General features: G+C 35.9%; 220 protein-coding genes, 4 tRNA genes and 1 pseudogene (2 of these 225 only partly in view). 88 read left to right on the top strand and 137 right to left on the bottom strand.

What is annotated here, in order from left to right:
- The 10 genes from CGC57_RS01370 to CGC57_RS01330 all read left to right on the top strand — a co-directional run.
- On the top strand, positions 1-2,302 hold the 3' end of the coding sequence (locus CGC57_RS01370) for a zincin-like metallopeptidase domain-containing protein (protein ID WP_198537260.1). It extends 2,765 nt beyond the left edge of the window; only the last 2,302 of its 5,067 coding nucleotides appear in the window; its start codon lies off the left edge, out of view; it ends in the stop codon at positions 2,300-2,302.
- Positions 2,303-2,305: 3 nt separating this feature from the next.
- Complete coding sequence (locus CGC57_RS01365; protein WP_095897658.1) at positions 2,306-2,785, top strand: PBECR3 domain-containing polyvalent protein; 480 nt, start codon at positions 2,306-2,308, stop codon at positions 2,783-2,785.
- Positions 2,786-2,936: 151 nt separating this feature from the next.
- Positions 2,937-3,140, top strand: coding sequence for a glutamyl-tRNA amidotransferase (locus CGC57_RS01360; RefSeq protein WP_095897657.1), 204 nt, complete (start codon positions 2,937-2,939; stop codon positions 3,138-3,140).
- A gap of 108 nt (positions 3,141-3,248) precedes the next feature.
- Positions 3,249-3,371, top strand: a complete 123-nt coding sequence (locus CGC57_RS13105; protein ID WP_262482412.1) for a hypothetical protein — start codon at positions 3,249-3,251, stop codon at positions 3,369-3,371.
- A gap of 86 nt (positions 3,372-3,457) precedes the next feature.
- A complete protein-coding gene (locus CGC57_RS01355) occupies positions 3,458-3,718 on the top strand; it encodes a hypothetical protein (protein WP_095897656.1) in 261 nt (86 codons plus the stop codon).
- 1 nt (position 3,719) lies between these two features.
- Entirely contained in the window at positions 3,720-4,172 is a 453-nt protein-coding gene (locus CGC57_RS01350; protein ID WP_095897655.1) for a PIN domain-containing protein, read from the top strand.
- Positions 4,169-4,414 (top strand): hypothetical protein, encoded by a 246-nt coding sequence (locus CGC57_RS01345; protein ID WP_095897654.1) that lies wholly within the window; start codon positions 4,169-4,171, stop codon positions 4,412-4,414. The genes CGC57_RS01350 and CGC57_RS01345 overlap by 4 nt, the downstream gene beginning before the upstream one ends.
- A gap of 262 nt (positions 4,415-4,676) precedes the next feature.
- On the top strand, positions 4,677-4,937 hold the full coding sequence (locus tag CGC57_RS01340; RefSeq protein WP_095897653.1) for a hypothetical protein: 261 nt from the start codon (positions 4,677-4,679) through the stop codon (positions 4,935-4,937).
- 4 nt (positions 4,938-4,941) lie between these two features.
- The gene (locus CGC57_RS01335; protein WP_095897652.1) at positions 4,942-5,259 is read left to right on the top strand and encodes a hypothetical protein; all 318 of its coding nucleotides are present in this window, start codon (positions 4,942-4,944) and stop codon (positions 5,257-5,259) included.
- A gap of 3 nt (positions 5,260-5,262) precedes the next feature.
- The gene (locus tag CGC57_RS01330; protein WP_095897651.1) at positions 5,263-5,529 is read left to right on the top strand and encodes a hypothetical protein; all 267 of its coding nucleotides are present in this window, start codon (positions 5,263-5,265) and stop codon (positions 5,527-5,529) included.
- Positions 5,530-5,933: 404 nt separating this feature from the next.
- Here CGC57_RS01330 and CGC57_RS01320 read toward each other — a convergent pair whose 3' ends face one another.
- From CGC57_RS01320 to pyrE, 12 genes are all read right to left on the bottom strand, one after another.
- Complete coding sequence (locus CGC57_RS01320) at positions 5,934-7,100, bottom strand: tyrosine-type recombinase/integrase (protein WP_095897649.1); 1,167 nt, start codon at positions 7,098-7,100, stop codon at positions 5,934-5,936.
- Positions 7,101-7,224: 124 nt separating this feature from the next.
- Positions 7,225-7,298, bottom strand: a tRNA-Met gene (locus CGC57_RS01315).
- Positions 7,299-7,427: 129 nt separating this feature from the next.
- Positions 7,428-8,306, bottom strand: a complete 879-nt coding sequence (locus CGC57_RS01310) for a CPBP family intramembrane glutamic endopeptidase (protein WP_095897648.1) — start codon at positions 8,304-8,306, stop codon at positions 7,428-7,430.
- 9 nt (positions 8,307-8,315) lie between these two features.
- Entirely contained in the window at positions 8,316-10,385 is a 2,070-nt protein-coding gene (locus tag CGC57_RS01305) for an alpha-L-fucosidase (protein WP_095897647.1), read from the bottom strand.
- A 22-nt stretch (positions 10,386-10,407) separates the two neighbouring features.
- Positions 10,408-11,496: a CapA family protein gene (locus CGC57_RS01300; RefSeq protein WP_095897646.1), complete on the bottom strand. Its 1,089-nt coding sequence runs from the start codon at positions 11,494-11,496 to the stop codon at positions 10,408-10,410.
- Positions 11,493-12,632 (bottom strand): AAA family ATPase, encoded by a 1,140-nt coding sequence (locus CGC57_RS01295; RefSeq protein ID WP_095897645.1) that lies wholly within the window; start codon positions 12,630-12,632, stop codon positions 11,493-11,495. Before CGC57_RS01295 ends, CGC57_RS01300 begins: the two co-directional genes overlap by 4 nt.
- A gap of 157 nt (positions 12,633-12,789) precedes the next feature.
- Positions 12,790-13,575, bottom strand: coding sequence for a Bax inhibitor-1/YccA family protein (locus CGC57_RS01290; RefSeq protein WP_095897644.1), 786 nt, complete (start codon positions 13,573-13,575; stop codon positions 12,790-12,792).
- A 105-nt stretch (positions 13,576-13,680) separates the two neighbouring features.
- Positions 13,681-14,748 carry a class II fructose-bisphosphate aldolase gene (fbaA, locus tag CGC57_RS01285; RefSeq protein ID WP_002678943.1) on the bottom strand — a complete coding sequence of 356 codons (1,068 nt, stop codon included), beginning with the start codon at positions 14,746-14,748 and terminating at the stop codon, positions 13,681-13,683.
- Positions 14,749-14,824: 76 nt separating this feature from the next.
- Complete coding sequence (aroC, locus tag CGC57_RS01280) at positions 14,825-15,883, bottom strand: chorismate synthase (RefSeq protein ID WP_095897643.1); 1,059 nt, start codon at positions 15,881-15,883, stop codon at positions 14,825-14,827.
- Positions 15,883-16,275, bottom strand: coding sequence for an orotate phosphoribosyltransferase (locus tag CGC57_RS01275; RefSeq protein ID WP_095897642.1), 393 nt, complete (start codon positions 16,273-16,275; stop codon positions 15,883-15,885). The genes aroC and CGC57_RS01275 overlap by 1 nt, the downstream gene beginning before the upstream one ends.
- A 29-nt stretch (positions 16,276-16,304) precedes the next feature.
- Positions 16,305-17,081 (bottom strand): DUF695 domain-containing protein, encoded by a 777-nt coding sequence (locus CGC57_RS01270; protein WP_095897641.1) that lies wholly within the window; start codon positions 17,079-17,081, stop codon positions 16,305-16,307.
- A gap of 25 nt (positions 17,082-17,106) precedes the next feature.
- Positions 17,107-17,748 (bottom strand): orotate phosphoribosyltransferase, encoded by a 642-nt coding sequence (pyrE, locus tag CGC57_RS01265; protein WP_095897640.1) that lies wholly within the window; start codon positions 17,746-17,748, stop codon positions 17,107-17,109.
- 6 nt (positions 17,749-17,754) lie between these two features.
- Here pyrE and CGC57_RS01260 point away from each other — a divergent pair, with 6 nt between their 5' ends.
- Genes CGC57_RS01260 through CGC57_RS01245 form a run of 4 tightly spaced genes read left to right on the top strand, consistent with a single transcriptional unit; the run spans position 17,755 to position 19,770 of the window.
- A complete protein-coding gene (locus CGC57_RS01260) occupies positions 17,755-18,363 on the top strand; it encodes an NUDIX hydrolase (protein ID WP_095897639.1) in 609 nt (202 codons plus the stop codon).
- Positions 18,344-18,772, top strand: a complete 429-nt coding sequence (locus CGC57_RS01255) for a hypothetical protein (protein ID WP_095897638.1) — start codon at positions 18,344-18,346, stop codon at positions 18,770-18,772. Before CGC57_RS01260 ends, CGC57_RS01255 begins: the two co-directional genes overlap by 20 nt.
- Positions 18,769-19,143 carry a fluoride efflux transporter CrcB gene (gene crcB, locus CGC57_RS01250; protein WP_095897637.1) on the top strand — a complete coding sequence of 125 codons (375 nt, stop codon included), beginning with the start codon at positions 18,769-18,771 and terminating at the stop codon, positions 19,141-19,143. The genes CGC57_RS01255 and crcB overlap by 4 nt, the downstream gene beginning before the upstream one ends.
- Positions 19,144-19,155: 12 nt before the next feature.
- Positions 19,156-19,770 (top strand): DUF4230 domain-containing protein, encoded by a 615-nt coding sequence (locus tag CGC57_RS01245; protein ID WP_002679023.1) that lies wholly within the window; start codon positions 19,156-19,158, stop codon positions 19,768-19,770.
- On the opposite strand, the gene CGC57_RS01240 is transcribed toward CGC57_RS01245, so the two are convergent.
- On the bottom strand, positions 19,751-20,446 hold the full coding sequence (locus tag CGC57_RS01240; protein WP_095897636.1) for a class I SAM-dependent methyltransferase: 696 nt from the start codon (positions 20,444-20,446) through the stop codon (positions 19,751-19,753). The two genes, CGC57_RS01245 and CGC57_RS01240, sit on opposite strands and share 20 nt — an antisense overlap.
- Positions 20,447-20,590: 144 nt before the next feature.
- Between CGC57_RS01240 and CGC57_RS01235 the strand changes: the two genes are divergently transcribed.
- Positions 20,591-21,337: an electron transfer flavoprotein subunit beta/FixA family protein gene (locus CGC57_RS01235; protein WP_095897635.1), complete on the top strand. Its 747-nt coding sequence runs from the start codon at positions 20,591-20,593 to the stop codon at positions 21,335-21,337.
- A 6-nt stretch (positions 21,338-21,343) separates the two neighbouring features.
- On the top strand, positions 21,344-22,294 hold the full coding sequence (locus tag CGC57_RS01230) for an electron transfer flavoprotein subunit alpha/FixB family protein (RefSeq protein WP_095897634.1): 951 nt from the start codon (positions 21,344-21,346) through the stop codon (positions 22,292-22,294).
- Positions 22,295-22,374: 80 nt separating this feature from the next.
- Here the strand turns inward: CGC57_RS01230 and mnmE are convergent, their stop codons facing one another.
- Positions 22,375-23,790 (bottom strand): tRNA uridine-5-carboxymethylaminomethyl(34) synthesis GTPase MnmE, encoded by a 1,416-nt coding sequence (mnmE, locus tag CGC57_RS01225; RefSeq protein ID WP_095897633.1) that lies wholly within the window; start codon positions 23,788-23,790, stop codon positions 22,375-22,377.
- Between the two features lie 241 nt (positions 23,791-24,031).
- On the opposite strand from mnmE, the gene rplS reads away from it, so the two are divergent.
- The 3 genes from rplS to CGC57_RS01210 all read left to right on the top strand — a co-directional run bounded on the left by rplS (position 24,032) and on the right by CGC57_RS01210 (position 26,269).
- Complete coding sequence (gene rplS / locus CGC57_RS01220; RefSeq protein ID WP_002678925.1) at positions 24,032-24,379, top strand: 50S ribosomal protein L19; 348 nt, start codon at positions 24,032-24,034, stop codon at positions 24,377-24,379.
- A gap of 104 nt (positions 24,380-24,483) precedes the next feature.
- A complete protein-coding gene (locus CGC57_RS01215) occupies positions 24,484-25,812 on the top strand; it encodes an exonuclease domain-containing protein (RefSeq protein ID WP_095897632.1) in 1,329 nt (442 codons plus the stop codon).
- Entirely contained in the window at positions 25,805-26,269 is a 465-nt protein-coding gene (locus CGC57_RS01210; RefSeq protein ID WP_002679179.1) for a hypothetical protein, read from the top strand. Before CGC57_RS01215 ends, CGC57_RS01210 begins: the two co-directional genes overlap by 8 nt.
- On the opposite strand, the gene hemW is transcribed toward CGC57_RS01210, so the two are convergent.
- The 6 genes from hemW to CGC57_RS01180 form a co-directional block, all read right to left on the bottom strand.
- The gene (gene hemW, locus CGC57_RS01205) at positions 26,243-27,394 is read right to left on the bottom strand and encodes a radical SAM family heme chaperone HemW (protein ID WP_095897631.1); all 1,152 of its coding nucleotides are present in this window, start codon (positions 27,392-27,394) and stop codon (positions 26,243-26,245) included. The two genes, CGC57_RS01210 and hemW, sit on opposite strands and share 27 nt — an antisense overlap.
- A 14-nt stretch (positions 27,395-27,408) precedes the next feature.
- Positions 27,409-27,954: a crossover junction endodeoxyribonuclease RuvC gene (gene ruvC / locus CGC57_RS01200; protein ID WP_002678957.1), complete on the bottom strand. Its 546-nt coding sequence runs from the start codon at positions 27,952-27,954 to the stop codon at positions 27,409-27,411.
- Between the two features lie 13 nt (positions 27,955-27,967).
- Positions 27,968-28,501: a hypothetical protein gene (locus CGC57_RS01195; protein ID WP_002679099.1), complete on the bottom strand. Its 534-nt coding sequence runs from the start codon at positions 28,499-28,501 to the stop codon at positions 27,968-27,970.
- A 157-nt stretch (positions 28,502-28,658) separates the two neighbouring features.
- A complete protein-coding gene (locus CGC57_RS01190; protein ID WP_095897630.1) occupies positions 28,659-29,558 on the bottom strand; it encodes a Ppx/GppA phosphatase family protein in 900 nt (299 codons plus the stop codon).
- Positions 29,559-29,565: 7 nt separating this feature from the next.
- Positions 29,566-30,624 (bottom strand): 4-hydroxythreonine-4-phosphate dehydrogenase PdxA, encoded by a 1,059-nt coding sequence (gene pdxA / locus CGC57_RS01185; protein ID WP_095897629.1) that lies wholly within the window; start codon positions 30,622-30,624, stop codon positions 29,566-29,568.
- A gap of 26 nt (positions 30,625-30,650) precedes the next feature.
- On the bottom strand, positions 30,651-31,562 hold the full coding sequence (locus tag CGC57_RS01180; protein WP_095897628.1) for a leucine-rich repeat domain-containing protein: 912 nt from the start codon (positions 31,560-31,562) through the stop codon (positions 30,651-30,653).
- A gap of 66 nt (positions 31,563-31,628) precedes the next feature.
- On the opposite strand from CGC57_RS01180, the gene CGC57_RS01175 reads away from it, so the two are divergent.
- The 3 genes from CGC57_RS01175 (at position 31,629) to CGC57_RS01165 (ending at position 34,605) form a co-directional block, all read left to right on the top strand.
- Positions 31,629-32,528, top strand: a complete 900-nt coding sequence (locus tag CGC57_RS01175) for a GYDIA family GHMP kinase (protein ID WP_095897627.1) — start codon at positions 31,629-31,631, stop codon at positions 32,526-32,528.
- An 85-nt stretch (positions 32,529-32,613) separates the two neighbouring features.
- Complete coding sequence (locus CGC57_RS01170) at positions 32,614-33,942, top strand: TrkH family potassium uptake protein (protein ID WP_095897626.1); 1,329 nt, start codon at positions 32,614-32,616, stop codon at positions 33,940-33,942.
- A gap of 3 nt (positions 33,943-33,945) precedes the next feature.
- A complete protein-coding gene (locus CGC57_RS01165) occupies positions 33,946-34,605 on the top strand; it encodes a potassium channel family protein (protein WP_002678988.1) in 660 nt (219 codons plus the stop codon).
- 79 nt (positions 34,606-34,684) lie between these two features.
- Here CGC57_RS01165 and CGC57_RS01160 read toward each other — a convergent pair whose 3' ends face one another.
- The 5 genes from CGC57_RS01160 to sucD form a co-directional block, all read right to left on the bottom strand.
- Positions 34,685-35,890, bottom strand: coding sequence for an acetate/propionate family kinase (locus CGC57_RS01160; protein ID WP_002679127.1), 1,206 nt, complete (start codon positions 35,888-35,890; stop codon positions 34,685-34,687).
- A 59-nt stretch (positions 35,891-35,949) separates the two neighbouring features.
- Positions 35,950-38,025, bottom strand: coding sequence for a phosphate acetyltransferase (gene pta, locus CGC57_RS01155; protein WP_095897625.1), 2,076 nt, complete (start codon positions 38,023-38,025; stop codon positions 35,950-35,952).
- 111 nt (positions 38,026-38,136) lie between these two features.
- Positions 38,137-38,862 (bottom strand): PA3715 family protein, encoded by a 726-nt coding sequence (locus CGC57_RS01150; RefSeq protein WP_095899437.1) that lies wholly within the window; start codon positions 38,860-38,862, stop codon positions 38,137-38,139.
- Between the two features lie 58 nt (positions 38,863-38,920).
- The gene (locus CGC57_RS01145; RefSeq protein WP_095897624.1) at positions 38,921-40,072 is read right to left on the bottom strand and encodes a serine hydrolase domain-containing protein; all 1,152 of its coding nucleotides are present in this window, start codon (positions 40,070-40,072) and stop codon (positions 38,921-38,923) included.
- A 136-nt stretch (positions 40,073-40,208) separates the two neighbouring features.
- On the bottom strand, positions 40,209-41,084 hold the full coding sequence (gene sucD, locus CGC57_RS01140) for a succinate--CoA ligase subunit alpha (protein ID WP_095897623.1): 876 nt from the start codon (positions 41,082-41,084) through the stop codon (positions 40,209-40,211).
- A gap of 226 nt (positions 41,085-41,310) precedes the next feature.
- On the opposite strand from sucD, the gene panD reads away from it, so the two are divergent.
- A complete protein-coding gene (gene panD / locus CGC57_RS01135; RefSeq protein WP_095897622.1) occupies positions 41,311-41,661 on the top strand; it encodes an aspartate 1-decarboxylase in 351 nt (116 codons plus the stop codon).
- Positions 41,658-42,614 (top strand): lysylphosphatidylglycerol synthase transmembrane domain-containing protein, encoded by a 957-nt coding sequence (locus tag CGC57_RS01130; RefSeq protein ID WP_095897621.1) that lies wholly within the window; start codon positions 41,658-41,660, stop codon positions 42,612-42,614. Before panD ends, CGC57_RS01130 begins: the two co-directional genes overlap by 4 nt.
- On the opposite strand, the gene CGC57_RS01125 is transcribed toward CGC57_RS01130, so the two are convergent.
- From CGC57_RS01125 to CGC57_RS01000, 26 genes are all read right to left on the bottom strand, one after another.
- The gene (locus CGC57_RS01125) at positions 42,544-42,981 is read right to left on the bottom strand and encodes a hypothetical protein (protein WP_095897620.1); all 438 of its coding nucleotides are present in this window, start codon (positions 42,979-42,981) and stop codon (positions 42,544-42,546) included. The genes CGC57_RS01130 and CGC57_RS01125 overlap by 71 nt on opposite strands.
- A 3-nt stretch (positions 42,982-42,984) precedes the next feature.
- Positions 42,985-43,545 (bottom strand): hypothetical protein, encoded by a 561-nt coding sequence (locus CGC57_RS01120; protein WP_095897619.1) that lies wholly within the window; start codon positions 43,543-43,545, stop codon positions 42,985-42,987.
- 32 nt (positions 43,546-43,577) lie between these two features.
- The gene (locus tag CGC57_RS01115; RefSeq protein ID WP_002679041.1) at positions 43,578-45,119 is read right to left on the bottom strand and encodes a YifB family Mg chelatase-like AAA ATPase; all 1,542 of its coding nucleotides are present in this window, start codon (positions 45,117-45,119) and stop codon (positions 43,578-43,580) included.
- Between the two features lie 72 nt (positions 45,120-45,191).
- On the bottom strand, positions 45,192-46,484 hold the full coding sequence (locus CGC57_RS01110) for a glycosyltransferase family protein (protein ID WP_095897618.1): 1,293 nt from the start codon (positions 46,482-46,484) through the stop codon (positions 45,192-45,194).
- A 66-nt stretch (positions 46,485-46,550) separates the two neighbouring features.
- Positions 46,551-47,744: a tRNA 2-thiouridine(34) synthase MnmA gene (gene mnmA / locus CGC57_RS01105; protein ID WP_095897617.1), complete on the bottom strand. Its 1,194-nt coding sequence runs from the start codon at positions 47,742-47,744 to the stop codon at positions 46,551-46,553.
- A 4-nt stretch (positions 47,745-47,748) separates the two neighbouring features.
- Positions 47,749-48,975: a PDDEXK-like family protein gene (locus CGC57_RS01100; RefSeq protein ID WP_095897616.1), complete on the bottom strand. Its 1,227-nt coding sequence runs from the start codon at positions 48,973-48,975 to the stop codon at positions 47,749-47,751.
- Positions 48,975-50,663 (bottom strand): gliding motility-associated ABC transporter substrate-binding protein GldG, encoded by a 1,689-nt coding sequence (gene gldG, locus CGC57_RS01095; RefSeq protein WP_095897615.1) that lies wholly within the window; start codon positions 50,661-50,663, stop codon positions 48,975-48,977. The genes CGC57_RS01100 and gldG overlap by 1 nt, the downstream gene beginning before the upstream one ends.
- Positions 50,660-51,379, bottom strand: coding sequence for an ABC transporter permease (locus CGC57_RS01090; protein WP_095897614.1), 720 nt, complete (start codon positions 51,377-51,379; stop codon positions 50,660-50,662). Before CGC57_RS01090 ends, gldG begins: the two co-directional genes overlap by 4 nt.
- Before the next feature lie 126 nt (positions 51,380-51,505).
- Entirely contained in the window at positions 51,506-52,471 is a 966-nt protein-coding gene (locus CGC57_RS01085; RefSeq protein WP_095897613.1) for a hypothetical protein, read from the bottom strand.
- Positions 52,472-52,493: 22 nt separating this feature from the next.
- Entirely contained in the window at positions 52,494-53,516 is a 1,023-nt protein-coding gene (locus CGC57_RS01080) for a hypothetical protein (protein WP_095897612.1), read from the bottom strand.
- Positions 53,513-54,439, bottom strand: a complete 927-nt coding sequence (locus CGC57_RS01075; protein ID WP_095897611.1) for a hypothetical protein — start codon at positions 54,437-54,439, stop codon at positions 53,513-53,515. Before CGC57_RS01075 ends, CGC57_RS01080 begins: the two co-directional genes overlap by 4 nt.
- A gap of 12 nt (positions 54,440-54,451) precedes the next feature.
- Entirely contained in the window at positions 54,452-56,299 is a 1,848-nt protein-coding gene (locus CGC57_RS01070) for a hypothetical protein (protein WP_095897610.1), read from the bottom strand.
- A gap of 13 nt (positions 56,300-56,312) precedes the next feature.
- Positions 56,313-57,023: a hypothetical protein gene (locus CGC57_RS01065; RefSeq protein WP_095897609.1), complete on the bottom strand. Its 711-nt coding sequence runs from the start codon at positions 57,021-57,023 to the stop codon at positions 56,313-56,315.
- A 29-nt stretch (positions 57,024-57,052) separates the two neighbouring features.
- Positions 57,053-58,252 carry an SPFH domain-containing protein gene (locus CGC57_RS01060; protein ID WP_002679011.1) on the bottom strand — a complete coding sequence of 400 codons (1,200 nt, stop codon included), beginning with the start codon at positions 58,250-58,252 and terminating at the stop codon, positions 57,053-57,055.
- Positions 58,253-58,662: 410 nt separating this feature from the next.
- Complete coding sequence (locus CGC57_RS01055) at positions 58,663-59,514, bottom strand: hypothetical protein (protein ID WP_002679208.1); 852 nt, start codon at positions 59,512-59,514, stop codon at positions 58,663-58,665.
- A gap of 4 nt (positions 59,515-59,518) precedes the next feature.
- Positions 59,519-60,535 carry an aldose epimerase family protein gene (locus CGC57_RS01050; RefSeq protein WP_095897608.1) on the bottom strand — a complete coding sequence of 339 codons (1,017 nt, stop codon included), beginning with the start codon at positions 60,533-60,535 and terminating at the stop codon, positions 59,519-59,521.
- A gap of 117 nt (positions 60,536-60,652) precedes the next feature.
- Entirely contained in the window at positions 60,653-62,122 is a 1,470-nt protein-coding gene (guaB, locus tag CGC57_RS01045; RefSeq protein ID WP_002679095.1) for an IMP dehydrogenase, read from the bottom strand.
- 170 nt (positions 62,123-62,292) lie between these two features.
- Complete coding sequence (locus tag CGC57_RS01040) at positions 62,293-63,168, bottom strand: putative outer membrane beta-barrel protein (RefSeq protein ID WP_002678993.1); 876 nt, start codon at positions 63,166-63,168, stop codon at positions 62,293-62,295.
- Positions 63,169-63,175: 7 nt separating this feature from the next.
- Positions 63,176-63,517 carry an arsenate reductase (glutaredoxin) gene (arsC, locus tag CGC57_RS01035; protein ID WP_002678984.1) on the bottom strand — a complete coding sequence of 114 codons (342 nt, stop codon included), beginning with the start codon at positions 63,515-63,517 and terminating at the stop codon, positions 63,176-63,178.
- Between the two features lie 30 nt (positions 63,518-63,547).
- Positions 63,548-64,312 (bottom strand): DeoR/GlpR family DNA-binding transcription regulator, encoded by a 765-nt coding sequence (locus tag CGC57_RS01030; protein ID WP_002679202.1) that lies wholly within the window; start codon positions 64,310-64,312, stop codon positions 63,548-63,550.
- Positions 64,313-64,483: 171 nt separating this feature from the next.
- The gene (locus CGC57_RS01025) at positions 64,484-65,032 is read right to left on the bottom strand and encodes a DUF8439 domain-containing protein (protein ID WP_232034011.1); all 549 of its coding nucleotides are present in this window, start codon (positions 65,030-65,032) and stop codon (positions 64,484-64,486) included.
- Positions 65,033-65,085: 53 nt separating this feature from the next.
- On the bottom strand, positions 65,086-66,177 hold the full coding sequence (dnaX, locus tag CGC57_RS01020) for a DNA polymerase III subunit gamma/tau (RefSeq protein WP_095897607.1): 1,092 nt from the start codon (positions 66,175-66,177) through the stop codon (positions 65,086-65,088).
- Positions 66,178-66,179: 2 nt separating this feature from the next.
- Complete coding sequence (locus tag CGC57_RS01015) at positions 66,180-66,698, bottom strand: hypothetical protein (RefSeq protein ID WP_095897606.1); 519 nt, start codon at positions 66,696-66,698, stop codon at positions 66,180-66,182.
- Between the two features lie 55 nt (positions 66,699-66,753).
- Positions 66,754-67,089, bottom strand: coding sequence for a 2Fe-2S iron-sulfur cluster-binding family protein (locus CGC57_RS01010; RefSeq protein WP_095897605.1), 336 nt, complete (start codon positions 67,087-67,089; stop codon positions 66,754-66,756).
- The gene (locus CGC57_RS01005; RefSeq protein ID WP_095897604.1) at positions 67,090-68,199 is read right to left on the bottom strand and encodes a sugar-binding protein; all 1,110 of its coding nucleotides are present in this window, start codon (positions 68,197-68,199) and stop codon (positions 67,090-67,092) included.
- A 130-nt stretch (positions 68,200-68,329) separates the two neighbouring features.
- Positions 68,330-69,388: an NAD(P)/FAD-dependent oxidoreductase gene (locus CGC57_RS01000; protein ID WP_095897603.1), complete on the bottom strand. Its 1,059-nt coding sequence runs from the start codon at positions 69,386-69,388 to the stop codon at positions 68,330-68,332.
- 200 nt (positions 69,389-69,588) lie between these two features.
- Between CGC57_RS01000 and CGC57_RS00995 the strand changes: the two genes are divergently transcribed.
- Positions 69,589-71,814 (top strand): patatin-like phospholipase family protein, encoded by a 2,226-nt coding sequence (locus CGC57_RS00995; RefSeq protein ID WP_095897602.1) that lies wholly within the window; start codon positions 69,589-69,591, stop codon positions 71,812-71,814.
- Between the two features lie 82 nt (positions 71,815-71,896).
- The gene (locus CGC57_RS00990; protein WP_095897601.1) at positions 71,897-73,351 is read left to right on the top strand and encodes an aminoacyl-histidine dipeptidase; all 1,455 of its coding nucleotides are present in this window, start codon (positions 71,897-71,899) and stop codon (positions 73,349-73,351) included.
- Positions 73,352-73,480: 129 nt separating this feature from the next.
- Here the strand turns inward: CGC57_RS00990 and CGC57_RS13100 are convergent, their stop codons facing one another.
- The 4 genes from CGC57_RS13100 to pepE all read right to left on the bottom strand — a co-directional run bounded on the left by CGC57_RS13100 (position 73,481) and on the right by pepE (position 76,922).
- On the bottom strand, positions 73,481-73,606 hold the full coding sequence (locus CGC57_RS13100) for a hypothetical protein (protein ID WP_262482411.1): 126 nt from the start codon (positions 73,604-73,606) through the stop codon (positions 73,481-73,483).
- A 64-nt stretch (positions 73,607-73,670) separates the two neighbouring features.
- Positions 73,671-73,904: a hypothetical protein gene (locus CGC57_RS12905; protein ID WP_095897600.1), complete on the bottom strand. Its 234-nt coding sequence runs from the start codon at positions 73,902-73,904 to the stop codon at positions 73,671-73,673.
- A 199-nt stretch (positions 73,905-74,103) separates the two neighbouring features.
- The gene (locus CGC57_RS00980) at positions 74,104-76,227 is read right to left on the bottom strand and encodes a Tex family protein (protein ID WP_095897599.1); all 2,124 of its coding nucleotides are present in this window, start codon (positions 76,225-76,227) and stop codon (positions 74,104-74,106) included.
- Positions 76,224-76,922, bottom strand: a complete 699-nt coding sequence (gene pepE / locus CGC57_RS00975; RefSeq protein ID WP_095897598.1) for a dipeptidase PepE — start codon at positions 76,920-76,922, stop codon at positions 76,224-76,226. The genes CGC57_RS00980 and pepE overlap by 4 nt, the downstream gene beginning before the upstream one ends.
- 125 nt (positions 76,923-77,047) lie before the next feature.
- Between pepE and CGC57_RS00970 the strand changes: the two genes are divergently transcribed.
- A complete protein-coding gene (locus CGC57_RS00970) occupies positions 77,048-79,399 on the top strand; it encodes an ATP-dependent helicase (protein ID WP_095897597.1) in 2,352 nt (783 codons plus the stop codon).
- 12 nt (positions 79,400-79,411) lie between these two features.
- On the opposite strand, the gene speB is transcribed toward CGC57_RS00970, so the two are convergent.
- The 8 genes from speB to pncA all read right to left on the bottom strand — a co-directional run bounded on the left by speB (position 79,412) and on the right by pncA (position 86,146).
- A complete protein-coding gene (gene speB / locus CGC57_RS00965; RefSeq protein WP_002678964.1) occupies positions 79,412-80,284 on the bottom strand; it encodes an agmatinase in 873 nt (290 codons plus the stop codon).
- Positions 80,285-80,384: 100 nt separating this feature from the next.
- Complete coding sequence (locus CGC57_RS00960; RefSeq protein ID WP_040361118.1) at positions 80,385-80,753, bottom strand: DUF4293 domain-containing protein; 369 nt, start codon at positions 80,751-80,753, stop codon at positions 80,385-80,387.
- Positions 80,754-80,808: 55 nt separating this feature from the next.
- Complete coding sequence (locus CGC57_RS00955; protein ID WP_002679038.1) at positions 80,809-81,714, bottom strand: YitT family protein; 906 nt, start codon at positions 81,712-81,714, stop codon at positions 80,809-80,811.
- Positions 81,715-81,799: 85 nt separating this feature from the next.
- Positions 81,800-82,990 (bottom strand): pyridoxal phosphate-dependent aminotransferase, encoded by a 1,191-nt coding sequence (locus CGC57_RS00950; RefSeq protein ID WP_002679182.1) that lies wholly within the window; start codon positions 82,988-82,990, stop codon positions 81,800-81,802.
- A gap of 14 nt (positions 82,991-83,004) precedes the next feature.
- On the bottom strand, positions 83,005-83,829 hold the full coding sequence (locus tag CGC57_RS00945; RefSeq protein ID WP_095897596.1) for an endonuclease/exonuclease/phosphatase family protein: 825 nt from the start codon (positions 83,827-83,829) through the stop codon (positions 83,005-83,007).
- Between the two features lie 176 nt (positions 83,830-84,005).
- On the bottom strand, positions 84,006-85,358 hold the full coding sequence (locus CGC57_RS00940) for a M14 family zinc carboxypeptidase (protein WP_095897595.1): 1,353 nt from the start codon (positions 85,356-85,358) through the stop codon (positions 84,006-84,008).
- Between the two features lie 17 nt (positions 85,359-85,375).
- Positions 85,376-85,606: a hypothetical protein gene (locus CGC57_RS00935; RefSeq protein ID WP_095897594.1), complete on the bottom strand. Its 231-nt coding sequence runs from the start codon at positions 85,604-85,606 to the stop codon at positions 85,376-85,378.
- Between the two features lie 3 nt (positions 85,607-85,609).
- Positions 85,610-86,146 carry a bifunctional nicotinamidase/pyrazinamidase gene (gene pncA / locus CGC57_RS00930; RefSeq protein ID WP_095897593.1) on the bottom strand — a complete coding sequence of 179 codons (537 nt, stop codon included), beginning with the start codon at positions 86,144-86,146 and terminating at the stop codon, positions 85,610-85,612.
- 77 nt (positions 86,147-86,223) lie between these two features.
- Here pncA and CGC57_RS00925 point away from each other — a divergent pair, with 77 nt between their 5' ends.
- From CGC57_RS00925 to recN, 6 genes are all read left to right on the top strand, one after another.
- On the top strand, positions 86,224-86,865 hold the full coding sequence (locus tag CGC57_RS00925) for an O-methyltransferase (RefSeq protein WP_095897592.1): 642 nt from the start codon (positions 86,224-86,226) through the stop codon (positions 86,863-86,865).
- 69 nt (positions 86,866-86,934) lie between these two features.
- Entirely contained in the window at positions 86,935-88,485 is a 1,551-nt protein-coding gene (locus tag CGC57_RS00920) for a helicase HerA-like domain-containing protein (RefSeq protein ID WP_095897591.1), read from the top strand.
- On the top strand, positions 88,485-89,030 hold the full coding sequence (locus CGC57_RS00915) for a hypothetical protein (RefSeq protein ID WP_095897590.1): 546 nt from the start codon (positions 88,485-88,487) through the stop codon (positions 89,028-89,030). Before CGC57_RS00920 ends, CGC57_RS00915 begins: the two co-directional genes overlap by 1 nt.
- A 20-nt stretch (positions 89,031-89,050) precedes the next feature.
- On the top strand, positions 89,051-90,175 hold the full coding sequence (gene ribB / locus CGC57_RS00910; protein WP_095897589.1) for a 3,4-dihydroxy-2-butanone-4-phosphate synthase: 1,125 nt from the start codon (positions 89,051-89,053) through the stop codon (positions 90,173-90,175).
- Positions 90,176-90,185: 10 nt separating this feature from the next.
- Positions 90,186-91,067, top strand: a complete 882-nt coding sequence (gene porD, locus CGC57_RS00905) for a type IX secretion system protein PorD (RefSeq protein ID WP_002679074.1) — start codon at positions 90,186-90,188, stop codon at positions 91,065-91,067.
- Between the two features lie 5 nt (positions 91,068-91,072).
- Positions 91,073-92,731, top strand: coding sequence for a DNA repair protein RecN (recN, locus tag CGC57_RS00900; RefSeq protein ID WP_002679048.1), 1,659 nt, complete (start codon positions 91,073-91,075; stop codon positions 92,729-92,731).
- 17 nt (positions 92,732-92,748) lie between these two features.
- On the opposite strand, the gene idi is transcribed toward recN, so the two are convergent.
- From idi to lgt, 3 genes are read right to left on the bottom strand one after another with little or no spacing between them, the layout of a single operon-like run.
- A complete protein-coding gene (gene idi, locus CGC57_RS00895; RefSeq protein WP_002679064.1) occupies positions 92,749-93,264 on the bottom strand; it encodes an isopentenyl-diphosphate Delta-isomerase in 516 nt (171 codons plus the stop codon).
- Between the two features lie 9 nt (positions 93,265-93,273).
- Entirely contained in the window at positions 93,274-93,786 is a 513-nt protein-coding gene (locus CGC57_RS00890) for a DUF192 domain-containing protein (RefSeq protein WP_002679015.1), read from the bottom strand.
- An 18-nt stretch (positions 93,787-93,804) separates the two neighbouring features.
- Positions 93,805-94,755: a prolipoprotein diacylglyceryl transferase gene (gene lgt / locus CGC57_RS00885; RefSeq protein ID WP_095897588.1), complete on the bottom strand. Its 951-nt coding sequence runs from the start codon at positions 94,753-94,755 to the stop codon at positions 93,805-93,807.
- A 110-nt stretch (positions 94,756-94,865) separates the two neighbouring features.
- On the opposite strand from lgt, the gene CGC57_RS00880 reads away from it, so the two are divergent.
- Positions 94,866-95,399, top strand: a complete 534-nt coding sequence (locus CGC57_RS00880; protein WP_009751137.1) for an RsmD family RNA methyltransferase — start codon at positions 94,866-94,868, stop codon at positions 95,397-95,399.
- Between the two features lie 3 nt (positions 95,400-95,402).
- Here the strand turns inward: CGC57_RS00880 and CGC57_RS00875 are convergent, their stop codons facing one another.
- Positions 95,403-96,089, bottom strand: a complete 687-nt coding sequence (locus tag CGC57_RS00875) for a DNA alkylation repair protein (RefSeq protein WP_095897587.1) — start codon at positions 96,087-96,089, stop codon at positions 95,403-95,405.
- Between the two features lie 124 nt (positions 96,090-96,213).
- Between CGC57_RS00875 and CGC57_RS00870 the strand changes: the two genes are divergently transcribed.
- The 9 genes from CGC57_RS00870 to CGC57_RS00830 all read left to right on the top strand — a co-directional run bounded on the left by CGC57_RS00870 (position 96,214) and on the right by CGC57_RS00830 (position 104,851).
- On the top strand, positions 96,214-96,708 hold the full coding sequence (locus CGC57_RS00870; RefSeq protein ID WP_040361110.1) for a phosphoribosyltransferase family protein: 495 nt from the start codon (positions 96,214-96,216) through the stop codon (positions 96,706-96,708).
- A 14-nt stretch (positions 96,709-96,722) separates the two neighbouring features.
- Complete coding sequence (locus CGC57_RS00865) at positions 96,723-98,579, top strand: SLC13 family permease (RefSeq protein WP_002679035.1); 1,857 nt, start codon at positions 96,723-96,725, stop codon at positions 98,577-98,579.
- Positions 98,580-98,620: 41 nt separating this feature from the next.
- Positions 98,621-98,887: a DUF6722 family protein gene (locus CGC57_RS00860; RefSeq protein ID WP_002678945.1), complete on the top strand. Its 267-nt coding sequence runs from the start codon at positions 98,621-98,623 to the stop codon at positions 98,885-98,887.
- A gap of 20 nt (positions 98,888-98,907) precedes the next feature.
- On the top strand, positions 98,908-100,062 hold the full coding sequence (locus tag CGC57_RS00855) for a cysteine desulfurase family protein (protein ID WP_095897586.1): 1,155 nt from the start codon (positions 98,908-98,910) through the stop codon (positions 100,060-100,062).
- A 126-nt stretch (positions 100,063-100,188) separates the two neighbouring features.
- The gene (locus CGC57_RS00850) at positions 100,189-102,009 is read left to right on the top strand and encodes a DUF349 domain-containing protein (protein ID WP_095897585.1); all 1,821 of its coding nucleotides are present in this window, start codon (positions 100,189-100,191) and stop codon (positions 102,007-102,009) included.
- An 8-nt stretch (positions 102,010-102,017) separates the two neighbouring features.
- Positions 102,018-102,599 carry a non-canonical purine NTP diphosphatase gene (locus tag CGC57_RS00845; RefSeq protein ID WP_095897584.1) on the top strand — a complete coding sequence of 194 codons (582 nt, stop codon included), beginning with the start codon at positions 102,018-102,020 and terminating at the stop codon, positions 102,597-102,599.
- A gap of 7 nt (positions 102,600-102,606) precedes the next feature.
- On the top strand, positions 102,607-103,287 hold the full coding sequence (locus tag CGC57_RS00840) for an ABC transporter ATP-binding protein (protein ID WP_002679010.1): 681 nt from the start codon (positions 102,607-102,609) through the stop codon (positions 103,285-103,287).
- Position 103,288: 1 nt separating this feature from the next.
- Complete coding sequence (locus CGC57_RS00835; protein ID WP_040361106.1) at positions 103,289-104,143, top strand: glycosyltransferase family 2 protein; 855 nt, start codon at positions 103,289-103,291, stop codon at positions 104,141-104,143.
- Positions 104,144-104,851, top strand: a complete 708-nt coding sequence (locus CGC57_RS00830; protein WP_002678936.1) for an SAM-dependent methyltransferase — start codon at positions 104,144-104,146, stop codon at positions 104,849-104,851.
- Here CGC57_RS00830 and rsmG read toward each other — a convergent pair.
- A complete protein-coding gene (gene rsmG, locus CGC57_RS00825) occupies positions 104,848-105,465 on the bottom strand; it encodes a 16S rRNA (guanine(527)-N(7))-methyltransferase RsmG (RefSeq protein ID WP_002679078.1) in 618 nt (205 codons plus the stop codon). The two genes, CGC57_RS00830 and rsmG, sit on opposite strands and share 4 nt — an antisense overlap.
- Positions 105,466-105,511: 46 nt before the next feature.
- Here rsmG and CGC57_RS13095 point away from each other — a divergent pair, with 46 nt between their 5' ends.
- Positions 105,512-105,883 carry a DUF4421 family protein gene (locus CGC57_RS13095; RefSeq protein WP_262482410.1) on the top strand — a complete coding sequence of 124 codons (372 nt, stop codon included), beginning with the start codon at positions 105,512-105,514 and terminating at the stop codon, positions 105,881-105,883.
- A complete protein-coding gene (locus CGC57_RS00820) occupies positions 105,843-106,478 on the top strand; it encodes a DUF4421 family protein (RefSeq protein ID WP_262482409.1) in 636 nt (211 codons plus the stop codon). Before CGC57_RS13095 ends, CGC57_RS00820 begins: the two co-directional genes overlap by 41 nt.
- Here CGC57_RS00820 and CGC57_RS00815 read toward each other — a convergent pair.
- The 30 genes and pseudogenes from CGC57_RS00815 to CGC57_RS00670 form a co-directional block, all read right to left on the bottom strand.
- Positions 106,426-107,583, bottom strand: a complete 1,158-nt coding sequence (locus tag CGC57_RS00815; protein ID WP_040361104.1) for a class I SAM-dependent methyltransferase — start codon at positions 107,581-107,583, stop codon at positions 106,426-106,428. The genes CGC57_RS00820 and CGC57_RS00815 overlap by 53 nt on opposite strands.
- A gap of 31 nt (positions 107,584-107,614) precedes the next feature.
- Positions 107,615-108,703 carry a magnesium/cobalt transporter CorA gene (corA, locus tag CGC57_RS00810; protein ID WP_002679159.1) on the bottom strand — a complete coding sequence of 363 codons (1,089 nt, stop codon included), beginning with the start codon at positions 108,701-108,703 and terminating at the stop codon, positions 107,615-107,617.
- A 295-nt stretch (positions 108,704-108,998) separates the two neighbouring features.
- A complete protein-coding gene (locus CGC57_RS00805) occupies positions 108,999-109,439 on the bottom strand; it encodes a hypothetical protein (RefSeq protein WP_002679194.1) in 441 nt (146 codons plus the stop codon).
- A gap of 49 nt (positions 109,440-109,488) precedes the next feature.
- Positions 109,489-110,070, bottom strand: coding sequence for a hypothetical protein (locus CGC57_RS00800; protein ID WP_095897583.1), 582 nt, complete (start codon positions 110,068-110,070; stop codon positions 109,489-109,491).
- A 14-nt stretch (positions 110,071-110,084) separates the two neighbouring features.
- The gene (locus CGC57_RS00795) at positions 110,085-110,372 is read right to left on the bottom strand and encodes a YciI family protein (protein ID WP_002678996.1); all 288 of its coding nucleotides are present in this window, start codon (positions 110,370-110,372) and stop codon (positions 110,085-110,087) included.
- 40 nt (positions 110,373-110,412) lie between these two features.
- A complete protein-coding gene (locus CGC57_RS00790; RefSeq protein WP_002678962.1) occupies positions 110,413-111,093 on the bottom strand; it encodes an SDR family NAD(P)-dependent oxidoreductase in 681 nt (226 codons plus the stop codon).
- 212 nt (positions 111,094-111,305) lie between these two features.
- Positions 111,306-111,509, bottom strand: a complete 204-nt coding sequence (locus tag CGC57_RS00785; RefSeq protein ID WP_157753328.1) for a hypothetical protein — start codon at positions 111,507-111,509, stop codon at positions 111,306-111,308.
- A gap of 71 nt (positions 111,510-111,580) precedes the next feature.
- Positions 111,581-111,934, bottom strand: a complete 354-nt coding sequence (locus tag CGC57_RS00780; protein ID WP_002679102.1) for a VOC family protein — start codon at positions 111,932-111,934, stop codon at positions 111,581-111,583.
- A gap of 54 nt (positions 111,935-111,988) precedes the next feature.
- Positions 111,989-113,464, bottom strand: a complete 1,476-nt coding sequence (locus CGC57_RS00775) for an SLC13 family permease (RefSeq protein ID WP_002678938.1) — start codon at positions 113,462-113,464, stop codon at positions 111,989-111,991.
- A 94-nt stretch (positions 113,465-113,558) separates the two neighbouring features.
- The gene (locus CGC57_RS00770) at positions 113,559-114,764 is read right to left on the bottom strand and encodes a hypothetical protein (protein WP_095897582.1); all 1,206 of its coding nucleotides are present in this window, start codon (positions 114,762-114,764) and stop codon (positions 113,559-113,561) included.
- Between the two features lie 13 nt (positions 114,765-114,777).
- Positions 114,778-115,305 (bottom strand): SH3 domain-containing protein, encoded by a 528-nt coding sequence (locus tag CGC57_RS00765; RefSeq protein WP_095897581.1) that lies wholly within the window; start codon positions 115,303-115,305, stop codon positions 114,778-114,780.
- Positions 115,302-115,745 carry a hypothetical protein gene (locus tag CGC57_RS00760; RefSeq protein WP_002679125.1) on the bottom strand — a complete coding sequence of 148 codons (444 nt, stop codon included), beginning with the start codon at positions 115,743-115,745 and terminating at the stop codon, positions 115,302-115,304. Before CGC57_RS00760 ends, CGC57_RS00765 begins: the two co-directional genes overlap by 4 nt.
- A gap of 2 nt (positions 115,746-115,747) precedes the next feature.
- Positions 115,748-117,190 (bottom strand): lipopolysaccharide biosynthesis protein, encoded by a 1,443-nt coding sequence (locus CGC57_RS00755; RefSeq protein ID WP_002679076.1) that lies wholly within the window; start codon positions 117,188-117,190, stop codon positions 115,748-115,750.
- Between the two features lie 5 nt (positions 117,191-117,195).
- Positions 117,196-118,539, bottom strand: coding sequence for a tetratricopeptide repeat protein (locus CGC57_RS00750; RefSeq protein ID WP_095897580.1), 1,344 nt, complete (start codon positions 118,537-118,539; stop codon positions 117,196-117,198).
- Between the two features lie 17 nt (positions 118,540-118,556).
- The gene (locus CGC57_RS00745; protein WP_095897579.1) at positions 118,557-119,201 is read right to left on the bottom strand and encodes a DUF6707 family protein; all 645 of its coding nucleotides are present in this window, start codon (positions 119,199-119,201) and stop codon (positions 118,557-118,559) included.
- A gap of 6 nt (positions 119,202-119,207) precedes the next feature.
- A complete protein-coding gene (locus CGC57_RS00740) occupies positions 119,208-120,134 on the bottom strand; it encodes a hypothetical protein (RefSeq protein ID WP_232034009.1) in 927 nt (308 codons plus the stop codon).
- A gap of 27 nt (positions 120,135-120,161) precedes the next feature.
- Positions 120,162-120,850, bottom strand: a pseudogene (locus CGC57_RS00735) (SMI1/KNR4 family protein).
- Between the two features lie 21 nt (positions 120,851-120,871).
- Positions 120,872-121,303: a hypothetical protein gene (locus CGC57_RS00730; protein WP_095897577.1), complete on the bottom strand. Its 432-nt coding sequence runs from the start codon at positions 121,301-121,303 to the stop codon at positions 120,872-120,874.
- An 11-nt stretch (positions 121,304-121,314) separates the two neighbouring features.
- Positions 121,315-122,004, bottom strand: coding sequence for an SMI1/KNR4 family protein (locus CGC57_RS00725; RefSeq protein ID WP_095897576.1), 690 nt, complete (start codon positions 122,002-122,004; stop codon positions 121,315-121,317).
- Between the two features lie 10 nt (positions 122,005-122,014).
- Positions 122,015-122,647 (bottom strand): hypothetical protein, encoded by a 633-nt coding sequence (locus CGC57_RS00720; RefSeq protein WP_095897575.1) that lies wholly within the window; start codon positions 122,645-122,647, stop codon positions 122,015-122,017.
- A gap of 32 nt (positions 122,648-122,679) precedes the next feature.
- Entirely contained in the window at positions 122,680-123,387 is a 708-nt protein-coding gene (locus CGC57_RS00715) for an SMI1/KNR4 family protein (protein WP_095897574.1), read from the bottom strand.
- A gap of 107 nt (positions 123,388-123,494) precedes the next feature.
- Positions 123,495-123,950 carry a DUF1569 domain-containing protein gene (locus CGC57_RS00710; protein ID WP_095897573.1) on the bottom strand — a complete coding sequence of 152 codons (456 nt, stop codon included), beginning with the start codon at positions 123,948-123,950 and terminating at the stop codon, positions 123,495-123,497.
- A gap of 14 nt (positions 123,951-123,964) precedes the next feature.
- Positions 123,965-124,411, bottom strand: coding sequence for a GyrI-like domain-containing protein (locus CGC57_RS00705; protein WP_095897572.1), 447 nt, complete (start codon positions 124,409-124,411; stop codon positions 123,965-123,967).
- Positions 124,412-124,500: 89 nt separating this feature from the next.
- Positions 124,501-125,169, bottom strand: a complete 669-nt coding sequence (locus tag CGC57_RS00700; RefSeq protein WP_002679086.1) for an SH3 domain-containing protein — start codon at positions 125,167-125,169, stop codon at positions 124,501-124,503.
- A 24-nt stretch (positions 125,170-125,193) separates the two neighbouring features.
- On the bottom strand, positions 125,194-125,391 hold the full coding sequence (locus CGC57_RS12950; RefSeq protein ID WP_232034008.1) for a hypothetical protein: 198 nt from the start codon (positions 125,389-125,391) through the stop codon (positions 125,194-125,196).
- A 240-nt stretch (positions 125,392-125,631) separates the two neighbouring features.
- Positions 125,632-127,251 carry an ABC-F family ATP-binding cassette domain-containing protein gene (locus tag CGC57_RS00690; RefSeq protein WP_095897570.1) on the bottom strand — a complete coding sequence of 540 codons (1,620 nt, stop codon included), beginning with the start codon at positions 127,249-127,251 and terminating at the stop codon, positions 125,632-125,634.
- A gap of 55 nt (positions 127,252-127,306) precedes the next feature.
- Complete coding sequence (locus CGC57_RS00685; protein WP_002679046.1) at positions 127,307-127,795, bottom strand: DUF1877 family protein; 489 nt, start codon at positions 127,793-127,795, stop codon at positions 127,307-127,309.
- Positions 127,796-127,854: 59 nt separating this feature from the next.
- Entirely contained in the window at positions 127,855-128,550 is a 696-nt protein-coding gene (locus CGC57_RS00680) for a class I SAM-dependent methyltransferase (RefSeq protein ID WP_095897569.1), read from the bottom strand.
- Between the two features lie 93 nt (positions 128,551-128,643).
- Positions 128,644-129,126, bottom strand: coding sequence for an Lrp/AsnC family transcriptional regulator (locus CGC57_RS00675; RefSeq protein WP_002678948.1), 483 nt, complete (start codon positions 129,124-129,126; stop codon positions 128,644-128,646).
- A gap of 102 nt (positions 129,127-129,228) precedes the next feature.
- Complete coding sequence (locus CGC57_RS00670; RefSeq protein ID WP_095897568.1) at positions 129,229-130,275, bottom strand: M14 family metallopeptidase; 1,047 nt, start codon at positions 130,273-130,275, stop codon at positions 129,229-129,231.
- A 388-nt stretch (positions 130,276-130,663) separates the two neighbouring features.
- Here CGC57_RS00670 and CGC57_RS00665 point away from each other — a divergent pair, with 388 nt between their 5' ends.
- Positions 130,664-131,146, top strand: a complete 483-nt coding sequence (locus CGC57_RS00665) for a helix-turn-helix domain-containing protein (protein WP_095897567.1) — start codon at positions 130,664-130,666, stop codon at positions 131,144-131,146.
- A gap of 88 nt (positions 131,147-131,234) precedes the next feature.
- On the opposite strand, the gene CGC57_RS00660 is transcribed toward CGC57_RS00665, so the two are convergent.
- The 3 genes from CGC57_RS00660 to CGC57_RS00650 form a co-directional block, all read right to left on the bottom strand.
- Positions 131,235-131,307 (bottom strand) — tRNA-Met (locus CGC57_RS00660).
- Between the two features lie 69 nt (positions 131,308-131,376).
- Positions 131,377-132,486 carry an alanine racemase gene (gene alr / locus CGC57_RS00655; protein ID WP_095897566.1) on the bottom strand — a complete coding sequence of 370 codons (1,110 nt, stop codon included), beginning with the start codon at positions 132,484-132,486 and terminating at the stop codon, positions 131,377-131,379.
- On the bottom strand, positions 132,483-133,250 hold the full coding sequence (locus CGC57_RS00650; RefSeq protein ID WP_095897565.1) for an enoyl-CoA hydratase/isomerase family protein: 768 nt from the start codon (positions 133,248-133,250) through the stop codon (positions 132,483-132,485). Before CGC57_RS00650 ends, alr begins: the two co-directional genes overlap by 4 nt.
- A 284-nt stretch (positions 133,251-133,534) precedes the next feature.
- Here CGC57_RS00650 and CGC57_RS00645 point away from each other — a divergent pair, with 284 nt between their 5' ends.
- Positions 133,535-134,770 carry a site-specific integrase gene (locus CGC57_RS00645; RefSeq protein ID WP_095897564.1) on the top strand — a complete coding sequence of 412 codons (1,236 nt, stop codon included), beginning with the start codon at positions 133,535-133,537 and terminating at the stop codon, positions 134,768-134,770.
- Positions 134,771-135,642: 872 nt separating this feature from the next.
- Here CGC57_RS00645 and CGC57_RS00635 read toward each other — a convergent pair.
- The 3 genes from CGC57_RS00635 to CGC57_RS00625 form a co-directional block, all read right to left on the bottom strand.
- Positions 135,643-136,827 carry an efflux RND transporter periplasmic adaptor subunit gene (locus tag CGC57_RS00635; RefSeq protein ID WP_095897563.1) on the bottom strand — a complete coding sequence of 395 codons (1,185 nt, stop codon included), beginning with the start codon at positions 136,825-136,827 and terminating at the stop codon, positions 135,643-135,645.
- 5 nt (positions 136,828-136,832) lie between these two features.
- A complete protein-coding gene (locus CGC57_RS00630) occupies positions 136,833-141,164 on the bottom strand; it encodes a CusA/CzcA family heavy metal efflux RND transporter (protein ID WP_095897562.1) in 4,332 nt (1,443 codons plus the stop codon).
- 95 nt (positions 141,165-141,259) lie between these two features.
- The gene (locus CGC57_RS00625; protein ID WP_232747259.1) at positions 141,260-141,613 is read right to left on the bottom strand and encodes a DUF6660 family protein; all 354 of its coding nucleotides are present in this window, start codon (positions 141,611-141,613) and stop codon (positions 141,260-141,262) included.
- 389 nt (positions 141,614-142,002) lie between these two features.
- On the opposite strand from CGC57_RS00625, the gene CGC57_RS00615 reads away from it, so the two are divergent.
- A tRNA-Ala gene (locus CGC57_RS00615) sits at positions 142,003-142,076 on the top strand.
- A 56-nt stretch (positions 142,077-142,132) separates the two neighbouring features.
- Here CGC57_RS00615 and folE read toward each other — a convergent pair.
- Both folE and lon read right to left on the bottom strand, forming a co-directional pair.
- On the bottom strand, positions 142,133-142,804 hold the full coding sequence (gene folE / locus CGC57_RS00610) for a GTP cyclohydrolase I FolE (protein ID WP_095897560.1): 672 nt from the start codon (positions 142,802-142,804) through the stop codon (positions 142,133-142,135).
- Between the two features lie 38 nt (positions 142,805-142,842).
- Positions 142,843-145,299: an endopeptidase La gene (lon, locus tag CGC57_RS00605; protein ID WP_095899434.1), complete on the bottom strand. Its 2,457-nt coding sequence runs from the start codon at positions 145,297-145,299 to the stop codon at positions 142,843-142,845.
- 332 nt (positions 145,300-145,631) lie between these two features.
- Between lon and CGC57_RS00600 the strand changes: the two genes are divergently transcribed.
- Positions 145,632-148,808, top strand: a complete 3,177-nt coding sequence (locus CGC57_RS00600) for an efflux RND transporter permease subunit (protein ID WP_095897559.1) — start codon at positions 145,632-145,634, stop codon at positions 148,806-148,808.
- Between the two features lie 84 nt (positions 148,809-148,892).
- On the opposite strand, the gene CGC57_RS00595 is transcribed toward CGC57_RS00600, so the two are convergent.
- Entirely contained in the window at positions 148,893-149,303 is a 411-nt protein-coding gene (locus CGC57_RS00595) for a BrxA/BrxB family bacilliredoxin (protein ID WP_095897558.1), read from the bottom strand.
- A gap of 115 nt (positions 149,304-149,418) precedes the next feature.
- Here CGC57_RS00595 and CGC57_RS00590 point away from each other — a divergent pair, with 115 nt between their 5' ends.
- From CGC57_RS00590 to CGC57_RS00575, 4 genes are all read left to right on the top strand, one after another.
- The gene (locus CGC57_RS00590; protein WP_095897557.1) at positions 149,419-150,687 is read left to right on the top strand and encodes an acetyl-CoA hydrolase/transferase family protein; all 1,269 of its coding nucleotides are present in this window, start codon (positions 149,419-149,421) and stop codon (positions 150,685-150,687) included.
- 28 nt (positions 150,688-150,715) lie between these two features.
- The gene (locus CGC57_RS00585; protein WP_232034007.1) at positions 150,716-151,261 is read left to right on the top strand and encodes a DUF4199 domain-containing protein; all 546 of its coding nucleotides are present in this window, start codon (positions 150,716-150,718) and stop codon (positions 151,259-151,261) included.
- A gap of 149 nt (positions 151,262-151,410) precedes the next feature.
- Positions 151,411-152,550 (top strand): heparan-alpha-glucosaminide N-acetyltransferase domain-containing protein, encoded by a 1,140-nt coding sequence (locus CGC57_RS00580; RefSeq protein ID WP_095897555.1) that lies wholly within the window; start codon positions 151,411-151,413, stop codon positions 152,548-152,550.
- Positions 152,547-154,451 carry a S9 family peptidase gene (locus CGC57_RS00575; RefSeq protein WP_095897554.1) on the top strand — a complete coding sequence of 635 codons (1,905 nt, stop codon included), beginning with the start codon at positions 152,547-152,549 and terminating at the stop codon, positions 154,449-154,451. The genes CGC57_RS00580 and CGC57_RS00575 overlap by 4 nt, the downstream gene beginning before the upstream one ends.
- Positions 154,452-154,554: 103 nt before the next feature.
- Here CGC57_RS00575 and prfA read toward each other — a convergent pair whose 3' ends face one another.
- The gene (prfA, locus tag CGC57_RS00570; protein WP_095897553.1) at positions 154,555-155,628 is read right to left on the bottom strand and encodes a peptide chain release factor 1; all 1,074 of its coding nucleotides are present in this window, start codon (positions 155,626-155,628) and stop codon (positions 154,555-154,557) included.
- Between the two features lie 172 nt (positions 155,629-155,800).
- On the opposite strand from prfA, the gene fumC reads away from it, so the two are divergent.
- Together fumC and CGC57_RS00560 are read left to right on the top strand one after the other, a co-directional pair.
- The gene (gene fumC, locus CGC57_RS00565) at positions 155,801-157,198 is read left to right on the top strand and encodes a class II fumarate hydratase (RefSeq protein ID WP_095897552.1); all 1,398 of its coding nucleotides are present in this window, start codon (positions 155,801-155,803) and stop codon (positions 157,196-157,198) included.
- A 96-nt stretch (positions 157,199-157,294) separates the two neighbouring features.
- On the top strand, positions 157,295-160,222 hold the full coding sequence (locus CGC57_RS00560) for a M16 family metallopeptidase (protein ID WP_095897551.1): 2,928 nt from the start codon (positions 157,295-157,297) through the stop codon (positions 160,220-160,222).
- 62 nt (positions 160,223-160,284) lie between these two features.
- Here the strand turns inward: CGC57_RS00560 and murC are convergent, their stop codons facing one another.
- From murC to gyrA, 8 genes are all read right to left on the bottom strand, one after another.
- Positions 160,285-161,631, bottom strand: a complete 1,347-nt coding sequence (gene murC, locus CGC57_RS00555) for a UDP-N-acetylmuramate--L-alanine ligase (RefSeq protein ID WP_095897550.1) — start codon at positions 161,629-161,631, stop codon at positions 160,285-160,287.
- Positions 161,628-162,473: a hypothetical protein gene (locus tag CGC57_RS00550; protein WP_095897549.1), complete on the bottom strand. Its 846-nt coding sequence runs from the start codon at positions 162,471-162,473 to the stop codon at positions 161,628-161,630. The genes murC and CGC57_RS00550 overlap by 4 nt, the downstream gene beginning before the upstream one ends.
- Complete coding sequence (murG, locus tag CGC57_RS00545; RefSeq protein ID WP_095897548.1) at positions 162,470-163,549, bottom strand: undecaprenyldiphospho-muramoylpentapeptide beta-N-acetylglucosaminyltransferase; 1,080 nt, start codon at positions 163,547-163,549, stop codon at positions 162,470-162,472. Before murG ends, CGC57_RS00550 begins: the two co-directional genes overlap by 4 nt.
- A 9-nt stretch (positions 163,550-163,558) precedes the next feature.
- Positions 163,559-164,770 (bottom strand): metallophosphoesterase, encoded by a 1,212-nt coding sequence (locus CGC57_RS00540; RefSeq protein ID WP_095899433.1) that lies wholly within the window; start codon positions 164,768-164,770, stop codon positions 163,559-163,561.
- Positions 164,771-164,814: 44 nt separating this feature from the next.
- Complete coding sequence (locus CGC57_RS00535; protein ID WP_095897547.1) at positions 164,815-165,531, bottom strand: copper homeostasis protein CutC; 717 nt, start codon at positions 165,529-165,531, stop codon at positions 164,815-164,817.
- A 130-nt stretch (positions 165,532-165,661) separates the two neighbouring features.
- Complete coding sequence (locus CGC57_RS00530; protein WP_095897546.1) at positions 165,662-166,882, bottom strand: alpha/beta hydrolase fold domain-containing protein; 1,221 nt, start codon at positions 166,880-166,882, stop codon at positions 165,662-165,664.
- A gap of 15 nt (positions 166,883-166,897) precedes the next feature.
- A complete protein-coding gene (locus tag CGC57_RS00525; protein ID WP_095897545.1) occupies positions 166,898-169,237 on the bottom strand; it encodes a hypothetical protein in 2,340 nt (779 codons plus the stop codon).
- A gap of 106 nt (positions 169,238-169,343) precedes the next feature.
- The gene (gene gyrA, locus CGC57_RS00520; protein WP_095897544.1) at positions 169,344-171,857 is read right to left on the bottom strand and encodes a DNA gyrase subunit A; all 2,514 of its coding nucleotides are present in this window, start codon (positions 171,855-171,857) and stop codon (positions 169,344-169,346) included.
- Between the two features lie 395 nt (positions 171,858-172,252).
- Between gyrA and CGC57_RS00515 the strand changes: the two genes are divergently transcribed.
- The 9 genes from CGC57_RS00515 to CGC57_RS00480 all read left to right on the top strand — a co-directional run bounded on the left by CGC57_RS00515 (position 172,253) and on the right by CGC57_RS00480 (position 177,716).
- Positions 172,253-173,737, top strand: a complete 1,485-nt coding sequence (locus CGC57_RS00515; protein WP_002678183.1) for a cellulose synthase family protein — start codon at positions 172,253-172,255, stop codon at positions 173,735-173,737.
- Between the two features lie 169 nt (positions 173,738-173,906).
- Complete coding sequence (locus CGC57_RS00510) at positions 173,907-174,761, top strand: hypothetical protein (protein ID WP_232747257.1); 855 nt, start codon at positions 173,907-173,909, stop codon at positions 174,759-174,761.
- Between the two features lie 24 nt (positions 174,762-174,785).
- Entirely contained in the window at positions 174,786-174,986 is a 201-nt protein-coding gene (locus CGC57_RS00505; RefSeq protein WP_095897542.1) for a hypothetical protein, read from the top strand.
- Between the two features lie 6 nt (positions 174,987-174,992).
- Positions 174,993-175,526, top strand: a complete 534-nt coding sequence (locus CGC57_RS00500) for a hypothetical protein (RefSeq protein WP_095897541.1) — start codon at positions 174,993-174,995, stop codon at positions 175,524-175,526.
- Between the two features lie 104 nt (positions 175,527-175,630).
- Positions 175,631-176,578, top strand: a complete 948-nt coding sequence (locus CGC57_RS00495; RefSeq protein ID WP_095897540.1) for an NAD(P)H-dependent flavin oxidoreductase — start codon at positions 175,631-175,633, stop codon at positions 176,576-176,578.
- A gap of 4 nt (positions 176,579-176,582) precedes the next feature.
- Positions 176,583-176,987, top strand: a complete 405-nt coding sequence (locus CGC57_RS00490; RefSeq protein ID WP_095897539.1) for an STM3941 family protein — start codon at positions 176,583-176,585, stop codon at positions 176,985-176,987.
- Positions 176,984-177,112, top strand: a complete 129-nt coding sequence (locus tag CGC57_RS13090; protein WP_262482408.1) for a hypothetical protein — start codon at positions 176,984-176,986, stop codon at positions 177,110-177,112. The genes CGC57_RS00490 and CGC57_RS13090 overlap by 4 nt, the downstream gene beginning before the upstream one ends.
- Before the next feature lie 7 nt (positions 177,113-177,119).
- On the top strand, positions 177,120-177,560 hold the full coding sequence (locus tag CGC57_RS00485) for a hypothetical protein (RefSeq protein ID WP_095897538.1): 441 nt from the start codon (positions 177,120-177,122) through the stop codon (positions 177,558-177,560).
- An 83-nt stretch (positions 177,561-177,643) separates the two neighbouring features.
- A tRNA-Gly gene (locus CGC57_RS00480) sits at positions 177,644-177,716 on the top strand.
- A gap of 69 nt (positions 177,717-177,785) precedes the next feature.
- Here the strand turns inward: CGC57_RS00480 and CGC57_RS00475 are convergent.
- The 14 genes from CGC57_RS00475 to CGC57_RS00410 form a co-directional block, all read right to left on the bottom strand.
- Complete coding sequence (locus CGC57_RS00475) at positions 177,786-178,328, bottom strand: RNA methyltransferase (RefSeq protein ID WP_095897537.1); 543 nt, start codon at positions 178,326-178,328, stop codon at positions 177,786-177,788.
- 61 nt (positions 178,329-178,389) lie between these two features.
- Positions 178,390-180,528: a RelA/SpoT family protein gene (locus CGC57_RS00470; RefSeq protein ID WP_095897536.1), complete on the bottom strand. Its 2,139-nt coding sequence runs from the start codon at positions 180,526-180,528 to the stop codon at positions 178,390-178,392.
- 72 nt (positions 180,529-180,600) lie between these two features.
- Entirely contained in the window at positions 180,601-181,377 is a 777-nt protein-coding gene (locus tag CGC57_RS00465; RefSeq protein ID WP_012796821.1) for a 3'-5' exonuclease, read from the bottom strand.
- Between the two features lie 47 nt (positions 181,378-181,424).
- Entirely contained in the window at positions 181,425-181,712 is a 288-nt protein-coding gene (locus CGC57_RS00460) for an ATP-dependent Clp protease adaptor ClpS (RefSeq protein ID WP_009413122.1), read from the bottom strand.
- Between the two features lie 87 nt (positions 181,713-181,799).
- Positions 181,800-183,686, bottom strand: coding sequence for a BamA/TamA family outer membrane protein (locus tag CGC57_RS00455; protein WP_095897535.1), 1,887 nt, complete (start codon positions 183,684-183,686; stop codon positions 181,800-181,802).
- Positions 183,683-184,117, bottom strand: a complete 435-nt coding sequence (locus CGC57_RS00450; protein ID WP_002678202.1) for a nucleoside deaminase — start codon at positions 184,115-184,117, stop codon at positions 183,683-183,685. The genes CGC57_RS00455 and CGC57_RS00450 overlap by 4 nt, the downstream gene beginning before the upstream one ends.
- Positions 184,118-184,189: 72 nt before the next feature.
- Positions 184,190-184,585 carry a DUF937 domain-containing protein gene (locus CGC57_RS00445; protein WP_095897534.1) on the bottom strand — a complete coding sequence of 132 codons (396 nt, stop codon included), beginning with the start codon at positions 184,583-184,585 and terminating at the stop codon, positions 184,190-184,192.
- Positions 184,586-184,593: 8 nt separating this feature from the next.
- A complete protein-coding gene (locus tag CGC57_RS00440; RefSeq protein ID WP_095897533.1) occupies positions 184,594-185,553 on the bottom strand; it encodes a D-2-hydroxyacid dehydrogenase in 960 nt (319 codons plus the stop codon).
- A 42-nt stretch (positions 185,554-185,595) separates the two neighbouring features.
- Positions 185,596-186,291, bottom strand: coding sequence for a cell division ATP-binding protein FtsE (locus CGC57_RS00435; protein ID WP_009413127.1), 696 nt, complete (start codon positions 186,289-186,291; stop codon positions 185,596-185,598).
- A gap of 91 nt (positions 186,292-186,382) precedes the next feature.
- Complete coding sequence (locus CGC57_RS00430; protein WP_095897532.1) at positions 186,383-187,699, bottom strand: 4Fe-4S dicluster domain-containing protein; 1,317 nt, start codon at positions 187,697-187,699, stop codon at positions 186,383-186,385.
- 8 nt (positions 187,700-187,707) lie between these two features.
- Complete coding sequence (locus CGC57_RS00425) at positions 187,708-188,658, bottom strand: MlaD family protein (protein WP_095897531.1); 951 nt, start codon at positions 188,656-188,658, stop codon at positions 187,708-187,710.
- A gap of 22 nt (positions 188,659-188,680) precedes the next feature.
- Positions 188,681-189,796 (bottom strand): N-acetylmuramoyl-L-alanine amidase family protein, encoded by a 1,116-nt coding sequence (locus tag CGC57_RS00420; RefSeq protein WP_095897530.1) that lies wholly within the window; start codon positions 189,794-189,796, stop codon positions 188,681-188,683.
- A gap of 74 nt (positions 189,797-189,870) precedes the next feature.
- Positions 189,871-191,862 (bottom strand): NAD-dependent DNA ligase LigA, encoded by a 1,992-nt coding sequence (gene ligA / locus CGC57_RS00415; protein ID WP_095897529.1) that lies wholly within the window; start codon positions 191,860-191,862, stop codon positions 189,871-189,873.
- Between the two features lie 37 nt (positions 191,863-191,899).
- Entirely contained in the window at positions 191,900-194,626 is a 2,727-nt protein-coding gene (locus tag CGC57_RS00410; protein WP_095897528.1) for a putative LPS assembly protein LptD, read from the bottom strand.
- Positions 194,627-195,042: 416 nt separating this feature from the next.
- Here CGC57_RS00410 and CGC57_RS00405 point away from each other — a divergent pair, with 416 nt between their 5' ends.
- From CGC57_RS00405 to typA, 4 genes are all read left to right on the top strand, one after another.
- Positions 195,043-197,091, top strand: coding sequence for an HD family phosphohydrolase (locus CGC57_RS00405; protein ID WP_172595607.1), 2,049 nt, complete (start codon positions 195,043-195,045; stop codon positions 197,089-197,091).
- 85 nt (positions 197,092-197,176) lie between these two features.
- Positions 197,177-197,854, top strand: coding sequence for an SIMPL domain-containing protein (locus tag CGC57_RS00400; protein ID WP_095897526.1), 678 nt, complete (start codon positions 197,177-197,179; stop codon positions 197,852-197,854).
- A gap of 7 nt (positions 197,855-197,861) precedes the next feature.
- Positions 197,862-197,987, top strand: coding sequence for a FeoB-associated Cys-rich membrane protein (locus CGC57_RS00395; protein ID WP_002678112.1), 126 nt, complete (start codon positions 197,862-197,864; stop codon positions 197,985-197,987).
- Between the two features lie 91 nt (positions 197,988-198,078).
- Positions 198,079-199,884, top strand: a complete 1,806-nt coding sequence (typA, locus tag CGC57_RS00390; RefSeq protein ID WP_095897525.1) for a translational GTPase TypA — start codon at positions 198,079-198,081, stop codon at positions 199,882-199,884.
- Positions 199,885-199,947: 63 nt separating this feature from the next.
- Here the strand turns inward: typA and CGC57_RS00385 are convergent, their stop codons facing one another.
- The 7 genes from CGC57_RS00385 to CGC57_RS00355 form a co-directional block, all read right to left on the bottom strand.
- The gene (locus tag CGC57_RS00385; protein ID WP_095897524.1) at positions 199,948-200,586 is read right to left on the bottom strand and encodes an SCO family protein; all 639 of its coding nucleotides are present in this window, start codon (positions 200,584-200,586) and stop codon (positions 199,948-199,950) included.
- Positions 200,587-200,654: 68 nt separating this feature from the next.
- On the bottom strand, positions 200,655-200,963 hold the full coding sequence (locus CGC57_RS00380) for a hypothetical protein (protein ID WP_232747255.1): 309 nt from the start codon (positions 200,961-200,963) through the stop codon (positions 200,655-200,657).
- A gap of 480 nt (positions 200,964-201,443) precedes the next feature.
- Positions 201,444-202,142, bottom strand: a complete 699-nt coding sequence (locus tag CGC57_RS00375; RefSeq protein ID WP_370684734.1) for a formylglycine-generating enzyme family protein — start codon at positions 202,140-202,142, stop codon at positions 201,444-201,446.
- Positions 202,143-202,227: 85 nt separating this feature from the next.
- On the bottom strand, positions 202,228-203,643 hold the full coding sequence (nirK, locus tag CGC57_RS00370; protein WP_232034005.1) for a copper-containing nitrite reductase: 1,416 nt from the start codon (positions 203,641-203,643) through the stop codon (positions 202,228-202,230).
- A 191-nt stretch (positions 203,644-203,834) separates the two neighbouring features.
- Positions 203,835-204,056, bottom strand: coding sequence for a hypothetical protein (locus CGC57_RS00365; RefSeq protein ID WP_095897522.1), 222 nt, complete (start codon positions 204,054-204,056; stop codon positions 203,835-203,837).
- A gap of 2 nt (positions 204,057-204,058) precedes the next feature.
- Complete coding sequence (locus tag CGC57_RS00360; protein ID WP_095897521.1) at positions 204,059-205,387, bottom strand: MFS transporter; 1,329 nt, start codon at positions 205,385-205,387, stop codon at positions 204,059-204,061.
- Between the two features lie 3 nt (positions 205,388-205,390).
- The gene (locus CGC57_RS00355) at positions 205,391-206,338 is read right to left on the bottom strand and encodes a polyprenyl-phosphate transporter (protein WP_095897520.1); all 948 of its coding nucleotides are present in this window, start codon (positions 206,336-206,338) and stop codon (positions 205,391-205,393) included.
- Between the two features lie 459 nt (positions 206,339-206,797).
- Here CGC57_RS00355 and cdd point away from each other — a divergent pair, with 459 nt between their 5' ends.
- From cdd to CGC57_RS00255, 20 genes are all read left to right on the top strand, one after another.
- Positions 206,798-207,280, top strand: coding sequence for a cytidine deaminase (gene cdd / locus CGC57_RS00350; protein ID WP_002678225.1), 483 nt, complete (start codon positions 206,798-206,800; stop codon positions 207,278-207,280).
- 27 nt (positions 207,281-207,307) lie between these two features.
- Positions 207,308-208,270: a KpsF/GutQ family sugar-phosphate isomerase gene (locus CGC57_RS00345; protein WP_002678106.1), complete on the top strand. Its 963-nt coding sequence runs from the start codon at positions 207,308-207,310 to the stop codon at positions 208,268-208,270.
- 27 nt (positions 208,271-208,297) lie between these two features.
- Entirely contained in the window at positions 208,298-209,473 is a 1,176-nt protein-coding gene (locus CGC57_RS00340) for an alpha-hydroxy acid oxidase (protein WP_002678184.1), read from the top strand.
- Between the two features lie 31 nt (positions 209,474-209,504).
- A complete protein-coding gene (rlmD, locus tag CGC57_RS00335; protein WP_095897519.1) occupies positions 209,505-210,917 on the top strand; it encodes a 23S rRNA (uracil(1939)-C(5))-methyltransferase RlmD in 1,413 nt (470 codons plus the stop codon).
- A 71-nt stretch (positions 210,918-210,988) separates the two neighbouring features.
- Positions 210,989-211,996 carry a DHH family phosphoesterase gene (locus CGC57_RS00330; protein ID WP_095899431.1) on the top strand — a complete coding sequence of 336 codons (1,008 nt, stop codon included), beginning with the start codon at positions 210,989-210,991 and terminating at the stop codon, positions 211,994-211,996.
- A 9-nt stretch (positions 211,997-212,005) separates the two neighbouring features.
- Positions 212,006-212,578, top strand: coding sequence for a gliding motility-associated peptidyl-prolyl isomerase GldI (gldI, locus tag CGC57_RS00325; protein ID WP_002678223.1), 573 nt, complete (start codon positions 212,006-212,008; stop codon positions 212,576-212,578).
- A 28-nt stretch (positions 212,579-212,606) separates the two neighbouring features.
- Positions 212,607-213,737 carry a peptidylprolyl isomerase gene (locus CGC57_RS00320; protein WP_095897518.1) on the top strand — a complete coding sequence of 377 codons (1,131 nt, stop codon included), beginning with the start codon at positions 212,607-212,609 and terminating at the stop codon, positions 213,735-213,737.
- 31 nt (positions 213,738-213,768) lie between these two features.
- Positions 213,769-214,278, top strand: a complete 510-nt coding sequence (locus CGC57_RS00315; RefSeq protein WP_095897517.1) for an IS1096 element passenger TnpR family protein — start codon at positions 213,769-213,771, stop codon at positions 214,276-214,278.
- A gap of 14 nt (positions 214,279-214,292) precedes the next feature.
- Positions 214,293-215,354, top strand: a complete 1,062-nt coding sequence (locus CGC57_RS00310; RefSeq protein WP_095897516.1) for a nucleoid-associated protein — start codon at positions 214,293-214,295, stop codon at positions 215,352-215,354.
- An 84-nt stretch (positions 215,355-215,438) separates the two neighbouring features.
- Complete coding sequence (locus CGC57_RS00305; protein WP_095897515.1) at positions 215,439-216,353, top strand: LLM class oxidoreductase; 915 nt, start codon at positions 215,439-215,441, stop codon at positions 216,351-216,353.
- Positions 216,354-216,357: 4 nt separating this feature from the next.
- Positions 216,358-217,425, top strand: coding sequence for a YARHG domain-containing protein (locus CGC57_RS00300; RefSeq protein WP_095897514.1), 1,068 nt, complete (start codon positions 216,358-216,360; stop codon positions 217,423-217,425).
- A 14-nt stretch (positions 217,426-217,439) separates the two neighbouring features.
- A complete protein-coding gene (locus CGC57_RS00295; RefSeq protein WP_095897513.1) occupies positions 217,440-218,390 on the top strand; it encodes a hydrogen peroxide-inducible genes activator in 951 nt (316 codons plus the stop codon).
- A 98-nt stretch (positions 218,391-218,488) separates the two neighbouring features.
- A complete protein-coding gene (locus tag CGC57_RS00290; protein WP_095899430.1) occupies positions 218,489-220,582 on the top strand; it encodes a carboxy terminal-processing peptidase in 2,094 nt (697 codons plus the stop codon).
- A 123-nt stretch (positions 220,583-220,705) separates the two neighbouring features.
- On the top strand, positions 220,706-222,448 hold the full coding sequence (locus CGC57_RS00285; protein ID WP_095897512.1) for a mechanosensitive ion channel family protein: 1,743 nt from the start codon (positions 220,706-220,708) through the stop codon (positions 222,446-222,448).
- Entirely contained in the window at positions 222,448-223,491 is a 1,044-nt protein-coding gene (locus tag CGC57_RS00280; RefSeq protein ID WP_095897511.1) for a heparan-alpha-glucosaminide N-acetyltransferase domain-containing protein, read from the top strand. The genes CGC57_RS00285 and CGC57_RS00280 overlap by 1 nt, the downstream gene beginning before the upstream one ends.
- Before the next feature lie 49 nt (positions 223,492-223,540).
- Positions 223,541-224,302 (top strand): endonuclease I family protein, encoded by a 762-nt coding sequence (locus CGC57_RS00275; RefSeq protein WP_095897510.1) that lies wholly within the window; start codon positions 223,541-223,543, stop codon positions 224,300-224,302.
- Between the two features lie 10 nt (positions 224,303-224,312).
- A complete protein-coding gene (locus CGC57_RS00270; RefSeq protein ID WP_095897509.1) occupies positions 224,313-226,211 on the top strand; it encodes a RecQ family ATP-dependent DNA helicase in 1,899 nt (632 codons plus the stop codon).
- Positions 226,212-226,310: 99 nt separating this feature from the next.
- Positions 226,311-228,848 carry an ATP-dependent Clp protease ATP-binding subunit gene (locus CGC57_RS00265; protein ID WP_095899429.1) on the top strand — a complete coding sequence of 846 codons (2,538 nt, stop codon included), beginning with the start codon at positions 226,311-226,313 and terminating at the stop codon, positions 228,846-228,848.
- Between the two features lie 21 nt (positions 228,849-228,869).
- A complete protein-coding gene (locus CGC57_RS00260) occupies positions 228,870-229,745 on the top strand; it encodes a C40 family peptidase (protein ID WP_095897508.1) in 876 nt (291 codons plus the stop codon).
- A protein-coding gene (locus CGC57_RS00255; protein ID WP_095897507.1) for a ComEC/Rec2 family competence protein crosses the window boundary here: on the top strand, positions 229,742-230,686 show its 5' portion. 966 nt of this gene lie beyond the right edge of the window; the window shows 945 of its 1,911 coding nt (coding positions 1-945); it begins with the start codon at positions 229,742-229,744; its stop codon lies beyond the right edge, outside the window. The genes CGC57_RS00260 and CGC57_RS00255 overlap by 4 nt, the downstream gene beginning before the upstream one ends.

Raw genomic sequence — 230,686 nt, 5'->3', positions numbered from 1 at the left:
CAAGGGCGTAAAAACCATACCCCTAACCGACCTATACACCGATGAAAAACGCTTTCAAAACCGCAAAAAACTCAATGAGGAAATTGTCGAAAACATCGTCAATAACTTCAAACCTACCGACCTCGACCCCTTAGTCGTATGGTATGATGAAAAGCAAGGAAAAACCTTTGTACTGGCAGGACACCACCGTTACGAAGCCCTAAAACGTTTAGGACATAAAACCGTACCCGTAAAATACGCCAATGATGATTATCCCACCGAAGCCGATGCTATTCGTTACGCCAAAGAAATAAGCAATGCCAACCGCACCTTAGAAGAGCCTTACGAACGCGCTGCAATCTATCGCAAATACCGCGATGAGGGATATAGTGAAAAAGAAATCAACGAAAAAGCCAATATCGAGGGAAAAAACCGCTCATATATACTCAACCTATCGTGCCTAAACCCCAAAGGCAGTACGATGAGCACCCTCGTACAATTCAGCCAAACACAAAGCAAAGCCGACAAAAACGAAATTGAACGTATTGCCGACTGGATAGGGCAAGCACGCCGTAACGCCCCAGAACTCACCAATGCACACGAGCAAGAAATGTTTGATTTTCTAATGAATAAAGAAGCCAGCAAGCGCACCAGTACCAAAGCTAAATTCTTAGAGTATGTACGCGCCTGCTGGAATCCTTTTGCCCCAAGCGAACCCCTAAACCTCGCCCGTATGAAATACCAATCAGAGGGCGAAAAACAGTACGACGAAGAAGTCGAAAACCTAAAAACACAAATCAGCACCTATCAAGGATATATTGATAACCTAAAAGATAGGTTTATAAACCCCTCCAATAAGGACTTTGTAAACCCCACTGCTCCAGATTATATGGCAGTGAAAAAAATTGCCGACGACAAAATCGCCGAATACAACACCAAAATACAATACTATCAGTCCCAACTAATGAAAGTCTATCAAAACAAACAGACCTATATAAAACCAACGGGACAAACCGCACTTTTCGGCAAATACCCCGAAACCGATACAGACCGATTCAAAAAAATGAAAGTAAGTGAGTTGCGTACTTTCACAATGAAGTATTATAATCTATATCTAAAAGGAGACAGCGCTACTATCGAAAAATACGTGAAAGAAGTAGTATTTATCAATACTGCAGGTCGTAAAATAGCCTATGGAGAAGCTATGTACAGTGCCAAAGCTGCTGTAATAGCACATCTAAAAACACTCATCAAAAATTCTACTTATAACAACTGGGGAGATAGAAAAGCCTCAGACGGTAAAGATGTCTTAGGTTACCTAAATTTCAAAAGTAAAATAACCATAGACGGCAAAAAACGCCACGTACGTATTTCATTAGTAGTATATAAAGATAGAAGAACAGAACTTAAAAATGTAGAAGTAGGTAAAAATAAAAAAGTGCCTCATTTCGCACAAGACCCAGTAGGCACCTTGCAAGACGGGCGAAATGAAACACTTTCTACTGAAAGTGTAGCAAAAACCGTGCCCAATTCCGCACTGTCAACCCCCGAAGTATTCGTCGAACACTCACCAGACCCGTCCGAACAGTTCGCCCCATCTATAACACCCCGTAATAACAGCCTTGCCAATAAAATGGCAACGCTCCAAAACCGCACCTTTGAAACCTTTATCATCGCAGAGCCACAAATGCAAGCATTTCTCGGCGATGTAGAACGCAAAAACACTGGTAGCACCGCAATTACAATCACGGGAGGAGCAGGAAGCGGAAAAACACGCTTTGCCTTTCAATTCATCAACGCCCTGGCACAAAACTACAAAGTAGGACACGCCAGCCTCGAAGAGCAACCCGATAGCAAACTATATTTCGACAAAGTACAACAGTACCTCGACCAAACCGCACAAGCCAATGTCGAAGCCCCCGAAATAGAAAATATGCAAGACTTGCAAGCCCTCATAGAACGCAACGATGTAATTGTAATTGATAGTTTCACCAAAATACGCGAATGGGACAGAAATTTCCTACTCGATAGAGATTTGCGCAAGAAGTACAACGGCAAGCTATTCCTAATCATATTCCAGCAAACCGTAGCAGGCAATATGCGTGGAGGCACAACCTCCGAGTTCGACGGCGATATAATTCTGTACACACAAGTATTCCCCGACTATCGCGAGAATTACATATACCCGTCCAAAAACCGCTACAACAGCACCCCCAGCGAACAATTACGCTACAGCGTATATCACCAGCAACTATTACCCAGCGAGTCCACCCCGCCCGACTCCTCCCCAGTAACAAGTAACACCTATGAAGTAATTTATTAAGCAATGAATAACCCACAAGAACAAAATACACCCAAAAAGAAAAGCAAAATACAGAAGTTAGTAGATTTTGCCTTATCCGACAAGCTAAATCAGCACAAGGAAATAATAATAGGAAAAGTAACTAAAAAGCAAGCCGAAACATTTAAACAGCAATTAGGCATAGACCTCGAAAATGTAGAACGTTGTATTGATACCAGTGCGATTAGGCATATTATCAAACATCACGGCTCTGAAAAAACAGAAAAATCACGTGGGCAAATAGCTATTAATTTAGATGATTTCGACCTTATTACTACAGTATTGGAAAATGCCGATGAAGTAAGTTATCAAGGAAAAAACCGTCTAAACCAAGATGTATTTCTATATAAAAAGAGAATAGAAAACGTACATATAGTAATGGAAGCTGTGCGGTTAAGCAAGAAGAGAGGTAATAAAATATCTATTAGCACTATGTACAAAATAAAAGGAAGTCGCTCTAAATAACAAGCGACTTCCTTATAACAGATGTCTAAGATGACCATAATGTCCCCTCTTGACCAAACGCCCGAAACGTTCTGTTAAACAAAAACATTTTGCTTTTGCACTGCAAAGATACAACAATTTTTCAATCAACGCAAGTAATTTATAAAAAAATATGAGCACCACAGTAGTAACCAAAGTAGTATCCTACCAAGTAGGCGTAGATATATTAGGATTCCCAGTATATCACGAACACCTATTTACCGAAGAACACATCACCAACAACAACACCAAAAAGCAAGGCAAAAATATGACCAAGCACCACCGCACACACACCGTCGTACCCCGCATATTCGCCTACATCGTAAAACAATTCTAACCACACCGCACACGAACACGAAGCAAAGTCGGCGAGCTGGCACAGCCGAGTATGTGTACGAAGCGAACACGTAAAACAATTTTAGTAACCAATAAATAATTATTTAATATGGCAACAACCCGTAAAGTAGGCTTAAAAGCCAATGGAAAATTAAAAAAAGGATTCCGTTACAACGAAAACGGACGAATCGTAAAAGCCAAGGCAACCACCGCCAAACGCAAAAAACGCTAATACCCCTTTTCTCCAGCCCCGTAAGGCTGGTTTTTATTTGCATATTCACAAATAATCACTACCTTTGCATAAAAATACAGAATATTATGCCATACACAATAACAATAGACAGCAATAGCAACATAGCCAAAAACTTAGTGCAATACCTAAAAACCTTTGATTTTGTAACCATTACAAACACAAAACAACTCAGCAAGAAAAAAACAACTCTTGCTCAGCCAGTTTTTGAGGAAGAAACGCCAGAACAATACGAGGCTATTATGGCACTATCAAAGATCGCCAACAGAAACATAGCCCGTAGATTAGCCAAAGCTAAAAACTTAAACTTACCTTTTAAAAACAAATAGTATGATCGTAATCGCTGATAGCAATATCTTTTTTGGATCACTAATAGCACCCAATGGAGAGTTAGCCTCTATCCTAAAAGATAAAAATATGCAGTTTATGGCTCCTGATTACATTATAGAAGAGGTAAAAGATCATTTGGATACCATAAAGAAAAAAAGAAAAAAGGATAAAACAAACCGACAAATTTTAGCTGATTTGGCTTTACTGTTGAAAAATATCACTGTTGTACCTTTAGAAGATCTATCAGATAAGAATATCCAAAAGGCATTTTCTATTGTAAAAGACATAGATGAAGACGATTATCCTTTTATTGCTATGCACCTGCAATATAAGCATAAAATATGGTCTCGTGATGAAGATCTTATAGAGGGATTAACCCAAAAAGGCTACGGTCACTTTTTCATCTCTACCGATGAAGTAAGAAAACACCTCTACAAAAAGAAAAAACAATGAAAAACGAAGCCGATTATGAAGCCCTAATGGCTCTCAGAGAAAAAATAAACAATAAAACCGCCTCTTTCGAGGAGGAAAAGCAATACGTGCGTATGCTTGCCGATGAGGGAAAAATGACCGAAGAGCAATACCAGATGTTCGCCCAAAAAGACAAATTACAAAACGATGTACTCGATGCTGCCCTAATCATTGGAGGAGGGCTTTTATTGGTATGGCTCGCTTCTAAATACTTTGAAAAATAGAAAATAACCCCCTCTGAATATCAAACCCTTACAAAAAACTTTCGCCCCACAGCGAAAGTTTTTTTGCTTTTTGCTTGCAAGTTTCAAAAATTGCCGTACCTTTGCCCCGTTGAAACTTACAGCTGGAATTGTTTCCAGCAAATACATATATTAAATAATATATCCGTGAAGGTGTCGTATAGCCGTAATGCTATACACTTATTGCTAACAGCTGTAAGTTTCAACAACACCCACTCACGGATTTTTTATTTTTATATCACAAATGAAAACAGAAAACACAAACCCAGCAACCCAGTACTGCTTCCCCGCCGAAGCCCTACAAGAGTACTTCACCGACAAAGTTTCATTACAAGACTTTGCCCGTACAATGCGCTCCCTAATGTTCGCCACTTCGTTAAAATTTATGTGGCAATGCCAAGACGGCAGCGACTACGTTCCCCCCGAAATTTGCAGAGGCATCGACACCCTCAACAACTTTGTAGAAGTCCTAACCCCCTATTTGTCTAACCCTAACAACAAGTAATCCAATGGAGTTTAAACATAAATATTGTTTAGGAGAAAGAGTATATTGTGATGATGGATTTATAGGATTTGCAGGCTTTGTAAAAGAAATCTATATCAATGATACCGATATACTTTATAAAATATCTGACAAAGATGGTATTACAAGTCATTGCTATAAAGAAGAGTGTATTTTTTCATCTGAAAAACCATCTTTTCTTTCATTATTATGTCTTAAATTATGTCTTAAACTCATTAAACTATTAAAACTAAAAGTTCTAAAAGAAAAATACCAAATAGATTTAACTCCAGATGAAATATTAGAAACCTTAAAAAAAATCTAAGCTATGGAAATCAAAACAAAATTCAACCTCGGAGATACCGTGTATTACATCGAAAACAATAAAATACACCAAGGAAAAGTAGTAAGAATAGATACTACAAGCGTACTAAATCACTACACCTATAACGACGGTAGTGTAAAAACCTCTCAAAGCTACATTGAAACTTACAAGGTATTGTCAAACACCTACAATAGAAAACAATCGTTTGAGCGTCATTTGCTCTTTGCAACCCGACAAGAATTATTAGAAGACCTTATGTTACCTTTTTAGCCCTATGAAAACAAAAATCATACATCATTTAGAAACTGGTCGCACCGAAAAACGTTACTACCTATTTGGTTGGCTCATACTAAAATACACTACACACAAGTAGGCTTTTTTTATTTTTTTTACCGCTCTTGCCCATAGTAAGAGCGGTTTTTTTTGTCACACACAAAACTATCCGCCCTACATAATCAATTTAAAGAAGGGGGAAACTTATATATATAATCACGTTCACCCCGCGCCCAAAATTTATAAATTTATGTGCAAAAACATATATTTGTGTGCAAAATAAAAATTTGTGTGCAGTTTTGTGTGTATTATATAATTCTGAAAAACAGCGTTTTACATAGTGAAAATACACCTTGCACACAAAACACACAAAAAAAACACTAATCAATAGGAGTAAAGCATTAAAAAGCAAACGTAGCACTCTTCACCATTTCATCGGCAAATTTATTACGGGCGGTGTAGCTTTCCGTAATCTTCAAATCGTAATGCCGTGCTTGGTCGCGTACCTTAATAGCAGGAATACCACTGTTCAGCAAGTCAGTAATACCAGTATCTTTGAGAGAGTAAAACTGATATTTGCTATCAAACTTGTGCAGTTTGCGAAACTTAGCCCACTCGTCCGAAATCTTTTTAGGGGTTATTGGAGTAGGACCAGCTTTAAACTTATCGGCACTAAAAAGGTAGTCGCTGTTATTGGCTGTAGTGAGGTGCTGGGCAAGGTCAGGCAAAAATACATCGGGGATCGTTACACTTTCGGTTTTTCGGTTTTTAGAATTTGTGCCGTCAATTACTATATAGCCACCGTGCAAATATACATCACTTACTTTCAGCTTTGTCAGTTCAGTGCGCCGTATAAAGCAGTAGTAAGTAAGCATACAAAGCACATAGTAATGAAAATTTGTCTCGCGTAGTGTCTTCACTTTTGCTTTAATATCCACCGCCAGCACTTCGCGTTTCTTTTGCACCTTAGCTTTAGGTTTGATACTTTCAGCAGGATTTACATTGATAAAGTTTTTGGTTTTGCACCAGTTCAAGAAGATATTCAGCAGGCGCAAGTGGTTATTATAAGTATTAGCACTATTCTTTTTGTCGTAGTACAAGTAATCCAAGTAATTTTGTAATGTATTTGTGTCCAACTCTATTACAAATTTGAGAGGTATTTTTTTATCTGTGATGTATTTTTGGAAGAGTTCCAAGCAAGATGTATAAGCCCTTAGCGTGTCGGGGCGTTTAATACCGTCTTGCACCTCTCGTTCTTGCATTTTCAGAAACAATTCAATACAAAACTGCAAAGATTTGTACTTAACATTATTATCCTCATAGAAAGGAGACCAGCCACTATCCAATTTTTGATTGATAGAAGCGATCATCTTTTTGGCGTATTTTTCACGTTCACGAGTAGGGGAGAGGGGAGGAACGCGTTTACGAAAACGTTTAAACTCATTTTGAGTAGGAATTTTAGCGTAGAATACAATACGCCATTCGTTATTATGCCCTTTTTGAAGTGTAGCGGGCTTATAATCAACGTATATAATACGTGAAGAAGTGTTTTTTTCGTTTGTAGACATTTTTTTATTTAGGGCTACCTCTCACACGGTAAAAACGTGCTAAGAAAAAGCCCCAAACAAGACCCATACATTTTAAAAAACTTGGCGTAATTAGTTGACTATCAAACTAATTACGCCTATTTCGTAGCGAAGACGGGATTTGAACCCGTGACCTTTGGGTTATGAATCCAACGCTCTAACCACCTGAGCTACCTCGCCATTTTTCGTTTATCATTTCTTTGCGGGTGCAAATGTACTACTTTTTTTTATATCGACAAATTTTTATTCAACTTTTTTAATTGTAATATGTATAGATTTATAAAAGTATCTGATTATCAAATATAGTATTTAATTTAATAATCGTTCTTTCCATTCTTTCCAACTGTATTTCTTAGCATAGATATACAATAAAAGGGGGAAACACAATATTAAAGGCATCCAAATACTGAAACCTAAGGTTGGTTCTGAAATATCGCGTAGTATGGAAGGTACTTGAAATACTGTCCAATCGGAGGTGACTAAAAGGGCAGTAAAAAGGTTATTAGCGGCGTGAAATCCTAAGGCTAATTCTAAACCGTCATCCATTAGGGTTGTGATACCTAAAAACAGACCTGTACCGATGTAATAAATAAGTAAATTGTAGCCTAATTTTTCTACCTCGGGATTGGCTATATGCATTAAACCAAAAGTAATAGAGGTAAAAAGCAATGGAAACCACGCACTTCGCGTTGCAAGTCCTAAGCCTTGCATTAAATAGCCTCTAAAGAATATTTCTTCAAAACTTGTTTGTAAAGGGATGAACAATACTACTATTACAAGTAATTTCAAGAAAGGTATCCATTGGAAGTTCCAAATATAATCATTGGGACTGATGAATAAATAGTCTATACAAGTCATTGCTATGGTTATGCTTCCCCATAGCCCAAAAGCAAACCAAAATCGTTTCCAACTGATGCTTGGTCGGGCGGTGATGAGGGCTACTAACGGCTGACGATGAACGTATTTTACCCATAACAATAATAATCCTAAGAAAATAGCAAAGATTACTAAATTTTCAAATAAGAATTGTAATTCTCCTTTTTGAGAAATTTCTTGCTGGATAAGTGCTGTAGTATCTAAAAATTGTGCTACAAAAAAGTTCAACCCTGTAAAGGCAAAGAACAGGGTTGGAACTATAATATAAAGCCATTTTGGGCTTTGTGATAATCTTCCGTTTGTAAGATACATAACTTTACTTTATTGTGTAATGATTCCTATTTCGGCATACGATACTCTATTGGTATCATCGACTGTTTTTACAGCTGTGAGTTTGATGTAACGAGCTTTTTCTTCAGCAAATGTAATACGTTGTTCAATAGGATTGTTTTTTATATTACCAAACTCTCCTTCGCTTACTTTCTTCCAATGAATATTATCAGTACTTACTTCAAAAATATAATGGCTGATAGTTCCTTCTGCCCAACGGTCTTGTGAAGGTAAATAGATAAATCCTTTTAGGTTTAAAAGTTCTCCTAAATCAATAGTAACAGCTGTAGGTGTTTTGCTTTTTTCTTGGATAAACCAAGAAATGGGGTCTTCATCTACTATTTTTTGAATATCATTGATAGTAGAGAGTACTTTCCATTTTGTTTTAGGAATATCTAACGAATAAGAAGCTACTTCACTATACAATTTTTTACTTTGGTCGTAGGCTACAAACTTGAGAGTTGTAGGATGAGTAACAGAAAAAGGAGTAGTGTAACGCAACGATTTATCGGTAGGATTACTGCCGTCTAAAGTGTAGAAAATTTCGGTAGATTCATCGGCAGGGGTAAGCGTTACTTGTCCGTTTTTATCACGGCTAAACTTAGGTGTTACTAATAAGGCAGGAGCATTATACAACCCTATGTTGCTAATGAGAGGAGAGGCTTTGGCGTCTAATATTGTAAAGCGTACTTTAGTAGCTGTTACAGGGGGAAAACGCAATAAGCGCTTGTAGCCAATAGTAGTTTGTTCATCTATAGTTTCCCATTTTCCATCTTTTTGGTATTCTAATTTGAATTTTTTTATGCGTTGTCCTAAAGGGATGTATTCTTGAGCCATAAAGCGATTGAAGGTTGTAGGCTTGGTAAAGTTTATATCAATGGAAGCTTCGGTTAGGCCTTCATCGGTTGCCCAATAGGTATTTTTATCGTTGTCAATAGTTTTTTCAGCGCTGAAAAACTTGTGATTTTCGCGAATATTAGAAGCCGTTATAGAGGCATCAGTTACGAGGTTATGTGCAAAATCTGCTTCTATAACTTTTTTGAGTTCCATTAATCTCTTGATGTCGTTTTCGTGTACTAAACCGTGTCTATCTATAGGTAGATTCAGCAATAAATTGTAACCACGACCTACTGAAGCGTAGTATATATCAACCATTTTTTCTAAGGGGCGCACTTGGTGGTCTTCACGTGCGTGGTAATACCAACCTGGACGGATAGATACATCGGCTTCAGCGGGAATCCAATTGATGCCATTTTCATCGCCTTCGCCTAAGTGATGTAGATGCTCTTTTCCTTGTAAGGAAGGGTTAGAGGTAAAAGGATTCCAATTAGTAGGTGTACCATAGCCTAATTCATTGCCTATCCATCGGATATTAGGGCCTTCATCGCCAAAAATAGTGGCATTGGGCTGTAATTCGCGTACTATAGCGAATGTTTTATCCCATTGGTAATATGTATGAGCATCGATAGTACGGGTTTCGTTAGCACCACCATAATAGCCAGAACCGCCATTAGCTCCATCGAACCATACTTCAAATATTTCACCATAATTGGTGAGTAATTCTCGGAGTTGGTTATGGAAATAGGTTACATATTCAGGTCTGCCATACTCGGCGTGGTTTCTATCCCAAGGAGAGAGGTATACACCGAACTTGAGTCCTGCTTTTTTGCAAGCATCGGAAAGTTCTCTAATTACATCGCCTTTGCCGTTTTTCCAAGGGGAGTTTTTTACAGAATGCTCTGTGTATTTTGATGGCCATAAGCAGAAGCCATCGTGGTGTTTAGCGGTAATAATAACCCCTTTCATACCAGCATCTTTAATTACTTTCACCCATTGATTTACATCTAACTCGGTGGGGTTAAACAAGGCAGGATCTTCACCACCTGTACCCCATTCCATATCGGTGAAAGTGTTCATATTGAAATGGATAAAAGCGTAGTACTCCATTTCGTGCCAAGGTAATTGATATGTAGGAGGAAGAGCTCCCACAGGTTTTGGAGCTTCAGGATTTTTACAAGCTATCAAGCAAAGTACTGATGCTAAAAATAAAAATTTTCTCATAATTGTGAATGATTGATGATGATTATTCTTTTTCGTTGATAAAAATATTCTTTTTAAAAAGTTTACGTGAGTTGTCTATAAAGATATTCATACTATCTTTGGTAGTCTCGGAGAGCTCTTTGTAGGAAGCTGTTTCATATTCTTTGCAAGGCAATATTTCAAAAAGGTATTTTTTATTAGTTTTAAGGGTACGATTTACCCAAACTAAATAATATCCCTTATCGGCGATGTAAGTACCTTGTGCATCTTTAAAAAGTGTTAGCTCTACCATAGCGCCTCCATCGGAAGGGGATTTACGTTGGTTAGATATAAAATTACCGAGAGAGTAGACAACAAACAGCTCTTTATGAAGCCCTGTTTGAGGGTAATAATACATAGGTTGTAGCACGTGAGGGTGTCCACCTATAATGATATCTACACCATTATCAAAAAGAAATTGAGCTACATCTTCCTGTTTTTTGTTTTGTTTTTGTTGGTATTCTATTCCCCAATGTATTACTACTATCAACTTGTCGAGATGTGTTTTTTTAGCTTTCTCGATATCTTCTTTCATTAGATTAAAGTCTATACGGTTTACTATAGTAGGTTCAGGGACGGGTAAGCCATTAGTTCCATAGGTATAATTGAGAATACCAACTGAAATTCCATTTTTAGAAAGCACTAAAAGATTTTTTTTATCAAACTCTGCTTTGTTGCGGAAAGTGCCTGTATGAGCTATTTTAAGAGAGTCGAGCACATCTAAAGTGCGGATGATTCCTTTTTTACCTCTATCACAGGTGTGATTGTTAGCAGTTACTAACACATCTATCCCGCTATCTCTACAAGCGGCAGCCAAGGCATCGGGAGAGGAGAATTGAGGGTATCCTTTGTAAGGTTTTCCTGCTAAAGTAACTTCCAGATTGGCAATTGCAAAATCTACTTGAGCGAATTTGTGTTTAATTTTGTCAAACACAGGCATATAGTCATATTGCTTAGTATCAGCGTTGTAAGCTCCTTCTACTTGAGGGATATGCCCCATTACATCCCCCATAAAGAGCAACGACATTCGGCTACTAGTTTCTTGAGCAAAGCTTATTGAAAAGAAGAGAAAAGTGAGTAATATGCGTATCATTTAAAACCTATTTTAGTCTGTTTGTTTTGTTCTTTAAGTTCCTTTATATCTATATTGGTGAGTTCAGCCAAAGAATAAGGTTTATCTACAATGAATTCTCTATCAGTAGATTGTAAATACTTATTGCATTTTTCGACTGTTAGTTCTTTAAACTTATATTCGGCTATTAATCTTCCTTTGCGCAATAGGGCAGAGTCTATTTTAGAAATATCGGAATTGAAAGTACATATTAGCTGGCATTCTAATACATCAGAGAGCATACCATCAGCTATGTTTAGTATAGAAGATACCACATCGGTATTACTGTTGAAAGCTGTGCGTTCGGCTATGTAGTTCTCGCAATCCTCAAGTACTAGTACTGAGTTTTTATTGCCTATTAGCAGACTGATAAAAGCGGGATCGGTGAGAGAACCTATCATTGTAGTAGGCACAAAGATAAATTTTTTGTTAGGGATTTGGCTAGTAAGCCATTTAATGTAGTTTGTTTTTCCAGAACCAGCAATACCGTGGAATAACACTACACCTTTGTTGTCATTAGTTAAGGCATTCTTTACTCGGCTATGTATCTCAAAAAAATCATCATTGTACATTGTTTCAAAGTCAATGCGATAAGGCTTGATACTATGAGTTTTTATTTCCAAACCTATCTGTGTTTTTAGCAGTATGGAAACCTTTGATTCCTTAGATATAAACTTTTCTATATATTCAGAAAATAATGAATTTAGATGTTCTTTGGCATTAGGATTGTCGTTTTGGTAGTATACTGAATTTACTTTGTATAATCCATCTTCAAAAATCTGATTATCATACTCATTAGATAGATTTTTATCTATAATGAGGAAAATCTCCAAATCGGGCTGAAAATAACACTCTTCAGATTCGTATAGTTCATTTTGTTTAGAAGCATATTCTATAGTGTAGTAATCAGTACATTTTACAAAATGTTTGAGTTTGTCGCGTTGGATTACTAAATCCTCATTACCAATATAAATACGAGCCATCAAGTCGTCTAACAAACAGCGATAAGGATTGCTGAAAGTGAGTAGCTTGTATTTGTCATAGACTTCTACGTGGTCATCGGAGTCTATTTGTAGAATATTTATGGGATGGTAATATTTAGATTCTTTTATTTTCATAGGAAAAAATAATAAAGCGCAAAGGTAGTATATAATTTATAAATTAGCAAACTTTATTAGGGGTAACAAATAACAAAAACAAAACTTTGCTAAAGGTTTCCCTAAAGCAAAGTTTTGTATTATTCTAATTAGTTAATTGATAAATTGACTTATTAGATTAGTCTCTTTTAGAAAGTAATATTCTCAATATGTACCAGAATAGTAACATTACTGATGAGAACAATTGTAAGGCTGCCCCTACATATTGGTCGGTGCTATATACGTTTTTGATGTTGTAGGTTTCGTATAGAATTCCTCCAGCGGCCAAAGCAACCATTGCTAAAGAAAACCAAAGACCTAAATCAAAACCAAAGATAGCGCCTGCAACAATCAAGCCTAATGCAATGAAGCCTCCTATTACTAATACACTACGCAAGAATGAGAAATCTAGACGAGTGAGAAACACTACAGCAGTAAGTCCCGCAAATAATGACAAGGTTATGATACCAGCTTGTGAAATGATAGCTAAGCCATCACTGAAAGCCATTGCTATATAAATCATTGGTAGAAAAATGATAGCTTCTAAAAGTACATAAATACCTAAGCCTCTATATTGAGTACTTCTGTCCTGTGCTTGTGTCCATTTGCTAGCAAGCATAGAGCCCAACCAGAACCCACCTAAGATAAGTAACCATACAAAAGGACTACTTACCATAGAGATAATTAAATTTTCAGGCACTATATTTATCAAAATAGCTTCTACTACTATAAAAGCCAAAAGTGCTATTGCTACGTGAGAGTAGGTTTTACGATAGAAAGTAGCTTGTTCTACATTAGTTGCATACGATACTAATTCAGGAGCATTGTTGTTCTGATAGTTAGGGTTGTAGTTGTTGTTGAAATTCAAGTTATAGCCATTGTTGCTATTACTATTGTTGTTTAGATTGTAATTGTTGTTGCTCATAAAACTCTAAATAAAAAATATTTGTTTCTTAGTAAATCAAAAACTTTGCCAAAAGACCTACCCTAATACTGAGTAGCCTTTTGGCAAAGTTTATCAGGGGGAATACTATAAAGTATTTACGTTGTTAAGATCTTCAAAAGCTTTTTTCAAGCGGGTAACGAAAGTCTTTTCACCTTCACGAAGCCATACACGAGGATCGTAGTATTTTTTGTTAGGAGCTTCAGGACCTTCAGGGTTACCTATTTGACCTTGCAAGTAAGCAGCTTTGGCTTTCATATAGTCGCGAACACCTTCGGTGAAAGCGTATTGCAAGTCGGTATCGATGTTCATTTTGATAACACCGTAAGAAATAGCCTCGCGGATTTCTTCGAGAGTAGATCCAGAACCGCCGTGGAATACGAGGTCAAGAGCATTATGACCTAAGTTGTATTTTTTAGAAACGTAGTCTTGAGAATCTCTTAAGATTTTAGGAGTTAATTTTACGTTACCAGGTTTGTACACTCCGTGAACGTTACCAAAAGCGGCAGCGATAGTGAATTGAGAACTTACTTTAGAAAGTTCTTCATAAGCGAAAGCTACATCTTCAGGTTGTGTAAAGAGTTTGTTGCTATCAACGTGAGAGTTATCCACTCCATCTTCTTCACCACCAGTCATACCGAGTTCGATTTCCAAAGTCATATCCATTTTGCTCATACGTTCGAGGTAACGTTTGCAAGTTTCGATATTTTCTTTGATAGGCTCTTCAGAGAGGTCAATCATATGAGAGCTAAAAAGAGGTTTTCCTGTTTCTTTGAAGTGTTTTTCAGAAGCTTCGAGCATACCATCTAACCAAGGAAGTAATTTTTTAGCACAGTGGTCAGTATGCAAGATGATAGAAGCGCCGTAAGCTTCGGCGAGTTGGTGAACGTGTTTTGCTCCAGCTACAGCTCCAAGAACTGAAGCACGTTGGTTGTCGTTAGAAAGACCTTTACCAGCCATAAACTGAGCGCCGCCATTAGAGAATTGGATAATCATTGGGGCGTTTACTGCTACAGCGGTTTCTAAAGCAGCATTGATAGAGTTAGAACTGATAACGTTGGCTGCAGGAAGAGCAAAGCCTTTTTCTTTGGCGTATTTGAATACTTCTTGTACTTCTTTTCCAAGAATTACGCCTTTTTTAATGTTATGTGCCATTTCTTTATTAAGATATAATTAGTTTTCAAATTGAGACCGCAAAGATATAAAAAATCTATTGAACTATCAAAATAATTTAGTGTTTTTTATTTAACAAACAAAAATCTAATAGTACCATTGCTGTCATTGCCTCGACAATAGGTACGGCACGGGGTACTACACAGGGGTCGTGCCTGCCTTTACCTTGCATTGTTACTATGTTGCCTTTGCTATCGAGAGCAGGTTGTTCTTGCATAAGGGTAGCTACGGGCTTAAAAGCTACTCTAAAATAAATATCCATACCGTTGCTGATGCCCCCTTGTATACCGCCTGAATAGTTGGTTTGTGTAGAGCCATCGGGGTTGAAAAGGTCGTTGTGCTGACTACCACGCATTGTAGTACCTGCAAAGCCACTACCATATTCAAAGCCTTTTACAGCATTGATAGAGAGCATCGCCTTGCCGAGTTGTGCGTGGAGCTTGTCGAACACAGGTTCGCCCCAACCTATAGGCACACCTTTTACTACACAGCTTACTACTCCGCCCACTGTGTCGCCTTCTTTACGAATAGCTTTGATATAGGCTTCCATTTGTTCTGCTAAGATAGGATCGGGACAGCGCACGGCATTGGTTTCGGCTATGGCTAAATCGAGGTCGGTATAGGGTTTAGTAAGGGAAAGCTCGCCTACACTTGATACATAAGCGTTGATTTGTATTCCTTTGAGTACTTGTTTGGCAATAGTTCCTGCTACCACACGGCTTACGGTCTCGCGTGCTGATGAGCGTCCGCCTCCACGAACATCACGAATACCGTATTTCTGTTGATATACATAATCGGCGTGGCTGGGACGGTATACCTCGGCTATATGGGCATAATCGGCTGAATGCTGATTTTCGTTTTCAATGATAAAGCCAATAGGGGTGCCTGTAGTCTTGCCGTTTAAAATACCCGAAAGGAAGCGTACTTTGTCGCCCTCTTTGCGCTGGGTAACAATAGCCGACTGCCCTGGACGGCGCCGATCAAGCTCGTGCTGTATGGCTTCAAAATCTAAAAGAATATTGGGGGGACAGCCATCAATGATGCCTCCTAATGCCTCGCCGTGTGACTCGCCAAAGGAGGTGAGCCTAAAAAGAGTGCCAAAGCTATTGCCTGCCATTATAAGTCTTTCATTTTTGTTACTAATACCTCTATAAACTTGCTGATGGGCGTTTTGACCATCATTGCCATTATGGGGTTAAAATCTCCTTTGAAGAGTAGTTGCACTTCACTTTCTTTATCTGATATTTCAGCAATATTGGTAGTGAGCTGGAAGGGGATTTTACCATTTGCTTCCCCTAATACCAGCTGGCTATGGGGGGTACTACTTTTCTTTTCTAAATAAATCTCAGGCATTCCTTTTAAGGCAAACACAAAAGAAGTGTCGCTGAGTTTTTCAAATTTGCTGATGTTTTCGGGCATCAAGCGTTCAAAGGTTTCTACTTTTTCTAAGAGAGCAAAGAGGTCTTTAGCACTCTTTGGGACGATTGTTTTTTGGGTTTCTAAATTCAAAACAATGATTAATTATTAATGGTTCATTATTATTTTACTAAAACGGTTTCCCAGCCGTCGTACTGGCCATTGGTATCGAGAGCTACATCTATCAAGTCCCAAGTATCGGGGTCGATAGCCTCTACGGTATTTACTTTGGTAATTATCAATTGGTAGCCTAAATCTTCGTTAGGGTCATCGCCTTCTTCAGGTTCTATTTTGCCACTTTCTTGTATTTCATAGCCTAAGGCTTTCACCTTATCAATAGCTTCAGCCATATCCTTTTCAGTGTTGAAATACAACCAATGGTCTATAGGGCGCTCTTGGTCAGTATGGTCGCCAGACTGTTCGCAATGGTGTCGTACAGCACTATTTTTGATGCTTTGATGTTCGTAGATATTTGGGTAGAGGAATTCTGTATAGGTTTTCCATTCGGGGTCGTTGGCAACTTCTACTTCAGGAGTATAATTGCTTGTATTAAAAGCCTCTTCTAACAAGGGAGCTAAGGCTGCCGCATTTTGAGAGTAGAAATACCAAGTAACCGCCCCATCAAAAGTTAAAACCCCAGCTAATAGGTTGGTTTCCTTGAGTAGAGGCATTAGGCGTGTATCTTCTATATCATAGAGAAGCTCGCGTTCTTGGTCGGATGAAAAGCCGTGTTCATCAGGATTTTTTAGCACGATGTTTACTCTCACACAATGAGTGAATTGAGGGAGCGGTAAATCAGTTTCGCCTAAACCTAAATTAAGGCGAAATACGGCGGGTTTATCTTCTACTCTACCAATGTAGACTGCCCAGTTTTCAGGGATTTCTGTTTTTTGAGTCATATTAATTTACTGATTTGTCAATTTGTTAATTCTTCCAAGTGTCAGGGCTTTTGCGCCATTCTTTAAGAGTATCGAGTTCGTACTCGCTGATGTAGCCTATAGCTAAGGCTTTGATAAGCAAAAGGTCGTAGTCGCTGAGGGTATGAAGGGAGAGTTTTTCAGAAGCAAAATTGGCATTTGCCACCTGAAAGTTATACGAGAAGATAGCCACCATGCCTAAAACTTCAGCGCCGAAGTCACGAAGGGCTTTTACAGCATTAAGGCTACTCATACCCGTGCTGATGAGGTCTTCTATAACAATTACTTGTTGTCCTGCAGAGAGTAATCCCTCTATTTGGTTTTGACGACCGTGTTTTTTAGGTTCAGGACGCACATAGACAAAGGGCAATCCGAGTGCATTGGCTACTAACATTCCCATTCCGATAGCTCCTGTAGCAACCCCTGCTACCACCTCGGCAGAGGGATAATGGTTTTTGATATAGGTAGCCATAGTGTTAGCAATGTAGTTGCGAACCTCTGGAAATGAGAGGATTATGCGATTGTCGCAATAAATAGGCGACTTCCAACCGCTTGCCCACGTAAAATAATTTTCAGAATTCAATTTTATTGCGTTAATTTGCAGTAAAAATTCGGCAGTACGTTGTGCCGTAATGTTATCTAAAATCATAAGCTTATGTATGAAATATTTTTAGACGATAAGTCGATTATTTTGACAAATGTACGAGAAAATATTGAGAACGTCAAATATTTTCCATTAAAAGATGTAACCTTTGATGAAATCATCGAGGAATTAGGTCGTAAAGAGGTAAGTAGAATATATCTCTATCACCCTAATGAAGAGAAACTTATAAAGAAATTTAAGAAGCTTGTACCCACTATAAAAGCGGGAGGAGGCGTGGTGTATAATGAGGAAGGAAAAGTACTACTTATCAAGCGACACGGCAAGTGGGATTTGCCTAAAGGGAAGAAAGAAAAGGGTGAAAATATAGCCACTTGTGCCTTGCGTGAAGTGGAGGAAGAAACGGGGGTAAAAAAACTCTTAATACAGCGTTTTAGGACAATTACTTACCACCTGTTTAAGCGCGATGGACACTATTTTTTGAAAGAAACCTATTGGTATGATATGACCACTACTTACAAGAAGAAGTTACTCCCCCAAACAGAGGAAGGTATAGAGAAAGTATGTTGGAAAGATGAGGCAGAGGCAAAGGAATTGGTGAAGAACTCGTATAAGAATATTCAGTTGGTATTAGGAGTTAGAGATGGAAAAGAATTTTTATGATTTAGAGCTTATCAAAATATTAGAAGAGCATATAGAAGATAGAGATTTTCAAATAATAAGCTCTGATATTTATGTAGATAAGGTGAATGCTAACTTACCTTTTGTGGGGAGTAGGGTAGATTTTGAGCTATTGGATGAGTATCAAAGAATGTTTTTTGATGAGAATGAAGCCGTTGTAGCTTTTGTAAAGAGTATTGCAATGGAGGCGGGGATAGCACCAGATGAAAAAGTGGTGTATTTAGGAGATAATGTATCGAACCTAACCTATATATTCTCATTTAAATATTTAGAAAAAGTCATAGTAGATATATTGGATAATATACCTGAACATCATTACTTTTTATCTGAAAGGATGAAGTGGATTCTATATATATCGTATGAAGATTGTGCGGAGTTTGCGTTGATATGATAAAAGATATACTAATAGTTGGACTTGGTAGCTTTGTAGGAGGCACATTGCGTTATATGCTTTCAATAGCCTTTAACAAGATAGCACGTACTTGTACATTCCCAATAGGCATTTTGGTAGTAAATGTATTAGGATGCTTTCTTATAGGTGTATTGTATAGCTATCTTAAGAATAGAGTAGGGGAGAGCCTTTTACCCTTATTGATGATGACAGGTGTCTTGGGAGGTTTTACAACATTCTCTACTTTTTCATTGGAGGTACTGCAGTTATATCAACAAAATGAACTACTAAAAGCCATTCTTTATGTAATAGTTAGTGTAGGAATAGGTATTTTGGCGTGCTTTTTGGGGTGTATTGTAGGTAATAAATAAAGTATAAAAATAATGAAGAAATTTTTATTAGGAGTAGTCGTAGCGGTCGCCGTATTGCTACTTATAAAATATTTTAGCGATAAAAAAGAAAGTCAAGAACGATTAGAAGCTGATACAGCCCTAATACAAACACAAATCGCAAATGTGAGCAAACTGGTAGTTACTGAAGGTCATTTTGCTGAAGTACTCTCGTATACCGATACTCAAAAGTACTTTATGGATTTGCTATCGTTTGATAAGAAAATCCTCACAGTAGTAAATGCTGATGTAACAGTAGCTTATGATTTGCACAAAATCGACTATGAAGTAAACGAAGAACAAAAGAAAGTTATCATTAAATCGTTACCAGAAGCTGAGGTAAAGATTTACCCTACAATGAAGTATTACGATGTAAGTCAGAGTCAGGTAAACCCATTTACCCCTGCTGATGTAGAAAAAATACAGAAAAAAGTGAAAGCAGAATTACAACGCAAGGTAGATGCTTCTACTTTGAAGAGTAATGCTCAAAACAGACTGCTTACTGAGCTTTCTAACCTTATTTTTGCCACTCGTGCCGTAGGTTGGACATTAGAATACCAAAATACACCTATTGAGAACAAAGATGATTTTAAACTTTTGAAACCATAGAGATAAGAGAATTTATGCACTTATCACCTATTATTACCCAATATTTTCGTTGGATATTTTTGCCTTTTGCTGAAATAAGAGTTTCTTCAAAAGGCAATTTTGTTATATGTTCAAAACCAGCTGCTTTAAGTATTTCAGCTACTTCTTCAGCGGTATAAAACTGAAAACCTTCACGCGCAAAAGGCGCCTTCTCTCCTGTACTTTTATCTATAAAACCAATAGCTACTTTACCTTGTGAGCTAAGTAAAGCGTGAATCTTTTTGTAATAATATAATGGGTTTTCTAAAAAATAAAGAGTATTTACTGAAAAACATACATCAAAAGAATAATCGAAATTAGGGAGTTTATCAGCAGCTACTTCTAAAAAATGTACTTTTTTTTGACTAACTAAAACGTTGTTGTACTCAGTTGCTTCAGTTATCATTGCGGAAGAAGTTTCTACTCCTATATATTGTAGGGAACTTTCCTTGTTAAATAAATATGGGAGATGTTTGCCATTGCCAAAACCTATCTCTAAAACTTTTTGATGAGGTTGCAGTGCCAAACAATCAATAGTACAGTTTATCATACTACTATTGGAAGCAAAAATAAAATCACCTACTTCTTTGGCGTAGTCTCCTTCAGGATGACGAAATAGTTGTCCTAATAGGCGCATATCAGTAATGGGAGGAGTCATTATTTCTTATAGTATTTCAATTAATTAGAACGGCAAAATTACGATTTTTTGTATAATAATTTGTGTAGTTAGTAAAAACATAGTACTTTTACGCCTTTAAAATTAAAACATTAAGTTCAATTTAATCCTATTATCTATAAGATTATGAAGATATTAGTATGTATCAGTAGTGTTCCCGACACTACTTCTAAAATAAACTTTACAGAAGATAACAAACAGTTTAACCCTTCAGGGGTACAGTTTATTATCAATCCTAATGATGAGTTTTGCCTCACTAAAGCTATTATGCTTAAAGAACAATTAGGGGCAAGTGTTACTCTTGTGAATGTGGGAACACAAGAAACAGAACCAGTACTAAGAAAAGCTTCAGCTATAGGAGCTGACGATATCATTCGTATAGATGCCGCCCCTACTGATGCTTTTTTTGTAGCTACTCAGCTTGCAAGAGTTGCCAAAGAAGGTAATTATGACCTTATCATCACTGGTAAGGAATCTATTGACTACAATGGAGGAATGGTAGGAGGTTATTTATCTTCGCTTTTAAATCTTCCTTTTATAAACAAATGTATAGGTTTAGAAATTGAAGGCAACAAAGTAACTGCCCAACGAGAAATAGATAGCGGCAGAGAAAAACTAACTGCTACACTTCCTTTGGTAATTGCAGGGCAAAAAGGTCTTACTCAAGAGAAAGATCTCCGCATCCCCAATATGCGTAACTTAATGGCAGCACGCACTAAAGCAATCACGGTATTACCTGCTGAGGCTACCGATGTGAGGGTAACAACTGTAGGATTTGAGAAACTTCCTGCAAAACAACCTGTGAAAATAGTATCTGCCGATGATTTAGATACCCTTATTGATTTATTACATAACGAAGCAAAAGTAATTTAATTAAAAATGTCAGTACTCATATATATAGATTCCGAAAACAGAAAAGTGAAAAAAAGCGCTTTTGAAGTAGCTACTTATGCTCGTGCAATTGCCGATAAACAACAAACAAAAGTAGTAGCTGTAACTATAAATGTACCTCAACCTGAAGTATTAGCTGCTTATGGGGTAAATAAAGTGCTTAGCATTACCAATGACCAACTACAACATATTTCTGCCAATACACTCAATCATCTATTGCAACAAGCAGTAGCAAAAGAAAGTAGTACGATAGTGGTATTTAGCGCTTCTTCACAAGCCAAAGAAGTAGCTCCTTTATTAGCTAATAGCTTGCAAGCGGGGTATGTATCTAATGTCATTTCTTTACCTACAGAAGATTTTATTGTAAAAAGTAATGTGTTCTCAAACAAAGCGATTAGTCTTAGTCAAATCAATACCCCTATAAAAATATTAGGATTAGCTCCTAATGCTTTTAAAACAGAAGAAAAAAATGTTGAACTTACAGTAGAACCTTTTGCTCCTACACTTCCTGATAGTGATTGGGGGATACAAGTAATCACTACAGAGAAAACCTCTGGTAAAGTGTCGTTAGACGATGCTACTATAGTGGTTTCAGGAGGAAGAGGGTTGAAAGCTGCCGAGAATTGGCAGATAGTGGAAGGACTTGCTGAAGTATTAGGTGCAGCAACCGCTTGTTCTAAACCTGTTGCTGATATGGGATGGCGACCTCATTCTGAACACGTAGGACAAACGGGTAAACCTGTAGCGCCTAATCTCTATATAGCTATAGGTATTTCAGGAGCTATACAGCACTTGGCAGGCGTAAATGCCTCTAAAGTGAAATTAGTTATCAATTCTGATCCTGAAGCACCTTTTTTCAAAGCTGCCGATTATGGTGTTGTAGGTGATGCTTTTGAGGTAGTTCCTAAACTCATTGAAAAACTTAAAGCAAGACAATAACAAATAGCACAAACATTATAAACTTTGCCAAAGGTTTCTGTCAGTACAGTTCGCACCTTTGGCAAAGTTTTTATTTTCACTTATTTCCCGATACAGAAGCGGGAAAATATGTTTCCTAAAACCTCCTCATTACTTACTTCTCCAGTGATACTGCCCAAATGATAGAGTGTTTCGCGTATATCAATAGCTAATAAATCACCCGATAAATGCATTTGCATTCCTTCTTCTACTTTTTCAATAGCTTGTAAGGCATTGGAAAGAGCTTCGTAATGGCGGATATTCGTTACTACAGTTGCTTTGCCAATATGACTAAGCGTTTGGGCATAATCAGCGAGAAAGTTTTTTAACTCGGTGATGTTTTGCCCTTCTTTAGCTGATATTCTTAATAAAGTATCGGTATAGCCTTTGAGAGATTGTAGAATCTCATCGTCAAAAGCAGTTGTTTCTTCTGGTGATAAGTCTGTTTTGTTGTGTAGTAAAATATACTTAGCTCCCTCTCGGTAGTTTTCCTTTACAAAAGTAGTAATTTCACTCACTGTATTATCTTTGTCATCAAATAGAAATAATATCACTGAGGCTTTTTCTATTTTTTCTTTGGCTTTCTGTACCCCTATTGCTTCTATTTGATCTTGTGTGTCACGAATACCTGCAGTATCAATAAAACGAAAAGCAATACCTCCTATGTGCAAGGTCTCTTCAATCGTATCACGAGTTGTGCCTGCAATATCCGATACAATAGCACGCTCTTCATTTAGTAAAGCATTGAGCAAGGTTGATTTGCCTACATTGGGTTTTCCTACAATTGCCACTGGAATACCATTTTTCAAAACATTTCCTACTGAAAACGATTGGATAAGTGATGATAAAGTAGTTTTAATAGTTTTTAAAAGGCTTTTAAACTGACTTCTATCAGCAAACTCAACATCTTCTTCCGAAAAATCTAACTCAAGTTCTATTAGTGAGGCAAAATTGAGTAATTCTTGTCGTAATGCTTCTATTTCAGAAGTAAAGCCTCCACGCATTTGTTGCAAGGCTACTTGATGAGAGGCTTTACTATCAGAGGCAATCAGGTCAGCTACCGCTTCAGCTTGATTAAGTGCTAATTTACCGTTTAAGAAGGCACGTTTAGTGAATTCCCCTGCTTCAGCTAAACGAACTCCATTAGCTAAACACAATTTAATAACTTCTTCTACAATGTAATTACTTCCGTGACAAGAAAACTCTACTACAGGCTCTCCTGTATATGATTTTGTACCTTTGAAAATAGTAGCCAGACACTCATCAATTACTTGATTTTTAGCTTCTAAAGTTCCCAAATGTACTGTGTGAGAGGGAGCGTCAATTAAAGACTTTTTGCTGTAACTCTTGAATATTTGGTCTGCAATTTCTATAGCATTTGCGCCTGATAATCGGATAACAGCAATGGCACCCATTCCTGAAGCAGTTGCTAAAGCAACAATAGTATCGCTATTATATATTGTATTTTTCTTATTCATAATAAGTGATATTTGTTTTTGATGTATAACAATCGGTTATAACTTCTTCAAGCAAATTTTATACCCTAAAAACAATAAAAAAGTTTATTAAAAAATATAACTATCATATTCGTTAGGCGACAAAAGTACGAAAAAACTTGCTAATTCAAAAAAAAATAGTACCTTTGCCCCCGATTTGGAGTAACCTCTGGCGAGAGTCGTGAATGTTGCCCAATGATAACATAATTATTTTATATTTTTTATGGAACCATTATTAAAGTACGTACAAGACAACTTTATTGAGAAAAAAGAATTCCCAGAATTTTCAGCAGGTGATACTATCACTGTGTACTATGAAATTAAAGAGGGTGACAAAAAACGTACTCAGTTTTTTAAAGGTGTTGTAATACAACGCAAAGGTCACGGCGTAACTGCTACATTTACCATTCGCAAAATGTCTGGTACAGTAGGGGTAGAACGTATCTTCCCTATCAATATGCCTGCCCTTCAAAAAATTGAAGTAAACAAAAAAGGTAAAGTTAGACGTGCTCGCATCTATTACTTTAGAGGACTTACTGGTAAAAAAGCCCGTATTAAAGAAGTTCGCTAAAAGAAAATTGATGAACAACATAAAAGCAAAGAGTAAAGTATACCTTTCTCTTTGCTTTTTTCATTTACTAATGAATAAATATCTAATCCCTAACACTTAAACATTTGTACGCAATACTCGATATAGAAACTACGGGAGGTAAATACGATGAAGAAGGTATTACCGAAATTGCTATTTATCAATTTGATGGACATACTATTACCGATCAGTTTATCTCTCTTATCAATCCTGAACGCCCTATACAAGACTATGTTACTAAACTTACAGGCATCAACAACAAGATGTTGCGCAATGCACCAAAGTTTTATGAGGTAGCCAAACGAATAGTGGAAATTACTGAAGGGTGTATCATTGTTGGGCATAATGCTGCCTTTGATTATCGCATTTTGCAAACTGAATTTCGCCGTTTAGGGTATGAGTACATCAAAACCACACTCTGTACAGTAGAACTTTCTCAGCAACTTATTCCCGATAAAGAATCGTATAGCTTAGGGAAATTAGTACGTTCTTTAGGTATCCCAATGAGTGAACGCCATCGCGCTTCGGGCGATGCTATGGCTACTCTCAACCTTTTCAAATATCTACTTGAGAAAGATACTAAAAAGACTATCATTACCGCTTCAGTGAAAAACGATGTACGTTTAGAAATGGCTTCACGACACCTAAAAATACTTGATGCTCTCCCTGAAACCTTAGGCGTATTCTATATTCATAACGAAGAAGGTAAAATTATCTATGTAGGAAAACATAAAAACATCAAAGGGCGGGTGAACCAATTGCTCACCTCTCCCTCTAAACGCGATAAATATTTACAACGCCATACTTATAAGGTAACCTATGAAGAAATGGGGAATGAACTCATCGCAACCCTTAAAGAATTAGAACTTATACAACTTAACAATCCTAAATGTAACAACCGGAGTATTGATAAATCAAAGAATATCAACTATATACTTACTTCTCATTACAACAAAAGAGGATATCTCTGTTTTTCTATAGAATTGTTGCAATCGCAAAACAATTTTATCACTACTTTTGAAACACTAAAAGAAGGATTATTCTTTTTGAAGCGTATAGAAAAAGAATTTCAACTCAACGAAGTAGATTTCAACAACGAATCTCCTGACATATACAATGAGCGAGCTAAGGGAATTTTTACTAAATACGGGCTACAAAATGAAGATGTAGCAATTGTAGATAAAGGCAGAGTAGTAGGTGAAAAAAGTATGATTTTAGTAATAGATGGCAATATCAAAGGATATGGATTTTTAAATCTGAACTACCAACTCACACAACGTTCTATTTTAGAAAACCTTATCACTCCTTTAGCCAATTCTTTACTCAACCGACACCTTTTACACTCTTATCTCCGCAAGAATTCCAAGGTGAAGGTACTCAAACTAAGCGAACAAAAACCTTATCATAATGAATAAACATTTTTTTATTACACTCTTAGGAACTGCTGTTTTGGCAAGTTGTAACTCAACGAACAATGAAAGTGCCACAGCATTAAAGGAATCGGCAGAAAAGATTTCAAAACTCACTGATTCTATCAAAAAGATTGATGAACAACGCCTTGAAGCATTGAACTTCAGTCTTGAAACTAATGAATTAGCACAGCAATATTTCGAAGATTTAAAAATTGACAATCCTTCACAAATTGTTATAAATGCGCTAATGGAAATGAATGTAAAGGATCATAACCCTTATATCAAATCAGAGTCTAACGGCAAATTCTTATTTAATAAAATAAGAATACTCAATGAAAAATGGGTGATTTGTGAATTTACTGATGGTGAATTGTGGGGCGACCTGCTTTTGGAATACCACATTGATGGCAACCAAAATGTTACCTTTAAAGCCTTAGATGAGGTCATTCACCCTAAATAAATCGGAAGCTATACCATCTGAAAGAAACTTACCCTTGTGCGTTACTTTCAGGTGGTTTTCTTCTATTGTTAAAAGCTCATCGGCAAGGTACTTCTGTGCTTGCTGTAATAAATATTGACGGTAATCATCCCCAAATACTATTCTCACTTCTTCTAAATCAATTCCTACAATCGTGCGTATACGTGTGATGATGAGTTCGTTATATCGGTTGTTGAGGGTAAGTTCTTCTTTTTCCTGAGGTAATATTCCCTGCTGTATCTGTTGTATATACTTAATGTTGTGAGCAATATTCCAACTGCGTTCTTTTCCATTAAAACTATGAGCTGAAGGACCTATTCCCATATAAGGTTTGCCAAACCAATACGCTGTGTTATTCTTACTAAAATACCCCTCTTTACCAAAATTTGAAAACTCATATTGTATAAACCCTTCTTTTTCAAGAGTGTCTATCAGTATTTGAAAGTGTGTATAGGCTTGCTCATCGTTTATAGGTGGTATTTTTCCCGTAGCTATAAACTTGTGCAAAGCTGTTTTTTCTTCAACTGTAAGAGCATAGGCTGAGATATGTGGAATATCAAAAGACAGCGCCTTATTGATATTTTCCTGCCAACGTTCCTTACTCATTTGAGGAATGCCATAAATTAAATCAATAGTGATGTTATCAAAATATTGTGGAGTTATCTGCAATAAAGTTTCTACTTGAGCTACACTATGTACTCTGTTCATCAATTGTAAGTCCTCTTCAAAAAACGATTGTACACCCAAACTTAACCTATTGATACCTAAAGAGCGCAATTGTTCTAACATTTGTTGGGGAGAGGAGTCTCTAAAAAAGTCATCAGGATTAGCTTCCAAGGTAATTTCGGCTGAGGGACTTACCTTGTAATATGTGAAGATTGTATGAAAAAGTTGTTGTAATTCGTCATACGAAAGGATACTGGGTGTCCCTCCTCCTAAGTAGACTGTTTGTAATTCACTATTTATAGCTTCATCCTTGCGCAAAATGAGTTCCTTACAAAGGGCATTCACCATTTCTCCTTTTCTTTTTAGAGTAGTTGAAAAATGGAAATCACAATAATGACAAGCACGCCTACAAAAAGGAATATGAATGTATAAGCTATACAAAGTGAAGTGTTTTTTTAACCTATACGGTCTTGGTTTTGTTTTACAAAAGCATCCCAACCACTATAGCTTTGCTGTTTTTGTGCCTTACCACCATTAAAAAAGTGACAAACAGCTACAGCTAATCCATCGGTTGCATCGAAGTGTTTGGGAAGTTCTTTTATGTTTAGAAGTTGTTGAAGCATTTTGGCTACTTGTTCCTTAGAAGCACTACCATTGCCCGTAATAGCCATTTTTACCTTTTTAGGTTCGTATTCAGTAATAGGAATTTGGCGCGATAAGCCTGCGGCCATTGCTACCCCTTGTGCTCGTCCTAATTTCAACATTGATTGTACATTTTTACCAAAGAAAGGTGCTTCAATAGCTAATTCATCGGGTTTGTAAGTGTCAATTAGTTCTAAAGTACGATTGAAAATCACACTTAGTTTTAAGTAGTGATTGCTGTATTTACTGAGTTGAAGTTCATTCAGTTGTAAGAGTTTCATAGTATCTCTTTCCACCTGAATAAGTCCAAAGCCCATAATAGTAGTACCAGGGTCGATACCTAAAATAATACGTTCCAAAAGCTACTACAGATTATTTAACGTTAATTTTAATAGGGAGTTCAAATTGAGTGCTCACATTTTGTCCGTTTTTAGTAGCAGGGGCAATGGCATCATTATCAGATAACATTGATAGATTAGCGCGCAAAGAATCTTCAAAACTTTCGTTTTCGGTACTGAGTAATTTTTTAGTTTTCTCATCAGCTTTAATATCTATGAGCACTATTTTTCCGATATTATCTACTTTTATGTTGAGAATAACACTATCTTTAATAGGTTCAGACACTTCGTAAGGGTCTTTTCGCAAGCGTTCTTCAAAGAGAGCTGCAAAAGTTTTCTCAAAGCATTCTTTTTGAGTAGGTTTAGTAGTAGCGGTATCGCATACCCCTTTAAAAATAGGGTAAGTATCTACGTCTTCTTTTATTACTTCATCAAATTTAATCTTAGCAAGAGAGTCTAATTTTTTTTGTAACTCAGCTTCTTTCTGTTCAGGAGTGAGTTGAGAACCATTCTTTTTGCAAGAAGCAAAGGCTAAGAATAAAGCTAAAAAACAAAAGTAAAATTTCATAATTGAATGTGTATTAAATGTTTTTAGGGCTCAAAAGTATTACAAAAAAATGATTTATAAAAATAAATCGTTTATTTTTTGAGGTTTTAAAGTGTAATTTACAGAGTAGTTAAATTTACAAACTACTGATAATAAGATAAATATAATTATTTTGAGCTTATTTTATAACGTTGTTTTCTTTGTTGTAAATAGTCCTTACGATACCATCGGCGAGACCAATACGAGGTACGTGAACAATCTCAGCTCCCGACCATTTCATTGCATTAGTGAATACAGTGAGAGCATAGAGGATTACGTCGGCGCGATCGGGATTGAATCCTAAGAGCCTAATGCGTTCTTCATAAGAAAAACCAGAAACATAGTTGTGATAATCGGTGAGATACTGATAGCTAAGAGGTTCACCTTCTTTACTATTAGAGTTCTTATGGATTTTATTGATATTTCCGCCAGAGCCTATGGCTTCTATATGTTCACAATCTTTAGTGTATTTTTTTATCCATTTTTCAACATCTTCCCACGTTTTGTTGCTCACCTTGTTATCTAATAAACGCACTGTACCAATAGGGAATGAACGCGATTTTTTTACTTTTCCTTTAGAAAAAACAGTGAACTCAGTACTACCTCCTCCCACATCTATATACAGATAATCTTTATCTTTTTGTATCAAACTTGAAATATCGGTAGAAGCAATGATGCTCGCCTCTTCAGCGCCATCTATAATTTCAATGCGTACGCCAGTGCGTTTATAAACCTCATCGGCTACTTCTTGTCCATTAGTAGATTCACGCATTGCCGAAGTAGCACAAGCGCGATAATTTTCTACTTGATTTATTTTCATCAGCAAGCTAAAGGCTTGCATAGCATCAGCTAATCTATCAGTATTTTCAGGAGAGATAAGTCCATCTAAAAACACATCAGCTCCCAAACGGATAGGCACACGCACTAAGCTCGCTTTGGTGAATTTTGGAGCTTCATTAGGTTCTTCTAAAACGTTAGAGATGAGCAATCTCACCCCATTAGACCCTATGTCTATAGCTCCTAACTTTTTGATATTCATATTGTAATTATTTATCTTTATCAGCTTCTAAAGTACGTACTTTCAGAGGGTTTTTAGTTAGCTCGGCATATTCTTCCCGATTTCTGAATACATCTAAGGCAGTGTAAATAGCGTGGCGGAATGACTCAGGTTCGGCAATACCCTTACCTGCTATCTCGTAAGCAGTACCGTGATCGGGGGAAGTGCGTACTTTGCTAAGTCCAGCTGTGTAGTTCACACCACTGCCAAAAGCAATGGTTTTGAAAGCTATAAGCCCTTGGTCGTGATAAGGAGCAAGTATAGCATCGTAGTTGCGATAAGTTTGAGAACCAAAGAAACTATCGGCAGCAAAAGGACCAAAAACTAATATATTTTCATCGAAATACAGTTTTTTTAAGGCAGGACGTAGCACTTCATCATCTTCATTGCCAATAACCCCTTTGTCTCCACAATGAGGATTGATACCTAATACAGCTATTTTAGGGCGTTGCAAGCGGAAATCTTTGATGAGAGATTCATTCATCAAACGAGCTTTCTCCATAATGAGTGATTCGGTAATGAGAGAGGATACGTTTTTTAGAGGCACGTGATCTGTAAGTAATCCTACCTTTAAGTCTTCACTTACCATAAACATTAGGCTGGTACCATTGAGTTCTTTAGCTAAGTAATCAGTGTGACCAGGGAAGTGAAAATTATCTGATTGGATGTTGTTTTTATTGATAGGAGCAGTTACTAATACATCAATTTCGTTATTTTTAAGAGCTTCTACAGCAGCTTGTAACGATAGGAAAGCATATTTTCCACCTTCTTCAGTTTCCTGACCAAAGGTAACTGTAGGAGTTTCTTTCCAGCAGTTGAGTACATTTAGTTTACCTTCAATGGCGGCATCTACACTATCGATACCTTGAAAATTAGCCATTGTATTGAAATGTTTCTTTTGGAAAGAAACTAATTTATTAGAAGCAAAAATAATAGGGGTACACAATTCCAATATTTGGTGGTCTTCAAAGGTTTTGAGGATAATCTCAAGCCCTATTCCATTCATATCACCAATGGAAATACCTACTTTTATCAGTTTATCTTTCATAAAAATTGAGATGTTTTTTTAGGGTATTATTCTTCTTTTTCATTGTAGAATACGGTTATTTTAGGTAGGCGTTTTTCTACTTCTTCATATTGTTGGGTAGTAAAATTACGGTTGTTTATATACAAAACCCCTTTCCATTGTACTTTTTCTACAGATTTTATAAATTGTTTAAAATCAAGTGGGTTGTTATTGATATTTACATAAGTTAAATGAGAATTTTCAGCTAATGCTTGAGGTAATTTTGTAAGATTGTTTGCATTGAAATATACGTTTTCCAAGTGTTGTAAACGTCCTATAGAAGCAGGAACTTCAGTAAGTGCAGCATTGCGCAAAGATAGTTCTTCGAGCAAAGGCAATTTGTCGAAATTATCAGGAAGAGTTTTGATTTTATTTTTAGTGTCGAACTGACTAATGATGAGTGATTTTAATTTAGACAAGGCAAATACTTGTTCAGGGAAAACAATTAGTTCAGCTCCCTCAAACTTTAAATTTTCTAATTGTTGTAAGTTGATGAAAGAATTAGGAATTTCAGTAATAGGATTGTAGATATCTATAGTTTGTAGAGCAGAAAAATGACCAATATTTTCGGGGAGTTTAGTGAGATTATTGAGGCGTAATACTAATGTTTTTAGTGATTTATTTTCAGCACTCAATTCAGGAAAAGTAGGGATGCTCACTTCTTTTATTTCTAAATATTCTAATTGTTTTGCCTCGGTGAGTAGTTTTTTTAGCAAATTTTCATCTAATTGTACTTGGTCGTTACTATAAATCTTTACTTCTTTGAAATTAGCAAAGTTAGCTTTTGTCAATTCATCAACTGAGTTGATATTAAGTTCGTTACCATCGAAAGTGGCAATGTTTACTCGTATAGATTGCGCTTGAATAAACATAGGAATTGCGATGATAAAGGAGCATAAAAGTTGTTTTATTTTTTTCATTGTTCTACTTTTTATCTGTAAATAATTATTACTTTTGTACTTTCAGAGTGCAAAGATATAAAAAATATGAGAGTAACACAAACTTATTCTTTTCATAGCAATGGTAAATTGCTTATCACAGGTGAATACGCAGTGCTTGATGGGGCACTTGCTTTTGCTCTTCCTACCCGAAAAGGACAAACATTAGAAGTGACTGAAAATAATGAGCAAGGACGCTGGCAAGCCTTTGATAGCAATGGTAATTTGTGGTTTGATAGTGCTGTGCTTACAACAGATGATGACCAGAAAGTGGCTCAAACTCTACAAAAAATACTCACTACAGCTGCAGAACTCAATCCTGATTTTAAAGACAAATGGATACATTCACAAGTGCAGACGCATTTAGAATTTCCTCGTTTGTGGGGATTAGGAACATCTTCTACACTTATCAATAATATAGCCCAATGGGCAGCGGTAAATCCGTACGAACTTCTTTTTAAGAGTTTTGGTGGTAGTGGTTATGATATTGCTTGTGCTAAGAGCCAAACACCTTTATTATATCGTCTTCAAGAGGACAAACCGCATAGTTACCCCTTGCGTTTTCTTTTTCCTCATACCCCTCAAATTTACTTTGTTTATCTCAACCAAAAACAAAATAGCCGAGAAGGTATTGCACGCTATCGCTCAGTAAGTAAAAGCAAACGCAAACTTGCTGAAAGCATTACACGCCTTACAGAACGCCTTTTATTAGTATATACCATAACCGATTTTTGTGCTATACTCAATGAACACGAAATGCTCATTAGTGAGTATCTGGGGATTCCTACAGTGAAAGAACGTCTTTTCCCTGATTATAAAGGTACAGTAAAGAGTTTAGGAGCTTGGGGGGGTGATTTTGTATTAGCTATTTCTGAAACTGAAGATACACCGAATTATTTTTTATCTAAGGGGTTTGATATTTGTATTCCTTATGATGAGATGGTATGAGAAAGATAGTTTTTTTTAGATAAGATAATTTTTTGTACTTTTGTCCGCTGAAAATACAGAAACGCTACGTTAATAATTGTAACAGATGTTAAAAAGAATATCCCCTTATACGCTAATAATGCTTTCCTTCTTTGCTTTGATAGTATTAGGAGCCTTATTGCTGATGATGCCTTTTGCACATATACCCGAAAAAGACTTATCCTTTTTAGAGGCTTTTTTTACAGCTACTTCAGCAGTAACTGTTACAGGACTATCGGTAATAAATATAGGGGCTACATTTACTATCTGGGGGAAACTTATTTTGTTAATTCTCATTCAGTTTGGAGGATTGGGAGTACTTACTATTTCTTCTGTTTTGGTATTACTTATTGCCAAACGTATTGGTTTTTATACTAAACGCTTGGTTGCCGAAGGACTTAATCACAACAAGACCTACGATATTTATGCTATTACTAAGCGTGTAGTGCTTATTACTTTACTTTTTGAGGCAGTAGGAGCAGTGTTTTTATTTTGTTTATTTATTCAAGACTATTCCTTTGGACAGGCATTGTTTATGGCAGTATTTCACTCGGTTTCGGCATTTTGTAATGCTGGTATTTCATTGTTTCCTAATAGTTTTGAGGGCTATACTTATAATATTTTTGTAAATGGAGTGATTGCTTTTCTTATTATTTTTGGAGGTTTAGGTTTTACTACTATTATTCAATCGTATGAATATTTGCGCAAAAAACGTCGGAGGTTGGATATCAACTCACAGTTTTCGATTATTACTACAATTATTTTGCTTGTAGCGGGGACTTTTTTGTTTTTTACTTTGGAATATAACAATTATTACACTTTATATGGTAAGAGTACTTTCAATCGTTTACTTATTAGTTTTTTTCATTCGGTGAGTTTGCGTACAGCAGGTTTTGATACTATTCCGTTAGAACATTTGAGTAGTGCTACTATTCTTTTTTGCGTAACTTTTATGTTTATAGGAGCCTCGCCTAATTCCACAGGCTCTGGGGTGAAAACTACTACTATTGGTATCTTGTTTTTAGGTATAAAAACAGCGTTGTTTAACAAGAATTATATTGAATTTTCTAAAAGGCGTATTTCTTGGAAACTTTTTAACAAAGCTTCAGCTCTTGTTTTTATAGCAATGATGTATGTACTAACAACAATTATTATACTTACAGCTTTAGAACCTAACATAGAATTTACTAAAATAGCTTTTGAGCTTATTTCGGCATTTAGTACTTGTGGACTTTCAACTGGAATAACTCCAGAGTTGTGTACTTTTTCTAAATTAATATTGATTTTTACGATGTTTCTTGGTAGGGTAGGACCTCTCACTATTATGCTTGCCCTTTCAAGACCACGAGCAGAAGGAAATTACAAATATCCCAAAGAAAATATTTTAATAGGATAGATTATGAAGAATTTTTTAGTCATTGGATTAGGAGAGTTTGGCAAATCAGTAGCTAAAACGCTCTATAAAAACAAAGCTACAGTATTGGCAATAGATTCGCGTGAAGGCGTAATCAAGCAGGCTCTCAATGAGGGAATTATAGAGGAAGCAATCATTCTAGATGCTACAGATGAAATAGCTCTTAAAAAAGTAGTGCGCGATGATTTTGATACTGCTTTTGTGAGCGTAGGAGATAATATTCAGGCAAGTATACTTATTACCTTGCAGTTGAGAGAAATGGGGGTAAAAAATGTGATTTGTAAAGCTGTGAATCACACCCAAGAAAAGGTATTGTATAAAATTGGTGCTACACAAGTAGTATTTCCTGAAGAATTGATGGGAGAAAAAGTAGCTTATTCCGTTTTGCGACCTACTATTATAGAATATTTTAAATTTGCTGAAGATTATTTTATCTATGAAGTAAAAGTACCTAAAAGTTATGTAGGAAAATCGTTGATGGAACTTAATTTAAGGCACAAATATGAGATAAATATTTTGGCAGTAAAACACTCTAATGGCAAAATGAATGTTACTCCTGACCCCAATGTTAAACTCAATAAGGATGACCTTTTAATTATACTCTCTAACGAAAACGTAATTGATAGAGTTACCAAAGCTCCTTAAAAAAGGAACTATTTATAAAAAAGCCAAAGATACAAATTATCAAGTTTGTATCTTTGGCAAAGTATAGTCTAATGATTTGCTATTTTACTAAATCTACTATCTCATTTACTATTTGCAATTCTTCATTAGTAGGGATGATAAGTATCTTCACGCGGCTATCAGCGGCTTGAATCTCTACAGGTTTAGTAGGATGGTTGAGCTCTTCGTTTTTCTTCTCATCAAGTTTTATTCCAAAGAATTCCATATTCTTACAAGCAAATGAACGGGTAAGGGCATCATTTTCCCCTAAACCAGCAGTAAACACAATACTATCTAAGCCATTTAGAGCTGCTGAATAAGCACCTATAAACTTCTGAATGCGGTAGCCATACATCTCATAGCAAAGGGCTGCATTGGCATCACCTGAACGATATAGAGCTGCTACATCACGAGCATCAGAGTGTCCTGTAAGTCCAAGCATACCACTCTTCTTGTTAAAGAGTGTTTTCACTTCCTCATAGCTCATACCCAATTCTTGCCCCAAGAAGAAAGCAACTGAAGCATCAATCTGTCCGGTGCGTGTTCCCATAATGAGTCCATCTAGAGGGGTAAGTCCCATAGAAGTATCTACACATTTACCTTCCTCATTTACAGCAGCCATACTCGCCCCATTACCCAAGTGAATGGTAATATTTTTGATATGTGGGTTGTTGAGGTGTTTACGAGCTTGAGCATCTACATATTTATGACTGGTGCCGTGGAATCCATAAGCGCGCAATCCGTATTTTTCATAGTATTCATTAGGAATGGCATAGCGGAAGGCTTTGGCGGGCATTGTTTGATGGAAAGCAGTATCAAATACGGCTACGTGAGTAGCTTTGTCAAAAAGTTTTTGTGCTACACGTATCCCTTCTAAATGTCCTGGGTTGTGCAAAGGTGATAGCGGAATGAGGCGTTTGATTTCGGCTACTACTTCATCGGTAATTACAGTAGGTTGAACGAATTTCTCACCTCCGTGTACTACACGATGCCCTACCCCTTTGATATCACTGGGGTTGTGGATAACACCTACTTTGGGGTCTGTAAGAAGTTCTGCTACTAAATTCATACCCACTTCGTGAGTAGGGATAGGTTGCTCTTTCTTCACTTCTACTTCCTCGCCGTTCTTCACAGCTACATATTTCACATAGCTACCGTCGATATTGATGCGGTCTACAATTCCTTTTGCTTTTGATTCTCCTGTTTTAGAGTCAATAAGCTGATATTTGAGAGATGAACTCCCTGAATTAATGATTAATATTTCCATTTTAGTCTTTTGTTATTAGTTGTAAGTTTTCCCCTCCTTTGGAGAGGAGGTAGGTGAGGCTAAAATTCTGATTGTATTGCTGTGATAAGTACAGTGTTGTAGATATCAGGAATAAGAGCGCCACGACTGAGGTCGTTTACAGGTTTTTTCAATCCTTGTAACATAGGTCCTATAGCCAGACCACCTGTTTCGCGTTGTACTGCTTTATAGGTGTTATTACCGGTGTTAAGATCAGGGAAGATAAGTACATTAGCTTGTCCTGCCACAGGTGAATTTGGCATCTTTTGTTTACCTACTTTAGGGTCTACCGCAGCGTCATATTGTATAGGTCCTTCTACGAGTAGTTCAGGACGACGTTCTTTTACAAGTGCGGTTGCTTCTCGCACTTTATCAACATCGGCACCACTACCTGAGTTACCAGAAGAGTAGGAGAGGAGAGCTACTTTAGGTTCAATACCAAAGGCAATAGCAGAGTCGGCAGAGCTGATAGCTATGTCAGCCAACTGTTCAGCAGTAGGGTTTGGCACTACAGCACAGTCTCCATATACCAATACGCGGTCGTGCAACAACATAAAGAATACTGATGACACTGTGTTTACTCCTGGTTTAGTTTTTACGAATTGTAAAGATGGACGGATAGTGTGAGCGGTTGTATTTACAGCTCCTGATACCATACCATCGGCATCACCGAGGAATACCATCATTGTACCGAAATAAGAAGCATCAAGCATTAAATCTTTAGCTTGCGAAAGCTCTAATCCTTTGCTCTTGCGCAATTCGTATAGTTTTTCAGCATACGCCTCGTATTTTTCACTCTCAGCAGGATTGATGATATTGATACGATCCTCATTCCATTTCAAGCCTAAAATGTTCTTAGCGCGTGTTTTAATAGCTTCGGGTTCTCCCAAGATAGTGAGGTAAACGAGTTCGTCTTCAGCCAATTGTGAGGCTGCAGTAAGAATACGATCGTCAGTACCCTCTGGTAATACAATATGTTTTTGTCCTGCACGAGCTTTTTGTACCATATTGTATTGGAACATACGAGGGGTAATAGTTTCTGATTTGAAAGAAGCAATACTATTGTTGAGTTTTTCGGCATCTACATTTTCATCAAATAGCTGAAGTAGCATTTTTACCTTTTCAGTATTTTCAGGGTAGATATGTGCTTGAGTATTACCAATGATATTAGCAGTTTCAAAAGTATCGGTTTTAGCTACCATTATAGGGATATTCTTTTGGATACCATCGAAAATCTTACTCATAGAAGCATTGAGTGTTAAATCACCATAGAGTACTACTCCTTTAATATTAGAGAAGTTAGAATAGTTAGCTACTAAAGATCCAGCTATGAGGTCGATACGGTCGATGGGGAGTACTGCTAAAGTATCTTCGTTTAGCTTGGCTAAATAGTTAGATAACTGCATAGCTCCTACGATAGTTCGTTTGGTAATAACGTCGATATTATCACCTTTGTAAAGGAATTCGGCATTGAGAGCGTTAGCAATCTCGCGAATGGTAGGGCGAGAGAGTTCTTCTTTGCGCGGAATAATGGTAAAAGTAGTATCGTTGAAGCGCTGTTCTAAATGGTTGATAGTAGCAGCAGTAGCATTAGTAGCTTTGTTTACAAACACGCTGAGTACGCGAACATCTTTTTCTATAAAATTGTTTAGGGTAGCTTGTACTTGGTTAGCGAGTTCATCTTCTGAAGTAAAATTGTCTTTAAGTACTACCAATGCAGGAATGTTGAGGCTTTGAGCTACTGAAGCGTTGAAGTTTGCATCGAAATAGCTATCGTCTACGGCACTTGAACTATCGACTAATACAAAGTCAAACTTACTTTCTAAGGCTTTGTATTTTTTGATGATAGTATCATACACTTCGCCTATATTACCTTCGTTTTTAAGAGCGATAACCTCTTGACGTGTGTAGGCATAGGCTTCATCATAACTCATATCGAGTTTAAAATGTTCTAAAACAGTTTCGATGAAAGTATCTTTTTTAGATTTACTTTCTACAATAGGTCTAAAGTAACCTACCTTGGCAGTGTTGCGCATAATCATTTGCAAGACTCCCAAACTCACTACTGACTTACCACTATGGGTATTTGCAGCAATGACATAAACAGATTTATTCATTTTTTATTTACTTTTTAGTGTTAAATGTTATAAGTTGCAAAGGTAATAATATAATTTAAGAAAACAAGCGAAAAAAAGATATTTTTATTTTAATACCTAAATAACAAAAGTTTATTCTTCTTTATATTCCTTACCATTGTATCTCAAAAATACGGTTTCTGTTCCTTTGTTTACTATCCTTTCCCCTTCACAATCGGCTTCCCCTTCTCTTACTACAAAAGTCTTCCTATTTTTAATGTCAAAATAACCATTTGTTTTCTTCTTTTCCATTATAAACATAGATTCTTTATCAAATGAACTTCCTGTACAAGTGTCCCAGTCTGCTGTAAATTCTGCTAATTTATAATTGTTAAGTACCTTCCTAAGTATTTTATTCTCTGGAAGAAACAAACTAAAATGCTCTTCCTGACGAGGAAATACTCTGATGTCATAATTACTTCCCCATACTCTAATTCCAAAAGCCCTCACTCCTTCTGACAGAATAAACAAAGCTGTATCAATCGTAATACTTTTTATCTCTATAGGGGTGGAAGTACACCATTCATCATTCCCTTTATATAAATGAATTATTTTTTGTTGCCCTATACTATAAATAACAATATAAGCATCATAACACCATGTATCCGAATCCTCTGGTCGCCCTTTTTCTATAGGAAATACCATAACCTTTTTATCTGTGTCATAAGGCAATACCTTTTCGGTATACAAGTCTTTATCTATCTTGTCTTTAGGTATTTCTAAAGTCTTGATAACTTGATTGTAAACTTGTACGTTCTCTTGAGCTTTTACCACATAAGAGCAAAGCAAAAAAATAAATGTGAAAAATAGTTGTTTCATTGTGAAATATTTTTTAGGAAAAAGGTAAGAAAAATCACAGAATAAAAAAGTAAAATGCTTATTCATAAATAGAAGGGATATGTTCAGCTCCTTCTAAAATAAAATCGGTGAGACGCTGCAAATAGATACTAATTTGTGGGTCGGTTACATTGAAGAGCATTACTATTACAACTTCTTCATTAGGATATACTGATAACCAGCCAAATCCTCCTACCCCCATACCTGTATGACCAAAATAATCACGTCCGTTCCAATCGCGTTGGACTTGCCAGCCAATACCATAACTTATTTCAGTATCGTCTATGGTACATTGTTTTTTAAGCATTTCGTTTTCGATAGGTTGAGAAAGAAAGTTATGGCGTTCTATAGCTGTACCCATTTTTGCTATATCATTGGATGTAGAAAGAAAACCACCGCCCGCAAGCTTGAAATAGTTATTCACATCGGTAGCTTTATCCAATCCTTTTTTACTACGTGTGTAAGGAATAGCTTCATCTTGAATAATTTTACCTCTATCGGGGAAAGTACGCCACATATTTAGAGGTTTAAAAACTTCTTCTTTGGCTACATCTTCAAACTTTTTGTTGAGACATTTTTCAATAGCTAATGAAATAAGGTTGATGCCATAACTGCTATACAAGAACTTTGTGCCAGGGGCAGATTGTAAGATATCATCCTTAAACAAATCAACTCCTTGTGCTATAGTATAAGGCTTGTTGAGTGTATATTCATTAGCTTTGTAGGAGCGAATTCCTGCTAAGTGTCCTGCTAATTGTTTTATAGTAAAATCAAAAGGCTTTTTAGGGAAATCAGGAATATATTCGTAGAGAGACATATTCCAATCGAATTTTTTCTGTTCTTGCAAACGCGCTAAAATTACCCCAGTAATAGCTTTAGACATACTTGCCACCCTAAAAATTGTAGTTTTAGGGTCGATAGGCATTTTTTTAGAAATATCGGCATAGCCATATCCACCTTGCCATATTGTTTTTCCTTGTTTGGTAACTGTAATAGAAGCTCCAGGAATTAATTCTTCTTGTATGAGGTATTGCAATATTTTTTCAGCTTCTTTTTGAGCTTCTTCAAAAGAAGTTACCTCAGAAGGGTTTTTTCGGAATACATCAGTATCAAGTAGTTTTTTTTGACCAAAAAGGTTGTTGAAGAAAGATATAATTGTAGAAATCAAAACAATAGATATTAGTTTTTTCATTGTAATGTAATGTTTTACTTTTCGGGGCGCAAAAGTACAAATATTGAATGAGTTAATCAAAAATAGCACAAAAAAACTGTCTAAAAAGTGTATATAGGAAACCTTTTTAGACAGTTATTAAACAGTTTGAGTATTTCTATTTTTTGAGTATTTCAGCTACTTTTTCACCTATTTTAGCAGGTGAATCGACTACGTGGATACCGCATTCTCTCAAGATACGTTTTTTAGCTTCGGCAGTATCATCGGCACCACCTACAATAGCTCCAGCGTGCCCCATAGTACGCCCTTTAGGTGCTGTTTCACCTGCTATAAAGCTCACTACAGGTTTTTGGTTGCCATTAGCTTTGATCCAACGAGCTGCTTCTGGTTCTAACTGGCCTCCTATCTCACCTATCATTACAATACAATGAGTTTCAGGGTCGTTCATCAGTAGTTCTACAGCTTCTTTAGTAGTAGTCCCGATGATAGGGTCACCACCTATACCGATAGCAGTAGTAATACCTAAACCTTGACGTACAATTTGATCGGCTGCCTCATAGGTAAGAGTTCCCGATTTAGAAACAATACCTACATTTCCCTTTTTGAAGATAAAGCCAGGCATAATACCTACTTTTGCTTCCTCAGGAGTAATGACTCCAGGACAGTTAGGACCTACCAAACGGCACTCACGATTTTTGATGTAGGCAGCTACTTTTACCATATCGGCAACTGGAATGCCTTCAGTAATAGTGATAATCACTTTGATACCAGCATCAGCAGCTTCCATAATAGCGTCAGCAGCAAAGGCAGGAGGTACGAAAATGATGGAAACATCAGCAGCTGTAGCTTTTACGGCATCAGCAACTGTATTGAATACAGGCTTGCCTAAGTGCGTTTGTCCGCCTTTATTAGGGGTTATACCACCTACAATGTTAGTGCCATAAGCAATCATTTGTTCGGCGTGAAAAGTCCCTTCACTACCAGTAAAGCCTTGTACAATAATTTTAGAATTTTTGTTGACTAATACACTCATTGTATTTGTTTTTTTAGTTTTAACAGAAGCAAAGGTAAATGTTTTTTTTGATATATACAATTGTTATGCAATAAAATAAAAAGAATAATATAAAGAAGTTTTGTATGTTGCTCATAATCAGTTTTTTTGGAATTTTAAAATTAATAAATTAACAAAATGATAATTTGACAAATTGGCTAATTGACAAATTATTCCTACTTTTGCCGCGTTTTTTAATACAATAAAAATGCAAATAGAAGTATTGAAATCTAAAATTCACCGTGTGAAAGTTACAGGGGCAGATTTAGATTACATAGGTAGCATTACCATAGATGAAGCTTTGGTAGAGGCTGCAGGAATGATAGAAGGTGAAAAAGTATCAATAGTAAATGTGAATAATGGGGAACGTTTTGATACTTATATCATCAAAGGGAAACGAAATTCAGGAGCTATTGTACTAAATGGACCTGCGGCTCGTAGGGTACAAAGAGGAGATATAGTAATTATTATCTCGTATGCTTTAATGGACTTTGAAGAAGCAAAAAACTTTAAGCCCTCTATAATCTTCCCTAACGAACAAACAAATCTTTTGGAATGAAAAAATGGTTAAAGATTACCCTTCCACTACTTGTGGGAGGGTTTTTATGTTGGTATGCTTATCAGCAATTTACTGAAGAACAATTTACAGAGATAAAAAAAACATTTCTTGTTGCTGATTATTTTTATATAATTTTAGCTGTGTTTTTAGGATTCTTAGCAGATGTATCGCGAGCAGTTCGTTGGGAATTGATGTTTAGACCAATGGGGTATAAAACTTCTTTATTACATCGAATAATGGCAGTGTTTATGGGGTATTTAGTAAATGTAACCATACCGCGCTCAGGTGAAGTATCACGAGCTTTATTAGTAAGCAATTATGATGGAGTGCCTTTTGAAAAATCATTTGGAACGATTATCTCTGAACGTGTGATTGATTTACTCTTGTTATTTTTGTTTACCGCTACAGCTTTTGTATTGCAATTTGAGGTGATAAGCAACTTTATACTTTCTAAAATTCCGTTTGAAAAACTCTTATGGATCTTGCTAATAGGAGGACTATCATTTGTGATTTTCTTATATCTTATATATACTTCAGAACGCAAGTTTTTTATAAAAGTGAAGACGTTTTTAAACGGTATAAAAGAAGGCGTATTTTCAGTGTTGAAAATACGCCATCGTTGGATTTTTTTGGTACATACATTATTTATATGGGCAATGTACTTTTTAATGTTTTATATTCCTTTTTTCGCCTTGCCGGAAACTACTAATATAAGTTTACCAAACGTACTTACAGCTTTTGTCATAGGTAGTTTTGCTATGACTTTTACCAATGCAGGATTTGGAGCTTACCCATTTTTTATAGCAGAAGTATTATTTCTCTTTGGAGTTCCAACTCCTATAGGTACTGCTTTTGGATGGCTTGTTTGGACTTCACAATTTGCTATAACACTTCTTCTTGGGGGGGGATCGTTTGCTTTGCTTCCTTGGCTAAAAGAAAATAACCACAAGTAATGAGCCACGCTATCCAAAAGAGATAAAATCCAAAATGAAAACTGAATTTCATCATCTTATGAGAAGTAGTGGTGAAATCTACATAGGAGAGATAGAACCCTACAGCCCCTATAACAGCAAGTAAAACTGCTAAAGCACGAGCAAATCCTGAACTTACTCTTGAGCGGAAAGTTTGCAGAAATAACAGTAAGATAAATTGTACTATAAATAGCAAAATAGCTGTTTTCCACCACGTTTTAAACACTGCATACTGGCTGTAGAAAGTACTTACCCCTATCTTACCTATAAACGACATTTTAGAGATAAGGATAGCTGAAATGAGGCTCATTATAGCTTGTATGAGAGTAAGGATACTAAAATTTTTCATAGTTTATTTTTTTATGATTTTCCACCCTGATTTCTCGTTGTATTTTAGTTTAAACTTTTGAGTAATAAAGTTGCTATTGGGATAGGGGTCTTTTCCAAAACTATAGAAAGGAGTTTTTTCCTTATCTAAAACTACTACACAAGTAGCCATTTTTTCAGTACTTTTTTCGAGAGTTATTTTTTTATTATTTAGTTTATAGATAATGGTCTTTACTTGAGCACTATTTTTGTTTTGTTTTACTAAATAAGGGAGAGCCTCTTCAGTTAGGGTAGGGGAAATCACATATACACTATCCTTAGAAAACCACTTTTTACGTGTTTTTTCATTGTTGATAGCTATCAATCCCTCATCAGATAATCGCTGAATGCTCTCAATGAGTTCTTTATCCTTATTGGTTACTAATTTTTGTTTATTAGTATTGAATTTGCCGGTTTCATAGAGAGGATTTTCCTCTAAATATTCGGTGATGAGTGTAGTAGCTTCATCAGTATTGATTTTGTTGCTTGTGTTACAAGCTACCAAAGTAATAAAAATGGTAGCTATCGCTATAAGATTTTTTTTCATTGTTATAGTGTATTAATGTTAATTATCCATTGTTAACTGTTACCAAACCATCCTTCACGATCTAAACTTCGATACTGAATGGCTTCACCTATGTGGTGAGGTTGTACATTTTCAGTACCTTCTAAGTCGGCAATAGTACGAGCTACCTTCAAAATACGATCATAAGCGCGTGCGGAGAGGTTGAGTTTCATCATTGCATTTTTTAAAAGTTTTAAAGATTCCTCACTTACTTTACAGAATTTTTGTATTTGTTTAGTATTCATTTGGGCGTTGTAATGAATGTGTTCATATTCTTTAAAACGCTCTGTTTGAATGTTGCGCGCGGCAATTACTCGCTTGCGTATTTCGGTGCTACTTTCCCCTTTGCGATCATCAGAAAGTTTTTCAAAAGGAACAGGGTTGACTTCTATATGAATATCTATTCTATCTAATAGGGGACCTGAAATCTTACTCATATAACGTTGCATTTCAGCAGGAGTAGAGTTTACAGGTGCCTCAGGATCATTGAAATAGCCACTAGGGCTGGGGTTCATACTCGCTACTAACATAAATGAAGAAGGGTATGTGATAGAGAATTTAGCACGCGAAATAGTAACCTCTCTATCCTCTAAAGGTTGACGCATCACTTCTAATACAGCACGTTTAAATTCAGGCAATTCATCAAGGAAAAGTACACCATTATGCGCTAAGGATATTTCACCAGGTTGAGGGTATGTACCACCCCCTACAAGGGCTACATCCGAAATTGTGTGATGTGGACTACGGAAAGGACGATGACTCATCAAACCTGTATCTTTGATACGACCTACAACACTATGTATTTTAGTAGTTTCGAGAGCTTCGTGAAGTGTCATAGGAGGGAGGATACTAGGTAATCTTTTGGCTAACATTGTTTTACCAGAACCAGGAGGACCTATGAGAATGATGTTATGACCTCCTGCCGCAGCTATTTCCATACAGCGTTTTACAGTTTCTTGTCCTTTTACATCAGCAAAATCAAATTCAGGAAATTCTAAATTTTTATAAAATTCTTTACGAGTATCCACTATTGTACGAACAAGCTCTCTTTCACCATTGAAAAAATCAATTACTTCTTTGATATTTTCAACACCATAAACCTCTAAATTATCTACAATAGCAGCTTCTTTGGCGTTTTGTGCAGGCAAAATAAAACCTTTAAAACCTTCTTTACGTGCTTGAATAGCAATAGGGAGTGCTCCTTTGATAGGTTGTAGTCCTCCATCTAAAGAGAGTTCTCCCATAATAATATATTTTTCTATCTCGTCACTTTGTATTTGTTCGTTGGCAGCCAATATGCCTATTGCAAGACTAAGATCATAGGCTGAACCTTCTTTACGCATATCGGCAGGAGCCATATTGATAGTAATTTTCTTTCCTGGGATTTTATATCCTGTGTTCTGTAAGGCAGCAGCAATGCGGAAATTACTTTCTTTAATAGCAATATCGGGTAGTCCAACAAGATGATAGCCAATTCCTTTAACAATATTTACTTCTATAGTAATGGTAGTAGCTTCTACTCCAAACACTGCACTTCCATATACTTTTACTAACATATTCTTCGGTTGATTTATTTTTTTGACAAAAGTAGTATATTTTTTTGAAAAGACAAGTTTTTAGCAGAGAATTTAACTTGAAAGATTATTTTCAATGCACTTAGCCAACCGCTGAGTAAGGGCTTTTCGGCTGTACTGTTCTATTTTTGTAGGGCTGGTTTTAAGTGTTCTCTGCTGAAATTGATGATAGAACTCTAGTATTTTGGCTTTCATTTGAGAGGCATTGGTATATCCTACAAAAGTACCTGTTTGTGTTTCAGTGAGAATAGGAGTAACATCCCAGTTATGAGGTCCTATGGCGAGAATAGGTCGTCCTGAAATCATATATTCAAATAATTTACCTGCAATAATACCTTGTGTTTCTTCAGAATCTATCTCGATGAGCAACAATACTTGCGATTGCTTTTGCAGACTAATAGCTTCTTGATGGCTAATATAACCTTTATTAATATAATAAGGTGTAAGTCCGTTATGGCGAATATCTTCTTCGATTTCTTCACTTACTTTGCCTGCAAAACAAAGTGTGAAATCTTCGGTAAAATGAGGTTCTTCGCGTATTAATTCGGCTAATATTTTCCAAAGTATTTTGGGGTTTCTATCTGATAATAAAGAACCTATGTGCGAAATAAGGAATTTATTGGATAGGGGAGGGGTGATTGTTTTTTCCTCATCGTAACCATTGGTAATTACCTCAATAGGAGTATTGGTAAGTTGCTGAAAGTCTTTTTGCGTCTTGAAACTGGTTGTAATCACCAAATCTGATTGTTGTAACACTTCTTTTTCCCAATAATGCTGACGTTTATCAGCCCATTTAGTAAGACGTAAATCTTTGTAATAACCAATAGTTGTCCAGGGGTCGCGGAAATCGCTAATCCATTTGAGATGAGGAATTAGTTTCTTTAACTCATAACCTATAAGATGTACGCTGTGAGGAGGCGAAGTGGTGATAATAGTTTCTATCTGGTTTTCTTTTATAAACTTATTCAAATACTTTACAGAAGGTTTTACCCAGAATTTGCGAGCATCAGGAATGAAACAATTACCACGTATCCAAAGTAATACTTTATCTAAAATAGAAACTTTTTTACGCGGAATGATACCTGAACTAATTTTTTGGGTTTTCTTTTTAGAGAATAACGAAGCCCAAGCATAAGGTTCCCATATAGGATGTTTGATAATTTGTATATCGGTAGGCAAATCGTTTCCTATTTCATTGTCGATGATAGGATAAGTTGGATTTTCAGGAATATATACAATAGGTTCTATATTAAAATCTCGCAAATATTTTACGAATTTTAACCAACGTTGTACACCAGGTCCGCCAGCTGGCGTCCAATAGTAAGTAATTATAAGTACCTTTCTCATATCCTTTTCTTATCCTCTATTTTACATAATGTATATTATAGTTTATTTGGTAAAGGTGTTTTTTTGCTATGAAATCACACCACTACCCACCAATTCATCTCCGCTGTACCAAGTCGCAAATTGTCCCTCAGTAATAGCACTTTGAGGTTCCGAAAAATGAATATATAAACCATTTTTCACTTTGTATAAAACTGCTTTCTGTAATGGCTGACGATAGCGTATACGTACCATAAACTCTTTCGATTCATATACTTTTAATGCCAAATCTTCACGAATCCAATGTTCATCAGGGGTTGCGATAAACAAAGCACTGCGGAATAATCCACGATGTGTATGTCCTTGTCCTGTATAGATGATATTCTTCTCAATATCAGTTTCTATGATGAACAAAGGTTCTTTGGTTCCACCCACATTTAAGCCTTTGCGCTGTCCTTTGGTAAAATAATGAGCTCCTTGATGAGTACCTACTTTTTTACCGTCTTCGGGTTGATATACAAAACGTTGTGATAAATATTTTAATTCATCTTCATAAGTTTCAAAAAGGCGTAGCATATCAAATTCTGCATATCCTTTCCAATCATTGGGGATTTCAATAATATCGCCTTGTTTGGGTTGTAGTTTTTGCTGTAGAAATTCGGGTAAACGCACTTTTCCTACAAAGCAAAGTCCCTGAGAATCTTTTTTATCAGCGGTTATCAAATCTTGAGCTTTAGCAATGGCTCTTACTTCTGATTTCTGTAATTCCCCGATAGGGAAAAGTGCTTTACTAAGTTGCTCTTGTGAAAGCTGACATAGGAAATATGATTGATCTTTATTTTCATCTTTCCCCGATAGCAATCGGTAGATTTTTTTACCGTTTATCTCTATTTCTTCTTTGCGACAATAGTGTCCTGTTGCTACGTAATCGGCACCTAAACTAAGGGCAAGTTTCATAAAAACATCAAACTTGATTTCACGATTACATAACACATCGGGATTGGGTGTTCTACCATGTTCGTATTCATTGAACATATAATCGACAATACGGGCTTTGTAGGGCTCACTCATATCCACTGTTTGGAATGGAATGCCGAGTTTTTCGGCTACTAAAAGCGCATCATTACTATCTTCTAACCAAGGACATTCGTCGGAAATAGTAACTGAATCATCGTGCCAATTTTTCATAAAAAGGCCTATTACCTCATAGCCTTGTTCTTTTAACAAATAGGCAGCTACGCTACTATCTACTCCCCCACTAAGTCCTACTACTACTCTTTTCATTTAATTATTTTTTATTTTGAGTTTCTAATTTATCTAATACTTCTTTGAGAAAAAAAGAAAAATCTGTATAAGCTTCTTGAAAAGTAGTATCTTTCCAGCCATACCACCAATCATTAGATTGAAATTCTCTATCTTTTAGAAAATCGCTGAAAAAGTACTTTATCTCTTCATTTAAAGTTTGAGAAGAAAAATGTCTCCCTAATCCAAAGTAAATCTCATTATTTAAACGGTAATATTCAATTGCAGCAGCAAAAGATTTCCCTTTATATTCAAGTACAACATAAATATTAGGATATTTATCATCTGTATTCACTACAAAATTACAGTTTTTAAATTCTTCTTGTGAATGTAAACGGTTTTTCCATTCAAAAAGACATTTCTCTCTTGTTATTTCAACTAATGCTTTCAAATGTTTTTGAAGCTCATCAATTTCACTAATTTTTGTGGTAATAATATCTATATTTTTAACATTATTGTCATCAGTTAGTTGTAACTTTTTAACTAAGAAATCTTGTAACTTGTTGTCCATCTCTTTAAATATTTCTCTGCTATTAAAAACGTGCTTCAAATAATCTATATATTGTATTACTGCACTTTTTACAATAGTTTCTCTTTCAGATATTGCTTGTAAATATTCTTCAAGCCAAACAATAATATCTTCTTTATAGGCTATTTTTACATAACGTCCTGCAAAATCACTTTCTTTATAATTTCCCCACGTTCGTATTGTAGGTTCATTTCCAGCATAACGTGTTAGGTATAGAATATAAATCTGGTTTAATTTATACCCTAATTGTTTGCATATATCAATGTAACGACCAATTTGCTCTTTCTGTTCAACAGCATTATGAATCTTGTTTTCTATGATGAAAGCATATTTTCCTTCTTCTTGGACAAGTCCATCAATACGCCATTTTTCTACTGTAAGAATAGGTTTATCAATTAAAGATATATCAAAATTTAATTTTTTCTTTGTAAGAAAATTCAAAAAGTGATGCAATGCAGGTTTATATTTTAACAATGAAATCAGCAAACGACTGTGTGCATTTTCGTTTACATTAAAACTATCCAAAAGATTAGTTCTAAAAGGTATTTTCGATAACTCTTCTTTGTAAATCTTTGAGAAATCAGTCAGTAAAGAACAATTTTCTGTTATTCTTGACAGTTTCTTATCAAAAATAAATTCTTGAAAATCCTGATTTAGTGCTAAAATATCAATGTAGTTTTGCATTATACTTTTCTTATGTTCTTCTTCCTATAAAAATATAACACTGATAGCATTACCAATATCAAAGGCAATAATGGATACACAAATACTTTTATTTGCCAACTATTGACACTTTCAGCTACTTTTTGTTTGTCTAAGAAAGCTAATTGAACTTTCTTATTGCGTAAACTCAAAAACTCAGTATCGTCTAAAAGATAGTTTAAAGCATTCTGCAAGAAGGATTTATTGTCATAATATTTGCTTGTCCATTTATCAAAACCGAGTTCTAAGGGGATATTATTTTTGCTATCTATATCGTTTTTGATAATATCGCCATCGGCGACTACCAACATTTTGGTAGGCTTGCTTCTATCGGATTTTTCTTTGAGGTTTATGGGGCGAATGCGATCTTTATAAACTGAGTTAAACTCTCCTTCCAAAAGCACTACTAAGGGAATATTTCCGTGTTTATAGGCTTCTTTATTCTGGTTATTGGGGTCGAAGCGCAAGTTGATTTCGCGTGGGGTGCCATCTGCTTTTGAAAAAGGTGAACTAGCGAGAAGCACTGTTTTCTTCACTCCATTTTTCAGCGTATCGATGCTATTGGCAAACTGAAACCTCACTGCATCTAAATGATTGTTGATAAGGTGATTATTACCTGAAATCACCAACGGATTATATACCCAAGGAATAGGCATATAACGGGTTTGAGAGCCATCGCCTGTGGCTACTATGATTTCAGAAAAGTACAAATCGTTTACCAAGGTGTAATTGATACGGAAACCATATTGGAAAAACATATCGGTAAGATTTAGATTGATGGGCATTGCCATTGTCATTCCGCCTGTTTTGTACATATCTTCTAAGGAAACCGCCACATTATCTATCAGCCATAGAGCACGACCGCCATTCATTATATATTGGTCTACGACCTGCTTTTGGGCATCGGTAAAAGGCTCAGTAGGCTTAGGCACGAGTAGTAAATCGAATTTTTCGAGGTCGTGTAGAGTCTTCTCGGGGTTGGTAGCCACTGAATCGAGGGTGAAAGGTGCTATAAAGTAGTATTCACGCGCTGTTTTGAGGAAGTCGGCCATATAGATATCTTCTAGGGCACCATTACTTCTAAGTATTGCGATTTTCTTCTTTTTATCTAAGGTAAACTTATAGAGTGCATCAGTAAAATTGTATTCTAACTTCTGCACAGAGTTCTGTACCTGCTCTTGGTCAGTAGAGCCAAGTTTGTTTACAAAGAGACGCACACGCTCACTCTTCTTGCCATCGCTAATGACTGCCCAAGGGAAAATATACTCAATAGAAGATTTTCCTGCTTCATTTTGGGTGATTTGCAAGGGCTGATAGCCATTATTTATCAGTTCTTGAATCACACTTTCGGGGTGCTCCTCCCCTTCTAATGGGTTTATAAAATTGACGATAATGTTGTTATTGGCAGCTGCATACTCGTCTAATAACTGAATTGTTTCAGTCTGTAATTTCTTAAATTCGGTAGGGATATTGCCTTTGAGCAATACATCAATCACGATAGGATTCTGTATTTTAGCAAGTGTTTTCTTGCTCACCTCAGAGAGCGTATAACGTTTGTCTTGGGTGAGGTCTATCCGCGTGTGCCATTGTTTGGCGATATAATTGACTACAAGGAGACATACTAAGGCTATAACTACCTTGCTAATAGAGTTTTGAAAGAGTTTTTTCATCGTTTGTAGGCTTTGAGTGATAAGGTAGTGAGATATATGAAAAATGAGATAACAGAGAGAAAATACACGATATTTCGGGTGTCGAGCACTCCCCTACTAATAGCGTCGAAATGCGTTTGGAAGCCTACCCCACCAAAATCTTCGGGGGCTATAAAAGCAATAAGCTGGTCGATGCCAAAGAAGAAAAAGAAGCACAGAAAGGCTGCTAACACAAAGGAAATGATTTGGTTACTACTTATAGACGACGCCCATAAGCCTACTGAGGCAAAGGAGGCTACCAGCAAAAACAAGGCAATATAAGACCCCACAGTGCCAGCTATATCTAAGTTGCCTACGGGGTTGCCAAACACCCATACCATATAGACATACAGGGCTGATGGCAAAAGGATTACAAAGAGCAAGAAGAGGATGCCCAAGTACTTGCCGAGCACCATTTGCAGGGTGCTGACCGGTTTGGTGAACAAGAGGGCTAACATACCGCTTTTTTTCTCTTCGGAGATGCTTCTCATCGTAATGGCGGGTACTAAAAAGATGAAAACCCAAGATGAAAGCCTAAAAAAAGGCAACATATCGGCGAAACCAGCATTGAAAATGTTATAATCTGTTTTAAAGACCCATAGGAACAAGCCGTTGAGCACGATAAAGAGCCCAATGATAGTAAGACCAATGGGCGAAGTGAAGAAATAACGGATTTCTTTTTTGAATAGTGCGTACATTTTTATAGTTAAGAGGTAAGAGATAAAAGGTAAATAGTTGTGAAAGCAACTTACCTTTATTCTTAGTGATTTTTCAGAGGGCAAAAATACAAAAATAAAATAACACTACAACAAAAAAGAGTAAGACTACTTATTTAACTGTGAAATATCAAATTTGCCATCAATATCTTGGACACTTATTTTGCCATTGAGAATATCAAAAAAGAAGTCGCGGATTTTATTAAGAGTAAGAGTTGCTGCATTACCATTTTTATCTACTCCTAAATCATAAGTTTTGAGAAGCTGAGCTCCTAAACTCGCTGTAGTAAGTAAGAAATGATTTTCAAACTTATCGGTATCTATCAAATCTACAGCTAATACTTTGCCCACAACAGTATAACTGCGAAGAGTTTTCTGTATTTCGTTATTTACAAGAGTGCTTTTTACCTCATCAGTTTCAATATCCATTGTTATTTTTCCTGAATTAGGTGTTTGAGGTAATCCTTTGTAGAGAGCTCCTAAATCAGCTAAACTGAGGTTGTATAGTTGCGCATTGACAGTAGCAAGCATTTTTTCTATAGAAAAAGCGCTTGGAAGTAATAGATACACAGAGCCTTCTATACGTATAGAAGGAGTGTTGAATGTGCCAACCACACTGTTTTTCAAGTCTATTTGTTGAGTAGCAAATACTCCTCCACACACGACACAATTATCTAATACAATTTCATCGGCATAGATGCTACCTGCTATAAAAGCATTATAGAGAGTTACACTTTTAGCATTGATATCGGAATGAAATGTAAGTTTTAATTTATCAGCTCTTGAAACGATAGAGTTAGCAGAACCTATACTTTTTTGGAAAGCTACATTTCCTTGAGCTTCACTATTCACATAGAGTTCCAATTGAGTAAAGACGGCACCTTGGATTTCTAAGTCTCCATTTTGTATTTCGAGTTTATGGGCGTATACAGGACCTTCTATCACGGTATCTCCTTGTATTGTAATGGTACGAGTTAATTCAGCTACTTTTTCAGGTAATATACTTCCTTTTACTAAATTATCTTTTAGTTGTATATTGCTTTCGTTAAAACAAATTTCTTTTAATTCTTTCATTGTAATAAGTTGATTTTCAAGGTTATATACATTCTATTTCATTGAGTTGTAGCATTTTTAAGATATGACCTTTCACTCGTGAGTTATGGTTATCACTATTGGAATAACGATTATCTATTTCAATATTAAAATACCTTTTGAGTTTCACGATGTTTTCTTCAGGTAATTTATGCCAATTCTGTTTCAAAAAGTTATCCATAAGCTCATTTGTTGGCATCTGAGAGATAAACTCTTGTTGATACAACTTTTTATCTATCTGTTTTTGTTCATTTTCCATTTCTATAAAACAAATAGGAGCGTATGCTGTAGCATTTTTACTTTCTTTTAGCATATTTCGATTGATAAGTTCTTCTAATTGTTTTTGTTTTAACAAAAAAGTATTAGCTTTTTCAATAGTATCAAGAGCTCTTTTTTTGATTATTGAAGCACTGATTTTTGCTTCTAATTCAGCTCCCTCTTTGCCAAAAACAGCTACAGTACTCACTAAATCGTTTTCATAAGCACGATTGTTCTGCTGATTACTTTGTTTACTGAAAGCAAAGGCAGGTTTATTCAGTTCATATATGCGATTAGAAAGTTCATTATTCAGGTCTTCAAAAGTTTTTAAATAGCGTTTAGCAATGCTATTGTAATCTCGTTCCATTTGTTTTTGCTTTTCAACACAGCGTTGAGCAAGTCCGCGCAAATGTATGAGAGTTGCATCAACTTGTGATTTTAGTTCTGCAATTTGCTGAGTAATTTCTGAACGGATTGTACTGAAAAAACCTTTAACAATAGCGCCACTTACTTTTTTAGCATTAGCATTTATTGATGCTATTTGAGCAGCTTCGGTAGCTACAACAGCTCCTGTAAGTCCACCTATTGATTGGTTACAATTATAGATGCTTTCTTCAAAAGGTTCAGTATCTACTTCTACATTTACCTCTATTTCCTCAGTTACAGTACCACTATAACTCACACTACCTCCACTTTGTGAAGGACCATACGATACACTTCCTGAATAGGGAATTCTAACTGTTTTTCTAATGGTTTTAGTATAACTCATAGCTGTTCGTTTTTAATGGTTTGGAAATGAGTCGCTATAAAAAGCTTGTTAGCCATATCTTTCACTCTTTGAGAGGTATTGCTAGTTGCAAGCATCTTACTAAATTCACTTTTTACTTCTTGGTGAGGCTCGCAGGAATCATTCCATACTAGTTGTTCTAAGTATTGATTTAGTGTGTTTTTCATTGCTGATTGTACAGAGGTATTGAGTTGTTCTTTGCTTACAATCACTTCGAGTTTTTTATTATTGAAACTGTCGAAATTGGACTCACATACTAAGGCAGGTATGAGTAATGTTGTATTTTGCACTTTTTCATTTTTTAGTAATACACGTTCTGATAATTTTTTTTGCTCAGAAGTATTAGCTAAAAAGTTAGTCATTGACTCAATCACTTTTTCTGCACGATATTTTATATTAGATATTACAATCTGCTGGCTTGTAATGAGCGATTCTAACTGAGAAATAGGTACTGTAGCAGCTAAGTATTTAGTTCTATTTGATACTTTTCCTACTTCCTGAACTGCAAAATTAAATACAGGACGGTCAAGTTCTAAAATACGTTGTTTAAGATTTTGGTTTATTCCGTTGAAGAGCTTCAAATATCTGTCAGAAAGCATATTGTAATCGCGTTCCATACGATTTTTAATTGCTAAAAGTTGTTTGCGTTGCGCATTGAGTTGCATCAGTTGAGAATCGACTTCGCTTTGTAGTTTGGCTATTTTTTGAGATATTTGGGAACGCATAAGGGTGTAAAACCCTTTGTTTACATTTCTACAGACTATATCAGCTGCTTGTTGTTCAGCTAAAACTATAGCAGCTTTCATTGCTACCACGGCTGTGGTAGTGTCATTTATCTGATGGGAGACAGATTGTATTTTATCTGCCATTGGTTGGGTGTCTACTACACAATCAATTCGAGCCATAATTCTATAGTTTTATTTGTTATTACTGAAATTATTCAAATTGTTGAGTGCATTTTTGGCTATAACAGGTAAGTTCAATGAAATGTGTTCAAAAGTAACTTCCTCTACATTAGGCACAGGAGGCAATTCAGATGTTTTAGCAAAGAGTGGATTAACAAGAGCAAGAGGTTTTCGGCGATTGTCTAAGTCATGCACTTCATTAGTGGCTACAGCTATTTCATTTGAGTGCCCATCACGCAATTTAGCATCATAATACTCTATATGTCCAAACTTCATAGCTTTGAGTTCTATATCCTCTTTTAGGCGTTCCATATATTCCTCAAAGTTATCTTGTATTGTTTTAAATTCTTGAGATTGCATCTCAAAAGCAGCAAGAGTTTCAGCTGAATTGTCGGTTACATCTACTACAGCACTGTTTAAGTTATCTTCTGTTTGTATCATACTATCTTCAGTGCGTTGGTAAGAGATCAAAGTGTTGTATTCGGCTACGTATTTTCGCAAATTTTCTTGCATTAAGTTGATGATATCAGCACTTTCCAATCGATTTGAGCGATAAAAGGCTTCGGTATCTTTATGCCACTCATTTAGATAATGTGTCTTTTGGTCGTGAATATGATTGTAGATTTTGAGGCGTTCCAATCGGTTTTCTTGCATTAAGTTTTGTACCATAGGAGCTACAATTTCTTCATAGATTTGATGTACTCCAAAAGGAAGATTGGTAGTGCTACCATCTTCTGCAGTCCACATTCCTGAAGTTAGGTTGTAATACACACGAGAACTTTGTTTTAGATGGAAAGGGATGTACTCTTGTACAGACTCGCTATAATCAAACTTTTCATTGCGAATACGTTCTATTTCTTCGTGTTCTAAAACAGGTGAATAATGATTATAAGGAGATTTCAAGAGTTGATATAACACTTTGTTAGAAACAGTAATCATTTTATTAGCTGAAGCTACCTTCAATGCTGAAATAGCTTGTACAGAAGTAGCCATAGTGAGCATTAAACTCTTTAATACATTTTCGAATTGCTCAGTTTTATTAGATAAAGAATCTCTTAGTTGATTGATTTCCTGAAATTTGTTGATACTATCGGCATATCGTTCTTTGTTGAAAACAGGAATTATAACAGCACCCTGTGGAACATTATCGGTAGCATATTCATTCAGGTAAGCTAAATACTCGCTCTTATCGGCTACTAAAGGCAAAGATACTGAAGTAGTGTTCAAATCATCCATACAATAGGAAATGGTACGCAATGAACGTTCTAAACTTCCAAAATAGTCGTGTTGATTGATTTTTTGGAATGAAGTAGAGTATTGGTCGGTTTCGATAGTTTCAGTATCGTAAGAAGTTTCTACTATAGGAGCTTGTTCTGATAGTTTTTCAAGTTTTTCAATGGTTTCTACCAGCAAATCGTTTTGGCGAGGGATTTGAAGTACAACTTCAGATTCGTCTATTTGTCCTGTATAATCTACTATAAAACTTTTATCAGTATATTTTATTTGTTCAGCAATAGGTACATAAGCTAAACCAAGTTTGGTTACTTTGTAATCTCTAAAGATTTCGCTATGTTGTTTCTTGAACTCAGCAATACGTATTTCTTTGTCAGTAATTTCTTTTTCAAGGGTATTTTTTTTAATATAATACACAAAGAAAAATATTAAGGTGAGAAACCACACCCAAAGTCCATCAATTTGTTTTTGCAACATTGCTTTTTCTTCTTCCAAAATTGCAATTTGTTTTTCGATGCGTTCCTCTTCGGCTACTATTTTTTCAGCTGCTGCGCTATAATAATCTAATAGTACTTTAGCTTGATCGTGATAGATACTATCGGATTCTGAAAAGATTTTTCCTAACATATTTTTATTTTTTTTAAATTGAATAGACTGATTTTCTGTTTTGATACAATAATTCCATTTTTTTTAGATGATTTTCAATGGTTGTTGTATTGTACTTATAATCACTGATAACGATTAATATATCATTAGCTTCTTGGCAAAAAAGTTTTTCTATTTCACGAGCTTCTATTGTATTTGCAGGTGAAATGTATCGCAAGTTTTCATTTAAAGAATTAATTCGGTGTACAAGATTTTCGGGTAAATCGGGGAGTGTGCTGATTTGTATTTTTAAATTGTTCATCACTTGTTTCATTTCAGAAATACCCGATCCAATACTGTTTTCAGAGATAGGTACCTCCCCTACTCTATCGGCTGCTGATAATACAGCAATCATACCTAAAATTAATAAGAAAATAAGAGTTGTTTGTATAACAAATTGCAGGACAAAGAACCAACTGAAGAATATATTAGCACATAGCATCACTCCTATAGCAGCAAAGGCATAAATCCAAGTGAAAAACCATCTTACACCCAATGAACCTACTTCAATAGGTTGCTGTTTCCCTAAATGTATCCAAGGGAAGAGTACATCAATAAAAAACAAGGCATAGACTAATGAGGCTACTATAATATTTAGAATAAGTATATTTGTAGCTAAATTTGTACCCAATAACAGAAAGGCTGTTATCAATAATATTTCACCTAAAACTAAGGCTATTAATGATAATTTTCGACGTATATTCATTTTGTTACCTATTATTTGTTTGCTGAATATTATCGTTTATTCCCACATTTTGGACAAAACTTTGCTGAAGGAGGGAATACAGTTCCACAACGATTACAAACATCGGCTATAGTTTGCTCAGGAGTAATATTGTTTGTTTGTTGTAATTGGGTGCCACAGCTCACACAACGTTTGGCATTGGTATCATTGTCGGCACCACAATTGGGACAAGGATTGTAAGGATTGCCACAGTGAGGGCAAAAACTACTATTACTTGGGTATTTTTTAGCACAATTAGAACAGAAAACCATTTTTATAGGAGCTTGTTCTCCTTGTTGTCCTACTTGTTGATTACCTCCAAAAGTAGGTTGGTTATATTGAGGTTGCATCATTCCTCCTGCCATTCCAGAATTATTCATACCTCCCATCATACTCATTGCCATTAATCCTCCTAATAAACCTCCATTGCCATTTCCGAATCCTTCAATCGCATTGTTAGCAGTATTGAACATTTGTTCTTGTTGCCAAGTGTGTCCTGTAATTGACATTGAGGCTTGGGTAGCAATTGCCTCAGCTACCTTTCTACCTTCTTCAGTAGATTTATCAATATCGATATTAGTGATATTGAATTGAAGGAGTTCTAAACCTAAGTTCGTCCAAAAAGGATTGAGTACATTTTTGAGATAACCTGATAATTCATCTAAAAAAGCTGAAATGTATTTATACCCTACCCGATGTTTGATAACATATTGGGCTATTTGTGATTTTGTTTTAGTAGAGAATTCTCCAAAAAATTGATTTGTAAGATCATCTTGTGTAAATTCAGATTTTGTACCTACAGCTTTAATAAGGAATGTTTCGGAGTCATTTACTTTCAAACCATATCTACCAACGGCTACAAGGGGTAATTGGGTGTTATAATCAGGGTCGTGTATGGGCATTCCACTCACATTCCAATCAATACTAAACGATTGTACTTTGTTTACAAACCATACTTCTGCAGTAAAGGGATTTTTTCCTCCGAAAGGAATTCCGAATAAATTACGCAAAATAGGTATATTTTCAGTGTTGAGAGTATGCTTGCCTGGTCCAAATTTTCCTATGATTTGTCCTTTAGAAAACAATACAGCCTCTTGAGATTCTTGTACAATTAGTTGGGTATAAGTAGCTAAATTAGTTTCGGGGAATTTCCAAGCATAAACTACTCTACTACCTTGAGGAGACCAACTCACGACATCAATTATAGCCATAATCTTTTATCTTTTTTTGTTATACACTACTACATTATATTACTTTGCAAAGGTAATAAAAAATACAAATATTTAATATTTCTTTAATAAAAAATATAATTGTCTATTTTTTGCATTAACGAATTGATGAATTATATAAGTGAGAACTACAAAGCGGAACGCAGCTGATGACAAAAATAAAGTTTAAGTTCTCTATACCCACAAAGGTAAAGTCTAAAGTGAAGTTTTTGATGAAAGGGAGATAAACTCTCTTTTTGGGGATAACACCATTCCCTTTTAAAACTATTTTGGGTATAGAGCGAGAATATCCTATGAGGTGTGTTTGCTATCAAATGAAATCCGATTTGTAGTTTTCTAAATAAGTACAAAGCAAATCTGTTATAAGTTAACTATTTTGTTTGTACTTAACCTTATTTTTTTAGTAGTGTTCCAATAGTTTCTTTATAAACATTTGGTACTACTATTCTGTAATTAGCAATAGTTTCTTTGAGTTTAGTAAGTTCGGCTGTTTTTTCTACAACCAAAGCATTTACTTTTGCTTGACGTTCTTGTAGCAAGCATTGTAACTCTTGTTCATATTGCAATTTACAATTGTTTTGGTAAGTACGGAATTGTGCTTTATAGAAGTTTACTTCACTTTCGTACTCACGATGTTCAGCCAGAAGCTGTTCTTGTAACTGTTGTAGTTCAGAGAGTTCATATAAAGGAGTGTTTTTAATCTTGAAGACCTGCTCTCCTACTTCTTTAAAGGTAATGAGTTCTTTTTTGTTGAGTTGGTTGCGCACTTCATCAAAATTATGAATGTATTTTCCTATATGAGCAGCTTTAGCTTCTGCCTCTTTATAACAAACCATATCTTCTAATGAAAGAGTTTTGAGATAATCCTCAATAGTAACATCTCTAAGTTGGTTTAGAGGTTCATAATCAATAGGTTTTACTTCTTGTTCAGCTTTAACAAGTACTTCGTTTAGTTTTTTATTTACTATTTCTAAACGGTTTTCTTTTTCTTTGATAGCCGTACGCAAATAAGCTGAAATGGCATATAATGAACCGATTTCATTGAGTTTGCCACCTATATCATCTACCTTTGTGAAAGTATCTAAAGGTTCTCCATCGATGCTAGAAGTATGAGTTTCTATAGAACTAACAAGGTCTTGAATAGGTTTAAGTCGTTCTTTGATACGTTCACATACATAATTAGCCTCTGATGATGTAAGTCCAGAGACATTAAAAAACGGATTTTTGGTTGCTAAATATTTCATCTTCTCACTTGTTATTTTTATCGATTACTTGGAATTTAAACTCAGTGAAGAACTCATATACCTCATTGGGTAGTAGGACTACATTGTTGAACTGAGGATGTTTAGTAGCATCGGCGTAACCTTGTGCTTCAAAGCAGATGCCTTTGTTTCGCCCTAAAGTTTTGCGGTGTGCAGGATGTAATTCAGGTAAGTAATAACCTGCATAGATGTGTAATACAGGATGATTGGTACGTACTTCCATTTTTAGTGTTTCCTCTCCATTAATGAGAGTTGCCATTACCTCATCAGCAGATATTTCACGTACAAACGAATTATCAGTATGAGGATATACTTTCTGTCCGTTGCGGTAATCTAAAGGTGTACCTACAACAGAAGGACGTTCACCAGTAGGTGTGAAAAAACCTTCCTCTAAAGGGACGTATTTTTCAGCTTTTATTTGTAGAGTATTGTTGAGTACATTATTATCATTCTCATTAAGGTTGAAATAAGTGTGTTGGGTTAAGTTGAGTATAGTAGGGGCAGTAGTAATTCCGTGGTAATCTATTCGCAAACGATTATCAGTAGTAAGCATATAAGTAACTAATACAGTTACCTCACCAGGGTAACCTTCTTCACCCTCTTTACTAACATATTGTAAAGTTACAGAAGGATTTTCACCTTTTACTTGATCAATTACTTCCCAAAATACACTATCAAAACCTATAAAGCCTCCATGTATTTGGTTTTCACCTAAATTGCAATGTAGTTGTATTTCTTTTCCTTCGATAATTACCTTTCCATACTTAATACGTCCTGCATTACGACCGATGATTGCTCCTAAATAAGGGTATTCAGCTCGATAAGTATCGCTTATGTATTCTTCAAAGGTATCAAATCCTAATACACATTCTACTATTTTTCCATTTACTGGTACTTTTATGGAGTTAATGATTCCACCAAAGTTCATTATACTTACCTCCATTCCGTTAGCATTGCGCAAGGTAATGGTTTGTAATTGTTCTTTACGATATACTTTTTTCATTATCAAACTTATTTTGGTGACAAATGTATGAAATAATTAAGAATTAACAAAGTATTTTTAATATAGAAAAAGCTGGATTTTAAATGAATCCAGCTTTTATAATGTTAGTAATCATTATTATCTTGAATAATTAGGAGCTTCTTTGGTGATGGTAATATTATGAGGATGGCTTTCGGTAATTCCGCTTGTAGTGATACGTACAAAGCGACTCACAGCTTGCAATGTTTCGATATCCTTGGCACCACAGTATCCCATACCTGCACGCAAACCTCCAATGAACTGATGCATACTTTCTTGTAGTTCGCCTTTATATGCCACACGTCCTACAATACCTTCTGGAACGAGTTTTTTGATATCGTCTTCAACATCCTGAAAATAGCGGTCTTTACTACCTTGGTTCATTGCTTCTACCGACCCCATACCACGATAAGATTTATATTTTCTACCTTCAAAAATGATAGTTTCCCCTGGTGATTCCTTAGTGCCAGCAAGTAGAGAGCCAAGCATCACACTATTGGCACCTGCGGCGATAGCTTTTACAATATCACCAGTGTAACGAATACCTCCGTCGGCAATTACAGGGATTCCTTTGCCTTTAAGTGCAGAAGCAACATTCATTACTGCTGATAATTGAGGATACCCCACGCCTGCTACGACTCTAGTAGTGCATATAGAGCCTGGTCCTATACCCACTTTTACTGCATCGGCACCATTTTCAGCTAAATAAAGAGCAGCTTCGGCAGTAGCAATGTTTCCTACCACTACTTCTAAGTCAGCAAATTTGCTTTTTACAGCTTTAAGAGCATTTACTACGCCTTTTGTATGTCCGTGAGCTGTATCGATAACTACAGCATCAACTCCTGCTTGTACAAGGGCTTCGGCGCGATCTACCACATCAGCAGTAACACCTAAGGCTGCAGCTACACGTAAGCGCCCTAAGCTATCTTTGTTAGAAATAGATTTTTCTTGCAAGTTAGCAATGTCACGGAAAGTTATAAGCCCTACTAATTTATAATTTTTATCTACTACTGGTAGTTTTTCTACCTTACTGCGTTGCAAAATCCCCTCAGCTTCCTTCATAGAAGTACCTTCATTGGCAATTACGAGGTTTTTGGAGGTCATTACTTCAGTTATAGGGCGATTGTTATCGTGTTCAAAGCGTAGATCACGGTTAGTTACAATGCCTTTTAATATTCCATTGTCATCAACGATAGGAATACCTCCAATACTATTTTCTTTCATACAGCGTTTTGCATCACTCACTTTGCTGTTTAATGGAAGTGTAACGGGGTCGATAATCATACCGCTTTCGGCACGTTTGACTTTGCGTATTTGTTTAGCTTGCTCCTCAATAGTCATATTTTTGTGGAGCACTCCTATACCTCCTTCACGTGCCATAGCTATAGCCATAGCAGCTTCAGTTACAGTATCCATTGCTGCAGAGATAATGGGTACATTTAGAGTGATATTACGAGTAAAATGTGAGGTAATTGATACTTCTCGAGGTAATACCTCAGAGTAATTGGGGATAAGAAGGACATCATCATAGGTAAGCCCCTCATTAATAATTTTATCTTGGAAATTCATTTTAAAAAAGAGAATTTAGTTGCGTGCAAATGTACTTCTTTTTTTATATATGAAGCAAATTTTTTACTGAGTATTTTTCTTTTATTGATTACTTTTAGTAAGAAAACACCTATCAGTTTTGATAAACTTTCAACTGATAAGTGTTTTTTTATTATAGTGAAGAAAATTTTCTAAAAAGTATAGGTTACTCCAAAATGAACTCCTATAGATGAGTAAGGAGCATCAGGAGCTCCCTTTCCTTCCCAACTATAAGAGTCTTCAAGAAGCGGAGCTACTTGGGTAGCTAATTGTTTATAACGTTCTATTTGTGGAGAAGAAGATGGTATATTCTGCAAAGCAGTCATATAAGTTTTAAATTCCTGAAGACTGATAGCCGCTGTATTACCTTGTATAGTGCGTGTAGCTGAAAAATCTTTTAGTTTAGATTCCTTGCGTGGTACATTGATGTTGAGGTACTCACCTTCTATAAAAAAAGCTACTTTATCAGCCACTTTAAAACGATAACCGATTCCTCCTATAAAACCAAAAGGTATTTTTCCATGGAAATTATTGTTGAAATCAGCTTTCATATCTACCATAGTTGTAGCAGGAGCCATTGGGTTGAACATTCTTAAAGGTAATTTAGCATTAAGTTCTGTTTGTATTTCGGTTTTACCACCTATTTTGGTTACACCTCCGGCACGTACATACAAATTATCAGTAATATTGAATACTAATGAAAGGGAAGCTCCATAAGCACGACCGTGTCCTTTCATATTTAATACTTGATTTTTATTAGTAGGCATATCCTCACCGTGGAGATATCCCAAAGCTAATTCAGCTCCCCAACGTTTGTGGAAGAAATAACCTCCGCGCAATTGTGCTTGATAACCTTCGCCATAGCTTCCTTTTAAATCAGTAATGGCAGTAGGATTGGAAGCATCTCTACCTAATGTCTTTTCGTGAGCTTTAAATCCATACCCACCACTCACAGAAATGTATGCTTGTGAGTACATAGCTGTTGCTCCCCAAACGAAAGCAATGGCACATAATAGTGTTTTTCTCATTTGTTAATTATATAATATCATTTATTTTTTCAGTAGGGCGACCTATTACAGCTTTATCACCTACCACAACGATAGGGCGTTCGATAAGCTGAGGATATTGTACCATTGCTTCTATGATTTGTTCATCAGTAAGTGTTTTTCCTTTAAAATGTTCTTTCCAGACATTTTCTTTAGTACGAACTAATTCAATAGGAGATAGTTGTAATTTAGTGAGTAACTCTTTAATTTGTTCTTTAGAAATACCTTCTTTAAGGTAATCTACAACTTGATATGCTTTATTAGATTCTTTTAAAAGCTCCAAACCACAACGCGATTTGGAGCATTTAGGATTGTGATATATTTGTATCATAAACAATTTATTAATTTGTGAATTTGTTAGTTAACAAATTACTACTTCTACTCCTCTTTTTTCGAGTTCTTCTACAAATTCAGGGTCTACGTTACTATCGGTGATGAGCATATCTATTTTTTCGACGTAACAAATGAATCCAAAACCGCGTTTATGTATTTTTGAGGAGTCAGCAAGGACGATAGTTTTATCTACACGTTCCATCATTTTTTTGTTGAGATGAGCTTCTCCTACATTGGTAGAACTCAAGCCATAATCAAGATCTATACCTTCTATTCCTAAGAATAAAGTAGTACAAGAGAAGTTGCTAAGAGTTTCTTCGGCGAGTACGCCTATAGTAGAGGTAGAATTTTTGCGTACCTCACCTCCTAGGTGGATAGTGTTTACGTTAGGGTTTTTGCATACTTCTAAGGCAACCCTTAATGAAGGGGTTAGCACAGTAAGATTACGGAAGCCATAAAGTTTTTGAGCTAATAAATTAACTGTAGTTCCTGATGAAAGTATGATAAACTCATTTTCTTTGATAAAGTCTAACGCTTTAGTAATAATCCGCGTTTTTTCTTCTACATTTTGAGTTTCTTTCTCAGTTACTGTTTGGTCAAACACATAGCGCATTTGCTTACTAGCACCCCCGTGAGTACGGTGTAGGTAGCCTTCTTGTTCTAAGAGCGTTAAGTCTTTACGTATAGTAACTACTGAAACTTTAAGTTTTTCACTCAGTTCATTTACGCTGATGTACTTTTTGGTTTCTAAGCTCTCCAAAATCTTAGACTGTCGTTCATTAAGTACTTTCATATTTTATAATTTTATTAATATTCGTATTGAAAATAGTTAGTTCAAAAAAGTCCTATATTAACAATTTGACGGCAAAGTTAAACATTATACTGAAAAAAACAAAAGTTTTAGAAATAAAAAAATGCTATTGCAGTTAAATACAATAGCAATAATATTTTACAATACAGATAATTAAGGTTTTAACATTAAGCTAAAAGCATTTTTAAAATCTTGTAACAGAGGATTTTCTTCTAATAATCGCTCATATTTATCCTCAGGAGTAACCGCTATTTTCTTAGCAATCTCTTCATTTACATTTATCTGAATATTTATATCATAATTACGTAATGATCTATGTAGATAATCCAATAAATGGTATTCCATATTCAGTATTCCAATTTTTGCAGTATTACTAGACACTTCCAAATCAATGGTAGTTCCATCTAGTTTTAAATTGGCTATCTTTAGAATAGAGGCTTGTATACGTTCTCCTTTTGTAAGTAGTTCTTCTATATAATTATCCCAATAGTTTTGAAAAGCCTCTTGAGTAAATGGTTCTTTAGGTAAAGAATTAGGATCTATTATAATCTCTTTATTATTCTTTTGGTGTTCTGTTTTTACGTGTACACTTTTTATGGAAAAACCAGAAACTACATTACTACGTTGTTCTTTACTAATAGAAGGAATATTAGGAATGGGAGAAGCAGTAGTTGTTATAATAGGTTGTGATGGTTGGACCACTTTTGTAACTTCATTAGAGTTTTGTTCTTGCCTATTAAAAACGTGAGCTGGAATTACGAAGCGTCCATCATTTTTTTTTTATCTCCTTGGTAGGTTATAGAGGCGAGTTGTATTAAAGCTATTTCTACCAATAGTCTTTGGTTTTTACTAGTACGGTATTTCAGGTCACAATCGTTAGCTATTGTAATAGCTTCCATTAAAAAAGGGACGGTAGCACGTGCACTTTGCTCTGTATATTTTTTCTGAGTCTCCTCCCCTACTTCCATTAAATTAATAGTAGTAGGGTTTTTGCATACCATTAGATCACGAAAATGACTTGCTAAACCAGCTATAAAGTGATTGCCATCAAACCCTTGCGCTATCGTATCATTGAATGTAATTAACAACTCAGGAAGTTTATTGTCTAAAATAAGGTCGGTTACTTTAAAATAAACTTCATAATCAAGTACATTTAGTATTTCGGAAGTAGCTTGTCTGGTAATTTTCTCTCCTGAAAAACTTACTACACGGTCAAAAATAGAAAGAGCATCACGCATAGCACCATCAGCTTTTTGTGCGATGATTTGTAAGGCTTCATCTTCAGCAGCTATTCCTTGTTGTTGTGCTATATATTTTAGATATTCTCGAATATCATTGATGGTAATTCTTTTGAAATCAAATATTTGGCAACGTGATAAAATAGTAGGAATAATTTTATGTTTTTCAGTAGTAGCTAAGATGAAAATAGCGTGTTTAGGAGGCTCTTCTAAAGTTTTTAGAAAAGCGTTGAAAGCAGAAGGAGATAACATGTGTACCTCATCAATAATATATACTTTGTATTTGCCTACTTGAGGGGGGATGCGTACTTGTTCAATAAGTTTGCGTATATCGTCTACACTATTATTAGAAGCAGCATCGAGTTCAAAAATATTGAAAGCAAAATCATTTTCATCTTCTACGCCAGCAGTTTGTTCATTTATCTTTTTGGCTAAGATACGGGCACAAGTAGTTTTACCTACACCACGCGGTCCTGTGAAAAGAAGTGCCTGCGCCAAATGATTGTTTTCAATGGCGTTGAGAAGAGTATTGGTGATAGCTTGTTGCCCTACAACATCACGAAATGATTGAGGACGATATTTGCGTGCTGATACTACAAAGTGGTTCATTGTTACTGTTTGTTAGTTTGATAAGTACCAAAGACGAGGTTAGATTCTACTAACTTATTACCATCTTCTTTTAGGAGTACTAAGTTACTAATTGTTATTTGATGATCATAACGCAATAAAGCCCCAGTATTTTCGTTGTAAATAGGACGAGTTGCGATGGTCACTGTTCCTCCTGTAGCTTCGCTATTAAAAGTAATTTGAGGAGAAGCAGGGTATATGGTATTACAAAAATAACTACTGCTTACTACATCACTAAAGGTGCGGTAATACAATTTATAGTTATTAGGTATTGTACCTGTAACTGTTTTTTCTTTATTTTCTAAGACACCTGCAGGAATTGTGAGATAAAGGGCTTGTTTTTGATTATACTTATAGAGAAAATCAACAGCGGTATCATTTGCTCTACAAGAAAGAACGTCGGAATTTTCAAAAGAGATAGATTCGACCTCCATATCACCATCATTGCAAGCCATAGCAAAAAGCCCTATTATAAAAGCAAATAAAAGTATTTTTCTATTCATTCAATTTTAATATTTTGGCAAAGATATAAAAAAATAATATACAAAAGCGTATTATTTAAGAAAAAGGAGCTAATACAACTTCTAACCCATTGATTTCAGGTGTAATAGGTATTTGACATCCTAACCTACTATTAGGTTTTACATGAAAAGCTTCAAAAAGCATTGCTTGTTCTTCTTCACCCATTTCAGGTAGTGTGACTTCGTTTTCATTTTGTACATAGCACTGACAAGAAGCACACATTGCCATACCACCACAGATGCCTATTTCGCCATCTTGAGCGATTTCGTAGGCACGCATTACTTCCATTAAGTTCATATTCATATCGGTAGGGGCTTCTATTTCGTATAGAAGCCCCTCACGATCGGTTATTTTTAGATGTATTTCGTTCATTTATTTAGTAAAGTATTCTATTTTACGAACACGGGCACAAATAGGTTTATCATTTTCAAACATCAATATTTGTGTCCAGTTTCCCATTTTATCAAAAGTATAACGATATTTGTAATTAAGTTCTGTTGTAATATATGAAGTGAGTAGATTATGTTCATCATATACTTTGGTAGAGACAACTTCTGTACGGGTTTTCATAACTTGAGTCTCACCTGATTTATTAAACATATAGTTAGTTTCTACATAAAAATTAGGGTCATCAGTAGCAGTACAAATAGATTGAATAAGACGTCCCTCTTTGTTATATTTATAAGTACAGATAGTTTCTTGATTTGAAGCATTTAGAAATTTAGACTTAGAAAGTAAACCTTCTTTATTATATTCATTTTCAGTTTTTAAATATACATTTTTGTTCAATATTTTATCTTCTGTTTCTGAAACTTTGTTGAGTTGGTTGTATTTATAAGATTTTTCACGTGTGTAATCTGGACGTATTTTCTTTTCTAATACAATATTTTTCTTTTCATATAGTTGTATGTCTTTTTCTAAAGCTGAATTGCTTGCTACTTTGTTTTTTTCAATACAATTACCTAAATCATCATATTTGAATGTAGTGGTAATAAGCCATTCATTGGTATTGCCATCAGTTTCATCTATTTTTACTAATTGATTTTTCTCGTTGTAAAAATATTGTTGGTTTACTAAAAGCTCTCCATCTCCTAAGGAAAAAGATGATTGACTTTTATTTACTCTTCCTTTTTTATCATAGTAAAATCGCATTCCTCCGAAAGGTTGGTTTTCGGTATTGTAAGTAATTACTTCAAGGTTACGACCTGTATTGTCAAAAATATAAGCAATATTGGTTTTAGATAATTTAGTTTCATCTTTTTCAATCTTCCAATCTTCGACATAAGGAAAAACAGTATAGGTTTTTCCATCAAAAGTTTTAGTACCTTTGGGGTCAGGGTCGAGAAAAAAAGAATAGTCTTCTACTTTTTTTATTTTGCCTTTCAATAGTAAAGTTTTACTACTAATTGTATCTATCTGAGCATATAGAGAGACAGAAAAAGCTAAAAATGTGCTTGTTAATAGTATATTTATATTCTTCATTTTATTTAGTTATTAGTATTTGCTATAAGATATATTTATTGTTTAAATTGCTTTTACTACAGCTTTTTCGGCTTCTTTTCTACTACCATTTATTTAGTTATTAGTATTTGCTATAAGATATATTTATTGTTTAAATTGCTTTTACTACAGCTTTTTCGGCTTCTTTTCTACTACCATCAAATCCATCAATTCCTACTACGGTAGTATACTTTAATACGTATTTTTTATTGGGATAAATACGGTTGTAGACACTTTGACACATTAGAGTAGCTTCGTGAAAACCACAGAGAATAAGTTTCAGTTTACCAGGGTAGGTATTCACATCACCTATGGCATATACACCTTCTATACAAGTTTGGTAGTCTAAGGCATTGTTTACTTTTATAGCATTTTTTTCGATTTCTACTCCCCAAGTAGCAATAGGTCCTAATTTAGGAGTAAGCCCAAAGAGAGGAATAAAAGCATCTGCTAAAAGAGTCTCTTTGTTACCCCCTTCTTGTTCTAATACTAATGATTCCAAATGTCCATTTCCTTCTAACCCTATTACTTCGTAAGGTGTTTTTAGATTGATTTTACCAGCTTCTTTTAAGGCTTTTACTTTTTCAACAGAATCTAAAGCTCCTCGAAATTCATTGCGGCGGTGCACCAAAGTAACTGAAGCAGTAGCTACCTTTTCAGCTAAATATATACTCCAATCTAGAGCGGAGTCGCCTCCACCTGCAATTACAACATGTTTTCCAGCGTAGTTTTCTGGATTTTTCACAAAATAAGCTACACCTTTGCCTTCATATTGTTCAATATTAGGTAATTCAGGTTTACGAGGTTCAAAAGTGCCTAATCCACCGGCTATAGCTACAGCTTTTCCTTTTATTTGAGTACCTTTATCTGTAGTTACTATGAATGTATCATCATTATTTTTAGTGAGTGTTATTGCAGTTTCACCAAGGGTAAATTCAGGTTGGAATTGTTTGATTTGCTCCATTAGGTTATCTATCAATTCTGAAGCGCCTACACTAGGGTATCCTGGTATGTCAAAAATAGGTTTTTTAGGATATAATTCAGTAAGCTGTCCACCTACTTGAGGGAGTGTATCTATCAAGTGGCATTTTAGACGAAGAAGTCCAGCCTCAAATACAGCAAAGAGTCCTGTAGGTCCTGCCCCTATAATAATGATATCTGTTTCTTTCATTTATTACTATTTTTGGGGCAAAGGTATAAAAATAATTGCGAATGACAAATTACGAATGACGAAATTTTACAACCAGTAATTTTAAAAGGAAGAGTTTTTGAAATATATTTTATGAAATTCTTTTTAATTTGCTAATTTAAAATTTGTTAATTAACTAATTATTTGTACTTTTGTGCCAAGTTTATAAAAGAAGATAACGTATGAGAATTTTATTGTTTATCATACTCCTTATAATTACTCCTTATGTAGTTTATAGTCAGACAAATATTTCTAAAAAAGATTTAAAAGTAGGTTTAGTACTCAGTGGAGGAGGAGCAAAAGGATTAGCACATATAGGAGTATTGAAAGTATTGGAGGAAGCAGGAGTACGTATTGATTACATTGGAGGTACGAGTATGGGCGCAATGGTAGGTGCTATGTATGCTGCAGGATATTCGGCTAATGAATTAGATTCTATCTTCCGACAATTAGACTTTGATAAACTTTTACAAGACAAAACTTCACGTCATGCAAAGTCATTACACGAACGTTATATATATGATCGTTATGCAGTAGCATTGCCTTTCAATAATTTCAAAGTAGGGTTACCTCGTGCAGTTTCTAAAGGTCAAAATATCTACAATGAATTTGTTAAACTTCTATATCCAGTAAATGAAATTTATGATTTTTCTAAGTTACCAATTCCTTTTTTATGTATTGCTACTGATATAGAGACAGGAAAAGAGGTGATTTTAGAAGATGGTTTTCTACCTCAAGCTATACAAGCCAGCGGGTCGTTCCCTTCGTTGTTTGATTTAGTAGAAATAGATGGGAAATGGCTTACGGATGGTGGTATAGCTAATAATTATCCTGTAGATGAGGTGAAAAAGAAAGAAATGGATATTATTATAGGGGTGGATGTACAGAGTCCATTAGCAAAACGTGAGGAAATTAACTCTTTTTTGAGTATCTTTTCACAAATCACTACTTTTCCAATGGCGGATAATATGCCACAGAAAATAAAACAAACTGATGTGTATATCAAGCCTAATATAGAAGGGTTTAATGTGATTTCTTTTGATAAGGGTGAGACAATTATTAACAATGGAAAAATTGCTGCAGAACATTTTTTGCCTCGTTTGCGTGAAATAGCTGCTCACCAAAAACATACTACCCAACGGAGGGAACCTATAGAAAAAATTGATTCTTTTTTTCTAAAAGATATTCACTTCCATAATAACGAACACTTTACACGTAGTTATTTACGTGGGAAACTCCACTTAAAACACTTGAATCGTAAAATTTCTTTTGAAGAACTGAATGATGGATTGTCTAACCTAATGGCAACAAATAACTTTCATTCTATCAATCACCAAATTAGACATACTTTTGAAGGGGAACATATTGATTTTTTTCTGAAAGAAAACCCACAACGTACTTTCTTGAAATTTGGTATTCATTATGACAACTTGTTGAAAACAGGGTTCTTGATGAACTATACACAGAATTATTTTTTACAAGATAGTGATTTTCTTTCCCTTGATCTTATTGTAGGTGATAATATACGTTATCAGTTTGATTATTTTGTAGATAAAGGATTTTATATCAGTTATGGATTACGTTCTAAATTTTTGCAGTTTGACCGTAATTTGAATACAAGACGTTTATCTAATTATAGAATAGAACAATCTGAACTCAATCGAATGGATGTAGAGGCTTATGATTGGGTAAATCAGTTGTACTTACAAACACTCTTAGGTAATGGTTTTGTGTTTGGATTAGGTGTAGAACATCGCAAAATACAATTTGATGCTGAGCAAATATATTCAGTAAGTACTATCGCTTCATATTCTGAAAAGAACCATTTTGGTAGTTTATATTCTTACTTGAAATACGATAGTTTTGACAATGGTTTTTTTCCAAGTAAAGGAGTGTATTTTAATACACAATTTAATCTTTATGCACTTGCTTCTAATGATGAAAACTTTAAGAAATTTACCACAGGTAAAGCAGAATTATCATTTGCTATTCCTATCCTACCAAGGTTGAATACACGAATAGGATTTGAAGGAGGTGTTACCATAGGAAACTCTAATAGCTATTCATTGGACTTCTTTTTAGGAGGATATAATAAGAATGTATTTTCTAACTACTCACCTTTCTATGGGTATGATTTTTTGAGTATAGGAGCTAAGAACTACCTGAAAACAGAATGGGTAATAGATTTTCAACCATTTAAAAAACATCACTTGCTTTTATTAGCTAATGTAGCCAAAGCTGATAATAACCTTTTTAAGAGTTTTCAATGGGAAAAATATCCTGATTATTCAGGTTATGGTATAGGGTATGGTATTGAAAGTTTTTTAGGTCCTATAGAGTTAAAATGCACATACTCACCTGAAATACAACAAGCAATATGGCTATTTAATATAGGATATTGGTTTTAAAGTGAAAATAGAAAAATGAAGAGTGAAAAGATGTTAGCGACTAAAAAATATATAATAACTGATAATTAAAAAACTAAATATAATGAAAATAACAGAATTAGAGCCAAAACAATTATGGACCAATTTTGCAAACTTAAATGCAGTACCTCGTCCATCAAAAAAAGAAGAAAAAGTCATTGCTTTTATGGTGGCTTTCGGTAAAAATTTAGGTCTTGATACCTACCAAGACGAAACGGGTAATGTGATTATCAAAAAGCCTGCTACAGCAGGAATGGAGAACCGTAAAACAGTGGTGCTACAATCACATCTTGATATGGTACACCAAAAGAATAATGATACGGTCTTTGATTTCAGTACTGAAGGTATTAAAATGTTAGTGGATGGTGATTGGGTACGTGCTGATGGTACAACTTTAGGAGCTGATAATGGCATTGGAGTGGCAAGTATTATGGCAATACTCCAAAGTAAGGATATTCCTCACCCTGCTCTTGAAGCCCTTTTTACTATTGATGAAGAAACAGGAATGACTGGAGCTAAAGGTCTTAAAGGAGGATTACTCTCTGGAGCTTATTTGCTTAACTTAGATACTGAAGAGGATGACGAGATTGATATAGGTTGTGCTGGAGGTGTAGATGTTTCGGCATTTAGAGAGTACGATGTGGTAGATACACCAATTAATTCGGTAGCCTATACACTTACTTTAAAAGGTCTTCACGGAGGGCATAGTGGTATGGATATACATAAAGGTTATGCTAATGCTAACAAACTGATGAACCGTCTCTTGTTTACTTTTACAGAGAAGTTTGGTTTGCGCATTGCAAGTGTAGATGGAGGTGGTTTGCGCAATGCTATTCCGAGAGAGAGCATAGCAGTGGTAACTATTGATAAAAATGACGAAAAGGCTTTTAAAAAAGAAGTCGTTACACTTACTCAAACACTTCAACACGAGTATTCAGTAACCGAACCGACTCTTACTGTATTGTTAGAACCTACTGTACTCCCAGAGAAGGTAATGGAACAAGAAGAACAAGAAGATGTGTTGCGAGCTCTTTATGCAGCTTTCAATGGAGTGTATAAGATGAGCCAAACAATAGCTGATCTTGTAGAGACAAGTAATAATGTAGCAAGAGTAATTATCAAGGATGGTGAGATTAATGTGTATTGTCTTACTCGTTCAGCTTCTGAAAGCTCTAAGTATGACTTAGCAGATACTATTCGCTCAGCCTTTGAATTAGCAGGATTTGAAGTAGAATACACAGGTAGTTATCCAGGTTGGGAGCCTAAAGTAGATGCTGAAATCTTAAAGATTGTAAAAGCACAATACGAAACACTTTTTAGTGAAACGCCTAATGTAGTAGCTTGTCATGCAGGTTTAGAGTGCGGTATTTTAGGAACCAATTATCCCGAAATGGAAATGGTGAGCTTTGGTCCTACTATCAAAGGAGCACATTCACCAGCAGAAAGAGTGAATATAGCCTCTGTACAGAAGTTTTGGAAGTTCTTGTTAGCAATACTCCAAAATATTCCTACAAAATAGAGGTTATACTAAATTTATAGTGGAAAAGTCCAGTTTACCAAAGTAAAACATAATATTAATGAACCTATCAAAGTTCAAAAATCTTACTTTGGATATTATAAATTGGATTTTTCCATTTGTCTCATATTACTAATCTTCTTCTTCAACTTCTTCTATTACTATTTTTATTTTATCAGCGAGTACGATACCGTAATCGGATTTTGCTGCTATAAACCTATCGGTATTATCTAAAATATAATCGATAATACTATCCAATTCGTCGCTTATATCATTTTTAAAGTTTCTAATAGGTATTACAATTCGTGTATTATTGTATTCTTTACCTTAGACGATAAGTAATCAGTGATGTGTTTCGGTCTTTTAAATCTATTATTATTTTCTGATGAAACTCTTGAAGCTTATAATTATCATCTTTAGTTACAAAATGGATAGCTAATATGTCTTGCCACTTCACTAAGCCTTTTAGTGCTTCATTATTAAGAGTTATGCCTTTATCATTGAAAGAAATGCTTAATTTTGAAGCAAACATTGGTATAGCATAAGTGGTAAACATACCCAATGAAACTAATAGTACTACTATAACAAAGATGTAGCTTACCTCTCTTTTTCCTGCATCTATTACACTTATATCTATTGTTAAATAGATAAAAAAGAACAGGAATATTAGCAGTAAAATAGATATATTATAAAACTTTTTAATATTGTTCTTTTTTAGTATAAGGGATAAAAAGTGTTTTCATATTTATCGATTTTTATATTATCATTGTTAATGAGATGCGTTTGCGCAACTCATCTACTTCTGTTACTTTTACTTGCACTTGTTGGTGGAGTTTTACTACTTTATTTACATCAGAGACATAACCATCTTTCAGTTGAGAGATGTGTACTAATCCACTTTCTTTAACACCTATATCCACAAAGCAACCAAAGGCAGTAATATTGTTTACTATACCAGGTAATATCATTCCTATACGTACATCATCAAAGGTTTTTACATTAGGGTCGAAGGCAAAGGCTTTAGCAGTAGTACGAGGGTCGAGCCCTGGTTTTTCTAATTCCTTTAATACGTCCTTCAAATAAAGTTCACCCACCTTATCTGTTTTGTACTTTTGAATATCAATAGTGGCAATATCTTGCTTGTTACCTATAAGTTGTGCAACTGAGATACCCGTGTCCTTCGCCATTTGTTTGATGATAGGATAGGCTTCGGGGTGTACTGCTGAATTGTCGAGCGGGTTCTCACTGTTGTGTACACGTAAGAAAGCTACTGCCTGCTGGTATACTTTATCACCCAAACGAGGTACCTTTTTTAAGTCTTCTCGCTTACTAAAAGCACCATTAGCCGAGCGGTAAGCTACTATGTTTTCAGCCATCTTCTCCCCTATTCCTGATACATAACTGAGTAGTGATTTGCTTGCTGTGTTGAGGTTTACCCCTACTTTGTTCACGCAACGTACTACGGTTGCATCGAGCTCTTCTTTCAATAACGACTGGTTTACATCGTGTTGGTATTGACCTACTCCTATGCTTTTAGGGTCTATCTTCACTAATTCAGCTAATGGGTCGGCAAGACGCCTGCCTATGGATACTGCCCCACGTACAGTTACATCGTAATCGGGGAACTCATCGCGAGCTATTTTAGAAGCTGAATAGACCGATGCTCCTGCTTCACTCACCATAAATACTTCCACCTTTTTAGGGAAAGCAATACTTCTTACAAACGACTCTGTTTCGCGAGAAGCAGTACCATTGCCTATACTAATGGCTTGGATGTTGTATTGAGAAACCATTGTGCTGAGCTTTTTAGTAGCCATAGTTATATCATTCTGGGGAGCGTGAGGGTAGATAACATCGTGATGCAAAAGGTCGCCTTTTTCATCTAAACACACTACCTTACAACCTGTACGATATCCTGGGTCAATAGCCAAAATGCGCTTTTCACCCAAAGGAGACGCTAATAACAACTGTGAAAGGTTCTCGGCAAACACACTGATAGCTTTCGCATCGGCTTTATCTTTTGCCTCTTGTAGTGTTTCGTTGGAAATAGAAGGCTCTAATAAGCGTTTGTAGCTGTCTTTTACCGTTTTCTTCAAGAAATCGGCTACTTCTCCCCTATTCTTTATGATGTTTTCTTCTATAAAAGGTAAGGTTTCTTCACTATCTACTTGTACTTTTAGTTTTACAAATCCTTCTTTTTCAGCACGCAACATTGCTAATACACGGTGAGAGGGCGCTTTGTTAAGGGCTTCTTCCCAATCGAAATACTGAGCGTATTTCTGAGCTTCTTCTTCTTCGTTTTTACCTTTGGCTACTTCACTACTGATGATTGCTTTGCGCTGAAATATTTGGCGAAGAGTGCGACGTATAAACGTATTCTCGTTAATCCATTCAGCTATAATATCCGAAGCCCCTTGTAAAGCTTCTTCTTCAGTAGGTACTTTATTGGAAAGATAACACCCTGCTAATAGTTCCAAGTCGGTTACACGCTGACTCATTATCTGTTTTGCAAGAGGTTCTAAGCCGTTTTCTTTGGCTACATCAGCTTTAGTTTTACGTCGTTTTTTGTAAGGTAGGTATAGGTCTTCTAATTCATTGAGCTCAAAAGAGTTCTCAATACATTTGCGCAAATCGTCTGTAAGTTTTCCTTGTTCTTCAATAGAAGAGAGAATCGTTTCTTTGCGCTTACAGATATTGTCGTAATCAGCTTGGGATTTGGCTATATGCTCAATGGCTACTTCATCTAAATTCTGGGTACTATCTTTTCGATAGCGTGCAATGAAGGGAATAGTACAGCCTTCGGTTAATAGTGAAAGTGTGTTTTCAATAACTTTTTCAGGTAGTTGTGTTTGGGCTTTTATATATTGAATATTTGTCATAGTGATTTATCAAAATTGCTAATTTCTATTGGTTCTTTATCTTTTTCAAACCAACGGGCAGTAAATTCTCCTTTTAAATTTATTTCATCTCCCATTACACGCAGCCAAGAGCCTTCACGCAACCCTATTACTGGTATATTGTTGAACACGTGAAATTCTTTAATACGTGTTTCGCGAGTTTCGCCTTTGTGTTTGCTATGAGGGTTGGGGTCAAGGTAATGAGGGTTGATATTGAAAGGAATAAGCTCTAAAGTACGGAAAGAAGGAGGATAGACAATAGGCATATCATTAGTAGTTTGCATTGTTTGTCCTGCTATATTACTTCCTGCACTCGTGCCCATATAGGGTGTACCTCCTAATACTACTTTGCGTAAAGAGTTTATAATATCTAATTGATATAGAGCATTTACTAATACAAAGGTATTACCACCTCCTGTAAAAATAGCTTCTGCCTGTTCTATAGCTTGTTTAGGATTGACAAAAGTGTGTAAACCTACTACCCTTTTGTCTAATTGTTGAAAAAAATTAGCGGCTATTTGAGTATAATCATCGTGAGAAATTCCACTGGGGCGCGCATAAGGTACAAAAAGAATTTCGTTAGCTCCTTGGAAAAAATCGCTGAGTTCATCACGCAAATAAGAGAGATAAGTACCACCATATACAGTTGAGGTACTAGCTAATAAAAGTTTTTTCATCGATTGTTGAATGTTAGGCTGCAAAAGTACTAAATAATTATGAGAGAAGCAAAATTACTATCAGTTCCGAAATTGTCTAATTGCTAAATTATCGCTACCTTTGCGCCCTTAAAAACACACTATTTATGGATACATTTGAAAAGGAACTCAATAGGCTTAATGCACCACAACGTGCAGCAGTACTTCAGAAAGAAGGTCCTATTATTGTAATTGCTGGAGCAGGTTCAGGCAAAACTCGTGTACTTACTTATCGTATTGCTAACCTAATGCGACAAGGAGTAGATGCTTTTCATATACTTGCACTTACCTTTACTAATAAAGCGGCTAACGAAATGAAAAAACGTATTGCGGATATTGTGGGCAATAGCGAGGCTAAGAATCTATGGATGGGTACTTTTCACTCTGTATTTGCTAAAATATTGCGTTTTGAAGCTGATAAATTAGGCTATCCTCAGAACTTTACTATCTATGATACACAAGACTCTCAACGACTTATTAATGGAATTATTAAAGAAAAAGAGTTGGATAAAGATGTATACAAATACAAACAAATACAACAACGCATTTCTTCTTTAAAAAATAATCTTATTACAGTACGAGCTTATTTCAATAATCCTGAACTTGTAGAAAACGATGCTATTAGGAAGCAACCGCGTTTTGGAGAAATCTATCAGGAGTATGTAGAAAGATGTTTTAAAGCAGGAGCAATGGACTTTGATGATTTACTGCTGAAGACAAATGAATTGCTGAATGTATACCCTGAAGTATTAGCTAAATACCAAAATCGCTTTCAGTACATACTTGTAGATGAGTATCAAGATACAAACCACTCTCAGTATCTTATTGTAAAAGCTCTCGCTGACCGTTTTCACAATATTTGTGTGGTAGGTGATGATGCTCAAAGTATTTATGCTTTCCGTGGGGCAAATATCAATAATATACTGAATTTTAAAAGTGATTATCCTGAAGCTAAAGAATATAAATTGGAACAGAACTACCGCTCTACTAAAAATATAGTGGAAGCAGCTAACAGTGTAATTGAACACAACAAAGTACGGTTAGATAAGGTAGTATTCACTGAAAATGAGATGGGAGAGCTTATCAAAGTACATCGCAGTCCTACTGATGCCGATGAAGGACGTTTTGTAGCGAGTTCTATCTTTGAAAATAAGATGCAGCACCAGTTAGCTAATGGGAAATTTGCTGTACTTTATCGAACCAATTCACAATCGCGTGCTATAGAAGATGCTCTTAGAAAACGTGATATACCTTATCGCATTTATGGAGGACTTTCATTCTACCAACGCAAAGAAATTAAAGATATGCTTGCTTATTTGCGTTTGATTATCAATCCTAATGATGAAGAAGCATTGGTACGCATTATCAATTTTCCAGCTCGTGGTATTGGAGAAACTACAATGGAGAAACTTACATTGGCAGCTAATCACTATAAGAAGTCTATCTTTGAGATAATGTACAATGTGAATAAGTTACCTGAATTACATATTAATAGTACAACCAAGCAAAAACTCACAGATTTTGTGGTAATGATACTCAACTTGCAAGCACTCAATCAGCGATCGAATGTATTTGAGGTAGCAGAACAAGTAGCTAAAAAAACAGGTTTATTGCAAGAATTTAAAAAAGATGGAACTCCTGAGGGTATCGCTAAAATGGAAAACATAGAGGAGATGCTTAATGGTATGAAAGACTTTGTGATTGGACAAGAAGATGTAGCCGATAGTACAGGTAGTTTAGCTGAATATTTGGAAGATGTGTCTTTAGCTACGGATAGCGATAAAGAGATAGGAGATGACGATCGAGTAGCCTTAATGACGATTCACTTAGCTAAAGGCTTGGAGTTTCCGTATGTATATATAGTGGGGATGGAAGAAGATCTTTTTCCTTTGGCAAAAAGTATACAATCACGTGATGAATTAGAAGAAGAACGTCGCTTGTTTTATGTGGCGCTTACACGTGCTGAAAAACAAGCTTATCTCACCTATGCTGAAAGACGCTATCGTTTTGGAAATTTATCAGATACTGAACCAAGTAGGTTTATAGAGGAAATAGATGAACGTTACTTACATTACCTTACACATACTTTGTCTAATCCTAACTATCGTTATAAACCTTTGATAGATAGAGATATTTTTGGTGAAGTAGATAAGAGTAAATTGCGTTTACAAAAGCCTATCAGTGGTACTCCTCCTTCTAAAAATGCCCCTACGGGTGATGAACAACAGCGATTACGCAAGCTTAAACCTGTGAATAGTATACAAAATGCTTCACCTAATAGAAGTATCTACAACGAATTAGAAGTAGGAACAACTGTTTATCACGAACGTTTCGGAAAGGGAATCATCAAAGCTCTTGAAGGAGTAGGCAATGATAAAAAAGCACAAGTTAATTTTGAGTCAGGAGGACTGAAAAATATACTATTGCGTTTTGCGAAACTCACTATAATAAATGAATAAAAAAAGGTGTCGTTATGAGACACCTTTTTTCTTGTTATATTTAAAATAATAAGCTAACATTTTGTAATAGAGTTTTGCAGCTAAAAAAGCTGTTGGTTTTGCTTGCGGACTATCCATTAGTTCTACAATATCAAATGCTACTACATTACATTTTTTAAACACTTTACGCAAGAGTTTGAGCGTAGGATACCATTGTAAACCACCTGGTTCAGGAGTTCCTGTTGAAGGTGCTATTGCTGGATCAAAAGCATCTAAGTCAATAGTGATATATACATTACCAGATACTTTGTCTAATACATCATCTATCCAATTGTTATTTTTAGCAATTTCGTGAGCAAAGAACACACGACCTTTAGGCAAATATTGTTTTTCTTCTGCATCCATTGAGCGGATACCTACTTGTACCAATTTGTGCTTTTGGTTCGCTTCAAACACAGCACAAGCGTGATTAGAAGTAGAACCATGATATTCAGGACGCAAATCAGTATGGGCATCAAGTTGCAAAACTGTGAGCTTTTCATATTTCTCACCTACAGCCCGTATTGAACCAATAGACACAGAGTGTTCCCCACCAAAAAGAGTAAAGAGCTTATCTTCGTGCTTCAATAGTTCTTGGGTCTTTTCATAAACGGCTTGAGTCATTGCTTCAGGCGAACTATTTTCAGTTACTTCACCTGCTAAATACACTCCATTGAGGTAAGGTTCAGTATCAGTTTCAATATCGTATAACTCCATATTTTCTGAGGCATCTAAAAATAATTCAGGACCTTTGTCAGCTCCTTTGCCCCAAGTAGATGTACCATCATAAGGTACTGTTACTAACATTACTTTGGCATTTTCCAGTGTTGCATTTTCCTCTGGAATTCCAGCATACGTTCTTTTCATTGTTTATATATTTAGCGAATAAAGTGCAAAGGTAATAAAAAAATCCTAAGTTTATATACTTAGGATTTTTTTAACGCACAACACTACTAAGATTATAGGTCTATCGCAATCGGTCTGCAGATTTTACGAGCTTCTCGTCCCGTCTGATAGCCTTGTTGGCCATAAACAAAAAAACGATAGAAAGCACGGGTGCGAAAACCCCAACACCTTTCTCAGAAATAAAGCTTTCTCCAGGTGAGTTTAGCATTCGATATACAAATATTCCTAGTAAAGTAAAATTTATAAGTATATTCAGCCAGTTGAGCCACTGCTGAACACTTCTTTTCTTATATTTAAATATGCTATAGATAGCTAATACAGCTGAAAGAGCAAAGACTATCGTTCTGATCCAATCTAACCCAAAAAGAACGGGAAGACCTGCTACTATTGCAACTATCAGCATATAAACTGTTTGTATTCTCTGAATCATTTGTTATTGTTTTTTCAGTGGGCAAATATACTACTTTTCTTGAAAATAGGAAAAATTATTTCAATTTATCAAAGCCATTACCATAAACTCCCATAACATTTGTTTTGGTTACAAACGCTGAAGGGTCTATAGTACGTACTAAGCGGAAAATAGAAGTAGCTTCTGTTCTGCGAGCAATTACAATCACTATTTTCTGTGAAGATTTAGAGTACCAACCAATACCATCGATAATAGTACAACCACGCTTTAGTTCACTATTGATATGGTTTGCAATTTCATCGTAGTGTTTTGAAAATATAAATAACTGTACTGATTGTCTTGCCCCATTGATAACAATCTCAACCATTTGCCACATCAATGGAAGAAGGATGAGCCCATAAACAGTTTTTTCAATTGAATTGTCTTGATGTTCTAAAATGAAGAAAGAGGATAATACAATACACACATCCACTACCAAGAGAATACGTGCAATACTCATATTCCAATATTTAGTGAGTATAAATCCTATAATATCGGTACCACCAGTACTTCCATTAGCCGAATATACTAAACCTAAACCCGTGCCACAGAGTAAACCTCCCATAATTACAGAAAGAAAATCACCACTCAAAGGAGGGTGTTCCAAAAAGTAAGGCATTAAATACTCTTTTCCTGCCCAAATCAATCCTGATAAAATAGATATGGAGATAAAAGTTCGGTAAGTGAACTGTTTGCTCACTGCTTTAAAACCTATTAACAATAGGGAGATATTAATTGTCCAATAGGTAATAGCAAAATCTAACCCTAATTTGTAATTTAAGATAAGGCAGATACCTGCTAAACCTCCTGTTACTATTCCATTAGGCATTATAAAGCCTGTAATACCCACAGCATAAGATACTAATCCTACAAATATAGTAAGGTAATCTCTTAGATAAAAAGATTTTAAGTATTTAATAGTTCTACTCTCTGATATAGCCATTGATGTAAGAATTTAAAAGAATAAATGTTCTTATTTTTAAGAAACGGCGCAAAAGTAATACTTTTCATTGAATTGCCAAACAAAATTATTGTAAACTTTCTTTGATACGACGGATAGCTTCTCTCAAATCTTTCTCAGAAGCTGCATACGAAAAACGAATGCAATTAGCATCTCCAAAAGCTTCTCCTGTAACAGTAGCTACCATTGCCTCTTCTAATAGATATAAAGAAAAATCAGTAGCATTGTTTATAACGCGACCTCTCAAGGTTTTACCAAAGAAAGATGATATATCTGGAAACACATAAAAAGCTCCTTCAGGAATGTTGAGTTTAAAGCCTTCAATCTCATTTAAAAGTTGTAATACTAAGTCTCTCCTACGTTTGAACTCATCTACCATATATTGTATTTTGCTCTTAGGAGCTTTTAAAGCCGCAATAGAAGCTCGTTGTGCTATGGCATTAGTACCACTCGTTACTTGTCCTTGTACTTTAGCACAAGCTTTGGAAATCCATTCGGGGGCTCCCATATAACCTATACGCCAACCTGTCATTGCAAATGCTTTAGACATTCCATTTACAGTAATAGTACGTTCATAAAGACTATCGATTTCAGCAACACTAGTTACTCTCTCATTGGTAAAGTTGATGTATTCATAAATTTCGTCAGAAAGGATGAAAATATGAGGATATTTCCTAAGTACTACAGCAAGGGCTTCTAATTCGGCTTTGCTGTAGATAGAACCACTGGGGTTACAAGGGGTATTGAACCATACCATTTTAGTTTTAGAAGTAATAGCCGCTTCTAACTGAGCAGGAGTTATCTTGAAGTTATTCTCAATGGTTGTGTGAACTTCTATTGGAACACCTCCTGCCATTTTAGCTATTTCTTTATAACTCACCCAATAAGGTGCAGGAAAAATTACCTCATCACCAGGGTTGAGCATCGCCAAAGCTACATTAGCTAGACATTGTTTAGCGCCTGTAGAAACTACAATTTGTGAAGGTTTGTAATTGAGGTTGTTGTCTCGTTTGAACTTCTCACAAATTGCCTCTCTCAGCTCTAAATACCCGTCAATAGGTGTGTATTTGCTATAATTTTGCTGTATAGCCTCAATAGCGGCTTCTTTTATAAAATCAGGAATATCAAAATCGGGTTCTCCTAAACTAAGACCAATGATATCCTTGCCTTCAGCTTTGAGTTCTCGTGTTTTAGCTGCCATTCCTAAGGTAGCTGAAACTTCCATAGCGTTGATACGGTCGGATAAATACTGTTTCATATCGTTTTGTTATTTTATTTTAGTTGTAATTGTACCCATACAGGTAAGTGGTCAGAGGGATAGAGACTATCGATGCGGGTTTCTATAATTTTGTATTGTTTTACTTTGATAGATTTTTGGACAAAGATAAAATCTATATGTCCTTTCAAAGGTTCATCAGTTTTAAAAGCATTGAAAGTACCCATATTAGGAGTTTTATTAGTAGGTGATAACTGAGTATCGTACAATTGAGATGCTATTTTTTGAACAGCAGGGTGTTCAGTAGGAAGATTGAAATCACCCATTAAAATGACTTTTCCATTTTTTGCAATTTCTTTGATTTTTCGTAAAACCAAGTCAGCACTTTGTATTTGAGCTACTTTGCCTTCGTGGTCAAAATGAAGATTGAATACCCAAAAGATTGTTTTCTTGTCTTTGAGTTTCACCCAAGAACAGATACGATTACAACAAGTAGCATCCCAACCTAAGGAAGGGACATCAGGTGTTTGAGAGAGCCAAAAGTTACCTTTATCAAGTAAGATAAAACAATTTTTTTTAAAGAAGATAGCTGAATGTTCACCAGCTTCTTTACCATCATCACGTCCCACACCTTCACGCTGATAGGTAGGAAAACGCTCTTCCAAGAATTTAAGCTGATGAACTAAGGCTTCTTGTACCCCAAAGATATCAGGATTTGCATCATTGATAATGGTAAATACCTTTTCTTTTCTATTGCCTTCTGTCCAAGAGTTTATACCATCGTAGCTGTTGTCATAGCGAATGTTGTAAGTCATTACGCTTAAGTTTTGTGCTACAGTAAGAGTGGGTAAAATACATAAAATAAATAATAATTGTTTCATATAAGTCAGATATTTTAAAGGTTGTATTTTATTAATCTGGAGCGTTATCTAACTCTGCTTCATCTATATAGAGATAACAATCGACAATAGTTCTTTAGATTTTTGTTTGCAAGAAGAAATCAGTAAGATACAACATAAGAAGATAAAATAATTAATTATGTTCTTCATAATACACATTACTCTTTTTGGTAAATTGGATAAATAATTTTATTTTCTTCTTGTACTCCTTCTCCAAAAATACTATCAAAAAAGTTCCAGTTGAAGAAAGAATCAGCAGCAGTAGGTTCCAAGGTTTCTAATAAATATCGTTTGGCAAACTGTGAAGTAGGTACCATATAATCACCTTTGTAAAGCTGTATTTTTTCTTTATGATTACTCACTTGGGTGTCATAATGTAAATAATGCCCTTCAAATGGATGTGTTATAGTCTTAAAGTCTTCTATTTGATAATAATTTACATTCATCAAAGTATCTTTTGTGAGCTCTTTCATTTCTATATTGTGAGCGTTGAGTCGTGCAATTACTTGTTGCCACGCTTTGGGGATTATGTAGTATTCAGGCGATACTTCTTTAGCATCAGTCTGAGCTTGTTTTATTTTTAGTTGTTTAATGTACTGATTATCAGCGTCGACAACTTCTATAATAGTTTTCATAGTTTCATAGTTAGCTTCTACGCGTTGTTTATATGATTGAAATATGTGAGTATTCAAGCGAACACCTATACAATTCCAAAGTGAAGCATAGCCAATAGCATTGTTTGCTCTACCGATAGTTTCATCAACAATTAAACGTCGAAAAGGTTTGTGAAGCGTATCTTTTTTGAAAATATCGCTTCTATTTAAGAGGGTATCAGCAAGGTGTGGTGTCAATACATTTTCAATATACCCTCCTAAGAAAGCTCCTAACTTTTGTTTGTTAGAAAATGAGTAGCTAAGAGTGTATTGATACTCTTCTTTTCGGCTTACTTGGTTGTCTATAAAAATATCGGGTTGTACTTCTTGAAAGATTTTAGCGAAAGATAAAGTATTTTCTACATCAGCTTTTATAAAATCGTTGTCCAAATTATAGTGAGCAGCACTCTCTTTCCTGTTTTCTTGCATTCCTCCTATATTATAAGCAGGAATGGTTACTACCATCACATTCCCAGAAAGTTTGATTTCATTCTGGGCTAAATTACGGAAAAGCAACATCGTAGCGTCCACACCATCAGGCTCATTGCCGTGAATTGCATTGTTGATGAAGATAATTGTTCGTTCTTTGCGGTATTTATTGAAGTTAAATTCAGCATCAGGGCTGTATATCACCAAATGCAAGGGTACACCATTATCAGTTTGTCCTATTGTTTTGAAAGATATAGAAGCAAAGTCTTGCGAAAGTTGTTTGTAATAATCAATCACTTCCTCATACGAAGAGCTTTTTAAACCATCTTTATTTTCAAAGGGAGTTTCATATTTCTCAGGTGATGAAAAAAAAGGAGTTTCGCAACTCGCCAGGAGTAAGGCTGATAGTATGTAGGTGATATATTTCATTTTATACAATTTATTTTTTACTTTTTAGTATCTGATACCCAATAGTATTTCCCATATTTTTCATTAGGAAGTACTTTCATAAGCCATTTCGTATTGGTATATGTTCCTGTTTCATTCAAAACTACAATACCATCAGCTAATAGATTATCTGGATTATTATTTTCATCAGAGTCAAAATCAAAAACAGAAACTTGCATTCCTTCTTTTACAGTTGCACCTTCTCTCTGATATGAAATTATTTGAGCCATTTCTTAATTAATAGATCTTATTCCTTTGTCAAACAAACTTACTTTGTAGCCCAAGGATTTAGCATCATTGGCACTATAAGCCACACAAAAATCACCTGCTAAACCACAAAATACGAGTTCTGTAATACCTTTCTCCTGCAAAAAGCCGTGCAAACCTGTATTATTAAGTTTGTTATTGTCGAAAAAAGCACTGTAACTATCTATTTCGGGGTTCATTCCTTTTCTAAAAATAGCTGATATAGGTCTTATGTCAAGGTCTTTATGTAGTTGAGCACCAAAAGTCCCTTGCACACAATGATCTGGCCACAATATTTGTTCTATACCATTTAACTGAACTACATCAAAAGGCTTTTTACCCTTATGCTGACTTGCAAAACTTTTATGGGTAGCAGGGTGCCAATCCTGAGTAGCAACTACAAGGTCATAACCTTTCTGCATTTCTGCATTGATAAAAGGTATAATTTGATCTCCCTCTTTCACAGGTAAAGATCCTGTAGGCATAAAGTCATTTTGTACATCAATGATAATAAGTGCTTTCATATTGTTGTGAATTTGCGCCCAAAATTACAATATTTTCTAATATTATTACTATCTTTGCCCTAAAAAATATTTCGCTAATGCACTTTTTATCAGAAGATTTAGAAAATTATGCCAATGAACATACTGATAATGAGCCTATTTTATTGCAAGAGCTCAGTAAACGCACACACCTTACTGTACTTCAACCGCGAATGATTAGTGGGCATTTCCAAGGGCGTTTTCTCAGTTTGTTATCTAAGTTAGTACAGCCTAAAGTTATTTTGGAAATAGGTACTTATACAGGTTATGCCACTCTTTGCTTGGCAGAAGGATTATCAGCAAATGGGGTATTACATACTATTGATATCAAAGAAGAACTCATTGATTTGCAACGTGAATTTTTTGACCGTAGTGGCTATGGAAGTCAAATAGTACAACATCTCGGTAAAGCTGCCGATATTATTCCTACTCTCAACACTACTTTCGACCTTGTTTTTATTGATGCTGATAAGCAAAACTACAGTCTTTATTTTGATTTGGTTATCGAAAAAATGAACCGAGGAGGCATCATTCTTTCGGATAATGTGTTGTGGAGTGGTAAGGTCGTAGAAGAAGTAAAACACAACGATAAGCATACTCAAGCACTAATGGCATACAACAAAAAAATAAAAAACGACCCCCGTGTAGAGACCGTCTTATTACCCATCCGTGATGGTATCACTCTTTCAAGAGTAAAATAAGAGAAATTTGTATATTTCGATAAAAGTATGTATCTTTGTCGCTTGAAACACTTTAGATAACTAAACGAAATGACTAATATAGAATCTTTCAGAGAAACCATTACCAACGGCTATACTTTTAAAGGCAATGCTATCACTTTAGGTGGAGCAGTATATGAAGGGCAACCTATTGAAAATGCTTTAGTAAAACTACCTTTAAAAACTTTAAACCGCCACGGGCTTATTGCAGGAGCTACAGGTACAGGAAAAACTAAAACATTACAAGTAATTGCTGAAAATCTTTCCAAAAAAGGCGTTCCAGTACTTTTAATGGACCTGAAAGGTGATCTCAGTGGAATTGCAGCATCGGGTGAAGTAAAACCTTTTATTTTAGAACGATTAGGCAAAATAGGATTAGACTTTCAACCACAAGCATTTCCTACTGAATTACTCACTATTTCAACCCAGAAAGGAGTGCGTATGCGTGCTACCATTTCAGAATTTGGAGCTGTATTACTCTCTCGAATCTTAGACCTGAGTGATATACAAGAAGGAGTACTTGCGGTAGTGTTTAAATACTGTGATGACCACGCATTACCCCTTTTAGACCTTAAAGATCTTAAAAAAATACTTCAATACGCTACTGAAGAGGGTAAAACGAGTTTTGAAAAAGAATATGGTTCTATCTCTAAAACCTCTACTAGTGCAATCCTACGTAAATTAGTAGAGTTAGAACATCAAGGTGCAGAGCTCTTCTTTGGAGAACGTAGTTTTGAGCCCCAAGATTTGTTGCGTACAAATAGCCAAGGTGAAGGCTATGTAAATATCATTAGACTTACTGATATACAAGATCGTCCTAAGATGTTCTCTACCTTTATGTTGAGTCTGTTGGCTGAAATATACACTACTTTCCCAGAAGTAGGTGATATGGAGAAACCAAAATTGGTTATCTTTATAGATGAAGCACATCTTATCTTCAACGAAGCCTCAAAAACTCTCCTAAACCAATTAGAAAATATTGTAAAACTCATACGTTCTAAGGGCGTAGGATTGATATTTTGTACTCAAAATCCGACAGATATCCCCGATGCTGTCCTTTCACAATTAGGGATGAAAGTACAACACTCACTTCGTGCTTTCACGGCAAAAGATCGCAAAGCTATTAAGTTAGTAGCCGAGAACTACCCATCATCAGAATTTTATGATACAACAGAAACCCTTACCACACTTGGTACGGGAGAAGCTTTAGTAACTGTATTGAACGAAAAAGGAATCCCTACACCTTTGGTAGCCACAATGATGCGTGCTCCTATGAGTAGAATGGATATACTTACCGATACCGAAATAGAAAACCTCGTAAATAACTCTGAACTAGTGCGCAAGTACAATGAAGTCATTGACCGAGAAAGTGCTTATGAGTTACTCAATAAAAAAATTGAAGAAGTTAATGAGGAAGAACAAAAACAAAAAGTAGCGAAAGAAGAGGCTGATAGGACAGAAAAAGTAGAAAAAACATCATCTAACAACAATTCTAAAGCTCCAGCAAAACGCTCAGGACAAAATCCATTAATAAAAATGGTAACAAGTGCTACCTTTATACGAGGTGTATTAGGAATATTGAATAAAATCATCAAAAAATAATGAAAAAGCTTATTGTCACCGCTGTAGCCTTTATAGGGCTCGTTGCTTGTAAGAATAGCAAAAACGATTTTCTAATTACTAATAATAGTATAGGAGTACTTCAAAAAAATACCCCTATACAAAAATTAGATTCTATTTTTGCTAAAGATTCAATTGTAAATTCTAATGTGGAAGGAGAGTTGCGTTATGCGAGTTCTGAGCGCATTACAATTTTTAGTAAAGAAGGAAAAGAACTTCTTGAAATCACACCTACTACCAGTGAAAAAGGCGTAGAAGTGATAGAGAGTGTGTTAGTACTCTCTCCTTTGTATATTACCGAAAAAGGCATATCGTTAGAAAGTACTTTTAAAGATGTGAAGGATAAATATCCTGATTTAGAAATACAACCCTCTATCAGTAGTGTGCTTGTTACTCCTAAAGGTCAAAATTTCTATTTTACATTCGATAAAACTGCAATCAAAACTGCTTTCAGTCTTACTGATAATATCTCTAAGGATGATATAGAAGAGAGTGCTAAAATCAAACATATCACTATCAACTTTTAAAGTTATATATTATATAAAAAATGAATAATTTTAAACTAAACAGCATAGAAGAAGCTGTAGAGGATATAAAAAAAGGAAAAGTAATCATTGTAGTAGATGATGAAAACCGTGAAAATGAAGGGGACTTTATAGCAGCTGCTGAGAAAGTAACTCCAGAAATGATTAACTTTATGATTACTCACGGTCGCGGATTAGTATGTGCACCACTTACTGAAAAAAGATGTGCAGAATTAGACCTACCGATGATGGTGCAGAACAATACTGTACTACACGAAACTCAGTTCACTGTATCAGTAGATTTAAAAGGAAATGGCTGTACTACAGGTATTTCGGCTTTCGATAGGGCTAAAACTATCCAAGCACTAGTAAATCCTGAAACTAAACCATTTGATTTAGGACGCCCTGGGCATATATTTCCACTCCGTGCTAAACAAGGAGGTGTGTTACGCCGTTCAGGACACACTGAAGCTGCTATAGACCTCACACGTATAGCTGGACTTTATCCTGCAGGTATTTTAGTAGAAATACTAAATGAAGATGGTACGATGGCTCGCTTGCCTCAATTGGTGGAAGTAGCTAAAAAGTTTGACCTTAAAATCATATCTATAGAAGACCTTATTGCCTATCGTATGCGCAAAGATACTTTAGTGGTAAAAAAAGAAGACTTTTTATTACAAACTCCTTATGGAGAATTTCGCTTGCGTGCTTATGAGCAAACTACTAACAAACAAATCCATTTAGCATTTACTAAAGGTACTTGGAAAAACGATGAAGCTGTTCTCACTCGTGTACACGCTTCGTTTATTAGCAATGATATTTTAGAAGTCTTAGCTGGTGATAAAGATAATCCATTAGAACGGATTTTTAAGAAAATAAATGAGGAAGGCAAAGGTGCTGTAATAGTTATTAATAAAGAGGGCTATTCTCAAAACCTATTACAACATATTGCTCAAATGAAAGAAAATCAAAAAGGGAATCCGCTACCTCAAATAGATAAAGACACTAAAGATATAGGTATGGGAGCTCAAATACTCAATGATTTAGGTATTCGCAAATTACGCTTACTCAGCAATTCTAAAAATGCTTCAAATTATGTAGGTATGTCAGGCTACGGACTTGAAATCACGGAAGAAATTCCTTATTAAAAACAAATTGATGAAAAAAATACTATTCTTTTTCGGATTATTCAGTTGTGTTTTTGCTCATTCACAAGAGCTTAATGCTATAGTGACAGTAAATACTCAGCAAGTGAATTTGAGCAATCGTTCAGTATTCAAAACTTTAGAAAAGTCATTGCAAGAGTTTATCAATCAAACGCGATGGACAGATATAAAAGTACGTGAAAATGAACGCTTGCGTTGTAGTTTTACATTGGTGATTACTAAGTTTGAAAATACACGTTATGAGGCTACTCTTTTGGTACAATCGTCTCGACCTGTGTATAATAGTGCTTATCAATCACCTATTTTTAACTTGCAAGATAAAGAAGTATCTTTTGAATATCAAGAATTTGCACCACTTTCATTTAATGAAAGTTCTTTTGAGTCTAATCTTACTTCAGTAGTTGCATACTATGCCTATTTGTTGTTAGGCTTTGATAGTGATACTTTTTCAGAAAAAGGAGGTCATTCCTATTTTACGAAAGCCAAACAAATTGCTAATTTAGGACAAAATAGCGGTTATGAAGGATGGACAGACAATGGTAGAAATAATCGTTTTTCACTTATAAACGAACTCATTTCTGAGAATTATGATGATTATCATAAAGCACTATATCAGTACCATCGCTTAGGCTTAGACCAAATGAGTTCTAATGAAAAACAAGCTAAAGAAACAATCCAGAATGCTATCTTGTTATTAGATAGAATACCAAGTCTTCGCCTTAATTCTTATGCAATGACGCTCTTTTTCAATGCAAAAACTGATGAGATTACAGCTATTTTTGCAGGAGGGGCAATGGTAGATACTAAAAAACTAAAAGAAACCTTACAAAAATTAGCCCCAACTCAAAACAGTAAATGGGGAGAAATTAAATAACGACTATGCTCACATCACTTTCTATAAAAAACTATGCTCTTATAGATGACTTGAAAGTAGATTTTCCTGAAGGTTTTATTATAATTACTGGTGAAACAGGTTCGGGAAAATCAATTATGCTTGATGCTCTCTCTCTTATTTTAGGAAAACGTGCCGATATGGCTTCTCTTCGTAATAAAGAAGAAAAATGTGTAATAGAAGCAGAATTTTCACTACAAAAATATAGTTTTCAATCGTTGTTTAACGAATTAGATCTTGACTACGATCCACAAACAATTATCCGTAGAGAGATACTCCCTTCAGGTAAATCAAGGGCTTTCATAAATGATGTCCCTGCTACTTTAGAAGTACTTTCTCGTTTAGGAGAACTTTTAGTAGATATTCACTCTCAACATCAAACTTTAGCCTTGAGTGATACTTCTTTTCAGTTTGAAATTATTGATGCTATGGCTGACGACCAATCACTTCTTATAGCATATTCACAGCTTCATCAATTATTGAAGAAGGAACAGAAAAAATTACAAGAACTTATCGAATTTCAAAAAAATGCAACTAAGGAATATGATTATAATTTGCACCAACTAAAAGAATTTAAATCAGTCACATTAGAAGAAGGCATTCTGGAGGAATTAGAAGAGAGTTATCAAGAAGCTTCAAATATAGAAGATATAAAAGAAAGTGTAACAGAAAGTATACAGTTGCTCAATGATGAGGAAGTAGGGATACTCAATAACTTACGTGAACTCAAGCGTGCATTTTCTAATCTTACAGAATACAAGCAGCAATACAGAGAGCTCTATGAACGTATAGAATCTGCATTTTTAGAACTCGAAGATTTGAACAGTGAAATAGCCTATATAGACGAAAATATAGAAACTGATCCTGAGAGTTTAGAAGAAATATCGGCTCAACTCAACAAAATATACGCACTCCAAAAGAAACACAAAGTAACAACAATTACTGAACTCATTAAAATTCAGAAGGAATTAGAAGAAGCAGTATCTAAAACTGAAAGTGTAGATATAGATCTCAATCAGCAACAAAAAGCAGTAGAAGCCCAAAGGGTTGCTACTTTAGAAAAAGCTACCGAGATTCACAATGCACGTGAAAAGGTAATTCCTGCTTTAGATAAGAAACTCACACACTTTATGCGCGAACTTGGTATGCCAAATGGTAAATTTGCTATAGAGCTCAAAACTACTGATAGTTTCTTTACTAATGGCAATGATGAGTTATCATTCCTTTTTTCAGCTAATAAAGGTGGAGATTTTGGTACTTTGAAAAAAGTAGCTTCAGGAGGAGAACTCTCACGTATAATGTTAGCAGTAAAAGCTATAATGGCAGAGCATACTGCCTTGCCTACTATAATGTTTGATGAAATAGATACAGGAGTGTCTGGAGAAATTTCTCAGAAAATGGGTGATATAATGAAAACAATGAGTAAAAACCGACAAGTATTTGCAATTACTCACTTGCCGCAAATAGCTGCTAAAGGGAATTATCATTTTAAAGTATTTAAAGAAGATAAGAATGGTAAGACTACTACACATTTGAAATTACTCACTGAAGAAGAACGTATTACTGAACTATCAGAAATGTTAGAAGGTAAAAATAGTGGAGTTTCAGCACGAAACCACGCAATAGAGCTATTAAAAAAGGGATGATTAATTCATCCCCTTTTTTATTGACTAATCTGATTGTAGAATTTATCAAAAATAATTTTAAACCATTCAGTATATTGATGAGGATATTTTGTAATATCAGCTTTGATGTTTTTGGGAGATTCCCAACGCCAACTAGATACTTCATCAAGGTTAATAATAGGTGAATTATTGTAATAACCTATAAGAATATGGTCGAGTTCGTGTTCAGTAAGCCCATTGTCAAAAGGGGCTTTGTAAATAAAACTTAACACTTCACTAAGCTCTGTAACAAATCCCATTTCTTCTTGTAATCGGCGTTTACCAGCTTCAATAGTAGTCTCTCCTTCACGTGGATGACTGCAACAAGTGTTTGTCCACAAATTAGGTGAATGGTACTTATTAGCAGCTCTTTGTTGCAGCATAATCTCCCCTTTATCGTTAAGTATAAATACAGAGAAAGCCCTATGCAATAGTGCTTTTTGATGTGCTTCAAGCTTCTCCATCAAGCCTATAGGGTTGTCTTGTTCGTCTACTAATATTACTTTTTCTTCCATCGCAAAGGTTTATTTTACTTCTACCCTATCACCTTTATCAATTCCCCATTTATCAGCTAAACCTCCATTAATTTCGAGTACATACATCGCTGGTTTTTCTGAAGGTAAAGAGGTTTCATCGTATGGGCGAGCGTTTTTAGCAATACTTACTACCTTCTTATCTTTGTCTAAATAGATGATATCCAAAGAAATTTCAGTATTTCTCATATAAAAAGAGCGTGGAGCTTCTTCAGGGAATATAAACCACATTCCTTGATGTTCATCCATTGAAGAACGATACATCAATCCTAAGGAACGTTCCATTTCATTTTTTGCAAACTCTACATCAATGGTTTGGATAAGAGAATCATTTTTGAAAATAGAAAGCTCTCCATCTTTAGTAAACTGAATGTCATCAGGAGTAATCTCTACGATTTGTTCAGTTTTATTACTGCCAAAAAAACGAGGCAAAATGAGAGCGATTGCAGCTAAGGCAACTAATGCTAAAGCTACTGTTACAAAGTGTTTTCTAAAAAATTGCATTTTTGTTTTTGAATATAATTATACTTTTTGTGTTTTTCTAAATAGTAAATAAAAGCCTGCTATGATAAATGGAATACTCAGCCATTGACCTGTAGAAAGTAAACCTAAAGAACTTTCAAATCCTCCTTGACTTTCTTTTACAAATTCTACTGCAAAACGGATGCTCCACAAAGCTATTAAGAAAAGACCGAAAATAAAGTAGGGTTTATTTTTTTTGTTAGTTTTCCAATACACGTACCACAATACCCAAAACAGACAGAAATAACCAAAGGCTTCATATAGTTGTGCAGGGTGTTGATAAGGAATGGAGGCTAATATTTCGGAGAAACGTGGGTCGTGAACAATGAGTTGGTAAGCCGATTGTGGGTCAGACTGTTGAGTGATTTCCATTGCTTGGCGTGGAGAGATAGCTCCCCCTTGTACAAATTTCACCCCTAAAGGAAAAGTGTCACTTACTTCTTTACCATTGATTTCAGAATTGAAAAAATTCCCAAAACGTACAAACATTCCTCCAATAGTAATAGGAATTACTACACGGTCTAATATCCATGATAGACTGATATCTTTATATTTACGTACATATAGTATCATTGCGATAATAATTCCTACAGCAGCTCCGTGACTTGCTAAACCTGAAAAGCCTGTGAGTTCCCAGCCTCCTCCTGGTTTTTCTTTAATAGGCAAAAAAATCTCAAGCAAGTGGTCTTTGAAATAATCCCAATTGTAGAAGAAACAATCACCTAAACGTGCACCTACTAAGGTAGCAACTGCTGTATAGACAAATAAAGTATCAAGCTGTTGTACAGTTTTACCTTCATTAAGATATATTTTTTTAGTGAGATACCACCCCAAGCTAAAAGCGACGATAAACATTAAGCTGTAATAACGAAGAGAAAATGAGCCTACAATAGGTAAGTTTATAGTAGTGAGAATCTCATTAGAATTCCATATAAAATTTAAAGCAATCATATAGTGATAGTTTTGAGGGCGTAAAAGTACAACTTTTTATTGAATGCACAAGCAATTTGTATGTATTCGTATTTTTTAGTACTTTTGTCGCCAGATATAATTAATGAAAAATGCGCATCATTTCAGGAAAAAATAAAGGTAAACAATTAATAGCACCAGCCAAACTCCCTGTTCGACCTACAACCGATTTTGCTAAGGAGGCTTTGTTCAATATTCTTAACAACTATTACTATTTTGATGAACTTTCGGTACTTGATCTTTTTGCGGGTACAGGAAATATCAGTTATGAATTTGCTAGCAGGGGGTGTCCTTCACTTATTGCAGTGGATAGTCATAGTGGTTGCGTGCAGTTTATTAACAAAACAGCACGTGAACTTGACTATCCTATCACAGTGCTCAAAGCTGATGTGTATGAATACCTCAAACGCACAGTACAGCGTTTTGATGTAATTTTTGCTGACCCTCCTTATGAACTTCCTATAGAAAAATTTACTGAGATTGCAGAGCTCGTTTTTGAAAGAGATTTTCTCAATGAAAATGGTACTCTCATTATAGAACATTCTTCTCGTACTGACCTTTCAAATTTACCTCACTTTGTAACCTCTAAAAAATATGGAGGTTGTGTGTTTAGTATGTTTGAATAATTTTCAATTTGGCAATTTAAATTCAAGTAAATATTCTTTTGTTTCAGCTGAAATACGCATACTCTCTCTCGCCTTTTGTACGGTTTTGTTTTGTACAAAAGGCGTAAGTGTTTTAGCTTCTATATAAGGGATAGTAGCCTTGTATTGTTTAGCTAAAGCTGTAGCAAAATACCACGCTATCATCATATTGATGTAATATTCTTCTGAACGTATGGCAGCTACCCAATCTAAATGAGTTGTTTTAAAATGCTCATCTAAGTAATTAGAGAGTAATACCCCAATAGCATAACGCACCGTATAAGTTTCGTTACTTTTGAGCCATTGTTGAACATAACTCAACACCTCTTCAGGGTATTTCAAGAAAATTTTAGGGGCAAAAGTATCACAAGTAGCCCAATTGTCGATATATGGTAAAAATTGTGTGGTGTATTGCATTACTTTTTCAAAATCTTTCAATTGAGCTATGATAAAGGCATGCAGATTATTTTCTTCGTAGTAATAATGAGGCAATTTTTCCAAGAAAGCCATAGCTTCCTTAGGTTGTTGTTTTAGTAATTCTTTAGCTAAAGAGCGTATTGCTGGGGTTCGTACTCCAATGATACATTCTTTATCAATGGTAGGAATAAGTTTAGCTGTAAAATCGCGGTAAGGAATATCAGCTAAAGTTAGAAGACGTTCTGTTATAAACATAATGATAAATAATTGGTGAGGCAAATGTACAAAATAAATGATAAATGATAGAAGTTCAAATAAAAAATCTTGCTTTTTATGGAAATAGTTTGTAACTTTGTCGCGTTTAATAAATTATATGTATATGACACAAATATTAAATCACGCTGATATTGAACACAAGATAAGGCGCATTGCTTATCAAATTTATGAAACACATCTTAATGAAGAGGAAATCGTGTTAGCAGGTATCAATGGCAATGGATATGTATTTGCAGAGAAACTTGCAGTAGCATTGGCAGGTATTTCACCTTTAAAAGTGGTTTTATGCCAAATTATAATGGATAAAAAGAATCCATTGATAGGTACTACGATTTCTATTCCTGCTGAACAATATACTGATAAAGCAGTGATAGTGGTAGATGATGTGCTCAATTCAGGGCGTACACTTATCTATGGAGTGAAACACTTCTTAGAAGTACCTTTAAAACGAATTACAACAGCAGTGTTAGTGAATCGCAATCATAAAGATTATCCTATAAAAGCTGATTTTAAAGGTATTTCATTATCTACTTCCTTACAAGAACACGTTTCAGTAACTTTTGAACCAAGTAATTATAGTGTAGATTTGTCGAATTAATCATTTAATTTGTTATGTACACAACACTCATCATTCTCTTTATATCAGCCTTGTTTTTTATGAGCGGTAAAGTCCGTTCCGATTTGGTAGCAATGTGTGCCTTAGTGCTTTTAGTACTTTTTGGTATTCTTACACCCGAACAAGCCTTGTCAGGTTTTTCGGATAAGGTAGTGGTGATGATGATAGGACTTTTTGTAGTAGGAGGAGCTATCTTCCAAACGGGATTAGCAAAGATGATGAGTAGTAAAATCTTGCGTTTAGCAGGTGATAGTGAGGTGAAACTCCTTGTTCTGGTGATGCTTGTTACAGCTTTTATTGGAGCTTTTGTAAGCAATACAGGCACAGTAGCCTTGATGATGCCTATTGTTGTGAGTATGGCAATGAGTGGTAATATCAATAGTAGTAGGTTGCTGATGCCTATGGCTTTTGCAAGTAGTATGGGCGGTATGATGACGCTCATCGGTACACCTCCTAACTTAGTAATCGATGGAGAATTAGTGAAAAATGGCTATGACAAACTCACTTTTTTCTCATTCACCCCTATAGGATTGGTATGTTTATTAGTAGGGATGTTAGTATTGATACCTATTACTAAAATCTTTTTAACTAAAAAAGGAGAAGGAGGAAGTGATAAAGGAAAAGGAGGAAAATCGCTGAGTGATTTAGTAGGTGAATATCAATTATCTAAGAACTTATATCGCGTATTAGTAAACGAAAATACTTTATTCAAAGGTAAGACACTTAAAGAAATTAATCTTTCACAACGTTATCATATTTCAGTATTAGAAATTAGGCGCAAACCTACTTCTAATAATCCTTTCTTTAAAACAGGCAATCAGGAGATTGTAAATGCTGATACTGTAATTTATGAAGGAGATATTCTTTATTTACGAGGTGATTTTGAGTCAATTAAACAAATGAATGTTGAAAATCACTTGAACTTCCTTGATACACACCATCCTGAACAACGCTTACCTAATGAATTACACTTCCATGATATAGGAATAGCTGAAGTGTTGATAATGCCCGCTTCTAAATTAGTAAATACTCGTATTAGTGATAGCAAACTGCGTGAGCACTATGGACTTAATATCTTAGGTATTCAACGTAAGGATACCTATATTTTGCAGAACTTGAAAGACGAAAAGATGCACGCAGGTGATATATTATTGGTACAAGGAACTTGGGATCATATAGCCAAGTTAGATGCCGAAAGAAGTCAGTTAGTAGTATTAGGTCAACCTCTTGCCGAGGCATCGAAAGTAACCCTCACTCATAAAGCTCCTATAGCAGCGCTAATAATGGTAGCAATGGTAGTAGCAATGATGTTCGATTTTATTCCTATAGCTCCTATAACAGCTGTACTCATAGCCTCTCTTCTAATGGTTATTTCAGGTGCTTTACGCAATATAGAAGCAGCTTACAAAACGATTAATTGGGAGAGTATTGTGCTTATTGCTGGTATGTTGCCAATGGCATTAGCCTTAGAAAAAACAGGAGTATCTGCTTTAGTTTCTAATGCATTAGTAGGAAGTTTAGGTGATAAAAGTCCATATATACTATTAGCAGGGGTATATTTCACCACTTCACTAATGACGATGTTTATTAGTAATACAGCCACAGCAGTACTTTTAGCACCTATTGCTATGAAAACAGCTTTATCGTTAGGTTTACAACCTCAAGCATTTATGTTTGCAGTAGCTGTTGGAGCGAGTATGTGTTTTGCTTCACCATTTTCTACTCCACCCAATGCTTTAGTAATGTCAGCAGGACGTTATACATTTTCCGATTATGTAAAAGTAGGCTTACCATTACAAATTATTATGGGGATTGTAATGGTGTTTGTTTTACCGCTATTATTTCCATTTTGATAAAAAGTTGTATCTTTGCCGAAAATTATTAAAAATAAAGAATGAAAAAAAGAATTTCAGATTTTTTGTTAGACGTTTCTAAATACGTATTTGCAGGCTTGTTAATAGCTCCATTATTTAACTCTTCTTTTATATGTAATGAAGCTTGCTGGTGTGCTTTTATAGTAGCTATATTAGCTCTTATAGTAGGACTTTTCCTCTCTAAACAGAAAAAAGGATTAGGAAATAAAAATAACAATAACCGCAATAAAAATTATCGCAAAAATAATAACAATAGGAATAATAACACTGCTGCCAACAAAGCATAACAATTTCTCCTTCAAAAACTATGAAAGTCTATTTTGATAATGCGGCTACTACTCCCCTTTATCCTGAGGTTGTAGAAAAAATAACAGAAGTATTGAATAATACTTATGGTAATCCATCATCTACTCACGCCTTGGGGCGTGGTGCAAAATCACTTATTGAATACAGTCGCAAGCAAATAGCAAAAGAACTAAATGCTTTACCCTCTGAAATTATTTTTACTTCAGGGGGTACTGAAGCTGATAATTTTATTCTCCACAGTTGCGTACGTGATTTAGGCGTACAAGTAGTTATTTCTTCACTTATAGAACATCACGCTGTACTACATACATTGGAAGTATTAGCTAAGAAATATCCTATACAAATAGTTTATGTGAATCTCACGGAAAGAGGAGATATAGATCTTCAACATTTAAAGAACTTACTTGAGCAATATACTGAAAAAAAGGTATTAGTAAGTTTGATGCATCTAAATAATGAGATAGGAAACATTTTGCCTTTGAAGGAAGTAGCTACACTTTGCAAAGAAAAAGGAGCGTATTTTCATTCTGATACAGTACAATCTGTAGGACATTATTCTATTAACTTACAAGAGATTCCTGTAGATTTTATCACAGCTTCAGCTCATAAGTTTCACGGACCTAAAGGAGTAGGATTTGCTTTTATTAGAAAAGGTATAGCTTTACATAGCATCATTACTGGAGGAGAACAAGAAAAAGGTTTGCGTGCAGGTACAGAAGCTGTACATAACATAGTGGGTATGGAAGTAGCTTTTAACTTGTGCTATAAAAATTTAGACAAGAATACTGAAAAACTCAAAAACTTGAAACAATATTTTATACATCAACTCAAACATCATTTTCCTGAGATAGTATTCAATGGAACATCAGAGAGTTTAAAGGAAAGTAGTTATGCTATAGTGAACGTAGGCTTTCCTGCATTACAACAGCAAGATAACACTTTGCTTTTTCAGTTAGATCTAAAAGGTATTGCCTGCTCAAAAGGAAGTGCTTGCCAAAGCGGTAGCGTACAAGTTTCACATGTATTATCGGCTTTTATGCCAAAAGAAGCACTACAATATCCTTCGTTGCGCTTCTCATTTTCAGCTTTTAATACAATAGAAGAAGTAGATTTTCTCATAGAAAGTCTTAAAGAAATCTCCCTTAATAAATACTGATAATAAACTACTTATGTTTATTATAGAGAATAAAAGTGAAAATATTTTCAAAAAAAAGTACGTATATCAAAATATTGTTGTAATTTAGTAGCGTTTTTAAACAATAGTTGTATTTAAATCTTAGATATGTCAGAGGAAAAAAACACATTAGCCATAGAGGACAATCGTTTAGAAGAAGCTTCATTAGTGAATTATGAGGCAATGTCTCTTAGTGAATTAACTAAAGAGTTGAAAGAACTGCTCCTTACCGAGAAAACTCAAGCTATCAAAAAACAAGTGGATGCTATCCGCTATGAATTTGATAAAAAGTACGATGCACTGGTAGAAGAGAAAAGAGAAGAGTTCATTGCCGATGGAGGTGAACCTCATAACTTTTCTTATGAAATTCCTATCTATAAGGAGTTCTACACAGCTTTCAATAACTATCGTGAAAAGCGTAATCAGTACTACAAGGAAATGGAAAAAACTCATAAGGAAAATCTTGCTAAGCGTCGAGAAATTATAGAAGAGCTAAAGAACCTTATCAATACAGAGGAACACATAGGCACAACTTTTAAACAATTCCAGCAATTGCAAGAACGCTGGCGCAAAGCAGGTGCTGTTTTTAATGCCGATTATGAAGACTTGTGGAATACCTACCACCACCATGTAGAAAATTTCTATGACTATATCCACCTAAGTAAAGATTTACGTGATATTGACTTCAAACGCAATTTGGAAGAAAAATTAAAAATCATTCAACGAGCTGAAGCTCTCGCTCAAGATGATGTAGATGCGCTACTTGCCTCACGTGAACTGCAAGTGTTACATCGTATTTGGAAGGAAGAAATAGGTCCTGTAGATAAAGAGCACCGAGAGAGTATATGGCAACGTTTTAGCGAACTGACAAAAAAAATACACGACAAACGTCAATATTACCTCAAAAATTTAGATAAAATATACGAGGAAAATGCTGTGAAAAAACAAAGCATTATCGATCGTATTAAAAAAATAGGAGAAAAAGAACCTACTACACATAATGCTTGGAAGCAACTTTCTAAACAAGTAGAAGAATTGAGACAAAACTTCTTAAACGTCGGAAAAGTTCCTTTGCAACAAGCTGATGAAGTGTGGAAAAGTTTCAATGTAGCTTTGCGAAGCTTCAACAAAAAGAAAAACCAGTTCTATAAAATTCTTAAAAAAGAACAACAAGAAAATTTGACCAAAAAACTAGCCTTAGTAGAAATAGCTAAAGCAAACCAAAATAGCACCGACTGGGAAACTACTACTGAATTGATGAAAAACATTCAGAAAGAGTGGAAAGAAATAGGAAGTGTACCTCTTAGAAACACCGAAAAAATTTGGAAAGAGTTCAAAAAGGCTTGTGATACTTATTTTGCTCATTTTGCAGAAGCAATCCAACATTCTAAGAATAAGGAAAATAATACTCTTGAACAAAAGAAAACCTTCTTAGACAAACTAAAAGAATACCAATTAAGCACTGATAGAGATAAGGAAATAGAAACCTTACAGAATTTTGTGAATGAATGGAATGCTTTAGGAGCTACTCATCATTCTAAGAGAACTATTGACATCAAATTCCACAAAATCATTGATGCATTGTACAAAAAACTCAATTTTGATAAACAAGAAATTGAGATTATTAAATACAACAATAAATTAGAACGACTTATCAATGATGATAATGAGAATTCTCTCAACAATGAGGTAATTTTTGTAAAACGTCGTATTGAGGAACTCAAATCGGAAGTATTGCGATTAGAAAATAACTTGGCTTTCTTTGGTAATATCGATGAGAAGAATCCATTAGTGCGTGATGTAATTAAGAATATCAATAATCAAAAAGAGGCTCTTAAAACTTGGGAAAATAAACTTCGAGAGCTAAAACATTTGCAAAAAGCACAATTAGTTGAAACAGCTGAGGAAAACACAGAAGAAAAAGAATAGTTTTAGTCGTGAAATTAGTATTTGCTACCCATAATCAGCATAAATTAAGGGAAATACAAGCTCTTTTACCTCCAAACATTCAATTGTTGAGTTTGGATGATATCGGCTGTGATGAAGATATTCCCGAAACAGCTACTACCATTGAGGGCAATGCCTTACTAAAAGTACAATACATCCAAAAACACTATCATTGTAATGTTTTTGCTGATGATACAGGTTTAGAAGTTCAAGCATTAAATAATGCTCCAGGGGTATATTCAGCACGTTATGCAGGTGAACACAAAAGCGATGCAGATAATATGCAATTGCTTTTGAGAAATATGGAGGGAATCTCTCACCGAGAAGCTCAATTTAAAACTGTTATAGCCTTGTGCTTAGAAGGTGTTGTATATACTTTTGAAGGTATTGCAAAAGGAAATATAGGTACAACTCCCATAGGAACTAATGGTTTTGGGTATGACCCTATATTTATTCCTGAAAACTCTGATAAAACTTTTGCTGAACTCACTCAAGACGAAAAAAATTGTATCAGTCACCGTGGAAAAGCTTTTGAAAAGTTGTTAGATTTCTTAAATCAAAAAATTCAGTAAGGAAAAGATGAGTTTACTAGAAATTAAAAATATCAAACGCGATTTTAGATTAGGTTCTGAAATACTACACGTACTAAAAGGTATCAATCTTTCCATAGAAAAAGGAGAGTATGTTGCTCTAATGGGACCATCAGGATCAGGCAAATCTACCTTAATGAATATCTTAGGCTGCTTAGATACTCCCACTTCTGGTGAATATATCTTAAACGGAAAAGATGTGAGCAAGATGAGTGATTCAGAGTTAGCTGATATACGTAATAAAGAAATAGGTTTCGTATTTCAAACTTTTAATTTGATGCCACGTACTACAGCTTTAGATAATGTGGCTCTCCCAATGGTATACGCTGGTGTTAAGAAAGAAAAACGACACGAGCGTGCTAAAGAGGTATTGAAATTAGTAGGCTTAGATAATCGTATGCTTCACAAACCTAATGAGTTATCAGGAGGACAACGCCAAAGAGTGGCTGTCGCACGTGCTTTGGTAAATCACCCTTCTATTATTTTAGCAGATGAACCTACAGGAAATCTCGACTCTAAAACTTCTTATGAAATAATGAACCTTTTTGACGAAATTTACCAAAAAGGAAATACCGTTATCTTGGTTACTCACGAGGAAGATATAGCACAGTATGCCAAGCGTATTATCCGATTAAAAGACGGACTTATAGAAACCGATAGTGCTAAGTAAAATGAATATCGGAATTGTTATCCCTGCTTATAATGAGGCAGAAAGCATTGGTACTACTCTACATTCTCTGCTCAATCAAACTTATCTTCCTTCTCAAATTATAGTAGTAGATGATGGTTCTACTGATAGCACTGCTGAGGTAGTAAATCACATTGCTTCTAAGTATCCTATAGTACAATTGATACAACGTGGTGAAAAAGGAGAACACTTACCTGGAGCTAAAGTTGTACAAACTTTCAACTATGGACTTTCTTATCTAAAAGAAGATATAGAAGTGATTTGTAAATTTGATGCAGACCTTATTTTTCCTGATGATTATCTTGAAATACTAAATCTACAATATAGCAAAAATCCTCAATTAGGAATGTTTGGAGGCTTTTGTTATATTGAGAAAAATGGCTTGTGGGTACTTGAAAATCTCACAAATAAAGACCATTTGAGAGGTGCTGTAAAATCATATCGGAAAGCGTGTTTTGAAGCCATAGGAGGATTAAAAATGGCAATGGGGTGGGATACAGCTGATGAGTTATTAGCACGCTATCACGGATGGATAGTACAAACTGATGAAACTCTTCACGTAAAACATCTTCGTCCTACAGGAGCAGGTTATAAAAGCAATGCCCGTTATTTACAAGGAAGCGTATTTTATCGTATGCGATATGGTGTACTTCTTACATTACTTGCTGCAGTAAAATTAGCTGTAAAGAAACGTAGAGGCAAACTCTTCTTAGATTATTGCAAAGGTTTTTACAAAGCAAAACAAGAAAAACAACCTTACTTACTCTCTGCAGAAGAAGGTAAATGGGTAAGGCAATATCGTTGGAAAGGAATTTTTAGCAAATTTTATAACAGATAAATGGAACAAACAAAAGGAAATATATACTTAATCCCCAATTTGTTGGGAGATAGCGCTCTTGATGTATTACCAGCACAAGTGAGCAATATACTGTGTTCACTTACTTATTTTGTAGTAGAAAATGAAAAATCAGCAAGAAAGTTTATCAAACTGATGGTACCAGATAAAAAACAAGCTGATTTACAAATTGCTGTAATTGATAAGCACCAGCGTAATAGTGATTTTAGTAACTTTTTCGCTCCTTGTATGGAAGGAAATTCTATAGGTATTATCTCGGAAGCTGGTTGTCCTGGCATTGCCGATCCTGGTGCTGATATAGTGCGTATAGCTCATCAAAAAGGATTAAAAGTTATCCCCTTAGTAGGTCCTTCTTCACTTTTATTAGCAATGATGGCAAGCGGGCTCAATGGGCAAAATTTTGCTTTCAATGGTTATTTACCTATTGATAAACAAGAACGCAAGAAAATACTGAAAGCCCTAGAACGCAAAGCAAGTGAAGGACAGTCTCAACTATTTATAGAAACTCCTTATCGTAACCAACAAATGTTTAGTAACCTTATGGATAACTTACAAGCTGATACTCTTTTATGTATAGCTTGTGATATTACACTTCCTACTGAAGAAATAAAAACACTCCCAATACATCTTTGGAGAAAGGTAAAAATTGATATACAAAAACGACCTACAATCTTTATAATAGGGGCTTAGAAAGGTAAATACACTATTTTCTTAGTCTCGAAGAAAGGTTCATCGTAATAACTACTGATGTCAGTCAGTACTGCCTTAGGAAAAGGTGCTAACTCCTCAGTAAGTTCGCCACCTTTTAAATAAAGAATACCATTAGAGAGAACGTTTTTAGAAGTCTTCTTGAACTTTCCTTTTACCCAAGGTACAAAATCCTTCATTTGAGTAACAGCACGACTTACTACAAAGTCGTAAGTATCTTTTAGTTCTTCGGCTCTTATTTGCATAGCCGTTACATTGGTGAGCTTTAAAGCTTTTACTACTTCTTGTACTACTTTTATTTTTTTTCCAATAGAATCAACTAATGTAAACTGGCAGTTAGGAAACATTATAGCTAAAGGTATACCAGGGAAGCCTCCACCAGTACCTACATCTAATATTTGAGTACCATCACGGAATTGAATGCATTTAGCTATTGCCAAACTATGTAATACGTGTCGTTCATAAAAATCATCAATATCTTTGCGTGAGATGACGTTTATTTGAGCATTCCACTTTTCATACAATGTTTTGAGCTGTGTGAATTGTTGTTGTTGTTGTTCACTAAGTGAGGGAAAGTATTTGAGTATGATTTCCATAGTTGCTAAAAATATATTACTTTTGTACCCGTTTTTATATTTAACAATGAATTTACGAGCTTTATTATTGATTTTTTTATGGGGCAGCAGCCCTTTGAGTTATGCTCAAGAGCAAGATACCACTTATATTCAACCTTATTCGCAAGAAATATGGCTCAGAGCATATGCACCTACTAAAATGCTCATACTTACGCAAGGGAAAAAGGTTTATTCGCCTAACTACCCATTTAGTTTAGGATTAGGAATAGGTTTGCGCAAGATATTAGGACTTAACGTACTTTATGCACAGAACTTATTCCGACTAAAAAATAAAACTAACCTAAAAACTCGCAGTATAGATATACAAGCTCATAAATATGGTAAACGTATACTTATAGATGCTTATTATCAGGATTATACAGGATTTTATATCGTATAGAGGCAAAGAGAATTACACCCTCTTCCCTACTCTTTCTACCCAGCAAATAGGTGTAGAAAGCACTTACGTATGGCGTGCTGACAAGTTCTCGGCACGGGCTGCCTTTGAGCAAAGCGAACGCCAAGTGAAATCGGCGGGTAGTTTACTTTTTGGCAGTGGTTTCTATTGGCATCGCATAGAACCTGATGCTAAAACAGAAAATGTGAGCACTGAAGCTTTTGAGAATTTTCAAATAGGTTTTCACGTGGGTTATGGCTATTCGTGGGTGGCTGGTAAACATTGGTTACTTACAGGGGCGTTTATTGGTGGACTGAATTTTGGTAACCAAATCGATGTTCTTCAGGATTTCAATATTAAGATTTATCCTACTTCTATAACGCGCTTTTCATTTGTGTATTTGAAAGATGATTGGACTGTAGCCTTATCGGGAATTTTTAATAACAAGTCAGTTTATCCTATGGATAGCAAACCTATTCGCTTGATTACTCCTAGTATACAATTATCCTTTACTAAGCATTTTTACCTCAAAAGGAAAAACTTCCTCACTCGATTACCTTCCCTAAAAGTACGACCAGCCCTTCAACAGAACGGGTAAAGATAAGATATTTATTACCACCTTCCACGATACAATATTTCTTTTTAATTTCTGCTACCGATAACGGATAGTTTTTAGAGAGAATACAATATTTACTACCTTTCTTCAACTCTTTAGGATTGATAGGAGTTACCTCCAAAACACGTCCAGCAAAGGACTTTTTAAGCTGCTCGGAGGTGTATAGATGAGTATTTACGTCCAACTTCTTTACTTCAAAATGCTGCGTTATATAATTAAAAGCTCCTGATTTCAACAAAGCATTATTAGGAATATATAAGTACTTTTTAGGCGCACTATACACCACTTGAGAACTATGCAACACTTCTTCTGCAAATTGCAAAATAGGCTCTTCAGTCTCCAAATTTACACAATGTATTTGTACTTGTGTTTCTATTTCTGTTTTAGCTTCTTGTACTACTAACACCTCCTTTACTTCATTGCGTAAGGCTACCAAATGTATATGTGTTATCTTGGGTAGCGTATGCAACAGATAACTAATATCTATCATAGGTGAGAGTTTGGTAAGCACTTTATCTGCTTTTTGCAATAGTACAGACTGTAACTCTAAGATATTAGGTGAGAGGTCTTCTAAGAGAAACTTCTTTTGTTTGAGTGCGTCTCTACGATCAGGATCAAGATAAATAAGGTTGTAATGTCCTGTTGTTGCTTTCAAAAAAGCTTCTGCGCTTCCATTTATAAAGGTTGCCTTGCACTCTAATACCTGCCAATTATGTTTTACTTTGCTGAGAAGCTCCTCATTTTCCTCTACTAAAGTAACTTCTTTAAACTTTTCAGAAAGAAAGAATGCATCAATACCGAACCCACAAGTAAGATCTAAAAAACGTTCTCCTTGTAAGTTTTGTGCCTTATACTGAGCGGTTGCCTCAGAGGAGGTTTGTTCTAAATTGAGTGTTGGCGGAAACAATACGTTCTCTTTAACAAGCAAGAAAGGTAATTTTTTACCTGCTGTACGTCTGCCTTCAATCTGTTGTACTAATTCTTTGTTAGAAATGCCATTGAACACAGTTTTTTTCAGGAGCAAATCGGTAGTTGCCCCTTTATATTCCTTGATAAAGTGTTGTACGTTCTTGTCTAACAAATTCATAGCGTGCAAAGATAGTGTATTTTTATGAAAATCAAAGCCATTTTTTACGTTTGAAGTAGAAAATCATTGCTAATGAAATAGCTATCATCACCAACCATACTAATGGATATGCCCACCATACTTCTAATTCAGGCATATATTTAAAATTCATTCCATATACTCCAACAATAAAAGTAAGTGGAATAAAAATAGTAGAAATAAGGGTAAGCAAGCGCATAATGTTGTTCATTTTGTTACTCATTGCCCCCATATAGGTATCAGTAAGTCCCCAAAGGATATCGCGGTAGGTGCTGAGTGTTTCCACAATTTGCACTGTGTGGTCGTGGAGGTCACGGAAATAGTGTTTAGTATCGGTGTTGATAAGATAATGAGGGGTTTTCTCAATCTTGTTTACTACCTCACGAGAAGGCACAATTGATTTTTGCAAAAAGATAGCACTCTTTTTCAGCAACTGAATTTCGGAAATCATATCTTCACGAGCGTGAATGATAATCTCGTCTTCAATGGTTTCAATCTTATCGCTTACTTTATCCAAAATCACAAAATAGTTGTCTACAATAGCATCTAAGAGTCCAAATAGCAAATAGTCAGCTGGGCGTTTGCGCAGACTGCTATCAGCACTTTGCAAACGTTTACGTACGGGTTCAAATACGTCTTCTCCTTCACTTTCTTGAAAAGTGATAAGATAGTTTTTACCTAATACCAAGGCTAAGTGCTCTGAAATGAGTTGTTCGTCTTTACCGTAATAAAGCATTTTGATGATTACCAAAATATGCTCATCAAGTATTTCCACTTTGGGGCGGTGTTCGGTATCTAAGATATCTTCTAAAAGTAAGTTGTTTAACTGTACGTAATTTCCTAATTTCTTTACTTCCTCAATATTATTCAATCCATTTACATTGAGCCAAGTTATGCAGTTGTCTGTTATAAAGTTCAAAGCCTCTTCTGCTGATACTACTTTCTTCATTGAATAAGAGGAATCATTATAACTAATGACTTCTATATTAAGAGGCTTTTCTTTGTTACCAAAATACACCAAACTACCTGCAGGTAAACCTACCTTTTTAGAGCGATTTGCCTTGCGTTTCTTCTTGGTAGTAGAGACTATATTTTTACTCATATATAATTATTATATTAAAATACTGGTTATTAATATTTTATCAAGATATTTTAAAGTTAAAGTGTAACTATTGTAACAAAAGCGAAAGCGTTAGTAAGCGTAATAAATGCTTGTTGCTTTTGTTTAAATTAACGGTTAATACACTGATTATTAGTTTGTTTACATAAACACATACATAGTACATAAATACTTTATGAAATATTAATTGAATAAAAGATTCATTTTTTCTTCATAAATAACTTTATACCAATGAAATAACATTATTAAAGTTTTAGTAAAACATTTGTTATCATAGTTAGAATCTCGTATCTTTTGAATAAAGCAAATGTTCTATAGGTACCCAGTGTTTTCCTTCTCGGTGGTACCATACTGTCAAATATTTGTTATCTAAATAGGAAATATCCCAAGTTACTTCTTTGATGAGAATATCATTCTCTTTACTTTCTTTTTGACTGAAACAATTGTATAGTCCCACTCTAAACTCGCTGATGATTCCATCGAACAAGTCATTCATAATAAAAGTAACTTCACTTTTAGGGTGATACTTGTCTTCATAACGATTGATATAATCTTCGTAATTGAGCTTTAGGATATCTACGTAGGGTATAGGAGGTGCCTTATCAGGCAATGGTGTAGCAGGAGGTTCTTCACTTGCAAAATATTGCTTCTCCTCTACCCTATTTTCACAGCTACCAAGTAGTAAAAATAGAAGAATACTTATAAAAAGTGGTTTCATTTTTAATGTATAATTAATAGACTTTGCCAAAGTTTAGATTTAGAAGAGGTTACTGATTAATAGGATATATTTTAGGATGCTTAATTGCTTCTATCAATGCAGTGACTCTCTGGGCTATTGTCTTATTTTTGGAAGTATTTAAGGACTGAAGCAAAGGGATATTTGCTTCTAATAATTCCATAATAGCCACGTGGTAATAGTGTCGATCTAAGGATTTGACAAGTTTTAAAAACTCTTCATCCATAGTGCCATTATAGGTATCATTGAATAGTTTTTCTTTGTAGGCTTCATATTTGGCAACTTTTCCTTTCGTAGCTTTAAAATCTTTAGTTTGTGGAGACTGAGAACTATAATTTGCTGCCTCAAAAAGTGTGAGCATATCACGTAACAATATAACTTTGTTTGCTTTATCCTCTTCTAACAAAGCGAGATAAAATCTCATTCCCCAAGGAGAGAGCTTTATTAGCCACGCTTGTGATTCAAAACTATAGATAAGGTTTTGATAGTCTTTTTCAGTAGCTGCTCCATCAAGTATTTTTACTATACTTTGCTTTACTATATTAGCATTGGTTTCATAAGGGGTACCAAATCTTCGCCAAGGGAAATTTTTAATTAGTTGTTGTAAGTCCATTTGTTATTATAGTTTTAAGAGAGTACCTTCTCGAATGCTTCAGAGAATTTGGTAGGGATAAATTCAATAATTTGATAGGTAGCTATTCGATGCTCGTGAAAAGGATCTTGAGTAATGATGTCTAGTATTTCTTCCTTACTGCCCCCCTTACACAAAATTACCCCTCCCTTGCGAGGCACCTGTGCTCCTGAAGCAACAAAATGCCCTGAAGCATAATACTTATCTAAGTAAGCGCGATGGGCTTCTAAGTGTTTTTCAACCTCTGAAAGGTCTTTCTGATACGTTAAAATAATGATATACATATTATTAGATATTAGTTTTTATTCTTTACTCGTTAGTGTTTTAAGGCGTTGTATTGGCTACTTGTAAAACCTTTCCGTTGAATACTTCTCCCCCATTGAAAGCAAAATCAGCGATGTAGCGCGCCATTTGTTGTGGGGTGATATTAGCTTTATAATCAGGGAAGGCTTCGGTGAGCATCTCAGTCTGTACGGCTCCTAAGGCTAAGGTATTGAAGATAATACCACGCTCTTTATACTCTTCGGCTAAAAGCTCCGATAGGGTAATCAAGGCACCTTTGGAGGAGCTATATGCTGCCAAACCACCGAACTTCAAGCTCCCTTGTATGCCTCCCATACTGCTAATACTCACCACGTGTGCACCTTTCTCCATAAAAGGCAGTAGTTGTTGTGTGAGGAGTGCTACCCCAAATACATTCACTTTATATACTTCTAAAAAGTCGGTTTCTGTAAGGGCTTCAAAAGGTTTGTTGATGAGTTTTCCTGCGTTGTGAATCAAGATATCTACCTTTTGCCATTGCTCTTTTACAAACTGCGCTACGGCTTCTCTATCCGTAGCTAAGGTAATGTCAAAAGAGAAACAACGTACTTTGGGTAACTTCAGTGCTTCTATAGGAGCTGTATGCCGAGAAAGAGCTAAGATGTTATGCCCTTGAGATGCCAACTGTTGTACCAATTCAAAGCCTATTCCTCGGCTGGTACCTGTGATGATAATGTTCTTCATTTTTTTAATGTTCCTTACTTTTTAAAATTTACAAGATGCTAATCTATTATATTTTTCGTATTGAACAGATTGTTTCATAATTACTTCCAAACTTTCATTATTTATTGTTTTTATTGGTTGTAAGTTCTCATCCAATAAAGTATAATCTTTTGCTTTGAAAAAAGATAATAAATGATAAAGTATTTTATTGCAATCACTTCTGAAATCTATTCTTAAAGAAACTGAAGTAACCCTATTTTCTCTATCAAAAAATACTTCCAAACAGTTAGAATCAGTATTGCCATATATATATCTAAATTCTCACTCCAAGATTTAGTCTTTGGCAGAAAAGAGTTCACCTGCATAAAATCTTCTTTATGAATATTAGCGTGTTCCCATAATTCATATTCAAACTCGTCATTAGATATATCTTTCAATATATATTGATTAGGTATGATTGTAAATTGATATTGCCAAAGTGCCATAATTTATTATCCTAAGAGAGGTTTTATTTTTCTACTTTGTAATCTGTAAAACCTAATACATTTCCCGATGGGTCTAAAAACTCAATCGCCCACCCTGTTCTGATGGAAAACGGTGGACTCAAAAACGATACCCCCTTTCCTTGTAACTCATCATATATTTGTTTTACATCATCCACTTCGATCCAAATAGTTGGTTTCGTGTTAGGGAATTTCTTTTTATCTTTTAAAATAATGGCAGGTTCTTCATCTCCCACACTGAAAGCTATCATTCCTATTTCTGAAAAATCAAACTTGATTTTCAATTTTAAGACTTCTGTAAAAAACCGCTTGCTTTCCTCAAAATTTTCTGCAGGAAGAAAAAAATTATCGTAATTCATAATTTATAATTTATTTATCTAATATATACAAGTAAGATAATGATGCTTTTCATATTATCCTAATAAATGCATTTCACCTACTAAAAACAAGGTAAGATAGCCTATTATCATACTGATGATACCTATAATAAGTCCTATTTTTAGCATATCATTTTGTTTTACTAAACCTGTAGAGTACGCAATTGCATTGGGGGGTGTTGATATAGGCAAACACATTGCTGCTGAAGCCGATAAAGCTATACCGATAAGTATGGTAGAGGTACCTCCTATTTCGCCCAATCTTTCTTGCATTCCATTACAAATAGCCACCAAAATAGGGATTAACAAAGCTGCTGCTGCTGTGTTAGAAATAAAGTTACTGAGAACGTAACAAATAAGTCCTGAGGCAATCAACACTACAATAGGTGACCACGATCCAAAGGGTATGGTAGCGATAGCCAATTTAGCTAATCCTGATTCGTTGATGCCTAAACCTAAAGCAAAACCACCTGCTACCATCCAAATAACACTCCAATCAATCGATTGTAAGTCTTTAGCAGTAATCACTCCTGTAGCAGCAAAAATACCCATAGGTATTAAGGCTACGGTATTGGCATCAATACCCGTTAATTCACTGGGAATTAGCCATAAAAAAATGGTAATGACAAAAGTACCACTCACTACCCACATACGCCAGCCGCGGTGTACTTTACCCAAAATGTGTAAGTTGATTGTCTTTTCTTTCAAAGGAAAGAATTTCAGTATCAATCGCCACGAGATGAAGAGCAACAAAAGTACTAAGGGGAACATAAATGCCATCCACTCACCGAAATCAATACCCATATTTAGTCCTTTAGGATTGTTGAGAGCTTGCAAAGCAATGGCATTAGGAGGTGTACCGATAGGGGTAGCCATACCGCCTAAATTAGCAGCAATGGGGATACTCATCGTGAGCGCTGTACGTCCTTTACCACTCGCAGGTAGTACTACAAAAACAGGTGTAAGGAAAGTGAGCATCATCGCCGCTGTAGCCGTATTGCTTACAAACATTGAGAAAATACCCGTGATAAGCAGAAAGCCTAATAGTACATTTTCGCTCTTGCGCCCAAATGGACGTATTAGATTCTTGGCGAGCAATACATCTAAACCTGATTTAGTGGCAGCAATAGCCAAGAAGAATCCTCCAAGAAAGAGGATAATCACAGGGTTAGCAAAAGTAGCCATAATTTCTTCACTACTAAGCAGCTTTCCAAAAATCTCATTCTCTTCAGCTTTAAAGAAAAACAGACTGTGGTTAGAAACCGTTAAACACATTAGAGCGATAATACCCAATGAAGTAGCCCACGAAGGGATTGCTTCACTAATCCACATTAGGGTGGCAAATACAAAAATAGCGATAATTCGCTGATGTATCACTGTTAGACCATTGATATGGAATATGTCGGTAGGGAGATTCCACACTACAATGGTTAAAAACACTATACACATTAAGGCGATGAGGTGTTTTTTTTCAAAGTGATTGGTCATTACATTTTCTAATTCTTTAGGCATAATATTTTGGTAAGTTTAAAATTCAAAGTAATTTAAAAATGCACCGACAAAGGTACGTAAAAAAGAGTAACCTACCAAAGAAAAGCGATAGTTTTTATTGTCGAATTTCGTTGTTTTCAATAAATATAGATTTATGTAAATCTACTATTCCCAAACGCTCACGAGCAAGAAGCTCAATTTCTTGTTTATCTCTTTTCTTCTCATAATCAGTACACAAATCAGCTATAATGTCCTGTAATCCTCTTGCAGTTTTTCTATGATCACTTGCAAAGAATAAGGTATAAGTTTCAGCATCCCCTTGTTTGTATTCTTTCTTCTTTAGGATTTTTTGCAGACCTCGTATATATTTTGCTTTAGTGGCAACTTCTTTAGGTGTTAGAGGAGGAGGTACTACTTCTGTAGTTCTTCCAAGGAAAACATCAAACAATTCAAAAAACATATCTAATGCTTTTTCTCTTGTTTTGGCTTCCAATAAAAGTATACCCGACCATCCTCTACTATCATAAATAATATATCTTTTCTGTAACCAATGGTAGAATTCAGTTAATATTTTTTCACCAGGAATTTTGGTGTTATCTCGCAACATATATCCTATTAGAAAAACGTGAAAACATTCAACATCATATTTCTCTATATACTTCTCAGGTGAAGTTCTCACAAGCTCAATTAGCTCAATCAATGTCAAAGAGTTACTATCTTTTTTACTGTTTTCTAAACAAAAATCACCAAAGAGTTCGAAAAACTGCTTTAAGGCATTCTCTTCTGTTTTGAAAACTGAAAACAGCAAATTTGACCAGTTATTAGTTTTTTCATTAGGATATATCTGTTGTAGCCAAAGATAAAAGTCGCCTAATACTTTTGTTTGTATTGCAGGGTGTGCTTCTTGCCAATTATTGAGAAATATTTCCAAAGCGAAAATACTCTTTTTGCTAATATGTAGCTCAGGGTGAGGTTCTAAAAAAGCTATCAGTTCCTCTATTGATAAATCCTGAGAATGTTCAGAAAAATACTTATTATAAAATTCATCAAATAATATAAAGAAGTAGAGCAAAGCTGCTTTTTCACTTTTCCACATAACAAAAAGCTTTTCTGCCCAATTATCAATATCCCTTGGGTATTTTTCTTGTAACCAAGGGAAAAATCCTTGTTGCAGCAATCGAAGCCCTACATCTTCCCCTTTATAGCGAAGAGCCCAACCATTGAAAAAAGTTTTGAGGTAAAATATATCATACTTCCTAATATACATTGGTGCTCGATATTTCATATATCTAAGAAGTTCTAAAGTAGTGATGTTTTTCATAATCAATAATGTTTTATATTCCCCATAAAGAAGCTTGCAATCTCTGAATATGAGGGTCTTCCACTACATCAATAATAGCTAAAATATGAGCTGGAATACGGATGTGATGAGTGAGCAATTCGTTTAATACATTTTGAAGGGCTACAAGATATTCATCATAGGAAATAAGTTCTTGGGCATTTTCAAGCGCTTTAACCACAATTTTATTTGAGGAACACTCCTCTTTTAGCTGACTAATGAACTCATTGGTAACCAATGCTATAGTATCTTTCTCTGGGTGGTATATATCAATATTTAATTCCTCTTGAATAATTGTAGTAGCTTCTTTTTCAGTAAGAGGAGCTGCTCCATATATCCAATTATCGTCCCACATCTCCAACATTTCAATAACATCAAGTAAGCCATCAGGCATATCCATTTCTGCCCTTAAGCTAAATTGATAGTTGTAAAGGGCAACTTTTTCCGCATTATAACCTTCTTTCCAAAGAGCTTGTAAGCCTTGGATATAATAGACAATAGCTTTTATTTCTTCTGAAGTCATTTTATTACACTTAGTTTTTCTGGGGCATTAATAGGAATTCTTAGTTGTAAGTTAAGTTCAGAACGAGTGATTATATGGTTTGTATCTTCAAAATAGGCTTCCTTAAAGTACTCGCTATTATCTAAAAACAAAAACCATAAAAGTTCGCTACTCTCTTTATGGATAAGGTAAATAAAACCATCTCCTTCCCAACTACATTCACCTCCATACACTTCATATTGAGCATTTTCTGCCACCATTTGTGGATAGAGATTAGAAACATAATCCGCTTCATTATACTTAAAATAACTATCTAAAGTAGATTGACACAATATACGCAGGTGATACTCTTCCCCTAACCATTGCCCTTCTAAAACAAACATATCACCATTAGGGTAAGTAATAGATTTGATAATAGGATAAGTGTAATTTTCAAGAATGTTTTTGATACGTGGATGCATATTTATTTAAGTATTTTTAATAGTTCTTCTGACAAACAAAATTTGATAAGTGCCCATAACCAAAAGACTCCTACAAACAATGATTTCAAACCAATATTAATCAGCGGGTGAAACGGAAAATCCCAGAAGAAGAAACCTCCTATGGCTACGATACCAAAGAAGGTGGTCTGTAGTGTTTCTTTATAAAAAGGTTGTAAGTTGTATTTGCGATACACAAAACCCGACTTAAGAAGATTATACGAAGTAAAAGCTAAAAGAGTAGCAAATCCAGCTCCATTAATCCCATAAATAGGAATGAGCCACATATTCATTAAAACAGTGCCTATGACCAAGAAAATGCCCAAAAATAGCACTGTGCGATAGTAAGGAGAATTGAGTAATACTGCATTGCTGAAACCTACTAGGGCATCAGAGAGTTTCACTACGGATATGATGATAAGCACGCCAAGCCCTGTGCTATAATCCTTATCGGATAGGAGGGCGTAACACTGCTGGGCATTCACCACAATAAGCACACAAATGACCATACTCACAAAGTAAGTATTTACCGTACTGCGCTTGTACAAATCCGCAAGCTCTTGAGGCTTCTGTTGGTTCATAAATTGTGCTGTGAGGGGACTTACAATCTGGTACATACTGCGGTAAGGAATAGCAATCACTGTGGCGGTAAAGATAGCTACATTATACACCGCAATCTCACTAATAGGCAGGTATTGGTTGAGCATAAACTTATCTATGTCCATCAATACAGAAGCTACAGACCCCGATAAAATCACAAAAAGACTATATAAAAAAACTTCTTTCTTGTTCTTTGGCAATCCCCAAGCAAATTCTGGTCGGCGTACATAGAAAGCGAAAACGAACATCAAGAGCATACGCAAGGCATACACCCAGAACACCCCCCACATCAGTTGGTAAAAGTCAATAATACCAAAGTAAATGGCTACTAATAAAAGCATCACCCCTACCCTATGGAATACTTCTTTGAGGAAATTGCCAAAGACAGTTTTTAGCTGTACACGTGTCCACGCATAAGCAATCTCAAAGTAAGCCATTGCTACTGAAGTGAGGAAAATGAGTAAAACGTAATTGCGCACTTCTGTATTCTTTGCCGAAAGCCATTGAGCGATTTGTTCGTACCCGATTACCCCAATAAAGGTAGCAGGTACAATGATGAGCAAAGGTAAAAAGCAAAGCATTAGGTTGAATTTTGCTTGCTCTTCCTTATGCTGGTAAGCCGTATAATAACGTACTAAAGTATTATTTACTCCAAAAGCGATAAGTGGAGAAAGAATAGTAGCAGTGGAAGTAACATAACTCACCAAGCCATATTGTGCTTTGGAAAGGAAATAAGTAAATAAGAAAAGGGTGTTCAGTGCCCCTATGGCAAACCCCAAATAGGTAGCCACTACATTCTTAAACGACTGACGGAGCACTATGCCCATAATAATTACATTTTGAAGTTAAACTTGTTTTCAAAGAAAGATTGCCATTCGGGAGCTTTAGTAACGCCCATTTGATAATATTGCAATGCTGTATGCTCATCACCTACACCATAATAAGCTAAGGAAAGACGAAAATAATTGTTGAGTTCGTGTGGATAAATATGTACTATATCTGCAACAATAGGCAATGCATCTCCATATTTTTGGGTGAGGAACATCAAATCTACCCATTCAATAAGCGTATTATAAGAATAATCGCCATTTTGTACAGCCTTGCGATAGCCATATTCAGCTTCTTCAAGATTTTGGAATTCAAAATAATTCAATTCAGCATAGCGACGCCAATAATAAGGCTCATTAGGTTCAAAAGTGAGTACTTTCTGAATATATTTCAAGGCTTTGCTGTGATTATGGCGCAAGTAATAAAAGTCGGCTAAGGTAATCCACGCTTTGTCTAATTGAGGATCTTCGTGAGTAGCTCTAAAATAATACTCCTCTGCCTTAGTATCATTATGCATTTTTTCATAACAACGACCTATATGTAAATAAGCTAAAGCTGAAGGATCGTCAAGAGTGAGAGTAATTTTGTAGTTCTCAATGGCTTTTTCGTAATCTTCCATCATTTCGAGTACACGTGCTTTCTCGAAATAAGCCCCCGTGAAAGTATCGTCACTGATAATAGCAAAATCGAGGCAACGCAAAGCATTTTTGTAATCACCAATAGCCAAATAGAGTCTGCCGAGATAATACCAAGCAACTTCACAATAAGGATTTTGATCCAAGTAATGATTTAAGAAAGAAGTAGCCTCTTGTACATCGCCTAAAACTTCATAACAGAATACTAACTGTTGTAGCGCTGTATAGTCCTGAGGGTCTTGTTCTAAACATTTGATAAAATAGTTTTTAGCATTGGTATAATCCTCTACATAGAGGTATTCCATTGCTATTAAGGCATAAATATTGGAAGCATCATCAGTAAGAGTGAGGGCATATTGCAACAACTCAATAGCACGATGATGTTTATTCATTTTAGAATACAGATTAGCCTGCTGTGCGTGTACTTCAGCATTCATAGGTTCAAGCACGAGCAATTCATTGAGAATTTCTGACGCTTCCTCCAAACGGTCTTCAAACACCAGTTGCTCAGCATTTAGCAATTTCAGTGAGGACGCATCGGGGTGTTGCGATAATCCAATCTCTAAGGCACGTTTGGCTTTACTAATACGCCCATATTCTACGTAATATTCTACAATCTCTTCAAATTCATCCACGTCAAAAAAGAGGATATTATTTTCTTTGAGCATTGATTCAAATTTGCTAACGGCGTAGTTTTCTTCTTCTGGTAACATTTATTTTAAAGATATTCTTAGTAATACTTTACAAATTTCTTATCCTGCAAGGCGGTGAGTTGTTCCACTATAAGGGTATCCATATAGTTTTGGAGTTCTTCCCTGCTGTTATAAGTAGGTTTGGAGATCCAATTGGGGAAGTCGAGGGTTTTATAATCTACTTCTTCATTGATGAGTTTTACAGCAGAAGCACTGGCAATAATTGCTATATGAATCCAAAGTTGATAAGAGGCAGGATATTCATCTATTTCTTCTAAATCGTTTAAATTTTCATTAACAAAATAGAGTGATAAATATTGATGAAAATAGTAATCAAAAGCTTCCTGAGCTCCTTTAGTACTTTTAAAATCGCTTACGGTTTTAAAATGAGAGAAACACGCTTTACGCTCTTCTGGAGATATGGTAGGTATGGCTGCAATCAAACAAAAAGAATTTTCTATAGGATACCATAGGTCAAAATTTTCGGCAAAAGGCACTGCAAGTACTTCTGGCAAAAAAGCTAATAAGCCTTCGTATTGTTTGCTCACAAATAGACATCCTACAAGTTCATAAACAGTTTGTAGGTCTTTACTACTCTTGAGAGAAAGCTTTTTGCGGAGCTTTTCAATGAGTTTTTGCTGTTTTGGAGTAGTACAATAAGGTGCTAATATTTCTATATTCATAATGGCCTAATAATTTTTTAAATAAGTTACTAATTTCTTTTCCACAAATTCGGTCATAGTATCAGCTTGCTTGATAACCTTGGGTTTGGCGTATTCGTGGGCAAAGCAAAATATCTGCTGGGTGTCGGGAGCATAGAGCAACTTATCGCCATCACCGTATTTCCAAAACTCTCCAAGCACTAAATAGTCTTTGCCATTGAACACATCGGTGTATAAGTCAGTAAAGCGGATTTCTACCCCCTCCAATCTGAGTTCTCCTATATGTTGGAAGAACAGAGTAAGTTCCTCAGAGAAAGCAACGCCCAAGTCTTGGCTCTTTTGGGTAATCTCGGCTAAGGGAATGCCTGCGGTAACCACATTATATTCATCGAAATCTTTCAGCACCTGCTTGGTAAGCTTGGGATATACCGCCGAGAGTCGCTCCCAATCTTCAGGGGTAGCCGTTTGTGAGCTTGTCTGCTCTACGCCTTTTCTTTTCTCTTTGAGTTCTTTGAGAGAAGTGGAAACAGCTGCGACAAGCTCCGTATCAGTAGCCTCTGTGAACCATTTTTTTAGAGGAACCATATAGTTTTTTAATCCTGCTTTCTTCAAATAATCAGGTAGTGCTTTGGGATTTGTTTTTAGAAAATAAAATTCTATCATATTGCGAATGAGGAAGTCCTTGCTAAAGTGCATCGTTTTCTCACTTTTGATATAATCCATCTTGAGAATGGTAAAGTTCAAGAAGTAATCGTCCGCCAATGCTACTGGAGCGATTTCCTCCAAGGTAACACCTGCATCTTTTAGTGCTTTATGCGTGTAATTCAGTACGGCAAAACTTGGCATTTCTTCCTCGAATACCATATCTATAATATTGCAAAGCTTATCTAATATCTGCTGATACTTTTCAGAAGCAATAAGTTGCTCCATTTGTTCTTTGTCTTTTTGCTCCATCGACATAACTGTAATGTTTTTATTGTTTTACCCCTCCAACTCCTTTGGATTTATCCCCAATACCTTCTGCCACGCTTGAGCGTTCTCTGAGGTGGGATCTATGCCTTTGCCTGCGGTATAAAAGGGCTCCCATTGCCAATCCTCACCTCCAGTACAGCCTACAGAGGCGTAGTTCATTAGGAATTCCTTAAAGTTATCGGCTAAATAAGTGCCGAGATTGCTTGCACCATCGTGACTGAGGTACACAACCTTGCCATAGTTTTCTGGCTCTAACTCAATAGCGATATATCGCCGTTAGCATTGATATGAAAACACAATTTGTTGTACCAAATGCGGTCTTCTGGGTCTTCATAATTAGGGAAAACATCTGTTGCCCATTCCTTGCGATGTTCCTCATAATCCAAAAGCAAATCCAACCCAAAGAGTAATTCTCCACAATAAATGTGCGCCAAGACATCGGGTATTATAGATTCATCTTCAATAGTTACATCATTCACATCCCAATAAAACTCCAAATGAGCAGTGTTTTCCAAAAGCACTTCGCGGAAATGAGGAGGTAATGTATAGCCCAATTGAGCCTCTACAGCTTTGACTTCCTCCTCTGTAGCAGGTTTTTCTATAGTAAGAGGTTCTACCTCGCCACCAAGGTCTTCTATCTTTTCTAAAAATAGGTTTAAGCGCTTTTTAAAAAGCTCAAAATTAAAGGGTATCGCCATAATGCTATTTATTTTATGAAACTAATTGTTTGTTTCTTCTTTATTTTCAAGTCTTATTGTATTGACTTCGCCTAATTTCTTGGATTTCCATACCCTTTCGGCTTGGAATTTGTTCAACCCTACAAAAAGAGAAACATATTGTAATATCTCTTCCTTAGAAAATGCCTGTTGACTGATAGCAAACCAATCATCCCCATTGATAAGGCTCAGCTTGAGGTGAAAAAGTTTTTCTTTTGCTACTTGTCCTTTTACTTTGTCTACAATACGAGCGGCTGGGATTATGGTAACTTGTACCTTATCTATGGTAGGCATTTTAGTTCTTGTCACAGCTTCATTGCCATTGTGAGCTAAGGTATCTGCTTGCGTTTCTTGGTAATCATCCTCTACAAATAATTGCCATAGGTCGCCATTTTCTGAAAAGTATTCTATCCATTTCATCTTTTTGTTATTCATTTTCTTACTTTTTACCCTTCCAACTCCTTTGGGTTTATTCCCAATACCTTATGCCAGGTTTTGGCGTTCTTTGAGGTAGGGTCTATGCCTTTGCTTTTAGAATAAAAAGGCTCCCATTGCCAATCCTCTCCTCCAGTACAACCCACAGCAGCATAGTTCATTAGGAATTCCTTAAAGTTATCGGCTATATAAAGCCCGTGGTTTTCACTACCATCGTGGCTGAGATACACAACCTTACCATAATTCTCTGGTTCTAACTCAATAGCGATATAATCGCCGTTGCCTACTCTTTGAAAACACATTTTGTTGTTCCATACACGGCTATATTCCTCACTTTTAGAAGGGCAAACATCTTTTACCCAACCTTTTCGGGATCTTTCATTATCTAAAAGTAAATCTAATCCAAAAAGTAACTCTCCTGAAGAAATATTATCTAATTCCTCAGGTAAAAAATCTTCGTCCTCTTCAGTAAAATCATCGATATACCACCAAAACTCCAAATGAGCAGTGTTTTCTAAGAGTACTTCGCGGAAATGTGGAGGCAATGTATAGCCTAATTTTGCCTCTATGGCTTTGATTTCTTCCTCGGTAGCAGGTTTTTCTATCGTAAGAGGGTCAGTCTCACCACCAAGGTCTTCTATCTTTTCTAAAAATAGGTTTAAACGCTTTTTAAAAAGCTCAAAATTAAAGGGTTTCTTCATTTTTTTGAGGTTATTTATTATTTTTTAGGATGGTTTCTAAGGGTTCTGTTAGCAAAGTGATTTCAAAAGGGTCGTGCCTAAACTCATAAACATTCTTATCGGCATCTATCCCGATAAAATCGCCGTCTCCATCGGTTATATCCTGTACGTGATAATAGGTTTTGTCGTTTAAAGACACTTCGTATAAGTCATTAGGAGTTATATATTGCCGTGCTTCTTTGGAAAGGAGCTTTTCAATAGGGCTATCATCTAAATACTTTATGCGAATGCGGGAAGTATCTATCCCTACCGCCTCAGCTTGCCACTTCAGAAAGTCGTTATTAGCTGTAATATACACCAATAACAATCCATAAGCTACATTCCAACTCACCACACTACTTTTGCCTGTCTCAACCGACTGTATTACGATATTTTCAATTAAGAAATTCCGTCCTTTTTTGTCTTCGTATTTGTTGAGCAAAGGAATATCCAAACGCAGTTGGTAGCGCTGTCCTTCGGGCTTCTTTATTCCTTTGATAATTCCTTCTGTAAGTTGTTTTTGCAGGAAATGAAAACGCTGAGGCAGTGCAAGACTTATTTTTACAAATAACTCTTGCATTACAGGGGTAAAAGTAGGTTTCTTTTTGAATAGATTACCTAACATATTTCTATTTTTTTAGTGTAACTAATACTTTTTTACCCTTCCAACTCCTTTGGGTCTATCCCCAATACCTTATACCAGGTTTTGGCGTTCTTTGAGGTAGGGTCTATGCCTTTGCTTTTAGAATAAAAAGACTCCCATTGCCAATCGTCTCCTCCAGTACAACCCACAGCAGCGTAGTTCATCAGGAATTCCTTAAAGTTATCGGCTATATAAAGCCCGTGGTTTTCACTACCATCGTGGCTCACATACACAACCTTGCCATAATTCTCTGGTTCTAACTCAATAGCAATATAATCGCCGTTGCCTACTTGGTGAAAAGCCATTTTGTTATGCCAAACACGATCGTATTCGTTATTGTAATCGGGATATACGTCCTCTTCCCAGCCCTTGCGACTTTCTTCATAGCCTAAAAGCAAATCCAATCCAAAAAGCAACTCTCCAGAGGAGATTTCTGCTAATTCATCAGAGAGAAAAACTCCATTTTCTTCGTCCTCATAGTCCTCGTCTTCATCTGTATAGATACTCCAATAAAATTCCAAATGGGCGGTATTTTCCAGGAGCACTTCGCGGAAATGCGGAGGTAATGTATAGCCTAATTTTGCCTCTACAGCTTTGATTTCTTCCTCGGTAGCAGGTTTTTCTATCGTAAGAGGGTCAGTCTCACCACCAAGGTCTTCTATCTTTTCTAAAAATAGGTTTAAACGCTTTTTAAAAAGCTCAAAATTGAAGGGTATCGCCATAATGCTATTTATTTTTTTTTAAATAATTGTTTGTTTTCTCCAAAGTGCAATTCAAAGTGCAAATTTTTCTCTCTGGAATTTGCTCTTTTGCACTTTGAAAATCCTTGTTACGCTCCAAATTGTCGCAGATGATGGTCAAAATGCTTCCATTGTAGGATTCCCCACTCATCAGGAGTGAGTTTACCAAAGAAAGAATGTGGATGTTGACTGCATTTTTCCCTTCCATTGTTATAAAAAAGGGTTATCAGCTCTTTAGCTCGTTGCTTTTCTTTCTCAAAATCCTCCATAGAGATGTCTGTGATGACATACATCTTATCAGTAGGGGAATTTTTGGGCATAGGCTGGTCGTTGATAAACCTTTTCTTTACCAATTTTCCTATAAACCTACCGATAAATGCCCGCTTGGGGAAGTTTTTCCCTAAAGGAGTTTCTAAAGAAACGTTCAAGTGGGCTAACATTTGTACAATGTTCATCTTTCCCCACTGACGTACCGCATCTACTTTCAGATTTTCTAACCGATTGATTATTTCGTTCTTATCTGCTTCGTTATATAAATTTTTCATTTGCTTATTTAGAGTTATTTATTCTCTTTTACACCTATAAAAATATCTACTTCGGAGGCATCACCTTGCTGAGACTTCTCGGTGTAGCGCTCATAGTCATATATATAAGTGCGATTGAGCGTGGCATCGTTGTCCCAGATATGTTGCCACATTGCCCCTACTGCCTGAGGCATTGTGCCTTTGGCTACAAACTTTTCAAAAGTTTGTTCAGGGAATTCCCTGCCCTCTAAGCCGTCGGGAATCGTGCTGAGCGTGGTAACTTCCACCCCTATCATACAAGTGTAAGGCTCGGTATAGTCCTTTTGGTAATCGGTGTAGATGCTGTAAATAGCATCGCTTACCTTATTGGGTATTTTTGCCAAAATTTGCTCGCTAAAAAAGCGTTGCCAAAGGTTTCCGATGTCTTGCATCGCTTGTCCGTTCTGATTGGTAGTGCGTACACTAATTCCGACGATTTTCATTTTCTTTGTATTTAATAGTTTTTAATAAATTCTTTTTAACTCCTTACAAACTTGCCAATACTTTCTAAAAGTTGGGGTTTGTCTTCCTTTTAATTAAAATGGCCTACCTCTCTTGTTTTATAAACACCCTTTACAATCTGCCAACAAACATCATAGCCCCCTGCTCCTGTACCATTTTGAGCCTCTATATAGATAATATCGTCTTCTTTGTCATAATAAACGGATGTTTCACTAAAGGCAGGTACATACATATCCGTATAAGCACTTTTAGGAATATTCACTTGTTTGCCATTAATGCTCACCACAAAACTCTTATATTCCGTCTCTGGCTCAGAGCCATCAGTTCCTTCAAAAGGTTTTCCATCTATTTTGTATTCGTAATGGTCGCCTTTGTTTTCTTTGGTAAAGACATGTTTTTTCTTATCGTATTTTTGAGCAGTAAGCTCTACACGAATTCCCATACCTGAAAAAGTAATGGCATTATCGCTTTCTTTTTCTTTCTTAATGGAAAGAAATGTATAAGTAGGTTTCAGTCTGCTGTTATGAATATACCCTTTATCTATGTAATGCCACTTACTTATATCTTCATCAGCATGAAATATATAAACAAGTTTATTATTAGGGAGTGTCCCTAGTATTTTACTTTTGACATTTTCTTTTTCACGGATATTTACATAGCTATCTTTGTCCTTTACCACAAAGAATTGACCAAAAGCACACTGGGAAATTAACAAAAATAAGAATACTATTCGCTGCATAGTTTATTTTTTTTGATTGTTCAGTTAAATAAAAAAATCATCAATATTTATTTCATTAGAGGTGTACTTATTGCCATATAAGGCCTTAACCACAGCCCTTAGAGTAGCTCCTTTACCTTTTAGTCCTGCTAATTCGTTTATTTTATCCCATAGATGGTAAGATATTGTATCGTCCTCTTCTTCTATAAAGCCTACATCCCTGACATGTATAGGATTTTTCAATTCAAATATTGTTTTTTCAGCTAAAGGTTGAAGAATTTCAAAGATAGATTCGCAAAATTTACTATATTCCTTCTCTGTATCACTTATAATGACATTTATTACCCAATGAGGGGTTTCATCAGGCGAAAATTCTTTGAAGTTTGTTAGAGATATTTTTGTTTTTTCTATAGTTTGATCAATAGTAATTTACTTAAAGACTTTGACAAAGTCTAAAAACTTTGTCAAAGTCAAGTATAATTGTTATTGTTTGTACATTTTTTCCCTCAATTCCTGAATATTTTTGTCGTCCATATATTCATCAAAGGTCATATAGCGGTCGATAATGCCACTAGGGGTAAGCTCGATGATACGATTAGCAACGGTTTGCGAAAATTCGTGGTCGTGGGTGGTGAAAAGCACTGTGCCTTTGAAGTTTTTCAGCGAGTTATTGAAGGCGGTGATGCTCTCCAAATCCAAATGGTTGGTAGGTTCGTTGAGCATTAGCACATTAGCGCGCAACATCATCATACGGCTGAGCATACAGCGCACTTTCTCGCCTCCTGAAAGTACTTTGCAGTTTTTGAGGGCTTCCTCGCCACTGAAAAGCATCTTGCCCAAGAAGCCACGCACATATACTTCCTCACGCTCTTCCTCTGTTTTTGCCCATTGGCGCAACCAATCCACCAAGGAAAGGTCTTGGGTGAAGAAATCGGAGTTATCCACGGGAAGGTAAGACTGCGAAGTGGTGATACCCCACGCAAAAGTACCTGCATCGGGCTTAAGGTTGTTGTTAAGAATCTCATAAAAGGCAGTAGTGGCGCGTGAATCCTTAGAAATCACGGCTACTTTGTCGTCTTTGGTAAGGTTAATATCCACATTTTGGAACAATACCTGCCCGTCAATAGACGCAGCAAGGTTTTCCACGTGTAGGATTTGGTCGCCTGCCTCGCGCTCGCGCTCGAAGATGATGGCAGGGTAACGGCGAGAAGACGGTTTGATTTCCTCGATATTGAGTTTCTCCAACATCTTCTTACGAGAGGTCGCTTGTTTTGATTTTGCCACGTTGGCACTAAAGCGCGCGATAAATTCTTGCAACTCTTTGGCTTTCTCTTCCGCCTTTTTGTTCTGTTGCGCACGCTGACGGGCTGCCAACTGACTACTTTCGTACCAGAAAGTATAGTTACCCGAAAAATGGTTAATTTTTCCGAAGTCAATATCGGAGATATGGGTACAAACGGCATCAAGGAAGTGGCGGTCGTGGGAAACGACAATCACTGTATTGTCGTAATTTGCCAAAAAGTTCTCCAGCCAGCTGATAGTCTCGAAGTCGAGGTCGTTCGTAGGCTCGTCCATTATGAGTACATCGGGGTTGCCAAAGAGTGCTTGTGCCAAAAGTACACGAACTTTAAGCTTGCCGTCCATTTCGGACATTAGGGTATAGTGCATATCCTCAGAGATGCCCAAATTGGAGAGCAGGGCTGCCGCATCACTCTCGGCATTCCAGCCATTCATCTCGTCGAACTGTATTTGTAGCTCACCAATGCGTTCGGCGTGCTCATCGGAATAGTCGGCATAGAGGTCGTCCATCTCTTTTTTGACTTTGGAGAGGACTTTGTTGCCCATAATCACCGTGTCTAAAACGGTGTAATCGTCATAAGCGTAGTGGTCTTGCTCAAGCACCGACATACGCTTGCCCGGTTCGAGGATCACACGCCCCGAAGTAGGTTCTTGCTTGCCTGAAAGGATTTTAAGGAAAGTAGATTTGCCTGCCCCATTGGCACCGATGATGCCGTAGCAGTTGCCTTGTGTAAAGGTTACGTTTACCTCATCGAAGAGGACGCGTTTTCCGAATTGTACGGATAAATTGGATACTGATAACATTGTTAATGATTAATGTTTAATGATTAATGTTTAATGATTAATGTTTAATGATTAATTAAAGGTCTACGGTAAAAATAGTATTTAGTTGGTTCTTCAAAGCATATTTATAAAAATCTAATACCCCTTTGCTCCAACTCAACAAATAGTTAAGTTCTTCCTCGTTTTTAGTATATGAGTAGTCTGAGGGAATTTTGTCAAAATTCTTTTTGATTATCTCTTGTAGATTATTCTCTTCAAGATAGTCTACAATTTTTTGAATATTATCGAGGTCATTTACAAATATTACACAATCATTATGATCCAATAATAAATAACCTCCAAAAACAATATTAGGAGCTATTCCTTCTTCTTTGTACCAATCACCCTCACAAAGACAATAGTGAATGCCTTCCCACGCTTTATCTATCTGATAACTTTTGGGTGTACCCAAGAGATTTTCTTCAATAGTGTTGAGCATATAAGCATACATCTTGTCATCATCTTGTTCTGCAATAGCATCTACTTGCTCATCACTAAGTGCATAAAAAACGCCTAATCGTGCCATATCGTTTATTCTAAAGTTTAAAAAATGCAAAAGTACGGAATATTTGTAAGATATGGAAATTACTTTTCTGCAGTGATTATTAGTGCCATGGATTTTTCTTTATCAAAAGAGTCTTTTTTGAAATTACCATATAGGTTGATGGCTTGAAATCCTATTTGGGAGAGCCACTGGGTAAGTTCATCGGCGAAAATAGGCTGTAACAGTTCCTCATTTTCTATGGTATCGTCCAAAATAGTCTTGAAACGAATTTTTCCTTCCTTATTGAGATAGTAAAATCGCTCAAACTTCACCTTATCGTTGGCTATCAAGGGGAGATTACCGAGGTAATCGCCTTGTTGCTGGGCAAAATATTTTTCAAAATTGACCAATTGCAGGACAAGTTTACCCTCTTGGGTGAGTTGTCCATAAGCTTTTTGCAAAAAGAGCTGTATGGAAGCCTTACTATCCAAATGTGGGAGCGTATTACCGATACAAACAATGTTATCAAAGGTGGAAAGCTCATCAATAGTAAGCATATTGCGCTGTTGTACAGTAATACCTTTTTCGGCAGCTTTGGCAATCAATCGTTCACTGAGGTCGATAGCGGTAACTTCGTATCCTTGTGAGTTTAGGTAAGCGGTAAGATTGCCCGTAGCAGCACCTACATCGAGGACGGTATGCCCTTGGAGTTCATCCGCAAAAAATGTTTGATGAGCTGGAGATAACGGAAAGATAAAGTCGTATTTTTCAGCAATTTCGTTGTAGAATTTTGACATAATAAATAACAGATTTTTAAATAATAAAATATTTTTATAACAAAAGAGCTGCCTATTTTTAGGTAGCTCTTTCAAAGTTGTTTAAATATTATTTTATTGTAATTCACGAAAAGCTTTATGCAATAGACGACGCTTGTCGTTAATAGATTCTTCCATAGAAATCATAGTTTCAGAACGAGCTACCCCTTGAATATCATCTATCATATAGATCACTTCTTTGGCGTGTTTAGTGTCACGAGCTCGGATTTTACAAAAGATATTGTACTGCCCTGAAGTAATATGTGCTACTGTTACAAAAGGAATTTCTTCCAAACGTTCTAATACAAACTGAGCTTGATGATTACGCTCTAAAAAAATTCCTACATACGCTATAAAAGTATAGCCCAATCGTTCATAATCTACTGTGAGTGTAGAGCCTTTAATGATACCAAGTTCCTCCATTTTTCGTACTCTCACGTGAACAGTCCCTGCTGAAATTTCCAACTGCTTGGCTATCTCAGTAAAAGGGGTTCGGGTATCATCAATCAATAGATCTAATATTTGATGATCAGTTTCATCTAATTTGTATCTCGCCATCTATTATATTTTTATAATTTACTCAGCGTGCAAAGTAAGTATTTTATTTTGAATTATCCAAATAAAAAGACTTATATTTTGCATTTTCTTTCTTATTTTGTGTTAAAGGTTTTGTAAATCTAAACTATTTTCAATAGAACTTTTATTGATAGGAGCTATTAGATATTTAGACAGAGGCATTTCTCTATGTCCATATTTAGTGGATAAATCTCCTATTTCGGCAATATAAGGGACAAACAAAATTTTAGCATTTTCTAAGATTTCTTTGTAAAGAATACCTACATCATTACCACTATGTGTATCATCACGTAAGATAATATCATAAAAACATTTGTCGTTTTCTGGTATATTGAAATAACCCGTATAATTTACATTTGTAACATAAGAAGTAGCAATATATTCTAATGCTGTTAAAATTGCTATCGCTATGTAAGATCTTGTATGTTCACGATTGTAATCATTGGGGTAATGTCCTGCTTCAAAAAGGATTGTAGGTGTACCTAATGAAGTATATTTATCTCCTGTACAGTTGATATTAAAACTATCATCAAAACGTGCTATTTGATTGGGTATATGATGTTGTAAAATGCTATTCATTACAACAATAACTTCCATTGCCTTTTGACGGATTTCATTGACACTACGTTCTTTATTATAAGCAGGAGCTAAGAAAGAAACAGTAGCAGGAAAAGGGGTTTGCCCTACACTAAAAATAGTTCTTTGGTCGTGTAAATTAAAACAATAATCAGGCTGCACAAGGTCATAAGCTTTACGCAAACATTTGCTTTCAGGCTGTGTAAGTTCGTGAGCATCACGATTGAGGTCGACATTGTTAAAGTTCACACGTGTAAACAGTTCAGATCCGTCAGGATTGAGCATTGGTATACAATAGATACTCAATTCCGATAAAACATTAGCTGTTTGAAGTCTCAGCAAAACATCAAAAAGAGCCTTAGTTGTAGTTGATTCATTACCGTGCATTTGTGACCAAAGTAGTATTTTTTTATTCCCCTTACCTACTCTATACAAGTTGATAGGTATACCTTTCACTGAACTACCCAAATGAATAACTTCATCAAAAGGATATTCATCTAAAAGAGGGGTAATCATTTGATAGGTAATATAACGTCCTAAAAGTTCTTTTTCCATTTTCTTTTCCCTTTTTATATAGATTATTATAAGGACAAAAGTAAGAAATATTTAGTAGATAACAATTATATATACATAAAATTTTGATTAGGATATTTTATTACATAAACATCTATCTAATTACATTTGTATACAATTTTACAATGTAAGAAATTACAGTTGTAACACCTATAAAAATAGAGAATAAGTATTTCTAGTAGATAGCTTCTACGAAAATACTCATAAATAATTTTTATAATTAATATATAAGTGACTGTATATGATATAATTACATTAATATTATAAATCGATACTTAAATGTTTGAAATAAATATTTTTGTTTAAATTTGTATATATCAAAATATTGATTTACATTTGTGCATTATTGATAAATTTGATATAAATTACAATGTTAAACACGTCAGACTTTTCCATTCGCTTGCAACAAGTGATGGATTATTATGGATTAAATGCAGCAGCTTTTGCTGATGCTTTGGAAATTCAACGTTCAGGAATATCACATCTCTTATCAGAACGCAATAAGCCGAGTTTAGATTTTATTTTAAAACTCATAGAAAAATTTCCAGAGGTGGATATGTATTGGATTACTCAAGGAAAAGGAACTTTCCCTCGCAAAGAAGAGAAAGAAGTTTCTGTACCTAAAAAAATACAACAGCCAGACTTATTTAGTGATATTCCAGAAATAGAAATGGAAAGCCTCTCTCCTACTCTATCTTCTCCTATTAAAGAAGAAAAAAAAGTTAGCTTAGATAAAGAGGTATCAGAATTATCACCTTTACCTTCTTCTATAGTGAATAATACTGTAGGAAAGAAAATTAAGCGCATTATCTTTTTTTATGAAGATAATCATTTTGAAGTTTTCGATAGTTAGGTACAAGAAAATAGCCACAAAACTGACACAGCTATTTTAAGAAGTTAGGCGTAATTAGTTGATTATCAAACTAATTACGCCTATTTTGTAGCGGGAACTGGACTCGAACCAGTGACCTTCGGGTTATGAGCCCGACGAGCTACCTACTGCTCTATCCCGCGATTTCTGGGTGCAAAAGTACAACCTTTTTTTTAAATACCAAACTTTTGGAAAACTTTTTTTGTACTTTTTTAATCTTCTAAATATATTCTCTTGATTCTGTGTGCCATAGAAGTGATCAATTCATAAGAAATAGTACCTGCTGATTCGGCTAAAGTTTCAGCTGTATGAGTTTTATCAAATACAATTACTTCATCACCTTCTTGACAAGAAATTTCAGTAACATCTACTAAGATCATATCCATACACACATTACCTATGATAGAAGCTTTTTTTCCATTGATAAATACGAAACCTTTCCCCTTGCCATAAATACGATTGATACCATCTGCATGACCTACAGGAATTGTAGCAGTTCTGGTAATATGATCGGCAATGTATCCTCGATTATAGCCCAAACTTTCACCTATTTGCAAAGTGTGTAGTTGTGAAATAACACTTTTCAGCGTCATAATAGGTGTAAGATATTGCTGCAATTCGACATCATTAGCGAAACCATACATACCTATACCACAACGCACCATATCAAATTGTGCTTGAGGATAGTTTAGTATACCTGAAGTATTGCATTGATGATAGAGTACTTTATGAGTAAATGTTTTGTTTATTTTTTCTTGAAAAGCTATAAAAGTATTGATTTGATTTTCTGTAAATTCTTTCTCATTCATATCTTCGGAAGCAGCTAAATGAGAATAAGCAGTTTTCACTTTTACAGTAGTATTGTTTTTTAACAGGACAAGAGTTTCTTCTATTTCACTTAAGTCAAAACCTAAACGATTGAGTCCTGTATTACATTTAAGGTGTACCGGATAATTTGCTAACTGTTGAATTTTAGCATAGTCTAAAAATAATTGGGCAATACGCTGTGAATATAAAGTAGGTTCTAAGTTATATTTTACAATATCATTAAAGTTTATAGGTTGTGGATGTAATACTAAAATAGGAAGAGTAATTCCAGCTTTTCTAAGAGCAATTCCTTCAGAAGTATAAGCTACTGTAAAATAATTAACTAATCCTTTTTTTTGCAAATGAGAAGCTATAGCTACAGAATTATTTCCATAGGAAGAGGCTTTCACTACAGCTAAGAACAAAGTTGTAGGTTTAAGTCGGTTTTTTAGGTAATGAATATTTTTTTCTAAGGCAGTAAGGTTGATTTCTAAGATGGTTTCTTCTGTTTTCATTTATTCTTTAATTTTTCTAACATTAATCTTGTTTGTTGAGAGAGTACTAATTTTCCAGAAATAGCAGCATTATCAATCAGTTCTTTTTCCCAATGCTCGGTATGTAGCCAAGTGATGCGTTTCATTTCTGATAAAGCTATAAGATTAGATTTTAGTAGGGTGGCTATGAAATGGTCTATAGCCTCATCCATATCTTTTGTATTTTCAAACACACGTGCTATCAATCCTTTTTGTTGAGCCCAGTAAGCACTTTTCCATTGATCAGGTGCCATAAATAGTTCATTGAGAGTTGATTGTCCTGCTTTGCGAAGAATGGCAGGGGCTATCACAAAAGGACCTATACCTAATGAGAGTTCTGAGAGCTTAATACTTAAAGCTTCAGTTGCAAAAACATAATCTAAAGCAGCGAGTAACCCCACTCCTCCCCCAACAGCTTTACCTTGGGCACGACCTATAATGAGTTTTTTGCAACGACGCATTGCTAAAAAAAGGTGTGCGAAACCCTCAAAAAATCGTTTTCCTTCTTCTTCATTTGTAACTGCTAAAAGCTCGTCAAAAGAGGCTCCAGCACAAAAAGCTCCATCTCCTTCACTTTTTAGTAGAATAACACTTACCTCATCATTTTCAGAAAGATTGTTGATTTCTTTAGTGAGTCTATTAAGTAACTCTAAAGGAAAAGAGTTTGCATTTGGATGTCCAAAAGTAGTAACAGCTAGCTGTTTATCTATTTTTGTATATAAAGAACCTTCTAATCTATCAGTCATATATTATTGTATAATTTTGTCGCAAAATTACGAATAAAAAGCAAAACTACAAAAAATAATGTAATTAGCTCATACAAAGAGGATTAATTTTTTGACAGGAAGATAAGAGAAGACAGAGTCTTAGATGTTTTAGATAGGTTTTTTCAAAATTAGGTTTCTAAATCGTTACCTACCATACTGAAAAATATTTTTTATTAATAGGTTATATTTCAGTGTTTTACACCTTTTTTCATATTGTACAGTAACTTGATAAAAAGTACTTTCGCAAATTAAAAAATTAGAGTATGAAAAAAGTAAAACGCTCAACCTTTAAGGTATTGTTTTACCTTAAAAAGAATGCCCCAAAGAAGAACGGTAAGGTTGCTATTATGGGGCGTATTACCATTGACAATCAGTTAGCTCAGTTTAGTACCAAACTTGAAATCCTTCCACAGAAATGGGATTTGAAATATGGCAGGGTAACAGGTAAAACAGAGGAAGCTAACCAACTCAACCGCAAGCTGGAAGAGATTCGCTCACGTATGGTTACTCATTACGAGGAACTGATGAAGTACGAGGGAGTGGTTACAGCTCAGAAGCTAAAAGCTACTTTCTTGGGTATAGGAGTAATGGAAGATTCCTTGCTAAAAGTCTATGAGAAGTTCAAAGAAGACTTTGCCTTGATGGTAGAAAAAGGTGTTAGAAGTTACAGCACTCTTAACAAATATGAGAATGTATATACTCATTTGAGCGAGTTTATCCAGTACAAATACCGCAGAAGTGATATTTCTTTCAAAGAGCTTACAGAAGACTTTATCAACGATTTTGACTTCTATCTTAGAGTTAATAAAAGTCTTACTCACAACACAATATGGGTTTATATGATGCCCCTTTGTAAAATGGTAGAAATAGCTATAGACAAAGGTATCATCTATCGCAATCCTTTTAAGAATTATATAAGTTCTATGGAGGAGAAAGACAGAGGCTATTTGCTTAGAGAGGAAGTAGAAACTCTTTTACAATATCACCCTAAGAGTGCTTCTGCTGAATTAGTACGAGACCTATTTGTTTTTAGTTGCTTTACAGGTTTTTCGTATATTGACATCAAACAACTTAAAAGAAGTCACTTACAATCGTTCTTTGACGGTAACAAATGGCTTATCAAACGACGTCAGAAATCCGATGTGCCCTGTAATGTACGTCTGTTAGATATAGCCAAGAAAATTATTGAAAAATATGAGGGTACGACTCATACTGAGGCATTGTTTCCTACGCCCTCCAACACTAATTGCAATCTCTTAATCAGAAAGATGATGAAAGATTGTAACATCATTCGTGAAAAACCCATTTCATTTCACTGGGCACGCCATACCTTTGGTACTCTGTTCTTAACAGAAGGAGTCCCCTTGGAAAGTGTTAGCAAGATGATGGGACATAAGAATATCAAAACTACCCAGATTTATGCTAAAATCACCAATGAGAAAATTAGCAAGGATATGGAAATTGCTGCCGAACGATTAAAGAATTTAAAGATAGGATAGCTTCTCAGTGTCTTTTAAAAATTAGAAATCCATTGATAATATTTCAAAAAGAGATGTGTCAATGGATTTTTTTGTTGCCTTACAAAAAGCTATCTCACAAAGATAAGAGTGTTATTAAGACTTACCTATTTTCCCTGTTTTAAACACTTAAGGCACGTAATGGCGGTTCGTTGTTCGAGTGCAAAGGTATTTCTGTGTTCTTAACGCTTCTTGCAAGGTCAAGCCCGATGGGTTTTCAAAAAATCTCCAGCCCTTGTCCGTTGTCCTGCGGGTAGTATTTTTTTTGAAAAACCTTGTAGAAGCTAAACACAGACCTTTTATGGCACTCGAAACGAAACCAGCTCATTCCGACCTTTAAGCGAATAAAAAAAATGTCAAATATGAGAAAAATGCCGCTTCTTACAGATTGTTTTTTGAAACGAATACCGCTTTTCCTCCCATTGTCGAATAAAAATTTCAAACTATGTAGCTACCTAATTACGTTTTTACCTTCGTACATACTTGCTTGCTTTGATGCGTGAATGCAAAGTAATGTACAAATATACATATAGCTTTACATAGAATTGTAAATAACTCTGTAAGTAAGTGATTAAATATATTGCTAATATGCCCTAAATCACTTTATGAGCTTGTAGTATTTATCTTCTTTTCTTATGGTTAATTAAAATTTGACCTTTAGGGAGAATCTTCTGTTCACCGGAACAGAGCAAGTTGTGTTTTGAGGCACGCATTAGGCGTGTAGGCACCTCAAAACCACTTGCCCTTGCAGGGAGCTTAAAACACACTCCGAAGTCGTGGTTTTTTACTTTTATATTTTTATTGTATTTCTAATGTAATAAAATTTTAATAATATATCTGATACATTACCAATTCTAATGACTATGTTCTCCAGCATTCACTAAGGTTGCGTTGATAAAGAATGCTCCTTTGGTGGCAATATTCTGTTCGGGGGCTATAGGTTTTACAGGGGCAATGGCAGTATACCCACTTTCGGAAGCTCCTTTTACTACCTCCACTTTCTCAAAAGAGGTTTCTTTATCCGAATTTTGGGTTACCAGAAAAATGTAGGATTTACCAGCATCCTCTACGATAGCCTCGTTAGGTACAGCAGGGGTCGTTTGTTTGTCAAGACTGATAACCCCTGTTACATTCATTCCATTGATGAGCCCTTGTTTGTCACCCTCTACGTGGCAATGTACAATGATACTTTTGCTTTCGTTTTCAAACGAAGCCGCAATGTTATACACTTGGGCATCATATTCGCGAGAGGTGTTATTGGTAGGGTTGAAGTGCACTTGTTGTCCTACCTTAATGTAAGGCAAGTCTCGCTCATACACTTGCAAGTGCAGGTGCAGCGAACTGTTGTCGATGATTTCCACAATAGGGGTGGAGGCATCTACATAAGCCCCTTTGTTAGTATATACCGCACTGATATTCCCACTAATAGGAGCCACTATCGCCAAAGTAGATTGCATTCCCTTATCGGTGAGTGTTTGAGGGTTTAAGCCCATTAGGCGTATTTGTTCTTCAAGTGAAGCTTTTTCGGTACGGAGGGTGCGTAGCTGAGTAGTAGCGGCTTGTAGGTTCTTACCAGTACCAGCATTACCTTCATAGAGGGTTTGCTGACGGTCAAGTTCTTGTTTAGCAAGTTCTATCTGACTATTAACGGTGAGCAAGCGCTGTTGTTGTTGCAAGAATTCTGGGTTAGAAACAGTAGCGATTACTTGCCCTTTTTGCACATAACTGCCTATCTCTACCTTTACGCTCTTGATAATCCCCGCATATACAGTCGATACCTTCGCCTGATGGTCGGCAGGCACGCTCAGTATTCCATTGGCTTTGAGGGTAGCGGCAAGAGCTTTTTCTTCTATATGTCCCAAACGAATATCTACAGTTTGGATTTGAGCTTGGGTAAGGGTGGTGAGGTTGCCTCCTTCTTCGTGGTGTTCTTCGCGCTCTTCGAGCTTTTGATTATTGGTAGTTGTAGGAGTGCCATTGCAGGCTGATAGACTAATTCCTATAAGGATAAAAGCGATTTTTATACTATATTTTTTCATTTGTTTTACTGGTTTAAAAGGGATTGTATTTCTATTACTTTTTGATTAAGCGCCTCGATACTCTCAAGGTATGCTAAGCGGGTATCTACGGCTGTCTGTAGGGTGTAAAGGTACTCCACATAGCTTATTTCACCTGCGCTATACCCTAACTGATTGGCTCGGATAATGCGCTCGGCTTCGGGTAGAGCTTCTTGTTTGTAAAACTGATATTTTTGCAAATTCAGTTGGTATTCCTCTTGCAGATTTATCCATTGAGTTTTAAGCTGTTTTTCTGTTTGTTGGGCTTCTTCTATAGCTGCTTCTTTCTGATATTTATAAGCTTTCACCTTGGCACGGGTAGCGGTAAAAATAGGAACTGAAAGCCCTATGGTGGCAAAGTGAAAACGTTTACTTCTATCAGTATAGGTCTCTACCCCTCCAATGGTTTGCATTCCTATAAGAGACTGATTGGTATAGCCCAATGTAAGGTCGGGCAGGGCTTGGGCACGCTCTAGACGTTTGTTGTGCTCAGCTATGTTTGCTTCTTGATAGCTGAGTTGTACCAAAGGGTGCTGAGAGAGTTGTACATCCGAAGGCTCACTGAGTAACAAAGGCTCATACACGGGCGACTTGGTAATGGTAAATGCTTCTTCTGTTTGCATTAACGTACGCAAGTTGCGATAGGTAGCTTGTTGTATAGTTTTGTTCTGTTGAAGTAACAAACTTATTTCTCCTTTCTTCACTTGGGCAGTGTTAATATCTATCTTCTTGGTATCCCCTGCTTTATAGCGTACTTCAGCAATGCGAATAAAATTATTGTAGAGACTATCAAGCTGCAAGAGCTGTTCCTCTTTAAAAGTCAAATATTGCAATTGCTGATATGCGTTGCGCACTTGCCGCTTCAGTTCATTCTGCTGAAGGGCTAATTGCCCTTGTTGTAATTGTGTCTCTGCTTGATAGAGCTTTTTGCGAGCAGCAAATACTGTAGGCAAAGGAATAGATTGTGATACACCTACTGAAAGGTCTTTTTCAGCACTGCTGTACTGCCCGTATTGCCCTGTAAAGTCTGTTTTAGCCAATTCAAAAGAGGTTCGCTCTTTAGCACTTGCTCCTTGTAGCTTGAGTTGTGCTGCCTTAATCACTCCATTGTTCTTAAGGGCTATTTGCTCTATTTCTTGTAGCGAGTAAGACTGCTGAGCGTGTAGCGCTATAGGACTGATAAGCAATAGGACTATCGTGAGTACTTTAGCTGAAGGACGGCGCCAAGAAAAGGTACTATTGAAAGCGATGTAAAGCAACGGAAGCACGAAGAGGGTGAGGAAGGTAGCCGATACTAACCCCCCAATAACCACTGTAGCTAAGGGGCGTTGTACTTCTGCTCCTGCTCCTTGACTGAGTGCCATAGGTAGGAAACCTAAGCTCGCCACCATAGCCGTCATTAGCACAGGGCGTAAACGCATTTCGGTACCCGTAATCACGCGATGCAAAAGGTTGGTCATTCCTTCTTTTTTCAGCTGGTTGAAAGTGCCAATAAGCACTATACCGTTGAGCACTGCTACCCCAAAGAGCGCGATAAAACCAATACCCGCACTAATACTAAAAGGCATTCCCCGAAGAAGCAAGGCAAATACGCCCCCAATGGCACTCATCGGGATAGCGCTAAAGATGAGCAATGATTGTTTTATAGAGTGGAAAGCAAGGTATAACAAGAAAAATATTAAAAGTAGGGCTACAGGCACGGCTATGAGCAGTCGGTCGGTGGCTTGTTGTAGGTTCTCAAACTGACCGCCATAGGTAAAGTAATAGCCCGTAGGGAGCTTTACGCCCTTTAATTTTTGTTCTATATCACTCACCACACTCTGCACATCGCGCCCTTGCACATTGAACCCTATCACAATACGGCGTTTGCCAGCCTCACGACTCACCTGTGCAGGACCTAATTCATACTTGATAGTAGCGATTTGGCTCATCGGTATTTGTCCGTTTTCCGTGGCTATCATCATATTTTGTACATCAGTGATATTGGTGCGATAAAGGCTATCGAGACGTACCACAAGGTCAAAACGGCGTTCATTCTCAAAGATTACTCCCGCACTTCTGCCCGCAAAGGCAGTACTAAGTACCTCATTGACATCTTGCACCGAAAGCCCATAGTTAGCCAAGCGCACACGGTCGTAAGTAACATTAATTTGAGGAAGTCCCGTTACCTTTTCTATCTGTGGAGGGGTAGCCCCTTCTGTTTTTTGAATGATGTTGGCTACTTGGGTGGCATATAGGGCAAGGGTATCCATATTCTCGCCGAAGATTTTCACGGCTACATCTTGCCTAATACCGGTCATTAGTTCGTTGAAGCGCATTTGTATAGGTTGGTTTTTCTCAAAGAAGACCCCAGGAATGTCCTTAAGTCGCTGAGTGATAGCCTCTCCCAATTCGTCATAAGAACGACCGCTTTTCCATTCATCCTGTGGCTTGAGTACAATTATTAAGTCGGTAGTTTCTAAGGGCATAGGGTCGGTAGGCACTTCGGCAGACCCCGTTTTACCGATAACCATTTTCACCTCATCAAACTCACGAATGAGGCGAGAGGCTTGCATAGAAGTTTCCAAACTCTGTTTTAGGGAAGTGCCTTGTGGCAGAATACAGTGAAAAGCAAAATCGCCTTCTTGCAATTGTGGGATAAACTCACCCCCCATACGGCTAAAAATACCTGCTGAAAGCAAAAATAACCCTACTGCACTGCCTATTATCCAGCCTCTTAAGCGTATAGAACGCGAGAAAAGGGGTTGGTAATGAGAGTTGAGCCACGCTATCATTCTCTCGGCAAAACTACGCTTGTCACTCACCTTTTTAGGCAAGAGCAAAGCACTCATTGCAGGGATATAGGTAAGAGAAAGAATCAACGCCCCTAAGATAGCGAAGACTACAGTCTGTGCCATAGGGCGGAACATCTTGCCCTCTACCCCTACCAAGGTGAGGATTGGAATATATACCATCAAGATAATAATCTCGCCAAAGGCAGCACTACTGCGTATCTTGGACGCAGAATGATACACTTCATCGTCCATTTGCGCTTGGGTAAGTGGCTGTTGGTTTTTACGAATAGCCAAATGGTGCATCACTGCTTCTACCACAATAACCGACCCATCAACGATAATTCCAAAGTCTATCGCCCCCAAGCTCATCAGGTTCGCACTTACCCCAAAGAGGTTCATCATACCTAAGGCAAAGAGCAAAGAAAGTGGAATGGCAGTAGCTACAATCAGTCCTGCTCTCAAGTTGCCTAAGAAGAGTACCAAAACGAAGATGACAATCAGTGCCCCCTCTAAGAGGTTTTTCTCTACCGTGTGAATAGCGCGTTGCACTAGGTCGGTGCGGTCTAAGAAAGGTTCTATTACTACATCGTCAGGCAAGGATTGTTGTATAGTGGGTAGTTTTTCTTTAATACGGCTAACTACCTCGTGGCTGTTTTCACCTTTGAGCATCATCACCACGCCCCCAACGGCATCTACTTCGCCATTGTAGGTAAGAGCCCCATAACGAATGGCACTCCCTAAGCGCACTTCAGCCACATCTTTGATAAACAAAGGTGGTGTATGTTTGCCTATAGCGATATTGCCTATATCGGTGAGAGAGGTAGCCACACCTATCCCACGTATAAAATATGCATTAGGGCGCTTGTCTATATAAGCACCTCCCGTATTTTGGTTGTTCTGTTCTAAGGCGGTGAAGAGGTCGCTCACACTCACCCCCATAGCACGCAAGCGGTTAGGGTCTATAACCACCTCATATTGTTTGAGCTCTCCCCCAAAACTATTGATTTCGGCAATGCCTTTGGTACCATATAGCTGACGCGCCACAATCCAATCCTGCATAGTGCGGAGGTCTTTGGCTGAATATTTGTTTTTGCTCTGCTCTTTAGGGCGAATAATATATTGATATACCTCCCCCAGTCCTGTACTCACGGGCGAAAGTTCGGGGGTGCCTATTCCCTTGGGGATTTGCTCCTGCGCTTCTTTAAGTTTTTCATTGACTAACTGACGGGCAAAGTAGATGTCCATATCTTCGCTAAAAACGGCAGTAATCACCGAGAGTCCAAAGCGCGAAATACTGCGTGTCTCTTCCAGTCCAGGAATATTGGCTATAGCTTGTTCTATAGGGAAAGTAACGAGTTGCTCCACTTCCTGCGAGGCAAGAGTAGGCGTAGAAGTAATAATCTGTACTTGGTTGTTGGTAATATCGGGAACGGCATCAATGGGTAGCCTCATAGCACTCCATACACCCCAAATGATAAGGGCAAGAGTCATCAATCCTACAAGAAACTTGTTCTTGATGCTGAATTTAATAATTTTATCTAACATAATCTTTCTTTAATTGTGAATAAATAAGAAGAATGCCTCAAGAATAGTTCTCAAAGCAAAAATATTAGTGGGTACTAATAAACAATAAAGATAGATTATACTTTAGGAGGCGTCCAGATATTACCATAGTAAGCCGATACCCACACCTCGGTATAGAGGGGGAGGCTATGAGGGTGAATAGTTTCTATAGGTGCTTCTATAGTGAAAGTATTGAAGGAAAAGCTGTCCACAAGCACCTGACAGCAAGTGCATACGCAGAAAGGGGAACAAACATCTAAGTGAAGATGCGAAGAAGTATCATCAGGCGTAGCTACTAATCGAAAAGCAGTGTTTTCACCTTCATATATAGGCATATCAGCACAGGGAACTCCTGTGAGCACCAGCAGATATAAACTAAATATAAAAGTGAAATATTTCATATTGGGGGCAAAGATACATTTTTTTTTCAATCTGACAAAATTTTTTGATTTTGTCGCATTCTACTACATAATTAAAAATAACACATCTGACACATTACCAGCTCCCCGCAGACGTGCGTTGCTGCACGGGCTTTTATAAAAGCCCGTGCAGCAACGCACGTCTGCGGGTGCAAAGGTAAATTTTTTTGGTTATATTGTCAAGATGTTGTACCTTTGCACCTAGAAGTTACTGAGAAAATAGGTATAATCAAATGAAATAAGAGCTATTACTAAATCATTACCTAATCTTCTTGTAATTCCTGTATCTTCTTTATTTAAAATAGATTATAAAAGTAGTTTCAATTTTGGGGCAAAAATAAAACTTTTTTTATAAATAGGTTTGGTAATTCAAAAAAATATTTTACCTTTGCCGCGCAAATGGGGATGTAGCTCAGTTGGCTAGAGCGTTTGGCTGGCAGCCAAAAGGTCGTGGGTTCGAGCCCCATCTTCTCCACAAATAAAAAAGCTATCCCAAAGGATAGCTTTTTTATTTTTCAATTACATTTAAAATTAGTGAAATCTTGTTTCTAATTTGATATATTCTAAAAATTCCTTTCTAACTTCAGGATTTTTAAACTTACCACCAAACTCAGCAGTAACAGTACTGCTATCAATATCTTCTATACCACGAGAATTGACACATAAGTGTTTAGCATCTATGATACAAGCTACATCTTCAGTTCCTAAAGCTTGTTGCATTTCTTGTACAATTTGCATTGTAAGCCGCTCCTGAACTTGTGGACGTTTCGCGTAATACTCTACTATACGATTCATCTTAGAAAGCCCTAAGACTTTACCATTAGAAATATAACCTACATGGGCACGTCCTACTATAGGTAACAAATGGTGTTCACAAGTGGAATATACTACTATATTCTTCTCTACTAACATTTCCCCATAGTGGTAAGAATTATTGAAAGTAGACATTGAAGGTTTTCGTTCAGGAAGCAAACCTCCAAAAATTTCTTTTACAAACATTTTTGCTACACGTTTTGGGGTACCTTTTAAACTATCATCATTTAAGTCCATTCCCAAAGTGTGGAGGATAGCACGTACATGCGTTTCTATCTCAGCTATTTTTTCAGTTTCATTTAACTGAAAAGCATCTGCTCTAAGAGGTGTGACAGCTGAAGTAGCAATATGGTTGTCACCTAATATATCTTCTTTTTGATTTTTATTCATTACTTATTTTTTATATTATGAAAGTGCAAAGTTACTAATTATTCATCAAAAGTTAAAACTTTTTTGTGTTTTACATCTTGGTTAGTAATAGCTAAATGTATTACTTCTTCCATATCAGTTACATAGTGAAAAGTAAGTCCTTTAAGGTATTCTTGTTTGATTTCTAAAATGTCTTTCTTATTGTCTTTACATAAGATATATTCTTTGATACCAGCGCGTTTTCCTGCTAGAATTTTTTCTTTGAGACCTCCTACGGGAAGTACTTTTCCACGCAAGGTAATTTCTCCAGTCATAGCAAGGTGCTTTTTCACGCGTTTTTGGGTAAAGAGAGACATTAGAGAGGTGAGCATTGCAATACCTGCACTTGGACCATCTTTAGGAGTAGCTCCTTCTGGTACATGTATATGTACATCGTAATTGCTAAAAAGCTTAGGGTTAAGGTTATATCTTTCGGCATTTGCTTTTAGATATTCCCAAGCGATGGTTGCTGATTCTTTCATTACTTGACCTAAATTACCCGTGATATTAAGCACCCCCTTACCTTTCGATAAGGCAGATTCTATAAAAAGAATATCACCTCCTACACTCGTCCACGCCAATCCTGTAACTACACCTGCAACCTTATTGTCTTCATATTTATCACGTTCTAAACGAGCTGGTCCTAATATCTTTTCTATAGTTTCAATAGTAATTTTAGGGTCATAGATTTCTTCCATTGCAAGATTTTTAGCTCCATAACGTACTACTTTAGCAATTTCTTTTTCCAAAGCGCGTACACCAGATTCACGAGTGTAGCCTTCTACAATACGTTCTATTTCTTTTTTACCTAACTGCAAATCAGTATCTTTCATACCATGCTCCTCTAATTGTTTAGGCAATAAATGACGTTTAGCAATTTCAGTCTTTTCTTCTATAGTATAGCCTGTTACATTGATGAGTTCCATACGGTCTAGTAACGCTGGTTGTATGGTGGAAAGATCATTGGCAGTAGCAATAAACATTACTTTAGAGAGATCATATCCCATTTCGAGGAAATTGTCATAAAATTCCTTGTTCTGTTCAGGGTCAAGTACTTCGAGCATTGCTGAAGAAGGATCGCCATGGTAACTATTATTGCCTAATTTATCAATTTCATCCAAAACAAAAACAGGGTTAGAAGTTTTGGCTTTTTTGAGTTGTTGTAGGATACGACCAGGCATAGCACCTATATAAGTTTTACGATGTCCACGTATTTCAGCCTCATCGTGTAAACCTCCTAACGACATACGAACATACTCACGATTTAAGGCTTTAGCTATAGAGCGACCTAAGGAGGTTTTTCCTACCCCAGGAGGTCCATAGAAACATAAAATAGGCGATTTCATATCATTACGGAGTTTGAGTACTGCTAAATACTCTATGATACGACGTTTTACCTCTTCTAATCCATAATGTTCTTTATCGAGAATTCTCTGAGCTCTTTTTAAGTCGAAGTTATCTTTAGAATATTCATTCCAAGGTAATTCTAATAGCACTTCTAAGTAATTTCGTTGAATACCATAGTCGGGACTATTAGGATTAGTTCGTTGTAATTTACTGAGTTCTTTTTCAAAAAGTTCTTTTATATTATCATCCCATTTCTTAGTCTTAGCTTTCTTTTTGAGTTCTTCTATCTCTTGCTCATACGATACTCCCCCTAATTCTTCTTGAATAGTGCGCATCTGCTGGTGCAGGAAGTATTCACGTTGTTGTTGGTCTATATCAAAACGTGTTTTAGATTGCACTTCATTACGCAAGGTAAGACGTTGCAAATCAATATTTAGATATTTTAAGATCGCTGTAGCACGTTCTTTAAGTTCATCAATCTCTAATACACCTTGTTTTTCTAAAACAGTGGCATTCATATTAGAGGAAATAAAGTTGATGAGGAATGAGTAGCTTTCTATATTGCGAATAGCAAAAGCAGCCTCTGAAGGGATATTTGGATTTTCCTGTATAATTTTGATAGAGAGGTCTTTTACAGCATCAATAGTCGCTTCAAACTCTTTATCGTTTGGTTCAGGTTTTACATCAGACATCTCTTTGATCACTGCTTTGATATAGGGTTTTTCTTCTACAATACTCTCTATTTCAAAACGTTTTTTACCTTGAATAATAATGGTTACATTACCATCAGGCATTTTTAGTACTCTAAGAATGCGAGCTACTGTACCGAAACGGAAAAGATCTTTTCCTTCAGGTATTTCGGTTTTTTCGTCTAATTGAGCAACTACTCCAATTGTTTTAGTAGTAGCATAGGCTTCATTAATTAGATGAATAGAAGCATCACGTCCAGCAGATATAGGTACTACTACCCCTGGAAAAAGCACAGTGTTTTTCAAGGGAAGAATTGGTAATACATGCGGAATGCGTTCACGCTCTATTTCTTCCTCATCTTCCAAAGTGAGAAGTGGTATAAATTCAGTATCTTCATCAATATGTTCAGCAACAAGGCTGTCAAAATTTCCTATATTCATATTTATATTGTTAGTAAGTGTCATTTTGTCAGTAGTTATTGTTTTATATAAATGAGATTATAATATTTACCATACTGACAAACAAGACTCTAAATAAAAAAAACTAATGTTACGGAGATATATTGCAATAGATGTGCCAAGATTAGGAAATAACTAAGTTCATTATAGGTTGAAATAGGAGACTTTTTATAGGAATTAGAATCTTTAGTAGCTTTTTCAATCAATTAATAAAGAAATAAGATATTCTCTAATAAAAATATATTTTTGGAAACTTTTTTTGTTTATTAAGTTTTTTATTGTATTTTTGCCGCCGATTTAGAACAAATAAACAAATGGATTTAATTAAACTTTCTATTAAGCGCCCTAGTGTGCTTATTGTAATGCTTTCCTTATTACTTATAGGTGGTTTTTATTCTTATAAGTTGCTGAATTATGAGTTGATTCCTAAATTTGAGGTAAATGTAGTAACAATCTCTACTGTCTATGCTGGAGCTTCACCATCTGAGATAGAGAGTACTATTACCAAAAGGATTGAGGATGCGGTTTCAGCCTTAGAAAATATTAAGAAAATACAATCGTATTCGTATGAAAGTCTTTCAGTGGTAGTAGTACAGCTTACTAATGATGCTAATGTAGATAATACTCTTAATGAAGCACAAAGAAAAATTAATGCTATTCGTGCTTACCTACCTACTGATGCTAAAGAACCTTCACTTAGTAAATTTTCTCTTTCGGATTTACCAATCATTTCTATAGGGGTGACTTCTAAGTTATCTGCTCAAGAGTTGTATGACTTAGTAGATAAGAAGATACAACCTGAACTCTCACGTGTACCAGGGGTAGCACAAGTAAATATAATAGGTGGTCGGAAACGCGAAATACGTGTGAGTATTGATGCTAAGAAATTAGAAGGTTATGGGCTTTCTATTGCTCAAGTACAACAATTGATTGCTGCTTCAAATATGGAAATTCCTGCGGGTAAAATCAAGACTCGTGAGAATAGTACTTCTATACGTTTGCTTGGTAAAATACAAGATGTAGATCAGTTGCGTAACCTTATACTTGCTTCACAAAACGGAGTAGAAATACGTCTTTCGGATATAGCTGATGTACAAGATACAGAAGAAGAGGCTGAAAAGATAGCTCGTATAGACCAAGAAAATACTCTTTTGTTGCAAGTACTCAAACAAACTGATGCTAATGCTGTATCAGTGAGTGAATTGGTACGAAAAAAAATGAATCAAGTAGAGCAGACTTACAAAAATGAAGGAGTGAAAATGCTATTAGCAGAAGATACTAGTGAATTTACGTTAGAAGCATCAAATGCAGTAATGTTTGACTTAGTATTAGCAATTGTGTTGGTAGCTGTAGTAATGTTTTTCTTCCTTCATAGTTTGCGTAATGCTCTTATTGTAATGGTATCTATTCCTACCTCATTAATTGCTACTTTTATAGGTATGTATTTCTTTGGATTTACGTTGAACTTGATGAGTTTGGTAGCCCTTTCAATGGTAGTAGGTATATTAGTAGATGATGCTATTGTAGTATTAGAAAATATTCACCGCCATATGGAAATGGGTAAGAATAAAGTTCGTGCTGCTTTTGACGGATCTAAGGAAATTGTACTTACTGTAATGGCTATTACCTTAGTAATTGTAGTAGTATTTGTACCAATTTCTATAGGGAATAGCATAGTTGTAAATATCGTAAGAGAGTTTTGTATGACGGTAGCCATTGCTACAATGCTATCATTGCTAATGTCATTTACAGTAGTACCTTGGCTGTACTCACGTTTTGGGAAGTTAGAACATGCTAACTCTAATTCTCTGTTAGGAAAGGTATCTATTGGATTTGAAGGGTATCTTAAGCGTTTTACACAATTTTTCTCAGACCTATTGGTATGGGTATTTGCTAATAAATGGAAAACTATTATTTTAGTATTTTTTCTCTTTATAGGTTCTTGTTCATTGATTCCTACAGGATTTGTAGGGACTGAATTTATGCCTAATATGGATAGAGGCAAATTTTTAATACAATTTGAATTGAATAAAGATGCTTCTCTTGAACAAACAAACTTCATTACTCAAAAAGCAGAGAACTATCTTCGTAACTTGAAAGTAAAAGGTACAGATAAACCTTTGGTAGAAAGTATGATTACTACTGTAGGGCAATCTACTAGCGGTATGGGGGCTTCACAAGCAACAGCTTATAAATCAGAAATACAACTTACTATAATTGATAAAAAAGAGCGTAGTGAATCAACTAATGTGATTGCAGCAAAGTTAAAACGCGAATTGAGTCAGTTTTTAATAGAAGCTAAAGTAAAAACAGTACCAGTAGGAATGATGGGAGCTGAACAAGCCCCTATTGCTCTTGTGGTTACTTCTGACAATGTAGAAGCAGCTCAACAATATGCTGAAAAAACCGCAGAACTACTTAAAACTATAGAAGGAGCTACCGAAATAAAACTTACCTCAGAATCAGGTAATCCTGAAATAAGCGTACAGTTAGATCGTGATAAAATGACGATGTTAGGACTCAATATTGCTACTGTAGGAGGAACAATACGAACTGCTTTTAATGGTAATGATGATAGTAAGTTTCGCACGGGAGATTCTGAATATGATATCAATATAATATTTGAAGATGGCAGCCGTCAATCAATGGATGATATAGAGAATATGATGTTCATCAATTCAGTAGGACAACAGATAAAGCTATCGCAATTTGCAACTATTGTTTACGCTTCAGGTCCTACGCAATTAGAACGTTATGACAAATCTCCATCAGTAACAGTACAAGCTCAATCGGTAGGTCGTCCTACTGGTACTATAGTTTCAGAATGGAAGAGCAAAATAAACCAATTAGAAAAACCAACTAATGTACATTTTGTATTTACGGGAGACCAAGAAATGCAAGATGAAGGTTTTGGCACTTTGTTTGTATCACTTTTTGCAGCTATTCTCTTAGTATATATGGTAATGGTTGTATTATATGACAGTTTTTCACGTCCATTTGTAGTATTATTCTCTATCCCATTATCTTTTATTGGAGCCTTGGTAGCTTTAGCATTAGCTAATATGTCTCTCAATACCTTTACTCTTTTAGGTATGATTATGCTCATTGGGCTAGTTGCTAAGAATGCGATTATGTTAGTTGACTTTGCTAACCATCGTAAGCAAGAAGGAGAAGATACTGTAACTGCATTGATACAAGCAAATCACGCTCGTTTGCGCCCGATATTAATGACAACTATTGCGATGGTAGCAGGAATGATACCTTTGGCGATAGCAAGTAGTGCGGGAGCTGAAGTAAATAATGGTTTGGCTATTGTAACTATTGGAGGATTGTTATCTTCACTGTTCCTAACTTTAATTGTGGTACCTTTGGTATATCTCATTTTTGACAATATAAGTAAACGTTTTGGTAAAGGCACTAAAACTGATTACGAAAAACTGATGATTGCTGATTACGAGCATATAGATATCAAAGGAGAACACGAAATATAACAAATATTCATCTTTATAAAAAGAAAAAAGGGATACCCAATTGAGGGTGTCCCCTTTTTTTATATTTTACAGTTAAATTTTCAGTTAACAAAACTCATCGTAAGCTTGTTGAAGATTTTCTGCAATTACTTCAGCCATACGACCTTCTATATGGTGACGTTCTAACATATGCACCAATTCTCCATCTTTGAACAAAGCAATACTTGGAGAAGAAGGAGGAAAAGGTAGCATATATTGGCGTGCCTCTTCAGTGGCTTCTCTATCAACTCCTGCAAAAACTGTAGTGAGATGATCGGGTTTTTTAGCATTTTGCAAACTATAAAGCACTGCAGGGCGTGCATTACGAGCTGCACAACCACAAACAGAGTTCACAACTACAAGGGTAGTTCCTTTTTGTTCAATAGCGTTTTTTACAGCTTCAACTGTTTTTAATTCTTGAAAACCAACGTTTGTTAGTTCTTCTATCATTGGTTTTACCAATTCAGGTGGATACATAATATTTCATTTTTAAATTGGGTGCAAAGGTAGTAAAAAAAAATATATCACAAATTATTTTGTCAAATAGAAATTATGTTGTACTTTTGAGCCACTAACTAAACATTAATTTTGAATGGCAAAGATTACAACTGCTAAAGAAGCCCTAAAAGTAGTAAAAAGTGGTGATTTTGTGTATATACATGGAGGTGCAGCTGTACCAGAAATATTAGTAAATGCCCTTGTAACACGAGCTCACGAATTAAAAAATGTTACCATTGGGCATATTCATATAGAAGGTGATGCTCCTTATGCCGACCCTAAATACAAAGATAGTTTTTACATAGATTCTTTCTTCCTTTCTAAAAATGTACGTCACATAATAAAAGCAGGTAATGGATCGTATACACCTATTTTTCTAAGTGACATGCCTCTATTATTTGATCGCAAACATATAAATGTGGATGTAGTATTAATACAAGTATCGCCTCCTGATAAGTTTGGATTTTGTTCTATGGGGGTAAGTGTAGAGGCTTGTAAGTCAGCTATTCGCAATGCTAAATACGTTATTGCAAAAGTAAATAAGAAAATGCCCCGTACCTATGGCGATGCTCTTGTTCACATAGATGAGATAGATTACTTAGTGGAATATGATGCTCCTATTTTCTCCCTACACCTCTCAGAACCCAATGTTATAGAAAAACAAATAGCTCAACATATAGTCCCTCTTATAGAAGATGGTAGTACTTTGCAATTGGGTATTGGTAATATACCCAATGCTACTTTAGGTGAAATGGGGCACCTTAAAAATTTGGGGATTCATACAGAACTTCTTACTGAAGGTGTACTTGATTTGGTGAAAAAAGGAGTTATTAATGGTTATGAAAAGAAGATTGATAAAGGTAAAATTATTGCCTCATTCGCAATGGGGTCACAAGAGTTATACGATTTTATAGATCATAATCCCTCGGTAGAAATGGCTGAGGCTTCATATACTAATGAAGTATCTGTTATTCGTCAGAATCCTAAGATGATTTCTATCAATTCAGCTATAGAAGTAGATATTACAGGGCAAGTATGTGCTGACTCTATAGGGACAACTATCTATTCAGGCTTTGGAGGACAAATAGATTTTGTGCGTGGGGCAATGTTAAGTGAAGGAGGTAAATCTATTATTACATTCCCTTCAGTAACCAACAAGGGAGAAAGTAAGATTGTGCCTTTTCTCAAACAAGGAGCAGGTGTAGTTACTACCCGAGCACATGTGCAGTACATAGTAACCGAATATGGAGTTGCAGAACTATTTGGTAAAAATTTAAAAGATCGTGCTAAAGCATTAATAGCTATAGCTCACCCTAATTATAGGGAAGCCTTGGAAAGAGCAGCTTTTGAAATGTACAAGTAAATAATTAACTTTAAATATTGATTTGCTTATGGAAACAAAAAATGTAAACTTCTTAAGTATTGTACTTAAAAATGGACTTTTATTAGGGCTTGCTTCAGTAGCCTTTAATGTAGTGTTGTATGTAACTGACCTTTTGTACACTGATAGTACTTTGATGGGTATTCTTACCTGGTTGGTAGCTACAGCTATTTCTGTAGTTTTTATTATAATGGCTATAGAACAATACAAAAAAGCTAATGAAGGGTTTCTCTCTATAGGAGAAGCTATAAAAGTAGGGGTAGTAGTAGCTGTCATAGCAGGAGTGATAGGTGCTATTTATCAAGTGATATATACTACTATTATTGATCCTGATTATTATGAAAAGGTTGTAGAAGTTACAATGAAGAAAATGAGTGGGATAACTTCTAATTTTACCGAAGAACAGATGGAAGAGTTCCAAGATAAAATGTATGCCAGCAAACCTTCTATAGCTTCATCATTTTCTCTTTCTATAGTATTTTCAGCTATTGGAGGGCTTATTATCTCAGCTATTGTGGGAGCTGTAAAGAAAAAAGAACGTCCAATGTCTCTTTAAAAAGCAACAAAATAACTTAAATTAAACTTTGCTAAAATCTAAGGATTTTAGCAAAGTTTTTTTGTTTATAAAAAAGATAACTTCTTAGCTATTACTTGCTAATTACCAATTATTTTGTACCTTTGCAGCCTCTTTATGACATTATAATTATGGAAAAAATAAAGAAATTTAGACTTGATTTTATTGATGTAATCCGTGCCTTTGCTATTTGTATGATGTTACAAGGGCACTTTGTAAATGGACTTATTGCTGAACGTTATCGTGACGAAAACAATCTTATCTACTGGTTTTGGCACTATTGTACAGGTATTACAGCTCCTGTTTTCTTCACCGTCTCAGGATTTATCTTCACCTTTTTATTAGTGAAAGAAAGTGATATTACCAAAATAGGCTGGAATAATCCTCGTGTAATGAAGGGAATACGTCGTGGTTTATTGCTTATTGGTATTGCTTACTTCTTGCGTATGAGTTTCCAAAGTGTAGATGTACTGCACTGTATAGGTCTTTCGCTTCTGATGCTGATTACTACATACCTCATTTCATACAACAGAAAATCATGGGTGATGCCTACTATACTCATCACTACTACTATATTGGCTTTTACCTTTGAGCCTTTTTATAAAGAGTTTGCTTTTAGCTGGCTACCACTGCCTATTGCTAATTATTTCACAAAAGTACACGGTACTCTCTTTACGATATTTCCTTGGTATGGCTATGTATCATTTGGTGGCTTTATGGGATATCTATTTCAGCAAAATAAAAATCACCCTCACCTATACCGCAATGCTATTCTATTATTCTTAAGTGTGGGAGCATTCTTGTTATGGGGCTTTCACTTTATGATAGAACAACTGTTCTATATTAACCATTCTCCATTTTTTGAGCGACTAATGCAGGACTTTGTTTATTTGCGTTTAGGCAATGTGTTACTTGTGTTTGGATTTTTTGCCTTAATGCGCAATGTGATTACTTCGCAACTCATTAAAACTATTGGGCAAAATACCCTATCAATTTATGTGATACACTGCTTTATCATATATGGTAGTATCACTTCTTACGGACTTATACAGCACTTTGGCGGGCAACTAAAACCCTATCAATTATTTTTAGGAGCACCTACCTTTATAGCTGTATGTGTATGTTTGTCATTTATTTATAATCGTATAAAACCTGTTATCAAATCAGGTCTTGCTTTTGTATTAAAAGAAATAAGAGCATTCTTGATAGAAAGTTATCAATTTATTGTAAAACTATTAGAAAGGCTTGTAGCCTTATTTGTTAAGGAATGAAAAAACATCTAATTATTTTGGCTTCAGTTATGACATTGAATGGCTTACAGGCACAACAACCACTTACTCCTGAAAAACTATGGGAACTACATCGGGTGAGTGCTATAGCACTTACTCCCGATCAACAATATGTATTGGTGAGTGTGAGTACTCCAAATGTAAAGGAAAATACTTTTAACAAAGAATACTATAAATTAGCTGTAAAAGGAGGGGTACCTATACCTATAAGCAAAGAAGAGGTAGAAAAGTTCACTACTAAATACAATACTGATAAAAGCCTAAAGCTGACTCATAAGGAAGTAAAATTAAAGTCGGTTTTAGGGAAAGATTTCTATGCTGATTTAGATAAATCATCAGGGAAACTATATAGTAGCTTAGATCACCGCCATTGGGACACATGGAATGAAGGTAGTTACAATCACGTGATGATAGAAGATAGTAATGGTAATCAAACTGATATAATGGAAGGATTGCCCTATTACTGTCCGCAGTTACCTTTTGGAGGTGATGAGGATTATATATGGAGTCTCGACGGTAAAAAGGTACTTTATGTTACCAAAGCCAAAGTAGGCACTGATTATGTACTGAGCACTAATACTGACATCTATGAATACGACCTCGCTTCCAAAAAAACAACAAACCTTACCGAAGGAATGATGGGGTATGACACTAACCCTCAGTATAGTAAAGAGGGAGTATTGGCGTGGCTCAGTATGACACACGATGGGAATGAATCTGATAAGAATGACCTATATATACTAAAGAACGGCAAACGTATCAACCTTACTGCACAATGGGATAACACCATATTTAGTTACCGTTGGAGTAATGACGGTAAACAAATTTATTTAATAGCCCCTACTCAAGGTACTGAACAGCTATTTGTAGTAGATGTTTATAGTAAAAATACCAATCCAAGACAACTCACACAAGGCGTTTTTGATGTTAATAGTATAGTAGGACAAGCAGGCGATCAATTGGTTGTGATACGTACGGATATGAACCACGCAGCAGAACTATATACTATTAACTTAAAAGAGAAGAAAAAAGAATATCTATCTCTCACACAGCTCTCACACTTTAATGATGAACAATATAAGCAGATAGCTCAATGTCCTATAAAAGAACGTATCATCAAGACCACTGATGGCAAGGATATGCACGCTTGGGTGATTTACCCTCCAGACTTTGACCCTAATAAGAAGTACCCTACCCTACTCTACTGCCAAGGAGGTCCACAATCAATTGTAAGTCAGTTTTACAGTTTTCGTTGGAACTTTCAACTAATGACATCACAAGGTTATATAGTGATAGCCCCTAACAGACGTGGTTTGCCAGGGTTTGGAGTAGAATGGAATGCACAAATCAGTGGTGATTGGGGCGGACAGCCGATGCGTGATTACCTATCGGCTATTGATGATATTGCTAAAGAACCTTATGTAGATAAAGATAGATTAGGAGCTGTAGGGGCAAGTTATGGTGGATATTCAATCTACTATTTAGCAGGTATTCATCAAAAACGCTTTAAGACATTTATTGCCCATTGTGGGGTTTTCAATTTAGAAAGTATGTATGGCACTACTGAAGAGCTTTTCTTTAACAATAATGAAATAGGAGGAGCTTATTGGGAAGAGCGTAATGCGGTAGCTCAAAAATCATATAAGGAGTTTAACCCTATAAAGAAAATTAATAATTGGGATACTCCCATACTAATTATTCACGGAGGTAAAGATTACCGAGTACCTGAAGAACAAGGATTCCAAGCCTTTACTGCCGCACAATTAAAAGGCATTAGAAGTGAGTTACTTTATTTTCCTGATGAAAACCACTGGGTATTACAACCTCAAAACGGACTGCTATGGCAGCGAACTTTCTTCAAATGGTTGAAAGAAACACTATAACACAATAGAACAACTAATAGAAAAGCTGATTAAGAAATAAATCTTAGTCAGCTTTTTATTCATTAGTAAATTAGTAACTTAAATTAACTTGTTATCTTATTCTTTAAAACACATCACCTTCTTTCAGTTTTTCAGCGTTTTCAGCAAGTTGTAATTCATCAATGAGGCGTTGTACATCTCCATTGATGACATTCTGTAAATCATAGAGAGTAAGCCCGATACGGTGGTCAGTTACGCGACCTTGAGGATAATTGTAAGTGCGTATTTTAGCTGAACGGTCACCACTGGATACCATTGACTTACGACGAGCAGAATCAGCTTCCATTTTTTTAGCAAGTTCTAATTCGTAGAGGCGAGAACGCAATACTTTTAATGCTTTTTCAAGGTTTTTGTGTTGAGATTTTTCATCTTGGCAACGTACCTCTATACCTGTAGGAATATGCTGGAGTTGAATAGCAGAATAAGTAGTATTCACCGATTGTCCACCAGGTCCTGTAGAGGTTGTACGAATAATATTCACATCTGCCATATTGAGTTCTACATCAAACTCTTCAGCCTCTGGCAATACCATCACAGTAGCCGCCGAAGTGTGTACACGCCCTTGTGTTTCAGTTTGAGGAACACGCTGTACACGGTGTACTCCTGCTTCAAACTTTAAAGTACCATATACATTGTCACCAGTAACTTCAAAAATAATTTCTTTGTAGCCCCCTGCTGTTCCTTCATTGAAATCCATTACCGATGTACTCCATCCTTTGCTTTGGCAATATTTAGTATACATACGATAAAGGTCGCCAGCAAAAATAGAAGCCTCATCTCCACCTGTGCCAGCACGTATTTCCATTACAGCATTCTTCGCATCTTCAGGGTCTTTAGGAATCAACATATATTTGATCTCTTCCTCTAATTGAGGTAAGCGTTCTTTACTTTCATCTAATTGCAGTTTAGCCATTTCCACCATTTCAGCATCACTACCATCAGCAATAATTTCTTCGGCTTCAGTGAGATTACCAATTACATTGATGTACTCTTCTCGCTTGTCCATCAACTCTTTTAAGTCCTTATATTCCTTATTAAGTTGAATGTAACGTTTTTGGTCGGCTATCACATCAGGTTGGATAATCAAATCCGATACCTCATCAAAGCGTTGTTTAACAATGTTTAATTTATCGAGCATTTTTATTCTAATAATCTTTTTGAGGGCGCAAAGGTAACAATTAATTAGCTAATTAGCAAATTGCAGAATTATCGCTATAAAAAAACTCTTAAAAAAATTTTAATATTTAGAAAATAAAATATACCTTTGTAGCGTTTTTTAAAAGAAGATTATTTTAACTAATACAAACAAAATGAATTATAGAATTGAAAAAGACACTTTGGGTGAAGTGAAGGTGCCTGCCGATAAATATTGGGGAGCACAAACAGAACGTTCACGTAACAACTTCAAAATCGGTACACCTGCTTCTATGCCGATTGAAATTATCCGCGGCTTTGCCTATCTTAAAAAAGCTGCTGCATACGCTAACTTCGATTTAGGCGTACTTTCTGCCGAAAAACGCGATGCTATTGCTCAAGTTTGTGACGAGATTCTCGAAGGCAAACTTGATGACCAATTTCCATTGGTGATTTGGCAAACTGGATCAGGTACTCAATCTAATATGAATGTGAATGAGGTAATTGCCAATCGTGCTCAAGTGTTAGCTGGTAAACAAATAGGAGAAGGAGACCCCGTATTAAAGGCTAATGATGATGTGAATAAATCACAATCTTCTAACGATACTTTCCCTACAGGTATGCACATTGCTTGCTACAAAATGGTAGTTGAAAAAACTATTCCTGGGGTTCAAAAACTACGCGATACCCTTGCCGCTAAAGCTGAAGCCTTTAAAGATGTTGTAAAGATAGGTCGTACACACCTTATGGATGCTACACCACTTACTTTAGGACAAGAGCTTTCAGGCTATGTAGCTCAGCTTGATCATGCTATTCGTGCTATCAAAAATACTTTAGCACACCTCTCAGAACTCGCTTTAGGTGGAACTGCTGTAGGTACAGGGCTCAACACTCCTAAAGGTTATGATGTGAAAGTAGCTGAGTATATTGCTAAATTCACCGGTCTACCTTTTGTAACTGCTCCTAACAAATTTGAAGCTTTAGCTTCTCACGACGCCATTGTAGAAAGCCATGGTGCCCTCAAGCAATTAGCTGTATCATTAAACAAGATTGCAAACGACATTCGTATGATGGCTTCAGGACCTCGTTCTGGTATTGGTGAAATTCTCATCCCTGCTAACGAACCAGGTAGTTCTATTATGCCAGGTAAAGTGAATCCTACCCAATGTGAAGCGATGACAATGGTTGCAGCACAAGTAATGGGTAACGATGTAGCTATTTCAGTAGGTGGTACTCAAGGTCATTACGAATTGAATGTATTTAAACCATTAATGGCTTCTAACTTCCTTAAATCAGCTGAGTTGTTAGGTGATGTTTGTGTATCATTTGAAGAACATTGCGCAAGTGGTATTGAACCTAATTACAAGCGTATTAAAGAATTAGTAGACAACTCATTGATGCTTGTCACAGCTCTTAATACTAAAATAGGTTATTATAAAGCTGCCGAAATTGCTCAAACAGCGCACCGCAATGGTACTACCCTCAAAGAAGAAGCTGTACGTCTTGGCTATGTTACTCCTGAGGACTTTGATAAATGGGTACGTCCTGAAGATATGGTAGGAAGCCTTAAATAATTAATAAGTAATAACTTATATAACAAATAAAGGGTATCTGGAAACAACTTTTTAGATACCCTTTTCTTTTAATACACATCTTAAAACTATATTTTTATGCTAAAAAGAAATCTATTTTTATGGCTGTTTACTATAGCCATATCGTTTGGGGCTACTGCTCAAAACTATGAGTGGAAAGAAGCCCAAAGTGGCGGGTATACTTACAAGTATGTAACCCACGACCCCACCAATGCAAGGTTCTATACCTTGAAAAATGGACTTACAGTCATCTTAAGTCCTACTAATAAAGAACCTCGCATTCAGTGTTATGTAGCAGTGAAAGCAGGTAGTAAAACCGACCCTGCTACCAATACAGGGTTGGCTCACTACTTAGAGCACTTGCTCTTCAAAGGTACTGACAAATATGGTTCTCTTGATTGGAACAAAGAAAAGGTACAATTAGACAAAATTGATGCCCTTTATGAAGAGTACAATCACACCAAAGACCCTGCTAAACGTAAGGCTATTTATAAGAAAATTGATTCAGTATCGGGGGTAGCTAGCAAGTATGCAATTGCTAATGAGTACGACAAGATGATGACTGCTATGGGAGCACAAGGTACTAATGCGTTTACTTCTTTTGAGAAAACTGTTTATACTGATGATGTACCAGCAAATGCTATCAATAAGTATATTGCTGTACAAGCTGAACGTTTTCGCAATCCTGTGCTTCGTATTTTCCATACCGAATTAGAAGCTGTATATGAAGAAAAAAATCGCTCTTTGGATAGCGATAATAGTGAAGTATTTGAAACTCTCTTCTCTGAGTTGTTCAAAAAACACAATTATGGCTTGCAAACTACTATTGGTACGGTAGAACATTTAAAAAATCCATCATTAAAAGAAATTCGCAAGTACTTCCAAACCTATTATGTACCTAATAATATGGCAGTAATATTGGCTGGTGATTTCAATCCTGATAAAGCTATTGCCGAAATTGATAAGGCTTTTAGCTATATGCAACCTAAACCTGTACCTCAATATACTTTTGAGAAAGAAGCGCCTATCACTGCCCCTATCATCAAAAAAGTAGTAGGTCCTGATGCTGAAAGTGTTTCTATAGCATTCCGTTTGCCAGGTAACCAAGATAAAGATGCTCTATTAGCTGATTTAGTAGGTGAAATCCTTACCAATGGCAATGCTGGGCTCATCGATTTGAATCTTGTAAAGAAACAAAAATTACTAAAAGCTAGTGCCTTTGCTTATACACTTATAGATTATGGAGTACTATATCTATCAGGAGCTCCTTTACAAGGACAGTCGTTAGAACAAGTAAAAGATCTTATGTTAGGGCAAATAGAAAACCTTAAAAAAGGTAATTTTGATGACGATCTTATTCCTTCTATTATCAACAATTTGAAAAAACAAACGATTCAAGCAACTGAATCTTATAGTAATCGCGCTAATATGTTGATGGCAGCTTTTACTGATAATCTCAACTGGAAAGACCAAGTAGCTTATGTAAATAATCTTTCTAAACTTACTAAAGCCGATATTGTCGCTTTTGCTAATAAATACTTAGGTAATAACTATGTGGCTATTTATAAAGAAAAAGGACAACGCACCAATGTAGAAAAAATTGAAAAACCTACTATTACTCCTGTTGAAACTAATGCCGATAAACAATCAGCTTTTGTGAAAATGATCAACGAGATGCCAAGTACTCCAGTAGCTCCTGTATTCTTAAATTACAGTAAAGATTTACAAAAAGGTAAATTAGGTAATGCCGAAGTATTGTATGTACAAAACAAAGATAATGAGTTGTATCGTTTGAGTTTCCGCTACAAAATAGGTTCAGCTAATGATTTGAAAATGCCTATAGCAGCCCAATACATCCAATTTTTAGGAACTGATAAGAAATCAGCTGAACAAATTTCAAAAGAATTTTATAAGATAGCATCCAGCTTCCAAATTTCTACAGAAGAAGAATATACTTATGTATCAATAGAAGGTTTACAAGAGAATTTTGAAGCTGCTGTTAAACTTTACGAAGATTTAGTTCTCAATGCTCAACCAGATGAACAAGTATTACAAGCACTTAAAGCACGTGTTGCTAAATCACGTGTAGATGTAAAAGCTAATCGTGGGGCTATTATGCAAGCACTTACTAATTATGCTCTTTATGGTTCTAAAAATAAGGTGAACAATGTACTTTCTAATGCCGAAATTAATGCGATTAGTGCAAAGGAATTGGTAGATAGAGTTAAAAATTTGAATAATGTAGAGCAAACCGTTATTTATTATGGACCTGCTACACTTTCAGAACTTACAACTAAACTAAAACCTTTACATAAAGTACCTACTAAGTTTGCTAAAGTAGCTCCTAAAAAAGAGTTTAAACAAGTAGAACAGACTAAAAACCAAGTACTTTTTACTGATTATGAAATGGTACAAGCTGAAACACGCTGGGTGCGCAATACTGTTCCTTTCAACCCTGCTGAAAGTACTGTAATTAGTGCATTCAATAACTATTTTGGTGGAGGTATGGGGTCTTTGGTATTCCAAACCATTCGCGAAAGTAAAGCGTTAGCATATAGTACTTATGGTTATTATGCTTCACCAAGAAAGAAAACTGATAAATACTATGTGCTTGCCTATGTAGGTTCGCAAGCTGACAAATTTAAAGAAGCTGTAGAAGCTATGAATGAACTGCTCAATACAATGCCTGAATTACCAGCTAATCTCGAATTAGCCAAGTTACAAATCAAACAAGAAATAGAAACTGAGCGTATTACTCAAGATGGTATCATTTATAGTTATTTAGCCGCAAAAGAATTAGGACTTAAGGATGATATACGCAAGCAAGTATATCAAAATATAGATGGTATTACAATGAAAGAGATAAAAACTTTCCACGATAAATACCTTTCTAAAAAACCTTATACTTATGTAATTTTAGCTTCTGAAAAGAAACTTTCAAAAGATGAACTTCAAAAAATAGGAGATTTCAAAAAACTCTCTTTAGAAGAACTCTTCGGATACTAAAAATAAAAACGAGGCTCATCAAAAAAGGTGAGCCTCATTTTTTTTGTTATTTTCTTCAGTTTTTACTTTTTCATAGCTTCTTTGATATGAGCTACTTCAGCTCCTATATCACCTGCTCCTACAGCTAATAATAATTGAGGACGTTTCTTGAGTAGAAGAGGAATAAGTTCAGTTTTGCTTACTAAAGTTTTTTTAGAAGTAGTTATTTTCTCTAATAAAACTTGTGAAGTAATTCCCTCTATAGGTAATTCACGTGCAGGATAGATATCTAATAGTATCACTTCATCAAATTGTGATAGACTTTTTGCAAAATCATTCATAAAATCACGTGTACGAGTGAAAAGGTGAGGTTGAAAAACAATAGTTTTAGGAGTATTAGGATACATTTCGGCTACTGCTTGATATAGCGCATTAATTTCAGAAGGGTGATGGGCATAATCATCAATGAAAACAAAGTCTTTTTCTTTAATGATATATGAAAAACGACGTTTTACCCCTTTAAAAGTAGCTAAGTGAGGCAACAATTTTTCAGGAGCAATTCCTGCTTTTACAGCCATAGCAATAGCTGCCAAAGCATTGAGTAAGTTGTGTCGTCCTGGTTTCATAAAGGTAATATCTTTATAAATACCTCCTGCATATTTGAAATCAAAATGATAAATACCATCTACAATATGAATGTTTTGGAAACTGTAATCAGAATTATCTTCTAAACCATACGTTTCACCAGCTATATTTAGTCCATTGCGCACAATGAGACTGCCTCCTGGTTTAATTTTTCCAGCAAACTCGTGAAATCCTTCTATAAGATGTTGCTCATCACCATAAATATCGAGGTGATCAGCGTCCATAGAGGTAATACAAGCAATGTTAGGTGAAAGTCGCAAAAATGAACGGTCAAACTCATCGGCTTCAACTACTGTATATTCACTACCTTTGAGTACCAAATTACTATTGAAATTTTCGGCTATACCTCCTAAAAAAGCACTTACCGAAGCTCCACTTTCTACCATAATATGGGCTAAAATACTTGATGTTGTAGTTTTACCGTGAGTACCTGCAACAGCTAAACAAAAGGAGTTTTTAGTAATGAAGCCTAACACTTCTGATCGTTTTACTACTTGATAGCCATTTTCTTGAAAAAAAACTAACTCTTTATGATCTTTAGGAACAGCAGGGGTATATACCACTAAAGTAGTTTCTACATTTTTAAATGAATTAGGAATAGCATCTAACTCATCGGTAAAGTGTACTTTTATACCTTCTTTTTCTAGCATTTCAGTAATATCGGTAGGGGTACGATCGTAGCCAGCTACCACTTTACCATTGGCATTGAAATAACGTGCAAGGGCAGACATTCCTATGCCTCCAATACCTATAAAATAAACATTTGTTATTGGTTGTAAATTCATAATTTCTTTGTTTCTAATAATTTACCATTTTTATAAGTGCTCACAGTGCTTTCTTTTATACTGCGATCTTCACATATTTTTTGAGAAATTACCCCTTTTTCATATAACTCTTTGCAGTTACCTTTTTCAGTAACATACCATTTTTCAGTTATTTTTCCTTCAGGGTCATATTTGGTAGTAGTTTTACTATTTATTTGTTCGAGTTTGAGTTTGCCATTTTGATAATATTCTTTGGTAGTATTTTTAATAGTATTTACTTCTTTACTGGGGTTGCCATTCTTGTGATAATTAGTTACTATTTGGTCAGCGCCTTCTTTTAAATTAGTGTATATTTCTATTTTTTGAGCAATATTTCCAGCGTGGTCATACACCAATCCTTCTATAGTATTACCTTTGAAGATATTTTTTTTGCGTAATCTTCCTTCAGGAGTAAAAATATGAATTTCAGCAAGTTTTCCATTGTTAAAAATATAAGTAGAAGGAATGTTACGCTTTTTATTTACAAATTTACCTTCACCTACTAATTGACCACTATTACCTATTTCAAACTCGAAATGTTGTTCGTTGTTATCAATGATGTAAGTACCTTTTTGTAAAGCTATCTTTCTCGTGATAAATGCCTGACGTATCATATCAGCATTGATAGCAGCTGAGTTACCTGATTTGAGATTGCGTTGTAATTGTTGGTATACTTCATAGTTTGTATATTCTTTGATTTCTACAATACCTTTTTTGAAATCATCACTTTTAGTATCTATAAATACAGAGGGTTTTAAGGTAGTTTGTGCTATAGAAAACACTCCTCCTCCTAAGAGAGCTATAAAGGTTAAAAATTTAGTCATCTGTTATTTATTATTAAATCTACAATTTCTTTGGTTGCATTGGGTTGAGCTAGCGCTTTAATATGAGACGAAAGATTTTGCTGTTGAGTTTCATCAGTTATCAAGCTGCTAAAAGTATCTGCAAATTTACTATCTAATTCATTTTCTTTTATTAAAATAGCAGCTTGTTTATCAGCTATAGCACGTGCATTTTTAGTTTGATGATCTTCGGCTACATTAGGTGAGGGAATAAATATTACTGGTTTGCCTACTACACATAATTCACTTACAGAACTTGCACCTGCTCGCGAAATAATTACATCGGCAACGGCATAAGCTTGTTCCATACGATCAATAAAAGCTAAAACGTGTACTTGTGAACTATTATACTTTTTGTATTCTTCATAGTAAAGTTTGCCACATTGCCATAGCACTTGTACCCCTAATTTTTCAAATAAAGGCAACTGAGCTTCCACTAACTGATTGATACGTCGTGCTCCTAAACTTCCTCCTAATATCAAAAGTGTTTTTTGATGAGGATTAAGTTGAAAATACGATAAACCTTCTTCGCGATGTTGCTCTATATTTAATAAACCTCCACGAATAGGATTACCCGTTTTTACGATTTTCTCTTTTGGAAAGAAAACTTCCATACCATCATAAGCAACACATATTTTCTTTGCCTTTTGGGCAAGCATCTTGTTGGTAATGCCAGCATAGGAATTTTGTTCTTGAATAAAAGTAGGGATTCCCATTTGTCCTGCTACTTTCACTACAGCTCCACTAGCAAACCCTCCTGTACCTATGACGGCATCAGGCTTAAAACGATTGATGATTTGTCGGGATTTCCATAGACTATGGATAAACTTTAGTGGAAAAATCAAATTTTGCCAAGTGAGCTTGCGTTGAATTCCTGAAATCCACAAGCCTTCAATAGGATAACCAGCTTGAGGTACCTTTTGCATTTCCATACGATCTTTAGCCCCTACAAAAAGTATTTCGGCTTCAGGTAAACGTTTTTTTATTTCATCGGCAATAGCGATGGCAGGGAATATATGTCCGCCAGTACCACCTCCTGAGATAATAAATTTTTTCATAGAATTTAGTTATTTAGTTTTTAGTTCAATAACTGTGATTTCAGGCCATACTCCTAAACGACCAGGGAAAGCGTGATAACCAAAACCTCTATTTACATTCAGGTATTTACCATCCTCCTCATACATTCCTCCCCAATATTTGTAAATATATTGTGAAGGGCTCCATTTTAGCCACCCAGGTATTTCAATACCACATTGCATCCCGTGTGTATGACCACTGAGAGTAAGTTGAACATCTTTATTTTCAGGTAATACAACCTCTTGCCAATGAGTTGGGTCGTGACTCATTAATATTTTAAAATCTTCGGTATTTACACCTTCCATAGCCTTATTCAAATCGCCATATTTAGAAAATCGACCGTGTCCCCAGTTTTCTACCCCTATTAAAGCTATTTTTTCGCCATTACGTTCTAAATAACAATGTTCGTTAAGCAATAGTTGCCATCCCATTTGTTTTTGTAATTGGAATAAATGCTCTAAATTTTGTTGTTTAGCTTCAGGAGTTTCCCAAGAGGAATAATCACCATAGTCGTGGTTACCCATAATAGAAAATACTCCATCAGGTGCTTGGAGAGTAGCAAAAAGTGATTTCCAATTGTGTACCTCATTTGCTAAATTATTTACCAAATCGCCTGTAAAAAGGATTACATCGCTTTTTTGTGAGTTGATAAGCTCTACTCCATAGCGTATTTTCTCATAGTTGTCAAAGCTACCACAATGAATATCAGATATTTGAGTAATGCGATAGCCATCAAATGCTTTAGGGAGATTATCGAAATACAATGTGTATTTCCAAACTTTATAGTTATATTTTCCTTTGAAAATACTATAGAGGATAGAAGCAAAAGGAATAGCTGCCAATCCCCAACCTAAAGTACTTACAAACTTACGACGAGAAGGAATACGCGGTGCATTAGTAGGTTTGCGAAATATAGCTTTTATAAGTCGTGTAATATCTTCTAATAACAAAGGAAGAGTTACAAACAAACAGATAATAAGCCACGTAAGTAGCCCTGCAATAGCATATTGTTGAGGGGCACTCCATACAACTTTTCCTCTACAGAACCAATGGTACAACAAGTGAATTACCACTCCTATTGTGATGAGCCAAAATAGCCATTCTACCCAACGGGGAACTTTGAGGGTTTTTAAACTTCTACTTGCATAAAATATTAGTAGAAAATAAATTATAAAAATACCAATAAGAATTATATAAACCATATTCATTTGTCAATTTACCAATTTGCTAATTGACAACAAACTGGCTAATTATTCATAATTTTTTTGATGTTTTCAACATTAGAAATAGGGCGTTTTGTTTCGTCTAAAAACGCCTCTGTTTTAAATGAGAAAGGCAAAGATGTACCTAAATCCTCAAAAACTGTACCTGAAAAGTGCACTTGGATAAAACCAGCAGCTTTTATCTGTATAATGCTCTGTGGATTGATACCTCCCCCAGGCATAATTGTAGGTTGACCTGCAGCTATGCGGTTGAGTTCTTTAAGCAGTTCTAATCCTTCAATAGCTGATTTTTTACCCCCTGAGGTAAGAATACGTTCAACTCCCAAACGTTTAAGGGTTTTAATTGCAGCAATGGGATCGGGGGCACAATCAAAAGCACGATGATAGATAAATTCCATAGTACCTGCAGCTTCTTTGAGGCGTGCAGTACGTTCTTCATCAATTGTGTTATCGCGATGTAACACTCCTGTTACTACTCCTTGGCAACCTAATTCACGACAGAGATTGATGTCGCGTAACATCACATCAAACTCCTCATCGGTATAAGTAAAATTACCACTACGAGGACGTATCAGTACACAGTTACCGATAGAGAGTTCATCCATTACTTTTTTAATTAATCCATAGCTGGGGGTTACCCCTCCTACACCTAATTCGCTACACAACTCTATACGGGTAGCACCTGATATTTCAGCATTTTTAGCCGACTCAAAAGAGCTGGCACATATTTCATAAATCATAGTCTTTGTTAATTTAGAGCGCAAATGTACAAAACAATTGATAATTAGCAATGAAGAATGAGTAATTAATATAAAAATATCCGAGAAAAGTATTATACTTCCTCCGATATTTATATTTGAAGATGTTTCTTTAGTTGTTAGTTTTGTTAAGATTTTCTAATACTGAATCAAAGAACAACAACATTTCGTGAGCGTGGTATTTGCCGTATTTGTTGAAAGTTGCTTGTGTTTTAGTATCAGGTTTCCAATCGAAGAAAGCGTGATTGGCACCTCCTACTTGTATATACTCCACCCTTTGACCGGATTTGGAAAGGGCGCGTTCGTAAGCTTTGACCTCTTCATCTTTTATAAGTCCATCTTCTGAACCTCTAAACAATAATTGGGGTATAGCTCTTTTAGAAGCCTCGGGAATATTATTGATAGGAGCTATTTCGTTCAAAAAAGGATAGTTCTTAAACATAAAAGCAAGAGTTTCTGGACGAAAAACTCCATAACTAGGGGCAACAGCTTTGATAGCATTAGTTAACTCATCACGCACTTGAGTTACTGTTTTTCCTTTAGGCATATAGGTAGGCATAAACTCATACACACCTTGTATTTTACCAAAACCTTTATCACCTATACTTTCTACAAAGTTAGCTGCTGAGGCAGATAGATGTCCTCCCGCACTATCACCTGTAAGGAATAACTTACTGCTATCGCCTCCATATTTAGCAGCGTTTTCAGCAATGTGTAACAAAGCTCCATACACATCTTCTATAATTTGGTGCAATTGAGTAGGAGTACTATCTCTGTCTAGTTTGTCTATCCAGCGATAATCAATGTTGAAAACCACATATCTGCCACTGTTTGCTAATTCGCGTGCCAAACCTCTCATCACCGATTCAGTATTGGAGCTCCATCCACCTCCGTGGATAATTACAACACAAGGTAGGTTTTGCTTACCTTTAGGACTATATACATCGTATTTTAGCAGTTTTACTCCCGGTTTAGCATAAACAATATCTTGCACTACTTTCAGATTAGCTTCCGCTTTTTTAAGTACAAAACAAGCTCCTACATTCATATCTTTGTCTACTTTCACTTTGAACTCAGGTGTAGATTGTTCATAAAACATAGCCCCCCACTGTTCTGGTAAGGAGTAATAGCCACTATCAAAAATATAGCCAGTGGCAGGGGTTGCTTTGAGTATAAGAACCGTGCCTGCTTTTACCATTCCGCCCTTAGGTAAAGTAGGGCTAATAGTATACGAACCATTACGTGCCTCATCAGGCGTTACTTTGAATTTGTTTTGTGCTTGTAGCCCTATAACAAATAAGGTTATAGCACTGAATAGTATGTATTTTTTCATATCTGTTTATTTTAACTATAAAAACAATTCATTTACTTTCCCATATTCTGCCCATTGCATATCATACACTTCATCGGCGAGAGCTTTATCGCTTACTACCTGTAATCCTTGAGCTTCGGCTTTGAGGGTTAGCAGGTTGCCGATAGTAGTTTTAGCATTTAATTTATTGAGTAGAGCTTTTACAGTATCGAGAGATAGATCATTAGCAAGCTGTCCTTGGAAAGGGAGTTCCATCCAAATAATCTCTTTAGCCTCTACCTCTAAGATACCAAAGATGAGTCCTTTTTGTAATGATTGAGCGATACGCACCTGATGAATCACGGTAGAAGGATCATAGGCTACCCCTGTACGCTCAGATACTTTCATTTTATGCTTACTATCCATCCAACCTACTACTAAATTAGGTGATAGAGCTCCATTAGAATAAGCATTGCATACAAAGGTTACGTACTTAGCTTTCTTTTGGCGCAAGATATTTACATCGATATTGATATACTCGGCGGTACCTACTTTATTAGGAATACTACGAATATCACCACTGTGTTGGCAACCCGTAGCGGTAAGTCTACCAAAAAAGCAGATCTCATTTTCCATTCTACATTCTTCGTCAAAGGTAATATAGCAAGACAAGTCCATATCGAGATGCTGGGCAGGGAGGTCTTTACCCCATTGCATAAAAAGGCGTATCTCGTTGCCTTCTAAAGGAAATTTCGTACCCATTAGGGTTGCATTGAAGTCGTGTATATTATTGCTTCTATCACCTATAGGCAAAGGGATATGATACAGCTGTTCATCTATAAATATCGTTTTATGAGGATTGGGTTGTTTAGCAAACTTTCGGCGTATTGTCCACAAACAAAGGTCTTCTACAGCTGTTTTCATCTGGGCTAATTGCTCTTCGTTATAACCTAAATTTACCCATTGATTTTTAGGAGCATTTATATAATCACCTGTGATGATTTTTATAGGGCGTGTACCCTGTGATGTAAAGTAAAGGTCGGCATAATTATTAAGGGTAAAGAGCAAACGCATAGGCACTTGGTCTATTACTTCTTTGAAGGAGATAATCGTATCATCTGCACCCACCCATAACATAGTAGCGAATAGCGAACGTGCAAACTGGGAAGGGCGTTCTTTTAGATATTCTAAAACAGTATCAGTATCTACATTTAGGTAAGCCTGTTGAACCTTGCCTTGCCACACTTCGTATTTCTGATGATAGAAAATATCTAATAGTGTAGCAAGCTTTTCAAAGCCTTTTTTCTTGCTATACTCGGCTAAACGCAAGGCACGAATAAAGCGCACCCACATTTCGCGCTTAGGGTGCATTAATTCACAAGCCTTCTCAGCTGAAAGAGACAAATTATTTAGCCAGCGTGCTACTCGGGTACATTCCTCACGAGAGTACTTGAGTTTGAGAGCTTGTTTTGCTTCAGTTGTAGCTTGCTCACTCTTATCTAATTGACGCATTATATGCTGGTTGTTTTTAGCATTTTTAGCAACAATTGTTTTAGGAGGGATTATCTGTAAGAAGCCTGTTTTTTTATACCACAAATAGCGCAAAATATCGGTAGGGGTACGAAAACAAGTGCCTGCTTCAGTTTCTTTTCCTTCAGATAAGTAACTATCGACTACTAAGATGAGTGTTTCTTTCATCTGGATAGTTGTTTCTTTGGCTACTGAGAAGTAAGGCAACAAGAGCTTAAGAGAATCGGATTGGGTAGCATCTAAAGCAGTTTTGGAAGCTAATAGATTTTGGTAATATGTATTAGCCTCTCCCTCTCTCCAAAGGTCTAGAATTTTGAGTTTGCTACCTTGCTCGGTATGTTCTATCTTACCTGACTCAAAAGGTGTGCCACAGAAAGGACAGCCATTATAACGCCACAAAGGGAAAGTACCATAAGGAATATAGTGTCCACAAGCTAAAAATCGCTCGTGTTTAGGTATGTAAGAATCGTTATATCTTTCATCTTCGTCTTGATAGTAATCGTAATAATAGCTAGAGTACTCATCATCATATTTTATTAGGTCAGGATACTGATTGTAGAAAGCAGTGATGATATGATCTATTGCACTCTCGCCTGTAGGTACTTCCCAATTCTTAATGAGAGGAGTCCAATTGAGATTGACATTGAGTACTTCTTTAATAATGCGTATCACCTCTTGGCGAAACTCGCTATTAGTACCATTGATAGCATGCAAAAGGTCTTCAGTAACCCCAAAACCATGTTGTCGTAGGGCAGCTACTAGTTCCAAGGTACCTGACTGTATGGCTCTTTGTGAGACCATAGTATGAGGAATATAAAGGGCGTTTTGCCTAAGGGCAACTTTTTGTATGTTGATTGTTTTTCCCATAGTATAAAATAAAAAAAGAAAGGTAATCACGGAAGTAAGTTCTTACCAAAAGAGAAATGAAGTAACTTCCGTTTGACCTTTCTTTATTAATTATGAACACAGATTTTTATTCTTCGGTAGGAGGTGTTAGTTCCTCAGCAGCATCGGTTTCTTCATCATCTTCTTTCATTACTTTAGTAACAGCTGCGATAGAGTCTTTACCTTTGATATTGATGAGTTTTACACCTTGCGTAGCACGTCCGGAGATGCGCAGTGTATCGATGGAGAGGCGTATTGCAATACCTGATTTATTGATAATCATCAAATCTTCTCCCTCTAACACGCTCTTGATAGCTACTAACTGACCTGTTTTCTCCGTAATAGAAATAGTTTTAACTCCTTTACCACCGCGGTTAGTGATACGATAAACAGCCTCGTGTGTTTCAGGGTCATCGATGTATGAACGTTTTCCATAACCGTTTTCAGAAACAACTAATACGGTTTCTTCGCGTGGGTTTTCGATAGCTATCATACCTACTACTTCATCGTTTTCAATGTCAAGGTCGATACCACGTACTCCCTGAGAATTACGCCCTACAGCACGCACTTTGTCTTCTCCAAAACGTATTGCACGACCTGATTTCACTGCTAACATCAGCTGGCTACTGCCTGAGGTAAGTTTAGCTTCGATAAGCTCGTCGCCTTCTTTAATAGTAATGGCATTGATACCATTCTGACGTGGGCGGGAGTATTCTTTGAGCAAGGTTTTCTTTACAGTACCTTGTTTGGTAGCCATAATGAGGTAGTTGTTGTTGATATACTCTTCATCTTTGAGATTTTGAACGCTCACAAAGGCTTTAATTTTGTCGTCTTGTTCTATATTGATAAGATTTTGTACAGCACGACCTTTGGCAGTTTTGCTACCTTCAGGGATTTCGTAGACGCGCATCCAAAAACATTTACCTTTCTGGGTAAAGAACAATAGATATTGGTGATTAGAGCTTACAAATAGGTGTTCTAAGAAATCTTGGTCCCGAGTGGTAGAGGCTTTTTGACCTACCCCTCCCCTACTTTGTGTTTTATACTCACTGAGGGAAGTGCGTTTGATATAACCTGCGTGAGAAATGGTAATGACCATTTTATCATCGGGGATCATATCTTCTACACTAAACTCGCCTCCTGCATACTCAATAGTAGAGCGACGTGCATCGCCGTATTTTTCTTTTATTTCAAGAAGTTCTTCTTTGATAATTTCAGTTCGACGTTCTTTACGAGCTAAGATATCTTCTAAATCACGTATTTCGGCTAACTTTTGTTCGTATTCTTCTTTAGTTTGCAATATTAACGCTTTGTTGATACGGCGTAGAGCTAAGGCTAAGATAGCTTCGGCTTGAATATCTGTAAGATCAAATTCAGCTATCAAATCTTCTTTAGGTTTATCGTGAAAACGGATGATTTCAATAGCTTTACCCATTGTATCTTCTGTAGCCATCACTTTCATAAAACCTTCCAAGATATGGATACGTTCTTTAGCTTTACGCAACTCGTAATCAGTGCGACGATATACCACATCGTGACGATGTTCTACAAAGTGATAAATGAGCTCTTTAAGGTTTAATAGTTGAGGGCGACCATTTACCAAAGCAATGTTATTCACACTGAAAGAAGTTTGTAATTCAGTATGTTTAAACAAGTTGTTTAGTACTACATTAGGTACAGCATCACGTTTTAGGATATAAACAATACGAATCTTACCACGAGCTGATTCATCGCGTACATCAGTAATACCCTCTAACTTACCTTCTTTTACTAAATCGGAGGTTTTTTTCAGTAAGATAGATGTATCTACTTGATAAGGTACTTCGGTAACGACTATACATTCTTTGCCTCTTACCTCTTGAAATTCAGCTTTAGCACGTACAATCACACGACCACGTCCTGTTTTAAAAGCCTCTTTTACTCCTTCATAACCATAGATAATACCACCTGTAGGGAAATCAGGAGCTTTGATATATTTGATAAGTTCATCTATTTCAATATCATTATTATCAATATAAGCGATAGTACCATCAATTACTTCACTAAGGTTATGAGGAGCCATATTAGTAGCCATACCCACAGCGATACCCGCAGAACCATTCACTAATAAATTAGGAATACGGGTAGGAAGTACGATAGGTTCTTCACGAGAATCATCATAAGTAAGTTGGTGGTCAACAGTCTCTTTATCGATATCAATAAGCATATCTTCTGAGAATTTGCGCATACGAGCTTCGGTATAACGCATTGCGGCAGGTGGGTCACCTCCCATAGAACCAAAGTTACCTTGCCCATCAACGAGCATATAGCGCAAACTCCAGTACTGAGCCATACGCACCATAGTATCATACACAGCGGTATCGCCATGAGGGTGGTATTTACCTAGTACTTCCCCAACAATGGCAGCTGATTTTTTATAGGGACGATTGCTGAGTACGCCCATATCGAACATACCATAAAGCACGCGACGGTGAACAGGTTTCAACCCATCACGAACATCGGGTAGCGCGCGCGAAACGATTACTGACATCGAATAATCGATGTAAGCGGATTTCATCTCTTCGCTGATATCAACAGGAATCAATTTTTCTCCTTCTGTCATAATTATTTACTATATAAAAGTAAGGTTTTTATTACAATTAGCGGGCTAAGATACAAAGTTTTTTTGAGATAGCAATAAAAAAGTTGATGTTTTTTTTTGATTTTTTTTTTAAGTTTTTGATATTCAATATGTAATTAATAATTTTCTATTAGCAATTAGCTAAAATATTTTAGCTAATTAGATGGAAGTTAAATGGCTATTTCTGCGGAATATACAAAGAAAAACGAGGTTTTGTTTTGAAATAGATAATAGCCTGATTTACAAGAGTAGTTAATTTTTTACACTTTAAAAATCAGTTATTTAAAAATGTTTTCTAAAAAATAATTCTTTTTTTTCTTGGCGTATTCAAAAAAACACGTACTTTTGCAAAATAAAAGAACATAAAACAATAATTTATGGCAACATTTATTAATTACACAATTATTATTATCTATTGTACAGCTTTGATAGGCATTTTTTTATATAGTCTTTCAATGCTTAGTTTGCTACTGAACTATTTAAAACACCGCAAACAAAATGATGAGTCTCCTAAGTTTAACCTCCTTGACCCTAAAGAGATACCTTACGTAACCATCCAATTACCACTTTACAATGAAAAGTATGTAGTACCTCGTTTACTTGAAAATATTGCAAAACTAGAGTATCCACGTACTAAACTTGAAATACAAGTACTAGATGATTCTACTGACGAATCAGTAGCTGAAACAGCTGAAATTATCAAAAATTTGCAAGCTACAGGCTTAGATATTCAACATATACGACGTGAAAATCGTCAAGGTTTCAAAGCAGGAGCTCTAAAAGAAGGTTTAGCTATTGCTAAAGGTGATTTTATAGCTATCTTCGATGCTGACTTTTTACCACAACCTGACTGGCTTAAACGTACTGTTATTTACTTCAAAGACCCTGAAATAGGGGTAGTACAAACCCGTTGGGGACACATCAATCGTAATTACTCTATCCTTACTAAAATACAAGCCCTAGCTCTTGATGTTCACTTCACTCTTGAACAAGTAGGGCGTAACTCTAAAGGCTATTTTATCAATTTCAATGGTACTGCAGGTATTTGGCGCAAAACGTGTATATATGATGCAGGTAACTGGGAAGGCGATACTCTAACAGAAGATCTTGACCTTAGTTATCGCGCTCAATTAAAAAATTGGAAATTCAAATATTTGGAAGATGTTGAAACTCCTGCAGAACTTCCTGTAGTTATCTCGGCTGCACGCTCACAACAATTCCGTTGGAACAAAGGAGGAGCTGAAAACTTCCGCAAAAGTGTAGGTCGTTTACTTGCTGCTAAAAATATTGGATGGAAAACTAAATTTCACGGAGTAATGCACCTCTTGAATAGTTCAATGTTTTTATGGGTGTTTATAACTGCTATTTTCAGTATCCCAATGTTATACCTTAAAAATCAATATGGTCATTTAGGATGGATATTCCACTTTACTAGTTTCTTTATTACAAGTACTATTATTTTGTTTATCTGTTATTGGTTTACTTATAAGAACTTGCAAGGGAAGACTTTTGATGACTTTTTGAACTATGTGAAGCTATTCTTTACATTCTTCTCAGTGGCTTTAGGATTTTCTTTCCACAATACTATTGCTGTACTTGAAGGACATAGTGGCAAACGCAGCGAGTTTGTACGTACCCCTAAGTTCAACATCAGTTCGCTAAGTGATAGCTGGAAAAACAATAAATATATCAACACCAAACTATCACCTAATATGATAGTAGAGTTTTTGCTAATGTTGTATTTTGCTTTTGGATTATATAGTGCTGTTCGTCTCAATGACTTTGGTATGTTTCCTTTCCACTGTATGCTTACTTTAGGTTTTGGATTTGTGTTTTTCAAATCGCTTACCTCAAAAGCCTGATTAGATTAGTAGATTAGTAAATTAGAATATAAATTAAAAAGGGTTGTCTATTAAAAAGGCGACCCTTTTTTAGAATTTTATGGAAGGACTGATTGGATTATATGAAGCGCTTAGTAAGGAGGGTACTTTTTTAGATATAGAGAAAGAGTGCCATTATATAAAGTGCCTTATGAATTTTTGGGAAAAGGAAATCAAAGAACACCCTAATTTATTTTTTGATATGGTAGAGAGGATTGATATTTCTCATCAGCAGAATGTATTTGAAGCTCCTTCTTATAGGGAAGTATACTATAATTTTGCTTACTATCTAATGAAGATAAGAGCATTTTTCCCTGAACAGAAAGATTTCTTAGGGATGGTAGTTGAGAATATACGTGCTGAAGTATGGCAGGTTGAGATTTCTATCAAGGATTTTAACAGTTATACAAAACTAATCAGAAGAGAGACTGCAAGTATTCCAGAATATAATCTGCTTTTTTTGGGGTGCTGGATAGTAGAAAGACTATGGGAGAGGTGTAGTGATGTATTAACTATCTTTTTTGATACAGAAGAAGCAGCGTGCTTAAGGGATATTTTAAATTATTTATGGCAGGTAATAGATGAGAATAGTTTGTGGAACAAAGAAAAGATGCAACAATATTATGAAGTTCTACAAGGTATCGATAAGAAAATCCTAGATAAGACAGATTTTGAGGAAAAAGCTATTTATGAATTGCTAAGGGCTTTAGAGGTATTGTTACAATATTGTATCAGAAAGGAAAGAGGTTTTGAAAGCACTATTTGGCAAGCAGTGACTGATGTGATAGATGTAAAGATGCAGATGGATGGCAAGGATATACATACCTCAAAGGGATTCGCTGATGAGGAACTGCAATACGAGATGGAATGCCTACGGTATATACTTTACTTTTCTCAAGGATTTAAAAAAGATTTGTATGATAAACAACTTTTCTCTAAAGGCAGAAGGATACACCTTAGCAAAGGAAAAGCACTAAAAATAGCAAAGGCTTATCAAGAGCAATAGTTTCCTAAATTAGTAGGTGAAGAAGTGCTTAACCATATACAACTCAGTCCGCGATTTGGGGTAGAAGGAGAGATAGCGTGGATTATAACGGGAGCACATAATTTTTTGGGTGATGTATGGGAACAATGGTATGTAGTATCGGATATTACAGAGGAAGTTGATAATGTATTTGATAAGTTTGGTAATCGTTATTACCCGCATAAGGAAAATTTAAATAAACGTTAGAATACAATGACCGCAAAATATTTTTATATATCATTTTTATTGCTTTTTACTGCTTGTAGACAATCATCTAATATACAGAATGACACAATAAACCACGAACAGGATAGTATTAAGGAAATAGTAGTAAATAATGATAGTGTTTTAAAAAAGATTCCAATAAAAGTTTTTTATAGAGCCTTAGTTTCTAATGAACAACGGATTGAAATAGATACTCTATCTTCCTTAACAATCTACAAAGACTATATAATAGATAAATTGAGTATGGATTACTATCTTATCAATATAGATAGTATTGAACAAAGTGATACCAAGATATATTTTACATCAAGTAAAGAAAGTTCTTATGTAGATTTTGAAGAGAATCAACTTATTAAATGGAATACACTAACTCTTGAATGGTATAGAAATACCGTAATAGAAAAGGATAAAAAGAAGATGTTTATTTGGAATTTGCAACACGATAATAGTCTTTATAGCATGCTTATTGATAGTATGGATATAAAGAAATCAAAATATCCTATATACCAGTGGAAAGAGTAAGGAAGTTAGGAATATAATAGTAAAACTAACTTAGATAGTATTTTGAAGTTAGTTATAATCCTTTTTAGGAACTTGATGATAATAATAATTTTAAATTATAGACAATGAAAACACGTATTACAGAACTTTTTAATATTCAATATCCTATCATTCAGGGAGGAATGATATGGGCAAGTGGGTGGCGATTAGCCTCAGCAGTGAGCAATGCAGGCGGTTTGGGACTATTGGGCGCAGGCTCTATGCATCCCGAAACCCTTGTAGAACATATACGCAAGTGCAAAGCGGCTACTGATAAACCTTTTGGAGTAAATATACCAATTATGTACCCTGAAATGGACAAGGCTATTGAAGTGATTTTACGCGAGGGAGTAAAAATTGTATTTACTTCAGCAGGAAATCCAGCTACTTATACTTCTTTATTACAAAAAGAAGGTATAAAAGTAGCTCACGTAGTGAGCAGTAGTAAGTTTGCCCTCAAAGCACAAGCAGCAGGTGTTGATGCGGTAGTGGCAGAAGGTTTTGAAGCAGGTGGGCACAATGGACGTGAGGAAACCAGCACAATGGTGCTCATTCCTGCGGTGCGTAGAGTATTAGAAGTTCCACTTATTGCAGCGGGAGGAATCGCTACAGGTAGTGGTATGTTAGCTGCAATAGCATTGGAAGCTGATGGTGTGCAAATAGGTAGTAGATTTGTAGCTACTACTGAAGCGTCTGTACACCCCGCATTCAAAGAGAAGGTTATAGCAGCTGGTGAAGGAGATACAGAACTTACACTAAAAGAATTAGCCCCTGTGAGATTACTAAAGAATGGTTTTTATGAACAAGTGAAAGAGCTATACAATACCCAAAAAGCTACTATTGAGAACCTAAAAGCCTTAGTAGGTAGTCGTCGTACCAAACAAGGAATGTTTGAAGGAGATATGGAGCAAGGGGAATTGGAAATAGGGCAAGTAGCTTCACTTATCACTAAAGTACAAAGTGTACAAGAAGTTATCAATGAGATTATAACAGAGTATCATAAAGGTATAGAAAGACTTACAGCTTTAAAATAAAACAATGGAGCGAATAGAAATCTTTACTAGTAAAAAGAAAAACATCTTTTTACTATTCTTAGTCATTATTTTCTTAGCAGTAGGGATATTTTGTTTTCTGAATGCTAATGAATTATCTAATGATGGCAAAAGGAGCATTGTTTTTATAGAAACTATGAGTATTATCGTTATGGTTTTTGCTTTAACAGCTCTATTTTTTATTATAAAAAACTTGCTAAACAATCAATGGGTACTTGCTATAGATGAAAAAGCCCTACATATAAGAATACAAAAGTATTATCTTATTCCTTGGCAAGAAATAATAGGCTTTCAAGAATTAGAGATCAAAGGGAATAAGAGTATTTTGATACAAGTGAGAAATCCAGGAACTCTTATTGCTAATGAAAAGAACTTTTTTGTAAAAAGATGATGCAATGGAGTCAGAAAATGTATGGAGCTCCTATTAGTATTGCAAGTTCTACAATGAAAATCAGTCATAAAGAACTTGTTTCGCTACTTTTAGTAAGTTTTGCTACTTATAAAGATAAAAATTAGTAAGAATATGCGCTTTAAAACTTTATGCAAAGTAATTATACTATTGTCATTTGTTATATTTGCAACTTGTATAGCATTCTTAGTTTATATACTTGGAGAAAAGGCTTATATTGATTGGTTAAAAGCTGATACAAACAAAGCTTGGGGATGGGGGTTTATAGTAGGTCTTATATTATTTTATGTTTTACCTTTATGTCTGCTTATCAGTAGTTTTTTATTTTTAAAAAAACGAATCTTTTTTTGGATTCCTTATATTATATTGTTGATTTATGCTATTGATGAAAGTTTTATAGGTTGTTGGACTCACCCTTTACGCGGAACTTTGCTATTATTATCCATAAGTGCTGGGTACTTATTTTCATTTGTTTCTCTTTATTTTTATCAGAAGAAAAAAATGAGAAAAATATTGATTTATAAGCATTTACTTTTATATTTACGGAAAACATAATAAAAAAGTCTTAAAAAATTTGGAATATAATAGCAAATGCCCGTATATTTGCAATCGGAAAATATATCTATATCACTATAATTGCGGGAGTAGCTCAGTTGGTAGAGCGTCAGCCTTCCAAGCTGAATGTCGCGAGTTCGAACCTCGTCTCCCGCTCTACAAACAAAAAGCCTGATAACAACATATTGTTATTAGGCTTTTTGTTTATCATTTCTAATTTTATTTTTACAACATTGTATGCTTCCTGAGCTTCATTGCCAATTCCCAAATAGCAATTCCTGCACTTACAGAAATATTTAGAGAATGTTTAGTGCCATACTGTGGGATTTCTATCACCTCATCAGAAGCTGAAACCACTTCTTGTTCCACTCCTTTTACCTCGTTGCCAAAGATAATAGCATATTTTTGCTTTCCGTTAGGCTGAAAATTATTCAGCATTGTGGAATTTTCAGCTTGCTCAATGCTAATAATATAAACATCTTGCTCTTTTAGCTTTTCTACTATCGAAAGTGTATTTTCTACATATTCCCACGCCACACTATCAGTCGCACCCAAAGCCGTTTTATGAATCTCTTTATTTGGAGGAGTGGCGGTAATCCCACAGAGGTATATCTTTTCAATTAAAAAAGCATCACAAGTGCGAAAAACAGAACCTATATTGTTCAAACTTCTCACATTATCCAAAATTACTATTAGAGGTGTCTTTTCTGCCTTCTTAAATTGCTCAATATCCAATCTATTGAGTTCATTATTCGCTAATTTACGCATATTACAGTCTGTTTACTTTATCTACTCCTTTGATGTTCTTAATATCTTGCATCAGTTTTTTTTAAGTAGCATTGTTATTGATTGAAATAGAAACTTTTCCGCTGAATACATTACCTTCGGTATCTATATTAATATTGGTAAGTTTTACAAATTTGCTATCCAAAATCACTTTTGAGATATCACTGATGAGTCCATCGCGGTCAATACCACTAATTCTAAGACTCACTTTGAAATCTCTTTCATCAGATTTTACCCATTTAGCTTGAATGATACGATAAGCGTAATTCGATTGCATCGAAATGGCATTCGGACAAGTTTTTTTGTGTACTTTCACCCCTTCATTGATAGTAACAAACCCAAAAATAGGATCACCAGGAATAGGATTGCAACATTTTGAAAAAGTATAATCTAATGATTCTTCTTCTTTGCCAAACACAATGCTATCATAGTGAACGTTGGGCGAATAAATAGGTTCGTCAGTAGGTTTTTTAACTACTTTATTTTTGAATAAGCCAAAGAAAGATGTGCGATGAGATACAAACTCTTTCAGCATTTGGTTGCTGATTTCTCCTGTGCCTGCTTGATAGTAAATATCTAAACTCGTCTTTGTTTTGAAGTAACTCACTAGCTCATTCATTACTTCTTCATTAAGAGTAATCTTCAATTGCTTTAATTTTCGAACTAAAATTTCTTTTCCTTCAGCAGCAACAGCTTTTGTTTCTTCTTTTAAAGCATTTTTTATCTTACTACGTGCTTTAGCAGTTGTAGCATAGTTTAGCCAGTTCTTAGTGGGTTTTGCATTTTCGGCAGTGATAATTTCTACTGTTTCACCGCTCTTTAATACATAGTTTAAGGGCACTAATTTATTGTTTACTTTAGCTCCACGTGTTTTTAAACCCACTCCTGTATGTATTGAAAAAGCAAAATCAAGTGGTGTAGCACCTTTTGGGAGAGATTTTATCTCACCATTAGGGGTAAAGACGAAAATCTCTTTAGAATACAAGTTGAGTTTGAAATCTTCTACAAAGTCTACAGCATTTGCCTCGCTGTTTTCAAAGACTTCTTGCAACCTATTAAGCCACATTTCGATGCCTTCTTCTTTTTGGTCGCCGTGTTTATACTTAAAATGGGCTGCATAACCTTTTTCAGCGATTTCGTGCATACGTTCGCTGCGTATTTGCACCTCTAGCCATTTGCCTTTTGGACCCATTACAGTAATATGTAAGGCTTCATAACCTGTAGATTTAGGTGAGGAAATCCAATCACGCAATCGGGTGGGATTGGGACGGAAGTGGTCGGTAACAATAGAGTATATTTTCCAAGCCAAAAACTTTTCTTCAGCTGGTTCACTTTTATAGATGATGCGAATTGCAAATTTATCGTAAACTTCTTCAAAACTCACACCTTGCGATTCCATTTTCCTATAAATAGAATAGATTGATTTGGGGCGCCCTTTAATGTAATAATCAATTTTTTGTTGTGTTAAAGAGGTTTCTACTATTTTGGTAAACGCCTCAATGTATTCCTGTTGTTCTTCTTTGGACTCCTCCATTTTGTTTAGGATACTATTGTAGCGTTCGGGGTCAGTATATTTAAGGGCGAGGTCTTCTAATTCTGTTTTGATGTTATACAAGCCAATGCGGTGAGCAATAGGGGCATAAATATAGAGTGTTTCCGAAGCTATTTTGGCTTGTTTATAGTCTGCCATCGAATCCATTGTTTGCATATTGTGGAGTCTGTCAGCAATTTTTATGAGAATCACGCGCACATCGTCATTCATTGTAAGAAGGAGCTTTCGGAAGTTCTCGGCTTGTAAAGAGATGTCATTTTCACGGCTCATACTCGAAATTTTGGTAAGTCCTTCTACAATATGAGCTACAGTTTTACCAAAAAGCCGTTCCATATCTTCAATTGTATAGTCGGTATCTTCTACTACATCATGTAACAAAGCAGATGCAATGGCTATAGCGTCTAATCCTATTTGTGAAGCAACAATTTTAGCTACGGCAATAGGGTGAAAAATATAAGGCTCCCCACTTTTTCGGCGTTGATTTTTGTGCGCATCAACAGCGGTGTCAAACGCCAAGCGAATGAGTTTTTTATCTTCATCACTCAAGGTTTGATAACTAATACGCAAGAGTTCTTTATACTCGCGGGCAATGGCTTTGTTTTCTTCTTCTAAGTCGGTGTTTGTTTCCATAAATAAAAATGAATGTAGAAAAATCTAACTTTAGCAAAATTTGGAACTTTACAGAAGTTTTAGAACTATTTTTTATTTAATAGTAGCCGATAATTTGCGGAGCTTGATAGCCGTAAGGATTTTTTTAGTATACAATGGGAAGTCGGCACCGAGAAGCCAACCAAAATACCCTGGTTCTTCGTCAAAAATATCTTCTACACGTTTGCCTTTGTGTTTCCCAAAGGTAAAGATTTCCTCACCTTTGTCATTATAGCCAATAAACCCAGCAAAGTCGGCTATTTGTTTGCGATAAGTAAACTCGCTGAGTTTTTTGATGTTGTTCTCTAAGTTGTCATAACGGTCGAGCTGGGCTTTGAGGATTTCATAAGTGGCATTAGTATCTGCCGAAGCTGTATGCGCATCAATAAGGTCTTTACCACAATAGAACTTATAGGCTGCCGAGAGAGTACGCTGTTCCATTTTGTGAAAAATAGTTTGTACATCTACCGATACGCGGTTCCCCAAATCAAAATCTACTTCAGCACGCAGCATTTCTTCGGCAAGCAAAGGAATATCAAATCGGTCGGAATTGTAGCCAGCAAGGTCAGAATCTTTTATCATATTATGGATTTGCTTGGCGAGTTCTTTAAAAGTAGGCTCACCCGCAACGCGTTCATCGGTAATGCCGTGCACATCTGAGGCAGCTTTTGGGATAGGAATAGTAGGATTTACGAGCCACGTTTTACTTTCCTTATTGCCATTGGGGTAGACTTTTAAAATAGATATTTCAACGATACGGTCTTTGGTAATATCAATGCCCGTAGTTTCAAGGTCAAAAAAACAAATAGGTTTTGATAGTTTTAGTTCCACGATTTTAGTGAATAGTTAAAAGTGAATAATTTTAAAAATGGTAATTATTAATTTTCTATTTGAGCAGAGAGTCCAGCATCAAGAAGCGCGGTGCAAAGAGGTTCTAGATATTCATAACTTCCTGTTTTTACATCGCATTTTCCCTTGAAATGCACAATAATAGCACATTGCTCGGCTTGCTCAAAAGTGTGATGACAAACCTCTACTAAGGTATCGATAACGTGATCAAAAGTATTGACATCATCATTGTATAAAATTAGATGACATTCATCATCTATAAGCTCCATCACATCTTCCTCAGCAAAGGTTTCTTCTTGGTAATTATTTTGTAACATAATTTGCTTTTATAATGATACAAAAGTATGGTAAATAAATGAATTGTGCAAATGTTTACTTTAATATTTCTTATTGTAAAGCATTTGTTATCTAAACGATACAACATTTGGTAATCGTTGAGAAAAACTATGCAATCTAAAATCGTCGTTGGTAATCCCTGTAAATTTAAAGATATTCCTACCCGTTCCAGGTATATTAGGGTAATACCCAAATGAAAACTCTATAGCACCAAAGGGTAAGTAGTCATTAGATATATAGAACCCCAAAGATACTTTAGAATAGACTTCAGTTTTTAAAAAAGCTGTATTATTTCTACCTATAAAACCTGCATCGGCTGATAGGAATGGGCTGAACCTAAAACCTAATAACTGAAAAGGTGCATAAACTTGTGTTTGAGAAGTAAAAATTAGTTTACGTGTGCCATATACTTCACTACTATTGAAACCTAAAATACCATTAGAATCATTTAAGTTGATATTATTGCGCTGGTATATACTTCCATTGAATCCTATTACGAATGAAGAACGTAAAAACTGACGAAAATGCCAATCGCCTATTGTAAATAACTTAGTAAAATAGGTGCCTTGTCCTCGTAGAATAGTTTCTTTACTATTACCATTTTCAAAGAAAGATCCTACTTCAAAATTTATAGAGTGATAGCCCTTTTTGTTATAGTTTGCTGAGGTAAATCCAATTCCAAGATATGGTAATGTTGCCTTATTTTTCCATAAAATACCTGAAGTGAGAAATATAGAATGTCCTATCCCTACATCCTCAATATCACCATTGCGGAAAATATAACGTTCTTTTATAAATCCTGTACTATTTAAGCTAAATTGAGTGAGATATAAATTTTCATTGCTGTAATATTGTTTTGGATCTATATCTAAAGAAGGTTTTTCGTAATAACTGATATTGCGAAATCTTGCTGCTGCAATAAAATTGTGAATGAGTTTAGAATCTCCTTTTTTAATAGGTTTTACCCAACTACCAAAAGCATCGAAAGTTCGTGTCATTAACGTAGGGGTATAAACAGAATCGCGATACCTAATACCTTCATCTTTAAAACGATTCTCATAATACCCTAAACGTCCCGACCAACGTGCTAAAGGTGAATAGAGAGGTCGTTCTACTTGTATATTTTTTGAAAACTCATTCTCATAATCGGAATAATAGCCTGTTCGTACATTAATATAAGAATTTCTGATATTTCTCACTACATAATTGAATCCTTTACCATTGTTTTCAATCCCTGAAAAGTATTGTTGATAAGTAAGCGAAAGTTCATGTCCTATCCCGAAGAGATTCTGCTCAGTAAGCCTTGTCCAGCCTCTATTGCCTGCTAAATCTCCATCAAAGTACATAGACCAACTATCAAGCACATTCACTTGTACATCTATGGAATCGGAAGTTCGTTCTATAGGCGTTGCTTTCACTTGTGCTCTACGAATATACCGTTGATTACGCAATATACGTTCAGTTTCACTCAGTAGAAGAGTGTCTAAAGGTTTGTCCTTTTTAAACAAAAGCATCCTACGCACTGTACTCTCACGGGTTTTTATATGTAAAGCATTGCCATAACGTTCTAACCGAGTACGAGGAGATTTGCTCAAATCTCTTTCATCAAAACCAAAAGGATCTAAGGTAGTGATAACAATGTTTCTAATGATTTTCCCTTGATAAGAAGAAGTTTTCTTAGGGGTAATAATTGTAGTAGATGTAATAGTAAATATACTTATTCCTTCAGGAACTTTTTTTTCTTCAATAACAATAAGATCATTTAAGTTCTTAGTGAGTTTATATTTTCCAAAAAAGTTTTTTATTTTTTTATAAAATGCTCTGTTTTTCATTTCTCTTTGAGGAGAAATGCCTTGTGGTAGAGAATCTTTTCCTCTTAAAGTATCTATTTCTTGAGAAAGAAGATAATTCATTCCCAAGAGAAAGAGTGCTATAAGAGTAAAGGTTTTTCTCATTTCCTTTTTTGCTGAAAAAATTGCTTTAATAAAGTAGTAGCTTCTTCAGATAAAATACCCATAACAACCTCTGTTTTAGGATGTAATTTACCTCCCATTGCTTTAAAACCTCTATGAGGATCATCAGCAGCATAAACTAATCGCGATAACTGGCTCCAATACAGAGCTCCTGCACACATTGCACAAGGCTCTAAAGTGATATACATAGTACAATCTGTGAGATATTTACCTCCCAGATAGTGAGCAGCCATAGTTATAGCCTGCATTTCGGCATGTGCAGTTACATCTTTTAGGCGTTCAGTAAGATTATGAGCCTTGGCTATAATTCTATTGTCAATTGTTATAATAGCTCCTACAGGGATTTCGTCTTCTTCAAAAGCGATTTGAGCTTCCTCCAAAGCTTTTTGCATAAAGTACTCGTCAGTATTCATCTGAAATAAAAATTACTTTGGCAAAGTACAAAAACTCTGCCAAAGTAATAAGATTTTAGTGTATGAGAATTATTATTTGTTTCCTCCAAATAGGTTACCTATACCTCCCATTATATCATCCATTACATTGCCATCTTTGTTCTTGTCGAAGAAAGAAGTAATCATTTCACCAATATTACCACCTTTACCTGAGAAAAAGTTGGAAATCATTGGGGTTAAATTCTCAAAAATTTTACTCACACCATCTAATGAAACGCCTGTTTTCTCACTAATAGCGTTCAAAGTAGACGATTTACCATCGCCAGTGAGTTTGTTTAAAATATCATTGCCTTCAGCATTGCTAAACATAGATTTGAATGAATCTACTACTGAGCTTACTTTATCAGCACCAATACCTGTTTTCTCGCTCAATCCTTTCACGAGTTGTTGGAGGTTATCACCTCCTAAAAAATCTAAAATTCCTGCCATAGTATAAATTATTTTAATAAGGTTGCAATTTGTGAAGCTAGTTCAAAACCTATACGGTTTTGAGCTTCGTTAGTAGCCGCCCCTATGTGTGGGGTGAGTGATATTTGAGGATGCATTAGTACTTGTATAGCGGGGTTAGGTTCGTTCTCAAAGACATCTAAACCTGCAAAAGCTACCTTGCCGTGTTCCAAGGCTTCTATAAGAGCTACCTCATTTAAGGCACCTCCTCTTGCTAAGTTTATTACACCTACCCCTTCTTTCATCAAGTTAAATTCAGGAGTGTCAAGCACATAACCTCCTTGGGCTGGACTATTATTGAGAGTGATAAAGTCTGATTCTATCAATAAACGTTCTTTTTCTACCGTTTTGATGGTGAATGGTAAGGTTTGTCCATTGAAAAAATCAAGTGTTACTACTGCTTCTTTCACTTTAGGGTCATAAGCTAATACATTCATTCCTAACCCTATAGCAATACGAGCTACTGCTTGCCCACTACGTCCAAAACCTATAATACCTATGGTTTTACCACGCAGTTCAGCACCATTGGTATAGTTTTTTTTCAGTTCGTTGAATTGAGTATCACCTTCTAAAGGCATATTGCGGTTAGCATCGTGCAAAAAGCGCACTCCTGTAAAAAGGTGGGCAAATACGAGTTCTGCTACTGAGTTAGCTGAAGAAGCAGGAGTATTGATTACGTGTAGATTTTTGCTTTGAGCATAATCTACATCTATGTTGTCCATACCTACTCCTCCCCTACCGATGAGTTTCAGTGAAGGGCAACCATCGATAATATCCTTGCGCACTTGAGTAGCTGAACGCACTAAAAGTACATCAATGGCGTATTTGTTTATATAATCTATCAATTGGTTTTGAGCTACTTTTGTAGTGATTACCTCAAAACCTTCTTTTTCCAATGCTTCTTTTCCTGAATCGGAAATGCCATCATTTGCTAATATTTTTATTGCCATTATTATCTGTCTATTTAAATATACTATATTTTTATTTATTTTTTATTCTTCGCTTTTTACTCTTCTTTGTACTACTTCAAAGATACGTTCACCATCACATTTTAATGTTTTAGATGGAAATTTAAGAATAAGAGCATAGTCGTGAGTTGCCATTAGTATAGTGCGCCCTGAGGCATTAATTTCCTTGAGTACTTGCATTACTTCAACGCTGGTTTCAGGATCTAAATTACCTGTAGGCTCATCGGCTAAAATAAGTTCTGGATTGTTCAATAAGGCACGTGCAATGGCTACTCTTTGTTGTTCACCCCCTGAGAGTTCGTGAGGAAATTTAAATCCTGCATTCTGCATTTTCACCTTAGCGAGTACTTCCTCAATGCGTTTATCTATTTTAGTTTTGTCAGTCCATCCTGTAGCTTTTAGAACAAAAGCAAGATTATCATATACACTTCTATCTGTAAGTAATTTAAAATCTTGGAATACTACCCCTAACTTACGGCGAAGCAGAGGAATTTCATCTTCTGTAAGATTTTTAAGATTAAAACCTACTACTTTTCCTTGTCCTTTAGTAAGGGGTAAATCACCATAAAGTAACTTGATTAAGCTACTTTTTCCAGAGCCTGTCTTACCGATGAGATATACTAATTCTCCTTTTCCAACAGTGAGATTTACATTGGATAAAATAAGATTATTTTTCTGATATACAGACACTTCTTTTAAATGTAATACTGGATTTTCCATTGATATAAATACTAAAAGTTGTGTGTTTTACTTTAAAAAATTCTTGCAAAGGTAGTAAAATTATTTAGATAACAGAAATATAAGCACACTTTTATTCATCAAAAACTAAAGCACGATCTGCTTGACTGTATGCCCAAGGAGCTCCATTATTTTCTATATTAGTCATCATTACATTGAGTTCGGCAGGAGCTGCTGATTGTTCCATTACTAAATATTGTCTCATATCCATAATAATAGATAGTGGGTTAATTCCTACAGGACAGACTTCTACACAAGCATTACAAGTAGTGCAAGCCCATAATTCTTCAGGAGTAATATAATCACCTAACAATTGTTTGCCGTCAGGTTGAAAAGTGTCGTGCTTGTCGATATTGCGACCTATTTCTTCTAATCGGTCACGAGTTTTCATCATAATAGCGCGAGGAGAAAGTTTTTTACCTGTGAGATTCGCTGGACACTCATCAGTACAACGCCCACACTCGGTGCAAGTATACGCATTCATCAGTTGTATCCACGTAAGATCGGTTACGTCCGAAGCTCCAAACTTATCTGGAGGGTTAGTATCTTGAGGCATTGTAAAAGAATCGGTATTAGGGTCTAACATTAGTTTCACCTCTTGTGTTACCACAGGGTTTACCTTAGAGGTGCCTAACGGACGCACAGAAGCAAAATAAGTATTAGGAAATGCTAATAGAATATGTAGGTGTTTAGAATAATATAAGTAGTTTAAAAAACACAATATCCCAATGATATGTAACCACCAACAACTGCGTTCTATGATAATAAGAGTTCCTACAGAAACATTTTGTAATAATGGGTGTAGCCATTGACTTATGGGGAAAGTTCCTGCTTGTATATAATGAGGTAGTTGCAGTGCTTGTAATTGGGCATCGGCAGCATTCATCAGCAAGAAAAGGCTCATCATTACCATTTCGGCATAGAGGATATTACTTGCATCTTTTTTAGCCCAACCTTTGAGTTCTGTTTTGTGAAATCGAGGTATTTTTAGGATGTGTCTTCTTATCCAAAACACAATTACTGAAACAATTACTAAAAGAGCTAATATCTCAAAAGAAGCTATCAGAAAATTATAAAATTTTCCTAAAGGAGCAAATACTCTATGAGTACCCAAAATACCGTCTATGAGAATTTCTAACAACTCAATATTGATAATCAAAAAACCTGCATATACAACAATATGTAGTATTCCTACTATGGGACGTACTAACATTTTTTGTTGTCCTAAGGCAAGCCATAACATATTCTTGAGTCGCTCTTTGTGATTACCAGAGGTATTTTCAGCTTTTCCTAAACGGATATTCCTAATAAGTTTGCGTATATTATAAATAAAAAAGCCTCCTCCTATACAGAGAAGTATTAAAAATACTATGTTAGGAAGGAAGCTCATCAATATGTTTATTCAGCTTTTTCTTCGTCGTTTGGTTCGTATACTTTAGCTTTTTTACCAAAAACAGAGAAGTGAAGGTAACGTTTAGGATTCAAACGCAAATCTTGTAATAGTAGTTCAAGTTGTTTAGCCGATTTATCCAAATCTTTATAGAGAGCCTCATCTTTTAGTAGTTTACCAATAGTGCCTTTACCTCCTTCTACATCAGCCAAAAGAGTGTTGAGATTGGTAAGTGTAGTTTGAGCATTGGCAATTACTTTGTTGAGTTCAGCTTCTGAAAGCTGTCCTGATACTTTTGATAAATCAGTAGTGATTTTATTAGCATTGGTTAAAGTAGCATTCAAATTAGTTTGATTAGCAACTAACATTTTGTTGAGGGTAGCTGAAGCTTGATTGAGATTGCGCATAGTTGCACTGAGTTCAGTTATTGCATTTTTCAAATCGTTAGTAGTTTTAGCATCTAAAATACTATTAACTCCTGTAAGGGTAGTATCAGCTTGCCCTAAAAGATGATTGAGTTTATCTTGTGTAGGTTTGATTGATGATGAGAGAGAAGCTAACATATCTTCTTGTACACGTGCTTCTAATATATCACCTGATACAGCTGTGGGTGCATTATCAAAAGCAGGAATAATTTGTAATCCTGCTCCTCCAAGCAAACTATTATAGAGTTCAGCTACACTATTTTTAGAGAATTTGAAATCATCTGAACACTCCATAGTAATTTTTATCTTAGCACTTTTTTCTTCTAAGTCTACCGCTTCTACGCTTCCCACTTTCACTCCATTCACAGTGATTTGTGTACCAGTTTTCAATCCACCTGAATGAGGAAAATAAGCGTAATAAGTATTCGTTTTATTAAATAATGACTTAGACTTCAAAAAGTTGAAGCCTACATAGAAAGCGACAATACCCGCTACTACTATAATTGCTGTTTTTATTTCTCTAGATAGTTTCATCTGTTTCTATTTTCAATAAGTTTTACTTTTCTAATTGTTTAGCTTTCTCTATTGTAATGCGTTTTTTCTGATAAAATGCTATAATATAAGCATCTTTATAGCCTTTTTTTTTTGCTTTGTTTAGTAAATCAAGTGCGTCTCGGTGTTTAGATGCATTTCCATAATAATACACATATACATTTCCATCTTTTTCTGCAGATATAGGAGAGAGTCCTTTGAAGTTAAAAGGTTTAGTTTCTAATTTCTTAGGACTTGAAGAAATCTGTATTTTATAACTCAACTCATTGTTTTTTATTCTATTATTAGTAATGACTTGTTTTGAGCCTCTCCCTCTTACTTGAGAAACACTATCATCTGGTGCAATATAAGAGCTTTTACCTTGTACCCACTTTTTATAAGCAAGAATCGCTTCTGCTATATTTTCAGCGAACTCTTCTTGTCCTTTAGGCGAAGTGAGAAACTTGCGTTCTTCATTATTAGTCAAAAAAGCAGTTTCTATTAGGATACTAGGCATATAAGTTTGATGTAGTACAATAAACCCTGCTTGTCTCACTCCTCTATTAGTACGTTTCATAACTCCTGTAAGTTGATTTTGTACTATTTTAGCCAGCTGAATACTCTGTTCTAAAAATTCCTCTTGCATAATAGAAACACCTATCACTGATTCTGGAGAGTTGATGTTGTATTTAGCGTATTTCTTTTTGTAATCTTCTTCTAAATAAATTACTGAGTTTTCGGCTTTAGCAACCTCAAAGTTTTGCTCATTGGCGTGTAGCCCTAATACATAGGTTTCTGCTCCATCTACTTGAGTTTCGTGAGCATTACAATGTACAGAAACAAACACATCAGCTTTATTTCTATTGGCAATAGCACCACGTTCATAAAGATCAATCAACTCATCGGTTTTACGTGTGTAGATAACCTTTATATCAGGATAGGCTTCTAACTTTTTGCCTACTAATAATACTATTTTAAGTACTACATCTTTTTCGTAAATGTTTTTATTTACTACCTTGCCAGGGTCTTTACCTCCGTGCCCAGCATCTAAAACTACTTTAAATACAGGTGTTTTTTGAGATAGTCCCAACATTGGTAATGTACATAGTACCCATAAGAAGATATAATGGACAAATTTCATCAATTCTTACATTTTCATTTAATAGGCGGCAAAGGTAAGATTTTTACCTTAATACACCAAAATTGAACAGATATTTAACTGATTATTAACGATTGAAATTCTTCTTCACTAATCATTTTCACTCCTAATTGTTCAGCTTTCTCTTTTTTGCTAGGTCCCATATTATCGCCTACTATCACGTAATTAGTTTTTGATGAGATAGATGACCCTACTTTACCTCCGTGTTGTTCAATGAGGGCTTTTAGTTCATCGCGAGAATATAAGTGAAAGACTCCAGAAACTACAAAAGTAAGTCCTTTAAGGGTATCTGTATGTCCTTCAGTAGATTCCTCTGAAAGAGCAAATTGCAATCCATAGCTTTTGAGTCTATCAATAAGTTTACGGTTATAGTCGTCTGCAAAGAAATTTACTACACTGGTAGCTATTTGGTTGCCTATTTCGTCTACTTCTACTAATTGTTCTATCGTAGCATTTTCGAGCGCTTCAATATTTTTATAGTGACGTGCCAGCTTCTTGGCAACAGTCTCACCTACATATCTAATTCCTAAAGCAAAAAGTACGCGTTCAAAAGGTATTTCTTTTGATTTTTGAATACCTTTTACAATATTCTCAGCACTCTTTTGTGCCATACGTTCTAAAGGTAACAATTTCTCTACTGTTACCTCATAGAGATCAGCATAAGTATGGATAATACCAGCACGGAAGAGTTGTTCTACAGTCTCTTCACCTAAGCCTTCTATATCCATTGCTTTACGTGAGATAAAATGTTGTATTTTACCCGTAATTTGGGGTGGACAGCTATAGGTATTAGGACAATAGTGTTGCGCTTCACCTTCGTTACGTATTAACTCAGTACTACATTCAGGACAATGGGTGATATATTGCACGGGTTGAGCATCAGCCTCACGCTTATCTAAGTTCACTCCTACAATTTTAGGGATAATTTCTCCTCCTTTTTCTACATATACCGAGTCTCCTATGCGAATATCGAGTTTTTCAATCTGGTCAGCATTATGTAATGAAGCACGCTTTACTACAGTTCCCGCTAATAACACAGGTTTGAGATTTGCCACTGGAGTAATAGCTCCTGTACGCCCCACTTGGTAGGAAATACTCTCTAAAACAGTGTCTACTTGTTCTGCTTTGAACTTGTAAGCCATTGCCCAACGCGGTGATTTTGAGGTATATCCTAACTCTTCTTGCTGGGCAATATTATCTACCTTTACCACTACTCCATCTGTTTCATAAGGCAAAGTGTGGCGTTTGGTATCCCATTCGTTGATAAAGTCCATTACTTCGGCAGTAGAATGACACAATTTGGAAATATTAGGTACTTTAAAGCCCCATTCGCGCGCTTTTTCTAAACTCTCAAACTGACTCTTTACACCTGTGTTCCCTACCAAAAAATACAACAAGCAATCTAAACCTCGTTTAGCAACCTCGGCAGTATCTTGCAATTTGAGACTACCGCTGGCGGTGTTACGAGGGTTCATAAAAGGGTCTTCGCCAGCTGCTATACGTTCCTTATTGAGGTTTTCAAAGGCTTTTTTAGGCATTACTATCTCTCCGCGAATATAAAAACGTTCCGGATAATCGCCTTTAAGTTGTAAGGGTACTGAACGAATTATACGCACATTAGCGGTAATATCGTCACCTTGAATACCATCACCACGAGTAGTAGCTTGTTTAAGCTTGCCGTTTTCGTATAATAAATCTATAGAAGCACCATCGTATTTCAGTTCACAAGTAAAATTGATTTGGTCACTTCCCAATGTTTTAATAATACGTTGTTCCCATTCCTCTAAGTCTTCTTTAGAATAAGAGTTATCTAAGGAATACATACGATATTCGTGTACTACAGTGGGGAAACTTTTAGTTATAGTTCCTCCCACACGTACAGTAGGTGAATTCTCATCATAAAACTCAGGATGTGCTTTCTCAAGAGCTTGCAACTCTTTAAGTTTTTGGTCAAACTCATAATCCGAAATTGTAGGATTATCTAGTATATAGTAGTTATAATTGTGTTGATTAAGCTCTTCACGAAGCTGTTGTATCTTTTCTTTCATAGCATAGTTATTAAATAATTGTCTATGTAGTTCACATTTATCTTAGTACTCTATCAGGTTCTTTGTTTTTCTCCCACTTCAAATCTGAAAGCATTGAAGCTTTGATACCAATAAAGAAGTACCATGAGCTACGATAACCAAAGGGGGTAAATTGAAAACTCATACGAAAACTGTTCAGATCGCGTTCAAAACGTACTTGAGTATAGGTGAAACCTTGATTTACAAAATCATAACCACTGGAAAGCCCCACTTGCCACTTAGGTGTAAGTGATACATTCCCTGAGAACATTAGAGAATTATTAGATATAGTACTTTCACGTGCTTGATTACTATAAGTAAGTGAGTGTGCAAGAGTAATATCCCAAGGTATAGCCGCTTTGTAGTAGGTTTTCTTCTCTTCTTTATCTTCGCTTTCTTTGCGGTTCTTATCCATATCCTGCACTTCACTTAGTGGTTTTGATGAGCCAAAGAGATCATCTGTACGACCTCCAGCTACAGTGCCTGTCTGTTTGTTTTTGTCTTTATTTTTATCCTTTTTATCTTTGTTTGAGAATGAATAATTAGTAGAAACATTGGCATTAGTAAGTCTAAAGAGACTACCTCCATTATTGATATTCCATTTCTCCATTTGTCGTCCATTGTTGTCTATTGCATAAGGATTTAGAGTAGCTCCAAAATTTACTCCAAGTTTATTGTTGAAAAATGAAGTCCCTCCTGTAATATTTAGAGGACTAAATTGTTTAGTGATTACATTATAGTTAGAACTGAAGTTGAGACTATTCAAGAGCATTACCTTTTTCGGTTCAGCATCAGTGCTATCTTTTTGTTTCACTTTGGCTTCAAAGGTATTTGCAAGTGAGAACCCTATTGATTGTGACTCACCCAAACTTGGCGTACCGTAGATACCCCCCTCAAAACGCGTGTATTGTGAGCGGTTGCCATAAGCATCCGAAATGTAATAATCATAATATTGGTCAAAAGAAGGATTATAACCATAACTTACCGAGGGTCGCATTACGTGACGAATAGCTTGAATTTTAGCATTCTTACCAAAACGAAAAGTACCATAGATGGTTGTACCAAGACTCGCCCCGAGGTTGTACGTCATAAAGCGGTCAAAACCACTGAGAGTATCAATTCCTACCTTACCAGTATTACTATTAAAGTCTTTGCGGCGAATTGTTTTAAACTGCCACGTTTCGTTCAAAGAAGAATTTAATCCCAAGGTAACATACTTAAATAGTTTAGCTGTTGTACTCACAGGTATAGAGTGTCGTACTCCATTCTTAGCATCATCAAACATCTTTTTGCTAAAAAATAAGCTGTCATAAGTTGCAAATCTATTATCAGCTTGCATACTGTATTGAAAATTCAAACTCTTGATAAGTCCTTTCTTTGCTTGCCCTTCACGAGCAAAAGGGTAAATGCGTTCCATACTTGCACGCATTGAAGGCAAGGTCATATCAATGCTTTTGGTATTTGTATTCTGAGAATGTGATGCCGATAGTGATAAGTTAATTGAAGGATAGGCAGGAAATGTTTTAGAATACGAAATAGACGACATCATCGTGTTGTTCAAAAAGTTTGATGTATTTACTTGATTGTATGATTCTTGATAATACCTACTATTACTCGATAAGTTTACTGAAGCTGAAAAATTAGAATTCGGGTTAGCCTTGCCGTCTTTGGAATGCGACCATTGTATGTTATACATACGACTACCTGAATAATCGGGTAACCCCTTCATACTATAGATGTTATTTTCAAAAGAAAGATTAAAACTTCCCGAATACTTATATCGTTTCACATAAGCCGATTGAGCCCTAAGACCATAGCTGCCATTAGTATAATAGTCACCTGTAAGTGAAAGATCAAAATTATCGCTAATCACAAAATAATAACCTATATTTTGTAAGAAATAACCACGGTTATTCACTTCTCCAAAAGTAGGGAAGATAAGTCCTGAAGAACGTCCTGATACCATAGGATAATAAGCAAACGGAATAGCTAAAGGGGTAGGAATATCCACGATATACATATTGCTAAACCCCGCAATAATCTTTTTCTTAGGTACAAACTTCGCTTTGCGTACTTTGATGTAATAATCAGGATCGTCAAGGTCTTCAGCAGTAGTGATAATTGCATTTCTCATAAAGTAAGTAGAGTCATTCTCCTTTTTTATGATCTCACCTTTTATATTATTTTCGTCCTGTTTGGTATAAGCATTGCGGATAATCGCCTTCTGGTTACGATAGTTAAAGCGAATAGAATCAGGCTCTATCACATCACTACCCTGCTTAAATACAGGGTGCTGACTGTATTCTCCTAAACTGTCTTTCAAACGTCCCGCATATACCTCTCCTTTCTCGTAATTAATCACATCTACGCCTGCTGTAATGTCAATATCAGTATATTGCACATTAGTTTCATTATACAAGATGATTTCATTCTTTATTCTATTGAAAACAATACTATCCTTAGCTTTGTATTTCACTATATCTTCCAAAGTATTCTTAGGTTTCTTAATAGTATCGTTTTTAAGGGAGTCTTTAGCCTTTCCTGAAGTCTTTTTGGGCTTGATACGTCGTCCACGACGGTCATTCTTAGGCTCTATAGTGTCTTTTTTAATAGTATCGCGTGCTACCCAAGGATAGGTATAGTTAAAACCACCTGTCTTAAAGGCAAATGATTCAGAATACCAAAAGCAACAGCTTACTACTAACAAGCTGATAATAAAAGTGAGTTGACGTTTATACTGTAACAAAGTTTTTCCGAATATAGTTTTATTGAGGCGACAAAAATACAACTTTTTTTTGAAATGTCAAGAACTATATCGTAACTTACTATTGGGAATGTCCCTACTAGCCTCCAAAACTACCATTTATTAGTCTCTTTTACTTAAATTATCATATTCATAACGAAATCACCTTTTTCTTGAATTTTCCGCAATAACTGTAATAACGAATAATAAACGAAGAAAGAACGAACAATAAACGAAGAAAATACATACTTTACTTATTGGCGAATACTTAACAAATTGAACAAATCATTGATAATAATGTAAAACTAAAAATATTTGAACACTACTTGTTTTATTACCTATCACCTAAAAAAATCTCTCTCTTCATTCGTAATTCCTAATTATTTTGTACTTTTGCCCTTACTTTAACAAAGTAAATGATGATGACTCTCAAAAATATCAAAGTATTTATTAAAAAATCCCTTCTTTTCAAGATTTTAGCCTTTGTCATAGCCTTAGTGCTTATCTTGCAAGTATTCCCCGAAAAAGCAAAATTCAAATACGAATTTCGCAAGGGTGAACTTTGGCAACACGACAATCTATATGCTCCTTTTGATTTTCCCCTAAAAAAAACAGAGCAACAAATAAACTCTGAAAAACAACAAATTACCAATCAATCTACCGTTTATTACAAACAAGATACAACTGCCTTTATAAGTGCTAAACAGAAGTTTGAACAGAAAAAAAATAGCTATTTCAATCAATTGTCTAAACACAAAAAAGAGCTTTTACTCCACAAAGCTGAAACATTTTTAACTGAAAGCTATCACAATGGGATAATGCTCAACCCTCCTGTGTTCAAAACTTCCGAAATCGCAATTATCAAGCAAAACAACCAAATTATTGAGGTCTCAGCCTCTCGCGTATTATACCTTCAACAGCTAAATAATGCCATTAAAAACTATTTCAATACAGCTCCTTACAACGAACATCTCAAAAATTACTACGACCTTTTCTTTGATATCCTCACCCCTAATCTTGTAATCGACCAAAATTTTACCCAAAAAGCCCTAAATCAAAACCTCAAAGAGATTGTCTATACGCGTGGATGGGTGAACAAAGGAAAACTTATCATTGCCAAAGGTGAATTGGTAGAAGGTGAAAAACTAAACACTCTCTTATCTCTTAAAGAAGAATATGAGACTCAAACGTGGAGTCAAAATAACTATAATTGGTCGCTCTCAGGTTATTACACATTAGTAGCTATGGTATTGATACTAATGGCTTTATACTTAAAAATATATGAAAAGAAGATATACAAAAGCAATCTCAAATTGAGTGTTATCTTGCTCAATATGCTCACGATGATTCTTTTCGTCGGACTCATCTCTCGCTATTTCCCCGATTATATCTATATTGTCCCCGTAGGAATGATGGTGCTCATTCTCAAGTCGTTTTTCGATTTGCGCACCGTCCTCTTTGTGTATATCAGCACCATACTCATCACAGGCTTCATTGTGCCTAATAGCTTCCAGTTTGTGTTCATACAAATTGTAGCTGCTATGGCTATCATCCTCACTCCTAAGGGAATGCACTACCGATTGAGTAGTTTTGTATCAGCGGGACTCATCACGGCTGCCTATTTAATTATTTATATCGCTTTCCATACCATTACCGAAGGGACTCTCAAAGGGCTCGATCTCTCTCTGCTTACTCTTTTCATTCTCAATGGTATAGGAATCCTATTTTCACAACCTTTTACCTATATCTATGAACGTACTTTTGGCTTAGTTTCCGATGTCTCTCTCTTGGAACTTTCCGACACGAACACCAAACTTTTGCGCCAACTCTCCGAAAAAGCTCCTGGTACTTTCCAACACTCTATGCAGGTGGCAAATCTTGCCGAAGCTGCTGCTGCCGAAATTGGCGCTAATACGCTATTGGTACGTGTAGGAGCACTATATCACGACATAGGTAAGATGGAAAATCCTATTTATTTTACTGAAAACCAGAAAACAAGCCTCAACCCTCACGACCAGCTCACTCCTGAACAAAGTGCTAAGGTGATTATCAAACACGTTACCGATGGTGTCGAACTCGCTCATAAAAACAAACTGCCTAAACGCATCATCGATTTCATCAAAACTCATCACGGACGCAGTCTTACCTATTATTTCTATCGCAAAGCCTTAGATCTAAATCCCGAAGGCACTAAAGAAGAAGATTTCCGCTACCCAGGTCCTATTCCTTTCTCCAAAGAAACAGCTATACTGATGATGGCTGATTCGGTGGAAGCCGCTACCAAAAGTCTTAAAAACCCTACTTTTGAAGCTCTCAATGAGTTCGTCGATCGTATCATCAAAAAACAATTAGATGACAATCAATTTGCTAATTCCGATATATCTTTCAAAGAAATCGAAGCTATCAAACGCATATTTAAAAACAAACTCACCAATATCTACCACGTGCGTATCGAATACCCCGAGTAATTGGCACTCTTATTAACATCCGATTCTCCTAGACTCTCCAAGTCTCTCCGAGATTCTCAAAATCTAAAATAAACATCAAAAAAATATGAAACACTACTTTGTATTATTTTCGCTAATATCAACAATGGCAATAGCACAAAACCAAACGCCTACCGTCGAAGTTGTAGGCGAAGGTATCGTATATGCAACCCCCGATATGGTAAATATCTCTATCAGTATCGAAAAAGAAGGGCTTGATTTGAAGAACCTCCGACAAAAGAACGGCGAAGCTGTGGCTCAAGTATTACAACTTTTGAGTAAGGAACTCCCTATGGAGAATTTCCAAACCAGCTATGTATCTCTTTATAAAGACGATTATAACAAACTGAATAAATATCGTGTCGTGCAAAATATCAATATCAAATTAGAAGATATCAGCAAGTACGACAACTTGATGAATGCTATTTTCGATGCAGGAGTAAACCGAATTGACGGCATCAGTTTTGGAGTAAAAAACAAAGAAAAACTCTTACAAGAAGCCCGCGTAGCTGCTATTGACGATGCCCGTAAAAAAGCCCTGCTCTACGCAGTAAGTTTAGATCAGAACATTGGCAAAGCTATCAAAATCAAGGAAGTAAACTCTCATTTTAATGATATACAACCCGTTGAAAGAATGAGCAAAATGAGTTTAGGAAGCCCCGCCAACGGAAGTGATAATACTTTAGCCGTAGGTAAAATAGCTATAGAAGCTCAAGTAAATGTAGCATTCGAACTTTTAAAATAAATTCACTATGGGAACACAAGAAATTATAGCCTATATTTTAGTAGCAATAGCAGCTGTTTTCTTAGTAAAAAAATTGTTTTTTAACAAAAAGAAAGGCTGTTCTGGAGGCGCTAATTGCAACTGCGGACACTAAATAATTAAAAAAATGCTATTTCACAAATTTGCTAATTGACAAATTATTCGTACCTTTGCGCCCTCAATTTTAAAAAATATAAATTATATCTATGACTGCTATTAGAAATATAGCTATTATTGCCCACGTTGACCACGGAAAAACTACCCTCGTTGATAAAATCTTGCACCATTGTGCACTCTTTCGCGACAATCAAGATTCAGGCGAACTGATATTAGATAATAACGACCTCGAACGCGAACGCGGTATTACCATCCTCTCTAAAAACGTATCTGTTGTTTATAAAGACATCAAAATCAACATCATCGATACCCCTGGTCACGCCGACTTTGGTGGTGAGGTTGAACGTGTCCTCAATATGGCTGATGGCGTACTTCTATTAGTAGATGCCTTTGAAGGTCCTATGCCTCAAACGCGCTTTGTACTCCAAAAAGCTATCGAAATGAAGTTGAAACCTATTGTGGTAATCAACAAAGTCGATAAAGAAAACTGTACACCTGATGAGGTACACGAAGCTGTATTCGACCTGATGTTTGAACTCGGTGCCGAAGATTGGCAACTCGATTTCCCTACTGTCTATGGTTCAGCTAAACAAAACTGGATGTCTGAAGACTGGCACAAAAAAACAGATAGCATCGCTCCTCTACTCGATATGGTGGTAGAGCACATCCCTACTCCTCAAATTGAAGAAGGTAGCTTGCAAATGCTCATCACTTCTCTTGATTATTCTACCTTTACAGGTCGTATCGCTATCGGTCGCTTGCACCGTGGTATCCTAAAAGCTGGTATGAATATTTCATTAGTGAAACGTGATGGAAGTATTGTAAAATCTAAAATTAAAGAACTACACTTATTTGATGGTTTAGGGCGTAAAAAAGTAGAGGAAGTACAAGCAGGCGACATTTGTGCGATTGCTGGCTTAGAAGGCTTTGAAATTGGTGACACCATCGCCGATTATGAAAATCCCGAAGCACTTCCTACTATCGCTATTGATGAACCTACAATGAGTATGCTCTTCACTATCAACGATTCTCCTTTCTTCGGTAAGGATGGTAAGTTCGTAACCTCTCGCCATATCAAAGAACGTTTGGAACGCGAATTAGAGAAAAACCTCGCTTTACGTGTAGAACCTACCGATAGTGCCGATAAGTTTATTGTTTATGGTCGTGGGGTATTACACCTCTCAGTGCTCATCGAAACAATGCGCCGTGAAGGTTACGAATTACAAATAGGTCAGCCTCAAGTAATTATCAAAGAAATCGATGGTGTAAAATGTGAACCTGTAGAAGAACTTACTATCGATTTACCTGAGAACGTAAGTGGTAAAGCCGTCGATTTGGTAACCCTTCGTAAAGGTGAAATGCTAAGTATGGAGCCTAAAGGTGAACGTATGATTATCAAGTTCATCATTCCTTCTCGCGGTATCATTGGTTTGCGTAACCAATTGCTCACAGCTACTGCTGGTGAAGCTATTATCCACCACCGTTTCTTGGAATTCCAACCTTTCAAAGGTGAAATCGCAGGGCGTATCAATGGGTCGCTCATCTCTATGGAACAAGGTACTGCTATCCCCTACTCTCTTGATAAATTGCAAGACCGCGGTAAATTCTTCATCTTCCCAGGCGAAGACATCTATACAGGGCAAGTAATTGGTGAAAACTCTCGTAGTGGAGATATCGTTGTGAATGTTACGAAGACTAAAAAACTTACAAACGTACGAGCTGCTGGTTCTGATGAAAAAGTGAAGTTAGCACCCCCTATTAAGTTTTCATTAGAAGAAGCTTTGGAATATATCCAAAAAGACGAGTACGTTGAAGTAACACCAAAAAATATGCGCTTGCGTAAAATCTACTTAGATGAAAATGAACGCAAACGCCACGAAAAAGAGTTTAAATAATTAAGCAAATATTTTCCAAAAACAAAAGAGGTTGCCCAATATTGAGTAACCTCTTTTTAATTTTTAATTGTTAATTTTTAATTGTTTTATTGTTTCCTCCACAGTCTTGTCATAGTCAATCCCTAAACCTTCTTGTTGTGATACCAATTCACCTTTTTTGTTAAACACACTGATGATGTTAGAATGCGAGAAATCCACTGGTGATATTTGCTTGTAGTTCACGGCAAGTACTGCAGCAAACTCTCGTGTTTGTTCTTCATTAGAACGAAGGAATAGCCACTGCTCGTCGTCCATTTGTCTTTCTTTGGCAAAGGCTTTTAAGTGCTCTGGCGTATCCGTCTCGGGATCTATACTCACCAAAAGATATTTTACTTGTTTGCGTTTATCTCCAGCTTGTTCATCTACGCGCTTGCGTATTTCGCGCATATCTTTAATAAGGATAGGACAAGCGGTCTTGCAAGAGGTGTAGATCATTACCACCACCAATACATTCCCTTTGAGGTCTTTAAGTTCTATGTTATCCCCATTCTGGGTCGTCCATACCGCTGGCAAGTGATATACTGATAAGTCCGAAAAACTATCAGTCGTCTTTGCAACAGTACTATCTGCCACTGCTTTTGTATCTGTTGTAGCAGTGTTGCTATTGTGGTTATTACAATTGAGTAATAACAAACTCAGTAAAATAAAATATAATGTTTTCATTAATAGTAATTTTTTCTAAGGTTTATCTTCATTTTATCATATTTTGCTTCTAAATCTTCTAAAAATTCCTACAGAACATCGGCTACATCTTCATAATTCTCATAAAGATATTTATCGTCAATTCCTTGTTCCATAATCCTTTTTATTTCTTTCAATTTAGCTCTTATATATCTATACGAGCTTGTTGTCCCATCATAGTATAGAAATTCTTGTACATATTCTTTCAATCTATCATAATCCGCATTAGCTTCTACAATCATAGTCTTGATATAGATATTTACCAATGCTATAATCGTCAGCTCTGCCGATTCTTTATAGATATCTACTATCACATAATTACAGATTTCATCTATATCGTTATATGACATATTCTTCAAGTTGTCATTATCGCCTAATAACAACTCACAATCTTCTATAACAGCTCTATATTTTGTTACAATATCTTTCATTATTAAAGCTACCTAGAGTTCCTCCTATTTTCTTAAAATCTCTCCAAAAATTCTGAAACTCATTTGTCAATTATTATAGTAAGTCAGAATTGGTTTGCAAAATTTTCATCACTACATTTTGCAAAAGTTTTAGGTTTTATCAAAAATGATTACCTGATAATCAATTATTTTTAAAGTATGTTATGTAGGAAAGCCAGCTATCGCTGGGTATGTGCTACAAATGCCCCTAAAAGAAAACTTTTTTATTCACAATCTATTTTTTGTTTGACTATAATTTCGTAAATTTGTATCTCGTCATTCATAATTCGTCATTTATTCCCGTTAAGACAAATAACAATCATTTTTGCAGCTTGTCCCCCTTCGGGGGTTCGGGGGCTATCTCGTCATTCGTCCCTCGTATTTCGTAATTTATAAAGCACATCTAAACCCCATATTCAGCATCGTATAGTTCGCTTTGAGACTCCCTCGTAGCGCATACCGCATAAAAGCTGCATAGTTAGTAAGGTCGGAAGCATTGAGCGCACTCCCACCACAAAAAAGAGCATCATCTCCTTGCTTGTCTTTACGCGAGTCGCCCGAGAGTAGCACGCTGTTGAAGTCCGACACCCATTCCCATACCAAGCCGTGCATATCATATACGCCCCAATAGTTCTTTGGCGTACTGCCTACTTTCTGTAGGTAGGTCTTAGGCGTTTGCATGCTCCGCACTATATACTCTTGATAATGTTTCTTCTTGCGGGCATCTATACTTTGGGCATCGGCTTGGGCTACGTACTCCCACTCGTCGGTTGTCGGCAGTCGCTTCCCTTCACACTCACAATATTTCTTGGCAGCAAACCACGAAATGTGGGTTACTGGGGCTTGTGCTTCCAGCGGACTAAATTCTAAGTCGCTCTTCCAGTGCGAAAGATAACTCTTCTGCGCAAAGATTCCTTTCACGCGAGAGCGTTGCCACTCGGGGTGTTTCTCCAAAAAAGCTTTGTATTGTGCATTGGTCACTGGGTATATATCTAACTGAAAGCTCTTTACGTTTACGGGCTTTGTCGCTTTATTCTCCCCTTTCACTCCATACAAAGGCACATAGCTTCCTCCTTTTATCGTTACCATTGGAGTAGAAGTTTGCCCTAAGAGCCATCCACAAAAGCATAAAGTTATTATGTTAATAAGGTATTTTTTCATCATTATCACCCAATTAACGTTTTTCTCTTACTTTCTTCACTCTTTCAGGGCTTACTACGGTTTTATTGTTCTCCCAGTTGTGATATACGTAGGTGAGCACATCGGCTATTTGTTCTGGGGTAAGTGGTTGAGGAGGCATCATACTGTTGTACTGTTTGCCATTCACAGTAATCCCTCCCGTATGCCCTTTCAATACGGTCTCTATTGCTCTGTCTACATCAGCATTCAGGTAGTCAGCTTTTGCCAAAGGCGGAAAAGCTCCTTCCAACCCTTGCCCTTGTGCCTGATGACAAGCCACACAAGTACGCTGATACACTTTCTTCCCATCTTCCATCTGTTGTGCCAAAGTCTTATTCCCTGACTCCTGTCCCCTATCTACTGACACCTGTTCCCTGACACCTATCACCTGATAAGGCACTGCCTCTTGCTTGCCGTAGATAACTGGATTTTCTCTCCCTTGCGCGATGAGTTGCCCTAATGCACCTTTGTTGAAAGCGCGGAAAATAGCGTGGTCTACTAGCGTATATGAACCGGGCACTTCTACTTTGAATTCTACTATAGCTGCCCCTCCCGCAGGAATAACTGTCGTTTGCACATTTTCGTTTACGAACTTGCCTCCTTCTACCTGCACTCGGTCAAAGATTTCTCCTATCACGTGGAAAGAAGAGATGAGGTTAGGACCTCCATTTCCTACAAAAAGGCGTACCGTTTCACCTGCATTCACCGTGAGGGCTTTATCGCCTGCAATAGCACCTACTTTCCCGTTGAAAAGCACATAATCAGGCTTCTCTGCAAGGGCTTTCTCTTGGCTGAAGGCTTGTAATCCTTGGGTTCCATAATCTCCTTCGGTATAGAAATCGCCTTGCATCACATAGTATTCCATATCTACTGGGGGCAGACCGCCTTCGGGCTCTACCAATATAAGTCCATACATCCCATTGGCGATATGCAAAGGCACGGGCGCTTGAGCACAATGATATACAAAAAGCCCTGGGTTCAAACATTTAAAGGTGAAGGTACGTTGTTGCCCTGGAGCTACCAACGACGCATCAGCACCTCCTCCTGTTCCCGTTACTGCGTGAAGGTCGATATTGTGTGCCAATTTGTTATCTGGGTGATTTTTAAGTGTAAACGACACTTCATCACCTACACGAGCTCGAATAAAACTCCCTGGCACTGTACCGCCAAATGTCCAAAAAAGGTACTTAGTACCATCTGCCAATTCACCTTCTTTTTCTATGATTTCAAGTGTAACACTCAGTTTGGTAGCCTTCCGATTGCCTACTGGCGCTGGTACGAAAGGAGGTGAAGTAAGTTGAGCTACCATTTCCCCTTCTACGGGAATGTCAGCAGTAGAAGTATAAGTAGTTTGTTCATTACAAGCACTTAACAATAAAGAAGCACTCAACAGTAATAAATTGTATTTCATAAAATCTTTTCTTATCATTATATATTTAGTTATATAGAACCAATTAAAATATGACGCAAATATAATACTTTTTCATCTAATAATCTCTATCCCAATATCGCTTTTTAGTTCCCACTATTCTCCCAGCTCCCATTACTCCCATTACTCCCATTAAAACTGCCCGTGCGGCTCGCACCCCACTGCTCTCACCACTAAAGGTCAAACACTGAAGTCCGTTTCACAAAAAAGACATCTTTAATTCTCAACAAAGAAGCCAATAATAGATAAACACCAAAACCAGCCCCTAAAGTAGCAAAAGTGCCATAGATGAAGAAAATACGCACATCTTTAGCGCGTACACCTAATTTCTCAGCCAATCGTGCCGATACTGCAAAGCCATATTTCTCTAAAAAAAATCTAAACTTTGAAATCATATCTAATTATTTGTTACCCGTTGTTTGTTTGTCTTAAAAAGTAAAATTATGCCAAGTCCGAAGAAAATAATCAATGAGACAGTCGCATTGCGCATATTATTCGTAAATTGGTCAATGAGTCCATAAATTCCCATCCCTATCACGATTCCTATTTTTTCAGTCACATCGTAAAAACTGAAGAACGAAGTTGTATCTTTAGTATCAGGTAAATAAGCCGAATAAGTAGAGCGAGAAAGCGTTTGTATACCCCCCATCACAAGCCCTACTAAAGTAGCAATGATGTAGAATTGCATCGGTTTGTACACATAATATGAAAGTAAACAAATCCCCACCCATATAGCATTGAGTGCTATCAACACCCCAATATTCCCCCATTTGCGCACAGCAATAACCGTGAGTCGTGCTCCTACTATAGCCACTAATTGAATTATAAGTACACTCACTATCAGTCCTATAGTACTTTCTTCAGCACTCGTCCATTGTATTTCTTGTTCTCCGAAATAGGTAGCTACCAGCATTACGGTTTGCACCCCCATACTATATACAAAAAAAGCAATGAGATACCATTTCAATCGTGGTGAAGTAGTGAGTTGTTGCCATACTTTGCGCAATTCCTTAAACCCATTAAAAAAAATATTTTTTGTAACTTTAGCTCCATTCTTTTTATGTGATGGAAGGTAGTAAAAAGGAATACTACTGAAGCCTATCCACCATATTCCTACAGTGATAAATGAAATTCGCATTGTAGTGAGTGTTGTTTCAGTATTAGTAGTAGTAAAACCTATCCATTCAGGCTTCATTACCATTATCAAATTGAAAATCAATAGCAACACACTCCCCGCATAGCCTAAACTATAACCTTTAGCACTTATGGCGTCATATTGTTTTGGCAAAGCGATATCTGGTAAATAGGAATTGTAGAATACAATACTTCCCCAAAAACCTAACACACCACAAAAATAACAGAATAAACTAAAATAGATATGCTCTAACGAAAACCAGTACAAACCTATACTTGAAAGAGCTCCCATATAGCAAAAAAAGCGCATAAATGTCTTTTTGTTGCCTAAATAATCGGCTATACCACTCAAAATAGGCGAGAGTACCACCACCATAGCAAAAGCCAAAGCGGTTACGAAAGCAATTACCGATGTACTTTTGATTATCATCCCAAAAAGGACTATATGGGTAAGCCCTGCAGTGCGAAATAATAGTCCGTAAAAAATAGGAAAAATAGTAGATACAATAGTAAGTGAGTATACTGAGTTCGCCCAGTCATAGAACGCCCAAGCGTTGAGTAGTTTTTTGTCACCTCTTGCTAAATTGTTCATAGTTTAGTGTTTTTTACTTCGTTTGCTACTCCATTTCTCAAGTAGATAAATCACCAAAAAGCCTGCTATTCCTAATAGTACTGAAATAAGAATTTGTGGTTCATTATGAGTAATCTCTTTAAAAACACAAGGCGATACGCTCTTTTCCCACACAGCCACAGCATTGCCTTGAGCATCTGTATCCCATTTCAAAACTTCTTTCCAAGGCCATACTTTGTTTAGAGAACCTACGATAAAACCAGTCAGCCCTGCAAAAGTAAGAGTGCGGTATTTGGCAAACAACCATTTCAGCGCTTTAGAAAAACTCAAAATACCCGTAATTGCTCCTATCCCAAAAATACCTATGAGTTTAAAATTCCACGAACTCAAAGCATCAAGAACTGTGTGATAAGCTCCTAACAACACTAGTATAAAGGCTCCTGAGATTCCTGGTAATATCATTGCGCAAATAGCCAAAGCACCACAGAAGAAAATAAATATCAAATTCTGGTTGCCACCATTCACTAAGGGCGGAATAATCGTAATAAAATAGGCAACTCCCCCTGATATGAGCATCACGAGTATTGTAGCTAAATTCCAACGCTTAATTTCTTTTATCAAAAAAAGCACACTGGCGATCATCAACCCAAAGAAAAAAGCCCATATCATTATAGGTTCATTCTCTAAAAGCCATTTCATTCCTTTGGCAAGCGATAGGATGCTAACCCCTATTCCCGCTAAGAGTGCTACAAAAAAATTACCATTAATATGCTTCCAAAAAGCTACAATGCCTTCGCTGAACAAAAGTTTAAACGCTTGTAAATTAATCTTGCTAATAGACCCTACAAGCTCTTCATAAATTCCCGATATAAAGGCTATAGTACCCCCAGAAACTCCTGGTACTACATCGGCTGCTCCCATTGCTATTCCTTTGGAAGTGATAAATAAATAATCTAAAAAATTGCGTTTCATAACAATTTATAATGTCTCTTTCTAATTTAAACGGCGCAAAGATAATAATATTTTGCTAATTAATAGTCTATCAGTATTAATTTGTAAATTTTTCGTTTTACACTTTGCCAAAGTTTTTGCCCGTGCTGATCACACCTTTCCCTAAATTAATTAATTTTGATAATCAATTGATTTTAATTGTAGGGGCGTTTTGCAAACGCCCTCACAAAAAGGGTAAAACACCTTATCAGAGTTTTTCTGATGTCCACTGAGTACTTCAAAATTCATTTTTGCATAAATCCATGGAATCTGCACGCAACTTTTGCAACAAAGCTGCCTATTGCGTAATTTAGTATAATATTCCACTTCTGGATTCTCTCCTTCGGGAAAAGTTTGTGATGAAAGCTGCAATTTTTCTAACTATCTAATTTGTTAATTTGCTAATTACTTCGTATCTTTGCAAAATAAAAGTATTTTCTTATGAAAACGGAACATCAATTACATATCAAATATAATGTTTTTAATAGTTTAACCGACCTACCTGAGAAAGCTCAAAATCTGATGAAACAAGCTATAACCACTCGTGAAAAGGCTTATGCTCCTTACTCTAAATTCAAAGTGGGTGCTGCTGTTTTGCTCAAAAACGGACAAACTTTTATAGGTTCTAATCAAGAAAATGCTGCATACCCTTCAGGTCTTTGTGCCGAAAGAGTAGCTATATATCAGGCTTCTACTCAGTATCCCGATGAGGAAATCGAAATGATTGCAATCTCTGGGTCTGCACAAGATCCTACTGCTCATCCGGTATCGCCTTGTGGAGCTTGCCGCCAATCACTCTCCGAATACGAAACCAAACAAAAAAAACTCATCCCTGTCTATTTTATGGGAGCAGAAGGTGAAATCGTTCAAACTGAATCTATTAAAGATCTCTTACCTTTCCTTTTCGATGGGAGCCTGATGTAATATACGAACAACTAAAAACTATAACGAATGAACTCAGAAGAAATTATTACCTCTGCCAAACAAACTATTACTGAAGAAGCTCAAGCTATTGCTAAACTAATTGATTATATCGACGACGATTTTACTAAGTCAGTACAATATATATTGCAATCCAAAGGTCGTGTAGTGATTACAGGTATAGGGAAAAGTGCTATTATTGCTAATAAGATAGTAGCTACTATGAACTCTACTGGTACTCCTGCTATTTTTATGCATGCTGCCGATGCAATCCACGGTGATTTAGGTATTATACAGCAAGATGATGTAGTAATATGCATCTCTAAAAGTGGTAACACCCCCGAAATAAAAGTGTTAGTACCTTTGCTCAAACGCGGTAATAACAAGTTGATAGCCATTACCTCTAATAAAAACTCTGTCTTAGCACAACAAGCTGATAGTGTGCTTTATGCTCACGTCGATAAAGAGGCTTGCCCTAACAATTTAGCCCCTACTACTAGTACTACGGCTCAATTAGTATTAGGTGATGCGTTGGCAGTTTGTCTGTTGGAAATGAAACATTTTGGCAGTAGTGACTTTGCTAAATACCATCCTGGTGGTGCATTAGGAAAACGTTTATACCTAAAAGTGTCTGATATTGTATCTCATAACCAAAAACCTGAGGTCTCTCCTGATACCGATATTAAAAAGGTAATTGTAGAAATATCTGAAAAAATGCTCGGAGTTACTGCCGTGCTCAACAATCATCAGATAGTTGGAATAGTAACGGATGGCGATATCCGCCGAATGCTTAGTAAAACGGATAGTATCAAAGGGCTTACCGCTAAAGATATAATGAGCGTTAACCCCAAAACTATTGAGGTCGATTGTTTAGCAATTGATGCCCTACACCTGATGGAAAAAAATAAAATCACACAACTATTAGCAACTAAACAAGGTGAATATGTGGGAATTATACACCTGCATAACCTTATTCAAGAAGGACTTATTTAAAAACTAAGAATATTAATTATTTAAAAAATGAGAGATCTATCCAAAATGACAAACATTGAGGACTTGCGCGTTGTTTGCAAACGCAATGTTCCTAAAATGTTCTATGAGTATGTAGACACCGGCTCTTGGACTGAAGCAACTTACAAACAGAATGTTTCAGACTTCAACCCTATCAAATTCCGCCAACGTATCTTAGTGGATATGGACAATCGTACCCTCGAAAGTACACTCCTTGGCAAGAAAGTTAAATTCCCTGCAATGACGGCTCCTGTCGGATTTATGGGAATGATGTGGGCTGACGGTGAAATCCACATGGCTAAAGCTGCACAAAAATTCGGTATCCCCTTCACCCTATCTACTATGTCTATCTGCTCTATTGAGGATTTAGTAGAAGCTGGCGTCGAACCATTCTGGTTTCAGCTTTATGTAATGCGTGACCGCGAGTTTATGAAGGACCTTATCCGTCGTGCTAAAGAAGCTAAATGTTCAGCTTTGATGATTACTGTCGATTTACAAGTGTTAGGTAATCGCCACCGCGACATCAAAAACGGACTTTCTACTCCTCCTAAGTTCACCATTCCTAATATGTTGAACCTTTCTACTAAAATTCCTTGGGGATTGCGCTATGTCTTCGGTAACCGCCGATGGACTTTCCGCAATATTGCTGGACACGCTAAAAACGTATCCGACCTTTCTTCTCTATCTTCTTGGACAAAAGAACAATTCGACCCTAGCCTTAGCTGGAAAGATATTGCTGAAATCAAAGAACTTTGGGGAGGACCTATCATCTTAAAAGGAATTATGACCCCTGAAGATGCTATAGAAGCAGTAAAATACGGCGCTGATGCTATCATCGTCTCTAACCATGGTGGTCGCCAGATGGATGATACTATTTCCACTATAAAAGCCCTTCCCGATATCGTAAGTGCTGTAGGTAGCCAAACTGAAGTATGGATAGACTCTGGCTTCTATACAGGTCAAAACATGCTCAAAGCGTGGGCTTTAGGAGCTAAAGGTATTATGCTTGGTCGTGCTCCTGTATATGGTCTCGGTGCTTATGGCGAAGAAGGGGTAACCCGTGCTTTGCAAATACTCTATGACGAAATGGATACTACTATGGCTTTCGCTGGTCATCGTAACCTCCAAGATGTAGATAGCAGTATCTTAGTAGAAGGTACTTATCCTCTGCCAAGTAACCGATAATTCAAAAAAATAATGTACCTTTGCCCCCGCAATGAGTAAAAAGAAAAATATAACCATAGAAAATGTTATCGTTACCGATGCGGGGGCTAAAGGCAAAAGCGTTGCCAAAGCTCCTGATGGTCGCGTTATTTTTATCAACAATGCTATCCCTGGCGATGTAGTCGATGTACAAACTACTAAAAAAAAATCGGCTTATTACGAGGGATTTGCTACTAAATTCCACGAGTATTCTAATCGCCGTGTAACTCCCGTATGTGCCCATTTTGGCTATTGCGGTGGATGCAAATGGCAAGATATGAACTACGAAAGTCAGCTGTTCTACAAACAAAAAGAAGTCGAAAACAACTTAGTGCGTTTAGGAAAAATAACAATTCCTGAACTGATGCCTATTGTAGCTTCCGAGAATATCTATTTCTATCGCAATAAAATGGAATTCTCTTTCTCAGATATGCGCTGGCTTACTCCCGAAGAAATTCAAAATGCCGATACAATTGAACAACGCAATGGTCTAGGTTTCCATATCGCTGGTGCTTGGGATAAAATCCTCGACATTGATAAATGTTACTTACAAGAAGACCCTTCTAACGCTATACGTTTGGAAATCAAACGTTTTGCTTTAGAAAATAACATAGCTTTCTATAGCCCACGTCAGCAAACAGGCGTCTTGCGTTCTATGATGATACGTATCTCTTCTACAGGCGAAATAATGCTGGTAATACAATTCTTTAGTGATAGTAAAAAATGTAATTTGCTATTAGAACATATAGCTCAAACATTCCCTCAAATCACTTCTTTGCAGTATTGTATTAATAGCAAAGGGAACGATGCTATCTACGATCAAGATTTAAAAATCTATAAAGGTACCGATTGTATTTATGAAGAAATGGAAGGTTTGCGCTTCAAAATCAATGCAAAATCTTTCTATCAAACGAACTCTAAACAAGCTCACAAACTATATCAAATAACCCGTGACTTTGCCGATTTAAAAGGTGATGAATTGGTATATGACCTCTATACTGGTACAGGTACTATCGCTCAGTTTGTAGCAAGAAAAGCTAAAAAAGTAGTTGGTGTCGAAGCTGTACCCGAAGCCATTGCCGATGCCAAAGCCAATGCCAAAGCTAATGGTATTGAGAATGTGAGTTTTTATGTAGGGGATATGAAAAACGTTTTCAACGATACATTTATCAAAGCCAATGGTACCCCCGATGTAATCATCACCGATCCTCCTCGTGATGGAATGCATAAAGATGTAGTAGAGCAAATTCTGCAAATCGCCCCCCCTAAAATAGTATATGTAAGCTGTAACAGTGCTACTCAAGCACGTGATTTAGCTTTGTTAGACGAAATGTATAAGGTGACAAAAGTACAACCCGTCGATATGTTCCCTCAAACTTACCACGTTGAAAATGTTGTACTTTTAGAAAAAAGAAATCTCTCCTAAAATCTGTAAAACAAAAGTTTTTAGTTACATTTTGCAGCTAATTAAAAATAATGTTGTACTTTCGCGCCATTATGAATATATACGATATAGAAGCTACCAAAATATTATTGGAAAAGCAACCTAAAATAAGTATTATACCCCACAAAAACCCCGATGGTGATGCCATAGGTAGTTGCTTGGGGCTTTACCATTATCTCAAGTTGCATCACTGTGATGTAACAGTGGTTTCTCCTAATGATTTTCCTGACTTTCTCAAATGGTTACCTGCCGCAGATCAGATTCTTATCTACGACAACAATCCCAAAAAAGCAACAGAGCAGATAGAAGCCTCCAAACTTATTTTCACACTCGATTTCAACGCTCTTAAAAGAGCGGATTCCCTTACCCCTTTGCTAGAAAACTCTAAAGCAACTTTTGTGATGATTGATCATCATCAAGAGCCTGATGACTATGCCAAAGTTACTTTTTCTAATCCTAAAGCGAGTTCTACTTGTGAAATGATTTATGCTTTTATTGATGCAATGGGCAATAAAAATCAAATTGATAAAGATATAGCTACTTGTTTGTATACGGGGATTATGACGGATACAGGTAATTTCAAATACCCTATCACTACTAGCAACACACTCAAAATCGGTGCTTTCTTAATAGAAAAAGGAGCTAATAATAGCCAAATCAATAGCAATGTGTTTGATAACAATTCTTATAATAAATTGCAATTGCTTAGTACCGCTCTCAAAAATTTAGTGTATATCAAAGAGTTTGACACCGTCTATATAACACTTTCTTCCGAAGAATTACAAAAATACGATCATCAAAAAGGAGATACTGAAGGATTTGTAAACTATGGGCTCACTATTAAAAACACTAAATTAGCTGTCATCTTTATCCAAGAAGGTGATTTCGTAAAAATGTCTTTGCGTTCTAAAGGTAATAATGATGTGAATCTATTTGCTCGAAAATGTTTCAATGGAGGCGGACACGTAAATGCAGCTGGAGGAAGATTTGATGGGTCTATAGAAGAAGCGGTAGCTTATTTCAAACAAGTGTTACCTGATTTTATCCACAAAAATATGTAAAACGATACAATGAATATACTCAAAAAAATAATAGCTCTAAGTGCCATCGGCATAGTATTGACAAGTTGTGCCGATAGGCAAGCGCGTCATCCTATAACTAAAAAAACAAGTACTTTTTTAAAAGAATCAGCTATGAAAAACAAAGCATTATTAGCCTCCGAAGAAGCGCTGATAGATTCTATCATCAAAAAAGATACGCTACATAATTTTATAGATTCACAACACGGATTTAAGTTCTACTATCTAAATCAAAACCCTGAAGCTCATTATACTGCTCAGTTTGGCGATATTGTAACTTATGATTACAGCCTTTCCGATTTGCAGGGTAACCAGCTTTATCAAGAAAAACCCGATGGTGAATACAAATATTATGTAGATAAAGAAGAAGTATTCCAAGGCTTGCGTTCTGCATTAAAATTGCTAAAAGAAAAAGAAAGTGGAGTTTTCTATTTCCCCTCAAGTGTAGCTTATGGCTATCGTGGCGATAAAGATAAAATCTCTTTCAATCAACCTATTATAGCTAAAATCGAAGTCTTCAAGATTGAAAAAAATCAAGAAGATGTAAAACCTCGACCCGAATAAATAAACATTTTTAATTAATTATTATATTATGAGACGACTCAATTTAGTAGCATTGCTCTCTGCAATGTTTGTATTTTTCAGTTGTAATTCGCAAAAAAAAGCCTACAAAGATTTAGGTGATGGCTTATTTGCCGATATCGAAACTACTCAAGGAAATATCATTGTAAAACTCAACTACAAAGAAACTCCTATAACAGTAGCCAACTTTGTTACTTTAGCCGAAGGTAAAAACTCTTTCGTAAAAGCCGAATACAAAGGTAAACCTTTCTACAACGGAACGATCTTCCATCGTGTGATCAAAGATTTTATGATTCAAGGGGGTGACCCTACTGGTACAGGTATGGGAGATCCTGGATATCGTTTTGAAGATGAATTTGTTCCTACTTTACAACACGATAAAAAAGGAATTTTATCAATGGCTAATGCAGGTCCTGGCACAAATGGCAGCCAGTTTTTCATCACTCAAGTACCTACTCCTCACCTCAATGGTCGTCATACTGTTTTCGGTGAAACTGTGAAAGGTTTAGAAGTAATCGATGCAATTGCTAATACTAAAACTGTAGCTAATGATAAACCTGAAAAAGATATCAAAATCAATAAAATTACAATCATTGCTAATGGTAAAGACGCTAAAAACTTCAATGCTGTAAAAGTTTTTGAAAACTATTTCAAAGATATCGCTAAAAGAGAACAAGAAAAAGAAGCTAAAACCAAAGCTGCAGCTGCTAAATTCTTAGAAGAGGTTAAAACTCAAGAACCTCAAGCTAAAGCACTTCCTTCTGGAGTAAAAATGTTTACTTTAGTAGAAGGTAAAGGCAAACAGCCTAACCACACTCAACAAGTAATGGTAAACTATGCTGGATATTTGGCAAATGGTACTCTCTTCGATTCTAATGTAAAAGAAATAGAAGAAACTTATGGCAAATACAATGCAATGCGTGAGCAACAAGGCGGCTACCAAGCATTCCCTATGGAATATAATTCCAATGCTCCTCTTATCCCTGGTTTCAAAGAAGCTCTTCTTAAAATGAAAGTAGGTGATAAAGTGCGTGTATTTATCCCTGCTGCCTTAGGTTATGGCGAAAGAGGTGCTGGTGAGGTAATCCCACCTAATAGCGACCTTATTTTCGACATCGAAATCACCGACATAGCTAAATAACCCCTAAAACCTAACCACTCACACCTAAAAAATGGTATATAAATTCAGAGTAATACTTGACGTTAAAGAAGACGTTTTTAGAGATATTGCAATCCAAGGTGATGCTACTTTGGAAGATTTACACAATGTAATCAACCAGTCATTCGGCTTTGCTGGCAATGAAATGGCTTCCTTCTACCTTACTGACGATGATTGGAATCAAGGCGAAGAAATCACCCTTTTCGATGTATCCGAGAGTGGTGAAATACGCTTAATGGAAGAGACTACTATCGAGTCTGTCGTAAGTGAAGATGAACCTAAATTGTTGTATGTGTATGACTTTATGTCAATGTGGACATTCTTCGTAGAATTGGTAGATATTGAGGAGGAAAAATCTGGTGTATCCTACCCTGCTTTGATACACGCTCACGGATCTATCCCTGCCGAAGCTCCCGAAAAGTCATTTATCGCCGATGATTTTGATGAATTTGAAGATGAGTTCAATGATTTCGACCTCGATGAAGACGATTATGGTAGCTTCAGTGAAGAGGAATACTATTAATTTCGATAACATCTATGCTTAACTTATATACAACAAACATCGAAACGCTTTCTATTCACAGAGTAGGTAATTTGAGCAAAGGGGAACCTCTATTCTTCTCTGAAAAACCTTATGCGTTAAACGACGAAATTATAGGCTTGCTTAAAGAATATTTTTTCAAACCTTTTCGTGAAAAAGAAGAAAACTACTTCCATTTTGTGCACGATGCCGATGTAGAATTCAATACTCTTTACCAGCTGGTAACCCCTATTTTTGAGGATGAAAGTACAATTCACGAACAATCAGGAAAAATTGCTCAACACTTGTACAACCAGTCTAATCATCCTCATATCAAAAGCGGAGAAGTCTACATTACTCTTTTGCACGATACTTATTTGGATAATGAAAAGGTAAAAGCTGTTGGTATTTTCAAATCTGAGGTAAAAAATAGTTTCCTACAATTTGAAGAACAAGGTAATCAGTTGGAAATGATTATCCAAGAAGGTGTAAACATCCATCGTTTGGATAAAGGTTGTATCATTTTCAATGTAAATAAAGAAGATGGCTACAAAATACTTTCTATTGATAGCAATCGCTATGACACTAAGTATTGGTTAGAAAATTTCTTAAATGTGGATGCTTTGGTCGATGACAACTTCTACACTAAAAAGTACTTAAAATTCAGTCAAGATTTCGCAAAAGATGTGATTTTACCTGCTGAAGATAAAAAAGAAGAAGTACTCTTTATGAATCGCGCAATCAACTACTTTGCTAAGAATGATGATTTTGAAGAAACCTCATTTATGAATGAAGTTTTTGAGAATCCTGAACTTATACCTGAGTTCAAACACTACAAAGTAGAAAAAGGTCCTAAGTATCAAATAGAAGATGTATCAACCTTCCCCATTGCTAACAAAGCGGTCTCCGATGTACGTAAAAAAATTAAAAACGTAATCGATTTAGATACTAATATTCAAATACGTATGGACTTCATCAATCCAGAATCCGCCGATAAGTTCATCGAAAAAGGTTGGGATGAGGAAAAACAAATGTACTACTATTTAGTGTATTTTAACAAAGAACAAAAAGGTTCATAAAAATAATCTTATCAAAAATAAAATGGCATATAGTTTTTTATATGCCTTTTTTTTTATACTTTTGCGTCTTAAAAACATAAAGCTATGATAGACGCAAATAAACTGTCAATAGGAATTCTTTTGCCTATTGAATCGTACGAAGGGGCTATCCCTAAAATGGAGAACCAAGTGCAACTTATTCAGCGTGCCGAAGCCTTAGGATATGACACTGTATGGGTGCGTGACATCCCCCTCAACAACCCCGATTTTAAAGAAGTAGGCCAAATGTTTGACCCTTGGATTTATTTAGCTCATATAGCATCTCTCACACTCTCTATCAAAATAGGCATAGCAAGTGTAATTTTGCCTTTGCGTCACCCTTTGCACGTTGCTAAAGCCTCTGCAAGTCTTGATGTTTTGTTCCCTAACCGTTTTGTTTTGGGGATAGCTTCAGGCGACCGTCCTATAGAATACCCCGCATTCAACAAACCTTTTGAACTCCGTAGTGCTCACGTCGCTGAACATATTCAAATGCTTAAAAAATTATGGAGTACAGACTTTCCTACTTATAATAACGACTATGGTACTCTAATGGAAAAAGTAGGTGATGTACTTCCTAAACCTATTCACAAAAACATACCAATGTACGCCACAGGGCACATAGGCGGTGTAAATTTAGATTGGATAGCAAAACACACCGATGGTTGGATTTATTATCCTCGTGACTTTGCCTTTACTAAAAAAATAGTAGAAGATTGGCATGAAGCTCTAAAAAAAGAAGGCGAACCTGCTAAACCTTATATACAACCTGTATATATAGACCTTATGGAAGACCCTGATTTCGAACCTCAAAAAATGGATTTAGGTTTTCGTCTTGGTCGTAATTATCTCGTAGATATGTTTCACGAACTCGGAAAAATAGGGGTCAACCATATTATGTTAGTACTCAAGTATTGTAGTCGCCCTGCTGGTGAAGTACTTGAAGAAATCGGAAAAGAAGTATTGCCACAACTCAGATAGTACTATGAGAAATTTTATATTACTCTACTTTTTAGTTTTTTGCATTGGTGTATATGCCAATGATGGTGCTTTCTATATGGCAGGTAACCAACTTGTTCCCATTAATGAAACAGATATTTCAGTAAAGAAAGAAATTTTGTATATCAAAAAAACACAAGAATTTGCGGAAGTATCAGTGTATTACGAGTTTTTCAATCCTAAAGAAACAAAAGAAATCATAGTTGGTTTTGAGGCTGGACGCCCCAGTGGAGATGTGGATGGAGCTCCTATCAATGGACATCATCCTTATATGTTTGATTTTACGGTATCACTTAACGGTAACTTTTTGCCTTATCAAATAGCTTATGTAGCGGATTCTCTTTATGCTAAAAATGGAAAAGTGGAGAGTATAGACTTGAAAACTTTCAAAGGAGAAACCGATGGTAATTATATTGATTTTATGTATGTTTATCATTTCAAGGCAAAGTTCAAAAAAGGAAAAAACATTGTAAAGCACACCTATAGATACAAACTATCAGGAGGAGTATGTAATTACTATGATTTCGATTATGTGCTTACCGCTGCCAAACGCTGGGCTAACAAGCAAATCGATGATTTTACCCTGATCTTGGATATGGGAAGTATACAAACAGCTTCTATCCGTAAGACTTTCTTTAAAAATAGTAATGATTGGATTTTCAATGGGGTTGGAAAAGTAACTGAAAAGCAAGATTACACTAATTTTTATATTCAACAAGGTATTTTGACCTTTGAGAGAAAGAACTTTGCTCCTAAAGATGAATTGTATGTTACGGAGATGCGCCCGTGGGGTTGTCAAGAGAAAGAAAGTGGACAAAAATTTCTTTTTTCATTAGGAAAAAACCAAGAATTAGGAGACCCCAATGAAAAAACTCCCGAAGAAAAACGCCTCATCCGCAACCTGCCATTTGCACGACGTGGGTATATATTTAAGGATAAAACTTTGCAAGATGCTTTTAAAACAGAAGATTGGTATCAACCTAATCCTTCTTATACCCCCGAAGTTGAAGCCCTTACTGAAGAGGAAAAACAAGTCATTTATACATTTAAATAATACCCTTTTTTATTATGACCATTACTCAATACCAATATGTGCTAGCAGTAGCCAAATATAAAAACTTTACTACTGCCGCCGAACACAGCTTTGTTACCCAGCCTACCTTGAGTATGCAAGTGCAGAAATTGGAAGAAGAGTTGGGCGTAACTATTTTCGACAGAAGTAAAAAACCTTTACAAGTTACTGAAATAGGTGAACAAATTATCAAACAAGCCCAAATAATAGTAAACGAAGCTGGGCGAATGAACGATATTGTCGCTCAACAAAAAGGCTATATAGGTGGTGAGTTCCGCGTAGGGATTATCCCTACCGTCTCCCCTACCCTGCTGCCTATGTTCCTTACCAATTTCATTAACAAATATCCTAAAGTTTGCCTAAAAATCGAGGAACAAACCACTGAAAATATCTTGAAGAAAATTGAAGATGGTAGTTATGATGCAGGTATTTTAGCAACTCCCTTACACAATTCATCAATTGTAGAACGCCCGTTGTACTATGAACCTTTTGTTGCTTATATTCCTGTAAATCACCGTCTACAAAATTCTAAAACTATCTACTCTGAAGATTTAGATATCAACGATATTTTAATGCTTGAGGATGGTCATTGCTTTAAAGATAGCGTACTCAATATCTGCAACCAAGATGTAATCGACTCTAAAGAACATTTCCAACTAAAAAGTGGAAGTTTTGAAACTTTAGTGCGATTAGCTAACGAAGGCTTAGGAATGACCCTCTTACCCTATCTACACTCTTTGGAACTGAAAGAGGAAGAAAAGAAACGCATTCACTATTTTGCCGAACCCTATCCCGCTCGCGAAATTAGCTTAGTTTATCACAAAAATGAACTGAAATTGCAAATTATCAAAGCTTTACACGATACTATTGCAGGGGTAATTCGTGGAGCTATTGTATTTCAAAATGTAAAAATTGTCAGTCCTATAAGAGAAAGGCACAAAATTTGATAGAAACAAAAAATTAAAAAAAACAGGATATATGAAAAATGTTAGCTAATTAGCTAACTTCTATTTTCCATCCTAATAAAAACAAATAACATTTTATGATGAAGAATATTTCAGCAGCATTATTTTTATTATTTATCTCATTTGCTTCTTGTAGCTTTACAAGCAAAAAGTTCGACAATCCTAATAAGGATAAGGACACTGTACTATTAGAAATTATTGAGCACGTGCTCGAAAATGCTCATTTTAGTCCCGTGAAAATGGATGATGCTTTCTCTAAGAAAGTATTTGATAGTTATCTAAAAAATATCGATGGACAAAAACGCTATTTACTCCAATCTGATATCAATGAGTTAAAAAAATACGAAACTCATTTAGATGATGATTTGAAAAAAGGCGATATCTCTTTTTTCAATCTTTCTTACAATCGCCTTAAACAGCGTATGAAAGAAGCTGAAGCCATTACTAAAGCTATCTTCGCTAAACCTATCAATCTCAACACCAATGAGACCATCAATACTGATTATGATAAATTGCCTTTTGTAAAAAATAAAGCTGAATTACAAAATCGATGGAAACAAGTTATCATTTTCACTACACTTTCTACTTACATCACTAAACAAAAAGAAGAAGCAACTAAGAAGGAAAAAGATGCTAAATATCAGCCTAAAAGTGACGAGGTTCTGAAAAAAGAATCTGTAGAGTCTACCCAAAAAACATTGGCTGATATGTTCAGCATGTACAACGACATTACTCGTGAAGAGTGGTTCGCTATGTTCGTGAATGCTATAACTGAAACTTTTGACCCTCACTCTAACTATATGGCGCCCGACATCAAAGAAGGTTTCGACCGCGATATGTCTGGTAAATTTGAAGGTATTGGCGCTCAATTACAAAAGAAAACTGATGGTATAGCTATTACTAATGTAATTTTAGGAGGACCTGTTTGGAAAGGTAAACTCTTAGAAGTAGGTGACCAAATCCTAAAAGTAGGTCAAGGTGCTGCCGAACCTGTTGATGTAGTTGGTATGCGTTTAGATGATGCTGTAAAGCTCATTAAAGGTCCTAAAGGTACCGAAGTACGCCTAACTGTAAAACGTGTAGATGGTACCATCGAAGTGGTTCCTATCATCCGCGATGTAGTAGAAATCGAAGAAACTTATGCTAAATCAGCTGTGATTACCGCTAATGGTAAACGTTATGGACTCATCAATCTTCCTAAATTCTATATCGATTTTGAAGATGTAAACCGTCGCAATGCTGCTACCGATGTAGCCCTCGAAATTGAAAAACTTAAAAAAGAAAATATTGATGGATTAATTATCGACTTGCGTTCCAATGGTGGTGGTTCTCTAAAAACTGTAGTAGATATAGGAGGTCTATTCATCCCTAAAGGTCCTATCGTACAAGTAAAATCATCACGTGGTAGTCGCGATGTCCTCTCCGACAACGACCCTAAAACCCAATGGGATGGTTCTTTAGTAATCCTTACCAACGAACTTTCTGCTTCTGCTTCCGAAATCCTAGCAGCTGCTATGCAAGACTATAAACGCGCTATTATCATAGGTGGTAAACAAACTTTCGGTAAAGGTACTGTACAAAGTTTTATAGACCTAAACGAGTTCCTACGTCAAAACAATTACGGTGACCTTGGTGCTTTGAAAATCACTATCCAAAAATTCTACCGTATCAATGGAGGATCTACCCAGCTCAAAGGAGTTGAAAGTGATATTGTTGTCCCCGATAAATACAAATATATCGATATAGGTGAACGTGATATGCCTAATGCTATGCCTTGGGATAAAATAGAACCTGCTAAGTACACCCCTTGGGCAAACAATGCCAATTTTGATATGGCTATCGAAAACAGTAAAAAGCGTATCAGTGAAAATGAATACTTAAAGCTAATTGATGAAAATGCTCAATGGGTAAAACAACAACAAAAAGATAATGTTTTCCCTCTCAACTATGAGGCTTATAAAAAAGTAATAGATAAAAATGAAGAGCAAGCTAAGAAATTCAAAGCAATTAGCGACTATAAATCTAACTTAAAATTCTTTTCTGTAGCTTCCGATGAAGCTAAAATTAAAAATAGTGAAGAATTAAAACTTCGTCGTGACCGTTGGCACGAAAGTCTTGAAAAAGATGTATATATAGACGAAGCTGTAAAAGTTTTAGAAGATTTGAATAAATAAAACAATAACTAACAGATTATAAAAACATTGGCAAAGCTAAATACTTTGCCAATGTTTTTTATTTTGGGTATATGATATTTTTGTTATATCTTTGCACTACATTTTGCCCTTTAGCTAAATAAAATGTATTTGAAAATCTTCGTTTTTATATATTTATTTTGCGTTGCGTACATACAAGCACAGCAACCAGATAGTCTTTCTCAACAAGAAATTCGCAAAGAGTTAGAAACTATCAAGCAATTCCGCCAGAAGGATTCCATACGTATTGCAATGCTCTTAAACGAAATTCAACTGCTCATCAACAACGAGAAAAATACACCTTCAATTACTAATTCTTCTACTACCAATGAAAAAGAAATAGAAAAACTACGCAATAAAATGCGTGGGCGACCTATTGTTTTTGAAAAAGATACCTTATACTATCTCTATACTTCTTATGGACCTTACGATATTGATACTCGCGTAAAATACGTAGAAGAAAAACTCAAAGAATTATATAACGACCCCTATTTTGTTGCCGATTCTATCAAAATAAAACCTGCTAGCGACTATTTATCAGTAATGTATAACGATAAAACCATTACTGGGGTTTCAATGGTAGATGCGCTTTGGGAAAATAGCTCCCAAACTGAATTAGCTCAAAGATATGCTAATATAATAAAAAATACAATTGTAAAGTATAAAGAACAAAATAGCTTAAAAAGTGTCCTAATCCGCTTAGCTGAATTGTTATTAGTACTCTTCATTGCCTTTATACTTGTATGGGCTATCAACCGATTGTTCGATTTCTTAAAAAAAATCACCCTCAACTCCGAGCATCGCTTCCTTACAAGTATACGTATCAGAAACTACGATTTTATCAAAAAACCAGGAATTGTAAAAGTTTTAGTGAAATTACTCGCTATACTGCGTATTGTATTTCTACTTTTCTTGTTAATAACAATTATCCCCCTAATTTTTGACATTTTTCCTTCTACTCAATACTTGTCTAAAATCATAGTACAATGGATTTCTGAACCTATAAAAAACGTTGGTATAGCAATTATTGGGTATTTGCCTCATTTGTTCTATATGGTCATCATTGCTGTTATCACACGCTATGTATTGAAAATATTGCGCTTTTTTGCTTTAGAAATAGAACGTGGTATCTTAAAAATAAAAGGCTTTCATCCGGAGTGGGCTCATACTACTTATGTCCTAGCACGTATGATGTTATGGGTATTAGCATTAGTAATAATGTTTCCACACCTTCCTGGCTCCGATAGTGATGCTTTCAAAGGAATTTCTGTCTTTTTAGGGGTGTTGATTTCTTTAGGTTCTTCTTCTGCTATTTCCAATGCTATTGCAGGTATTGTAATCAGTTATATGCGTCCATTTCAAGTAGGTGATTGGATTAAATCTGGAGAAATTATCGGAGCAGTGATAGAAAAAAATGCCTTAGTAACAAGATTAAAAACTATCAACAACGAAGATATTACCATCCCTAATTCGGCTATTTTGAGCGGTGCTACTATGAACTTTACTTCTATAGGCAAAGAAATAGGTTTAGCACTAAATGTACAGGTAAAAGTACGCTATGATTATTCTGATAATTTAGTAGAAGAACTTCTTATAGAAGCTGCTTTGAAAACTAATGGTATTTCTCCTAAACCTCATCCTTACATTTTCCAAATTTCACTCAGTGAACTGAACGCTGTTTATGAACTCAATGCTTATACTTTTCATCCTGAAAATATGTATTTTATAAAATCTGATCTAACTAAAAATATCCAAAGTACTTTTAGACAAGCCAATATAGAGATATTCTCAACACAATACGTAGAAATAAGAACTCCCTTTTCAAATACTAAAAAACAAAATTCATAATGAAGCAACGACTCATTTTTATAGACGTTATACGCGCTTATGCCATCTGTATGATGTTACAAGGGCACTTTATTACTGCCCTACTCGCTGAACAATATTGTGACGAAAGTAATCCTTACTATCATATTTGGCATTATTTCACAGGTATTACTGCTCCTGTATTCCTTACCATCTCTGGATTTATTTTTACCTATTTACTCATTCGTGAAGGAGAACGCTGTGGTGTAGGCTTCAAGAATCCTCGTGTGTTAAAAGGAGCTAAACGTGGTTTAATGCTTATTGTGGTAGCTTGTATTTTGCGTAAAAGTATTTATTTTGTAGATATATTGCATTGTATAGGGTTAGCACTCATTATAATGGTGGGACTTTATTTGTTAGCTCGAAATCACGTGAGGCACTTCCTTCCTGCAATGCTCATTGCTATTACCCTAATACTCTTTACTTTCAACGAAACTTATAACAAATATGAGTACTCTTGGTTACCTCAAGTTGTAGCAAATTATTTCACCCCTAAATATGGTACTTTCTTTACTATTTTTCCGTGGTTAGGTTTCGTAACCTTAGGAGGCTTTATGGGGTCTCTTTTCTATTATTTTAGAAATGCCAAACATCTATATATAGTATATACCTTACTACTTATTATTTTCGGTGCTATTTTTCACTTCCAATACCACACCTTTCACTTCTTATATAGTATTACAGGATGGACTCATTTTGAAAGTTTAGCACGTAATGGTTTTCTTTTCTTAAGAATGGGTGATACTCTCTGGACATTTGCAGTATTTGTAATCTTGCGAAATGTGCTTACTGCTCAATTCTTACAGCTTATCGGGCAAAATACTCTTTCTATTTACATTATCCATAGTATTGCGCTCTATCACTTTATTCCATATTTCAACTTAGACCATTATTTTCATAAGAGCCTAAATCCTAAGCAAGCTGTAATAGGTGCTATTCTCTTTGTGATTACTATACTCATCGTATCGTTCTACTATCACAAATTCAGTAAATACATAAAAGAAAAATATCCTAAAAACAATTGATAGAAAAATTAAAAATTTTCTTACATAAATTACTTAAAACTAAATACAAATGAAAAAGCTTTACATTTTATTATTTACAATATTCTTGTTAGCTTGCAATAACAAAGAACAAGCTCAAGAACGCCCTGTTACCCCTCCTAATAATATTATAGTGCCTAAAGCACTACAAAACTATTACAAAGGAATTCATTTTGCTAAAAATGGAAAAGCTTTGTACGATGATTTAGCGGTACTTACTATCAGTAAACATACTAATTTTTTAAGTTATTATGATCGTCACAAATACCTATACAAAGCCGATGCTAGTCTTAAAAATCCTGAAAATGTAGTATTAGTCTACACTGGGGAAGAGCGTTATTGGAAGGAATATAAGAGTGGTAGCAATAATTATGAACCTCAAACTTTCAACACCGAACATATTTTCCCTCAATCAAAATACAGTAAAGGAGATGCTAAAGGTGATTTGCACCACCTAAAAGCTTGTGATAGCAAGCTCAATAGCAGTAGAGGAAATATACCTTTTACCAATGGCTCTGGAAAAGCTGGACGTATCAATAGCGCTTGGTATCCTGGCGACGAATGGAAAGGTGATGTCGCTCGAATGATTATGTATATCAATTTGCGTTATAACGATAAAATCGACAATAAAATTGTTATAGGGGGAATTGAAACACTCTTAAAATGGAATGATGAAGACCTCGTTTCCGACCTCGAGCGCCAACGTAATAATGTAATTGAACAAGCCCAAGGCAACCGTAATCCGTTTATAGATTTTCCTCAATTGGCACGCTCTGTTTATAAAAATTACTAAGAGTAATACTATGAAAAATGAACCTCTATACACACTAAAAAAATATTGGGGATACGATAATTTTCGCAACTCTCAAGAAGCTGTAATCAAATCAGTTTTAGAAAGTAATGATACCTTAGCCTTATTGCCTACAGGTGGAGGAAAATCTATTACTTTCCAAGTACCCGCTATGATGCGCAAAGGTATATGTATAGTGGTCTCTCCACTGATAGCCCTGATGACCGACCAAGTTGAAGCGCTTAAAAACAGAGAAATACGTGCATTATCATTAGCCGGAGGTCTACCCTACCCCGAGTTAGAACGCCTGCTAAACAACGCTCTCTATGGGCAATACAAATTCTTATATCTTTCTCCTGAACGTCTACAACAAGAAGTCGTGCGTAATTACCTCAAAGTAATGCCTATCAATCTAATAGTGATAGATGAAGCTCATTGCGTATCGCTCTGGGGCAAGGATTTCCGCCCTGCTTATTTACAGTGTAAATGGCTCAAAGAACAATTCCCTAATATACCTTTATTAGCTCTCACCGCTTCTGCTACCCCTCAAGTACAACAAGATATTTTACATCAATTAGGCATCGAAAAAGCAAATGTAATTAGTACTTCTTTAGCTCGCCCTAATATAGCCTACAAAGTATATAAAGTAAAAAGCAAATTTCACCACCTTTTGCAACTGCTAAGAACAACCGAAGGTACAGTCATTATATATTTGCGAAGTAGAAATGGTTGTGTACAGTTAGCTCATTTGTTAGAAAGTCAAGATATTTCAGCTACTTATTTCCACGGTGGACTCCCAGCTGAAGAAAAAAATAACAAACTGAGCATGTGGTTACTAAACGATGTACGTGTAATCGTAGCTACAAATGCCTTTGGTATGGGAATTGATAAACCCGATGTCCGTTGGGTGATTCATTGGGATATCCCTCAAACCTTAGAAGATTATTTCCAAGAGGCAGGACGTGCTGGTAGAGATGGCAACCCTGCCGAGGCTATCGTTTTCTACAACGAGGTAGATATAAAAAATGCCGAAAAACTTCTAAATGAATATCTTATAGACATTCCTTATCTAAAAATTGTTTATAGTAAACTCAATAGTTACTTTCAAATAGCCATAGGAGAAGGTACTGAAAACACTTATAGCTTCCTATTCCCCGATTTTTGCAAACGCTACAACTTATTGCCTTTAAAAACTTATAATGCTTTACAAGTATTAGATAGGTTTTCTATCATTTCCTTCAACCACCATTTCTACAACAAGGTTACTTTCCAAATGAAAGCTTCACCAGAACAATTAGTGAAGTATATAACTACTCATCGATATATCAAAAATATAACAATTTATCTTATGAGATGCTATGAACTAATTTTTCATTTCCCAGTAGAGTTAGAAATGGCTAAATTGATGGAACGTACTGAAAAATCTCACAAAGAAATTATGGGATATTTAGAAACTCTACACAATGATGGAATAGGTGTTTTAAAATGTGAAACTGCCGATATACAACTTATTTTCAATGTGCCTCGTGACGACGATCGCACAATCAATAGCATTGGCAAACATATCAAAGAATACAATCATACCAAACAATTATTACAAAACAAAGTATATCAATACTTAGAAGATGAAAGCACTTGTCGAAGTGTATTCTTATTAGAGTATTTTGGTGAGAAAAATGGAAAAAATTGTGGTATATGTTCTAATTGTCTTACGCAAACGCACTCCCCTAAAAACGATAAACAAAAAATAGAAGCTGATATTCTTCAATTATTATCATATAAACCTCTCAATTGCAACGATTTAATAAATACCCTACCCTACTCTGAGCAGCAGATTAATACTGTCTTAGACAAACTTTTTGCAATGAAGAAAATAACGTTCAACATTTTCAATGAATTGTGCTTAAAATGAAATATTTTTTAATAAGATTTTGTTTTATGATAATTATTTACTACCTTTGCCGTGTTTTATCCCTATTATGGGATTTTAATACAAAAGGAGAATTTTACTATGAATGATAACTTTTCACCAAGAGTTAAAAGAATATTCACATATAGCAAAGAAGAAGCAGTACGTTTAGGACAATCTACTGTGGGCACTGAGCATTTCATATTAGCAATACTTCAAGAAAATGAAGGTAGTGCTATAAATTTGTTGCGCAACTTAAACATTGATATGGAGAAACTTAGGCAAAACATCCACACCCTTACTTCAGCACGTGGTCTCAACCCTCCTAATTTCAATGCTGTTCACTTCACTGTACAAGCCGAAAGAGCAATGCAAGCTACATATTTAGAAGCGAAAAGAATGCAATCTGATGTGATAAACACAGCTCACCTACTTTTGAGTATCTTGCGTAACGAAAACGACCCTACTACAAAAGTTTTTAATAAATTAGGACTAAACTACGAAACTGCCCGTGACAGCTTTCAACCTATTGAGGACAACAACTCAAAACTTATTACCCCTACAATGCCTACTAACGAAGTTGATGAATATGATAGAGACTATCGATTGCCTCACGAAAGTAGAAACAATAGAAATTTACAAGGGCAAGGACAAGGACAATACAACCAACGAAAAAATACAGTTTTAGATAATTTTGGTAGAGACTTAACCTCTCTCGCTGAACAAGGTCAGTTGGACCCCGTTGTAGGACGAGATAAAGAAATAGAACGCGTATCTCAAATATTGAGCCGCCGCAAAAAAAATAACCCTATCCTCATCGGTGAACCTGGTGTGGGAAAAAGTGCTATAGCCGAAGGGTTAGCTTTGCGTATTGTACAGAGAAAAGTGGCACGAGTATTGTATAACAAACGTGTTGTAACTCTTGATTTGGCTTCTTTAGTAGCTGGCACAAAATACCGTGGTCAGTTTGAAGAACGCCTCAAAGCAATAATGAATGAACTCGAAAAAAATAGAGACATCATTCTTTTTATAGACGAAATCCACACTTTAGTAGGCGCTGGAGGCGCTTCAGGAAGTTTAGATGCCTCTAATATGTTCAAACCTGCCTTGGCAAGAGGCGAAATACAATGTATTGGGGCTACCACTTTAGATGAGTACCGACAATCTATCGAAAAAGATGGCGCTTTAGAACGTCGATTCCAAAAAGTTTTGGTAGAACCTACTAGTGTAGACGAAACCATTCAGATTCTTCAAAATATCAAAGCTAAATACGAAGAACACCACAATGTAATTTATACCGAAGATGCTATCGAGGCGTGTGTAAAACTCACCAATCGCTACCTCACCGATCGCTATTTACCTGATAAAGCTCTTGATGCCTTAGACGAAGCTGGAGCGCGAATCCATATTATGCAGGTAAAAGTACCTCAGTATATTTTAGACGTAGAAGAACGATTAGAACAAGCTACACAAGCTAAAAATAGAGCCGTTTCTCGTCAACAGTTTGAAGAAGCTGCACGCTTGCGCGATAATGAAAAACACATCGAAAAATCATTAATAGATCTCAACAAACGATGGGACGAGGATTCTAAACTACATCGCGACACGGTAACAGCTGAACATATCGCCGATGTCGTTTCTATGATGAGCGGTATCCCTGTGAATAGAATCGCTCAAACTGAAATCAACAAACTCTCTGGCTTATCTACCGCTATGAAATCTAAAATCATAGGACAAGACGAGGCAGTGGAAAAAGTTGTAAAATCTATCAAACGCAATCGCACAGGGCTTAAAGACCCTAATAAACCTATAGGTTCCTTTATTTTCTTAGGACAAACAGGTGTTGGGAAAACTCAACTTGCTAAAGTACTCTCTAAAGAACTTTTTGATTCTGAAGATGCTATGGTGCGTATTGATATGAGTGAGTATATGGAAAAATTCTCTATCTCTCGACTCATAGGAGCACCTCCAGGATATATCGGATATGAAGAAGGTGGACAACTTACCGAAAAAATACGCCGCAAACCTTACTCTGTAGTGCTTTTAGACGAAATCGAGAAAGCTCACCCCGATGTTTTCAATATGCTCTTGCAAGTGTTAGACGATGGCTTCCTAACTGATAGCTTAGGACGAAAAATTGACTTTAGAAATACCATCATCATTATGACCTCTAACATAGGTGCTCGCCAAGTAAAAGAATTCGGACAAGGTGTCGGTTTTGGTACTTCTGCGCGATTGGCTCAATCTGAGGCTAATGAAAAATCAATCGTTGAAAATGCTTTGAAAAAAGTCTTTGCACCCGAGTTTCTCAATCGTATTGATGATGTCATCACTTTTAACCCACTTAGTAAAGAAGACATCTTCAAAATTATTGATATTGAACTCTCTAAACTTTATTCTCGTATCAACGATTTAGGTTACCACGTAGAACTGAGCGAAAAAGCTAAAAACTTTATAGCTGATAAAGGTTACGACAAACAATATGGAGCACGCCCTCTAAAACGTGCCATACAAAAATATATTGAAGACCCTTTGGCTGAAGAAATTGTATCTAACCAAATACACGCAGGCGACAGCATCGTATTTGATTTAGATGAAAAAGGTGAAAACCTAATTATTGCAGAAAAAACACTAATTTAATAACTTTATAACCCCTTATCTATGTACATATTAAGACTTTTAGGACTATTTACACTACTATTTTGCCTTTCTTCTTTTACAGAAAGCATACAAAAAAATGAAAAAAGCACTACTGTGAAAGTAAGTGCTGAAAATACTGTGATAGCAAGTAAAAAACCTAAAAAGAAAACTTACAGCCCTCCTAAAAAAGGAAAAACTAAGGTAGCTGTCTCTACTACTAAAGGAAAAAAAACACCTCCTAAACATAGAGTAGCAAGCCATAGTGCTAAAAAGAAAGCTGTAGCTAAAAACAGAAGAGCAGTTGCCGCTAAAAGAAAAACTCCAGTAAGAGGACGTGCAGTAGCTTCAAATAAGAGATATACTCCTAAAAAAACAAGTCAACAGTATGCTGAAAATATGGCTATTGCTGAAGAAAATTTAGATGATGATTTGGAAGAAGAAGAACTACTTGATGAAGAAGAAATCGTAGATAATACTGATATAGCTCTTCCTGCTCTATCAAAAAGTAAAGTTGATACTAAACAACAAAAAATATTGCTCGACACTGCTTTTTCATACTTAGGAACTCCTTATCGCCACGGAGGGGTTACTCGCAAAGGAATGGACTGCTCTGGCTTTGTAAGTACTACTTTCAAATCTATAGCTGTACCTCTTTCTCGTTCTTCACAAGAAATGGCTACCCAAGGACGTAAAATACGCTTAGAAAATGTACAAGTAGGTGATTTATTATTCTTCAAAACTACTCGCCGAAATAGAATTTCTCACGTTGGTATGGTAGTAGATGTAGATGGTGATGTGAAATTCATTCATTCTTCCTCTAAAAGAGGGGTTGTAATATCTTCATTGAGTGATGCTTATTACAAAAAAGCCTTTCGTATGGCAAAACGTGTAATGTGAAATTCGTAAATATTCCCATATTAACCATATTATTAGGACTCATAGGAGGGATTGCTATTACTGATGTAATAGTTCCCTCTTTTTTGTTTGTTATAAGTAGTAGTTTATGTTTGTTAGCTACCCTAACAATACATTACCTATTAACTACCAAGCGATATGCTTTTCGTCACGGAATTCTATTCCACATAGGTCTCACTTCTGTAGCTGTAGGTATGCTGATAACGTACCTTCACACTCCTACTTATAACCCTAATCATTACACACAAAAATTAAATACCAATGAATATTACACCTTAGAAGCCGAGGTAATAGAGCTTATTTCACAAACCAATTATGGTACTACCTTTAAAGCTCACCTCTTAACAGCAAATCATAACAGTACCGAAGGTAAAATCTTGTGTTTTTTCCCTTCTAAAGCAATTAGCGATGATGTAAAACAATTAGTTCCAACCGATAGATTAATTTTTGTAGGAAAATATACACTTATACCACCTCCTAAAAATCCATATCAGTTTAATTATAAACGATATATGGAACGAAAAGGAGTATTGGGTCGGGCGGAAATAATAACATTTTCTATTGTTAAAAATAATACAGTAGATTTTATGGGAAATATTGAAAAAATGCGTTCTCATCTAACTGCTGTAATCAACCAAAATTTCAATCGCGAGTCTGCTGCTCTCTTAAATACATTACTCTTAGGAAAACGTAGTGATTTAGATGAAAATATTTATCAACAATATGTAGATGCTGGTGCAGTACATATTTTAGCTATTTCGGGCTTGCACGTCGGAATTATCACTGCTATACTTCTATTACTGCTGCAAAAAATGCCTAATTTAGGATTTTATCGCCCATTGCGATACTTCATCTTGTTAGCAGGATTGTGGACTTTTGCTTTAATGGCTGGGGCTTCTCCTTCTGTATTGAGAGCAACTATA

It is taken from the genome of Capnocytophaga sputigena, assembly GCF_002302495.1.
Taxonomy (GTDB): Bacteria; Bacteroidota; Bacteroidia; order Flavobacteriales; family Flavobacteriaceae; genus Capnocytophaga; species Capnocytophaga sputigena.
Note: the sequence above shows the minus strand (reverse complement) of the source record. Positions and strands in the feature narration are given on the sequence as shown.

Bases quoted from the DNA above. Each gene is read 5' to 3' on its own strand.
- CGC57_RS01365 (WP_095897658.1), top strand. From the start codon at position 2,306: ATGAATAACCCACAAGAACAAAATACACCCAAAAAGAAAAGCAAAATA.
- CGC57_RS01360 (WP_095897657.1), top strand. From the start codon at position 2,937: ATGAGCACCACAGTAGTAACCAAAGTAGTATCCTACCAAGTAGGCGTA.
- CGC57_RS13105 (WP_262482412.1), top strand. From the start codon at position 3,249: ATGGCAACAACCCGTAAAGTAGGCTTAAAAGCCAATGGAAAATTAAAA.
- CGC57_RS01355 (WP_095897656.1), top strand. From the start codon at position 3,458: ATGCCATACACAATAACAATAGACAGCAATAGCAACATAGCCAAAAAC.
- CGC57_RS01350 (WP_095897655.1), top strand. From the start codon at position 3,720: ATGATCGTAATCGCTGATAGCAATATCTTTTTTGGATCACTAATAGCA.
- CGC57_RS01345 (WP_095897654.1), top strand. From the start codon at position 4,169: ATGAAAAACGAAGCCGATTATGAAGCCCTAATGGCTCTCAGAGAAAAA.
- CGC57_RS01340 (WP_095897653.1), top strand. From the start codon at position 4,677: ATGAAAACAGAAAACACAAACCCAGCAACCCAGTACTGCTTCCCCGCC.
- CGC57_RS01335 (WP_095897652.1), top strand. From the start codon at position 4,942: ATGGAGTTTAAACATAAATATTGTTTAGGAGAAAGAGTATATTGTGAT.
- CGC57_RS01330 (WP_095897651.1), top strand. From the start codon at position 5,263: ATGGAAATCAAAACAAAATTCAACCTCGGAGATACCGTGTATTACATC.
- CGC57_RS01320 (WP_095897649.1), bottom strand. From the start codon at position 7,100: ATGTCTACAAACGAAAAAAACACTTCTTCACGTATTATATACGTTGAT.
- CGC57_RS01310 (WP_095897648.1), bottom strand. From the start codon at position 8,306: ATGTATCTTACAAACGGAAGATTATCACAAAGCCCAAAATGGCTTTAT.
- CGC57_RS01305 (WP_095897647.1), bottom strand. From the start codon at position 10,385: ATGAGAAAATTTTTATTTTTAGCATCAGTACTTTGCTTGATAGCTTGT.
- CGC57_RS01300 (WP_095897646.1), bottom strand. From the start codon at position 11,496: ATGATACGCATATTACTCACTTTTCTCTTCTTTTCAATAAGCTTTGCT.
- CGC57_RS01295 (WP_095897645.1), bottom strand. From the start codon at position 12,632: ATGAAAATAAAAGAATCTAAATATTACCATCCCATAAATATTCTACAA.
- CGC57_RS01290 (WP_095897644.1), bottom strand. From the start codon at position 13,575: ATGAGCAACAACAATTACAATCTAAACAACAATAGTAATAGCAACAAT.
- fbaA (WP_002678943.1), bottom strand. From the start codon at position 14,748: ATGGCACATAACATTAAAAAAGGCGTAATTCTTGGAAAAGAAGTACAA.
- aroC (WP_095897643.1), bottom strand. From the start codon at position 15,883: ATGGCAGGCAATAGCTTTGGCACTCTTTTTAGGCTCACCTCCTTTGGC.
- CGC57_RS01270 (WP_095897641.1), bottom strand. From the start codon at position 17,081: ATGACTCAAAAAACAGAAATCCCTGAAAACTGGGCAGTCTACATTGGT.
- pyrE (WP_095897640.1), bottom strand. From the start codon at position 17,748: ATGATTTTAGATAACATTACGGCACAACGTACTGCCGAATTTTTACTG.
- CGC57_RS01260 (WP_095897639.1), top strand. From the start codon at position 17,755: ATGTATGAAATATTTTTAGACGATAAGTCGATTATTTTGACAAATGTA.
- CGC57_RS01255 (WP_095897638.1), top strand. From the start codon at position 18,344: ATGGAAAAGAATTTTTATGATTTAGAGCTTATCAAAATATTAGAAGAG.
- crcB (WP_095897637.1), top strand. From the start codon at position 18,769: ATGATAAAAGATATACTAATAGTTGGACTTGGTAGCTTTGTAGGAGGC.
- CGC57_RS01245 (WP_002679023.1), top strand. From the start codon at position 19,156: ATGAAGAAATTTTTATTAGGAGTAGTCGTAGCGGTCGCCGTATTGCTA.
- CGC57_RS01240 (WP_095897636.1), bottom strand. From the start codon at position 20,446: ATGACTCCTCCCATTACTGATATGCGCCTATTAGGACAACTATTTCGT.
- CGC57_RS01235 (WP_095897635.1), top strand. From the start codon at position 20,591: ATGAAGATATTAGTATGTATCAGTAGTGTTCCCGACACTACTTCTAAA.
- CGC57_RS01230 (WP_095897634.1), top strand. From the start codon at position 21,344: ATGTCAGTACTCATATATATAGATTCCGAAAACAGAAAAGTGAAAAAA.
- mnmE (WP_095897633.1), bottom strand. From the start codon at position 23,790: ATGAATAAGAAAAATACAATATATAATAGCGATACTATTGTTGCTTTA.
- rplS (WP_002678925.1), top strand. From the start codon at position 24,032: ATGGAACCATTATTAAAGTACGTACAAGACAACTTTATTGAGAAAAAA.
- CGC57_RS01210 (WP_002679179.1), top strand. From the start codon at position 25,805: ATGAATAAACATTTTTTTATTACACTCTTAGGAACTGCTGTTTTGGCA.
- CGC57_RS01195 (WP_002679099.1), bottom strand. From the start codon at position 28,501: ATGAAATTTTACTTTTGTTTTTTAGCTTTATTCTTAGCCTTTGCTTCT.
- CGC57_RS01190 (WP_095897630.1), bottom strand. From the start codon at position 29,558: ATGAATATCAAAAAGTTAGGAGCTATAGACATAGGGTCTAATGGGGTG.
- pdxA (WP_095897629.1), bottom strand. From the start codon at position 30,624: ATGAAAGATAAACTGATAAAAGTAGGTATTTCCATTGGTGATATGAAT.
- CGC57_RS01180 (WP_095897628.1), bottom strand. From the start codon at position 31,562: ATGAAAAAAATAAAACAACTTTTATGCTCCTTTATCATCGCAATTCCT.
- CGC57_RS01175 (WP_095897627.1), top strand. From the start codon at position 31,629: ATGAGAGTAACACAAACTTATTCTTTTCATAGCAATGGTAAATTGCTT.
- CGC57_RS01170 (WP_095897626.1), top strand. From the start codon at position 32,614: ATGTTAAAAAGAATATCCCCTTATACGCTAATAATGCTTTCCTTCTTT.
- CGC57_RS01165 (WP_002678988.1), top strand. From the start codon at position 33,946: ATGAAGAATTTTTTAGTCATTGGATTAGGAGAGTTTGGCAAATCAGTA.
- CGC57_RS01160 (WP_002679127.1), bottom strand. From the start codon at position 35,890: ATGGAAATATTAATCATTAATTCAGGGAGTTCATCTCTCAAATATCAG.
- pta (WP_095897625.1), bottom strand. From the start codon at position 38,025: ATGAATAAATCTGTTTATGTCATTGCTGCAAATACCCATAGTGGTAAG.
- CGC57_RS01150 (WP_095899437.1), bottom strand. From the start codon at position 38,862: ATGAAACAACTATTTTTCACATTTATTTTTTTGCTTTGCTCTTATGTG.
- CGC57_RS01145 (WP_095897624.1), bottom strand. From the start codon at position 40,072: ATGAAAAAACTAATATCTATTGTTTTGATTTCTACAATTATATCTTTC.
- sucD (WP_095897623.1), bottom strand. From the start codon at position 41,084: ATGAGTGTATTAGTCAACAAAAATTCTAAAATTATTGTACAAGGCTTT.
- panD (WP_095897622.1), top strand. From the start codon at position 41,311: ATGCAAATAGAAGTATTGAAATCTAAAATTCACCGTGTGAAAGTTACA.
- CGC57_RS01130 (WP_095897621.1), top strand. From the start codon at position 41,658: ATGAAAAAATGGTTAAAGATTACCCTTCCACTACTTGTGGGAGGGTTT.
- CGC57_RS01125 (WP_095897620.1), bottom strand. From the start codon at position 42,981: ATGAAAAATTTTAGTATCCTTACTCTCATACAAGCTATAATGAGCCTC.
- CGC57_RS01120 (WP_095897619.1), bottom strand. From the start codon at position 43,545: ATGAAAAAAAATCTTATAGCGATAGCTACCATTTTTATTACTTTGGTA.
- CGC57_RS01115 (WP_002679041.1), bottom strand. From the start codon at position 45,119: ATGTTAGTAAAAGTATATGGAAGTGCAGTGTTTGGAGTAGAAGCTACT.
- CGC57_RS01110 (WP_095897618.1), bottom strand. From the start codon at position 46,484: ATGAGAAAGGTACTTATAATTACTTACTATTGGACGCCAGCTGGCGGA.
- mnmA (WP_095897617.1), bottom strand. From the start codon at position 47,744: ATGAAAAGAGTAGTAGTAGGACTTAGTGGGGGAGTAGATAGTAGCGTA.
- CGC57_RS01100 (WP_095897616.1), bottom strand. From the start codon at position 48,975: ATGCAAAACTACATTGATATTTTAGCACTAAATCAGGATTTTCAAGAA.
- gldG (WP_095897615.1), bottom strand. From the start codon at position 50,663: ATGAAAAAACTCTTTCAAAACTCTATTAGCAAGGTAGTTATAGCCTTA.
- CGC57_RS01090 (WP_095897614.1), bottom strand. From the start codon at position 51,379: ATGTACGCACTATTCAAAAAAGAAATCCGTTATTTCTTCACTTCGCCC.
- CGC57_RS01085 (WP_095897613.1), bottom strand. From the start codon at position 52,471: ATGAAAGAATTAAAAGAAATTTGTTTTAACGAAAGCAATATACAACTA.
- CGC57_RS01080 (WP_095897612.1), bottom strand. From the start codon at position 53,516: ATGAGTTATACTAAAACCATTAGAAAAACAGTTAGAATTCCCTATTCA.
- CGC57_RS01075 (WP_095897611.1), bottom strand. From the start codon at position 54,439: ATGGCTCGAATTGATTGTGTAGTAGACACCCAACCAATGGCAGATAAA.
- CGC57_RS01070 (WP_095897610.1), bottom strand. From the start codon at position 56,299: ATGTTAGGAAAAATCTTTTCAGAATCCGATAGTATCTATCACGATCAA.
- CGC57_RS01065 (WP_095897609.1), bottom strand. From the start codon at position 57,023: ATGAATATACGTCGAAAATTATCATTAATAGCCTTAGTTTTAGGTGAA.
- CGC57_RS01060 (WP_002679011.1), bottom strand. From the start codon at position 58,252: ATGGCTATAATTGATGTCGTGAGTTGGTCTCCTCAAGGTAGTAGAGTA.
- CGC57_RS01055 (WP_002679208.1), bottom strand. From the start codon at position 59,514: ATGAAATATTTAGCAACCAAAAATCCGTTTTTTAATGTCTCTGGACTT.
- CGC57_RS01050 (WP_095897608.1), bottom strand. From the start codon at position 60,535: ATGAAAAAAGTATATCGTAAAGAACAATTACAAACCATTACCTTGCGC.
- guaB (WP_002679095.1), bottom strand. From the start codon at position 62,122: ATGAATTTCCAAGATAAAATTATTAATGAGGGGCTTACCTATGATGAT.
- CGC57_RS01040 (WP_002678993.1), bottom strand. From the start codon at position 63,168: ATGAGAAAAACACTATTATGTGCCATTGCTTTCGTTTGGGGAGCAACA.
- arsC (WP_002678984.1), bottom strand. From the start codon at position 63,517: ATGATACAAATATATCACAATCCTAAATGCTCCAAATCGCGTTGTGGT.
- CGC57_RS01030 (WP_002679202.1), bottom strand. From the start codon at position 64,312: ATGAAAGTACTTAATGAACGACAGTCTAAGATTTTGGAGAGCTTAGAA.
- dnaX (WP_095897607.1), bottom strand. From the start codon at position 66,177: ATGAACCACTTTGTAGTATCAGCACGCAAATATCGTCCTCAATCATTT.
- CGC57_RS01015 (WP_095897606.1), bottom strand. From the start codon at position 66,698: ATGAATAGAAAAATACTTTTATTTGCTTTTATAATAGGGCTTTTTGCT.
- CGC57_RS01010 (WP_095897605.1), bottom strand. From the start codon at position 67,089: ATGAACGAAATACATCTAAAAATAACCGATCGTGAGGGGCTTCTATAC.
- CGC57_RS01005 (WP_095897604.1), bottom strand. From the start codon at position 68,199: ATGAAGAATATAAATATACTATTAACAAGCACATTTTTAGCTTTTTCT.
- CGC57_RS01000 (WP_095897603.1), bottom strand. From the start codon at position 69,388: ATGAAAGAAACAGATATCATTATTATAGGGGCAGGACCTACAGGACTC.
- CGC57_RS00995 (WP_095897602.1), top strand. From the start codon at position 69,589: ATGAGAATTTTATTGTTTATCATACTCCTTATAATTACTCCTTATGTA.
- CGC57_RS00990 (WP_095897601.1), top strand. From the start codon at position 71,897: ATGAAAATAACAGAATTAGAGCCAAAACAATTATGGACCAATTTTGCA.
- CGC57_RS12905 (WP_095897600.1), bottom strand. From the start codon at position 73,904: ATGTTTACCACTTATGCTATACCAATGTTTGCTTCAAAATTAAGCATT.
- CGC57_RS00980 (WP_095897599.1), bottom strand. From the start codon at position 76,227: ATGACAAATATTCAATATATAAAAGCCCAAACACAACTACCTGAAAAA.
- pepE (WP_095897598.1), bottom strand. From the start codon at position 76,922: ATGAAAAAACTTTTATTAGCTAGTACCTCAACTGTATATGGTGGTACT.
- CGC57_RS00970 (WP_095897597.1), top strand. From the start codon at position 77,048: ATGGATACATTTGAAAAGGAACTCAATAGGCTTAATGCACCACAACGT.
- speB (WP_002678964.1), bottom strand. From the start codon at position 80,284: ATGAAAAGAACGTATGCTGGAATTCCAGAGGAAAATGCAACACTGGAA.
- CGC57_RS00960 (WP_040361118.1), bottom strand. From the start codon at position 80,753: ATGATTCAGAGAATACAAACAGTTTATATGCTGATAGTTGCAATAGTA.
- CGC57_RS00955 (WP_002679038.1), bottom strand. From the start codon at position 81,714: ATGGCTATATCAGAGAGTAGAACTATTAAATACTTAAAATCTTTTTAT.
- CGC57_RS00950 (WP_002679182.1), bottom strand. From the start codon at position 82,990: ATGAAACAGTATTTATCCGACCGTATCAACGCTATGGAAGTTTCAGCT.
- CGC57_RS00945 (WP_095897596.1), bottom strand. From the start codon at position 83,829: ATGAAACAATTATTATTTATTTTATGTATTTTACCCACTCTTACTGTA.
- CGC57_RS00940 (WP_095897595.1), bottom strand. From the start codon at position 85,358: ATGAAATATATCACCTACATACTATCAGCCTTACTCCTGGCGAGTTGC.
- CGC57_RS00935 (WP_095897594.1), bottom strand. From the start codon at position 85,606: ATGGCTCAAATAATTTCATATCAGAGAGAAGGTGCAACTGTAAAAGAA.
- pncA (WP_095897593.1), bottom strand. From the start codon at position 86,146: ATGAAAGCACTTATTATCATTGATGTACAAAATGACTTTATGCCTACA.
- CGC57_RS00925 (WP_095897592.1), top strand. From the start codon at position 86,224: ATGCACTTTTTATCAGAAGATTTAGAAAATTATGCCAATGAACATACT.
- CGC57_RS00920 (WP_095897591.1), top strand. From the start codon at position 86,935: ATGACTAATATAGAATCTTTCAGAGAAACCATTACCAACGGCTATACT.
- CGC57_RS00915 (WP_095897590.1), top strand. From the start codon at position 88,485: ATGAAAAAGCTTATTGTCACCGCTGTAGCCTTTATAGGGCTCGTTGCT.
- ribB (WP_095897589.1), top strand. From the start codon at position 89,051: ATGAATAATTTTAAACTAAACAGCATAGAAGAAGCTGTAGAGGATATA.
- porD (WP_002679074.1), top strand. From the start codon at position 90,186: ATGAAAAAAATACTATTCTTTTTCGGATTATTCAGTTGTGTTTTTGCT.
- recN (WP_002679048.1), top strand. From the start codon at position 91,073: ATGCTCACATCACTTTCTATAAAAAACTATGCTCTTATAGATGACTTG.
- idi (WP_002679064.1), bottom strand. From the start codon at position 93,264: ATGGAAGAAAAAGTAATATTAGTAGACGAACAAGACAACCCTATAGGC.
- CGC57_RS00890 (WP_002679015.1), bottom strand. From the start codon at position 93,786: ATGCAATTTTTTAGAAAACACTTTGTAACAGTAGCTTTAGCATTAGTT.
- lgt (WP_095897588.1), bottom strand. From the start codon at position 94,755: ATGATTGCTTTAAATTTTATATGGAATTCTAATGAGATTCTCACTACT.
- CGC57_RS00880 (WP_009751137.1), top strand. From the start codon at position 94,866: ATGCGCATCATTTCAGGAAAAAATAAAGGTAAACAATTAATAGCACCA.
- CGC57_RS00875 (WP_095897587.1), bottom strand. From the start codon at position 96,089: ATGTTTATAACAGAACGTCTTCTAACTTTAGCTGATATTCCTTACCGC.
- CGC57_RS00870 (WP_040361110.1), top strand. From the start codon at position 96,214: ATGACACAAATATTAAATCACGCTGATATTGAACACAAGATAAGGCGC.
- CGC57_RS00865 (WP_002679035.1), top strand. From the start codon at position 96,723: ATGTACACAACACTCATCATTCTCTTTATATCAGCCTTGTTTTTTATG.
- CGC57_RS00860 (WP_002678945.1), top strand. From the start codon at position 98,621: ATGAAAAAAAGAATTTCAGATTTTTTGTTAGACGTTTCTAAATACGTA.
- CGC57_RS00855 (WP_095897586.1), top strand. From the start codon at position 98,908: ATGAAAGTCTATTTTGATAATGCGGCTACTACTCCCCTTTATCCTGAG.
- CGC57_RS00850 (WP_095897585.1), top strand. From the start codon at position 100,189: ATGTCAGAGGAAAAAAACACATTAGCCATAGAGGACAATCGTTTAGAA.
- CGC57_RS00840 (WP_002679010.1), top strand. From the start codon at position 102,607: ATGAGTTTACTAGAAATTAAAAATATCAAACGCGATTTTAGATTAGGT.
- CGC57_RS00835 (WP_040361106.1), top strand. From the start codon at position 103,289: ATGAATATCGGAATTGTTATCCCTGCTTATAATGAGGCAGAAAGCATT.
- CGC57_RS00830 (WP_002678936.1), top strand. From the start codon at position 104,144: ATGGAACAAACAAAAGGAAATATATACTTAATCCCCAATTTGTTGGGA.
- rsmG (WP_002679078.1), bottom strand. From the start codon at position 105,465: ATGGAAATCATACTCAAATACTTTCCCTCACTTAGTGAACAACAACAA.
- CGC57_RS13095 (WP_262482410.1), top strand. From the start codon at position 105,512: ATGAATTTACGAGCTTTATTATTGATTTTTTTATGGGGCAGCAGCCCT.
- CGC57_RS00820 (WP_262482409.1), top strand. From the start codon at position 105,843: ATGCTTATTATCAGGATTATACAGGATTTTATATCGTATAGAGGCAAA.
- CGC57_RS00815 (WP_040361104.1), bottom strand. From the start codon at position 107,583: ATGAATTTGTTAGACAAGAACGTACAACACTTTATCAAGGAATATAAA.
- corA (WP_002679159.1), bottom strand. From the start codon at position 108,703: ATGAGTAAAAATATAGTCTCTACTACCAAGAAGAAACGCAAGGCAAAT.
- CGC57_RS00805 (WP_002679194.1), bottom strand. From the start codon at position 109,439: ATGAAACCACTTTTTATAAGTATTCTTCTATTTTTACTACTTGGTAGC.
- CGC57_RS00800 (WP_095897583.1), bottom strand. From the start codon at position 110,070: ATGGACTTACAACAACTAATTAAAAATTTCCCTTGGCGAAGATTTGGT.
- CGC57_RS00795 (WP_002678996.1), bottom strand. From the start codon at position 110,372: ATGTATATCATTATTTTAACGTATCAGAAAGACCTTTCAGAGGTTGAA.
- CGC57_RS00790 (WP_002678962.1), bottom strand. From the start codon at position 111,093: ATGAAGAACATTATCATCACAGGTACCAGCCGAGGAATAGGCTTTGAA.
- CGC57_RS00780 (WP_002679102.1), bottom strand. From the start codon at position 111,934: ATGAATTACGATAATTTTTTTCTTCCTGCAGAAAATTTTGAGGAAAGC.
- CGC57_RS00775 (WP_002678938.1), bottom strand. From the start codon at position 113,464: ATGCCTAAAGAATTAGAAAATGTAATGACCAATCACTTTGAAAAAAAA.
- CGC57_RS00770 (WP_095897582.1), bottom strand. From the start codon at position 114,764: ATGAAAAACATCACTACTTTAGAACTTCTTAGATATATGAAATATCGA.
- CGC57_RS00765 (WP_095897581.1), bottom strand. From the start codon at position 115,305: ATGACTTCAGAAGAAATAAAAGCTATTGTCTATTATATCCAAGGCTTA.
- CGC57_RS00760 (WP_002679125.1), bottom strand. From the start codon at position 115,745: ATGCATCCACGTATCAAAAACATTCTTGAAAATTACACTTATCCTATT.
- CGC57_RS00755 (WP_002679076.1), bottom strand. From the start codon at position 117,190: ATGGGCATAGTGCTCCGTCAGTCGTTTAAGAATGTAGTGGCTACCTAT.
- CGC57_RS00750 (WP_095897580.1), bottom strand. From the start codon at position 118,539: ATGTTACCAGAAGAAGAAAACTACGCCGTTAGCAAATTTGAATCAATG.
- CGC57_RS00745 (WP_095897579.1), bottom strand. From the start codon at position 119,201: ATGAATATAGAAATATTAGCACCTTATTGTACTACTCCAAAACAGCAA.
- CGC57_RS00740 (WP_232034009.1), bottom strand. From the start codon at position 120,134: ATGGAGCAAAAAGACAAAGAACAAATGGAGCAACTTATTGCTTCTGAA.
- CGC57_RS00730 (WP_095897577.1), bottom strand. From the start codon at position 121,303: ATGAATAACAAAAAGATGAAATGGATAGAATACTTTTCAGAAAATGGC.
- CGC57_RS00725 (WP_095897576.1), bottom strand. From the start codon at position 122,004: ATGAAGAAACCCTTTAATTTTGAGCTTTTTAAAAAGCGTTTAAACCTA.
- CGC57_RS00720 (WP_095897575.1), bottom strand. From the start codon at position 122,647: ATGTTAGGTAATCTATTCAAAAAGAAACCTACTTTTACCCCTGTAATG.
- CGC57_RS00715 (WP_095897574.1), bottom strand. From the start codon at position 123,387: ATGGCGATACCCTTCAATTTTGAGCTTTTTAAAAAGCGTTTAAACCTA.
- CGC57_RS00710 (WP_095897573.1), bottom strand. From the start codon at position 123,950: ATGAAAAATTTATATAACGAAGCAGATAAGAACGAAATAATCAATCGG.
- CGC57_RS00705 (WP_095897572.1), bottom strand. From the start codon at position 124,411: ATGAAAATCGTCGGAATTAGTGTACGCACTACCAATCAGAACGGACAA.
- CGC57_RS00700 (WP_002679086.1), bottom strand. From the start codon at position 125,169: ATGCAGCGAATAGTATTCTTATTTTTGTTAATTTCCCAGTGTGCTTTT.
- CGC57_RS00690 (WP_095897570.1), bottom strand. From the start codon at position 127,251: ATGTTATCAGTATCCAATTTATCCGTACAATTCGGAAAACGCGTCCTC.
- CGC57_RS00685 (WP_002679046.1), bottom strand. From the start codon at position 127,795: ATGGCACGATTAGGCGTTTTTTATGCACTTAGTGATGAGCAAGTAGAT.
- CGC57_RS00680 (WP_095897569.1), bottom strand. From the start codon at position 128,550: ATGTCAAAATTCTACAACGAAATTGCTGAAAAATACGACTTTATCTTT.
- CGC57_RS00675 (WP_002678948.1), bottom strand. From the start codon at position 129,126: ATGGCGAGATACAAATTAGATGAAACTGATCATCAAATATTAGATCTA.
- CGC57_RS00670 (WP_095897568.1), bottom strand. From the start codon at position 130,275: ATGGAAAAAGAACTTTTAGGACGTTATATTACCTATCAAATGATTACC.
- CGC57_RS00665 (WP_095897567.1), top strand. From the start codon at position 130,664: ATGTTAAACACGTCAGACTTTTCCATTCGCTTGCAACAAGTGATGGAT.
- alr (WP_095897566.1), bottom strand. From the start codon at position 132,486: ATGAAAACAGAAGAAACCATCTTAGAAATCAACCTTACTGCCTTAGAA.
- CGC57_RS00650 (WP_095897565.1), bottom strand. From the start codon at position 133,250: ATGACTGATAGATTAGAAGGTTCTTTATATACAAAAATAGATAAACAG.
- CGC57_RS00645 (WP_095897564.1), top strand. From the start codon at position 133,535: ATGAAAAAAGTAAAACGCTCAACCTTTAAGGTATTGTTTTACCTTAAA.
- CGC57_RS00635 (WP_095897563.1), bottom strand. From the start codon at position 136,827: ATGAAAAAATATAGTATAAAAATCGCTTTTATCCTTATAGGAATTAGT.
- CGC57_RS00630 (WP_095897562.1), bottom strand. From the start codon at position 141,164: ATGTTAGATAAAATTATTAAATTCAGCATCAAGAACAAGTTTCTTGTA.
- folE (WP_095897560.1), bottom strand. From the start codon at position 142,804: ATGAATAAAAATCAAAAAGAAGATATATTAGGTGACAACCATATTGCT.
- lon (WP_095899434.1), bottom strand. From the start codon at position 145,299: ATGAATATAGGAAATTTTGACAGCCTTGTTGCTGAACATATTGATGAA.
- CGC57_RS00600 (WP_095897559.1), top strand. From the start codon at position 145,632: ATGGATTTAATTAAACTTTCTATTAAGCGCCCTAGTGTGCTTATTGTA.
- CGC57_RS00595 (WP_095897558.1), bottom strand. From the start codon at position 149,303: ATGTATCCACCTGAATTGGTAAAACCAATGATAGAAGAACTAACAAAC.
- CGC57_RS00590 (WP_095897557.1), top strand. From the start codon at position 149,419: ATGGCAAAGATTACAACTGCTAAAGAAGCCCTAAAAGTAGTAAAAAGT.
- CGC57_RS00585 (WP_232034007.1), top strand. From the start codon at position 150,716: ATGGAAACAAAAAATGTAAACTTCTTAAGTATTGTACTTAAAAATGGA.
- CGC57_RS00580 (WP_095897555.1), top strand. From the start codon at position 151,411: ATGGAAAAAATAAAGAAATTTAGACTTGATTTTATTGATGTAATCCGT.
- CGC57_RS00575 (WP_095897554.1), top strand. From the start codon at position 152,547: ATGAAAAAACATCTAATTATTTTGGCTTCAGTTATGACATTGAATGGC.
- prfA (WP_095897553.1), bottom strand. From the start codon at position 155,628: ATGCTCGATAAATTAAACATTGTTAAACAACGCTTTGATGAGGTATCG.
- fumC (WP_095897552.1), top strand. From the start codon at position 155,801: ATGAATTATAGAATTGAAAAAGACACTTTGGGTGAAGTGAAGGTGCCT.
- CGC57_RS00560 (WP_095897551.1), top strand. From the start codon at position 157,295: ATGCTAAAAAGAAATCTATTTTTATGGCTGTTTACTATAGCCATATCG.
- murC (WP_095897550.1), bottom strand. From the start codon at position 161,631: ATGAATTTACAACCAATAACAAATGTTTATTTTATAGGTATTGGAGGC.
- CGC57_RS00550 (WP_095897549.1), bottom strand. From the start codon at position 162,473: ATGACTAAATTTTTAACCTTTATAGCTCTCTTAGGAGGAGGAGTGTTT.
- murG (WP_095897548.1), bottom strand. From the start codon at position 163,549: ATGAAAAAATTTATTATCTCAGGAGGTGGTACTGGCGGACATATATTC.
- CGC57_RS00540 (WP_095899433.1), bottom strand. From the start codon at position 164,770: ATGGTTTATATAATTCTTATTGGTATTTTTATAATTTATTTTCTACTA.
- CGC57_RS00535 (WP_095897547.1), bottom strand. From the start codon at position 165,531: ATGATTTATGAAATATGTGCCAGCTCTTTTGAGTCGGCTAAAAATGCT.
- CGC57_RS00530 (WP_095897546.1), bottom strand. From the start codon at position 166,882: ATGAAAAAATACATACTATTCAGTGCTATAACCTTATTTGTTATAGGG.
- CGC57_RS00525 (WP_095897545.1), bottom strand. From the start codon at position 169,237: ATGGGAAAAACAATCAACATACAAAAAGTTGCCCTTAGGCAAAACGCC.
- gyrA (WP_095897544.1), bottom strand. From the start codon at position 171,857: ATGACAGAAGGAGAAAAATTGATTCCTGTTGATATCAGCGAAGAGATG.
- CGC57_RS00515 (WP_002678183.1), top strand. From the start codon at position 172,253: ATGGCAACATTTATTAATTACACAATTATTATTATCTATTGTACAGCT.
- CGC57_RS00510 (WP_232747257.1), top strand. From the start codon at position 173,907: ATGAATTTTTGGGAAAAGGAAATCAAAGAACACCCTAATTTATTTTTT.
- CGC57_RS00500 (WP_095897541.1), top strand. From the start codon at position 174,993: ATGACCGCAAAATATTTTTATATATCATTTTTATTGCTTTTTACTGCT.
- CGC57_RS00495 (WP_095897540.1), top strand. From the start codon at position 175,631: ATGAAAACACGTATTACAGAACTTTTTAATATTCAATATCCTATCATT.
- CGC57_RS00490 (WP_095897539.1), top strand. From the start codon at position 176,583: ATGGAGCGAATAGAAATCTTTACTAGTAAAAAGAAAAACATCTTTTTA.
- CGC57_RS13090 (WP_262482408.1), top strand. From the start codon at position 176,984: ATGATGCAATGGAGTCAGAAAATGTATGGAGCTCCTATTAGTATTGCA.
- CGC57_RS00485 (WP_095897538.1), top strand. From the start codon at position 177,120: ATGCGCTTTAAAACTTTATGCAAAGTAATTATACTATTGTCATTTGTT.
- CGC57_RS00475 (WP_095897537.1), bottom strand. From the start codon at position 178,328: ATGCGTAAATTAGCGAATAATGAACTCAATAGATTGGATATTGAGCAA.
- CGC57_RS00470 (WP_095897536.1), bottom strand. From the start codon at position 180,528: ATGGAAACAAACACCGACTTAGAAGAAGAAAACAAAGCCATTGCCCGC.
- CGC57_RS00460 (WP_009413122.1), bottom strand. From the start codon at position 181,712: ATGTTACAAAATAATTACCAAGAAGAAACCTTTGCTGAGGAAGATGTG.
- CGC57_RS00455 (WP_095897535.1), bottom strand. From the start codon at position 183,686: ATGAGAAAAACCTTTACTCTTATAGCACTCTTTCTCTTGGGAATGAAT.
- CGC57_RS00450 (WP_002678202.1), bottom strand. From the start codon at position 184,117: ATGAATACTGACGAGTACTTTATGCAAAAAGCTTTGGAGGAAGCTCAA.
- CGC57_RS00445 (WP_095897534.1), bottom strand. From the start codon at position 184,585: ATGGCAGGAATTTTAGATTTTTTAGGAGGTGATAACCTCCAACAACTC.
- CGC57_RS00440 (WP_095897533.1), bottom strand. From the start codon at position 185,553: ATGGCAATAAAAATATTAGCAAATGATGGCATTTCCGATTCAGGAAAA.
- CGC57_RS00435 (WP_009413127.1), bottom strand. From the start codon at position 186,291: ATGGAAAATCCAGTATTACATTTAAAAGAAGTGTCTGTATATCAGAAA.
- CGC57_RS00430 (WP_095897532.1), bottom strand. From the start codon at position 187,699: ATGAGCTTCCTTCCTAACATAGTATTTTTAATACTTCTCTGTATAGGA.
- CGC57_RS00425 (WP_095897531.1), bottom strand. From the start codon at position 188,658: ATGAAACTATCTAGAGAAATAAAAACAGCAATTATAGTAGTAGCGGGT.
- CGC57_RS00420 (WP_095897530.1), bottom strand. From the start codon at position 189,796: ATGAAATTTGTCCATTATATCTTCTTATGGGTACTATGTACATTACCA.
- ligA (WP_095897529.1), bottom strand. From the start codon at position 191,862: ATGAAAGAAAAGATACAACAGCTTCGTGAAGAGCTTAATCAACACAAT.
- CGC57_RS00405 (WP_172595607.1), top strand. From the start codon at position 195,043: ATGATGACTCTCAAAAATATCAAAGTATTTATTAAAAAATCCCTTCTT.
- CGC57_RS00400 (WP_095897526.1), top strand. From the start codon at position 197,177: ATGAAACACTACTTTGTATTATTTTCGCTAATATCAACAATGGCAATA.
- CGC57_RS00395 (WP_002678112.1), top strand. From the start codon at position 197,862: ATGGGAACACAAGAAATTATAGCCTATATTTTAGTAGCAATAGCAGCT.
- typA (WP_095897525.1), top strand. From the start codon at position 198,079: ATGACTGCTATTAGAAATATAGCTATTATTGCCCACGTTGACCACGGA.
- CGC57_RS00385 (WP_095897524.1), bottom strand. From the start codon at position 200,586: ATGAAAACATTATATTTTATTTTACTGAGTTTGTTATTACTCAATTGT.
- CGC57_RS00375 (WP_370684734.1), bottom strand. From the start codon at position 202,142: ATGGTAACGATAAAAGGAGGAAGCTATGTGCCTTTGTATGGAGTGAAA.
- nirK (WP_232034005.1), bottom strand. From the start codon at position 203,643: ATGAAATACAATTTATTACTGTTGAGTGCTTCTTTATTGTTAAGTGCT.
- CGC57_RS00365 (WP_095897522.1), bottom strand. From the start codon at position 204,056: ATGATTTCAAAGTTTAGATTTTTTTTAGAGAAATATGGCTTTGCAGTA.
- CGC57_RS00360 (WP_095897521.1), bottom strand. From the start codon at position 205,387: ATGAACAATTTAGCAAGAGGTGACAAAAAACTACTCAACGCTTGGGCG.
- CGC57_RS00355 (WP_095897520.1), bottom strand. From the start codon at position 206,338: ATGAAACGCAATTTTTTAGATTATTTATTTATCACTTCCAAAGGAATA.
- cdd (WP_002678225.1), top strand. From the start codon at position 206,798: ATGAAAACGGAACATCAATTACATATCAAATATAATGTTTTTAATAGT.
- CGC57_RS00345 (WP_002678106.1), top strand. From the start codon at position 207,308: ATGAACTCAGAAGAAATTATTACCTCTGCCAAACAAACTATTACTGAA.
- CGC57_RS00340 (WP_002678184.1), top strand. From the start codon at position 208,298: ATGAGAGATCTATCCAAAATGACAAACATTGAGGACTTGCGCGTTGTT.
- rlmD (WP_095897519.1), top strand. From the start codon at position 209,505: ATGAGTAAAAAGAAAAATATAACCATAGAAAATGTTATCGTTACCGAT.
- CGC57_RS00330 (WP_095899431.1), top strand. From the start codon at position 210,989: ATGAATATATACGATATAGAAGCTACCAAAATATTATTGGAAAAGCAA.
- gldI (WP_002678223.1), top strand. From the start codon at position 212,006: ATGAATATACTCAAAAAAATAATAGCTCTAAGTGCCATCGGCATAGTA.
- CGC57_RS00320 (WP_095897518.1), top strand. From the start codon at position 212,607: ATGAGACGACTCAATTTAGTAGCATTGCTCTCTGCAATGTTTGTATTT.
- CGC57_RS00315 (WP_095897517.1), top strand. From the start codon at position 213,769: ATGGTATATAAATTCAGAGTAATACTTGACGTTAAAGAAGACGTTTTT.
- CGC57_RS00310 (WP_095897516.1), top strand. From the start codon at position 214,293: ATGCTTAACTTATATACAACAAACATCGAAACGCTTTCTATTCACAGA.
- CGC57_RS00305 (WP_095897515.1), top strand. From the start codon at position 215,439: ATGATAGACGCAAATAAACTGTCAATAGGAATTCTTTTGCCTATTGAA.
- CGC57_RS00300 (WP_095897514.1), top strand. From the start codon at position 216,358: ATGAGAAATTTTATATTACTCTACTTTTTAGTTTTTTGCATTGGTGTA.
- CGC57_RS00295 (WP_095897513.1), top strand. From the start codon at position 217,440: ATGACCATTACTCAATACCAATATGTGCTAGCAGTAGCCAAATATAAA.
- CGC57_RS00290 (WP_095899430.1), top strand. From the start codon at position 218,489: ATGAAGAATATTTCAGCAGCATTATTTTTATTATTTATCTCATTTGCT.
- CGC57_RS00285 (WP_095897512.1), top strand. From the start codon at position 220,706: ATGTATTTGAAAATCTTCGTTTTTATATATTTATTTTGCGTTGCGTAC.
- CGC57_RS00280 (WP_095897511.1), top strand. From the start codon at position 222,448: ATGAAGCAACGACTCATTTTTATAGACGTTATACGCGCTTATGCCATC.
- CGC57_RS00275 (WP_095897510.1), top strand. From the start codon at position 223,541: ATGAAAAAGCTTTACATTTTATTATTTACAATATTCTTGTTAGCTTGC.
- CGC57_RS00270 (WP_095897509.1), top strand. From the start codon at position 224,313: ATGAAAAATGAACCTCTATACACACTAAAAAAATATTGGGGATACGAT.
- CGC57_RS00265 (WP_095899429.1), top strand. From the start codon at position 226,311: ATGAATGATAACTTTTCACCAAGAGTTAAAAGAATATTCACATATAGC.
- CGC57_RS00260 (WP_095897508.1), top strand. From the start codon at position 228,870: ATGTACATATTAAGACTTTTAGGACTATTTACACTACTATTTTGCCTT.